This is a genomic window from Streptomyces sp. NPDC041129, from assembly GCF_055592265.1.
The window spans coordinates 687971-918656 of record NZ_JBVIYV010000001.1; the positions used below are offsets into that span (position 1 = coordinate 687971).

General features: G+C 73.3%; 179 protein-coding genes and 5 pseudogenes (2 of these 184 cut by a window edge). 79 read left to right on the forward strand and 105 right to left on the reverse strand.

Going from position 1 to position 230686, the window contains the following annotated elements; all coding sequences use genetic code 11:
* Window positions 1–87, reverse strand: the beginning of a protein-coding gene (gene egtA, locus ACZ6B1_RS02975; protein ID WP_468774381.1) for an ergothioneine biosynthesis glutamate--cysteine ligase EgtA. It extends 1230 nt beyond the left edge of the window; 87 of the gene's 1317 nt are visible here — the first part of the coding sequence; it begins with the start codon at window positions 85–87; its stop codon lies off the left edge, out of view.
* Window positions 88–362: 275 nt separating this feature from the next.
* Between egtA and ACZ6B1_RS02980 the strand changes: the two genes are divergently transcribed.
* Window positions 363–1196, forward strand: a complete 834-nt coding sequence (locus ACZ6B1_RS02980) for a TIGR02452 family protein (protein ID WP_468774383.1) — start codon at window positions 363–365, stop codon at window positions 1194–1196.
* A gap of 71 nt (window positions 1197–1267) precedes the next feature.
* On the opposite strand, the gene ACZ6B1_RS02985 is transcribed toward ACZ6B1_RS02980, so the two are convergent.
* Both ACZ6B1_RS02985 and ACZ6B1_RS02990 read right to left on the reverse strand, forming a co-directional pair.
* Window positions 1268–1714, reverse strand: a complete 447-nt coding sequence (locus ACZ6B1_RS02985; protein ID WP_468774385.1) for a type II toxin-antitoxin system PemK/MazF family toxin — start codon at window positions 1712–1714, stop codon at window positions 1268–1270.
* Between the two features lie 149 nt (window positions 1715–1863).
* Window positions 1864–2277, reverse strand: a complete 414-nt coding sequence (locus ACZ6B1_RS02990) for a cupin domain-containing protein (RefSeq protein WP_468774387.1) — start codon at window positions 2275–2277, stop codon at window positions 1864–1866.
* Between the two features lie 98 nt (window positions 2278–2375).
* Here ACZ6B1_RS02990 and ACZ6B1_RS02995 point away from each other — a divergent pair, with 98 nt between their 5' ends.
* Together ACZ6B1_RS02995 and ACZ6B1_RS03000 are read left to right on the forward strand one after the other, a co-directional pair.
* On the forward strand, window positions 2376–3071 hold the full coding sequence (locus ACZ6B1_RS02995) for a helix-turn-helix transcriptional regulator (protein WP_468774389.1): 696 nt from the start codon (window positions 2376–2378) through the stop codon (window positions 3069–3071).
* The gene (locus ACZ6B1_RS03000; RefSeq protein ID WP_468774391.1) at window positions 3068–3496 is read left to right on the forward strand and encodes a hypothetical protein; all 429 of its coding nucleotides are present in this window, start codon (window positions 3068–3070) and stop codon (window positions 3494–3496) included. The genes ACZ6B1_RS02995 and ACZ6B1_RS03000 overlap by 4 nt, the downstream gene beginning before the upstream one ends.
* A gap of 78 nt (window positions 3497–3574) precedes the next feature.
* Here the strand turns inward: ACZ6B1_RS03000 and ACZ6B1_RS03005 are convergent, their stop codons facing one another.
* The 5 genes from ACZ6B1_RS03005 to ACZ6B1_RS03025 form a co-directional block, all read right to left on the reverse strand.
* The gene (locus ACZ6B1_RS03005) at window positions 3575–5062 is read right to left on the reverse strand and encodes an SPFH domain-containing protein (protein ID WP_468774393.1); all 1488 of its coding nucleotides are present in this window, start codon (window positions 5060–5062) and stop codon (window positions 3575–3577) included.
* 133 nt (window positions 5063–5195) lie between these two features.
* Entirely contained in the window at window positions 5196–5414 is a 219-nt protein-coding gene (locus tag ACZ6B1_RS03010) for a hypothetical protein (protein ID WP_468774395.1), read from the reverse strand.
* A 74-nt stretch (window positions 5415–5488) separates the two neighbouring features.
* Entirely contained in the window at window positions 5489–6910 is a 1422-nt protein-coding gene (locus ACZ6B1_RS03015) for an amidase (protein ID WP_468774396.1), read from the reverse strand.
* A 144-nt stretch (window positions 6911–7054) separates the two neighbouring features.
* Window positions 7055–8038, reverse strand: coding sequence for an alpha/beta hydrolase (locus ACZ6B1_RS03020; RefSeq protein WP_468774398.1), 984 nt, complete (start codon window positions 8036–8038; stop codon window positions 7055–7057).
* Between the two features lie 178 nt (window positions 8039–8216).
* Complete coding sequence (locus ACZ6B1_RS03025) at window positions 8217–8780, reverse strand: NAD(P)H-dependent oxidoreductase (protein WP_468774400.1); 564 nt, start codon at window positions 8778–8780, stop codon at window positions 8217–8219.
* 105 nt (window positions 8781–8885) lie between these two features.
* Here ACZ6B1_RS03025 and ACZ6B1_RS03030 point away from each other — a divergent pair, with 105 nt between their 5' ends.
* Window positions 8886–9566, forward strand: a complete 681-nt coding sequence (locus tag ACZ6B1_RS03030) for a TetR/AcrR family transcriptional regulator (protein ID WP_468774402.1) — start codon at window positions 8886–8888, stop codon at window positions 9564–9566.
* Window positions 9567–9599: 33 nt separating this feature from the next.
* Here the strand turns inward: ACZ6B1_RS03030 and ACZ6B1_RS03035 are convergent, their stop codons facing one another.
* Window positions 9600–10739: an FAD-dependent oxidoreductase gene (locus ACZ6B1_RS03035; RefSeq protein WP_468774403.1), complete on the reverse strand. Its 1140-nt coding sequence runs from the start codon at window positions 10737–10739 to the stop codon at window positions 9600–9602.
* A gap of 24 nt (window positions 10740–10763) precedes the next feature.
* On the reverse strand, window positions 10764–11426 hold the full coding sequence (locus ACZ6B1_RS03040) for a TetR/AcrR family transcriptional regulator (RefSeq protein ID WP_468774405.1): 663 nt from the start codon (window positions 11424–11426) through the stop codon (window positions 10764–10766).
* Between the two features lie 139 nt (window positions 11427–11565).
* Here ACZ6B1_RS03040 and ACZ6B1_RS03045 point away from each other — a divergent pair, with 139 nt between their 5' ends.
* Window positions 11566–12612, forward strand: coding sequence for a LacI family DNA-binding transcriptional regulator (locus ACZ6B1_RS03045; protein ID WP_468774407.1), 1047 nt, complete (start codon window positions 11566–11568; stop codon window positions 12610–12612).
* Window positions 12613–12704: 92 nt separating this feature from the next.
* On the opposite strand, the gene trxA is transcribed toward ACZ6B1_RS03045, so the two are convergent.
* On the reverse strand, window positions 12705–13079 hold the full coding sequence (gene trxA, locus ACZ6B1_RS03050) for a thioredoxin (RefSeq protein ID WP_468774409.1): 375 nt from the start codon (window positions 13077–13079) through the stop codon (window positions 12705–12707).
* 150 nt (window positions 13080–13229) lie between these two features.
* On the opposite strand from trxA, the gene ACZ6B1_RS03055 reads away from it, so the two are divergent.
* Entirely contained in the window at window positions 13230–14660 is a 1431-nt protein-coding gene (locus ACZ6B1_RS03055) for a dihydrolipoyl dehydrogenase family protein (RefSeq protein ID WP_468774411.1), read from the forward strand.
* Between the two features lie 8 nt (window positions 14661–14668).
* Here the strand turns inward: ACZ6B1_RS03055 and ACZ6B1_RS03060 are convergent, their stop codons facing one another.
* Window positions 14669–15313 carry a peptide deformylase gene (locus tag ACZ6B1_RS03060; protein ID WP_468774413.1) on the reverse strand — a complete coding sequence of 215 codons (645 nt, stop codon included), beginning with the start codon at window positions 15311–15313 and terminating at the stop codon, window positions 14669–14671.
* A 132-nt stretch (window positions 15314–15445) separates the two neighbouring features.
* Between ACZ6B1_RS03060 and ACZ6B1_RS03065 the strand changes: the two genes are divergently transcribed.
* A complete protein-coding gene (locus tag ACZ6B1_RS03065) occupies window positions 15446–16849 on the forward strand; it encodes a PepSY-associated TM helix domain-containing protein (RefSeq protein WP_468774415.1) in 1404 nt (467 codons plus the stop codon).
* Between the two features lie 52 nt (window positions 16850–16901).
* Here ACZ6B1_RS03065 and ACZ6B1_RS03070 read toward each other — a convergent pair whose 3' ends face one another.
* The 7 genes from ACZ6B1_RS03070 to ACZ6B1_RS03100 all read right to left on the reverse strand — a co-directional run bounded on the left by ACZ6B1_RS03070 (window position 16902) and on the right by ACZ6B1_RS03100 (window position 23137).
* Window positions 16902–17249, reverse strand: a complete 348-nt coding sequence (locus ACZ6B1_RS03070) for a tetratricopeptide repeat protein (protein ID WP_468776005.1) — start codon at window positions 17247–17249, stop codon at window positions 16902–16904.
* 92 nt (window positions 17250–17341) lie between these two features.
* Window positions 17342–17638, reverse strand: coding sequence for a hypothetical protein (locus ACZ6B1_RS03075; protein WP_468774416.1), 297 nt, complete (start codon window positions 17636–17638; stop codon window positions 17342–17344).
* A gap of 108 nt (window positions 17639–17746) precedes the next feature.
* Window positions 17747–18616, reverse strand: a complete 870-nt coding sequence (locus tag ACZ6B1_RS03080; protein ID WP_468774418.1) for a carbohydrate ABC transporter permease — start codon at window positions 18614–18616, stop codon at window positions 17747–17749.
* Window positions 18613–19578 (reverse strand): carbohydrate ABC transporter permease, encoded by a 966-nt coding sequence (locus ACZ6B1_RS03085; RefSeq protein WP_468774420.1) that lies wholly within the window; start codon window positions 19576–19578, stop codon window positions 18613–18615. Before ACZ6B1_RS03085 ends, ACZ6B1_RS03080 begins: the two co-directional genes overlap by 4 nt.
* Window positions 19572–20921, reverse strand: coding sequence for an ABC transporter substrate-binding protein (locus tag ACZ6B1_RS03090; protein ID WP_468774422.1), 1350 nt, complete (start codon window positions 20919–20921; stop codon window positions 19572–19574). The genes ACZ6B1_RS03085 and ACZ6B1_RS03090 overlap by 7 nt, the downstream gene beginning before the upstream one ends.
* The gene (locus ACZ6B1_RS03095) at window positions 20918–21898 is read right to left on the reverse strand and encodes a GNAT family N-acetyltransferase (protein ID WP_468774424.1); all 981 of its coding nucleotides are present in this window, start codon (window positions 21896–21898) and stop codon (window positions 20918–20920) included. Before ACZ6B1_RS03095 ends, ACZ6B1_RS03090 begins: the two co-directional genes overlap by 4 nt.
* A 42-nt stretch (window positions 21899–21940) precedes the next feature.
* Entirely contained in the window at window positions 21941–23137 is a 1197-nt protein-coding gene (locus ACZ6B1_RS03100) for an exo-beta-N-acetylmuramidase NamZ family protein (RefSeq protein WP_468774425.1), read from the reverse strand.
* A 141-nt stretch (window positions 23138–23278) separates the two neighbouring features.
* Between ACZ6B1_RS03100 and ACZ6B1_RS03105 the strand changes: the two are divergent.
* Window positions 23279–23386 (forward strand): annotated as a pseudogene (locus ACZ6B1_RS03105) (universal stress protein); the annotation flags it as partial.
* A 304-nt stretch (window positions 23387–23690) separates the two neighbouring features.
* Window positions 23691–23924: a hypothetical protein gene (locus ACZ6B1_RS03110; RefSeq protein ID WP_468774427.1), complete on the forward strand. Its 234-nt coding sequence runs from the start codon at window positions 23691–23693 to the stop codon at window positions 23922–23924.
* A 232-nt stretch (window positions 23925–24156) separates the two neighbouring features.
* Here the strand turns inward: ACZ6B1_RS03110 and ACZ6B1_RS03115 are convergent, their stop codons facing one another.
* From ACZ6B1_RS03115 to ACZ6B1_RS03145, 7 genes and pseudogenes are all read right to left on the reverse strand, one after another.
* Window positions 24157–25194 carry a C40 family peptidase gene (locus ACZ6B1_RS03115; protein WP_468774429.1) on the reverse strand — a complete coding sequence of 346 codons (1038 nt, stop codon included), beginning with the start codon at window positions 25192–25194 and terminating at the stop codon, window positions 24157–24159.
* Between the two features lie 282 nt (window positions 25195–25476).
* Window positions 25477–26841, reverse strand: coding sequence for an alkaline phosphatase (locus ACZ6B1_RS03120; protein ID WP_468774431.1), 1365 nt, complete (start codon window positions 26839–26841; stop codon window positions 25477–25479).
* A 553-nt stretch (window positions 26842–27394) separates the two neighbouring features.
* Window positions 27395–29230, reverse strand: coding sequence for an acetate--CoA ligase (acsA, locus tag ACZ6B1_RS03125; RefSeq protein WP_468774433.1), 1836 nt, complete (start codon window positions 29228–29230; stop codon window positions 27395–27397).
* A 200-nt stretch (window positions 29231–29430) separates the two neighbouring features.
* A pseudogene (locus ACZ6B1_RS03130) lies at window positions 29431–29610 on the reverse strand (P-type ATPase actuator domain-containing protein); the annotation flags it as partial.
* Between the two features lie 44 nt (window positions 29611–29654).
* The gene (locus ACZ6B1_RS03135; RefSeq protein ID WP_468774435.1) at window positions 29655–30053 is read right to left on the reverse strand and encodes a CBS domain-containing protein; all 399 of its coding nucleotides are present in this window, start codon (window positions 30051–30053) and stop codon (window positions 29655–29657) included.
* 91 nt (window positions 30054–30144) lie between these two features.
* Entirely contained in the window at window positions 30145–30930 is a 786-nt protein-coding gene (locus ACZ6B1_RS03140) for a SpoIIAA family protein (RefSeq protein ID WP_468774437.1), read from the reverse strand.
* A 147-nt stretch (window positions 30931–31077) separates the two neighbouring features.
* Window positions 31078–31479, reverse strand: a complete 402-nt coding sequence (locus ACZ6B1_RS03145) for an ArsR/SmtB family transcription factor (protein WP_468774439.1) — start codon at window positions 31477–31479, stop codon at window positions 31078–31080.
* A 109-nt stretch (window positions 31480–31588) separates the two neighbouring features.
* Between ACZ6B1_RS03145 and ACZ6B1_RS03150 the strand changes: the two genes are divergently transcribed.
* Window positions 31589–33565 (forward strand): heavy metal translocating P-type ATPase, encoded by a 1977-nt coding sequence (locus ACZ6B1_RS03150; protein ID WP_468774441.1) that lies wholly within the window; start codon window positions 31589–31591, stop codon window positions 33563–33565.
* 118 nt (window positions 33566–33683) lie between these two features.
* Here the strand turns inward: ACZ6B1_RS03150 and ACZ6B1_RS03155 are convergent, their stop codons facing one another.
* Both ACZ6B1_RS03155 and ACZ6B1_RS03160 read right to left on the reverse strand, forming a co-directional pair.
* Complete coding sequence (locus ACZ6B1_RS03155; RefSeq protein ID WP_468774442.1) at window positions 33684–36131, reverse strand: ATP-binding SpoIIE family protein phosphatase; 2448 nt, start codon at window positions 36129–36131, stop codon at window positions 33684–33686.
* A gap of 80 nt (window positions 36132–36211) precedes the next feature.
* Window positions 36212–38674 (reverse strand): SpoIIE family protein phosphatase, encoded by a 2463-nt coding sequence (locus ACZ6B1_RS03160; protein ID WP_468774444.1) that lies wholly within the window; start codon window positions 38672–38674, stop codon window positions 36212–36214.
* A gap of 257 nt (window positions 38675–38931) precedes the next feature.
* Here ACZ6B1_RS03160 and ACZ6B1_RS03165 point away from each other — a divergent pair, with 257 nt between their 5' ends.
* Window positions 38932–39567 (forward strand): TetR/AcrR family transcriptional regulator, encoded by a 636-nt coding sequence (locus tag ACZ6B1_RS03165; protein WP_468774445.1) that lies wholly within the window; start codon window positions 38932–38934, stop codon window positions 39565–39567.
* Between the two features lie 111 nt (window positions 39568–39678).
* Here ACZ6B1_RS03165 and ACZ6B1_RS03170 read toward each other — a convergent pair whose 3' ends face one another.
* From ACZ6B1_RS03170 to ACZ6B1_RS03180, 3 genes are read right to left on the reverse strand one after another with little or no spacing between them, the layout of a single operon-like run.
* Window positions 39679–40878, reverse strand: coding sequence for a cytochrome P450 (locus ACZ6B1_RS03170; protein ID WP_468774447.1), 1200 nt, complete (start codon window positions 40876–40878; stop codon window positions 39679–39681).
* A 31-nt stretch (window positions 40879–40909) separates the two neighbouring features.
* Window positions 40910–42274 carry an NAD(P)/FAD-dependent oxidoreductase gene (locus ACZ6B1_RS03175; protein WP_468774449.1) on the reverse strand — a complete coding sequence of 455 codons (1365 nt, stop codon included), beginning with the start codon at window positions 42272–42274 and terminating at the stop codon, window positions 40910–40912.
* Window positions 42264–42473 (reverse strand): ferredoxin, encoded by a 210-nt coding sequence (locus ACZ6B1_RS03180; protein ID WP_468774451.1) that lies wholly within the window; start codon window positions 42471–42473, stop codon window positions 42264–42266. The genes ACZ6B1_RS03175 and ACZ6B1_RS03180 overlap by 11 nt, the downstream gene beginning before the upstream one ends.
* A 509-nt stretch (window positions 42474–42982) precedes the next feature.
* On the opposite strand from ACZ6B1_RS03180, the gene ACZ6B1_RS03185 reads away from it, so the two are divergent.
* The 3 genes from ACZ6B1_RS03185 to ACZ6B1_RS03195 all read left to right on the forward strand — a co-directional run bounded on the left by ACZ6B1_RS03185 (window position 42983) and on the right by ACZ6B1_RS03195 (window position 44086).
* Window positions 42983–43237: a hypothetical protein gene (locus tag ACZ6B1_RS03185; RefSeq protein WP_468774453.1), complete on the forward strand. Its 255-nt coding sequence runs from the start codon at window positions 42983–42985 to the stop codon at window positions 43235–43237.
* A 26-nt stretch (window positions 43238–43263) separates the two neighbouring features.
* A complete protein-coding gene (locus ACZ6B1_RS03190; protein ID WP_468774455.1) occupies window positions 43264–43686 on the forward strand; it encodes an SsgA family sporulation/cell division regulator in 423 nt (140 codons plus the stop codon).
* Window positions 43687–43756: 70 nt separating this feature from the next.
* Window positions 43757–44086 carry an NIPSNAP family protein gene (locus ACZ6B1_RS03195; RefSeq protein WP_468774457.1) on the forward strand — a complete coding sequence of 110 codons (330 nt, stop codon included), beginning with the start codon at window positions 43757–43759 and terminating at the stop codon, window positions 44084–44086.
* A 459-nt stretch (window positions 44087–44545) separates the two neighbouring features.
* On the opposite strand, the gene ACZ6B1_RS03200 is transcribed toward ACZ6B1_RS03195, so the two are convergent.
* On the reverse strand, window positions 44546–45208 hold the full coding sequence (locus ACZ6B1_RS03200; RefSeq protein ID WP_468774459.1) for a TetR/AcrR family transcriptional regulator: 663 nt from the start codon (window positions 45206–45208) through the stop codon (window positions 44546–44548).
* Between the two features lie 201 nt (window positions 45209–45409).
* Between ACZ6B1_RS03200 and ACZ6B1_RS03205 the strand changes: the two genes are divergently transcribed.
* Together ACZ6B1_RS03205 and ACZ6B1_RS03210 are read left to right on the forward strand one after the other, a co-directional pair.
* Window positions 45410–48631, forward strand: coding sequence for a bifunctional cytochrome P450/NADPH--P450 reductase (locus ACZ6B1_RS03205; RefSeq protein WP_468774460.1), 3222 nt, complete (start codon window positions 45410–45412; stop codon window positions 48629–48631).
* Window positions 48632–48764: 133 nt separating this feature from the next.
* Window positions 48765–49811: a zinc-binding dehydrogenase gene (locus tag ACZ6B1_RS03210; RefSeq protein ID WP_468774462.1), complete on the forward strand. Its 1047-nt coding sequence runs from the start codon at window positions 48765–48767 to the stop codon at window positions 49809–49811.
* Window positions 49812–49966: 155 nt separating this feature from the next.
* Here ACZ6B1_RS03210 and ACZ6B1_RS03215 read toward each other — a convergent pair whose 3' ends face one another.
* Window positions 49967–50311 carry a hypothetical protein gene (locus ACZ6B1_RS03215; protein ID WP_468776073.1) on the reverse strand — a complete coding sequence of 115 codons (345 nt, stop codon included), beginning with the start codon at window positions 50309–50311 and terminating at the stop codon, window positions 49967–49969.
* Between ACZ6B1_RS03215 and ACZ6B1_RS03220 the strand changes: the two are divergent.
* Window positions 50280–50504, forward strand: a pseudogene (locus tag ACZ6B1_RS03220) (acyclic terpene utilization AtuA family protein); the annotation flags it as partial. The gene ACZ6B1_RS03215 and the pseudogene ACZ6B1_RS03220 sit on opposite strands and share 32 nt — an antisense overlap.
* Before the next feature lie 179 nt (window positions 50505–50683).
* Here ACZ6B1_RS03220 and ACZ6B1_RS03225 read toward each other — a convergent pair.
* The 3 genes from ACZ6B1_RS03225 to ACZ6B1_RS03235 all read right to left on the reverse strand — a co-directional run bounded on the left by ACZ6B1_RS03225 (window position 50684) and on the right by ACZ6B1_RS03235 (window position 52763).
* Entirely contained in the window at window positions 50684–51391 is a 708-nt protein-coding gene (locus ACZ6B1_RS03225) for a hypothetical protein (RefSeq protein WP_468776075.1), read from the reverse strand.
* A 91-nt stretch (window positions 51392–51482) separates the two neighbouring features.
* On the reverse strand, window positions 51483–51905 hold the full coding sequence (locus ACZ6B1_RS03230; protein WP_468774464.1) for an SsgA family sporulation/cell division regulator: 423 nt from the start codon (window positions 51903–51905) through the stop codon (window positions 51483–51485).
* Between the two features lie 138 nt (window positions 51906–52043).
* A complete protein-coding gene (locus ACZ6B1_RS03235) occupies window positions 52044–52763 on the reverse strand; it encodes an alpha/beta fold hydrolase (RefSeq protein WP_468774466.1) in 720 nt (239 codons plus the stop codon).
* Window positions 52764–53238: 475 nt separating this feature from the next.
* Between ACZ6B1_RS03235 and ACZ6B1_RS03240 the strand changes: the two genes are divergently transcribed.
* A complete protein-coding gene (locus ACZ6B1_RS03240) occupies window positions 53239–54204 on the forward strand; it encodes an alpha/beta fold hydrolase (RefSeq protein WP_468774468.1) in 966 nt (321 codons plus the stop codon).
* 3 nt (window positions 54205–54207) lie between these two features.
* Here the strand turns inward: ACZ6B1_RS03240 and ACZ6B1_RS03245 are convergent, their stop codons facing one another.
* Both ACZ6B1_RS03245 and ACZ6B1_RS03250 read right to left on the reverse strand, forming a co-directional pair.
* Window positions 54208–54930 (reverse strand): RsbRD N-terminal domain-containing protein, encoded by a 723-nt coding sequence (locus tag ACZ6B1_RS03245; protein ID WP_468774469.1) that lies wholly within the window; start codon window positions 54928–54930, stop codon window positions 54208–54210.
* Between the two features lie 191 nt (window positions 54931–55121).
* Window positions 55122–55757, reverse strand: a complete 636-nt coding sequence (locus tag ACZ6B1_RS03250) for a TetR/AcrR family transcriptional regulator (protein WP_468774471.1) — start codon at window positions 55755–55757, stop codon at window positions 55122–55124.
* Between the two features lie 137 nt (window positions 55758–55894).
* Between ACZ6B1_RS03250 and ACZ6B1_RS03255 the strand changes: the two genes are divergently transcribed.
* From ACZ6B1_RS03255 to ACZ6B1_RS03275, 5 genes are all read left to right on the forward strand, one after another.
* Window positions 55895–57040: a VOC family protein gene (locus tag ACZ6B1_RS03255; protein WP_468774473.1), complete on the forward strand. Its 1146-nt coding sequence runs from the start codon at window positions 55895–55897 to the stop codon at window positions 57038–57040.
* Window positions 57037–57975 (forward strand): fumarylacetoacetate hydrolase family protein, encoded by a 939-nt coding sequence (locus tag ACZ6B1_RS03260; RefSeq protein WP_468774475.1) that lies wholly within the window; start codon window positions 57037–57039, stop codon window positions 57973–57975. Before ACZ6B1_RS03255 ends, ACZ6B1_RS03260 begins: the two co-directional genes overlap by 4 nt.
* Entirely contained in the window at window positions 57972–59591 is a 1620-nt protein-coding gene (gene mhpA, locus ACZ6B1_RS03265; RefSeq protein ID WP_468774477.1) for a bifunctional 3-(3-hydroxy-phenyl)propionate/3-hydroxycinnamic acid hydroxylase MhpA, read from the forward strand. Before ACZ6B1_RS03260 ends, mhpA begins: the two co-directional genes overlap by 4 nt.
* Window positions 59592–59607: 16 nt before the next feature.
* A complete protein-coding gene (locus tag ACZ6B1_RS03270; RefSeq protein ID WP_468774478.1) occupies window positions 59608–61626 on the forward strand; it encodes an acetoacetate--CoA ligase in 2019 nt (672 codons plus the stop codon).
* A gap of 149 nt (window positions 61627–61775) precedes the next feature.
* Window positions 61776–62393, forward strand: a complete 618-nt coding sequence (locus tag ACZ6B1_RS03275) for a malonic semialdehyde reductase (protein WP_468774479.1) — start codon at window positions 61776–61778, stop codon at window positions 62391–62393.
* 152 nt (window positions 62394–62545) lie between these two features.
* Here ACZ6B1_RS03275 and ACZ6B1_RS03280 read toward each other — a convergent pair.
* Window positions 62546–62736, reverse strand: a pseudogene (locus ACZ6B1_RS03280) (HoxN/HupN/NixA family nickel/cobalt transporter); the annotation flags it as partial.
* A gap of 278 nt (window positions 62737–63014) precedes the next feature.
* Window positions 63015–63578 (reverse strand): hypothetical protein, encoded by a 564-nt coding sequence (locus ACZ6B1_RS03285; protein WP_468774480.1) that lies wholly within the window; start codon window positions 63576–63578, stop codon window positions 63015–63017.
* A gap of 712 nt (window positions 63579–64290) precedes the next feature.
* Here ACZ6B1_RS03285 and ACZ6B1_RS03290 point away from each other — a divergent pair.
* Window positions 64291–65802: an MFS transporter gene (locus ACZ6B1_RS03290; protein WP_468774490.1), complete on the forward strand. Its 1512-nt coding sequence runs from the start codon at window positions 64291–64293 to the stop codon at window positions 65800–65802.
* Window positions 65803–66122: 320 nt separating this feature from the next.
* Here ACZ6B1_RS03290 and ACZ6B1_RS03295 read toward each other — a convergent pair whose 3' ends face one another.
* The 5 genes from ACZ6B1_RS03295 to ACZ6B1_RS03315 form a co-directional block, all read right to left on the reverse strand.
* Complete coding sequence (locus ACZ6B1_RS03295) at window positions 66123–67088, reverse strand: pirin family protein (protein ID WP_468774491.1); 966 nt, start codon at window positions 67086–67088, stop codon at window positions 66123–66125.
* Window positions 67089–67167: 79 nt separating this feature from the next.
* The gene (locus ACZ6B1_RS03300; protein WP_468774493.1) at window positions 67168–67524 is read right to left on the reverse strand and encodes a hypothetical protein; all 357 of its coding nucleotides are present in this window, start codon (window positions 67522–67524) and stop codon (window positions 67168–67170) included.
* Window positions 67521–68201, reverse strand: a complete 681-nt coding sequence (locus ACZ6B1_RS03305) for an RNA polymerase sigma factor (RefSeq protein WP_468774495.1) — start codon at window positions 68199–68201, stop codon at window positions 67521–67523. The genes ACZ6B1_RS03300 and ACZ6B1_RS03305 overlap by 4 nt, the downstream gene beginning before the upstream one ends.
* A 61-nt stretch (window positions 68202–68262) precedes the next feature.
* Window positions 68263–68736 carry a hypothetical protein gene (locus ACZ6B1_RS03310; RefSeq protein WP_468774496.1) on the reverse strand — a complete coding sequence of 158 codons (474 nt, stop codon included), beginning with the start codon at window positions 68734–68736 and terminating at the stop codon, window positions 68263–68265.
* Window positions 68737–68859: 123 nt separating this feature from the next.
* The gene (locus tag ACZ6B1_RS03315; protein ID WP_468774498.1) at window positions 68860–69555 is read right to left on the reverse strand and encodes a type 1 glutamine amidotransferase domain-containing protein; all 696 of its coding nucleotides are present in this window, start codon (window positions 69553–69555) and stop codon (window positions 68860–68862) included.
* A 238-nt stretch (window positions 69556–69793) separates the two neighbouring features.
* Between ACZ6B1_RS03315 and ACZ6B1_RS03320 the strand changes: the two genes are divergently transcribed.
* A complete protein-coding gene (locus ACZ6B1_RS03320) occupies window positions 69794–70678 on the forward strand; it encodes a LysR family transcriptional regulator (protein ID WP_468776007.1) in 885 nt (294 codons plus the stop codon).
* A gap of 154 nt (window positions 70679–70832) precedes the next feature.
* Window positions 70833–71189 (forward strand): cupin domain-containing protein, encoded by a 357-nt coding sequence (locus tag ACZ6B1_RS03325; RefSeq protein WP_468774499.1) that lies wholly within the window; start codon window positions 70833–70835, stop codon window positions 71187–71189.
* Between the two features lie 76 nt (window positions 71190–71265).
* On the opposite strand, the gene ACZ6B1_RS03330 is transcribed toward ACZ6B1_RS03325, so the two are convergent.
* From ACZ6B1_RS03330 to rhaI, 13 genes are all read right to left on the reverse strand, one after another.
* Window positions 71266–72246, reverse strand: coding sequence for a pyridoxal-phosphate dependent enzyme (locus ACZ6B1_RS03330; RefSeq protein WP_468774501.1), 981 nt, complete (start codon window positions 72244–72246; stop codon window positions 71266–71268).
* 129 nt (window positions 72247–72375) lie between these two features.
* Entirely contained in the window at window positions 72376–73725 is a 1350-nt protein-coding gene (locus ACZ6B1_RS03335; protein ID WP_468774503.1) for a VWA domain-containing protein, read from the reverse strand.
* Window positions 73722–74579, reverse strand: a complete 858-nt coding sequence (locus ACZ6B1_RS03340) for an AAA family ATPase (RefSeq protein ID WP_468774504.1) — start codon at window positions 74577–74579, stop codon at window positions 73722–73724. Before ACZ6B1_RS03340 ends, ACZ6B1_RS03335 begins: the two co-directional genes overlap by 4 nt.
* 106 nt (window positions 74580–74685) lie before the next feature.
* Window positions 74686–75303, reverse strand: a complete 618-nt coding sequence (locus ACZ6B1_RS03345; RefSeq protein ID WP_468774505.1) for an SUKH-4 family immunity protein — start codon at window positions 75301–75303, stop codon at window positions 74686–74688.
* 63 nt (window positions 75304–75366) lie between these two features.
* The gene (locus ACZ6B1_RS03350) at window positions 75367–77055 is read right to left on the reverse strand and encodes a nucleic acid/nucleotide deaminase domain-containing protein (RefSeq protein WP_468774507.1); all 1689 of its coding nucleotides are present in this window, start codon (window positions 77053–77055) and stop codon (window positions 75367–75369) included.
* 196 nt (window positions 77056–77251) lie between these two features.
* The gene (locus ACZ6B1_RS03355) at window positions 77252–78940 is read right to left on the reverse strand and encodes a hypothetical protein (protein ID WP_468774509.1); all 1689 of its coding nucleotides are present in this window, start codon (window positions 78938–78940) and stop codon (window positions 77252–77254) included.
* A 37-nt stretch (window positions 78941–78977) separates the two neighbouring features.
* Window positions 78978–79847: a nucleic acid/nucleotide deaminase domain-containing protein gene (locus ACZ6B1_RS03360; protein ID WP_468774511.1), complete on the reverse strand. Its 870-nt coding sequence runs from the start codon at window positions 79845–79847 to the stop codon at window positions 78978–78980.
* An 88-nt stretch (window positions 79848–79935) separates the two neighbouring features.
* Window positions 79936–80583, reverse strand: a complete 648-nt coding sequence (locus ACZ6B1_RS03365) for a LutC/YkgG family protein (protein ID WP_468774513.1) — start codon at window positions 80581–80583, stop codon at window positions 79936–79938.
* A complete protein-coding gene (locus ACZ6B1_RS03370; RefSeq protein ID WP_468774515.1) occupies window positions 80580–82058 on the reverse strand; it encodes a LutB/LldF family L-lactate oxidation iron-sulfur protein in 1479 nt (492 codons plus the stop codon). The genes ACZ6B1_RS03365 and ACZ6B1_RS03370 overlap by 4 nt, the downstream gene beginning before the upstream one ends.
* The gene (locus ACZ6B1_RS03375; RefSeq protein ID WP_468774517.1) at window positions 82055–82810 is read right to left on the reverse strand and encodes a (Fe-S)-binding protein; all 756 of its coding nucleotides are present in this window, start codon (window positions 82808–82810) and stop codon (window positions 82055–82057) included. Before ACZ6B1_RS03375 ends, ACZ6B1_RS03370 begins: the two co-directional genes overlap by 4 nt.
* Before the next feature lie 72 nt (window positions 82811–82882).
* Window positions 82883–84331, reverse strand: a complete 1449-nt coding sequence (locus ACZ6B1_RS03380) for a rhamnulokinase (protein ID WP_468774519.1) — start codon at window positions 84329–84331, stop codon at window positions 82883–82885.
* Entirely contained in the window at window positions 84328–86367 is a 2040-nt protein-coding gene (locus tag ACZ6B1_RS03385) for a bifunctional aldolase/short-chain dehydrogenase (RefSeq protein WP_468774520.1), read from the reverse strand. Before ACZ6B1_RS03385 ends, ACZ6B1_RS03380 begins: the two co-directional genes overlap by 4 nt.
* Window positions 86368–86425: 58 nt before the next feature.
* Window positions 86426–87586, reverse strand: a complete 1161-nt coding sequence (gene rhaI, locus ACZ6B1_RS03390; protein WP_468774522.1) for an L-rhamnose isomerase — start codon at window positions 87584–87586, stop codon at window positions 86426–86428.
* A 260-nt stretch (window positions 87587–87846) separates the two neighbouring features.
* Between rhaI and ACZ6B1_RS03395 the strand changes: the two genes are divergently transcribed.
* The 9 genes from ACZ6B1_RS03395 to ACZ6B1_RS03435 all read left to right on the forward strand — a co-directional run bounded on the left by ACZ6B1_RS03395 (window position 87847) and on the right by ACZ6B1_RS03435 (window position 97545).
* On the forward strand, window positions 87847–89364 hold the full coding sequence (locus ACZ6B1_RS03395) for a sugar ABC transporter ATP-binding protein (protein WP_468774523.1): 1518 nt from the start codon (window positions 87847–87849) through the stop codon (window positions 89362–89364).
* A gap of 55 nt (window positions 89365–89419) precedes the next feature.
* Window positions 89420–90490: an ABC transporter permease gene (locus tag ACZ6B1_RS03400; RefSeq protein ID WP_468774525.1), complete on the forward strand. Its 1071-nt coding sequence runs from the start codon at window positions 89420–89422 to the stop codon at window positions 90488–90490.
* The gene (locus ACZ6B1_RS03405; protein ID WP_468774527.1) at window positions 90483–91472 is read left to right on the forward strand and encodes an ABC transporter permease; all 990 of its coding nucleotides are present in this window, start codon (window positions 90483–90485) and stop codon (window positions 91470–91472) included. The genes ACZ6B1_RS03400 and ACZ6B1_RS03405 overlap by 8 nt, the downstream gene beginning before the upstream one ends.
* Before the next feature lie 36 nt (window positions 91473–91508).
* A complete protein-coding gene (gene rhaS, locus ACZ6B1_RS03410) occupies window positions 91509–92588 on the forward strand; it encodes a rhamnose ABC transporter substrate-binding protein (RefSeq protein ID WP_468774528.1) in 1080 nt (359 codons plus the stop codon).
* A gap of 17 nt (window positions 92589–92605) precedes the next feature.
* Window positions 92606–92926 (forward strand): L-rhamnose mutarotase, encoded by a 321-nt coding sequence (locus ACZ6B1_RS03415; RefSeq protein WP_468774530.1) that lies wholly within the window; start codon window positions 92606–92608, stop codon window positions 92924–92926.
* Between the two features lie 183 nt (window positions 92927–93109).
* Complete coding sequence (locus tag ACZ6B1_RS03420; protein WP_468774532.1) at window positions 93110–94141, forward strand: LacI family DNA-binding transcriptional regulator; 1032 nt, start codon at window positions 93110–93112, stop codon at window positions 94139–94141.
* 98 nt (window positions 94142–94239) lie between these two features.
* Window positions 94240–95541, forward strand: coding sequence for an alpha/beta fold hydrolase (locus tag ACZ6B1_RS03425; protein ID WP_468774533.1), 1302 nt, complete (start codon window positions 94240–94242; stop codon window positions 95539–95541).
* A 150-nt stretch (window positions 95542–95691) separates the two neighbouring features.
* Window positions 95692–96585 carry an RNA polymerase sigma factor SigJ gene (gene sigJ, locus ACZ6B1_RS03430; RefSeq protein WP_468774534.1) on the forward strand — a complete coding sequence of 298 codons (894 nt, stop codon included), beginning with the start codon at window positions 95692–95694 and terminating at the stop codon, window positions 96583–96585.
* 84 nt (window positions 96586–96669) lie between these two features.
* A complete protein-coding gene (locus ACZ6B1_RS03435; protein WP_468774536.1) occupies window positions 96670–97545 on the forward strand; it encodes a pentapeptide repeat-containing protein in 876 nt (291 codons plus the stop codon).
* A 76-nt stretch (window positions 97546–97621) separates the two neighbouring features.
* On the opposite strand, the gene ACZ6B1_RS03440 is transcribed toward ACZ6B1_RS03435, so the two are convergent.
* Window positions 97622–99142 carry a cytochrome P450 gene (locus ACZ6B1_RS03440; RefSeq protein ID WP_468774537.1) on the reverse strand — a complete coding sequence of 507 codons (1521 nt, stop codon included), beginning with the start codon at window positions 99140–99142 and terminating at the stop codon, window positions 97622–97624.
* A gap of 121 nt (window positions 99143–99263) precedes the next feature.
* On the opposite strand from ACZ6B1_RS03440, the gene ACZ6B1_RS03445 reads away from it, so the two are divergent.
* Window positions 99264–99869 (forward strand): TetR/AcrR family transcriptional regulator, encoded by a 606-nt coding sequence (locus ACZ6B1_RS03445; RefSeq protein ID WP_468774539.1) that lies wholly within the window; start codon window positions 99264–99266, stop codon window positions 99867–99869.
* Window positions 99870–99949: 80 nt separating this feature from the next.
* A complete protein-coding gene (locus ACZ6B1_RS03450) occupies window positions 99950–100675 on the forward strand; it encodes a DUF2470 domain-containing protein (protein ID WP_468774541.1) in 726 nt (241 codons plus the stop codon).
* Here ACZ6B1_RS03450 and ACZ6B1_RS03455 read toward each other — a convergent pair.
* The 4 genes from ACZ6B1_RS03455 to ACZ6B1_RS03470 form a co-directional block, all read right to left on the reverse strand.
* Complete coding sequence (locus ACZ6B1_RS03455; RefSeq protein WP_468774543.1) at window positions 100643–101899, reverse strand: lactonase family protein; 1257 nt, start codon at window positions 101897–101899, stop codon at window positions 100643–100645. The genes ACZ6B1_RS03450 and ACZ6B1_RS03455 overlap by 33 nt on opposite strands.
* Window positions 101900–102010: 111 nt before the next feature.
* The gene (locus ACZ6B1_RS03460; protein WP_468774545.1) at window positions 102011–103087 is read right to left on the reverse strand and encodes a hypothetical protein; all 1077 of its coding nucleotides are present in this window, start codon (window positions 103085–103087) and stop codon (window positions 102011–102013) included.
* Window positions 103088–103133: 46 nt separating this feature from the next.
* A complete protein-coding gene (locus ACZ6B1_RS03465; protein ID WP_468774547.1) occupies window positions 103134–104387 on the reverse strand; it encodes an FUSC family protein in 1254 nt (417 codons plus the stop codon).
* Between the two features lie 89 nt (window positions 104388–104476).
* Window positions 104477–104971 carry an FBP domain-containing protein gene (locus tag ACZ6B1_RS03470; protein ID WP_468774549.1) on the reverse strand — a complete coding sequence of 165 codons (495 nt, stop codon included), beginning with the start codon at window positions 104969–104971 and terminating at the stop codon, window positions 104477–104479.
* A 267-nt stretch (window positions 104972–105238) separates the two neighbouring features.
* Here ACZ6B1_RS03470 and ACZ6B1_RS03475 point away from each other — a divergent pair, with 267 nt between their 5' ends.
* Window positions 105239–106528 (forward strand): ROK family protein, encoded by a 1290-nt coding sequence (locus ACZ6B1_RS03475; protein ID WP_468774551.1) that lies wholly within the window; start codon window positions 105239–105241, stop codon window positions 106526–106528.
* A gap of 83 nt (window positions 106529–106611) precedes the next feature.
* Here ACZ6B1_RS03475 and ACZ6B1_RS03480 read toward each other — a convergent pair whose 3' ends face one another.
* The 4 genes from ACZ6B1_RS03480 to ACZ6B1_RS03495 form a co-directional block, all read right to left on the reverse strand.
* On the reverse strand, window positions 106612–106827 hold the full coding sequence (locus ACZ6B1_RS03480) for a hypothetical protein (protein ID WP_468774553.1): 216 nt from the start codon (window positions 106825–106827) through the stop codon (window positions 106612–106614).
* Between the two features lie 31 nt (window positions 106828–106858).
* Window positions 106859–107890, reverse strand: a complete 1032-nt coding sequence (locus ACZ6B1_RS03485) for an SDR family oxidoreductase (RefSeq protein ID WP_468774555.1) — start codon at window positions 107888–107890, stop codon at window positions 106859–106861.
* 292 nt (window positions 107891–108182) lie between these two features.
* Window positions 108183–108854 carry an HAD family hydrolase gene (locus tag ACZ6B1_RS03490; protein WP_468774556.1) on the reverse strand — a complete coding sequence of 224 codons (672 nt, stop codon included), beginning with the start codon at window positions 108852–108854 and terminating at the stop codon, window positions 108183–108185.
* A 40-nt stretch (window positions 108855–108894) separates the two neighbouring features.
* Window positions 108895–109932, reverse strand: a complete 1038-nt coding sequence (locus ACZ6B1_RS03495; RefSeq protein WP_468774558.1) for a PHP domain-containing protein — start codon at window positions 109930–109932, stop codon at window positions 108895–108897.
* A gap of 288 nt (window positions 109933–110220) precedes the next feature.
* Here ACZ6B1_RS03495 and ACZ6B1_RS03500 point away from each other — a divergent pair, with 288 nt between their 5' ends.
* Window positions 110221–110469 carry a hypothetical protein gene (locus ACZ6B1_RS03500; RefSeq protein ID WP_468774559.1) on the forward strand — a complete coding sequence of 83 codons (249 nt, stop codon included), beginning with the start codon at window positions 110221–110223 and terminating at the stop codon, window positions 110467–110469.
* A 179-nt stretch (window positions 110470–110648) separates the two neighbouring features.
* Here the strand turns inward: ACZ6B1_RS03500 and ACZ6B1_RS03505 are convergent, their stop codons facing one another.
* Both ACZ6B1_RS03505 and ACZ6B1_RS03510 read right to left on the reverse strand, forming a co-directional pair.
* Entirely contained in the window at window positions 110649–111890 is a 1242-nt protein-coding gene (locus ACZ6B1_RS03505) for a ricin-type beta-trefoil lectin domain protein (protein WP_468774561.1), read from the reverse strand.
* Window positions 111891–111985: 95 nt separating this feature from the next.
* On the reverse strand, window positions 111986–112543 hold the full coding sequence (locus ACZ6B1_RS03510; protein ID WP_468774563.1) for a VanZ family protein: 558 nt from the start codon (window positions 112541–112543) through the stop codon (window positions 111986–111988).
* A gap of 249 nt (window positions 112544–112792) precedes the next feature.
* Here ACZ6B1_RS03510 and ACZ6B1_RS03515 point away from each other — a divergent pair, with 249 nt between their 5' ends.
* From ACZ6B1_RS03515 to ACZ6B1_RS03540, 6 genes are read left to right on the forward strand one after another with little or no spacing between them, the layout of a single operon-like run.
* Window positions 112793–112999 (forward strand): hypothetical protein, encoded by a 207-nt coding sequence (locus ACZ6B1_RS03515; protein ID WP_468774565.1) that lies wholly within the window; start codon window positions 112793–112795, stop codon window positions 112997–112999.
* The gene (locus ACZ6B1_RS03520) at window positions 112996–113448 is read left to right on the forward strand and encodes an MrpF/PhaF family protein (RefSeq protein ID WP_468774568.1); all 453 of its coding nucleotides are present in this window, start codon (window positions 112996–112998) and stop codon (window positions 113446–113448) included. Before ACZ6B1_RS03515 ends, ACZ6B1_RS03520 begins: the two co-directional genes overlap by 4 nt.
* Before the next feature lie 33 nt (window positions 113449–113481).
* A complete protein-coding gene (locus ACZ6B1_RS03525) occupies window positions 113482–113742 on the forward strand; it encodes a Na(+)/H(+) antiporter subunit B (RefSeq protein ID WP_468774570.1) in 261 nt (86 codons plus the stop codon).
* Window positions 113739–114479: an MnhB domain-containing protein gene (locus ACZ6B1_RS03530; protein ID WP_468774571.1), complete on the forward strand. Its 741-nt coding sequence runs from the start codon at window positions 113739–113741 to the stop codon at window positions 114477–114479. Before ACZ6B1_RS03525 ends, ACZ6B1_RS03530 begins: the two co-directional genes overlap by 4 nt.
* 10 nt (window positions 114480–114489) lie before the next feature.
* Window positions 114490–114837 carry a sodium:proton antiporter gene (locus ACZ6B1_RS03535; RefSeq protein WP_351671417.1) on the forward strand — a complete coding sequence of 116 codons (348 nt, stop codon included), beginning with the start codon at window positions 114490–114492 and terminating at the stop codon, window positions 114835–114837.
* A complete protein-coding gene (locus ACZ6B1_RS03540) occupies window positions 114837–116594 on the forward strand; it encodes a complex I subunit 5 family protein (RefSeq protein WP_468774573.1) in 1758 nt (585 codons plus the stop codon). Before ACZ6B1_RS03535 ends, ACZ6B1_RS03540 begins: the two co-directional genes overlap by 1 nt.
* Window positions 116595–116597: 3 nt before the next feature.
* Here the strand turns inward: ACZ6B1_RS03540 and ACZ6B1_RS03545 are convergent, their stop codons facing one another.
* Complete coding sequence (locus tag ACZ6B1_RS03545; RefSeq protein WP_468774575.1) at window positions 116598–117260, reverse strand: DUF4230 domain-containing protein; 663 nt, start codon at window positions 117258–117260, stop codon at window positions 116598–116600.
* A gap of 194 nt (window positions 117261–117454) precedes the next feature.
* Between ACZ6B1_RS03545 and ACZ6B1_RS03550 the strand changes: the two genes are divergently transcribed.
* Window positions 117455–118408, forward strand: coding sequence for a ribose-phosphate diphosphokinase (locus ACZ6B1_RS03550; RefSeq protein ID WP_468774576.1), 954 nt, complete (start codon window positions 117455–117457; stop codon window positions 118406–118408).
* A gap of 5 nt (window positions 118409–118413) precedes the next feature.
* Here ACZ6B1_RS03550 and ACZ6B1_RS03555 read toward each other — a convergent pair whose 3' ends face one another.
* Both ACZ6B1_RS03555 and ACZ6B1_RS03560 read right to left on the reverse strand, forming a co-directional pair.
* Complete coding sequence (locus tag ACZ6B1_RS03555; protein ID WP_468774578.1) at window positions 118414–118830, reverse strand: anti-sigma factor antagonist; 417 nt, start codon at window positions 118828–118830, stop codon at window positions 118414–118416.
* Window positions 118831–118997: 167 nt separating this feature from the next.
* Window positions 118998–119948 carry an NADP-dependent oxidoreductase gene (locus ACZ6B1_RS03560; protein ID WP_468774580.1) on the reverse strand — a complete coding sequence of 317 codons (951 nt, stop codon included), beginning with the start codon at window positions 119946–119948 and terminating at the stop codon, window positions 118998–119000.
* A gap of 71 nt (window positions 119949–120019) precedes the next feature.
* Between ACZ6B1_RS03560 and ACZ6B1_RS03565 the strand changes: the two genes are divergently transcribed.
* Together ACZ6B1_RS03565 and ACZ6B1_RS03570 are read left to right on the forward strand one after the other, a co-directional pair.
* Window positions 120020–120976, forward strand: coding sequence for a GlxA family transcriptional regulator (locus ACZ6B1_RS03565; protein WP_468774582.1), 957 nt, complete (start codon window positions 120020–120022; stop codon window positions 120974–120976).
* 61 nt (window positions 120977–121037) lie between these two features.
* Window positions 121038–121883: a hypothetical protein gene (locus tag ACZ6B1_RS03570; protein WP_468774584.1), complete on the forward strand. Its 846-nt coding sequence runs from the start codon at window positions 121038–121040 to the stop codon at window positions 121881–121883.
* 4 nt (window positions 121884–121887) lie between these two features.
* Here the strand turns inward: ACZ6B1_RS03570 and ACZ6B1_RS03575 are convergent, their stop codons facing one another.
* From ACZ6B1_RS03575 to ACZ6B1_RS03585, 3 genes are all read right to left on the reverse strand, one after another.
* Complete coding sequence (locus ACZ6B1_RS03575) at window positions 121888–122451, reverse strand: TetR/AcrR family transcriptional regulator (protein ID WP_468774586.1); 564 nt, start codon at window positions 122449–122451, stop codon at window positions 121888–121890.
* Window positions 122448–122810: a DUF1304 domain-containing protein gene (locus ACZ6B1_RS03580; protein ID WP_468774587.1), complete on the reverse strand. Its 363-nt coding sequence runs from the start codon at window positions 122808–122810 to the stop codon at window positions 122448–122450. The genes ACZ6B1_RS03575 and ACZ6B1_RS03580 overlap by 4 nt, the downstream gene beginning before the upstream one ends.
* A gap of 63 nt (window positions 122811–122873) precedes the next feature.
* The gene (locus ACZ6B1_RS03585) at window positions 122874–124100 is read right to left on the reverse strand and encodes a PucR family transcriptional regulator (RefSeq protein WP_468774589.1); all 1227 of its coding nucleotides are present in this window, start codon (window positions 124098–124100) and stop codon (window positions 122874–122876) included.
* Window positions 124101–124309: 209 nt separating this feature from the next.
* Between ACZ6B1_RS03585 and ACZ6B1_RS03590 the strand changes: the two genes are divergently transcribed.
* On the forward strand, window positions 124310–124774 hold the full coding sequence (locus tag ACZ6B1_RS03590; RefSeq protein ID WP_390059228.1) for a pyridoxamine 5'-phosphate oxidase family protein: 465 nt from the start codon (window positions 124310–124312) through the stop codon (window positions 124772–124774).
* 61 nt (window positions 124775–124835) lie between these two features.
* The gene (locus ACZ6B1_RS03595) at window positions 124836–125228 is read left to right on the forward strand and encodes a VOC family protein (RefSeq protein ID WP_468774591.1); all 393 of its coding nucleotides are present in this window, start codon (window positions 124836–124838) and stop codon (window positions 125226–125228) included.
* A 10-nt stretch (window positions 125229–125238) separates the two neighbouring features.
* On the opposite strand, the gene ACZ6B1_RS03600 is transcribed toward ACZ6B1_RS03595, so the two are convergent.
* Window positions 125239–125541 carry a DUF4235 domain-containing protein gene (locus ACZ6B1_RS03600; protein ID WP_358933217.1) on the reverse strand — a complete coding sequence of 101 codons (303 nt, stop codon included), beginning with the start codon at window positions 125539–125541 and terminating at the stop codon, window positions 125239–125241.
* Between the two features lie 28 nt (window positions 125542–125569).
* Window positions 125570–126586: a glutathione S-transferase family protein gene (locus tag ACZ6B1_RS03605; RefSeq protein ID WP_468774593.1), complete on the reverse strand. Its 1017-nt coding sequence runs from the start codon at window positions 126584–126586 to the stop codon at window positions 125570–125572.
* A 222-nt stretch (window positions 126587–126808) separates the two neighbouring features.
* Here ACZ6B1_RS03605 and ACZ6B1_RS03610 point away from each other — a divergent pair, with 222 nt between their 5' ends.
* Window positions 126809–127729: a cation diffusion facilitator family transporter gene (locus ACZ6B1_RS03610; protein ID WP_468776009.1), complete on the forward strand. Its 921-nt coding sequence runs from the start codon at window positions 126809–126811 to the stop codon at window positions 127727–127729.
* 105 nt (window positions 127730–127834) lie between these two features.
* Here ACZ6B1_RS03610 and ACZ6B1_RS03615 read toward each other — a convergent pair whose 3' ends face one another.
* Both ACZ6B1_RS03615 and ACZ6B1_RS03620 read right to left on the reverse strand, forming a co-directional pair.
* Entirely contained in the window at window positions 127835–128284 is a 450-nt protein-coding gene (locus ACZ6B1_RS03615; protein WP_468774595.1) for a nitroreductase family deazaflavin-dependent oxidoreductase, read from the reverse strand.
* A gap of 120 nt (window positions 128285–128404) precedes the next feature.
* The gene (locus ACZ6B1_RS03620) at window positions 128405–129028 is read right to left on the reverse strand and encodes a LysE family transporter (RefSeq protein ID WP_468774597.1); all 624 of its coding nucleotides are present in this window, start codon (window positions 129026–129028) and stop codon (window positions 128405–128407) included.
* 293 nt (window positions 129029–129321) lie between these two features.
* Between ACZ6B1_RS03620 and ACZ6B1_RS03625 the strand changes: the two genes are divergently transcribed.
* The 3 genes from ACZ6B1_RS03625 to ACZ6B1_RS03635 all read left to right on the forward strand — a co-directional run bounded on the left by ACZ6B1_RS03625 (window position 129322) and on the right by ACZ6B1_RS03635 (window position 131369).
* Window positions 129322–130551, forward strand: a complete 1230-nt coding sequence (locus ACZ6B1_RS03625; RefSeq protein ID WP_468774599.1) for a cytochrome P450 — start codon at window positions 129322–129324, stop codon at window positions 130549–130551.
* Between the two features lie 12 nt (window positions 130552–130563).
* Window positions 130564–130764, forward strand: coding sequence for a ferredoxin (locus ACZ6B1_RS03630; protein ID WP_468774600.1), 201 nt, complete (start codon window positions 130564–130566; stop codon window positions 130762–130764).
* A 62-nt stretch (window positions 130765–130826) separates the two neighbouring features.
* Window positions 130827–131369 (forward strand): flavoprotein, encoded by a 543-nt coding sequence (locus ACZ6B1_RS03635; protein WP_468774602.1) that lies wholly within the window; start codon window positions 130827–130829, stop codon window positions 131367–131369.
* 4 nt (window positions 131370–131373) lie between these two features.
* Here ACZ6B1_RS03635 and ACZ6B1_RS03640 read toward each other — a convergent pair whose 3' ends face one another.
* Window positions 131374–132231, reverse strand: coding sequence for a hypothetical protein (locus ACZ6B1_RS03640; RefSeq protein WP_468774604.1), 858 nt, complete (start codon window positions 132229–132231; stop codon window positions 131374–131376).
* A 139-nt stretch (window positions 132232–132370) separates the two neighbouring features.
* Complete coding sequence (locus ACZ6B1_RS03645) at window positions 132371–133213, reverse strand: endo alpha-1,4 polygalactosaminidase (protein ID WP_468774606.1); 843 nt, start codon at window positions 133211–133213, stop codon at window positions 132371–132373.
* Window positions 133214–133368: 155 nt separating this feature from the next.
* Between ACZ6B1_RS03645 and ACZ6B1_RS03650 the strand changes: the two genes are divergently transcribed.
* Window positions 133369–134337, forward strand: a complete 969-nt coding sequence (locus ACZ6B1_RS03650; protein ID WP_468774608.1) for an aldo/keto reductase — start codon at window positions 133369–133371, stop codon at window positions 134335–134337.
* A 372-nt stretch (window positions 134338–134709) separates the two neighbouring features.
* Window positions 134710–136458 (forward strand): ricin-type beta-trefoil lectin domain protein, encoded by a 1749-nt coding sequence (locus tag ACZ6B1_RS03655; protein ID WP_468774609.1) that lies wholly within the window; start codon window positions 134710–134712, stop codon window positions 136456–136458.
* Between the two features lie 12 nt (window positions 136459–136470).
* Here the strand turns inward: ACZ6B1_RS03655 and ACZ6B1_RS03660 are convergent, their stop codons facing one another.
* From ACZ6B1_RS03660 to ACZ6B1_RS03675, 4 genes are all read right to left on the reverse strand, one after another.
* Complete coding sequence (locus tag ACZ6B1_RS03660) at window positions 136471–136965, reverse strand: universal stress protein (RefSeq protein ID WP_468774611.1); 495 nt, start codon at window positions 136963–136965, stop codon at window positions 136471–136473.
* Between the two features lie 30 nt (window positions 136966–136995).
* Window positions 136996–138291 carry an SLC13 family permease gene (locus ACZ6B1_RS03665; RefSeq protein WP_468774613.1) on the reverse strand — a complete coding sequence of 432 codons (1296 nt, stop codon included), beginning with the start codon at window positions 138289–138291 and terminating at the stop codon, window positions 136996–136998.
* Window positions 138292–138419: 128 nt separating this feature from the next.
* Window positions 138420–139133 (reverse strand): DUF4232 domain-containing protein, encoded by a 714-nt coding sequence (locus ACZ6B1_RS03670; RefSeq protein WP_468774615.1) that lies wholly within the window; start codon window positions 139131–139133, stop codon window positions 138420–138422.
* Window positions 139134–139283: 150 nt separating this feature from the next.
* Window positions 139284–140672 carry a serine/threonine-protein kinase gene (locus tag ACZ6B1_RS03675; RefSeq protein WP_468774616.1) on the reverse strand — a complete coding sequence of 463 codons (1389 nt, stop codon included), beginning with the start codon at window positions 140670–140672 and terminating at the stop codon, window positions 139284–139286.
* A 46-nt stretch (window positions 140673–140718) separates the two neighbouring features.
* Between ACZ6B1_RS03675 and ACZ6B1_RS03680 the strand changes: the two genes are divergently transcribed.
* Entirely contained in the window at window positions 140719–141267 is a 549-nt protein-coding gene (locus ACZ6B1_RS03680) for an RNA polymerase sigma factor (protein WP_468774618.1), read from the forward strand.
* Here the strand turns inward: ACZ6B1_RS03680 and ACZ6B1_RS03685 are convergent.
* Complete coding sequence (locus tag ACZ6B1_RS03685) at window positions 141261–143645, reverse strand: SpoIIE family protein phosphatase (RefSeq protein ID WP_468774620.1); 2385 nt, start codon at window positions 143643–143645, stop codon at window positions 141261–141263. The two genes, ACZ6B1_RS03680 and ACZ6B1_RS03685, sit on opposite strands and share 7 nt — an antisense overlap.
* A 264-nt stretch (window positions 143646–143909) precedes the next feature.
* Between ACZ6B1_RS03685 and ACZ6B1_RS03690 the strand changes: the two genes are divergently transcribed.
* Window positions 143910–146999, forward strand: a complete 3090-nt coding sequence (locus ACZ6B1_RS03690; RefSeq protein ID WP_468774622.1) for a glycoside hydrolase family 2 TIM barrel-domain containing protein — start codon at window positions 143910–143912, stop codon at window positions 146997–146999.
* 161 nt (window positions 147000–147160) lie between these two features.
* Window positions 147161–149404, forward strand: a complete 2244-nt coding sequence (locus tag ACZ6B1_RS03695; protein WP_468774624.1) for a glycoside hydrolase family 9 protein — start codon at window positions 147161–147163, stop codon at window positions 149402–149404.
* A 22-nt stretch (window positions 149405–149426) separates the two neighbouring features.
* Here ACZ6B1_RS03695 and ACZ6B1_RS03700 read toward each other — a convergent pair whose 3' ends face one another.
* Window positions 149427–151046, reverse strand: a complete 1620-nt coding sequence (locus ACZ6B1_RS03700; RefSeq protein ID WP_468774626.1) for a multicopper oxidase family protein — start codon at window positions 151044–151046, stop codon at window positions 149427–149429.
* A 310-nt stretch (window positions 151047–151356) separates the two neighbouring features.
* Here ACZ6B1_RS03700 and ACZ6B1_RS03705 point away from each other — a divergent pair, with 310 nt between their 5' ends.
* The 3 genes from ACZ6B1_RS03705 to ACZ6B1_RS03715 all read left to right on the forward strand — a co-directional run bounded on the left by ACZ6B1_RS03705 (window position 151357) and on the right by ACZ6B1_RS03715 (window position 154203).
* Window positions 151357–151596, forward strand: a complete 240-nt coding sequence (locus ACZ6B1_RS03705; protein ID WP_199213045.1) for a hypothetical protein — start codon at window positions 151357–151359, stop codon at window positions 151594–151596.
* 3 nt (window positions 151597–151599) lie between these two features.
* The gene (locus ACZ6B1_RS03710) at window positions 151600–151977 is read left to right on the forward strand and encodes a toxin Doc (protein ID WP_468774628.1); all 378 of its coding nucleotides are present in this window, start codon (window positions 151600–151602) and stop codon (window positions 151975–151977) included.
* Between the two features lie 495 nt (window positions 151978–152472).
* Entirely contained in the window at window positions 152473–154203 is a 1731-nt protein-coding gene (locus ACZ6B1_RS03715; RefSeq protein WP_468774630.1) for an RICIN domain-containing protein, read from the forward strand.
* A 46-nt stretch (window positions 154204–154249) separates the two neighbouring features.
* Here the strand turns inward: ACZ6B1_RS03715 and ACZ6B1_RS03720 are convergent, their stop codons facing one another.
* Window positions 154250–155419 (reverse strand): lactate 2-monooxygenase, encoded by a 1170-nt coding sequence (locus ACZ6B1_RS03720; protein ID WP_468774632.1) that lies wholly within the window; start codon window positions 155417–155419, stop codon window positions 154250–154252.
* A gap of 430 nt (window positions 155420–155849) precedes the next feature.
* Here ACZ6B1_RS03720 and ACZ6B1_RS03725 point away from each other — a divergent pair, with 430 nt between their 5' ends.
* On the forward strand, window positions 155850–156281 hold the full coding sequence (locus tag ACZ6B1_RS03725; protein ID WP_468774634.1) for a protease inhibitor: 432 nt from the start codon (window positions 155850–155852) through the stop codon (window positions 156279–156281).
* Between the two features lie 231 nt (window positions 156282–156512).
* Here the strand turns inward: ACZ6B1_RS03725 and ACZ6B1_RS03730 are convergent, their stop codons facing one another.
* Genes ACZ6B1_RS03730 through ACZ6B1_RS03745 form a run of 4 tightly spaced genes read right to left on the reverse strand, consistent with a single transcriptional unit; the run spans window position 156513 to window position 158588 of the window.
* Window positions 156513–156710 carry a CDGSH iron-sulfur domain-containing protein gene (locus ACZ6B1_RS03730; RefSeq protein WP_468774636.1) on the reverse strand — a complete coding sequence of 66 codons (198 nt, stop codon included), beginning with the start codon at window positions 156708–156710 and terminating at the stop codon, window positions 156513–156515.
* Window positions 156691–157344: a HemK2/MTQ2 family protein methyltransferase gene (locus ACZ6B1_RS03735; RefSeq protein ID WP_468774638.1), complete on the reverse strand. Its 654-nt coding sequence runs from the start codon at window positions 157342–157344 to the stop codon at window positions 156691–156693. Before ACZ6B1_RS03735 ends, ACZ6B1_RS03730 begins: the two co-directional genes overlap by 20 nt.
* A 22-nt stretch (window positions 157345–157366) precedes the next feature.
* Complete coding sequence (locus ACZ6B1_RS03740) at window positions 157367–158380, reverse strand: iron-containing redox enzyme family protein (RefSeq protein ID WP_468774640.1); 1014 nt, start codon at window positions 158378–158380, stop codon at window positions 157367–157369.
* Window positions 158381–158420: 40 nt separating this feature from the next.
* A complete protein-coding gene (locus ACZ6B1_RS03745) occupies window positions 158421–158588 on the reverse strand; it encodes a hypothetical protein (protein WP_468774642.1) in 168 nt (55 codons plus the stop codon).
* 156 nt (window positions 158589–158744) lie between these two features.
* Between ACZ6B1_RS03745 and ACZ6B1_RS03750 the strand changes: the two genes are divergently transcribed.
* Complete coding sequence (locus ACZ6B1_RS03750) at window positions 158745–159272, forward strand: SRPBCC family protein (protein WP_468774643.1); 528 nt, start codon at window positions 158745–158747, stop codon at window positions 159270–159272.
* 25 nt (window positions 159273–159297) lie between these two features.
* Here the strand turns inward: ACZ6B1_RS03750 and ACZ6B1_RS03755 are convergent, their stop codons facing one another.
* The 5 genes from ACZ6B1_RS03755 to ACZ6B1_RS03775 all read right to left on the reverse strand — a co-directional run bounded on the left by ACZ6B1_RS03755 (window position 159298) and on the right by ACZ6B1_RS03775 (window position 166407).
* The gene (locus tag ACZ6B1_RS03755) at window positions 159298–162114 is read right to left on the reverse strand and encodes an NHLP bacteriocin export ABC transporter permease/ATPase subunit (protein WP_468774645.1); all 2817 of its coding nucleotides are present in this window, start codon (window positions 162112–162114) and stop codon (window positions 159298–159300) included.
* Window position 162115: 1 nt separating this feature from the next.
* On the reverse strand, window positions 162116–164338 hold the full coding sequence (locus tag ACZ6B1_RS03760) for an NHLP family bacteriocin export ABC transporter peptidase/permease/ATPase subunit (RefSeq protein ID WP_468774647.1): 2223 nt from the start codon (window positions 164336–164338) through the stop codon (window positions 162116–162118).
* Window positions 164335–165141 carry a hypothetical protein gene (locus tag ACZ6B1_RS03765; protein WP_468774649.1) on the reverse strand — a complete coding sequence of 269 codons (807 nt, stop codon included), beginning with the start codon at window positions 165139–165141 and terminating at the stop codon, window positions 164335–164337. Before ACZ6B1_RS03765 ends, ACZ6B1_RS03760 begins: the two co-directional genes overlap by 4 nt.
* A 138-nt stretch (window positions 165142–165279) precedes the next feature.
* A complete protein-coding gene (locus tag ACZ6B1_RS03770) occupies window positions 165280–165495 on the reverse strand; it encodes a type A2 lantipeptide (RefSeq protein ID WP_468774651.1) in 216 nt (71 codons plus the stop codon).
* 498 nt (window positions 165496–165993) lie between these two features.
* The gene (locus ACZ6B1_RS03775) at window positions 165994–166407 is read right to left on the reverse strand and encodes a PaaI family thioesterase (RefSeq protein ID WP_468774652.1); all 414 of its coding nucleotides are present in this window, start codon (window positions 166405–166407) and stop codon (window positions 165994–165996) included.
* A gap of 198 nt (window positions 166408–166605) precedes the next feature.
* On the opposite strand from ACZ6B1_RS03775, the gene ACZ6B1_RS03780 reads away from it, so the two are divergent.
* Window positions 166606–168051, forward strand: coding sequence for a S1 family peptidase (locus tag ACZ6B1_RS03780; protein WP_468776011.1), 1446 nt, complete (start codon window positions 166606–166608; stop codon window positions 168049–168051).
* A 170-nt stretch (window positions 168052–168221) separates the two neighbouring features.
* On the opposite strand, the gene ACZ6B1_RS03785 is transcribed toward ACZ6B1_RS03780, so the two are convergent.
* The gene (locus tag ACZ6B1_RS03785) at window positions 168222–170372 is read right to left on the reverse strand and encodes a SpoIIE family protein phosphatase (RefSeq protein WP_468776012.1); all 2151 of its coding nucleotides are present in this window, start codon (window positions 170370–170372) and stop codon (window positions 168222–168224) included.
* Window positions 170373–171757: 1385 nt separating this feature from the next.
* On the opposite strand from ACZ6B1_RS03785, the gene ACZ6B1_RS03790 reads away from it, so the two are divergent.
* From ACZ6B1_RS03790 to qcrB, 9 genes are all read left to right on the forward strand, one after another.
* Window positions 171758–172966: a cytochrome P450 gene (locus tag ACZ6B1_RS03790; protein WP_468774654.1), complete on the forward strand. Its 1209-nt coding sequence runs from the start codon at window positions 171758–171760 to the stop codon at window positions 172964–172966.
* A 99-nt stretch (window positions 172967–173065) separates the two neighbouring features.
* Window positions 173066–174418 carry a serine hydrolase domain-containing protein gene (locus tag ACZ6B1_RS03795; RefSeq protein ID WP_468774656.1) on the forward strand — a complete coding sequence of 451 codons (1353 nt, stop codon included), beginning with the start codon at window positions 173066–173068 and terminating at the stop codon, window positions 174416–174418.
* An 805-nt stretch (window positions 174419–175223) separates the two neighbouring features.
* A complete protein-coding gene (locus ACZ6B1_RS03800) occupies window positions 175224–194054 on the forward strand; it encodes a non-ribosomal peptide synthetase (protein WP_468774657.1) in 18831 nt (6276 codons plus the stop codon).
* Between the two features lie 13 nt (window positions 194055–194067).
* Window positions 194068–214062, forward strand: a complete 19995-nt coding sequence (locus ACZ6B1_RS03805; protein ID WP_468774659.1) for a non-ribosomal peptide synthase/polyketide synthase — start codon at window positions 194068–194070, stop codon at window positions 214060–214062.
* A gap of 184 nt (window positions 214063–214246) precedes the next feature.
* Entirely contained in the window at window positions 214247–214450 is a 204-nt protein-coding gene (locus ACZ6B1_RS03810) for an MbtH family protein (protein WP_468774661.1), read from the forward strand.
* A gap of 195 nt (window positions 214451–214645) precedes the next feature.
* Entirely contained in the window at window positions 214646–215191 is a 546-nt protein-coding gene (locus ACZ6B1_RS03815; RefSeq protein ID WP_468774663.1) for a GNAT family N-acetyltransferase, read from the forward strand.
* 392 nt (window positions 215192–215583) lie between these two features.
* Window positions 215584–218037, forward strand: a complete 2454-nt coding sequence (locus tag ACZ6B1_RS03820; protein ID WP_468774665.1) for a SpoIIE family protein phosphatase — start codon at window positions 215584–215586, stop codon at window positions 218035–218037.
* 80 nt (window positions 218038–218117) lie between these two features.
* Window positions 218118–218390 (forward strand): hypothetical protein, encoded by a 273-nt coding sequence (locus ACZ6B1_RS03825; protein WP_468774667.1) that lies wholly within the window; start codon window positions 218118–218120, stop codon window positions 218388–218390.
* The gene (gene qcrB, locus ACZ6B1_RS03830; RefSeq protein WP_468774668.1) at window positions 218387–219892 is read left to right on the forward strand and encodes a cytochrome bc1 complex cytochrome b subunit; all 1506 of its coding nucleotides are present in this window, start codon (window positions 218387–218389) and stop codon (window positions 219890–219892) included. The genes ACZ6B1_RS03825 and qcrB overlap by 4 nt, the downstream gene beginning before the upstream one ends.
* On the opposite strand, the gene ctaF is transcribed toward qcrB, so the two are convergent.
* Both ctaF and ctaD read right to left on the reverse strand, forming a co-directional pair.
* The gene (gene ctaF, locus ACZ6B1_RS03835) at window positions 219828–220211 is read right to left on the reverse strand and encodes an aa3-type cytochrome oxidase subunit IV (RefSeq protein WP_468774670.1); all 384 of its coding nucleotides are present in this window, start codon (window positions 220209–220211) and stop codon (window positions 219828–219830) included. The two genes, qcrB and ctaF, sit on opposite strands and share 65 nt — an antisense overlap.
* A complete protein-coding gene (ctaD, locus tag ACZ6B1_RS03840; protein WP_468776014.1) occupies window positions 220208–221872 on the reverse strand; it encodes an aa3-type cytochrome oxidase subunit I in 1665 nt (554 codons plus the stop codon). Before ctaD ends, ctaF begins: the two co-directional genes overlap by 4 nt.
* A gap of 162 nt (window positions 221873–222034) precedes the next feature.
* On the opposite strand from ctaD, the gene ACZ6B1_RS03845 reads away from it, so the two are divergent.
* The 4 genes from ACZ6B1_RS03845 to ACZ6B1_RS03860 all read left to right on the forward strand — a co-directional run bounded on the left by ACZ6B1_RS03845 (window position 222035) and on the right by ACZ6B1_RS03860 (window position 225262).
* Window positions 222035–222403, forward strand: coding sequence for a DUF6479 family protein (locus ACZ6B1_RS03845; protein WP_468774672.1), 369 nt, complete (start codon window positions 222035–222037; stop codon window positions 222401–222403).
* Window positions 222404–222627: 224 nt separating this feature from the next.
* The gene (gene rfbB, locus ACZ6B1_RS03850; protein WP_468776016.1) at window positions 222628–223599 is read left to right on the forward strand and encodes a dTDP-glucose 4,6-dehydratase; all 972 of its coding nucleotides are present in this window, start codon (window positions 222628–222630) and stop codon (window positions 223597–223599) included.
* Entirely contained in the window at window positions 223596–224462 is an 867-nt protein-coding gene (gene rfbD, locus ACZ6B1_RS03855) for a dTDP-4-dehydrorhamnose reductase (protein ID WP_468774674.1), read from the forward strand. The genes rfbB and rfbD overlap by 4 nt, the downstream gene beginning before the upstream one ends.
* Complete coding sequence (locus ACZ6B1_RS03860) at window positions 224459–225262, forward strand: class I SAM-dependent methyltransferase (RefSeq protein ID WP_468774676.1); 804 nt, start codon at window positions 224459–224461, stop codon at window positions 225260–225262. The genes rfbD and ACZ6B1_RS03860 overlap by 4 nt, the downstream gene beginning before the upstream one ends.
* Here the strand turns inward: ACZ6B1_RS03860 and rfbC are convergent.
* The 5 genes and pseudogenes from rfbC to ACZ6B1_RS03885 form a co-directional block, all read right to left on the reverse strand.
* Window positions 225252–225857: a dTDP-4-dehydrorhamnose 3,5-epimerase gene (rfbC, locus tag ACZ6B1_RS03865; protein ID WP_468774678.1), complete on the reverse strand. Its 606-nt coding sequence runs from the start codon at window positions 225855–225857 to the stop codon at window positions 225252–225254. The two genes, ACZ6B1_RS03860 and rfbC, sit on opposite strands and share 11 nt — an antisense overlap.
* Window positions 225858–225861: 4 nt before the next feature.
* Entirely contained in the window at window positions 225862–227799 is a 1938-nt protein-coding gene (locus ACZ6B1_RS03870) for a glycosyltransferase family 2 protein (RefSeq protein WP_468774680.1), read from the reverse strand.
* 121 nt (window positions 227800–227920) lie between these two features.
* Window positions 227921–228505, reverse strand: a complete 585-nt coding sequence (locus tag ACZ6B1_RS03875; protein WP_468774682.1) for an isochorismatase family protein — start codon at window positions 228503–228505, stop codon at window positions 227921–227923.
* 7 nt (window positions 228506–228512) lie between these two features.
* Window positions 228513–229909, reverse strand: a pseudogene (locus tag ACZ6B1_RS03880) (MFS transporter).
* Window positions 229906–230343, reverse strand: a complete 438-nt coding sequence (locus ACZ6B1_RS03885; RefSeq protein ID WP_468774684.1) for a MarR family winged helix-turn-helix transcriptional regulator — start codon at window positions 230341–230343, stop codon at window positions 229906–229908. The pseudogene ACZ6B1_RS03880 and the gene ACZ6B1_RS03885 overlap by 4 nt, the downstream one beginning before the upstream one ends.
* 135 nt (window positions 230344–230478) lie before the next feature.
* Between ACZ6B1_RS03885 and ACZ6B1_RS03890 the strand changes: the two genes are divergently transcribed.
* Window positions 230479–230686 carry the 5' end (the start) of a metallophosphoesterase family protein gene (locus ACZ6B1_RS03890; RefSeq protein ID WP_468774686.1) on the forward strand. It continues 287 nt past the right edge of the window, so the window shows 208 of its 495 coding nt (coding positions 1–208); the start codon lies at window positions 230479–230481; the stop codon falls past the right edge of the window.

Consider the following 230686-nt stretch of genomic DNA (forward strand, 5'->3'; position numbering starts at 1 on the left):
GCCCCTGACCAGGGCCTCCACCTCGGCTTCGGTGACGGCGTCGCGGTGCTCCGTACAGTCACCGCAATCGCTCTTCGAGTCGGACATGTCGGGATCCTCCTGAGATTCCACCATGCCACCGGTCCGGCCCACGCTGGGCCCGGACAGGCACCCGTCCACCCAAGACCCTCGAGCCGATTCGCACAAGGGTACCCATCGGGACGTTCGGGATCGGTAACCTCCGTCTCCTTCCGTGTTCCCCGGGGGTTCCGGGCCCGGGAAAACTCCGTTGCACCGCATCCCAGCATCACCCAGGATGCGTGCATGAGCACGACGGGGGAGACCGCGCGGGCCGCGGTCGCGGCGCCCACGGGGGTGGCGCCGTGAGCGCGCGCCTGCGCGGTGTGGCCGCGGAGACCGAACGGATCGTGGCGGCGGGGGCGTACCGCGCGCCCGGCGGCCGGGAGGTGCCGCTGGCGGCCGCCGTCGAGGCCGCCAGGGCGGGCACCCGGCTGTACGGGCCCGAGCCGGTGCCGGTGCCCGTGGCCGCGGACGCGGAGCCCGTCCTCGAGGTCACGGGCGAGAGCAGCACCGAGGCCGCCCGCCGGCTGGCCGACGCGCCGGTGGCCGTTCTGAACTTCGCCTCGGCCCGTAATCCGGGCGGCGGTTACCTGAACGGCGCCCAGGCCCAGGAGGAGGCGCTGTGCCGCGCCTCGGCGCTGTACACCTGCCTGCTCGAGGCCCGCGCCTTCTACGACCACCACCGCACCCACCGTGACCCGTTCTACACCGATCGGGTGATTCACTCCCCGGCCGTGCCGGTGTTCCGCGACGACCGGGGTGCCATGCTCGAACGGCCGTACCTCGCGGGGTTCCTCACCGCGGCGGCGCCGAACGCCGGTGTCGTGCGGCGTACGGCCCCCGAGCGGGCCGGTGAACTCCCGGCCGCCCTCGCCCGGCGGGCCGAGCGGGTCCTGGAGACCGCCGCCGCCCAGGGCTACCGGCGGCTGGTGCTCGGCGCCTGGGGCTGCGGCGTGTTCCAGAACGATCCGGCACAGGTCGCCGAGGCCTTCCGGGCGCTGCTCGGACCCGGCGGGCGGTTCGCGCGGACGTTCGAGCACGTGGTGTTCGGCATCCTGGACCGCACGCCGGGGTCCACCGTCCGGGAGGCCTTCGCGAGACGGTTCCCGGAGCGCGCGCGTCCGGTCGCCGGCTGAGCGGTCCACGGTCACCTGCCGGGAACCGGCAGGTCACCGGGCAGGCCGGTGAGGCCGTCGGACAGCGGGCGTCAGGTCCAGCCGTACCGCTCGTGCAGCCGCTGCCGGACGAGATTGAAGCGCATCCGGTCGAGCGCGCACGCCTCCCGGCGCATGCCGTCCTCGTGCAGCCTCAGCACGCGGTCCACGTCCACCCACGAATCACGGCCCGACCGGTCCCAGGGGCCGCTGCCGATCGCCACCCACTCGCGGTCCCCGTCGTGCCGCTTGCTGGACAACTGGACGGCGAGGAAGGTGCCCGCCGCCTCCCGGGCGACCACCAGCACCGGCCGGTCCTTGCCGCGGCCGTCGTTCTCCTCGAACGGCACCCAGGTCCACACGATCTCGCCCGGGTCGGGGTCGCCGTCGTGGGCGGGGGAGTACTCGGTACGCACCCGGCCGGTCGCGCGCGGGTCGGCCTCGGTGGTGGCGTGGGCGCCGAAGCGGCCCGGGACGTTCTCATCGGTAGGCGTGCTCACGGGGAGCACCCTAGAGCCTGTCGTGGGCACGTCGGGCGTGCGGGGGGCCCGTGCCGGGCGGCCGGCGGCCGCGGGCGAACGGGATTGCGTGGCGCTGGAGTTCCCGGCCCGGGCCGCGGTGCGGGTGATGACCGCCCGCGCCCGGCGTGTCAGCTGGGCGCGCCGCCGCGCGAGTGGATCTGCAGGCCGGGTCTGCGGCGGTGCACGGTCAGGTAGGCGAGGCCCGAGGCGCCGGCGGTGATGCTGCGCGTGGAGCCGTGCGGCAGCCACAGCAGTGTGCCCTCGGCGAGCGGCTCGTGCTCGTCCTGGGCGCCCTTGCCGAGCACGCCGTCCCCGGAGACGACCAGTACCAGCACGTCCAGGTCCGGCTCGGTGTGCGTGTCGACGCGCGCGCCAGGGGCGAGCCGGACGACGTTGGCGTCGAGCTGGCGTCCGCCCTCGGCCAGCTTCCAGAGCACCCCCGACGGGACCGGCGGATCGGCGGCCAGGGCGCGGGCGTCGCCCAGGACGCGCGGGTCCGGACCCGCGCTCCAGTCGGGACCGGTCTCGGACGACGGCGTCATGCGCACCCCTGGCTGTATCGGCTTCCATGGCCCACCCTACAATTACTCCACGTAGATTCTGTGAAAAAATACACGCAGGTGGGAGTGGGTGATCGGCCGTGACCGCACGACAGAGCCCGCGCCGCCAGGAAGTACTGGACGTACTGCGGGCCGCCCCGGCACCGCTCGGGGTGGCGGCGGTGGCCGAGCGGATGGGCGTCCATCCCAACACCGTGCGTTTCCACCTGGACGCGCTGGTCGCCGAGGGGCTGGTCGAGAGCGGCACCGAGGCGCCCTCCGGGCCCGGCCGGCCCCGTACCGCCTACAGCGCGCGGCCCGGCATGGACCGCGGCGGCGCGCGCGGCTATCCGCTGCTGGCGCGGATGCTGCTCAGCCGCTGGGCGTCCGCCGACCCGGCCGAGGCGCGCGCGGAGGCGGAGGAGACCGGCCGGGCCTGGGGCAGGTTCCTGGTGGAGCCGCTGCCGCCCTTCGAGCGGCCGACCGCCGAGCGCTCGGCGGCCCGGCTCGTCGGCCTGCTGGACGACATGGGCTTCGCCCCGCGCCCGGAGGGCGCGGCCGGACCGGACGGGCCGCCGGCCCGGATCCGGCTGCGGCACTGCCCTTTCCTGGAACTCGCCGAGGAATACGGCCGGTTGGTGTGCCCGCTCCATCTCGGCCTGATGCAGGGCGCGTTGACCGGGCTCGGCGCTCCGCTGACCGCCACCGGCCTGGAACCCTTCGCCGAACCCGACTCCTGCCTCGCCCACCTGGGCGAGGCAGGAGTCGCAGAGCAGAAAGAGGCAACCCCCCGATGAACACCGCGTCGGCCGCCACCGCGAGTGCGGTGGTGTTCGTCTGGCTCGGAATGGTGCTGGCGATCTCCTTCCTGGAGGCGCCGCTGAAGTTCCGCGCGCCGGGCGTGACCATACCCATCGGCCTGGGCATCGGCCGGCTCGTCTTCCGGGCCCTGAACGCCGTCGAGACCGCCCTCGCCGTCGTGGTGATCGCCGCCGTCGCCGTGGGCGGCGCCACGGCCGGGACCCTGGGGCTGACCGCGGCCGCCGCCGTACTCCTCGCCGCCCAGCTCGCCGTCGTGCGGCCGCGCCTGAACCGCAGGTCCGACCGGGTGCTCGCGGGCGAGGACCTGCCCCACTCCCGAGGCCACTTCTGGTACGTGGCACTGGAGTCGGCCAAGGCCGTGGCCCTGCTCGCCCTGGGCGTCGCGCTGCTCGGGGGATGACAGGGGCCGACCGGGGGACGCGGCTGCCGGGGCCCCTGGTGAGGGACCCCGGCCGTCCGACGGCTCCGAGCGGGACCGCTACCCCTCCCGCTCCACCGGCACCTTCTGCGGCGCGGGCGGCGCCGCCCCGTTGAGCGACGGTGAAGTGCTCTGCGCGGCGGGCCCGTTGTGGTTCATCGAGGAGAGCAGCTGACGGGCGAGGCCGAGGCCGGTGCCGCCCATGGTGAGCGCCTTGGCGAACAGCTCGGCCATGCCGTCGGCGCCGTTGAGCAGCACCATGTTGTCCACGTTGCCGAACGCGGACGCGCCTGCCTGGACGATCTCCGGCCAGTTCTCCGCGAGTTGCTGCGCGACGACGGCCTCCTGGTTCTCCGCCAGGGCGGCGGCCCGCGCCTTGATGGCCTCCGCCTCGGCGAGGCCCTTCGCCTTGGTCGCCTCCGCCTCGGCGAGACCCCTGGCCTGGGCGGCGGCGGCCTCGGCCTCACCGGTGGCCCGGGTCGCCGAGGCCGAGGCCGCGCCCCGGGTCTTGGTGGACTCGGCCTCGGCACTCGCGGCCGCCTTGACCCTGGTGGCCTCGGCGGCCGCCGCGAGTTCCGTCTCCTTCGCCTTGGCCTGGGCCGCCGAGATCCGCGCGTCGCGCTCGGCCTCGGCCAGCGTCCGCTTCTCGTACGCCCGGGCGTCGGCCGGCTTGCGGACGTCCGCCTGGAGCTGCTGCTCGCGCCGGTGCGCCTCGAGTTCGGCGACCCGGGTCTCCTGGACGACGACCTCCTGCCGGGCGGCGGCCGCGGCGAGCGGACCGGCCTGCTGGGCCTTCGCCCCCGCCTTGTCCCGCTCGGCCTGGTAGCCGGCCTGGAGGATCTCGCTGTCCCGGGTGGCCTCCGCCATCCGGGCGAACGACTGCTGCTCCGCCTCGGTGGCCAGCCGGTTGGCCTCGGCCTGCGCGATGCGCGCGTCCCGCTGCACGGCCGCCGCGTGCGGCATGGCCAGGTTCTGGATGTACCCGGTAGGGTCCTCGATCTCGTGGATCTGCAGCGAGTCGACGATCAGGCCGAGCTTCTCCATCTCCGTACCGCACGCCGCCCGGGTCTGGCCGGTCAGCTTCTCCCGGTCGCGGATCATGTCCTCGACCGTCAACCCGCCCACGATGGACCGCAAGTGACCGGCGAAGACGTTGTGCACCCGCTCCGACATCAGCCGCTGCTGGTCCAGGAAACGGCGGGCCGCGTTCGCGATCGACACGAAGTCGTCGCCCACCTTGAAGATGACCACGCCACGCACCTTCAGCGGGATGCCCTGGTGGGTCACGCAGTCCACCTGAAGCTCGGTCTCGTTCAGATCCAGGGAGAGCTTGCGCACCGCCTGCACACCGGGCAGCACCAGCGTGCCCCGCCCGGTGACGATGCGGAATCCCATGCCCTCCTCGAGACCCTCGGTACGGTGCTTGGATCCGGAGATGATGAGCGCCTCGTTGGGCTCGGCGACCCGCCACATCATCTTGAACAGCCCGATCAGCACGAGAACGGCAACGACTACCGCCCCCGCAACGACGCCGACGACCATCGGCATTCGCCCCCTTTGCATGGTGCCCTTTCGGCACCGAACGAAGGGAGTGTGCGCCCGCCGCGACGCACCGAGAAGGCCTCGGCGCATCCTTGTCGCAATCTTGACGCATACGCCCATCACCTGGGGCGTCGTGCGCTCAACTGTCGTACGCGGCGGTGACGTACACCGTCCTCGGCGGCAGGTACTCCACCACCATCACCACCGTGCCCCGCTCCAGGCGGGCCGTGCCGTCGGCGGCGTACGCGAGGAAGTGCTCGGCGCCGCCGCGCACCCGGACGATCACCTCGCCGACCAGACCGGGCCCGATCGTCCCCGTCACCCGCCCCATGAGCCCGACCATCGACGCATCGTCCATGGCCACAGGGTACGGGCGGAACGCGGGCCCGACTCCGGTCGGTTCGGGCCCGTCCGCCCGCGCACGCCGGGCCGTCAGGCCACCCGGGCGTCCGGCTCCGGCACCGGCGGCCACAGCTCGTGCCAGCGCAGCTCCGACTCCAGTTGGGCGGCGACGGAGACCAGCAGCGGCTCACTGGCGGCGGGCCCGAGCAACTGGGCGCCCACGGGCAGACCCTCACCGACGAACCCGGCGGGCACGTTGACCCCGGGCCAGCCGAGGACGTTCCAGGGCCAGGCGTACGGACAGGCGGCGATCATGGCGCGGTCGGTGGCCAGTCCGCCGAGCCCGGACAGGGCGCCGATCGCGGGCGGGGGAGCGGCCGTCGTCGGGGCGAGCAGCACGTCGTACGAGTCGAAGAAGGCGCCGATGCGCCGGCGCAGGACCGCCTCCGCGCGCCGGGCGGCCCGCAGTGGGGCGCCGCCGAGCAACCGGCCCAGCCGGGCCGCGCCCCGGGTGCGCGGATCGAGCAGCGCCAGGTCGGGAGCCTCGCGGACGTAGTCGGCGATACCGGCGGTGGCCCGTGGTACGAAGGCCAGCCCGATCTGCCCGTAGGGCGGGTCGGCCTCCTCCACGGTGTGCCCCGACGCGGCCAGCCTCTCGGCGAGTTCGAGGACGCGGGTGCGGACCTCGGGGCGCAGTCGCGCGGATACGGCGGTGAACGGGGGCTTCAGGGACAGGGCGATGCGCAGCCGGCCGGGGTCGCGGCCGACCGCGTCGGACACCGTGATCGCCGGGGGCCGGTGCGGGTCCCTGGCGTGGTTGCCGCAGGCCGCGTCCAGCAGCAGGGCCGCGTCGGCGACCGTGCGGGCCAGCGTGCCGTTCACCGTGATGCCGTGGAAGGCCTCGCCGCGCGGCCAGGTCGAGATGCGCCCGCGCTGTGGCTTGATCCCGATCAGATGCGTCCAGGAGGCCGGGATCCGCACCGATCCCGCGCCGTCCGAGCCGAGCGCGGCCGGGACCAGACCGGCGGCGACCGCGGCGGCCGAACCGCCGGACGAGCCGCCGGGCGTGTGGCCGGTGTGCCACGGGTTGCGGGTCTCCCCGAACGCCGGCCCCTCGGTGAACGGCCACTGACCCAGCTCGCAGGTGTTGGTCTTGCCGACGATCACCGCCCCGGCCGCCCGCAGCCGCCGTACCGCCTCCCCGTCCACCGTGGCCGGCGGGAACTCGCCCCGGCAGCCGAAGGCGGTCGGCTCGCCCGCCACGTCCATGTCGTCCTTGACCGCCACCGGTACCCCGAGCAGCGGGCGGCGCACTCCGGCCGCCAGCTCCCGGTCGGCGGCGTCCGCTTCGGCGAGGGCGGCCTCGGCGCGCACCACCCGGAAGGCGTTCAGGGTCGGCTGGGTGGCCTCGATCCGGGCCAGGGCCACTTCCACCAGTGCGCGCGAGGTCACCTCCCCCGCGGCGAGCGCGCGGGCGGACTCCGCGAGTCCTGCGGCACGGTCGGGCGTCATTGCGGGGCACCTCCGGGAGCCTCCGGGCACGATGTCTACCGAACGGTAACCTCAGCACCGGGGCGGTCGTACAGCTTTCGCACAGGTGACATCCGGTCATGTTCGGGCGGCGGGACGCGCCCGCGTACGGCGGGCGCGCCCTCGTCAGGCCAGCAGTCTGCGCAGCCACACGAGCCGGGCCGCCCGGGCCGCCCGGGACAGCGACGCCTGCGGGGCGACCCCGTCGAAGCCGTGGAAGCCGCCGGGCCAGACGTGGAGTTCGGCCACGCCGCCGCAGCCCCAGATGCGGGAGGCGTAGTCGACGACCTCGTCGCGGAAGGTCTCCGCGGAGCCGACGTCGAGGAAGGCCGGGGGGAGGCCGGACAGGTCCGTCGCGCGGGCGGGGGCGGCGTAGGGGGAGACGCCGGGGCCGCCCCGGCGGTCGCCGAGCAGCGCCGTCCAGGCGGTGTCGTTGGCGGTGCGGTCCCAGACACCGACGCCCGCCATCTGGTGGCTGGAGACCGTGTCGTTGCGGTCGTCGAGCATCGGGTACATCAGGAGCTGGCCGATGACCGGCGGTCCCTGGCGGTCGCGCAGCAGCAGGGCGAGCGCGGCGGTCAGGCCGCCGCCCGCGCTGGCCCCGGCGATCACGATCCGGTCCGGGTCGCCGCCGATCTCCTTGGCGTGCCCGGCCGTCCAGAGCAGGCCCGCGTACACGTCCTCGACCGGGGCCGGGTGCGGGTTCTCGGGCGCGAGGCGGTACTCGACCGAGACGACGACGGCGCCCAGTTCCCGCGCCCAGCTCAGCGGGGCCTCCACCCCGGCCCGGTTGTGGCCCAGGATCATGCCTCCGCCGTGCACGTGGTAGATCACCGGCAGCGGGGTGGCGGGGGCGGCGGTGGGGCGGCAGATGAGGAGGGAGACGTCCGGCGCGCCACCAGGACCCGGCACCGGGCGCTCCTCCACCTCGAAGGCGCCGTCCATGGTGACGTCGAACAGCTCGGCCAGCTCCTTGCTCGCGCCCCGCCGGGCGGTGGGGATCTCGTCCGGTGTGAGGCCGGGCGGGACCGTGTCACCGGCCGGCTCCAGCACGGCGGCGAGCTCCGGATCGAACGGGGGCGGCGGCGACGGGGACTGGACCGGGGGCATGACTTCTCCTCAGCTGACTCGGCGGGACGCGTGCTGCGTGTCCCTGCGACACGTATGACCCGTACGCCTGTTTCGAGTCCTGGGTGTCCACCGGACGGCGGGCTCCCCGCCGGGCCGCCCGACCACGCCGAAGGGGCCGGAACCCAGCGGCTCCGGCCCCTTCGCGGGTGCGTACGGCTCAGGCGGCCGCGACCTCGCCCACGTTGCCGTGCAGGCGGGCGACGACCTCGGTGAGCTGCGCGGCGACCTCGGCGTCGTCGACCGGGTGGGTCTCGGCGAAGCGGGTCACGGAGCCGGGGATCGACAGCTTGATGTCCTCGATCACCTTGCCGCCGGCGATGCCCACGGCCTTGCGGGTGTCGTCCTGCGCCCACACGCCGCCGTACTGGCCGAACGCGGTGCCGATCACGGCGACGGGCTTGCCCCCGAAGGCGCCGGCGCCGTACGGGCGGGACAGCCAGTCGATGGCGTTCTTCAGGACGGCCGGGATCGTGCCGTTGTACTCGGGGGAGAAGAACAGGAAGGCGTCGGCCGCGCCGGCGGCCTCACGCAGCGCGGCGGCGGGAGCCGGGACGCTGCCCTCGACGTCGATGTCCTCGTTGTAGAACGGGACCTCGGCCAGGCCCTCGAAGAGCACGACCTCGGCGCCCTCGGGAGCGAGCTTGACGGCCGCCTCGGCGAGCTGGCGGTTGTGCGAACCGGCGCGAAGGCTGCCGACGAGGGCGAGGATGCGAACAGACATGGGGGTACTCCAAAGGGGGCTGAAACATCGCCGTTTACGATCCGGACCGAGGTCCGCTTAGCTTTTCTATCAGGCTAACCGGACCGCGGTCCAGTTTTGTTCCCCATGCTTTACGCTGTCTTCATGCCCGCCGCCCTGCCCCCCTTCCCGAAGCCCCAGGAGTCCCACGACACGCCTCAACTGCTGGAGGTCGAGTCGGGTCCCGGCGAGCCCTGCCTGCGCGCCGACGCGGCCCGCAACCGGGCCCGGTTGCTGGAGGCCGCCGCCCGGTTGATCGCCGAGCACGGGGTCGCCGGGGTGACCATGGAGGCCGTCGCGGCGGCGGCCCAGGTGGGCAAGGGCACGGTGTTCCGCCGCTTCGGCGACCGCACCGGGCTGCTGACGGCACTGCTCGACCACTCGGGCAGGCGGCTCCAGGCCGACTTCCTCTGCGGGCCCCCGCCACTCGGCCCCGGCGCGCCGCCCCTCGACCGGCTGCGGGCGTTCGGCGTGGCGGTGCTGTACCGCTCGGCCGAGCAGCTCGACCTCCAGCTCGCCGCCCAGCCGGAGCCGGACCGCCGGTTCTCCCACCCCGCCGTCCAGGCGCTGCGCACGCACGTCACGATGCTGCTGCGGCAACTCGTGCCGGGCGCCGACTGCGATCTGCTCTGCCTGACCCTGCTGGCGTACCTCGACCCGGCCCAGGTCCACCATCTGACCCGGCAGTGCGGGATGCCCATGGAGCGGCTGGAGGCCGGCTGGACAGACCTCGTGGCCCGCGTGACGGGCACGGAGCCGCCCGTCTGAGGCGTGCCCGGACCGTACCGGGCCGGCCCGGGATCAGCCGTCGTGGCCGGCGAACATCTCCAGCAGTCCGTGCGGCGCGTCGGCCCGGAACAGCGTCGCGCCGCCGCGTGCCGACTCCGCCGCCGACGCCTCGGCGCGCGGGAACATCCGCTCCTCGTAGGCGGTGAGCGCGGCCCCGGTGTCCCCGGGGTGCGCGGCGATGGCGAGGCCCAGTTCGGCGCCGTCGAGCAGCGCGAGGTTGGCGCCCTCGCCCGCGAACGGCGACATCAGGTGCGCGGCGTCCCCGAGCAGGGTGACCCCGGGCGTCCGGGCCCAGCGGTGGCCGGCCGGCAGGGCGTGGATCCGCCGCGGCACCAGCGCCCCGTCCGCCTCCGCGACCAGCGCCCGCAGGCTCTCGTGCCAGCCGTCGAACTCCTTCAGCACGGCCGCCTTCGCCGCCTCGGTGTCGGTGAAGTCGATCCCGTCGAGCCAGTCCTCCGGCGCCTCGACGGCGGCGTACACGTGCAGGCTGCCGTCGCTCTCGCGGTGCCCGAGGAAGCCCCGGCCCGCGCCCAGCGCGAAGAGCATGCCGCCGCCGACCACCGCCGCGGCCCGCGGATGCCGGGCATCGGCGTCCAGCAGGTCCGCCTCGACGAACGACACTCCCGTGTACGCGGGCCGTGCGGGGGAGAGCAGGGGGCGGACGCGGGACCAGGCGCCGTCCGCGCCGACCAGCAGACCGGCGGTGAAGGCGCTCCCGTCCGCCGGCGTCACCTCGTGCCGGCCGTCGCCCAGCGGGCGGGCGCCGGCCACCTTCGCGCCCCAGCGGACGGTGCCCTCCGGCAGCGAGTCCAGCAGCAGGTCGCGCAGCTCGCCGCGGTCGATCTCGGGGCGCCCGCCGGTGCCGTCGTCGGACTCCTCCAGGTGGACGGTGCCGTCCTGGTCGAGGACCCGCAGCGCCTGGCCGCCGGGGTGCACCCGGGTCAGGAACGCCTCGTGCAGCCCGGCCGCGCGCAGCGCCTCCTGACCGGAGTCGTCGTGGATGTCGAGCATGCCGCCCTGCGTTCGCGCGGCCGGTGAGGCGTCCGCGTCGAAGACGGCCGCCTCGACGCCGTGCAGGTGCAGCACGCGGGCGAGGGCGAGGCCGCCGAGTCCGGCGCCGACGACGGCGACGGGGTGGTGGGGGATGGTCATGGTGGTCTCCTCGGGAGCCGGGGATCAGTCGGGTACGGAGGTGCGCTCGATGCCGTCGATCAGCGCCCGGAAGGCCCAGGACATGCGGGCCTGCGGGGTGCCGGACAGCAGCTCCCCGGCGGAGGCGGCGATGTGCGGGTGGGTGTCCTCGGACGCCCCGCGCAGCGCGCTGTCCAGTGCCTGCCATTCGCCGGGGGACTTCTCACCGGCGTGTTCGGCGGCGGTCGCGGTGGCGTGCTGGAGGAGCAGGTCGACGCCCCAGGCGGCCCGCTCGCGCGGGACCCCGCCCTCGGCGAGCAGGGCGAGCAGCGTCTCGATCAGGTTCAGGTAGTGCGGGCCGCTGGGGCGGGCGGTCAGCGCCGAGCGGGCGAGGTCCGGATGGTCCAGCAGCATGCGTGTGCAGTCGGTGAGCACCCGCTCCAGGCGCTCCCGCCAGTCGCCCCCGGACGGGGCGGGACCCACGGTGCCGAGCAGCTCGTCGAGGACTGCCGCGTGCAGCTCGTCGGTGTTGCGGACGTAGACGTACAGCGAGGCGGGGCCGGTGTCGAGCTCCTGGGCCAGCCGCCGCATGGTCACCTTCCGCAGCCCTTCGGCCCGCAGGACCGCGACCGCGGCCGCGACGATGCCCTGCCGGCTGAGCGCCGGCTTGGCGGGGCGTTCACGGCGGGAGCGGGGAGTTTCTTTCATGCCGCCAGGGTAACGAACATGTTCGTCGCGAACAAGTTCGCCACGAACGCGTTCGTTCATTCAGTCGTCGTACCGCGCGTTGGTCGAACGATGAACGACGTTCCCCCGCCCGCACCCCCGCCCCGACCCCTCTGCCAAGATGCGGTCTGTCATGGTGCAGATACCGAACACGCCGCCGTCCGCGGTGCCCGCGCCGCACTCGGTCCCGACGAGTGCCGATGTGGCCCGGCTGGCGGGCGTCTCGCGCGCGACCGTCTCCTACGTCCTCAACAACACCAGTGCCGTACGGATCAGCGAACCGACGCGCCGCCGCGTCCACGAGGCCGCCCGGGAACTGGGCTACGTGCCCCACGCGGCCGCCCGCAGCCTGCGGGCCGGGCACAGCCGCATGGTCCTCATGCCGGCCCCGACGATCCCGGTGGGCCCCCTCTACAGCCGCTTCCTCACCGAACTCCAGACCGCCCTCGGCCGCCTCGACTACACGGTCGTCCAGTACGGCACCGTAGGCCTCCAGGGCGACGAAGCCGCCCGCGCCTGGGCCGAGTTGCGCCCGGTCGCCGTCCTGGTGCCCGGCGCGGGGCTCGGCCCGCGGGGCGTCGCCGTGCTCAGACGCTCCGGTGCCCGGGCCGTGGTCACCCTCGGTCCCGAGCGGGTCGAGGGCGCCCACGCCCTGCTCATGGACCACGAGGCCGTCGGCCACTGCGCCGGCGCCCATCTGCATGCCGGCGGACGCCGCCGGATCGGCGTGATCGTCCCCGAGGAACCCGGCCTGGAGGCGTTCTCCCGGCCCCGGCTCGCCGGCGTCCGCCAGGCACTGCGCGGCACGGACGCGACCGTGACCGCGCTCCCGCTCGCGTACACGGAGCAGGCCGCCGCCCAACTGGCCGCCCGGTGGCGCGAGTCGGGCCTCGACGCGGTGTTCGCCTACAACGACGAGTACGCGATGCTGCTGATGCGCGCTCTCCAGGACGAGGGCGTCCGCATCCCCGAGGACGTGGCCGTGGTCGGCGCCGACGACCTGATGCTCGGCCGGCTGCTGCGCCCGCGGCTCAGCACCGTCCAGGTCGAGCTGCCCTCCGGCCGGGACCTGGCCGAAATCGTCGACCGCGCGGTCCGCGAACCGGGCGGCGCACCCGAGGTGCACCGGGTGCTGGGCGCCTGTCTCGTCCCCCGCGAGTCCGGCTGACCCTGCCACCGGCCCGGCCGCCCGTCCGCACGGACGCGTACGGCCCGTGGCGCGACACGCGCCACGGGCCGTACCGGAACCGGCTGCCGGGGCTACTCGCCCTGCTGCTCCTGGGCCGCGATGCTCTTGCGGACCTCGTCCATGTCCAGCTTCCGGGCCTGCCCGATGACGTCCGCGAGGGCGGCCTCCGGCAGGGCGCCCGGCTGCGCGAAGACCGCGACCTGGTCCCGGACGATCATCAGCGTCGGGATCGACTGGATGCCGAACGCCTGAGCCAGCTCGGGCTGGGCCTCGGTGTCGATCTTGCCGAAGACCAGGTCCGGGTTCTCCCCGGCGGCCTTCTCGTACACCGGCGCGAACTGACGGCACGGCCCGCACCAGGACGCCCAGAAGTCGATGAGGACGAACTCGTTCTCGGTGACGGTCTGGTCGAAGTTCTCCTTGGTCAGCTCCACAGTGCTGCTCATGGCCTGGTTCCCTCTTCCTGGTGTGGGGTGTGCCGACGGCGGAAACACGGCGGCCCGGCCGCCTATTCCACGAGTGTTCCGTGCGGACACGCGCGTGTCCGCGCGCCTACCCGTGTGGCCTGTGTGCCAACCACCCACCAGACTGACCCCATGACGGAAACGGAATCCATCGCGTACGACGTCGTGGTGCTCGGGGCCGGGCCCGTGGGGGAGAACGTCGCCGACCGCACCCGTGCGGCCGGCCTCACCACCGCGGTCGTGGAGAGCGAACTGGTCGGCGGCGAGTGTTCGTACTGGGCCTGCATGCCCAGCAAGGCGCTGCTCAGGCCGGTGATCGCCCAGGCGGACGCGCGGCGGCTGCCCGGCCTGGAGCAGGCGGTCCAGGGCCCCCTCGGCACCTCCGCCGTCCTCGCCCGGCGGGACGACTTCACCTCGCACTGGCAGGACGACGGCCAGATCCGCTGGCTGGAGGGCATCGGCGCCGACCTGTACCGCGGCCGGGGCCGGCTGGCCGGCCCCCGCACGGTCACCGTGACCGGCCCCGACGGCACGGTCACCACGCTCACCGCCCGGCACGCGGTCGCCGTCTGCACCGGCACCAGCGCCCGGCTGCCCCACCTGCCGGGCCTGGACGGGATCAAGCCGTGGACCAGCCGCGAGGCCACCAGCGCCAAGGCGGCTCCCGGCCGGCTGATCGTCGTCGGCGGCGGGGTCGTCGCCACCGAGATGGCCACCGCCTGGCAGGCCCTCGGCTCCCGGGTCACCCTGCTGGTGCGGGGCAAGGGCCTGCTGAGCCGGATGGAGCCGTTCGCCGGAGAACTGGTCGCCGACGCGCTCACCGAAGCGGGCGTGGACGTCCGCACCGGTACCTCCGTCGAGTCCGTCTCCCGCGAGAACGGCACCGTCGTGGCCGTCACCGGCACCGGGGACCGCATCGAGGCCGACGAGATCCTCTTCGCCACCGGGCGCGCCCCGCGGACCGGGGACATCGGCCTGGACACCGTCGGCCTGGAACCCGGCTCCTGGCTCGACGTCGACGACAGCCTCCGGGTCACCGGCACCGACTGGCTGTACGCGGTCGGCGACGTCAACCACCGTGCCCTCCTCACCCACCAGGGCAAGTACCAGGCCCGGATCGCGGGCGCCGCGATCGCCGCGCGCGCCGCGGGCGCCGAACCGCCGGACGAGCCCTGGGGCGCGCACGCGGCCACCGCCGACCACCACGCCGTACCCCAGGTCGTCTTCACCGACCCGGAGGCCGCCGCCGTCGGGCTCTCCCTGGCCGAGGCCGAGCAGGCCGGCCACCGCGTCCGCGCGGTCGACGTCGAGTTCTCCTCGGTCGCGGGCGCCGGCCTGTACGGCGACGGCTACAAGGGCCGCGCGCGCATGGTCGTCGACCTGGAGGAGGAGATCCTGCGCGGGGTCACCTTCGTCGGCCCCGGCGTCGGCGAGCTAATCCACTCCGCGACCGTCGCGGTCGCCGGCCGGGTGCCGGTCGGCCGGCTCTGGCACGCCGTCCCGTCGTATCCGACGCTGAGCGAGGTGTGGCTACGGCTGCTGGAGGCCTACCGGGACAACTGAGCGGCGGATCACGGCAGTTCGAAGCCCAGCGCCTCGGCCGCCGCCTGTGGGTCCGGCTGCGCCCACAGGGCCGCCACCGCCTCGTTCGTGGACAGCGAGCGCGGCTGAGCGCGGTCGAGGTAGAGGACGCCGTCGAGGTGGTCGGTCTCGTGCTGGACGATCCGGGCGGGCCAGCCGGTGAACACCTCGTCCAGCGCGGATCCGTGCTCGTCCTCGCCGCGCAGCCGCACCTCGGCGTGCCGGGCCACCACGGCCTGCCAGCCCGGCACGCTCAGGCAGCCCTCGAAGAACGCGGCACGGGCGCCGCCGACCGGTTTGTACGACGGGTTGACCAGGACACGGAACGGCTGCGGCACCCGACCGCGGATCCGCGCCACCTCCTCCGGCACCGGTGCCGGGTCCTCGATGACCGCGATCCGCAGCGGAATGCCGACCTGAGGGGCGGCCAGGCCCACGCCGGGCGCCGCGTGCATGGTCAGCCGCAGCGCCTCGACGAAGCGGGCCAGCAGGGCGGGGCCGAGCTGGCCGTCGTAGCGCTCGGTGCCGCGCCTGAGAACCGGCCGACCGGCCGCGACGATGGGCAAGGGGCCGCCGGCGGCGAGGAGTTCCTCGACCCGCTCGGCGAGCGGTGCCTGATCACTGGGAGGTGCCATCGCGTCAGAATGCCACGCCCGCCCGGCATTCGTGTGGCACAGGTCACCAGCACCCCGGGGAACTCGGTGCCCTTCCGGCCCGACTACTGGACCGTCACCGCTGGAGAACCGCCCCCCGAAAGAAGCCCGCCGATGTCCACCGCTCCCTCGCCCACCAAGGACGAGGCCCCCTCCCCGGCCCGCGCCCCGGGCCACTGGGCCCCGCTGCGTCCCCTCGTCCTGCGCCTGCACTTCTACGCCGGACTGCTCGTCGCCCCGTTCCTGCTGGTCGCCGCCGTCACCGGCCTGCTCTACGCGGGCTCCTTCCAGGCGGAGGAGATCATGTACCGGCATGAGCTGACGGTGCCGGCCGGCGAGCGGGAACTGCCCGTCTCCGCCCAGGTCGCCGCCGCCCGCGAGGCCCACCCCGAGGGAACCGTCGCGGCGGTACGGCCCGCGCCCGAGACCGGATCGACCACCCGGGTGATGCTCTCCGGCGTCAAGGGCGTGGACCCCGACCACACCCTCGCCGTGTTCGTGAACCCGCACACCGGCGAGATCCGCGGAGCGCTCGAACAGTACGGCTCGACCGGCGCCCTGCCGCTGCGCACCTGGATCGACGAACTCCACCGGGACCTGCATCTCGGCGACACCGGCCGGCTCTACAGCGAACTCGCGGCGAGCTGGCTGTGGGTGATCGCGGGCGGCGGACTGGTGCTGTGGTTCTCCCGGCGGCGGGCGCTGCGCAGGCTGCGCGGCACCGGCGGCCGGCGCCGCACCCTCGGCCTGCACGGCACGGTCGGTGCCTGGACCGCCGCCGGGTTCCTGTTCCTGTCGGCGACCGGCCTGACCTGGTCGACGTACGCCGGCGGCCACATCGGCGACCTGCGCACCTCGCTCGGCCAGGCGACGCCCACGCTGTCGGCGGCCGTGAGCGGCGGCGAGCACGCGGGTCACGGCGCGGCGGCCGGCGCCGGCGGCACCGCGGAGCACGGCGTGGGCCTGGACCGGGTGCTCGCGACGGCCCGGGCCGAGGGGCTGAGCGGCCCGGTGGAGATCGTCCCGCCGGCCGACGCCGGCAGCGCGTACGTCGTCAAGCAGGTGCGGCGCGACTGGCCCGAGAAGCAGGACTCCGTCGCCGTCGACCCCGCCACCGGCGAGGTCACCGGCGAACTGCGGTTCGCCGACTACCCGGTGCTCGCCAAGCTGACTCGCTGGGGCATCGACCTGCACACCGGCGTCCTCTTCGGACTCGCCAACCAGATCGCTCTCGCCCTGCTCGCCCTCGCCCTTATCGTGCTGATCGTGTGGGGCTACCGCATGTGGTGGCAGCGGGGCCGGGGCTCCGCCTTCGGCCGCCCGGTCCCGCGCGGCGCCTGGGCCCAGGTGCCGCCGTACGTCCTCGTACCGGCGCTGGCCGCGATCGCCGTCCTCGGCTGCTTCGTGCCGCTGCTCGGCATCCCGCTGGCCGCCTTCATCGCCGTGGACGTGGTCCTCGGAGAGATCGCCCACCGGCGTGGACGGCGCACGTACCGCAGCGCGCCCGGCGTGAAGTAGCGCGAAGGGCCCGGTTCCCGCACGGAACCGGGCCCATGGACGGCACCGCCGCTCACTCCTCGGGGAAGTCACCCACGAGCGCCGCGGCGATGCGCAGATGCGGGGCCGCCTCGTCGTGCCGGGCCTGCCGCTGGAGCGTACGGCCCAGCATCAGCCGGGCGTAGTGCTCCACCGGGTCCCGCTCCACGATGATCCGCAGCTCGGCCTCCGCACGGCGAAGCTGGGCCGAGTGGTAGTAGGCGCGGGCCAGCAGCAGCCGGGGCCCGGTCTGCTCCGGCACCTCCTCGACCAGCCGCGCCAGCACCCGCGCAGCGCCGGCGTAGTCCTCGGCGTCGAAGAACAGCCTCGCGCGCTCCCAGCGCTCGGCCGGGGTGCCGTGGTCGTAGTACGTGGTCTCCACTCGCGTCTCCACTGAATGACCTCCTTCGGCGGCCACAACGGAACGCGATAGTTCAATATTCCATTACCTCGGCACCGCGCCCGACGGACCGCTCAGGGGCGTGCCCACTGCCGGTCGTAGCGCGGGACCGTGGCGCCGCCGCCGGCCCGCACGGCCTCGACCACCGCCTGGTGCAGGTCCCGGCTCTCGGGCTGCGAGGAGCAGGGCACCGGGCTGCCTGTCAGCGTGTACCACTGGGAGGTGCCGGTGTACTGGACCTGCACGACGGCCTGCTTGGCGTCCCAGCTGGTGTGCACGGTCAGGTCGCCGGTGACGATCCCTGCCTCGTCGGTACGGACGCCTCCCGGCCCCGTGAAGACGCCCTGCGTCGTCCAAGATGTCTGGACCATGATTCCGGCCTCCCTCGTGAACGCGGGCGCGGCTCTTCCTCCGGCGGCCCGCCTCCGCTCGGATCCAGTGTGTGCCCACTCCCGGCGGACGGCCTGTCGGGAGGCCGGTCACTTGAGGCCGCTGAGCATGACCCCGCGGATGTAGTACTTCTGCAGCAGCAGGAAGACGGTCAGCACCGGCAGGATGCTCAGCACCAGGCCTGCCATGACGATGGGCATCGTGCGGGACGGGTCCACGTAGTCCTGCAGGAGCTGGATGCCGACGGGCAGGGTCATCACGTCCGGGTCGGCGGTCGAGACGAGCAGCGCCCAGATGTACTCGTTCCAGGCGTCCACGAAGGTCAGTAGCCCGAGCGTCACCACGACCGGCTTGGTCTGCGGCACCACGATCCGCCACCACACCGCGAACTCGCCCGCCCCGTCGATGCGCGCGGCCTCCAGCACCTCGTCCGGGATCGAGACCATGAACTGGCGCATCAGGAAGATCCCGAAGCCGTTGACGAGGAACGGCATGGTGAGCGCCACGATGCTGACGGTCAGGCCGGCGCCGCCGCGCCCGAGCAGGTCGTTGCCGCCCGCCAGCGGCCAGTGCACCAGGATCAGGAAGTGCGGGATGAAGAAGAGGAACGGCGGGAACATCATCGTCGACAGCACCAGGCGGAAGACGAAGTCCCTTCCGGGAAAGCGGAGTTTGGCGAGCGCGTACCCGGCGAGCGACGAGGTGGCCAGCACCGATCCGGTGATCACGGCGGTGGCGACGACACTGTTGCGGAAGAGCACCGGCAGGTCGAGCTGCTCCACGGCCGCACGGTAGTTGGACAGGTCGAACGCCTTCGGCAGGAACCGGTACGGCAGGGTGCCGGACTCGCCCGGTCCCTTGAAGGACGTCATCACCATGTCGAGGAACGGCACCATGGTGAGCACGGCGCCGCTCAGCACCAGCAGGTACGACAGCCACGGGAAACGGCGGCGGATCACGCGTCCTCCCCCTTGCGCCGGAAGAGCAGCAACTGCAGCAGGGTGACCACCAGGACCACGAGGAACAGCACGAAGGCGGCGGCGCTCGCGGTGCCCCAGTCGCCGTGGCTGAAGGCCTGCCGGTACATCTCCAGCGCGGCGACAGCGGTCGCGTCGCCCGGCCCGCCCTTCGTCATCACGATGATCAGCGCGAACGACTGCAGACCGGTCAGGAACTGGGTCACGCAGACGAACAGCAGGGACGGCCGCAGCAGCGGCAGGGTGATCCGGAGGAAGACGGTGACGGGCCCGGCGCCGTCGAGCGCGGCGGCCTCGTAATAGGACCCGGGGATGGACTTCAGCCCGGCGGTCAGGACGAGGATCGCGGTGCCGACCGAGGCCCAGGCCTGGACGACCACGACCGAGGGCAGCGCGGTGCCGGGGTCCTGCAGGAACGCCACCGAGCCGAACCCGACGGCGTTGAGCGCGCCGTTGACCAGCCCGCCCGGCTCGTACATGTACTTCCACACGTTGCCGACGGCGACGACGGTCGTGACGATCGGCAGGAAGTACAGGGTGCGCCACAGCCCCTGGAACCGCAGCTTGTCGATGCAGGTGGCGACGAGCACGGAACCGGTGAGCGCGAGCGCCACCGTGCCCAGCGCGTACAGCAGCGTGTTGGTCAGGACCGGCGTCAGGAACGTCGATCCGTCCGCGAAGAGGCGGGCGAAGTTGTCCAGGCCGACCGGCTCGATGTCGCCGAGGTCGAATCCGGTCCAGTGGGACACCGACAGCAGCAGCGCGAAACCGAGCGGCAGGAACAGGAAGACCGCGAAGAACAGCAGCGTCGGCGCCAGGAAGAGATAGGCGACGGCGGTCTGGCGGCGCCGGGTCCGCCCGCGGCGTCCGGCGGCGGAGGGCCCGGTGTACCGGGTGCCCGGGTCCGCCCGCCCGGCCGTCTCCGGAGCCAGCGTGTTCACCATGAGCGCGACACCTCCTGGTCGACCTGCCGTCGGGTGGTGCGCAGCGCCTCGTCGACCGACCGCTGACCGGTCCACAGCGCCTCGATGTTGCTGCGCAGCAGCGACTTGGCCTGCTGCGCGCCCGGCACGTTCGGCTCGGGCACCGCGTACGCCAGCGCGTCCAGGAACGGGCGCAGATTCGGATCGCCGCCTCCGCTCAGCAGGGTCCGCATGTCGTCGGCCCGGCCGGTCAGGGAGCCGACCGACACCTGCAGAGCGCTCATCCGGGTCGCCGACGCGCCTCTCCCCGCGCCCTTCACGCCCACCTTCTCGGTGTTGAGCCAGCGCAGGAACTCCCAGGCCTCACGGGGGTGTTCGCTGGCCGCGTTGACCCCGAGCATGAAACCGGTGGAGAGGGTGGCGCGCCTGCCGTCCGTGTCGGGCACCGGCACGGGCGCGACGCCGACGTCGCGGTAGCCGGCGCCCATCAGCTCCTTGAGGCTCCCGGTCCACCAGCCGGCGCTGATCACCATGGCCACCTGCCCGGAGGGGAACGCCTTGTAGACGTTGACGCCGGGCGCGCTGGCGCCCGTGGCGACGAGCCGGTGCTCCAGGTCGAACACGGCCCGGCCGGCCGCCGAGTCGATGGCGGTGCGCCTGCCGTCCGCGGAGACGAACCTGCCGCCGGCGGCGTTGAGCAGAGCGAGGGTCTGGCCGACGGTGGTGGAGTCGTCGTAGGTCGACAGGCCGAACCCCTGCACCAGCGTGTTGCCGTACCGGTCCCGCCGGGCGGTGCGACGGGCCGCCTCCTCCAGCTCCCGCCAGGTGCGCGGCGGTCCGTCGAGGCCGGCCGCGCGCAGCAGCCGCTTGTTGTAGTAGAGCGCGTAGGTCTGCGCCTCGGTGGGATAGCCGTAGACCCGGCCGCCCACCGAGGCGGCACGGACCGCCGCCTCGCCGTAGCCGCGGCCGATCTCCTCGGCGTGCTGGTCCGGCGCGGGCCGCAGGACGCCGGCCCGGACGAGCTGGCCGTTCCACAGGCAGTACGGGTGGAGGATGTCGGCGCCCTGGCCCGCGGCCTGCCGGACCATGAAGGTGGTCAGCAGGTCGGTGAACTCCACCGCTTGGGTGCGCACCTTGACCCGGTCGTGCGTCGCGTTCCACTCGTCGACCGGACCCTGCAGGGCCTGCTTCAGCTCCCCGCTCGCGTAGTGGGAGAGCAGGGTGAGCTCGATCGGGTCCCCGGGCCGGCCGGTGCCCCGGTGCGGGGCGGCGCACCCGGAGGCGAGCAGCGCCGAGGGGAGCGCGAGGGCGAAGTGACGGCGGCTCAGCCCGCCCGCCGGCCCGGGGCGGCGGGCGGGTGTCATCGGGCGGCCTCCCGGCGCAGCACCCGGAACACCCGGGTGCTGCTGAAGCCGGCCTTGCGGTACAGGTGGCCCGCCGGTGACCGGGCGCCGGTCCACAGGAACCACGCGGAGTGCGCGCGGCGCGCCCGCATCCGCTCCAGGACCAGGTGCAGCAGGACCTCGCCCAGTCCGCTGCCGCGCATCTCCTCCCGGACACCGATCGGGCCGAAGCGCTCGTCCACCGCGTCGAACGCCCCGTGCATCGCCCAGCCGGACATGCGCCCGGCGGGATCCCGGGCGACGACGATCCGGTCGAGCGGCGTGCCCGCGGTCAGACACGCCCGGATCGTGCACGCCCAGTCCGGGCCGAAGCGGCCGCCGGCGAGCGCGAGGAGGTCCACCAGGTCGTCGTCGGACGGAGTGGTGAACCGGTGTCCGAGGGCGGTCAGTTCGTCCAGCCGGCGCGCGACGTCGTCGGGGAGGTGGTAGCCGACCAGGCCGCGGTGCATCGCCGTCGCCTCGTACAGTGTGCGGAAGCCCAGGGACTCGAGCAGCGCGGCGGCCCGCGGGTAGGCCTCGGCGTCCAGGCCTGGGAGGACGTAGTCGGGGGTGTACGAGGAGAAGTCCACCCGAGTGCGGCCGTGACCGTGCAGCCAGTCCAGCGCCTCGGTCAGCAGCCCGCGGCCCAGACCTCGCCCGCGGGCGGCCGGGTCGACGAAGAAGAACGGGATCCAGCCCTGCTCCGGCTCCAGATCGGTGCCGGCCAGCGGCGTCAGCCGGCGCACCGCGTAGGCGGCGCCGACGACCCGGCCGCCGTCCACGGCGACCCGGAGCCCCTCCGGGTCGAAGTTGGGGTCGAGCAGCACCAGGGAGCGGAAGCGGTCCGCGGTGATGGCGTCGGCGGGGGCGCTCCGGCGCCACGTCTCCACGAGCGGCGGTCCGTCACCGGCGCGGAAGCCCCGGATCGCCGTCCGTGGGGTCGTCGTGAGATCGGTCATCGACGGGGTCGTCCTTCCCGGTGTCAGGAGTGGTTACCGGTGTCAGCGGTAGAGCAGCACGTCGTCGCCGGCCCACCGGCCCGGCTCCGTCGGCGGATCGCACAGCGCCGACGGGTCCCCGCCCGCGTCGACGGCGCGCCGCAGCCGGTCGGACCCCCACAGCAGGTCGATGAAGGGACGGCGGCCGGTCTCCGGCGGACCGCCGTCCGGGTCGTGCCAGGCGAAGTCGTCCGGGTACAGCCGGCGCAGCGTCGCGAGCATCGCGACGGCGGTGCGCACCGGAGCGAACGCCCCGGGACCGGTGAGGTGGAGCTGCACTCCGCGCAGCGTCCGTCCGGCGTGCTTGTGGAAGGCCGGTACGAACCGCAGATCACGGAAGCGCACGCCCGGCAGGGCGAGTTCGGCGAGCGCGGGCGCGAACCGCGCGTCGATGTAAGGGGCCCCGACGATCTCGAACGGCTGAGTGGTCCCCCGGCCCTCCGAGAGGTTCGTGCCCTCGAACAGGCAGGTGCCGGGGTAGCAGACGGCGGTCCGGGGCGTCGGGATGTTCGGCGACGGCGCGATCCACGGCAGCCCGGTGTCCTCCGCGCCCATGGCGCGCCGCCAGCCGGCCGCCTCGATCACCGTCAGCTCGGCCGCTCGGCCCGCCGCCCGGGGCACGGCCGAGGCGTTGAGGAACCGGGCCAGTTCACCGCAGGTCAGGCCGTGCCGAACGGGTACCGCCGCGCGTCCGACGAAACTGGCCCACGCCGGGTCGAGCAGCGGCCCCTCGCTGACGGCTCCGCCGAGGGGGTTGGGCCGGTCGGCGACCACGAACCGTACGCCCGTGCGGGCCGCCGAGACCATCAGGTCGAACATGGTCCACACATAGGTGTAGAACCTCGCCCCGATGTCCTGCAGGTCGTACACCAGGGCGTCCACGCGGCTGTCGCGCAGCAGTTCGTCGAGGCGTTCGCCCGCGCACCGGTAGGTGTCGTGGACCGGCAGCCCGGTGTCGGGGTCCTTGCCCGCGGCCTCGCTCTCGCCGGCCTGGCCGGTCCCGTGGAGCCCGTGCTCTGGACCGAACAGTGCGGTCAGTCGCGCGCCCGACTCCAGCAGCGCGGGCGCGGCGGGACGCAGATCGGGCAGCACACCGGTGTGGTTGGTCACCAGCCCGAGCCGGCCGGGCCCGGCGAGCCCGGGCGCCGCGTGCAGCCGTGCGATCCCGGTCGTCACCGCGACGCGGTCGTCCGTGCTCATCCCTGGGCCCCGTCTGCCGGTGACATCTCGATACGAATGCCCGAAATCTACTGGTATGTCATGACGATTGGCAATGATCTGCCATCGGGTCGCGCCGCCCCGTCCACGCGGCCCGGCGCAACCGGCCGAAGGAGGTCGAGCATGCCCCGCACCATCACCGTCGGCGTGGACGGTTCCCCCGGCTCCCTGGCCGCGGCCGACTGGGCCGCCCAGGAGGCCGGGCGCCGGGACGTCCCGCTGCGTGTCGTCCACGCCGCCCGGCAGCCCGCCGAGGAGGACGGCGTGCCGGCCGAGGCCGTGGCACGGATCGCGCGCCGCCACCCGGAGCTGTCCGTCGACGGCGACCGCCTCGCCGCCGAGCCGGTCTCCGCGCTGCTCAACGGAGGCCGGGGACGCCGGGCTGCTCGTGCTCGGCTCGCCCGGCGCGGGCGGTGTCGGCGGCCTGCCGGGCGGTCCGTAGCGCTCGCCGTCGTGGCCCGGAGCCGGCGGCCCGTCGTCCGCGACCACACCTGGCTCCGTCGAAGCGGCGACCCGCACCGGCTACCGCGACGTGGTGCTGGCCCTCGACGTCAAGGACCCGTGCGACGAGGTCATCGAGTTCGCCTTCGAGGCGGCCCGGTCGCGGCGGGCCCGGCTGCGCGCGGTGCACGCCTGGCAGTCGCCGCCCGCCTTCGGCCTCGGTCCCGGTGACATCGCCCTGGTGGACGACCCCGGCCGGGCGGAGGAGTGGCAGGGCTTCGCTTCCGCCGTCCTCCAGGTTTGGCGGGACGAGTACCCCGAGGTCTAGGTCGGGAGACGGTCGTACGGGAGAAGCCGGCCACCGCGCCGGTACGGGCCGCGTCCGGCGCGAGCCTGCTCGTCGTGGGCCGCCACCTCACCGGCCGGCCGGCGCTGGTGCGTACGGGGCCCCCGCCACCCACGCCGCGATACGCCACGTCGGCTGCCCCGTGGCCGTCGTACCGCACCACTGAGCGGGCGGCGGGCCACAGGGACGCCGCGGGTCATCGGGTGAAAGCGGGTCAGACCCGGACGCCGAACATGAACGGCCCGCCGATGGTGTCCATCGACTCGTACCGTACGACCGTGCCGGTGCGAGGGGCGTGCAGCACCTGGCCGTTGCCGGCGTAGAGGCCGACGTGGTGCAGGTCGTTGAAGAAGAAGACGAGGTCGCCGACCTGGAGCTGGCTGCGGGTGAGGCGCGTGCCGTAGTTCGCCTGGGCCTCGGAGGTGCGGGGTATGGAGACGCCGGCCTGGGCGTAGGCCCAGGAGGTCAGGCCCGAGCAGTCGAAGGAGGACGGACCGGAGGCGCCGTAGACGTACGGCGTGCCGATCTTGCTCTGCGCGGCGGAGAAGGCCGCGGCCGCCCGGCCGGAGGCGGAGGAGTCGTTGCCGAGGTCCACCCGGTCGCTCGCGGAGCGGTTGGCCCGCTGCTGCTCGGCGGCGAGGGCCGCCTTCTCCTTGGCCGTCAGGGTGTTGAGCAGCTTCTGCGCCTCGGCGAGCTTGCCCTGGACTTCCTTCTTCTTGTTGCCCAGCTCGGTACGGGTGGCGGCCAGGTCCTTGAGCTTCCCGGTGGCCTCGGCGCGCTCCTGGGCGAGTTCGCGCTGTTTGTCCTGGATCTTCTTCAGCGCCTCGACCTGCTGGCCGCTCAACTGGTCGAGCGTGGAGGCCTTGTCGAGGTAGTCGTCCGGGTCGGAGGACAGGAAGAGCTGGACCGAGGGGTCGATGCCGCCGGAGCGGTACTGGGCGGTGGCCAGCGAACCCAGGCCGTCGCGGAGCTTGTTGAGCTCCTCCTGGCCCCGGGCCACGTTGTCCTGGATGGTGGAGATTTCCTTCTGCAGCTTCTGCTGCTTCTCCTTGGCCCCGTTGTACTTCTCGGTGGCCTGCTCCGCCTGCTCGTAGAGCTTGTCGACCTTCGCCTTGACCTCGTCCTTGCCGAGCTTCTCGCTCGGCGCGGCGTTGGCGGCGTTCGCGCTCAGCGCGACGGCGGCGGCTGCCGCGGTGGTCAGCACGGTGACACGCGTGCGGCTGGGCTGCTTGGGTCGACGGTGGGACGCCACGAGGGACGGTCTCCTTGCTCCTTCGGCCGCCTGCCGGGCACACGTCGGTGGGCGGGCCCCTTCGCCGTCACTCCTGCTGAGTGATCGCCTGAGCGGGGGCTGGAGCACGACCCTAATGACTTTCCTATGGATAGATCAAATGTTTGCATGGCGGGCGCCGTTCGCCTTGCGTGGCCCCGGGACGCCTGGAGGGCGTGCCGTCGGCCGGACGGCACGCCCTCATGCGGGCGTCGCCGCGGGGGAGTTGATGGGCTCCGCCGCAGCCGCGGCCCCTGCGTGGGTTCAGCGCAGGCGCAGCGCCTCGCGGACCGTGGTGAACAGGTCGGTCTGGTCGGTGACGCCGAGGACCCGGTAGGCCAGCGGGCCCTGGGCGGCGATACGGACCTCGGTGCCGGTGTGCTCCTGGGACTGGCCCGGGGTGTTCGTCGAGTAGTTGACCTTGAGGTGCTGGCCCTCGTCGGTGACCAGCGTGGAGGACAGGCCGGGCGGGGTGGCCTCCAGCGGCACGATCTGGCTGGTGTGGCCGTGGTCGGCGGTGGTGACGACCAGGGTGTCGGGGTGCTTGGCCGCGTAGGCGCGGGCCACCTTCACCGCACGGTCGAACGCCGCGGTCTCACCGATCTGGCCGCACGGGTCGGCGGCGTGGTCCTGCTTGTCGATCGAGGCGCCCTCGATCTGCAGGAAGAAGCCCTGCTTCGAGTGCTTGGCCCGCTGCTTGGCCTCCAGCAGCTGGATCGCCTTGGTGGCGGAGTCGGCGAGGCTGGGGGTGCCGGACGGGCGGTTCGGGTTGGAGGTGACGCACCGCTGCGGGGCCGTGCCGCCGACCGCCGCCGCCTTGCCGGTCCACTCGGTGGCCACGTTGCCCGGAGCGAAGAGGCCGAGGACCGGCCGGCCCGCCTTGGCCGCCTTCATGGAGGCGTCGTCGGTGACGACCTGGTAGCCCAGCTTCCGCGCCTGCTGAGTGACCGTCAGGCCCTTGTACCTGCCGTCGGTGACGGCCTGGTCGAAGCGCTGCCTGCCACCGCCGAAGAGGACGTCGACCTTGTGGCCGACCTCCTGCTCGGCGATCGAGCCCGGACCGCCGGCGGCGATCGTGTCGCCGGGGCACTTGGCCATGTCGGCCGGCCCCTGGCAGGAACGGTCGGTGGCGTGCGAGGCGAGCACGGCCGGGGTGGCGTCGGTGAGTTCGGCGGTGGTGACGTCGCCGGTGGCGTAACCGTTCTTCTGCGCCAGCTCCAGCAGGGTCTTCACCGGCTTGTCGGTGCCCGGGGTCTTGGAGATACGGCCGTTCACCGTCTTCACACCGGTGGCCCAGCCCGTGCCGCTGGCGGCGGAGTCGGTGACGTAGTCAGGGGTGCCGTCGGCGTGCACGGCGTAGGTGGTGTAGGCGCCGGTGAGCGGGAACCTGTCCATGTTCAGGCGCCCGGCGGCGCCCACGGTGTAGTCACGGGCCAGGGTGATCTCCGAGTCACCCATGCCGTCGCCGATCAGCAGGATGACGTTCTTCGCCTTCCCGTCCTGGATCGCGTTCCGCGCCTGCTCCTTGCCGCCGGAGGCGCCGGCGGCGCTGGTGATGGCCACGGCGGCGGTGGTCGCGGTGACCAGCGCGGTCGCGACCGTGAGGCGACGGCGGGTGGCTCTGTGCATGAGATGGCTCCTTGAGGCGTCCGGTGATCGGAAGCGGGTCCGACGCGGACCAGATCACCAGGCGCCGGCGAAGCACAGGTGAACCACCGGTCGTGTGCACGTATCCAGGTCATGACACGCGGTAGCTCATGAACCAGTGGGTGTCGAAGTAGCGGGCCATCGTGTAGGGATGGTGCGGGTCCACGAGGATGCGGCAGACGAAGCTCCGCCCACGCCCGTATGGTCACGGCCCGGCCCTCGAAGGGCACGAGGAGGGCCGCGCCCGTCGACTCGTCGACCGTCGGATCGGTGAAGCCGCGGAGGACGGGGGTGCGCGGAACGCCGTACCTGCCGCCGAGGAGCTCGGTCAGTTCATGCACGTCCAGGTCGCCGGGCAGGTACATGTGGCCGTCCCCCGGCCCGAGTCGGGCCAGCAGGTCGTCGACGGTCGCTTGCGTGAGCTCTATGCCGGACAGTGAAGCGCACCGCACTGACAACGGACGCGCGAGACGAGGGGTGAGGGGCGGTCAGGACCGGGCGGCGGGCCGGGGTGTGCGCCGGGATCGGGTGGTGGTCATCCGGACCGCTCCGTCCTCGCCGTGGCGGACGGCGCCTCGGGGGCGGAGTCCTCGAGCGTGGAGACGTCGCCCTCGGGCAGGCCGAGTTCCCGTGCGCGCAGCAACCGGCGCATGACCTTGCCGCTGCGGGTGTGCGGCAGTCGCTGGTCGAAGGCGATCTCGCGGGGCGCCACCGCCGGCCCCAGCCTTCGCCGGGCGAAGGCCAGCAGTTCCCGCCGCATCGTGGTGGTCGCGGCGAAGCCCGGCCGCAGGGTGACGAACGCCTTGACGATGTTCCCGGCCACGGGATCGGGACGGCCGATGACCCCGGACTCGGCGACCGCCGGATGCTCCATCAGGGCGCTCTCGACCTCGAACGGCCCGACGAGGTGGCCCGCCGACGTGATGACGTCGTCGGCGCGCCCGACGAACCAGTACCAGCCGTCCGCGTCGCGCCGTACCAGGTCGGCGGTCAGGTACCAGCCGTCCGCGAACGCCGCGGCGGAGCGCGGCTCGTCGTGGAGGTAGCCGCGGAACATGGACGGCCAGCCGGGCCGCAGGGCGAGCTCACCCTCGACACCGGGTTCCTCCAGCACGGTGACGTGCCCGCCGGTGACGTCCGCCCGGCCGTCCTCACCGCGGCGCAGCACCGCCGCCTCCACCCCCGGCAGCGGGCGCCCCATCGAACCGGGGCGGATGTCGCAGGCGGCGAAGTTGGCGATCATGATGGCGCCGGTCTCGGTCTGCCACCAGTTGTCGTGCACCGGCAGCCCGAGCACGTCCCGTCCCCACATCACCGCCTCCGGGCTGAGCGGCTCACCCATCGACGCGATGAACCGCAACGCGCCCAGGTCGAAGGAGCGCGGCAGGTCGAACGGCCCCGTCCTCGGCGTCGTCCGCATCAGCATGCGCAGAGCCGTCGGCGCCGTGTACCAGACGTTCACCCGCTGTTCGGCGAGGATCCGGTACCAGCGGCGGGCGTCGTAGTCGCCCTCGTCGACCACGACCGCCACGCCGTGCATGAGCGGGGCGGTGATCCCGTACGACGTCCCGGTCACCCATCCCGGGTCCGCTGTGCACCAGTAGACGTCGTCCTCGTGCAGGTCGAGGGCGTACAGCGCCGACGTGTAGTGGGCGACGGCCGCCTCGTGCACGTGCACGGCGCCCTTGGGAATGCCCGTCGTACCGCTCGTGAAGTGCAGCAGGGCCATGTCGTGCGGCGAGGTCGGCGGGATGGTGAAGGTGTCGGCCGCGCCGGCCATCAGCCCGGCGAGGGAGAGGGTGCCGGGCAGCTCGTCCGCCCCGTCGCCGACGATCAGCACATGGCGCAGGACGGCGAGGTCGCGGCGTCGCCCGGCGATCTTCCTGCGGTACAGATCCGCCGTGGTGACCAGCACCTGCGCGTCGCTAAGCGTCATCCGCTGGAACACCGGGTCCGGTCCGAAGGCCGAGAACAGCGGGCACAGGACACTGGTGTTCTTCAGCGTGCCGAGCACCACGGTGTACAGCTCGGGGCAGCGCCCCAGCAGCGTCACCACCCGGTCGCCGTGCCCGATGCCGAGGGCCCGGAGCACATGGGCGAATCGCGAGGTCGACCGCGCCAGCTCGCCGTAGGTCACGCAGGTGACGGAATCGTCCCGCCCGACGCAGCGCAGCGCGACCGCCGTGGCCCGGTCCGATGCCGCGTGCCGGTCCACGGCCTCGTACGCGATGTTCAGCCCCCGCTCACCGGGCAGCCCCCGCAGCCCGCCCCGGGCCGCCCGCCACGAGAAGCTCGCGCACTCCTCGTCGTAGTCGCGCAGATGGGGGGCGGTGCGCGGCGCGCCCGTCTTGCGGACGGTCTCCCATGGCATGCCGGCCCCTCCTTCCTTCGGGCCCGCTTCGACCATCCGCCCCGACCGCCCAGTCCGCACAGGGTCGAAGGGCCCCCTAACAGGACCGGACGGCGCGAGGCCACGGCCGCCCTCGCGGCATCCGGGCGCTCCCGGTCGCCGCGGGCGACGGGATCGCTCTCGCCGGTGAGCGCGGCGTTGTTGACGGCGGCCTCCTGGGCCTCGACCAGCCGGCAGCCGGCCGGTACCGCGTCGCCGGCCTCCAGGATCACCAGGTCACCCGGCACCAGCTCCCTCGCGGGCAGCTCCCACCGCACCGCGTCGCGCAGCACGGGACAGGTGTGCGGCCGCCAGACATGGCCGTGGCTCACGGGGGCCCGCCGAGCGGGACGAGTGCTCATGCCCGGCTCTCCTAGGGAGGTCCTGGCGGCTCGCGCAGGACGCTTCAGGCGACCGGGCCCAGCAGATCGGCGAACCGCCGGAAGACGTCGAGGAAGAGGTCGTCGATGGTCAGCACGCCCACCACCCGGCCCGCCTCCAGGACCGGGAGCCTGCGGACCCCGGTGCGGCGGAACGTGCGGTAGGCCGACTGAAGGTCGTCGGTGGCTTCGACCGTGACGACGCCCGGTGACATCACCTCCTCCGCCCGGGCCTGTACGCCCAGGCCACCACCCATGCCGCGCACGGCGAGATCGCGGTCGGTGACGATGCCGCGCAGCGCTCCGTCCTCGGCCACGAGGACGGAACCGACGGCGGAATCGGTCATCCGCCGGATCACCTCGGCCAGGGACTCGTGCGGGGCGACACACACCGGGGGAGCGGTCATGACCTCGGCGACCTTCATACGACGGCTCCTTGCTGTCCGGTGCGGAGCACCGGCCGGGCGCCGGACTTCCGCCTCCCGTGTCCGCAGCCGGACCGAGCGGCCCCGTCGGTCAGTCCGCCGCGGGGGTGTCCGGGGGCGTGGCGGGGTCGCGGCGGGGCGGGGCCGAGGCCCAGGCGACGGCGTCCTCGAGTTCGCTGTACTCGAACCGCCGTACTTCGGCCCGGACGAAGTGGTTCGCGAGATGGGGCGCGAGTTCGGCGAACCTGCTGTCGGCGGCCAGCGCGATCCGCCTGACCCTCCGATGGTGGTCCCGGACGAAACGAACGTGCCGGAGCAGCCCCTTGATGTTCTCCCACCCCGGGAAGGCGCGCGCGTGCACCACGACGCCGTCCAGTGCGTCATGGGTGTCGAGCCAGTTGTCCACGGTCCGCGCCAGCGCGTCGAAGTCCTGGACGCGCAGCGGCTGATCGACCTCGATCACGACGACCCCGGCCTCGGACCGGAGCTGGTGGGACACGCCGGGGCCTTCGGGCAGGGAGGTGAGCCAGCGCAGCGCCTCCTCACGGTCCGCGCAGCCGTAGACGCGTACCGGACAGGGCATCAGGAAGCTCGCGAGCCGGGTCGACTCCCGGATCCAGCGGATGTCGCTGACGACCGCGCAGCCCTCGAACAGGCGCATGGAGGCGACGCCCACTTTGAGGTCCTCCCACCCGGCCGACGGCCTGTACGACCCGAACTCCGGGCCGCATTCCCACAGGAGCCGGATACGGCGGCCCTCCCTGCGCGCCTCGTCGAGGAGCGGCTCGATCACGGCTTCGTAGTCGTCCTTCGTCACCGTGCCGATCGCCTTGACCGCGTCGACTCCCGGGGGCGCGTCCTGGGCTCTTTCCAGCATGGCGTGCCTTCTCTCAGGTCGGCCCGGACCCACCGCTCAGCACCAGTGTGGAGCGCCCGTCGGCGGGGCGCACACCGGCGGAGGGGGACCAGGCCTCCGTCGCCACGAGCGGCGGGGCCGGCCAGGCCGCCGTCCATGATCCGCCGCTCACGCCCCTGTCAGACCCGCTCCCTCCGGTTCCGGCTCGGCGCGGGCGGCGGCATCGGCCAGGCCGAGGCGGAGGTGCTCGACGTGGTGGATGGCCTGGTCGATGAGCTCCGCGACGTGGTTGTCGTACAGGGAGTACACGATCGAGCGGCCCTTGCGGGTGCCGACGACGAGGCCGAGGTTGCGCAGCAGGCGCAACTGGTGGGAGCAGGCGGACTGTTCCATGCCGACCTCGGCGGCCAGCTCGGTCGCGGGCAGGGGCCCTTCGCGCAGGCGGGAGAGGATGAGCAGCCGCGAGGGGGTCGCCAGCGCCTGGAGGGTGGTGGCCACCTTGGCGGCGCCGGCCGCGTCCAGGCTCCTGCGCGGGACGTGTCCTGATGACTGTGCGGCTCCGTGACCCATGCGCTCATGGTAACGGCACCACGAATGAACACATGAATGAGTCTTCATTTATTCCTGTTACGGTGGTGAGGTCGGACCCCGCCCTGCCCACCGTGAAGGACCCGCGCCGATGTCATCCACGCTCACTCGTCCGGCGCCGCCCGGTGCCGCCCACGCCGCCGGCGCGCCCCGTCGCCGCACCCGGATCCTCGCCCTGCCCGAGGCCCGCTGGGCGGCTGCCGCGCTGGTGCTGTTCCTGGTCGCGCTGCCGCTGTACCTGTCCGGGGCGCCGGCGTGGACCTGGGGCACGCTGTTCGCGGCCGTCTACGCGACCGGCGGCTGGGAACCGGGCCGGGCCGGGCTCCGGGCGCTGCGCGAGAAGACCCTGGACGTGGACCTGCTGATGGTGGTCGCCGCGCTCGGGGCCGCGGCGATCGGGCAGGTGCTGGACGGCGCGCTGCTCATCGTCATCTTCGCCACCTCGGGTGCGCTGGAGGCGATCGCCACGGCCCGCACCGCCGACTCGGTGCGCGGCCTGCTCGACCTCGCGCCCGCCACGGCCACCCGGATCGCCGACGACGGCGCCGAAGAGACGGTCCCCACCGGGTGTCTCGCGGTGGGCGAGATCATTCTGGTGCGGCCCGGTGAGCGCCTCGGCGCCGACGGCCGCGTGCTGGACGGGGCCAGTGAGGTGGATCAGGCCACCATCACCGGTGAGCCGCTGCCGGTGGCGAAGAAAGCGGGGGACGAGGTGTTCGCCGGCACCCTCAACGGCACCGGTGCGCTGCGGGTGAAGGTCGAGCGGGACCCGTCCGACTCGGTGATCGCCCGGATCGTGGCCATGGTCGGGGAAGCCTCGGAGACCAAGGCCCCGACCCAGCTCTTCGTCGAGAAGGTCGAACAGCGCTATTCCCTCGGCATGGTGGCCGCGACCCTCGCGCTCTTCGTGCTTCCGCTCGCCTTCGGCGCCGCGCTCCAGCAGACGTTGCTGCGCGCCATGACCTTCATGATCGTCGCCTCGCCCTGCGCGGTGGTGCTGGCCACCATGCCGCCGCTGCTGTCCGCCATCGCCAACGCCGGCCGCCACGGCGTGCTGGTCAAGTCGGCCGTGGTCATGGAACGGCTCGGTCAGGTCGACGCGGTGGCGCTCGACAAGACGGGCACCCTGACCGAGGGCACCCCGAGGGTGACCGGCGTCCGTCCCCTCGCCGCCTCCGGCCTGACGGAGAACGAGGTGCTGCGACTCGCCGCGGCAGCCGAACACCCCAGTGAGCACCCACTGGCCCGGGCGATCGTGGACGCCGCCCGCACCCGCGGACTGGCCGTCCCCCCGGCGGAGGACTTCGACTCCGCGCCCGGTACCGGCGTGAGCGCCACCGTCGAAGGCAGGACCGTCCAGGTCGGCAGCCCGGTCCGCCTGTCGGGCAGCCGCACGGACCATCCGGCCATGGCCGTGGCGGCGGGCCTGGAGGCGGAGGGCCGCACGGCCGTGCTGGTCACTCTCGACGGCGAGCCGGCGGGGGTCCTGGGCATCGCCGACCGGTTGCGTGACGAAGCCGCCGCCACCGTCGCGGCCCTGGGCGGACTGACGGGCGTCGCCCCCGTGCTACTCACCGGTGACAACCCGCGTGCGGCGGCCCGGCTCGCCGCGGAGGCCGGCATCAAGGACGTACGCGCGGGGCTGCTGCCGCAGGACAAGGTGACGGCGGTGCGGGAGATGGAACGGGCCGGACGGAAGGTGCTGGTGGTCGGCGACGGCGTCAACGACGCCCCCGCGCTGGCCGCCGCCCACACCGGTATCGCCATGGGCCGCGCCGGCTCCGACCTCGCTCTGGAGACCGCCGACGCGGTCGTGGTCCGCGACGAGCTGGCGACCGTCCCCGCCGTCGTCCGCCTCTCCCGCCGGGCGCGCCGCCTCGTCGTGCAGAACCTGGTCATCGCCTCGGTGTTCATCACCGGCCTGGTGATCTGGGACCTGGCCGGGACCCTGCCCCTGCCGCTGGGTGTCGCGGGCCACGAGGGTTCCACCGTCATCGTCGGCCTCAACGGCCTGCGCCTCCTCGCCGACGGCGCCTGGCGCCGCGCCCGTACCGCGACGGAGCGCTGAACCGCCGCGGTCGCTGACCGGCCGATCCGCGGCCACCACACCGTGGCCCGGCAGGTCAGAGGTACCGCGCACGACGCGGCAGCATCGGGAGGACGACTTCAGCCGTGCGGCGAGCTGTTCACGGCCGCCGTACCGGCTGATGACGCTCGATGAGCTGTTCGGACCAGATCGTTTTGCCGTTCTGGCCATGCCGGCAGCCCCACCGTCCGCCGAGTTGAGCGACGAGGAACAGGCCGCGTCCTCCCTCGTCGCTCATGCGGGCACGCCGCAGGCGGGGTTGGGTGCTGCTGGAGTCGGTGACCTCGCACACCAGGACGTTGTCGCGAATCAGACGAAGCTCCATCGGCGGACGACCGTAGCGGATGGCGTTGGTCACCAGTTCGCTGACGATGAGTTCGGTGGTGAAGATGAGGTCGTTCAGACCCCACAGGGTGAGTTGGCGGGTTATCCACTCCCGAGCCTCTGAGACGGCGGCCGGATCGGCCGGGATCTCCCAGTGAGCGGTGTCCGCCGCTGGGACGGCGCGGGTGCGGGCCAGCAGCAGGGCCGCGCCGTCGCGCGGCGCCTCGCCTGCCAGGTCGGCGAGGAGAGCCCGGCTGGTTTCGTCCATGGCGCGGTCCGGACGGCAGGAGGAGGCGAGGGCGTCCGTCAGGCCCCGCAGGCCTTGGCCGAGGTCGCGATCGCCCCGTTCGACCAGGCCGTCGGTGTAGAGAGCGAGGATGCTGCCGGGCTCGACGTCGATCACGGTGGTCTCGTGCGGCATGCCGCTGAGGGCCAGTGGTGGCCCCGGGGAGATCGCTACTGCTTCGGCGGTCCCGTCGGGCCGGACCAGGACGGGAGGCGGGTGCCCGGCGCTGGCCATGGCGCAGCGCCTGGTTACCGGGTCGTAGACCGCGTACAGACAGGTGGCGCCGACGATGTCGTGATCGCCGGGCGGTGCTTCGGCCGCGAGGCGGTGGACCAGGTCCGAGAGCCGGGTGAGCAGCTCGTCCGGTTCGAGTTCCAGGTCCGCGAGCGTCCTGATGGCGGCGCGCAGGCCGCCCATGGTGGCGCTTGCGGATATGCCGCGGCCGACCACGTCTCCGGCGACAAGGGCCACCCTGAGACAGGGCAGGGCGATGGCGTCGTACCAGTCGCCACTGACCGGACCCCCGCCCGCGGGCAGGTAGACGCCGGCGGTCTCGGCTCCCGGCGTGTCGGTCGTGGCCGGGGGAAGGAGGCTCTGCTGCAGCGCTACGGCCGCCCTGTGCTCGCGCGTGTAACGGCGGGCGTTGTCGATGGCGAGCGCACCCCGTGAGGCGATCTGCTTCATGAGATCCGCCTCGTCCTCGGTGAAGGGGTCGGACCGGCCGCAGCGCCAGGCCGATATGGCGCCGAGCGTGAGCCCGCGGGCACGCAACGGTGCCACTATCACCGAATGGGCGTCCTTCGGGGCGAGATACTCGACCAACAGCGGGTCTCTGACCATGGCGATGAAGTCGTCAAGGCCGAAGACGACTGGCTCGCCGTGTCGGAGGCTGCGCAACAGCGGGTGGTCGGGAAGGGACGGGATGGACCCGCCGCGCCTGATGCCGGCCGGCCACACCGCGGTGGCCGGCGCAAGGGCCGCGTTGCCCATGTCTCCACCGCCCAGTTGCTCCGAGGGTTCGTCCCCGTCGAGAACCGGGTGCGCGAGGTCGACGGCGGCGAGATCCCCGAACGCAGGTGCCAGAACGTCCGCAAGGTCCTGCGCGGTGCGCACGACATCCAGAGATCCCCCTACTCGCTCGGCCACCTCGCGGGCGAGATCCAGATGGCGGCGGGCACGCATCTGGTCGGCGTTGTCGATGTACAGGGCTGCGACCCCCGTGGGGCGTCCTCGTGCGTCCTCCAGGCGGAAGGCGGACAGCGACAGCGCGTGCCGCCGCGCCGGATCGTGCCGCCAGCTCACTTGCTGGTTTCTGCGGATGACCGGGGCACCCGTCTCGAGTACCTGGCGCAGTACTGCCTCGAGGTTCTCGGCGTCCTCGGCGCGCAGCACGTCGCTCAGCCGAGCGCCGGGCTGTACCGGACGGCCGTCGAGAGTGCCCGGCGTGGCGTTCGTCTGCACGGTGGTGAGGTTCGTGTCGTGCACAGCGATCGTGATCCCGTTCTGTGCGGACAGTGCACGCAGGAGCGCTGCGCCCTGCTCGTGATGGGTGACGTGGTGGGTAGGGGCCGCCAGGACGAGGATCTCCGCCGAGCCGGAGCCCCCCACCTCGGTGGTCCGGAAGGTGACGTCGATGGTGTCGCCGCCCTGGTGCCACAGCCGTACCCGGCCGGACGCCGGCACCTCCGCGTCGCGCAGGTCGTCGTCCGGGAGGTCGGCCACCAGTTCCCACACGGGGCGGCCACAGACCTCCTCGGCGCGGAACCCGGTCAGCTCCTCCGCTGCCCCGGTCCACCGCACCACCGCGCCTCTATTGTCGAGCACGGCGGCTGCCGGACCGTCACAGGCGTGCGACCCGCCGCTGGGACCGGGACCGGAGACGCCTGTCGATCCGTGGGAGGCGCCTGCCGAGGCGTTCTTGACATTCTCTGTATCCATCTGTGGCTTCCTGTACGAGAGCCTGCGGCTCGAGAGGTCGGCATGCTGTGGCGGCCGTCGGCCGCCCGATCGGCAGCCCGTCACGCCGCAACGGTTTTGGAGGGCAGGTCTTGCTCGGCCCAAACGACCTTGCCGTCCGTTGCGGAGCGGGATCCCCATCTGCGGGACAACTGAGCGACGAGGGAAAGACCGCGGCCGTTCTCGTCGATGGTGTGGGGCTGACGGGGGCGCGGGTGGCTGGCGTTTCTGTCGGAGACTTCGCACGTCAAGACCTGGTGCTGGATCAGCCGTAGGCTGATCGGCCCCTCGCCGTAGCGGATGGCGTTGGTGACCAGTTCACTGACGATCAGTTCCATGGTGCTCACCAGATGCTCGAACCCCCATTCGCCGAGCTGACGGGCGGCTGCCTGCCGGGCCGTGCGGACGGCGGTCGGCTCGTTCGGCAGTTTCCAGGAGGCGACCTGGTCCGGTTCGAGTCCGCGAGTCCGCGCGAGGAGCAAGGTGACATCGTCGGCCGGGGCCTGAGTCGGCAAGGTCTCGATCACCTGAGAGCACAGCTCCTCCAGGGACGAATCGGAGTCTGTCAGGGCGGCGCCCAGGCGATCCAGGCCCACGTCGATGTCGTCGTCGCGGGACTCGACCAGACCGTCGGTGTAGAGCGCGAGCAGAGTTCCCTCGGGCAGTTCCAGTTCCACGGACTCGAAGGGGACCAGACCGAGGCCGAGGCCGAGCGGTGCCCCGGCGGGCATGTCGGGGAAGGTGATACGGCCCTGCGGGTCGATGATCGCGGGCGGGGGATGCCCGGCCCGCGCCATCGTGCACCGCCGGGTGACCGGGTCGTAGACGGCATACAGACAGGTGGCGCCCACCACGGGGGGGACCTGGTCCGGAGCGTCGGCATCTTCCTCGCTCAGCCGCCTGACCGTGTCGTCGAGGTGCGTCAGCAGTTCGTGGGGAGGCAGTTCCATGTCCGCGAGCGTGCGGACCGCGGTGCGCATTCGGCCCATCGTCGCCGCGGCGTTGATGCCGTGTCCGACCACATCGCCGACGACGAGGGCCACCCGGGCGCCGGACAGTTTGATCACGTCGAACCAGTCGCCCCCCACGCCGTGGTCCAGATCAGCCGGCACATAGCGCGAGGCCACATCGAGGGCGGAGCTGCCTCCCACATGGTGGGGGAGCAGGTCGCGTTGGAGCGTCAGGGCCGCGGTGCGTTGGCGGGCGTACTGGAGAGCGTTGTCCAGGCTGAGCGCGGCCCGGGTGACGAGCTCCTCGGCGAGGAGGAGGTCGTCCTCCTGGAACGGCGTCAGCTCCTCGGAGCGGCCGAACACCGCCAGCCCCAGCACACAGCGCCGCGCACGGATGGGTACGACCATCAAAGAGTGGATGCCGGTGTCACGGAGCTTCTGCGTCCGCACCGGGTCGTGATGGGCCCAGGGGCCTGAATAGGTGTCCAGCACCGATTCCAGGTAAGACCTGCCCGTGCGCAGGGCGGTGGCGAACAGCGAGGTCGGGAAGGGGCGGATCACCTCTTGGCGGACCCAGGGCAACTCGAGCACACCCGGGTCGATGGAGGACGCACCGGCACGGCGCAGCACAGGTGGGCGGTCGTTCGCCCTGCCGGTCCCTGCCAACGGATCCACGCCGAACGGAACCGACTCCACCAGGTCGACGATTGTGTGGTCGGCCAGCAGGGGCACGGCAAGGTCGGCCAGTTCCTGGCCGGTCTTCATGACCTCGAGGGTGCTGCCGATGCGCGTGCTGGCTTCGCTGAGGATGGCAAGGCGCTCGCGCGCCCGCCGGTTGCCGGTGACGTCCACGCTCATGGAGCACACTGCCAGTGCCGTGCCGTCCGCGTCCTGGAGGCAGAAGAACGAGGCCGAGAACGCGTGCTCCCGGCGCCGGTCCGTCGACGACCACGCCCGGTACTCATGGACCATGGTGGTGCCACTCTCCAGCACCTGCCGCATCACCACCTCAAGCGCTTCGGCCTCGACCGCGGGCAGTGATTCCCGCAGACGGCGTCCGAACCGTCGCTCACGAGGAGTGGCGTCGTGGCGCTCCATGACGTCGTTGACCCAGGTACAGCGCAGCTGCGGGTCATAGACGGCGATGCCGACCGGTGCGTGGGCCAGGAGCGACTCCCGCACAGCTTCGTTGGACGCCCCCGAGGACAGGGTGCCTATGTCGGTCACGGACACCAGCCACCGGGTGCCGGCGTCCTGCCCCCACAGCAGCGAGATCCGCAGCGTCATTTTGATGGCGTGGCCGTCATGGTGGCGGACCGTCACGGTGCCGGACCAGCCATCCTGGGCACGACACCGCTCGGCGAAAGCCGCAGCACTCGGGGCGTCCTCGGGGGGCGGCAGCACGTGTGCGGCGGACCGGCCCACCACTTCCCGGGCCGAGTACCCGACAAGTCGCTCAGCGGCGTGCGTCCATCCCACCACGGTCCCCTCCGCATCGAGCATCGCTATCGCCGCATCGGGTATCTCTCGGGGGCTCACCGGCTCGGCGAGTCGGGTGTGCTCGGTGTGCGTCATCCAGTTCTTCCCATCGGTGCGACGGCGTGTGCGGGGTGGCCCGATCTGTAGCCACCGCGGATTAGGACGACTTTGTCCACTTCTGATGAAATAGTCAGATACGACCGCTTCATCGTCAAGTCGGCGGGATTGACCAAAGCGCCAGATGTGACTGCGCGCCGCCATTCGCGACCACGGAGACGGCGGGCCGGGGTGGACAGTCGAAGCGGGTAGTGCGATGATAAATTCATCACAACTGCTGCTCTTATTCATGGAGCATGCCGATGCCAGCCACACGCAGAAACCGATTCGAACGCCGTCGAGCCGAGACCCGCCGGGCACTCGTCCGCGCCGGGCGGCAGATCCTGGCCGAGTCCGGTGGCACCAGCTCCAGCATCCATGCCATCGCGGAGCGCGCGGACGTGGGCCTCGGCTCCTTCTACAACCACTTCACGGGCAAGCCGGACCTGTTCGACGCGGCCGTGGCCGATGCACTCGAGGAGTACGCCCAAGCCGTCGACGAACGCCTGCACGACGTCGATGATCCCGCCGAGCGCCTTGCTGGGGGCATGCGGCTCAGCGCGCGCATGGCCGAGTCCTACCCGGAGATCATGCAGATCCTGTGCCACAGCCAGCTCGATCGGATATACGCCGGCGAGGGACTGGCTCCGCGGGCGAAGCGCGACATGGAGGAGGGTATGGCCGTAGGCCGGTTCACCGTGGTCGACCCGGTGATCGCCCTGTCCGTGCTGAACGGCAGCCTGCTGGCGCTCCTGGAGCTGTGGTGCAACCAGCCCGGCGCCGACAGCGACCAGGCCGCGGGCACCATGGCCGAGATGATCCTGCGCATGCTCGGCCTTTCCCAGGATGAGGCCCATGACCTCGCCCGGCGGCCCCTTCCCGCTGCGGCGTGAAGAGGATCCTGCCGCGCACCGGCCGACTGGCACCGACTGAGCGCCGGCTCCCGCGGCGCGTAATGGACGACGGTGGCTTGTCTCACTCGCCCGCTGTCGCCGGCCCTGGCCTCAGAGTTGGATGGGCAGGTGGCGGGGGCCGCGGAGCATGGCGTTCTGGCGGTAGGGGGGCGGGTCCTGGACCAGGCGGGCCGTGCCGAGGTGGGGGATCAGCGCGCCGAGCGCGGCCTCGGCTTCGATACGGGCGAGTGGCGCGCCGAAGCACAGGTGGATACCGCTGCCGAAGCCGACGTGCTGGTTGTCCGGGCGGGTGGGGTCGAACCGGTCGGGTTCGCTGAACCGCATGGGGTCGCGGCTGCCCGAGGCCAGCGCCAGGATGACGGACGTGCCGCCGGGGATCGTGGTGCCGGCGACGTCGATGTCGACGAGGGGAACCCGCTCGCGCATGTGGACCGGGGGCTCGTAGCGCAGCAGTTCCTCCACCGCTTGCGGCAGCAGGCCGGGGTCTTCGCGCAGACGGTCCAGCTGGTCGGGCCGACGCAACAGGGTGAGGACGCCGTTGGCGATCAGATTGACCGTGGTCTCGTGTCCGGCGATGAACAGCAGGATGGTGTTCACCGCCAGGTCCTCCTCGCCGAGTCGTACGGCCGGGTCCGGTTCGTTGACGAGGTCGGAGAGCATGTCGCCGGTGGGCCGACCGCGGCGCTGTTCGGCGAGTTGGACCAGGTACTGGCCCATCTCCTGCTCCGCCTGGCCGGCTGCCTGGTCCCGTTCGGCGGTGTCACCTTCGGGCCCGATGTCGGCGGACGCGACGAGGGTGTCGGTCCAGCCCTGGAAGAGCTGCTCGTCCTTGTCCGGGATGCCGAGCAGGCGGCAGATCACGGTCACGGGCAGTGGGTAGGCGAAGTCGTCGACGACGTCGATCTGCCTGCCCTCCTGGAACACTTCCGCCAGTTCCTTGGTCAGCTGGACGATCTCGCCGCGCATGGAGTCGACGCGGCCCGGACTGTGCGGCGGGCCGAACGGCCGCATGGCCGAGTTGCGCAGCCGGTGGTGCTCGGGGTCGTCGAGCCGCAGGAACGACGGTTGTTGTGTCACCTCGTACGGAGCGGGAGCGGTGCGCGAGCGCGGATCGGCACTCATCCGGGGGTCGTGCAGCAGCGCGACGATCTCGTGGTAGGTGCCGATCAGGTAGCTGCCGTCCGCCTGCCGCACTGCGGGCCCCGCCTCGCGGAGTTCGGCGTACAGCGGGTAGGGGTCGGGGCGGTTGGCGTAGTCGGTGATCCGGGCCAGCAGGGTGTCGGAGGCCATGGTGGCTCCTCGGGGTGGGGCGGGACGTGGGTCAGCCGGGCTGCACCAGCGTCAGTCGGCGATCCGGCAGGTAACCGGTGAGGGCCACGGTGGGGCCGTGCGACAGTCCCTTCGGATCCGGCACGTCGGACGGAATCGCGACATCGGCCGCGATCGCGCGGTCCTGGGCGCCGGGCGGGGGCGGGAACGGAGCAGCCGTCTCGATCAGGTGCCGGTAGTAGTCGAGCGACTTGGCCATGTCGACGGTGACGGCGGCGGTGACCCGTCCCTGGTAGCCGTAGACCATTGCCAGGCGGCGCGCCTCCAGGGAACCCTGGGCGATGACCACGTGGTCGGAGTAGGTGGGTACGCCCACCGATTTGATGTTGAGCCCGAACTGGGTCGACCAGAACGACGGGACGGCCAGGTGCGGGCGCTGCAGGGGCCCCGGACTGACCATGTTGTGGGCCGCCACCTCGGCCTGCTCGACCGCGTTTCCCCAGTGTTCCAGGGAGAGCATCTGGTAACCGAACAGCGGGTGGGGGAAGCGGGAGACGTCACCGGCCACGAAGACGTCGTCGGTGACGATTCCGTACATGTTGAAGGCCCGGCATCCGGCGTCGCAGGCGATGCCGCGCGGGCCCGCCGCCAGCCCGGAGTCCGCCAGCCATTCGACGTTGCGTACCGCGCCCAGCGCCACGACGCAGACGGCGGCGTCGACGCGGCTCCCGTCGGACAGCTCCGCACCGGTGAAGCTGCCGTTACCGCGCAGGGCGGTGACCGTCACCCCGGTGCGCAGGTCCACGCCGTGGTTGCGCTGCATGACGGCCGCGAGCTTCGACAGGGTGCCACCGAGCGCGCCCACCAGGGGTGCGGGGCCGCGTTCGGCCACCGTGACCTCCAGTCCCCGTTCCCGGCAGGCCGAGGCGATCTCCGATCCCGTGAAGCCGCCGCCGATCACCAGTATGCGCTCCGGCCCGGCGGCCAGCCGCTGGGCCAGTCCCCCGGCGTCCTCCCGGGTGCGCAGGGTGAACACCCCGTCCAGGGCGGCTTCCTCCGGTTTGGGCCAGGGCCGCGCGCGGGTCCCGGTGGCGATCAGCAGCCGGTCGTACGGCAGTGACTCGCCGTCCTCCAGCAGCACCTGCTTCGCGAGCAGATCCACGCCGGTGGCGCGCACGCCCAGCCGCCAATCGGCGTTCGGGTCCTGGCGCATCGGCAGCCCGGTGCTGTCCGCCGTCGCCTGGCCGAGCAGCACCTGCTTGGACAGCGGCGGCCGGTCGTAGGGCGGGTGGGGCTCGTCCCCGACCACGGTCAGTGATCCGGTGAAGCCCTCCTCGCGCAGCGCCTCCGCGGCCCTGAGCCCCGCCAGCGACGCGCCGACGATGACGATACGGCCGCCCTTGAGGTCAGCGGGCACCGGCGCTCACCTCCTCACCGAGGAGGATCGCCTGCACCGGGCACGCCGCCGCGGCCTGACGCACGCGCTCGACCTGGTCGTCGGGGACGGCCGTGGCGTACAGCAACCCCTCCTCCCCGTGCAGCTGGAACACCTCCGGCGCGAGGAACACGCATTGCGCGTAGCCCTGGCAGCGAGCGAGATCCACAACGGTCTGCATCCCGACCACTCCCTCCGTTGTCTCACCCCCTCGTTTCCAGCATGGGGCCGGAACCGGGCGCCCGCATGCCACGGCTTCGGAGACGGAATTCCCGGGCAGTTCGTACGCCCCGGGCGACGGCTCAGCCCAGAGCGTGGGCGAGTCCGAAGGCCGCGCCGGTGAGGGGAACGTGAGTGAACGCCCCGGATCGGCCGCACAGTTTCTTGACGATGCGACTGATCTCCTCGGTGCAGAGCCCGAGATGGTCGACACGGAAAGCATCTTCTCGCGAGCCAGGCGGACTTCGTGAGGGCGGCCGCCGGCGGTATCGGCGGAGACATTGAGCTGTTCATGCCACTGCCGGCCGTGTGGGCCGATTTCGCCACCTCGACAGTTCCATACGTTGTATGGTAATCCTGGAAGGGCACTTCCATACGCCGTATGGAAGAGTCTGCTCGAGCCACGCCAGGGCTGCCGTCCGCCTGCATCCAGCCGATGGCGCAGAACACACCGGTCAGGAAGGAAAGACCATGAAGAAGCTCACGAGGCGCGTAGCCGTCACCGCTTTCTCCGTGGGGGTCGCGGGTGTCGCCGTTCTCGGCGCCGGGGGCTCCGCTTCGGCGGCGACTTCCGCATCCGCGCCCGTCCAACGCCCGGCCGTCAGCGTCACCGCCGGCGACTACCGCTGGGACCACGGTGTCGGCTACCTGTTCGAACTGGGCTACTTCTGGGACGAGATCCACGCCCGGCAGTACGACGGCCAGGATGAGATCAGCGGTCGCTGACCGCGCCCAGGCAGGAGCGAAAGTCGATGGAGTCTTCGAAGACCGTCACACAGGGGGTGGCCGTGCAGCTTGTCATCTCGCGCACCTACTCGCTGCCCATGTGTATGAGCCTGCGGTACGAGCCCACTGATCCCTATGTCGTCCGTGCCACCTTTTCCACAGACACGGACGAGCTGGCCGAATGGGTCCTGGGTCGTGATCTTCTGGCCGATGGCCTGAGGGGTTCCGCAGGCTGTGGGGACATCCGGGTCGTCTGGCCGGCCGTCGGCCGTGGTGACCACGCGATGTACATCATCCTCGGGTCTCCAGGGGGCACCGCCTTGATCGAGGTTCCGGTGCAGGACGTCAAAGCCTTCCTGGAGAACACGGAGGCGCTGGTGCCACGGGGTACCGAGTCCCGACACATCGACTGGGACCTCGAACTGGCGAACCTGTTCGCGAAAGGCTGAGAGCAGCCTCCCAACCGCATTGCCGCTGGGGATCTTTGTCCGGGCGGCTGAAGAGAAGGAGAGAAGTTCCGTGTCCCAGTACCAGCTTCGCGCCTACACATTGCGCAACTCTGAGGCGCTCGTCGCCTACGAGAACATCTGGTCCAAGCACATTCCCGGCATGGCCAAGCACAGGATCGCCACACACGGCGTCTGGACGGTGCCCGCAGCTCCCGGCAGTGAGACGCCCCGGCTGTACGCCCTCGTTTCCTACCGGGACGCCGACGACGTTCAGGAGCGGCTGCAGGCGTACCTGTCCAGCCCCGAATTCCGCTCGGACATGGAGGGTTTCGACATCAGCCAGATCGTCGGCGTCGACGAGTCCGTGCTGACGCCCACCGCCGACTCACCCTTGCGGTGACAGGTGCCGAGCCGCTCGAGGTCTGCGGCGACCTTCTCGTTCATGTCAGAACGCCGCGCAACTCCGTCACGGCGCACCCCGGACGGCAACGCGCATGGACGAGACCGGCGAGGTCGGGGGCGTTGCCGAAGACCCGGTTGAGTGCGCGTCAGTACGGGCGGCCGGTGCCCAGTGACATGGAGGCCCGGCTGGCCGGGGAGTGAACGAGTACCGGCGACACCGTGCGCCGGGCTTCGACTGCCGCCGCGTCCGCGGCTCGGCCGGTCGAGTCATGCGCGGGATCCTCGTCCGGAGTGCGAGCGAGCCGCACGGCAGAGTCCAGGGCCCTGGCCACTGCTGCATGTGCAGCGGCCGCGTGGACAGGGCTTTCCGGACGTGATGGGTGCGTCCTCATGCGCCGAAGCCTGGCGCCGCCCGACCACGGACGGCACCGGGCCGCAACGCTTCAGGGTTGCAAAATCAATGGCCGGCGCCCTGGCCTTCACCATCGGCGGCGAGTCGACTCTCCAGACCCGTGATGATCGTGTCCAGCGCCAGGCGGAAGACGCTGTCCTCGTCACGGCCTGAATGGGTGAGTCCGTCCTCGCCGGCCGTGGGGGGTTTGAGGCTCGACCACTGGTAGAGCGCGCCATTGAGCTCGGCGGTGAGTACACCGGTGATGACGGCGCACACGAGAGCGGCTACCTGCGGGAGCTTGGACTGCGGCACCTCAGCGGCGTCCAGGATCGCGACGAGCGCAACCCAGAACGGGTCTTCGGGCTGGATGAAGTCCGCCTGGTGGCTGAACGAGTAGGCCATGAGCTTGGGGTGGCGGTGTGCCAGCGTCCCGAAATCCGTGGCGAGCAGGCGGATGCGCTCCTGCCAGGGAGCGTCCTGAAGCGTCACGGTGCGGAACCGGGTGCCGACCATTCTCGCCACGCCGCCCAGCAGGGCGTCCTTGTTCGGCACGTGGTGGTAGAGCGACATCGGGTTCGCATCGAGCTCGGTCGCGAGTTTGCGCATGGTGAGCGCCTCGACCCCGTCCGCGTCGATGAGCCGCAGCGCGGCGGCATATATCCCGGCCTCGGTCAGAGGCACCTCTCTCTTCCTGGTTCCTCGCGGGGGACGCTTCGCCTTTTCCATGCGCGGACGGTATCAGTTCCATACGACGTATGGAAATGAACTCGGCCACACGGCGGCATGACGGCCGCTCGCTCGGCCTCGGGTTGCGGTCGACTTTCCATACGTTGTATGGTACCAATTCCATACGGCGTATGTTTCCGTGGTGCACCCCGGCATCGCCCGGTGCCCTTGCCCATCCCTCCCCGCACAAAGGAGCCAGCCATGACCACACAGTCCGAGCACGACCTGCGCCCGATCCGGTCTCCGCGCGGCGTCCCGCTCTTCGGCCACACGCCGCAGATCCCCAGCACCAACCCGGTCGAGTACTTCGGCAAGCTGTCCAAGCGGTTCCCCGAGGGGCTCTACGGCATGGAGATCGCCGGCATCGAGCAGGTCTTCGTCTGGGACCCGGACCTGGTGGCCGAGGTCTGTGACGAGACGCGGTTCTTCAAGCAGATCGACAAGACGCCGCTGGCCCATGTCCGGGACTACGCGGGAGCCGCCCTGTTCACGGCCCATCAGCACGAAGAGGAATGGGGCATGGCGCACCGAGTCCTCCTCCCGGCCTTCAGCCAGCGGGCGATGAAGGGCTACTTCGGGCAGATGCTGGAGATCGCCCAGAACCTGGTGGGCAAGTGGGAGCGCAAGGAGGGGCAGCCGGTCAACATCACCGACGACTACACCCGGCTGACCCTGGACACCATCGCCCTGACGGGGTTCGGTTACCGGTTCGACTCCTTCGCCAAGGAGGATCTGCACCCCTTCCTCAAGGCGCTGCTGGAGGCCCTGACCGAGTCGCTGCGGCGCTCGCAGGAGCTGCCGATGATGACCAAGATGCGCAAGGCCGATGACAAGAAGTACCGCGAGAACATCCAGCTGATGCGGGACCTGGTCGAGAGCGTGATCAAGGAGCGTCGTGATGGGAAGGGCATCGGTGAGGATGATCTGCTGGGTCTGATGCTGGAGGCCACCGACCCGGAGACCGGCAAGGGGCTGGAGGACGACAACGTCCGTGACCAGGTGCTGACGTTCCTGATCGCTGGTCACGAGACCACCAGTGGTCTGCTGTCGTTCGCCACGTACTCGCTGATGCGCAACCCGCACATCCTGGCCCAGGCCTACGCCGAGGTGGACCGGCTGCTGCCCGGCGACACGGTCCCGGACTACGACACGATCATGCAGATGGACGTGATCCCGCGGATCCTGGAGGAGACCCTGCGCCTGTGGGCTCCCATCCCGATGATCGGCAAGTCCCCGCTGGAGGACACCGTCATCGGCGGCTGCTACGGGCTGAAGAAGGGAGCGCGGGTCAACATCCTTGAGGGTCCGCTGCACACCCACCCCAAGGCCTGGGACCGCCCGGAGGAGTTCGACATCAACCGGTGGCTGCCGGAGAACCGGGTCAACCACCACCCGCACGCCTACAAGCCGTTCGGCAACGGCGTGCGTGCCTGCATCGGCCGGCAGTTCGCGCTCACCGAGGCCCGTCTGGCTCTCGCGCTGGTGCTGCAGAAGTTCAAGTTCGCCGACACCAACGACTACAAGATGGACGTCAAGGAGGCGCTGACGCGCAAGCCCGGCGGCTTCGAACTGAACGTGCGGGCCCGTCAGGAGCACGAGCGGACCGTGTTCGGCGCAGTGGACCTGCAGACCGACGACATGCGGCAGCAGGCCGCGGTCAGCGGTGTGGGTGTGAACCTGACCGTCGCCTACGGCTCCAGCCTGGGCTCGTGCGAGGACCTGGCGCGCACCATCGCCGACCGCGGTGACCGCTCCGGGTTCGGCACCACCCTGGTCGGCCTGGACGAGCTGGGCGACAACCTGCCCACCGAGGGCCTGCTCGTCGTCGTGGCTTCCAGCTACAACGGCAAGGCCCCGGACAACGCGCAGCGGTTCGACGAACTGCTCGCCGCCGGGCTCCCGGAGGGCTCGCTGTCCAACGTGCGGTTCGCACTGCTGGGTGCCGGCAACACCCAGTGGGTGGCCACCTACCAGGGCTTCCCGAAGCGGATCGAGGCAGGTCTGCTGGCCGCCGGCGCCACCCGCGTCATCGAGCGGGGCATCGCGGACGCCGCCGGTGACTTCGACGGCATGGCCTCCCGCTGGATGGACACCCTGTGGGCCACGCTGGCCGAGGAGTACGCGGCCGACACCTCCGAGGCGAGCGGGCCGCGCTTCGAGGTGCAGCTGCTCACCGAGGCCGACGTGCGCCCCGCGATCGTCTCCGAGCAGGCCTACCCCCTCACGGTCGTGGCCAACGAGGAACTCGTCAACGACCCGACCGGCCTGTGGGACTTCAGCATCGAGCCGCCGCGCCCGGCAGCGAAGTCCATCACCGTCGAACTCCCCGACGGTGTCACCTACGACACCGGCAACCACCTGGCCGTCTTCGCCAAGAACGACCCCGCGCTGGTCAACCGCGCCCTCGCGCGGCTCGCCGTCGACCGCGACCAGGTGCTGCGCCTGGACCAGCCCGCCGGCGGCCGCACCCACCTCCCGGTGAGTACCCCCGTCACCGCGGGTCTGCTGTTCGCCGAGTTCGTGGAACTGCAGGACGTGGCCACCCGCTCCCAGATACAGACGCTGGCCGGCTACACCGAGTGCCCGTGGACCCGGCCGCAGTTGCAGGCCTACACGGCCGACACCGCCGAAGCCGAGGAGCGCTACCAGACCGAGATCCTGGGCAAGCGGGTCTCCGTGCTCAACCTGCTGGAGCGCTTCCCCGCGGTCGAACTGCCGCTGGCGGTCTTCCTGGAGATGATGGGCCCGATCCGTCCCCGCTTCTACTCCATCTCCTCCGCCCCGCAGGCCAATCCGCGCCACGTGCGCCTGACCGTCGGCCTCCTGGAAGGCCCGGCCCTGTCCGGCGACGGCCGGTACCGCGGCACCTGCTCCTCCTACATCGCAGCCCTCAAGCCCGGAGACGCCTTCTACGGCTACGTCCGCGTGCCCTCCCCGACCTTCGCCCCGCCGGCCGACCCCGCCACGCCGCTCATCCTCATCGGCCCCGGCACCGGCATCGCGCCGCTGCGCGGCTTCCTGGAGGAGCGCGCCACGCAGCAGGACAACGGCATCAACGTGGGCCTGTCGCAGGTCTTCGTCGGCTGCCGTCACCCGGAGCACGACTACTTCTACCGCCAGGAGATGCAGGACTGGGAGCAGGCCGGGATCGCCCAGGTGCACACCGCCTTCTCCGCGGTGACCGGACACCCGGCCCGGTTCGTCCAGGACGCCATCGTAGGCGCCGCCGACACCGTGTGGCAGGCCATCCAGGACGGCGCGTACATCTACGTCTGCGGCGACGGCCGCCGCATGGCACCCGCCGTACGCGAGGCCCTCGCGGCGATCTACCGCGAGCGGACCGGCGCCGACGACGAGACAGCCCAGCAGTGGCTCGCCCAACTGGAAGCGGACGAGCGCTACCAGCAGGACGTCTTCGCCTGATCCCCCCAGACGCCGGGAGGGCGTGGCGGTCCTGACACCCCGCACCCTCCCGGCCACCACCCACCCGCGAGACACCACACGGCACCCGTCGGCCCGAACCGCCGGGGGTGCCGCTCACAGAAAGCACAGCACCATGGACACCATGCTCGCCGGACGCTTCCACCTGGACAGCAAGAAGTTCGCCGTGGAGGAGGTCCCCGTCCCCGTGCCCGGCCCGGGCGAGGTCCTCATCGAGGTCAAGGCCGCAGGCGTCTGCCTCTCCGACGTCCACCTCATTGACGGCTCCCTCGTCCCGCTGTTCGCCACCTCCGACACGGTCACCGTCGGCCACGAGGTCGCCGGCGTGATCCACACCCTCGGCCCGGACCTCAAGCGCGGCCTGACCGTCGGCACCCGTGTCACCCTGGAGGCCGGCAAGACCTGCGGCCAGTGCGCCGGCTGCGTGCGCCGCCGCCCCTGCACCCGGATGCTCACCGCCGGCATCGACTACGACGGCGGCTGGGCCCAGTACACCCTCGCCCGCGAGGACACCCTCATCCCCATCGCCGACAGCCTCCCGTTCGACCAGGCCGCGATCATCCCCGACGCGGTCTCCACGCCCTACGCAGCCGTCGTCGCCACCGCCGGGGTGCGCCCCGCCCAGTCCGTCGGCATCTGGGGCGTGGGCGGTGTCGGCGCGCACAACGTCCGCGTCGCCCGCCTGGCCGGCGCCGCGCCGATCATCGCCGTCGACCCGCTGCCCGGCGCCCGGGAGCGTGCCTTGGCCTTCGGTGCGGATTTCGCCCTGGACCCGGCCGCCCCTGACTTCGCCGACCAGGTCCGCGCGGCCACCGGCGGACGGGGCCTGGACTTCGCCTTCGACTGCGCCGGCGTTCCCGCCGTCCGCGAGCAGGCCGCCGCCGCACTCGGCCTGGGCGGCGTCCTCATCCTGGTCGGCATCAGCCCCAGGCCCCTCACCATCACCGAGGGCCTGACCTTCAACTACCTGGGCAAGCAGGTGCGTGGCCACTACGGCGGCACCCCCGAGTCCGTCACCGAGCTGGTCCGCCTCGCCGAGGTCGGCCGTCTCGACCTGGCCCCCTCCATCACCGACCACATCCCGCTCGCCGACGCCGCCGACGCCGTCAACCGGCTGGCGAACAAGGTCGGCGACCCGATCCGCCTCATCCTCGTCCCCTGACAACTGAACAGAAAGTCCATCCAGACCACCTCGGGCAGGGGTGAGTGGGCGCCGGTGCTTGAGGGAGCACCGGCGCCCACGGTTTTGCGTGGACGGTCAGTTCACAAGGGCTTGGTGAGCGCGGAGCCGACAGAGGAGTTGGCCGGCGCGGGGGATCAGGCGTGGTTGAGCCCGTACCGGGGGCCGAGAAGGGCGACCGCCTTCTTGAGCTCCTCGCCGACATCGTCGAGACGATCCGCTTCCGCGGGGTCGACGGCCGCGGTGATCGCCGCTATCAGACTGCCGTCGGATGCCAACAGGGGCGTGGCTACGGCAAAGGCGCCCTTGAAGGTCACTCCGCGGTTGAAGGCGAGTCGGCGGGAGCGGGTCTCGGGGAGCTCGGCGAGGAACTGCCGGACGTCTCCTGCCTGTTCCGCACCGGCCAGCTCCAGGAGCCGGTACATCCCCTCGTCGGAGACGCCGGCGAGGAGAGCCGGCGCGGTCGCCGCCGGGCACGTCATCGAGTGCGGGCCTCAGGCGACCGGCGGCAACTTCTCAGGGTTCCGTTCCGTCCCCGACCTCGGGGAGCCGGGGTTCCCGATCGCCGAGATCGCCGCCGACGGCTCCTCGGTGATCACCAAGAACCCGGGCACCGGCGGCGTGGTCACCCAGGACACGGTGACAGCCCAACTGCTCTACGAGATCGGTGAACCCGCCTGTGGTCGGGAAGGTGGCGCGGCTTACGGAGCATGGCGTTCTGCTGGTCGGGGGCTGGTCCTCGACGAGGCGTGCCGTGCCGAGGCGGGGGATCAGCGCGCCGAGCGCGGCATGGGCTTCCGCGGGCGGGTGTCGACACGGTGCGTTTTGGCCGAACTCAGCACCATCCTCACGGCCTACAGGTCCGTATCGGCGTTGCCCTCGTCGTTCCAAGAGTCTCGCCGCTTGGTCGCGCTCTTGGCGGAAGCGCCCTTCTCCTGCCCCTCCAACAGCTCCAGGAGCGCGGCGTCTGCCTTTTTGCGGTCTACCTTGGTCAGTTCGAGAGGGGCGTTGTTGTAGACGGTGTACCGGTCGGGATGAATGATGTTGTTGGTCCTCAAGATGAAGGTCAGAAGCGAGCGCCACCCCTTGCGGTGGCCCACCCTCACTTGGATTTGGACCCTGTAGTCACCGTACTCCGGAACCAACCAAGAAAACGGCGCCTCGAACTCGAGGAAGAGTTGTTGCGCTTCTCTGCCGGCCACAACGAACCCGGTCGGCAACTCCGGGTCCTCGTCCGGCCCGGGTTGGAGACGAGCTCGTGAAGCCGTCCACAGGAGTGGCAGATGGGAGGCGGGCTCATCAGGGAAGCTCAGCCTGAGATCCTGCACGACGATCGGCTTGACACCGGTGTTGTGAAGGACGAGCGGAAGTCGCAGGCGAACCGTGGAGCCGTGGACAATCGCCGCAAAGGACTGAGGCTCCCACGACTCCAGGCGCCCCTGTCTGGCGTTGAGCCACCAGAACGAGGCGATGGTGAAGAGCAATGCGCAGACCGACAGCAAGCCCGCACCCGAAAACGATGAGGACGCGTTCTGATCGGCAACGGTCATCACGAAGATCACAAATTCACCTCTGGTGGGCTCGCTGTCAGGATTCGGTGAGGTGAGGGCCTCGAGCGACCCGGCCTCTTGATGAATGGCTGCTGGGCCGACTTCATCCTTCGGCGAGGAAGCGCGCCAGCGACGCGTCCAAGTCGGTGTGCCCGAGCTCGGCTCCCCTGGGCACCAGGGCCTCCGTTCCCTGTAGGAACGTCTTGATTTCGTGCGTTCGGACTTTGAGCAAGGCCGCGCCAGCCGGCGGGTTGAGAAGTATGTACGCTTCGCAGGGGTCAGGCCCTTCGGCGGGCCATACGCGTATGTCCCCCTCGCCGACGGGGCCTTCCAGCCCGTCGATCAAAAGATCTCGTCCAATGATCCATTCCACCGTCTCGTCGCTGTCGGCGGCGGTGAATGCGGCGCGGACGACGTAGGGATCACTGGGCTCGTACCGCAGCCTCATGCTCACAGGCAAAGACATCTCATGCGCAACGACAAGTTGCACATACAGACTCTGAATCAGGGTTCTCAACGACTTCATTGGTCTTTACTCCTGCTGCCTCGAGTCCGAGGCCTCCCCGGGGATCGACGACACGACAGCCCACCACTCCCACGGAGTCGCCGAGCCCATGTCCCATCGGGGAAGACGCGCTCAGCACGTCGGACAGACAACAGCTGCTCAGGCAATCCAGTGCGCTTCAAGGGCTGCGGCGACCTCAGCCGGCTTCTGGATCAACGTCCAGTGGCTGCAGTCGAGCTTGACGACCCGGGACGCTCGCACAGCTGCGCCGAGTTCATCGGCGAACGCGATCGGACAGGCCGGGTCGAGCATCCCCCAGAGGACCAGGCATGGCGCGGACACCTTCGCCAGTTCAGGCTCCCATTCCGCGCCCACCGTCACGGCGGAGCGGTACAGCTTGAGGATGCTGTCCCTCATCGAGCCGTCCACGCGACGGACCATTTCCACGGCCACGTCAGCCGGGACATCGAGTTTGCTCAGGTCCTTGGCGAAGGACGCTGGATCAAGCTCGTTCATGAACCGGTCTCCCCCGACCGGGTCCTGCCAGATCTTGGCCAGCGGATGCCAGCCGTACCGGGCGCTGACCGGAGCGCTACCGCCGGCCCACGTACGAACCAGGTCCGGTCGTATCGAAGCGACGCGCGCGGTGAGAATGCAGCCCCAGTCATGGCCGACCAGATCCACCGGCTCGCCGACTTGCTCCAGCCGATCGATGAGCCAATCGACGTACTCCTCTTTGGTGGAGCCGAAGCCTCGCGGCCGCGGCGCGCCGAAGCCGGGCAGGTCCCAGGCCTCGACGTCACTTCGGCTCAGGTGCCGGCGCGCGCCGTCCCACACGCGGTGGGTGTCGGGGACGCCATGGATCAGAACTGCAGGCATGGACGGGAACTCCTTCGCGGGATAAGAACCTCATACATGAGGTTTTCATCATTATTACGCCTTTTGTCCCGAAGTGCGACTCTGGGCCCTGGAGCCTGTCATCGCCCCTGCCGAACGCATGGTGAACGCATGGCCCAGGGGGTTTCGTCGCTCCGGCGGTATGGTCGGACCGCTGAACAGGGGCACGACCCCGTAACCCCGGCGCGCCATCACAGCCTGCGGCCGGTGGCGCGCTGGGGACGAGAAAGAGAGACGCCCCCTCGAGAGCACCGGCAACTGGACACCCGCCGGCGCCGCCGGCTCTTCCGCTGCCGGCCGGGTCACAGCCTGATGGGAATGCGATGCCTGCCGAGCGTGGCGGTGTGCGTCAAACTGGGCAACGGCCCCGCGACCACGGCGGGCGGTCACTCGGCCGCCGGTGTGACCCGAGAGTAGCCTGGGTCACGCACCGACCCACCTGGAAGAGGGTGTGACCATGGTCGAGCACCGCACCGTCGCGGTTGGGGGGCGTCGGCTGCACATCGCGGAGGAGGGTGAAGGACCCCTGGTTCTCCTGCTCCACGGCTTTCCCGAATGCTGGTACAACTGGCGCCACCAGTTCACGCCCCTGGCCGGGGCCGGATACCACGTCGTCGCCGTTGACCAGCGCGGATATGCCCGCAGCGACCGGCCCGCCGCGGTTGAGGAATACACCATCCTGCACCTCGTCGGCGACGTCATCGGCCTGATTCGCGAACTCGGCGCACAGCAGGCCGTGGTCGTCGGCCACGACCTGGGCAGCATGGTCGCCTGGTCCACCGCGCTGATGCGGCCCGACGTCGTCCGGGGGATCGTCGGCCTCAGTGTCCCGCCGCCGCAGCGCGGTCCGGTTCCCCCGGTGCAGGCGATGCGCGAGCTGTTCGACGGCCAGTTCTATTGGAACTACTTCCAGACCCCCGGCGTCGCGGACGCCGAGCTGGCAAAGGACCCGCGCGCCACCTTCCGTCGCGTGATGTACGGCCTTTCCGGCGACAACCCGCACAGCGAGCCGCCGATCGAGCCGCTCGTCCCACCGGGCAAGGGCTTCCTGGACCTCTTCGAGGACCCCGAGGAACTTCCCGCCTGGCTCACCGAGGCCGACATCGACTCACTCGCGACGGAGTTCACCGAAGCCGGGTTCACCAGCGCCTTGAACTGGTACCGCAACTTCGACCGCAATTGGCAGCTGACCGCCCCATGGGAGGGCGCCCAGTACCGGATGCCCGGCCGCTACATCACGGGCGATCGGGACCTGGTCTACGGGTTCCCGGGGATGGACCGACTCCTCCCCGCCCTGCCCACGCTCCACCCGACCGTCGGACCGGCGCACATCCTGCCCGGCTGCGGCCACTGGATCGCCGAGGAACGCCCCGGCGAGGTGAATGCGGCGCTCCTGGAATTCTGCGGCGCCCTGAACAGTTGACGATCAGTCGGCTGCGGTCGAAGTCGGCACGTCTTTTGGTAGCCGTCCCGGTCCGCAGCCGGCCCATGGTGGCGGCGGCGTGGATGCCGTGGCCCACCATGTCGCCGACCAAGACGTGACGAGGAGGTCGACGGTGACGGCGTCGGCGAAGTGCTCGGTGGCCAGGTCCGCCAACTCCTGGGCGGTGCGGGCGACGTCCAGGGTTGTTCCGACGCGTACGCTCGCCTCGTTCACCACCGACAGCCGCCACTGCACCCGGCGATCCCGCTCCTCCTGGAAGGCCAGGACGCCCGTCTCCGATGTCTGGTCTATGTACTCGGTCGACAGTGCGATCAGCTTGCGTGCCGCCGCGTTGATCGACTCGGCATCGCTGGTGAGCCGGGGCAGCTCTTCGAGCAGCCGGTCGAGGACACGGCCGTGCGCGAGCCGGAAGGCGCGCAGCATCGCTGTGACCGGCTTCCCGCGCTGAGCCAGCCGACGCGCGCGCTCCGCGTCGGCGGCCGGCGGATCGATCCGCCGTGGCTCGATGCCGTGCTCGACGCCGAAAAGCAGGGCGACGACGTGCTCGGCGACGTTCTCCCGCGTCATCTGTGCGATGTCCGGTTCGTCCCACAACCCGGGGACCTCGCGTTGCAGGCATTGCTCTACGTCGTGGATCAGTTCGTCCGCTCGCGGGCTGAGTTCATGCGCGGCACGGGACAGAAGACTGTCCGCGGTGACATCCACACTGACGAAGTTACGCCGTCCTGGCGGCCCGCGAAGCCTCGGTCGGCCGCATCTGGCTGCACGGTGTCCGGGAGGAGCCTGTTCTCACGGGCTGGTGGCGGCGAGGGCAAGAGTTCGCGAGGCCACCGGCGGACGGGGTGGCGCCCAGGGCTTCCCGGTGTCACGGGGCCTGGCGCCACCGGTGCTTCGGGTCAACTGGCGGCGGGCAGCGGCCGCCGTGGCACCTGGTGGGCGTCGTCCGGTGGGACGCCGAGCATGCGCAGGACCATCTCGGCCAGGTCCGAGGCGGCTTCGTCGCCGTCGAGGTCGGGGCGGGCCAGCCTCAGCGCCACCAGGGACAGCAGGGTCCCGCCGAGGGCGGACAGGGCGGTGGTCGGGTTGGTGCAGGTGAAGCGGCCCGAGGAGATGCCGTTCTCCAGGTCGCGCAGCGCTCGCGGGGCGAGGCCGCGGTCGGCGTGGATCTGGGCCAGACCGCGGTCGCGCAGGATCCGCATGAGATCGGGGTGGGAGTCGGCCATGCGCGCGGTGAGCCGGAAGCCCGCGGCGACGAGCTCGGCAGGGTCGTCGATTCCTTGTACGCGCTCGTCGATGACCTGCCCGAACTCCTCCAGGGCGTCTGTCACCGCGGCGTCGAACAGCTCCGTCTTGGACTCGAAGTGGTTGTAGAAGGAGCCGAAACCGACGTCCGCGCGCTCCGCGATGGCCTGGATGCTGGCGCTGGTGTCCCCGGTCTCCGCGAGGATCTGCCGGGCCGCACGGACGAGCGCCTGACGGGTTTCGGCGCGGCGCCTCTCGAAGCGGTTCTTGGGCGGGGCTGACGTCGGCATGCGGTGAGTGTAACAACCGTTGCGATGAGCCCGCCATCACTGATGAGATCATCAATTAATTGAGTCCACCCTATTGACGTTGGGTAACGGCAATGTTGATGATTTCCTCATTACAGCAGTGTTGCTTGGAGGACACCATGTCCCACACCCCCGTCAACAGGGCCGTACCCCAGACGCCCCACCAAGACCTCCACAGTGAGCAGGGCGCCCTGCGTGGAGAGCACCCGGGACGTTCCGGGAACCCCGTGATCAAGGTGGCGGATCTGGCCTGGCTCGAGTTCGAGAAGCCGGACCTGGACCGGGCCGAGGTCTTCGCGCGTGACTTCGGGTTCGCTATCGCCGCCCGCACGGAGGGGGAGCTGTGGCTGCGCGGCACCTTCGCGGGCTCACCCTGCATGGTGATCCGGCGTGGGCGTGCGTCACGGTTCATCGGGCCGGCGTTCCGCGTGGCCGAGCGGGCCGACCTGGACCGGCTGGCCCGCGCCACCGGCAGTACCGTCCGGGACATCGGCGTACCGGGGGGTGGGCAGTCGGTCGCCCTGCTCGATCCCTCAGGCCTGCCGGTCCGGATCGTGCACTGCGCCGAGCAGTTGCCCGCGCTGCCCGAGCAGGAGCCGCTGACCCTCAACTTCGGTACCGATCACCGTCGTACGAACGCCACCCAGCGTCCGCCCCGTGAGCCGTCCCGTATCCAGCGGTTGGGCCATGTGGTGTTGGAGACTCGGGTGTTCGCCCGCACCCTGGACTGGTACCTGGACACCCTCGGGATGATCGTGTCCGACTTCCTGTTCCTGGACGGGCAGCGCGGGCGCGGCCCGACCATGGCCTTCATCCGCTGTGACCAGGGGAGCGTGCCCGTCGATCACCACACGTTGGCCCTGCACCTGGGGCCCGGGACCGGTTACGTCCACTCGGCCTACCAGGTCACCGACCTGGACTCGATCGCCGCCGGTGGGGAGTACCTGGCCGAGCGCGGTTATCAGCGCAGCTGGGGGATCGGCCGGCACATCCAGGGCAGCCAGCTGTTCGACTACTGGCGCGACCCCGACCGCTTCATGCTGGAGCACTTCGCCGACGGCGACCTCTTCTCCTGCGACCTGGAGCCCGGCTGGGCACCGATGTCGGCGAGCGGCCTGGCCCAGTGGGGCCCGCCGGTCACCCGCGACTTCCTGGGCGCCAACCCGTCGCCCGCCAAGCTGCGCGAGGTCATGACGGCCCTGCGCGGCGACAACGAACTCGACCCCGCACGCCTGCTGGGCCTGATGAAAGCGATGAGCTCATGAGTACCAACGTTCTGCGCACCTCCGACGGCTGGTGGGTCGTCCGGGACGAGCGCGCCGTCCGCATCCAGACCAAGGCCGTCACCACCGCCGAACTGCTGGCCGACCGGGGCGCGGTCCGCGAGGCCGCCGCCTCCGCCGAGAGCGGCACGCCCGTCGCCGACGTGGTGGCGCTGCCTCCGGTCACCACTCCCTGCCGAGTGGTCGCCCAGATGGTGAACTACCGCAGCCACGCCAAGGATTCGGGCTTCACCGGCGACATCCCGCCCACCTTCTTCCGCAAGGCGTCCGGCTCGGTCAGCGGCCCGCACGACGCGATCATCCGCCCCGGGCACGTGAAGTTCCTCGACTACGAGGTGGAACTCGGTCTCGTCATGGGCGCCACCCTGCCCGTGGGCACCGTCGTCGAGGAGCAGGATCTGCCGCGCTACGTCGCCGGGCTCGTCCTGACCAACGACGTCAGCGCCCGCGACGTCCAGCTGACCAAGACCCAGTTCTACGAGAGCAAGTCCTATCCGACCTTCACCCCGACGGGTCCGTACCTGACCCTGCTGGAGCCCGAGGAATTCGCCCATCTGCTGAACCTGCGGCTGCGGCTGTCGGTCAACGGCGTGCCGCGCCAGGACCGCACGCTGGCCGACATGATCGTACGGCCCGCACAGGCCCTCACCCTGCTCGCCCGCTTCCAGACCCTCGAGCCGGGCGACCTGCTGCTGACCGGCACTCCCGGCGGTACAGCCCTGAAGGCCCCGCCCAAGGCGGCCGAGAAGATCGGTGCGTTGCTGCCGCCCGCACTGAAGTGGAAGGCGTTCTTCAAGGGCCAGGCCAAGAACCCCAAGTACCTGCACAGCGGTGACCTCATCACCGCCACGATCGCCACCCCGGACGGACGCATCGACCTCGGCGAGCAGCGGACCCCCGTTACGGACGCAGGATGAAGGCCGCATCCCGGCGACCGGTGGTGATCATCGGTGGGGGACCCGTCGGGGTCACGGCAGCCCTCCTGCTCGCCCGGCACGGAGTGCCCAGCTTGATCCTCGAACGCCACCGGGACATCTACCCCCTGCCGCGCGCCGTCGTCGTGGACGACGAGATCCGCCGGATCCTGCAGAGCGTCGGTGTCCACGAGGAATTCGCCGCCCTGGCCCGCCCGGCGCCCGGGCTGCGGTTGCTGGACGCCCGGCGGCGCGTGATCGCCGAATTCCCGCGGGTCATGGACGGACTCCACGGCTTCCCGCAGCTGAGCATGTTCAATCAGCCCGAGCTGGAAGGCCTGCTGCGTGACGCCTTGGCGCGCCACCCGGAGTGTGAGCTGTGGAGCGGGGTGGAGGTCGTGTCCGTCACCCCGTCCGACACGCAGCACACCGACACACCCGACGATCCGACGGGTCCGGTCCGGGTCACCTTCCGTCGCGAGGGCAGCGACGAGGAGGAACACCTCTGGGCCGATGCCGTCCTCGGCTGCGACGGTGCGGGCAGTCTCACCCGTGACGCCATCGGCACCGACTTCGAGGACCTGCACTTCCAGGAGAGCTGGCGGGTCATCGACGTGCGCACCAGCCGCCCGGTGCGTACCTGGGAAGGCGCCGAGCAGATCTGCTGCCCCACCCGGCCGGCCACCTTCATGCGCATCAGCGAGGACCGCTACCGCTGGGAGTTCCGGCTGGCCGACGACGAGAACCTGGACGGCCCGGACGGATGGGAGCGCCTGCGCGAACTGGTCGCCCCCTGGGTGGACCTGCCGGCCTCGCAGGGCGACGACTTCGAGGTGATACGGCAGGCGCAGTACACCTTCCAGGCCCGTCTCGCCGACCGGTGGCGCAGGGGGCGTGTCTTCCTGCTGGGCGACGCCGCCCACCTCACCCCGCCCTTCGTCGGGCAGGGTCTGTGCTCCGGCCTGCGCGACGCCTACAACCTCACCTGGAAGCTCGCCCGCGTGCTCCGACAGGGCGCACCCGAGGACCTGCTGGACACCTACGAGCTTGAGCGCAGGCCGCACGCCCGCCATGCGATCCGCGTGGCGGTCGCCGTCGGCTGGGCCATGACCGGCGGACAGGACCGCGCTGCGGCGTTCCGCCGGGCCGTGGTGGGCGCGGTCTGTCGCATTCCCGGCGTGACCGAGGCGGTGAGCCGTGACCTCAGCCCCGCCCTGGCCGCCGGCCCACTCGTACGGCGCCGCCCCAGGCTGACCGGCCGCGTGCTGGCCGGCACCTTCTGCCCCCAGCCCTGGGTACGGCATGACGGTGGGCGAGTGCGCCTCGATGACGTCCTCGGGGACTCCTTCGCCGTCCTGACCGCTGTGCCGCCCACGGCGCAGATGACTGCCGTGGCCATGGCACTGGACGCCCGGACGATCCACGTCGACGACCTGGGCGACGACGGCACCCTGGCCCGCTGGCTGGCGCGCGGCCGTGCCGACGCCGTCCTGCTGCGCCCCGACCGCGTCGTGACGGACACCGTCCCGGCCGGCACCGGCGACTTCACGGACACCGTCGCCTGGGCCGCCCTGCTGCACACGGCCCGCCGTACCGCCGACGCCCGGCCCGTCCCCTGACCAGGAGCACCACACCATGACCACCCCGCACCTCGCGCCGTCTCCGGAACCCTTCTTCACTCCCGACCCGAAGTCGGCCGCGCACAGCCGCATCGCGGACTTCGCCCGCTGGGCGGCCCGGCACCGGGGCGCCGAAGGGCTCCAGGACCCCACGGACTACCGTGCCCTGCACCACTGGTCCGTCACCGACCTCGAAGGGTTCTGGGCCGCGGTGTGGGAGTACTTCGACATCGACGCGACGACTCCGTACGAGCGGGTGCTGGCCGAGGAGACCATGCCCGGCGCCCGCTGGTTCCCCGGCGCCACCCTCAACTACGCCCACCACGCGCTGCGCAACCTGCACCCGGACGCACCCGCGATCACCGCCCTGGACGAGACCGGAGCCGGCTACGAGATCACGGGGCGCCAGCTGCGTGCCAAGGTCGCCTCCGTCGCAGCCACCCTGCGCGACCTGGGCGTCGGACAGGGCGACCGGGTGGTGGGCTATCTGCCCAACACCCCCCACGCCATCATCGCCTTCCTCGCCACCGCCAGCCTGGGCGCGGTCTGGTCGGTGTGCGGCCAGGACTACGCGCCCAAGGCCGCCGCCGACCGCTTCGCCCAGCTCGAACCCACGGTGCTCATCACCGCGGACGGCTACCTGTTCAACGGCACCACACACGACCGCCGGACCGCCTCGCTCGACCTGGCCGCCGCCTTGCCCACGCTGAAGGCCACGGTGCTCGTGGACCACGTGGGCCTTGCCTGGCCCGAGGGCGGGGACTCGGGGCTGACGATTGCCTGGGAGGACGCGGCCACCCGCGTCGAGTACCTCACCATCGTCCCGGTGCCGTTCGACCACCCTTTGTGGGTCGTCTTCTCCTCCGGCACCACCGGCGTGCCCAAGGGCATCGTCCACGGGCACGGTGGGGTTCTGCTCGAACACCTCAAGATGCTCGGCCTGCACAGCGATCTGGGCACCGGAGACCGCCTGCTGTGGTACACCACCACCCACTGGATGATGTGGAACCTGGTCGTCTCCACCCTGCTGAGCGGTGCCGCCACCTGCACCTACGACGGCAGCCCGGCACCGCATACGCGCCCGGACATCCTGTGGGAGCTGGCGGCCCGCCACAAGGTCACCCTCTTCGGCACCAGCCCCCAGTACCTGCTGGCCATGGCCAAGCTGGGCATCGAACCCTCCGCGCACGACCTGTCGGCCATCCGCGTCATCGGCTGCACCGGCTCCGCTGTCCCCGCCTCCGCCTACCCCTGGGTCCGCGACCACGTGGGCGTCGGCGTCCAACTGGCCTCCACCAGCGGCGGCACGGATGTCGTCTCCGGCTTCGCCGGCAGTGCCTCCACAACCCCTGTCTGGGCGGGGGAACTGTCCGCCCCCAGCCTGGGTGTGGCGCTGGCCGCCTACGGCGAGACGGGCACCCCTGTCCTCGACCAGGTCGGCGAACTGGTCGTCACCCGCCCCATGCCGTCCATGCCGCTGTACTTCTGGAACGACCCCGACGGAAGCCGCTACCGCGACGCCTACTTCGGCGCCTACCCCGGTGTGTGGCGGCACGGCGACTGGATCACGCTCACCTCGCACGGCTCGGTGATCGTCCACGGCCGCTCCGACGCCACCCTCAACCGCAACGGCGTGCGCTTGGGCAGCGCCGACATCCACGACGTCGTAGAACGCCTCCCCGAGATCACCGAGGCCCTCGTCATCGGCGCGGAGGAACCCGAAGGCGGCTACTGGATGCCGCTCTTCGTGGTCGTCGCCGACGGGGTCGTCCTGGACGATTCCCTACGCGACCGGATCCGCGACGCGGTCCGTACCGGCGCCTCACCCCGCCACGTCCCCGACGAGATCATCGCCGTACCGGCGCTCCCGCACACGAAGACCGGCAAGAAGCTCGAGGTGCCCGTCAAGCGCCTGCTCCAGGGTGCCCCCGCCGGGCAGGTCCTGAACCCCGCGGCGGTCGACAACCCCGAACTGATCGCCTACTTCGCCCGGTTGGGCGCGGAGCGGAACAAGCGGTCAACACACCACACATGACGTCGGTCAGGGCACCACAGGCCCACGTGACAGGACCAGGTCCTTGTGCCCCGCCCGGCTCCGCAAACCCCGTCCCCACGGGGTGGTGCCGGGGCGGTCAACCCGCCCCGGCACCACACACAACCGAAGTTGAGAGAGAAATGATGAGCATGACCGACCGCGAACCGCAGGCCCTCGATGTCCTCGACGACGCCGGACGAAAGGTGCTGTTCACCGAGGCCCGCACCGCGAACACCTTCGCCGAGGTGGCCGTTTCCGACGACGAACTCGCCCTGATCTGGGAGCTCGCCCGCTGGTCGCCGAGCGCCGCGAACGGTCAGCCTCTGCGGGCGCTCTTCGTGCGCACCGACGAGGGCAAGGAGCGACTGGTCCGGCATCTCGACGAGGGCAACAAGGCCAAGACGCTCAGTGCGCCGGCCGTGGCGGTCCTGGCGTACGACGTCGACTTCCACGAGCAGATGCCGACAGTCTTCCCGGCCCGCGGTGACATGCTGCGAGCGGCGTTCGCCGACCAGGTCGAGAAGCGCGAGAGCATCGCGGCCTACAACTCGGCATTGCAGACCGGGGTCTTCCTGCTCGCGGTGCGCGCAGCGGGACTCGCGGCCGGTCCCATGGTGGGCTTCGACAAGACCGGCATGGACGGGGAGTTCTTCGCCGGTACCAGCTGGCGCTCGCATCTGGTGGTCAACATCGGTCACCCCGGTGCCGACCCGTGGTTCCCGCGGCTGCCCCGCGTACCCGTCGAGGACGCCGTCGCCTATGCCTGAGGGCACCGACGCCTGATAGGTGAGAGGCGCCATGCCGTGGGCGCCGGTGCTCTTCTGAGTACCGGCGCCCATTTCTCACGCATCCCCCGCTGTCGGTCGGCCTGTTGCCAGGCGGGCCGCAGCCCGGCGCTCGACTTCTCCTCGACACGGCCGAGCTTCCGGACGATGTCGTCGATCGCGGCGATGTGGTCGGCGTCGAACGCGTGCGCATGCCCTGGGTGGAGGCGCTCACTCCGATGCCGATCCCGAAGCCCCTGGTACCCAGGGTGTAGTGCTCGGGGGCCACGATCGCCACCAGTGTGAACCACCCGATGACATGAAGCGCGATGATGAACGCGCACATCCCGGCCGCGCGGCCGGGATGTGCGGTCTTCCCTGCTTCTGGAAGAACCTGATCAAGGTGTGCGGCTCTCGCCGCGCAGCAGCCGGTCCCACCTCGGTGCCGACAGGTGCAGGCAGGAGGGTGCCGTTGGGACCCTCCTGCCTGCCTCCCGGGTGCGGTCAGGAGTCACTGATCCGGAGATCAGCGTCCGCCTCCCTACCGCCAGCGGCTGTCACGACGACGTGCACGGTCTGAGCCCACCCGTGCCGACGGCGCCTGTCTCACCGGCTGTCGCGGCCTCAGTAGTGGTCATACCACTTCGAGTCGCGGTCATACCGCTTCGAGTCGCGGTCGTACCACTTCGAGTCGTGGTTGTTCCGGTCCCAGTCACGGTCGTACCGGTTCGAGTCGCGGTCGTTCCGGTCCCAGTCGTAGCGGTGGTTCCTGTCATGCTTCCAGCAGCGGTCCTCGTCATCCCAGTGGTAGAAGTGACCGCGGCGGTCGTACCGGTCCGAGTCGGTGAAGCGGTCGCTGTGCTCTCGGGCGCGGTGTCCGCCCTGACGGTAGTCCTCCTCGGCGCTGTGCCGGTAGGTGACACCGCGATCCCCGCGGTAGTCGTCAGCCTTGACGCCGGCGGCCGGGCGCTGCACGTGCGCAGACTCGGGAACCGCGGCCGACGCGGCGCCCCCGGCGCCGAGAACGGCGCCACCCGCGACCGCGGCGGAGGCGGCAGCGAGAGATATGCGCTTCGTGAGCTTCCTCATGGTTATCTCCTTCGTATTGGCGTCGTCCGCAAACCCACTGATTGCTGTGCAGGTGATGCGGTGCGCCCCATCCATGTCGAAGCCGTACGGCGAGTTCACCCCTCGTGAGAGCACAGCCGACGGCCATCAGTCGAAACGGAGGACGCCGATCTGGCGGCACTCCGCTGCGTTCCATACGCTGTATGGAAGTACATTGATATCAGAGAATGTCCGGAAATGGAACGCGGGGGTCCTGCTGTGCCCGAAGGGCAGCTCACCGGATCTGGTCGCGGCCCGGGCGCCCCGGCCTGTATGACCCGACCGAGGTGCGACCACAGGTGAGGCATGGGCAGTCGGCACGAGTGGGCTCAGGCCGTGCACGTCGCCTTGGCGCCCGCCGCCGGTAGGCAGGCACCCGCCGATCTGGGGGTCGGCCGCATTCCATACAGCGTACGGAACAGGTGATACCGTACGATGTATGAAACTGCCTCACCGGCCTCGTCCGGCCGGAAAACCCCCCGGGGCGCGGGCGACAACGCCCAGGTCCCCGACCTGGCCGCCGCAAACGGGCGCGTGATGCCGTCCCGACGCGCACGCAGTACGCGATCCCAGTGTTCGCCGAGGATGTGATCGCGGTTCCGCCCCGCCGTCCCCCGACGGAGTACCGGCACAGCGGCCTGGGCGCGGTGGCCCGCCTCGGCCCCCAGTAGGGCGTCGCGATCCTCTTCGCGGAGGCGGCCACGCCGTCCCACAGCCGTACCTGATCTCTCCGCCCGTTGCTGTCCCTGCCTCTTTCCGCCATGCCCCCGTCCGCTGCCTGGAGCGCTGTCCCATGACCCAGAACGCCGTCGCCGCCGCTCGCGGCGCTGAGACCGCACCCGATGATGTGTCTGTCGACCCGTCACACCAGCGACGCTGGTGGATTCTTATGGTCATTTCCCTCGCCCAACTGATGGGAGTCCTCGACGGCACCATCGTGAACATCGCTCTGCCGTCCGCCCAGCGAGACCTGGGCTTCTCGGACGCCGACCGGCAGTGGGTGGTCACCGCCTACGCGCTGGCCTTCGGCAGCCTGCTGCTGCTCGGCGGCCGGGTCGCAGACCTGGTCGGGCGGAAGGTGACCTTCCTGGTGGGTCTGACCGGCTTCGCGGCCGCTTCCATGTTGGGAGGCGCGGCGAACGGTTTCGGCATGCTCGTCACCGCGCGCGCGATCCAGGGGCTGTTCGCTGCGCTACTGGCCCCGTCCGCGCTGTCGCTCCTGATGACCACCTTCACGGAACCGCGCGAGCGCGCGAAGGCCTTCACCGTGGCAGGCTCGGTCGCCGGTGCGGGTGGAGCCATCGGCCTGATCCTCGGCGGGGTGCTGACCGAGTACCTGGACTGGCGCTGGACCATGTACGTCAACGTGGTCTTCGCGGTGGTGGCGTTCGTCGGTGGCGCAGCGCTGCTGCACCGCACCCCGCGAGACACGTCCTCGAAGCTCGACGTCCCCGGCACCCTGCTGGTCTCCGCCGGCCTGTTCTGCCTGGTCTACGGTTTCTCGAACGCCGAGACGCACGGCTGGGGTTCTGTGACGACCTGGGGCATGCTGGCGGCCGGTGCCGTACTGGTGGCCCTCTTCGCCTGGCGGCAGAGCAGGGCGGCATATCCGCTGCTGCCCCTGCGGGTCCTGCTGGACCGTAACCGCGGTGCCTCCTTCGCCGCCCTCTTCGTCAGCGGCGCGGGCATGTTCGGCGTGTTCCTGTTCCTGACCTACTACCTGCAGCAGGGTCTCGGTTACAGCGCGCTGAAGACCGGCTTCGCGTTCCTGCCCATGATCGTGGCATCGTCGTCCGCCTCCGCCGTGGCCGCCAACGTCCTGCTGCCGCGTATAGGCCCCAAGCCGGTGGTACCGGTGGGCATGGCCATTGCGGCCGCCGGACTGGTCTGGATGACCGCGCTTGACTCGAACAGCGGATACGTGACGCAGGTAGTGCCACAGCTGGTGCTCGTCGGCATCGGGCTGGGCGCGGTCATCGCGCCCGGTATGAGCCTGGCCACCTCCGGCGTGGTCGCGGCCGACGCCGGAGCCGCGTCCGCCGCCGTCAACACCGTCCAGCAGATCGGCGGGTCCATCGGCGTCGCCCTGCTCAGCACGATGGCCTCCGAAGCCGTCACCGACTACCTCTCCGGCCGCAACTCCAAGGACCCCGGTGTCCTGGCCCAGGCCGGCCTCGAGGGCTACTCCACCGCCTACTGGTGGTCGGCGGCCATCTTCGTCATCGGTCTGGGCGTGACCGCCCTGCTCTACCGCCGCGGCGTGCCGCAGCAGGACGAGAACGCCGCGCCTGTCGTTCACATGTGACCGAGGTCTGTCTGAGAGAGACGCAGGCCGGGCTGCAGTCACCTGCTGCGACAGCTGCAGCAACAGCCTTGCCTGAGAAGCTTCGGGCCGCTTCGGGCGACCCGCGAGCGGAGCTCGTTCACCGTCTGGGTGTGCTTGCCGAGCGGTGGGGCGACGAACAGGCCGGTGCCGTCCTTGCTGCGATCGTCGGCGGCTTACGGCACGACGAAAACATGCGCCGCCTCCGGGAGTCGCTGCTGAACCAGATCGCCGACGCCCCGCGTCCGGCTGTCGCCGCGGCGAGACTCTATGATGTGCGCGCCGAGCTGGAAAGTCCCAGCTCAGCGCGCTCGACCTCGAGCCTTCAGTGGCACCGGCGGCAGCTCCGGAGCAGGCAACGGATCCCCGTCATACCCCTTCACTTCCCCAAATCTCGACCCGCTCATCCAGTCCTCCCGGGCCTGTTCGATGTCGTCCTGGGTGCGTCCGACGAAGTTCCACCACATGATCAGCTCCTCGGCGAACGGCTCGCCGCCGAGCAGCATGATCCCGGCGTCGGACTCGGCGCGCAGGGGGAGTTCGGTGCGGCCGCAGCCGAGGTAGAGCATCGAGCCCGGCAGGACCGGTACGCCGTCCACGTGCACCTCGCCGGACATGGCGAGCACCCCGTACTCGAAGTCGGGGTTCAGGGGGAGGCGTACGTCGGTGCCCCGGGTGAGGGCGAGGTCGGCGCCGACGATCGGGGTGAACGCCGTTCCGGGGGAGGAGGCTCCGTCGAGGTCGCCGAGGATCACGGTGGCGGTCAGACCGGGGGCCGTCACCTGGGGCAGCTCGGCGTGGTACTCGAACTTCGGTTCCGTGTGGCGGTGTTCGTCGGGGAGCGCGACCCAGAGCTGGGCTCCGTGCAGGAAGCGCGCGTGCGACCGGGGGCTCTCCTCGGAGTGGCTGATCGCCCGGCCCGAGGTCATCAGGCCGAGCTGCCGGGGGCCGATGGTCTGGAGGCTGCCGGTGGAGTCGCGGTGCAGCACCTCGCCCTCGTGCAGCCAGCTCACCGTCTGCAGCCCGATGTGCGGGTGCGGCGGGACCTGCATACCGGGCTCGTCGGCGATGTCGTCGGGGCCGTAGTGGTCGACGAAGGCCCAGGCGCCGATCATGCGCCGGCCCAGGTTCGGGAGCAGGCGGCGCACCTCGGTCGACTCCCCCAGCTTCACTCGGCGGGGGCTCAGCAGTTCACGGACGGGCTCGGCGACGACGAATCCGCGGCCGCCGCACACACTCGGTACCGGAGCGCGGTCAAGGTTGCTCATGCGGCACAACCTAGTCGTCCCGGCGCCACGACGCAGACAGACCTGCGCCCGGTACCCGGCCCGGCGTGGCCGCCGGGCTTCAGGGCACCGGGCTGTCCGGGCTGCTCGGGGACGGCTGGGCCGGTGACGGGCGGACGGTGGTGGGCACCGGTGCCGGGGTGCCGGTCGCCGGCCGGGGGGAGCGGGCCGGCTCGGCCGGGCGAGGCCGGTCGTCCCGGACGGTGAGGAACACCAGTGCCGCCACCGCGGCGAGCGCGAGCAGGCCCACGGCGATACGGCGTACCGGCAGCCGGCGGGAGTGCGTCGCGGCGGACGGCGGGCGCGGCGGCCGCAGGTCGGCCGGGCCGACGGACCGCGCGCGTGCGTCCAGGGCGGCCAGCAGCCGCTCCTCGAGCCGCGTCGGCGCGGTCCCGGTCCCGGTGGCGGAGTCGTTCATCGCAGACCCTCCAGACGGCGGCCGAGAGCGTCCAGGGCCCTGCTGGCCGTGGACTTGACGGTGCCCCGCGACAGGCCCAGCGTCGCCGCGATCTGAGCCTCGGTCAGATGCGACCAGTAGCGCAGGACCAGGACCTCGCGCTGCCGCGGGGTGAGCGTCCGCAGTGCCGCCAGCACCTCCCGGTGGTCCTCGTGCAGCAGGACGTCCTCCTCCGGCGGGGGCGCGTGCCGCTCGGGTTCGGGGGTGTGCGCCCGCACGGTCCTGCGCCGCCGCAGCACCGAGCGGGCGCCGTTGACGACACTCGTCCGCAGATACGCCTCCGGGTCGTCGAGCGAGCCGAGGCGGTGGCCGTGGCGGCGGAACAGGGCGGTGAAGGCGTCCTGTACGACGTCCTCGGCCGTCGGCACGTCGTCGACCAGCAGCACCGCCAGGCGCACCAGGGAGAGCCGGCGGTGGTGGTACAACTCCTCGATGCCCGGCGGGGCGTCGGCGGCGGCCCGCCCGCGTGCGCCGGTGCCGCCGGCAGGGGCAGGGGCGGCCGGGCCCCCGGCACGGACGCGGGCGAGGAGGCGGGCGCGCAGCGGCGCGAGCCGAGGTGCCGGTCGGCTCCGCCGGCGCGCCGGGGCGCGGCGCGGGCCCCAGGGAAAGGGCGCCGCCGGGGGTGTGGCTGTCGTCATGGATCTCCCGGCCGGTGCGCGGGGAGCCGCATCGGGCGACTCCCCGCACCCCGGCGCTGCCTCAGTGGTGCTGCGGTACCGGCGCGGGCGTGGCGAGCCGGCTCGCGGGGACCGGACTCGGCGTCGCCGTCCGGTGGCCGTGGTGCGGCGCCGGGACGGGCACCGGGGTGCCCGGACGCGTGGGGGACGGCATGGGGGACGGCGCCTTGGTGCCCGGCACCGACGGCACGGGAGTCGGCGTGCGCGGGCTGGACGGCGCGGGGGTGGGTACGGCCGTGGGCGGGTACGACGGCGTGGGAACGGGCTTCGACGTCGGCGGACGGGTCGGGGACGGTACGGGGGACGGCGTCGCGTGGCCGCCCGCGGGCACCGGTGTGGCGGTGGCGCCGGAGTGGGCGGCGGGCCGGGCGTCGCCCTGCACCGCCTGGGCGGTCATGGTGCCGCCCACGGCGAGGGCCGCGCCGACGGCGGAGACCCCCAGGACGGTGCGCAGCCTGCGCTTACGGCCGGGACGGGGGGGTTGCTGTGCGGACATGGGTTCCTTCGGTCGCTCGGGGTCGGACATGGGTCGAAGTGGAGGCCTCCACCCGGACAGACGTCCGACCCCGGACGAGGTTGCGCCCCGCGACCGGGAAATTCTCCGCATCCGCGGCCGGCGTCAGCCCAGCAGCTTCAGAAGCTCCTCGGCGACCGGGGCCGAGGAGGCCGGGTTCTGACCGGTGATCAGGTTCCGGTCGACGATCACGTGCGGAGCCCACGGCTCGGCCGGCCGTACGTCGACACCCGCGTCGGTCAGCCGGTCCTGGAGCAGCCACTTGGCCTGCCCGGCGAGGCCGCCCTGGGTCTCCTCCTCGTTGGTGAAGGCCGCGGCCCGGTAGCCGGCGAACGCGTTGGAACCGTCGGCCCGCACCGCCGCGAGCAGCGCGGCCGGACCGTGGCACACCACGGCCAGCGGCTTGCCCGAGTCCAGGGCCGCCACCAGCAGCCGGCCCGATTCGGCGTCCACGGCCAGGTCCTCCATGGGGCCGTGGCCGCCCGGGTAGAACACGGCGGCGAAGTCGCCGAGGTCCACCTCGGCCAGCTTCACCGGCTCCCGCAGCTCGGCGATCTCCGCGACGGCGCGCGCGATCTCGTCGGCCCTGTCCTGACCGCCGTTGACCTCGGCGGCGAGGCTCGCCCGGTCGACCGGCGGCACGACACCGCCCGGCGTCGCCACGACGACCTGATGGCCCGCGGCCTTGACGGCGCGGTAGGGCACCACGACCTCCTCGGCCCAGTAGCCGGTGGGGTGCTGGGTGCCGTCGGCGAGCGTCCACAGGTCGGCGCCGGTCATTACGAAAAGGATCTTCGACATGGGTCTCTTCTTCCAGGGGCTTGCTTCTTCGGTAAGAACGTAGGCGAGGCGACCCATAGGTATCCAATGAAGCATCCAATGTCCGACATAGGAACTTCTATGGGTGGGGGGGAACAGGTCCCGGTGAATACTCGGACGAGTGGAGACCCCTGACCCTGCCCCTTCCCCCGTTCCCGCCCCATCCCCAGCCCCTTCCCCTGATCCTTTCTCCGCCTCGCCCTCCCCCCTCCCTCTCGACCTGAACCTGCTGCGCACCTTCCTCGCCGTCTACCGCTCCGGTTCCTTCACCGGCGCCGCCCGTCTGCTGGGCCTGTCGCAGCCGACGGTGACCACGCAGATGCGCGCACTGGAACGGCAGAGCGGCCGGGAGCTGTTCGAGCGGCTGCCGCGCGGGGTCGCGCCGACGCCCGTGGCCGACGAACTGGCCGCCCGGATCGCCGGACCCCTGGACGAACTGGCCGGCGTGGCCGGTCCCCACCCGCCGGAGGGCGGCCGCCCGGAGCCCGTCCATCTCGCCGGACCCGCCGAGTTCCTGTGCAGCACCGTCCTGCCCGCCCTCGCCCCGCTGGTCGCGGAGGGCGTACGGCTGCGGGTGGTCACCGGCCTGACCGATCCGCTGCTGGACGAACTGCGCGCGGGCCGCCACGACCTGGTGATCGCCACCACCCGTCCCCGCGGCCGCACGCTGCACGCCGTGCCCCTCACCGACGAGGAGTTCGTCCTGGCGGCCGCCCCCGTCTGGGCCGGTCCGCTGCGGGACCGGCTGCCGGTCGAGGGGCCCGCGGCGCTGCGCTCCGTACCGCTGATCACCTACGCCGAGGACCTGCCGATCGCCCGCCGCTACTGGCGGCACGTCTTCGGCCGGCGCCTGTCCTGGACCGCCGCCGTCACCGTGCCGGACCTGCGTGGCGTGCTGGCGGCCGTGGTCGCGGGCGCCGGATTCAGCGTGCTGCCCCGCTACCTGTGCGCGGACGCGCTGGAGTCCGGCGCGCTCGTGGAGCTGTTCGCGCCGGAGGACCCGCCGATCAACACCGGTTTCCTGGTCCAGCGCCCCGGCGTCTCGGACAACCCCGACGTGGCCCGCGTCCGCGAACTCCTGCTACGGGCGGGACGTAGCTGGTAGACGCCGCCTCCGGATGGCGGCCCGCGGAAGGCGGGTCGACGATGGAGGCGTGGGGTGCGGTCACCGTCGTCTGTTCTGCCGGTGCCGTCCGAGGCCGCCGGGGGACGGGGGCCGGCCCCGGCCGTGATGAGCGGCCGGAAGGGAGGACACCGTCATGCTGGAAGTGAAGACGGTCGACAAGCCGGACGAGCGGCGTGACTTCCCCCGCGGCCATCTCGAAGCCCTCCATCTGACCGGGCTCGACTTCGCGGTGGGCACCTTCGAACCGGGCTGGCGCTGGTCGGACTCCGTGGGGCCGATCGCGGGCACCGCGAGTTGCATGGTCCACCACAACGGCTACGTGGTCCAGGGCAGGATGCACCTGCGGATGGACGACGGCGGCGAGAGCGAGGTCGGCCCCGGCGACGTCTTCGTGTGCCCACCCGGCCACGACGCCTGGGTGGTGGGTGACGAGCAGGTCGTGGTCTTCGACTTCGCCGGCACGATGGCGAACGAGTACGCCAGGCGCTGACGGGGCGCGGAGCGCACACACCGGGCCGCGACGGGCGCGCGGTCCGGTGGCGTGTTCCGGGCGGACCGCGCGGCCCTCAGCCGTCGCAGTCGTACGTGCCGGCGCCCTCCTCGGCATACGCGACGGCCGCCGCGTGTCCGAACAGGCCGGGCAGCCCGCCGGTGTGCACGAACACGGTCTTCTCGCCCCGCCGCACCCCGCCGTCCCGGACGGCGGCGGCGAGACCGGCCAGCGCGCGGCCGGTGTACGTCGGGTCGAGGAGCAACCCCTCGGTCCGCGCGGCCAGTCGCAGGGCCTCGGCCGCCGGACCGGTCAGCGCCGCGTACCCGTCGCCCACCTGGTCGCGGCGCACCCGCAGCCGCCGGTCCGCGACCTCCTCGGCGGTGTGCGGCGCGGCGAACCGAGCCACCGCCGCGGCCGGGTCGGCGAGCGCCCCCACGTCGACACCGAGCACCGACCCGGTGCCGAGGGCCGCGACCAGTCCCGCCATGGTGCCGCCCGAACCGAGCGCGACCACCGCCGTCCGCAGGTCCGGCACCTGCTCGCGCAGCTCCTCACCGCACCGCACGTACCCGCGCGCCCCGAGCGCGCTGGATCCGCCGAACGGGATCAGCGCCGGCCGGGCACCGCCCGCGCGCAGTCGCGCGCACACCCCGGCGGCCGCCGCGTCCAGCCCGGCCTGGTCCACCGCGCCCGCCCAGACCAGCCGCGCTCCCAGCAGGCCGTCCAGGGCGAGGTTCCCGGAGTGCGACACACCCGGTGAGCCGCGCAGCACCAGCACGGCGTCCAGGCCCAGCCGGGCAGCTGCGGCGGCCGTCAGCCGGGCGTGGTTGCTCTGCGGCGCCCCCGTCGTCACCAGGGTGTCCGCGCCCTCGGCGAGCGCGGCGCCCACGGTCCACTCCAGCTTGCGGACCTTGTTGCCGCCGCCGCCCGGTCCGGCGAGGTCGTCCCGCTTGACCCACAGGTCGTCCGGGCCGAGCCCGAGCGCGGCGGCGAGCCGGGGCGCCGGTTCGAGGGGAGTGGGAAAGGTGCCGAGCGGCACGGGCGGATGGCTCATGCTCATGTCGTACGTCCTCGTGCTGGTCCGCGGGTGCAGGGCGCCGGCCGTATCCAGTGCTGCGCGGCCGGACACGGCCGGCCGGTGACCAGTCGATCATGCCGGACCGCTCCGCTGCACCACCCCGCCTCACACCGGCAGCAGCCGGGCGATCAGTTCGCCGAGCTGCCGGGCGGTCCGGCACTCGTGCATCTCGACGAGTTCGGCGTAGACGGGCGCCGCCGAGTCGCCGGTGCCCCACTGGGCGCGCGGTTCGGGATTCAGCCAGTGCACGCGGCGGGCCCGGCGGGCGAGTTCACGGACGGCGGGCAGGTTCGGATCGCTCATGTTCGTACGGGCGTCGCCGAGCACGAACACCGTCGTCCGGGGCCCGACCGCCGCGCCGTACCGCTCGGTGAACTCGCCCAGGGCGACGCCGTAGTCGCTGCTGCCGTGCCAGCCGGTGAGCGTGGCCTCCGCGCGGATGCGGGCGCCGAGCCCGTCCGGGTCGGCCCGGCCGTGGGCGAGCAGCCCGGTCACCTCGTCCAGCCGGTTGACGAAGGCGAACACACGGATCTTGCTGAACTGGTCGTGCAGGGCCTGCACCAGCAGCATCGTGAAGTCCGAGAACCCCGACACCGAGCCCGACACATCGCACAGCAGCACCAGTTCGGGCCGGACCGGACGGCGCCTGCGCAGCACCGGCCGCATCGGCACCCCGCCCGTGGACAGCGAGGAACGCAGCGTGCGGCGCAGATCGATCGTGCCGCGCGCGGCCCGGCGCCGGCGCGCGGCCAGCCGGGTCGCCAGCTTCCGCGCCAGCGGCCACACCACCCTGCGCAGCTCGGCGAGCTGGTCACGGCGGGCGTACAGGAAGTCCACCCGGTCCGCGGTCGGCGCCACGGCCCGCCGGGCGATCTCGTCCCTGCCGCGCCGTTCGGCGACCCGGCGGCGGGCCTCCGCCCCGACCAGCCGCCGGAACACCTCGATGCGGCGTCTGATCTCGTCGTCCAGCAGCCGGTCCGCGAACCCGGTGCCGCCGTCCCGGCCCCATACGTCGGCCCGCACCCGGGCCAGCAGGGTCTGCGGCCGGAGCCGGTCGAGCGTCTGGTGCGCCGACCAGCCGTCCGATCCCGGTGCGCTCCCGTACCCGCCGAAGCCGTCGACGGCCTCCGCGGCCAGCCGGGCCAGCAGCGCCCGGTCGTCGGCCGCCAGCGCCCGCGCCAGCCGGTCGCGCAGCTCCTCCCGGTCCGCCGGTGCCTGCTCCGGGCCGCCCACGCCCCGTGGGAAGTACAGGTCGAAGACCGGGTCGAACACGGCCCGCTGGGCCGGGCCGTGCAGCAGGGTCGCGGCCAGCCCCTCCCGCAGCAGCTCCCGGTCGGTGAGGCCGAGGGCCTCGACGGCGAGGGCCGCGTCGACCGTCTCCCCGGTGCCGATCCGCACACCGTGCTCGCGCAGCGTGCCGACCAGCCCGGTGATCCGGCCCTCCACACCGGTCACAGCGCGTCCAGGTCCAGCTTGGCCGCCGCCTTCAGTACGTCCTCCTGGTGCTTGAGGAGCACGCCCAGGGTGTCCCGTACGACCGTCTCGTCCAGCGTGTCCGCGCCGAGGGCCAGCAGGGTCCGCGCCCAGTCGACGGTCTCCGCGACGGACGGCACCTTGCGCAGGTCCATCGCGCGCAGCGCCCCGACCACCCGTACCACCGACTCGGCCAGCGCCGCATTCAGCCCCGGCACCTTCAGCGTCACGATCCGCCGCTCCAGCTCCTCCTCCGGGAACCCGATGTGCAGGAACAGACAGCGGCGGCGCAGCGCCTCGGAAAGCTCGCGGCCCGCGTTGGAGGTGAGCACGACGAAGGGGCGGCGGGTCGCGGTGACCGTGCCCAGTTCGGGGACCGTCACCTGGAAGTCGCTGAGCACCTCCAGCAGCAGGCCCTCCATCTCGACGTCGGCCTTGTCGATCTCGTCGATCAGCAGGACCGTCGGCTCCTCGCCGCGGATAGCGGTGAGCAGCGGGCGGGGCAGCAGGAACTCCTCGCTGAAGATGTCGGTGCGGGCCTCGTCCCAGCTCTCGCCGCGGCCCGCGCTGATGCGCAGGAGCTGCTTGGCGTGGTTCCACTCGTACAGGGCCCGGGACTCGTCGACGCCCTCGTAGCACTGCAGCCGGACCAGCCGGGCGCCGGCGACCTGGGCGACGGCCTTGGCCAGCTCGGTCTTGCCGACCCCGGCGGGTCCCTCCACCAGCAGCGGCTTGCCCAGCCGGGCGGCGAGGAAGGCGGTCGTGGCGACGGCGGGCGAGGCGAGGTACCCGGTCTCGGCGAGGCGCGCGGAGACATCGTCGACGGACGTGAACAACGGGGCCTCCGGCTGGGTCGGGGAACGGCTGCCGGAACTATCTAAGCGCTTGTTCAGCGCTCCTGTCACGCGGTCCCGTCTCCCCGGCCGCCCGCCCGTCCGGCGATCATCCGCGGCGCGAGCGAGCCGCCGGGCTGTCGCCCCTGAAGCGCTGGCCCATGGCGATCTCGTCGCCCACCACCGACCAGACGGTCTCGTCGTCCTGGAAGGGGAGCGGATCGATGCCGCTCGTCTCCTCACGGACGCGGTCGACCTCGCCGTCCAGGCGCTCGAAGTCGGCCTCCTCGTCGGCCTCGTCGCCGCTGAAGGTGAACTCGTCGAGCAGGCGCTGGAACCGGACGGTGACCTGGAGGAGGGAGGAGACGTCCGTGTGGAGCTCCTGCACGGTCTCCTCGTCGGGGTCGAAGGCGTACACCTTGCCGGAGACGGGGTCGAGGGCGAGGTGCGCGTTGAGCAGCCAGCCGATGACGGGCCAGTCGCCCGCGCCCTCAGCGGCGTCCTCGAAGTCCTCGACGTGGACGACTTCCCGGACGAGGGGCAGCAGGCCGTCGTCCTCGTCGGGCTGACGCAGCAGGAGCGTCCTGGTGGGGGCGCCGACGGTCTGCAGGAGACGGGCGCCCTCGGTGTCCGCGGCGGCGGGCGGGAAGGCGGTGGCGGGCACGGTCGCGATACGGTCCTCGCCGAAGATGTCGACGAGTTCGCCGCGGGTGACGTCGAAAAGCACTTCCGGAACTCCGAATTTGGTGGTGACGACGGGCGCCGTGGGATTCTTGGCCGACCCGCCCTTCTAGGGAAGGAACCTGCGGTCCGAGGGCGAGAGGTTCATCACCGTATCAGTGCGTCCCCCGGCGACACCGTGCTGGTCCCACTGGTCCTCCAGCCACTGGACGTAGGCACGGTGCTCCCGGTCCTTCTTGTACTTGCTCAACTCCGTGCCGTCCGGCCCCTTTTCGGACTGGTCGTATTTCGCGCTGTGGGTGACCTCGAGATGGTCGGGGAATTCCCTCGCCAGATATTTGTCGCACTTGGGATTCTTCTGGCAGGGCTCTCGTTCCGTGTAGAGATGGCTGACGCTGCCCTCGTGGCCCTTCTTTATCAGCGGATGCCCGATGGAGCGCTCGGAGTGCGCCTTGCCGCTGGCGCCGACCAGGATGAACCGGTTCCCATTGCCGTCGTCGTACAGCGCCGAGGCGTAGTTGCCGCCGGAGATGTAGGAGTCGGGGCGTTCGGAGCGGTTGGCGTAGCGGCCTAGCTGGGTGGCGCGGGCCAGTTCGGTGGAGCCGGGCGCGACCTTCTTGGAGTCGACCCTCTCGCCGTTGCTGGGCTTGTCCTTGCGCTGCTTCTCGTTCTTGTGGTTCCAGGGGTACCAGGCCTTGTCGCCGAGTACCTGGTTCACTCCGGAGGAGTCGCTGTGATGGACCGGGCTGGTGGTCCCGTCGTGGTGCAACTGGCGTATCGAACCGTCGTCACTGAGCAGGTACATCGGCGTGTCGCCGTCCCGCTTCACCTTCTTGACGTCGACCTTGTCGGCCTCGTCGCCGACGTCGTGGTCCTTGCGCTTCTGGTGCCTGGAGGCAGCCTTCACCCGCTCCGGGATGGTGTCGGTGACGTGGTCGGTCACCTTCTTCGCGGCCTTCTCCATACCTTCGATGGCACCCTCGAGTATGCCGTCGAAGGCCTGGGTGAAAGCGTCCTTGCCCTTGGTCTTGCCGAAGGCGTGCTTCGACTTGCCGAGGTGGATCCCGGACTGGCTGCCCAGGTCGCTGCCCTGGCGGGAGACCTTGCCGGCGCCGTCCTCGAACTCGGCGTGGTCGATGACCGTCTTCTTGCCCCCGCTGCCGGAGCCGCCGCTGTCGCCGCCCGCCGAGGCCAGTTGCATGCCGCCCGGTTTGTCACCGGGGTTGAAGGCCCCCTCGGCGAGGTCGAGGACCATGTCCGAGACCAGTTCCTGGAGTTTGCCGGTGACGGGCTCGGTGACCTTCGCGATGAGCGCGTCGACGATCTGATCGACCGCCTCGTCGATGAGCCGCTTCACGATGGTGCGCATCAGCGCGATCTCACCGGCGGCGGCCGCGGCGGAGATACCCAGGGTCACGGGGGCGGCGGCGAGTTCGGCGACGATGGTGCCGGCGAGTACGCCGAGTTCGACGCCCGCCTTGACCTTCATCCCGCGAATTATCTGGCCGACGCCGTCACAGGCGTCCGCGAACAGCCGTGCCACCTCGGGAATCTTCTCCAGGTGACGGGTCTTCACGTGCGACCAGTGCTTCTGCATGGACTCCACGGCCCAGCCCTCGGAGGAGGCGAGGATGCGGCTCACGGACTTGTGCGCCTCACCGCCGTGGCCCTCGAACTGCTCGGCGAAGTCCCGCATGGACGTCGCCATCTCGAAGTAGTCGTCCTCGTCGACATTGGGCCAGTTGACCCCGATGAGGTCGAGTGCCTCGTCGATGATGCTGGGCAGTACCAGACCCATGGCCGCGTGCTCCGTCCCCCGTCGACTACTGGCTCTCCTGCCTCCAGCTAACGGGCCGGCCGGCAGGTACACAAGGGTAAACCGACCCCGTCACGGTTATGTGACAAGAGTTCCATCTGACGATGACGGCAACGGAGTTGACCGGGCTCGCACGGGACACGGAGTGCGCCAGGACGCAACGGGCGGGTGCTGGCCGTCACCGACCTCGCATCCGCACGAGTGCCTCGTCCGTCCCCACCACCAGGTCCCCGTCGGCCGTGAAGGCAAGGGCGTTGGCCTGGCTCCCGGGGCGGAAGGTGCGCAGCCGGTCGTCGTCCAGGACCCGGTGTTCGACGAGGCCGTCGGCCCAGGCGATCGCGAGGACGAGACCGGCGTCGGCCACCGCCACCGCCACCGCGTTGACGGCGCAGCCGCGGGCGGCCACCGGCTCGGGCATGGGGTCGGTGTGGGGGGCCCATGCGCGTACGGTGCCGTCGGCGCCGCCCGTGTACAGCAGGACGACGGTGTCGCCGACCGCGGAGACGGGCAGGGCGGTTGCGGCGACCGCGGTGACCCGCCCCCGGTGCAGAGCGCAGGTACGCGGCTCGGCGCCGACGGCCACCACGTGCACGGTTCCGGCCGCGTCACCGAGGACGACCCGGTCCCCGGCGCCGGTCAGCGCGGTGACCGGCTCCCGCTGACGCCGTGTGTACTCCTGTACGGCGTCGAGCAGTCGCCCCTGCGCGGAGAGGCCGTCGTCGAGGAGGGCGGCAAGCCCCTTGGGCCCCGAGGACTCGGCGGCGCGCTCGCTGTGCAGGAGGCCGTGCTCGTCGAGGACGCTGACGGTGCCGTCGCCGTGCTCGGCGACGGCGCGGACGCCGGGCGCGGAGTGCGGGAGGCGTCCGGTGGAACGGGCGCTCTCCGCGTCGAGGACGCGCACGGTGCCCTGGTGGTCGGCGACGACGAGCTGCCCGGCCAGGGGGCCGGTGCCGGCCGCCAGGGAGCGGACCGGGCCGGGCCACGGCGGGGTGACGTCGCCGCGCACCCGGTGCCAGACGAGGGTCCAGGAGGCGTCCCGGGCAAGGGAGCCGAGGATGCCGGGCAGCCGCGGATCACCTGCGTCACCGAGGGCGGCGAGGAGGACCAGGGCGCGTTCGGCGGCCGGCTGCTCGCGGGTCAGGGAGGCACCGGCCCGCAGCCAGGCGGCGCGCAGTCCGCCGTGGCTCTCCTCGGAGCGTTCGTACGCGGTGGTCACGCTCCAGGGGTCGGCGGCGCAGACCGAGGCGGGATCGTCCAGGTCGAACGGTTCCTCAGGCTCCGGGTCCTGCTCCGCGAGCCCGGGCGGGCCGACGGGGTGGGCCGCCTCCCAGGACTCCCGGCGGGTCTCGTCGGTCCAGCGGGGCTCGTCCAGGTCCATGCGGGCGCAGGGTCCGGCGGTGAGCGCCTGCGCCCATTCCGTACCGGAGCGGACCTCGACAAGCACCCGGACGTGCTCCAACGAGGCGAGAGCCAGGGCGAGATCGACGAGGGAGCCGGGCTGTTCCGCGGAGTGCAGTTCGGGCAGCGCGATGACGGTGCGGCGCCCGTCGGCGGCGAGCGCGGCCAGCAGGTCACCCGGGGAGCGGGCGGCGATCGACAGCTGTTCGCCGAGCATCCAGGCGGTCGTGGTCGCGGTCTGGCCGGGCAGCGGCACGAAGCCGTGGACACGGCGTTCGCCGACGGTGCCGGGCCGGGTGCCGTGGCCGATCAGCCAGGCGAGGAGCCGCGACTTGCCGCTGCCCTCGGCCCCGGTGATCACGGCGAGGCCGGGGGCGTGGGGGTCGCCGAGCCAGGAGAGCAGGGCGGCCGCGGCGGGCTCCCGCCCGGAAGCGGGCCGGGACCAGCGCGGGGCGGGATCGGCGGTCATGAACCCGCCCCCGTCGCCGCGGCACCCGGGCGGCGGGTCACTGACCGGCCTGCTTCGCGGCGTGGGTGATGAGTTCCTTGAGCCCTTCCTCGCGGGACTCCGCGGTGTCGCCGTAGTCGAAGCTGTGCGTGAACTCGGCGTGCGGGAGAACGGCCTGGAGCCAGGCTGCGCAGTAGTGGCCCGGCATCATGCACGGTTCGAGTTCGCAGTAGACGCGGCGGACCTGCTCGGGCTCCACCCCGGCGGAGGCGAGCTGCTGCCACAGCTGCTCCTCGGGGTGCGGGCGGCCGGGGCCGGTCTGGGCGGTGACGATCTTCTTCGTGCCGTCCTCGTCGACGTACTCGAAGGCCGACGAGAAGGGGAAGTTGAGGGTGTGGCGGACGTCGTCGAGCACCCGCGACCACCAGTTCTCCCGGTCGGCCACGGCCTCCGGGTCGATCTGCCGGATCTCCCGGACCAGCGCGGCGAAGGCCTCGGCGGCGGACTGGAGTCCGTCGGAGGCGGCGATCACCGGGAGGGCACGGTCCAGGGCGGCGGCGCAGTGCGTGAAGGCGGCCACGTCCGAGTTGACGAACAGGGCGGCCTCGCCGCGACCGAGGAAGAGGGCCTGTACCGAGCCGTCGGTGCGGACACACAGGTTCGCCAGCCGGTCGGTGCCGATGCGCACCCACTCCGCCCATTCGCCCTGCAGGGCGACGCCGCGGTGGCCCGTGAACATCCCGAGGGTGGGCCCGTCGGTGTCGTCCGCGGCGATGAAGTACGGGCCGACGTGCAGCGGCACACCGACCTGCGCGAGGTGGGCGCGGGCCGAGGCCGGCACGGTTCCGTACGAGGCGGGCAGGCTGATGCGGCGCAGCCCCTGGGGGCCGAACTGCGCGACGGCGGGGTCCGAGGGGAGCTCGGGCATCACAGACCTCTCACGGTGGCGGGCTTACCGGCTCCACCCTATGCGCAGTCCGGGACTCCCATGGTGGAGATCCCGGCTCCGCCGCCGGTCACTCCCCGCTCATCAGCACCACTTCCAGGGTGCGCGGCCCGTGCACCCCCTCCACCCGGTCGAGTTCGATGTCACTGGTCGCGGACGGGCCGGAGATCCAGGTCAGCGGACGGGCGGGGTCCAGCCGCCCGAGGGCCTGCGGGACGGAGGCGACCACCTGGTCCGGGACGCGCACCACGCAGATGTGGTGGTCGGGGATCAGGGTGACGCGGCGCCGGCCCTGGTCGGGGGAGCCGTCCAGGACGAGGGTGCCGGTCTCGGCGATCGCGACCGCGCAGCCGGTGACCACGCTGTCCACCCGGTCGAGTTCACGCGCCGTGCTCGCGGCCCGGTCGTGGACGCGGGTGGGGCCGGCTGCCGCCAGCCAGCCGGGAGGCAGCCCCGGCGGCACGAGCACCCGCTCGGACCCGCGTGCGGCGAGCAGCCGCATGAGCAGATCCGGCAGGTCCCCGGCGTCCGTGCGGTGCACGACCGCCCGGTAGTCCGCCAGGTTTTCGGCCAGCAGCTCGACGGTCTGCCCGGCTGTACGGTCGCCGTGCTCGCGCAGATAGTCCCGCGCCACCGCCTCCTCGTACGGCCGCTCGTCCGCGGGCAGGTCCGCGAGCGCCCGCCGCACCCGGCCCAGGATCCGTTCGCTGCTGCTCACTTCGCCTTGTCCTTCCCGCCGTTCGTACGCTGCCACCAGTCCCGGAAGGGCTCCGCCGGGACGGCCGGCAGATCCCGGGTCCCGCTCCACGCCCGGCCCGGACCCGGCAGTGTGCGCGGATGCAGCCGGCGGGTGCGGGAGGCGAGCCGCTGCCCGGCGCGCAGCGCGCCCGGATGCGAGAACGCCCAGCGCGCGGCCCGCATCGCCGCCCGCTCGGCGGCGTGACCCCGGGCCGGTTTCAGCACCACCTTGTTGCCCGCCCGGACCGCCTGGCCGCCCTGCGCGACCCGCTCCCGCAGATGCACCAGCACCTCCGGGATGTCGATGGCGACCGGGCACACCTCGTAGCAGGCCCCGCACAGCGAGGACGCATACGGCAGCGAGGCGTCGATCTCGCTGCCGGTGCCGCGCAGTTGGGGGCTGAGGATGGCGCCGATGGGCCCCGGGTACACCGAGCCGTAGGCGTGGCCGCCCGCCCGCTCGTACACGGGGCACACGTTCAGGCAGGCCGAGCAGCGGATGCAGCGCAGCGCCTGCCGGCCGACCTCGTCGGCGAGGGTGTCGCTGCGGCCGTTGTCGAGCAGGACCAGATGGAAGGCCTCGGGGCCGTCCTCGCCGGTGGTGCCGGTCCACATCGACGTGTACGGGTTCATCCGCTCGGCCGTCGAGGAGCGGGGCAGCGTCTGCAGGAAGACCTCCAGGTCCCGCCAGGTCGGCACGATCTTCTCGATGCCGACGACCGAGATCAGCGTCTCGGGCAGGGTCAGGCACATCCGCCCGTTGCCCTCGGACTCCACGACCACCAGCGTGCCGGTCTCGGCGACCATGAAGTTGGCGCCGGAGACGCCGACCTTCGCCCGCAGGAACTTCTCCCGCAGATGCAGCCGGGCGGCCTCGGCGAGTTCGGCGGGGGAGTCGCTCAGGCCGTCGGGGGCGGGTCTGCCCCACTCGGCCATCTCGGCGCGGAAGATGTCCCGGATCTCGCCCCGGTTGCGGTGGATGGCCGGGACCAGGATGTGCGAGGGCCGGTCCTTGCCCAACTGCACGATCAGCTCGGCGAGATCGGTCTCGTAGGCGCGGATCCCCTCGGCCTCGAGGGCCTCGTTGAGCCCGATCTCCTGCGTGGCCATCGACTTGACCTTGACCACCTCCGACTCGCCGGTGGCCCTGACCAGTTCGGTGACGATCCGGTTGGCCTCGTCGGCGTCGGCGGCCCAGTGGACCGTACCGCCCGCCGCGGTCACCGCCTCCTCCAACTGGACGAGAAAGCGGTCGAGATGGCGCAGCGTGTGGTCCTTGATCCGCCGGCCCGCCTCCCGCAGCTCCGCCCAGTCGGACACCTCGGCGACCGCCTTGGCCCGCTTGGCCCGGATGGTGTGGGTGGCGTGGCGCAGATTGTCGCGCAGGGTGGGGTTGCCGAGGGCCTCGCGCGCGGCCTCGGGGAAGGCCGGCATGCCCAGATACGTTCCGCTCATGCGGCCGGCTCCTCCTCCGTGCTCGCCAGGATCTCGGCGAGGTGCACCGGCCGCATCTCCGTCCGCAGCCGGCTCATCGTGCCGCCGAGGTGCATCAGACAGGAGTTGTCGGCCGCGCACAGCACCTCCGCGCCCGTCGACTCGGCGCTGCGCACCTTGTCCGCGCCCATCGCCGCCGACACCTCGGCGTTCTTCACCGCGAACGTGCCGCCGAACCCGCAGCACTCCTCGGCCCCCGGCAGCTCCACCAGTTCCAGCCCCTTCACGGCGTTCAGCAGCCGCCGGGGCCGGTCGCCGAGACCCAGGGCGCGCAGTCCGTGGCAGGTGGGGTGGTACGTCACCCGGTGCGGGTAGTAGGCGCCGACATCCGTCACCCCCAGCACGTCCACCAGGAACTCCGTCAGCTCGTACGTCCTCGGCACCACCGGTGCGAGCACCGTGGCCAGCGTCTCGCCCCGTCCCTCGGCCCGCGCCCGCTCACCCATGCGCGGATACAGCTCCCGGACCATCGCCGCGCAGGACCCGGACGGTGTCACGATCGCCTCGTACTTGCCGAAGACCTCGGCGAAGTGCCGGGCCAGCGGCTCCGCCTCGTGCCGGTAGCCGGTGTTGTAGTGCGCCTGCCCGCAGCACGTCTGCGCCATCGGGAAGTCGACCTCGACCCCCAGTCTGGTCAGCAGTCTCACCACCGCCCGCCCGGTGTCCGGATAGAGCGTGTCGTTGACACAGGTCAGGAACAGGGCGACACGCATCGCGGCTCCTCGGCGTCGGTCGTCGGACGTTTGCAGGGTAATCGGCGGAATCCGCCGGGCGGAGGGCGCGGCTCACCGCGTGGCGAGCCGCGCCGCCGCCTCCCGCCAGCGGGCGGTGCCGCCGCGTGGTGTGTAGCGGGTCAGCGGCTGGGTGCGGACGAGCAGCCGGCGCATCCCGGCGAGGTCGCCGGCCAGCCCGTGGGTGCGGGCCTGCACCAGCACGTTGCCGAGGGCCGCGGCCTCCGTCGCGCCCGCTACCACCGGCAGGCCGCAGGCGTCGGCGGTGAGCTGGCACAGCAGCGCGTTGCGGGTGCCGCCGCCGACCACGTACACGATGTCGACCGGATGGTCGGCGAGCCGCTGCGCGTCCTCGACGGCCCGCCGGTGGGCGAGGGCCAGCGAGTCGAGGATGCAGCGCGTCACCTCGGCCCGGGTCCCGGGCACCGGCTGCCCCGAGGCCCGGCATGCTTCGGCGATCCGCTCCGGCATCCCGCCCGGCGCCAGGAACGCCTCGTCCCCGGCGTCCACCACCGACCGCAGGGCGGGCACCGCGGCCGCCTCGCGCAGCAGCGGCGCCAGATGCGGCTCGCCCCAGGCGCGTACGCACTCCTGGAGCAGCCACAGCCCCATGATGTTGCGCAGATAGCGCACGGTGCCGTCGAGCCCCAGCTCGTTGGTGAAGTTGGCGGCCCGGCTCTCCTCGGTGAGCACGGGCGCGTCGAGTTCGAGACCGGCCAGCGACCAGGTGCCGGTGCAGATGTAGGCGAAACTCCCGTCCACCGCCGGCACCGCGGCCACCGCCGACGCCGTGTCGTGCGAGGCGACCGCGGTGACCGGCACCGGCCCGGTGAGCCCGGTCTCCGCCAGCACCTCCGGGCGCAGCACCCCCGCCGGGTCACCGGGCCGCCGCAGCGGCGCGAACAGCCCGAGGCCGATGCCCAGCCGCTGGGCGACGCCGTACGCCCAGTCGCGGGTGCGCGGATCGATGAGCTGGGTGGTGGAGGCGTTGGTCAGCTCGGTGCCCTGCTCGCCGGTGAGCCAGTACGTCAGCAGGTCGGGGATCAGCAACAGACGTGCGGCCTGGGCGAACTGGACGGTCGAGCGGGCGGCGGTGAGCTGGTACAGGGTGTTGAAGGGCGCGTACTGCAAGCCGGTCGCCGCGTACAGATCGGCGGCCGGCACGGTCGCCCACACCTGCTCCGCGACGCCGTCGGTGCGGGCGTCGCGGTAGTGCACCGGATTGCCCAGCAGGGCACCGTCCGCGTCCAGCAGGCCGTAGTCGACGGCCCAGCCGTCGATGCCGACGGAATCGACCCGTCCCGCGGCCCGCAGCCCGTCCAGCACACCGGCGTACAGCGCCGGCACGTCCCAGCGAAGGCCCTCCGGGAACCGCACCGGCCGGTTGGGGAACCGGTGTGCCTCGGTCAGCTCCAGCGAGTCGGGCCCGACCCGTCCGACCATCACCCGCCCGCTGGAGGCGCCGAGATCGACGGCCGCGTACGACCGCGCACCGCCGCTCATCGCAGGAAGGCGGCCGCCACACCCGCGTCGACCGGGATGTGCAGTCCGGTGGTGTGGGTGAGCTCCCCACCGGTGAGGGCGAACACCGCGTTCGCCACGTGCTCCGGCAGCACCTCCCGCTTCAGGAGGGTGCGCCGGGCGTAGAACTCGCCCAGCTCCTCCTCCGGTACGCCGTACACCGCGGCCCGCTGGGCGCCCCAGCCGCCGGCGAAGATGCCGGACCCGCGGACCACGCCGTCCGGGTTGACCCCGTTGACGCGGATACCGTGCTCGCCCAGCTCGGCCGCCAGCAGCCGGACCTGATGGGCCTGGTCTGCCTTGGTGGCGGAGTAGGCGATGTTGTGGGGGCCGGCGAAGACGGCGTTCTTCGACGCGATGTACACGATGTCGCCGCCCAGCCCCTGCGCGGTCATCACGCGCGCGGCCTCCCGGGAGACGAGGAAGGAGCCGCGGGCCATGATGTCGTGCTGCAGGTCCCAGTCCCTGGCCGTGGTCTCCAGCAGCGGCTTGGAGATGGAGATGCCGGCGTTGTTCACCACGAGGTCGACCCCGCCGAAGGCGAGCACGGCGGCCTCGAAGGCCTCGGCGATCCGCTCCTCGGAGGTGACGTCGACGGTCACGGCGACGGCCCGGTCGGCGCCGCCCAGTTCGCCGGCGACGGCGGCGGCGCTCCCCGCGTTCAGGTCGGCCACGACCACACAGGCGCCCTCGGCGGCCAGGCGGTGCGCGACGGCCCGGCCGATCCCGCTGCCGGCCCCCGTCACCAGGGCCACCCGGGTGGCCAGCGGCTTCGGCTTCGGCATCCGCCGGAGCTTGGCCTCCTCCAGCGCCCAGTACTCGATGTGGAACTTCTCCGACTCCTCGATCGGCGCGTACGTGGACACCGCCTCGGCGCCCCGCATCACGTTGATCGCGTTGACGTAGAACTCGCCCGCGACCCGGGCGGTCTGCTTGTCCCTGCCGAAGCTGAACATGCCCACCCCGGGGACCAGCACGATCGCCGGGTCGGCGCCGCGCATGGCGGGGGAGTCGGGCAGGGCGTGCCGCTCGTAGTAGGCGGCGTACTCCTCGCGGTAGGCGGCGTGCAGCTCACGCAGCCGGTCGACCGCCTCCTGGAGCGGCGCCGACGGGGGCAGGTCGAGGACGAGCGGCCGTACCTTCGTGCGCAGGAAGTGGTCCGGGCAGGAGGTGCCCAGGGCGGCCAGCCGCGGGTGCTCGGCGCGGGAGACGAAGTCCAGCACGACGTCCGGGTCGGCGAAGTGGCCGACCTGCGGCCGGTCCTGGGAGGCGATGGCCCGTACGTACGGCGCGAGCGCGGCGGCCCGCGCCCGCCGCTCGCCCTCGGGCAGCGCCTCGTGGCCCGCGATGACGGGCCCGAAGGGTTCGGCCCTGCCCTTCTTCGCGAGGAAGGCCTCGGCGGTGCGGATGATGTGCAGCGAGTTGCGCTCGCACTCCTCGGCGCTGCCGCCCCAGGCGGTGATGCCGTGCCCGCCGAGCACGCATCCGATCGCCCGCGGGTTGGCCGCCTTGACGGCCGCGATGTCCAGCCCGAGCTGGAACCCGGGCCGCCGCCACGGCACCCAGGCCACGGAGTCGCCGAAGCACTCGGCGGTCAGCTTCTCCCCGTCGGCCGCGCAGGCCAGGGCGATACCGGAGTCGGGGTGCAGGTGGTCCACGTGCGGGGCGTCGACCAGGCCGTGCATGGCGGTGTCGATGGAGGGAGCCGCCCCGCCCTTGCCGTGCAGGCAGTAGTCGAACGCGGCGACCATCTCGTCCTCGCGCCCGACACCCGGGTAGACGTCGGCGAGGGCGCGCAGCCGGTCCAGCCGCAGCACGGCGAGCCCGGCTTCGGTGAGCGTGCCGAGGTCGCCGCCGGAGCCCTTCACCCACATCAGCTGCACGTCACCGCCGGTGACGGGGTCGGTGCCGGTTCCCTTGGCGGAGGCGTTTCCGCCGGCGTAGTTGGTGTTGCGGGGGTCGGCGCCCAGCCGATGGGAGCGGGCGAGGAGAGCGGCGGCTTCGGGATGCGTTGCCATGGATCTCGGTCCTTCTGTGGAAGAGGATGGACGGGGGCGGAACGGTCGCGACAGGCCCTCAGGCACCCCACCCCGCCTGCTCGCCACCCACCCGTTCGGCGACGATCCGCTCCGCCCACCCGGACCGGGCGTACGCGGAGACCGGGTCGCCGTCCAGCCCCGTCTCCTCGCGCACCTCGCGGAGCAGCGGCCGGACGTCGGTGTTGTAGGCGTCCATCAGTACGGCGTTGGCGCCCAGGACGTCACCGGAGGCCTGTGCCGCGGCCAGCGCCGTTCGGTCGACCAGCAGCGCCTTGGCCGTGGCCTCCTGGACGTTCATCACGGAGCGGATGATGGCCGGGATCTTCGCCTCGATGTTGTGGCACTGGTCGAGCATGAACGCCACGTCGGAGGTGAACCCGTCCCCGCGTACCACCTCGTACATGATGCGGAAGAGCTGGAACGGGTCCGCCGCCCCGACCATGAGGTCGTCGTCGGCGTAGAAGCGCGAGTTGAAGTCGAACCCGCCGAGCCTCTCCTCCCGCAGCAGCGTGGCGACGATGAACTCGATGTTGGTGCCCGGCGCGTGGTGCCCGGTGTCGACCACCACCTGTGCCTTCGGTCCCAGCTTCAGGCAGTGCGCGTAGGCCGTGCCCCAGTCCGGCACGTCCGTCGTGTAGAAGGCCGGCTCGAAGAACTTGTACTCCAGCAGCATCCGCTGCCCGTCCCCGAGCCGGGCGTACACCTCCGCCAGCCCTTCGGCCAGCCGGTCCTGCCGGGCCCGTACGTCGTCCTGGCCGGGGTAGTTGGTGCCGTCCGCGAACCACAGCTTCAGGTCCCGGGAGCCGGTGGCGTCCATGATGTCGACGCACCGCAGCAGGTGGTCCACCGCCTTGCGGCGCACCTTCGCGTCCGGGTGGCAGACGCTGCCCAGTCTGTAGTCGTCGTCCTGGAAGGTGTTGGAGTTGATCGCGCCGAGCCGCACCCCGCGTTCCTCGGCGAACCCGGCCAGCGCCGCGTAGTCCTCGACCGTGTCCCACGGGATGTGCAGCGCGACCGTCGGCGCGACCCCGGTGAACTCGTGGACCTTCGCGGCGTCCGCCAGTTTCTCCCAGGGCGAGCGCGGTACGCCCGGCTGCGCGAACACCTTGAAACGGGTCCCCGAGTTCCCGTACGCCCACGACGGCGTCTCGACGGCCTGGGTCCTGAGGGCGGCCTTCACCGCGGCGAGGTCGGTCACTTCGGGGCTCCTGGAGTGTCGGGTGAAACCGCTGAGCATGTGAAACGATTCAGAACGGCAAGCTATGAGCCGCTCGATGGGGTGTCAAGCACTCCGGTCGACACCGTTTCCATGACTCCTCCGTGACCTTCGGCTATCGAAAGTTTTTCGACACGGACCCATTGACGTGACATGCCCGGGATGCCTAACGTCCCGGCAATCCAGTTGAAACCTTTCACGACGCCGAGGGGCGGTGCCGCCGGTGTCGTCGAGGAGCCCCCATGACCCACCCGCCTGACCCGGGAACGACCCCGGTGCTGGCCCTGCGGGACGTCTCCAAGTCCTTCGGTGCCGTACGCGCCCTGCGAGGCGTCTCCCTGGAGCTGCTCCCCGGCGAGGTGCACGCCCTCGCCGGCGAGAACGGCGCGGGCAAGTCGACCCTCATCAAGACGCTCGCCGGGGTGCACCGCCCCGACTCCGGGCAGGTGCTGCTCGACGGCGAGCCCGTCGTCTTCCACGGCCCCGGCGACGCCCGTGATGCCGGGATCGCCGTGATCTACCAGGAGCCCACGCTCTTCCCCGACCTGTCGATCGCCGAGAACATCTTCATGGGCCGGCAGCCCCGCCGGGCCCTCGGCCGGATCGACCACAAGGCCACGCACGCGGCGACCGCCGCCCTGATGAAGCGGCTCGGCGTCGAGCTCGACCCGGACCGCCCCGCCCGCGGACTGTCCATCGCCGACCAGCAGATCGTGGAGATCGCCAAGGCGCTCTCCTTCGACGCCCGGGCCCTGATCATGGACGAGCCGACGGCCGCCCTGACCGGCAGCGAGGTCGCCCGGCTCTTCGGCGTCGTCCGCACCCTGCGCGAGCAGGGGGCCGCCGTGCTGTTCATCTCCCACCGGCTGGAGGAGATCTTCCGGATCTGCCGCCGGGTGACCACGCTGCGGGACGGCGCCTGGATCGCCAGCGAGCCCCTCGACGGCATGACCGAGGACGACCTGGTGCGCCGGATGGTCGGCCGCGACCTGGACGAGCTGTACCCGAAACAGGACGTCACGCCCGGCGAAGTCGCCCTGAGCGTCCGCCGGCTGACCCGGGAGGGCGCCTTCACCGACGTCTCCTTCGAGGTACGGCGCGGTGAGATCGTCGGTCTCGCGGGGCTCGTCGGCGCCGGCCGCACCGAGGTGGCCCGCGCCGTGTTCGGTGTCGACCGGTGGGACGCCGGCGAGGTGGAGGTCGAGGGCCGCAGGCTCACCCGGGGGGCGCCCTCCACCGCGATGGCCGCCGGACTCGCGCTGGTTCCCGAGGACCGGCGCGCCCAGGGTCTGGTGATGGAGATGTCCATCGCACGCAACATCGGGCTCACCGGCCTGCGCACGACCGTGAAGGCCGGCCTGATGGACCGCGGCGCCGAACGCAGCCGCTCCCTCGACTGGGCGGTACGGCTCCAGGTGAAGTACGCCCGGATCGCCGACGCCGTCTCCACCCTCTCCGGCGGCAACCAGCAGAAGGTCGTTCTCGCCAAGTGGCTGGCCACCGGCCCGAAGGTGCTGATCGTGGACGAGCCGACGCGCGGGATCGACGTCGGCACCAAGGCCGAGGTGCACCGGCTGCTCGGCGAACTGGCGGCCGAGGGCGTCGCCGTCCTGATGATCTCCTCCGACCTGCCCGAGATCCTGGGCATGGCCGACCGGGTGCTCGTCATGCACGAGGGCCGCATCACCGCGGAGATCCCGCGCTCCGCGGCCACCGAGGAGACGGTGATGGCCGCCGCCACCGGAAGGGCCGCCGCATGAGAGCCGCAGAAAGGGCCGCCGCCATGACCTCGACCGTCACCAGGAGGGCCGCCGCATGACGGTGACCGCCCCGAACGAGACGCCGCTCACCGAGGTGCCGAGGTCCAGCGGCACCCGGCTGGTGGACCGGGTCTTCAAGATGCGCGAACTCGCCATCCTGGCCGTCTTCCTGGTGATGATCGCCGTCACCCAGGCAGGCAACAGCGAGTTCCTCTCCGAGCAGGGCATCAAGGACCTGCTGCTCAACGCCACGATCCTGGTGCTCGTCGCCACCGGCCAGTCCCTGGTCGTCATCACCCGCAACGTCGACCTGTCGGTCGGCTCCACCCTCGGCATCAGCGCCTTCGCCGCCGGCACCTTTCTGCACGGCGGCGGGAACGCGGCCGTCGCGCTGCTCCTCGCCGTGCTGCTCGGCATCGGCTGCGGGCTGCTGAACGGTCTGCTCGTCAGCCTCGGCCAGGTGCCCGCGCTGGTCGTCACCCTCGGCACCCTGTACATCATCCGGGGCATCGACTCCATCTGGGTCGGCTCCCGGCAGATCACGGCGGCCGATCTCCCCGGCGGATTCGTGGACTTCGGCTCCGGCGGCGTCTCCGCCGTCCCGTGGCTCGCCCTCATCGCGCTCGCCGTGCCGGCCGCCACCGCCTACTGCCTCAAGCACTTCGGCAGCGGACGGGAACTGTACGCGCTCGGCTCCAACCCGGAGGCCGCCCGGCTGGCCGGCATCCCCGTGCGCAAGCGCATCCTGGCCGCCTACACCGTCTGCGGCGCCCTCGCCGGGCTCGCCGGCGCCCTCTATCTGGCCCGGTTCGGCAATGTCGACTCCGGCACCGGCAACGGCTACGAACTCACCGTCGTCAGCGCCGTCGTCGTCGGCGGCGTCGCCTTCACCGGAGGCTCCGGCAGCGTCTACGGCGCCGCCCTGGGCGGACTGCTGCTCACCTCCGTCAACAGTGTGCTCCCCGCCCTCGGCGTCAGCTCCGTGTGGGTGCTCGCGATCAACGGCGTCCTGCTGCTGCTCGCCATCGCGCTCGACCGCGTCGTCGCGCTGCGGGTGGCCGCCGCCCTGAAGAAGAAGTCGGCCCTGAGCAAGGCCCCCCTGACGAAGGAGAAAGCCGGTGCCTGAGTCGCTGAGCCGCGCCGTCCGCTGGGACACCGTCGTCGGCGCCCTCCTGATCGTCCTGCTGCTGCTGTCGTTCGGTTTCGTGGACGGCTTCGGCAACGCCCTCAACCTGTCCTTCCTCATCGGCAACACGCTGCCCATCGCGCTGATCGCCCTGCCCATGACCCTGCTCGTGGTCTCCGGCGAGATCGACCTTTCGGTCGCCTCCACGGCCGGGCTGTCCGGCGCCGTGATGGGAAGACTGTGGAACCAGGGCATGGCCATCGAGACGATCATCCCGCTGTGCCTGCTGCTGGGCGTCGTGTGCGGCCTGGTGAACGGCCTGCTGGTGACCAGGCTGGGGCTGCCGTCCCTCGCCGTCACCATCGGCACGCTCGCCGCCTACCGGGGCATCGCGCAGATCGTGCTCGGCTCGGACGCGGTGACCGACTTCCCCGGTCAGTACCTCGACTTCGCCGCCGGGCGGCTCGGCGGTACCTTCCTGCCGCAGGCCTTCCCGCCCTTCCTGGTGCTGCTGGCCATTGCCGTCGTCGTCCTGCACGCCACCCCGTTCGGCCGGTCGCTGTTCGCGGTCGGAGCCAGTGAGGAGGCGGCGCGGTTCGCCGGCATCCGGGTCAAGCGGGCCAAGCTGGTCCTGTTCGTCGCCACCGGGTTCATGTCCGCCCTCACCGGCGTGTTCTGGGCCCTGCACTACGCCAGCGCCCGCTACGACAACGCCACCGGTCTCGAACTCTCCGTCGTCGCGGCCGTGCTGCTCGGCGGCATCGACTTCGACGGCGGCAGGGGCACGCTCGGCGGCGCGATCGCCGGGGTGTTCCTGCTGGGCGCGCTGCAGAACGTGATGAGCCTGCTGAACGTCTCCGCGCAGTCGCAGATCGTCGTCACCGGCGTGCTGCTCGTCGTCTCCGTGCTCGGACCCCGGGTCGCACGCCGGGTCACCGTCGCCCGGCTGGGCCGCAGAGCCGCCTCGGCACCGACGTCGTGACTCCCCGCCACTCACCCCTCGTAAAGGAACCCGACCATGCGCCAGTCCACCCTGCGCCGCACCTGCGTGGCCCTCGCCGCCGTCACCTCCCTCGCGCTCGCCGCCACCGCCTGCGGCGGCACCACCAAGAACGACGTCAAGAACGACGGCGGTCCGGCCACCTCCGCCGGCAAGGCCGATCCGAAGGCGGCCACCAAGAAGGGACTGACCGTCGGCTTCCTGCCCAAGCAGGTGAACAACCCGTACTTCACCACCGCCGACAAGGGCGGCGAGAAGGCCCTCGCCGAACTGGGCGAGAAGTACAAGGAGGTGGGGCCCTCCAGCGCCACCGACACCTCCGGGCAGGTGAGCTACGTCAACACCCTCACCCAGCAGCGGGTGAACGCGATGGCCGTCTCCGCGCAGGACCCGGGCGCCCTGTGCACCGCGCTCAAGCAGGCGATGACCAATGGCATCAAGGTCGTCACCTACGACTCCGACACCGACCCGGGCTGCCGCAACGCCTTCGTCTCCCAGGCGTCCGCCGAGGACCTCGGCCGCACCGAGGTCCAGCTCCTCGCCGAACAGATCGGCTACAAGGGCGAGATAGCGATCCTGTCCGCGGCGCAGACCGCGACGAACCAGAACACCTGGATCGGCTACATGAAGGACGAACTGAAGGACCCCAAGTACAAGAACGTCAAGCTCGTCAAGATCGCCTACGGCAACGACGACGCGCAGGCGTCCTTCCAGCAGACCCAGGGCCTGCTCCAGGAGCACCCGGACCTGAAGGGGATCATCTCCCCGACCACCGTCGGCATCAAGGCCGCCGCCCAGTACCTGTCCGGCTCCAAGTACAAGGGCAAGGTGAAGCTGACCGGCCTCGGCACCCCCAACGACATGCGCAAGTACGTGAAGAACGGCACCGTCGACGGCTTCGAGCTGTGGGACCCGGCGAAGCTCGGCGACCTGGCGGCCCGTACCGCCGTCGCCCTGGCCTCCGGGCAGATCACCGGCAAGGAGGGCGAGACCTTCGAGGCGGGCGGCACGTCGTACACCATCGGCAAGGACGGCGTGATCAACCTGGGCAAGCCGACCGTGTTCGACGCGAAGAACATCGACCGGTTCGACTTCTGACGGACGAGGGGGCGTTGATGCGACGCGTGTGCTTCCTGCTGAAGGTCAGGGCGGACCGTCTCGACGAGTACCGCGAGCGGCACTCCGCCGTCTGGCCGGAGATGCTCGACGCGCTCCGGGCGACCGGCTGGCACAACTACTCGCTGTTCCTGCGCGAGGACGGCCTGCTCGTCGGCTATCTGGAGACCGAGGACCTCGCCGCCGCCCGGGCCGGCATGGAGGCCACCGGCGTCAACGCCCGCTGGCAGGCGGAGATGGCGCCGTTCTTCGAAGCGCTGGACGGTGCCCGGCCCGACGAGGCGATGACGCCGCTCACGGAGGTGTTCCACCTGCCATGACCCCTTCCCGCCGTACGTCGCGGACTTCCCGCCGACCGCCCGGACGGGGCCGTGATGCCGGTCATGACGGTAATGTGAGGGCCCTTCCGCCGCCGGGCGCGCGTCCGCCCCTGAGCGAGCGTCCGTGGTTGCCCGTGCGCGCCTTCCCCCGCCGCCCCTCGTCCCCTGGAGGTCCGAAGCCCGATGGCCCAGTCGGTGGGTATCAAGGACGTCGCCCGCGCCGCCGGAGTCTCGGTGGGCACGGTCTCGAACGTCATCAACCGCCCGGAGACCGTCGCCGGCGAGACCCGGGCGCGGGTGCTGTCCGCGATCGACCGGCTCGGCTACGTCCGCAGCGAGTCGGCCCGGCAGTTGCGCGCCGGCCGCAGCCGGATCATGGGCCTGCTGGTCCTGGACATGGGCAACCCCTTCTTCGTGGACGTGGCCCGCGGTGCCGAGCGGGCGGCCCGGGACGCCGGGCTCGGCGTGATGGTCTGCAACAGCGCGCAGAACGCGGCCGAGGAGGCGGAGTACCTGTCGCTCTTCGCCGAGCAGCGGGTACGCGGGGTGCTGCTCACCCCGGCCGACGCCACCGGCCGCAACATCGCGGCCTTCCGCCGGCACGGCATCCCCTTCGTGCTGGTCGACCGGGTCGCCGAGGGCACCACCGAGTGCTCGGTCTCCGTGGACGACGTGGCGGGCGGCGCCCTGGCGGTCCGGCACCTGGTGGACGCCGGTCACCGTTCGATCGCCTACGTCAGCGGTCCGCCCGGTCTGAACCAGGTGCGCGACCGCCGCACCGGCGCCCTGAACGCCCTGGCCGAGGCCGGGCTCGGCCCCGACGCCCTGCGCGAGCTGCCCACCGAGCGCCTGGACGTGGCCGCCGGCCGGGACGCGGGCGCCCGGCTGCTGGGCCTCGCCGACCGGCCCACCGCCGTCTTCTGCGCCAACGACCTGCTCGCCCTCGGCGTGCTCCAGGCCCTCTACGCGGCCGGCGTCGTCGTACCCGACGACCTGGCGATCGTCGGGTACGACGACATCGAGTTCGCCGCTGCCGCCGCCGTACCGCTGACCTCCGTACGGCAACCGGCCGTCACCATGGGCGCCCTCGCCGCGGAGCTGCTGCTGGAGGAGACGGAGGCCGGCACCGAGGGCGGCGCCGGCCGGCACGAGCACCGGCGGGTGGTGCTGCAGCCCGAGCTGGTGGTGCGCCGCTCCAGCCTCGCCGCCCGCTGACCGGAAGTTCAGTAAAAATCCGTGATCCCGGGTGGGTGGGCCCGGCCGCCGGTGTGCTGAACTGGGGCGCGTCCGCGCCGTCCGTCCCGGGAGATCCGTTGACTTCCAGCTACCGCCAGCCCGGTGTCGTCCTCACCGACCGCCGCTTCACCGTGCCCCTCGACCACGCCCGGCCGGGCGGCGAGACCATCGAGCTGTACGCCCGTGAGGCGGTCGCCGGCGACAAGGCGGGGCAGGACCTGCCCTGGCTGCTGTACCTGCAGGGCGGCCCCGGCTTCGGGGCGAATCGTTTCGTCGGACGGCAGGCCTGGCTCGACCGCGCCCTGAAGGACTACCGCGTCCTCCTCCTGGACCAGCGCGGCACCGGCAGCTCCACGCCCGCCACCCGGCAGACCCTCCCGCTGCGCGGCGGTCCCGCCGAGCAGGCCGACTACCTCACGCACTTCCGCGCCGACTCCATCGTCCGCGACTGCGAGGCCATCCGTCCCCGGGTGACGGGCGGCGCCCCCTGGACCGTGCTGGGCCAGAGCTTCGGCGGCTTCTGCACGGTGTCGTACCTCTCCCTCGCCCCGGAGGGCCTGAACACCGCCGTCATCACCGGCGGCCTGCCCTCCCTCGACGCCCACGCCGACGACGTCTACCGGGCCGCCTACCCGCGCGTCGAACGCAAGGTCGCCGCGCACTACGCCCGCTACCCGCAGGACGTCGAGCGGGCCCGGCGCATCGCCGACCACCTCCTCACCCACGACGTCGTCCTGCCCGGCGGCCACCGTCTCACCGTGGAGGCGTTCCAGTCCCTGGGCCTGATGCTCGGGGCGAGCGACGGCAGCCACCGGCTGCACTTCCTGCTGGAGGACGCGTTCGTCCGCGCTCCCGGCGGCCCGGAGCTGTCCGACGCCTTCCAGGAGCAGGTGCGCGGCCTGCTGTCGTACGCGGGACACCCGCTGTACGCGCTCGTCCACGAGTCCATCTACGGCCAGGACGCCCGCCCCACGGCATGGGCCGCCGAGCGGGTCCGTGCCGAGTTCCCGCAGTTCGACGCGGCCAAGGCGATCGCCGGTGACGCCCCGGTGCTGTTCACCGGCGAGACAGTGCACCCCTGGATGTTCGATGCCGACCCGGCCCTGCGCCCGCTGCGCGAGACCGCCGAACTGCTCGCCGCCCGCACCGACTGGCAGCCCCTGTACGACCCGGCCCGCCTCGCCGCCAACGAGGTCCCGGTCGCCGCGGCGGTCTACCACGACGACATGTACGTGGACACGGCCCACTCCCTGCAGACGGCCCGCGCCGTGCGTGGGCTGCGGACCTGGGTGACCGACGAGTACGAGCACGACGGCCTGCGCGCCGGGTCGCCCCGCGTCCTGGACCGGCTGCTCGCCCTGACCCGCGACGAGGTCTGAGCCAACGGGGCGCGCCGTAAAAGGAGTTGCGGCGACGGCCGGGCGGCATAGTCTGCGGCCACGGGCGAGCCGACGATCACCGGGCCGCTGCCGCTGCCCACGGCGGGGCCGGTGCGGGCGCCCCGCCGACACCGAACGAACGGGGACCCCATGAACGGCACCGACCTGCTCGCCGACCGCTTCGAGGAGCACCGGGGGCACCTGCGCGCGGTGGCCTACCGGATGCTCGGCTCGCTCACCGAGGCGGAGGACGCGGTCCAGGAGACCTGGCTGCGGCTCGGCCGCGGTGACGCGGAGGAGATCCGCAACCTCGGTGGCTGGCTGACCACCGTGGTGGGCCGGGTATGCCTGGACATGCTGCGCTCGCGCACCGCGCGCCGCGAGGAGCCGATGGACGACTCGTTCGTCCCCGATCCGGTGGTCCGGCCCCTCGGCGCGACCGACCCCGAGAAGGAGGTGCTGGAGGCCGACTCGGTCGGGCTGGCGCTCCTCGTGGTGCTCCAGACGCTGGAGCCCGCCGAACGGCTGGCGTTCGTCCTGCACGACATGTTCGCCGTGCCCTTCGACGACATCGCCGCGATCGTCGAGCGCACCCCGGCCGCCACCCGGCAGCTCGCCAGCCGGGCCCGCCGCAGGGTGCAGGGCGCCGGCACCTCGGCCGACCCCGACCTCGGCCGGCAGCGGCAGGTGGTCGACGCCTGGCTGGCCGCCACCCGCGGCGGTGACTTCGAGGCGCTGCTCGCCCTGCTCCACCCGGACGTGGCCCTGCGCGCCGACGCGGGCGTCCTGGTCCGGGGCGCCGGCGCGTCCAAGGCGGTCAGCGGGGCCCGTACGGTGGCCGAGCAGGCCTCGATGTTCTCCCACCTCGCCGTGTACGCCCGTCCGGTGCTGGTCAACGGAGCGGTGGGCCTGGTCACCGCCCCCGAGGGACGGCCGGTCTCGGTCACGGCGTTCACGGTCGCCGACGGACGGATCACCGGCATGTACATCCTCGCCGACCCGGAGCGCCTGGCCCGGCTGGACCTGCCCGCGCTGGGGGACTGAGGGCTGGGGGCTGAGGACCGGCCGCATGGGCCGCGGGGCTCGGCGGTGTGCTCTGCGGTCCCGCGGGTCAGTAGGCTGGACGTCATGCAAGATCAGACAGCCGACCTCGCCGACCTGCGCGGCGACTGCGCCCAGTGCTTCGGGCTGTGCTGCGTCGCCCTGCCCTTCGCCGCCTCCACGGACTTCGCGATCGACAAGCCCGCGGGCAAGCCCTGCCCGAACCTCCGGGACGACCACCGCTGCGGCATCCACGCCGGCCTGCGCGAGAAGGGCTTCACCGGCTGCACGGTCTACGACTGCTTCGGCGCGGGACAGAAGGTCTCGCGGCTCACCTTCGGCGGGCAGGACTGGCGTACCGGCTCCCGGGAGCAGGCCCGCCGGATGTTCGAGGTCTTTCCCGTCGTCCGCCAACTGCACGAACTGCTGTGGTACTTGACGGAGGCGCTGCGACTGGAGGCCGCCCGGCCGGTCCACGCCGGTCTGCGCGAGGCCCTGGAGCGGACCGAACTGCTGACCCGGGGGACCCCCGGGGAACTGGCCGGGCTGGACGTGGCCGCCCACCGGCAGGAGGTCAACGTCCTGCTGCTGCGCGCCAGCGAGCTGGCGCGGGCGGACGCCACGGGTGGCAGGAGCGGTAAGGGCGGTAAGGCCGGCAAGGGCGGTAGTCGCGGGACCAAGGACCGCCGGGGCGCCGACCTCATCGGCGCCCGGCTGCGCGGCGCCGACCTGCGCGGGGCCAGCCTGCGCGGCGCCTACCTCATCGCGGCCGACCTCACCGGCGCCGACCTGCGCGAGGCCGACATGATCGGCGCCGACCTCCGGGGCGCCGACCTCACCGACGCCGACCTCACCGGCGCCTTCTTCCTCACCCAGCCCCAGGTCGACGCGGCCCGCGGCAACGCCGGCACCAGGCTCCCGGAGACGGTCAACCGCCCCGGACACTGGGCGGCGGACGGCTGAGCGGGGGTCGTCGCCGGGCGGTTGACGCAACCGGTGCGGCGAGCGGCTCGTAGCCGCACCGGCGGGACTGCCCGAGTCAGTCTCCCGCCCCGCCCACCGGGCAGCGCGCGGCTGAGCCGGGGGCGTCGGCGGGCACGGGGAGCGGTGCCGGCGCCGGTGCGGGGCGTCGTTCCAGGCGCAGGCGCAGTCCCTCCGGCATCACCGTCAGGCGCTCGGTGACCTGGAGACGGTAGGCGGGGTCGGCCCGCAGGTCGTAGCGGCGCAGCAGCAGGCCGAGGACGAGGGTCGCCTCGTGCAGCGCGAACTGGCGGCCGATGCAGGCCCGCGCCCCGGTGCCGAACGGCTTGAAGGTGTGCGGGGCGCGGCCCCGTACGGCGCCCGCCTCGAAGCGGTCCGGGTCGAACCGCTCGGCGTCCTCGCCCCACACCTCGGGGTCGCGGTGCAGCAGCGGCAGCAGGACCAGCCCCCACGCTCCGCGCCGCATCGGATGCTCGCCGGCCAGCACCGTGTCCTGCCGGGCCTCCCGGGCGTAGGCGGGCGCGGTCGGCCACAGCCGCAGCGACTCGTCCAGCACCCGACGGACGTAGCGCAGCTTGGCGACCTGCTCGTAACCCGGTTCCGGGGTGTCGCCCCAGACGCGGTCCACCTCGGCGCGGGCCCGGGCGGCGACCTCCGGGTGCCGGGCGAGGTAGTACAGGGCGAAGGACAGCGCGCCCGAGGTGGTCTCGTGGCCGGCCACCAGGAACGTGATCACCTGCTTGCGCACGTTCTCGGCGGACAGCCGCTCCCCGGTCTGCGGGTGCGTGGTGTCCAGCATGCGGTCCAGCAGGTCCCCTTCGCCGCCGCCCGAGCGGCGCCGGGCCGCCACGACCTCGTCGACCGTGCGGTCCAGATGGGCGATGTCGGCGGCGTTGCGCCGGGCGGCGCCGCGCAGCAGCAGCGGCACCAGCGGCACGGGCACGCTGTTCAGGCGCTGCGCGTAGCTGAGCGTCCCGACCATCGCGGTGACGAACGGATGCGGCCGGTCCCGTTCGAAGGAGCCGAAGTCGTGGCCGAACCCGGTGCGCGCGATCGTCTCCAGGGTCAGCTTGGTCATGTCGCCGGGCACGTCCACAGTGCGGCCGGCCGCCAGTTCCCGGTCCCAGTGGCCGGTCAGCCGCGCGGCCACCGCCAGCATCATCGAGTGGTAGCCCGCCATGGCCTCCCGGCTGAAGCCGGGCGCCAGCACGTCGTGCGCCAACTGCCAGTTCGGCTCGTGGTTGTACGCCGTGAACAGGCCGTCCCCGGCGACCGGGCGGAGATTGGCCACCCCGAGGCCGACGTGCTTGGCGAACCGGGACTCGTCGGCGAGGTCGGCGACCAGCCGCGCTCCCCACAGGAACACGAACTCGTTGCCGAACACCCGGCGGCGGAAGACCGGGCCCAGCTCACGGCCGAAGCGCATCGAGTCCTGCAGCGGCCGGCGCCGGTCGACGCCGAGCACATCGCCGAGCAGCGGCAGCCGGCGCGGTGGATGCGGGATGCGGTGCAGCTCGGGCCAGCCCTGTTCCGCGCCCCGGAACCCCTTGGGCAGCCCGGTCTCCGTCGTCTCCGCCATGACGCGATCTCCCTTGATCCAGCGGATGGTTGAACCTGTGACGCGCGCGTGTTGTACGTGGGTTCAATAACGCGTTCCAGTGTGGTCCGCTTGTTGAACCGGCGTCAAGTAAAGTGACGGCATGCCCGCGAACCAGGGGGAACGCGCCCGGCGCAGACTCAGCACCGGGGAACGCCGTGAGCAGTTGCTGTCGGTCGGGGCGAGGCTGTTCTCGGAGAGCCCGTACGACGAGGTCTGGATCGAACAGGTCGCCGAGATCGCGGGAGTCTCCCGCGGGCTGCTGTACCACTACTTCCCGACCAAGCGGGACTTCTTCGCCGCGGTCGTGGAGCGCGAGAGCGAGCGGATGCTGCGCATGACGGCGGCCGTGCCCGGGGTGCCGGTGCGCGACCAGCTCCTCGCCAGCCTCGACGCCTATCTCGCCTACGTCCAGGCGCACGCGCACGGCTTCCGTGCCTTCCACCGCGCCGACGCGGCTGGTGACCAGGCCGTGCGCCGCGTCTACCGGCGGGCCCTCGCCGCCCAGGAGCAGCAGATCCTGGCGGCCCTGGCGGTGGACCCGGAGTTCGGGCCGGCCTTCGAGGGCGCCCCAGGGGTGCGGCTCGCCGTGCGCGGCTGGCTCGCCTTCACCACCGCCGTCTGCCTGGAGTGGCTGCGGGACGGTGAACCGGACCGGGAAGAGGTCCGCGACCTGTGCGCCCGCGCGCTCCTGGGGGTCATCGCCTGACGAGCCCCCTGGCTGCCGGCGTGGTTGGCGTGCACCCCGATCTTCGATAGGTTAGGCAAGGCTTACCTAAGGAGGCAGGGATGGGTGACACCCAGGTCTGGGCGGCCGGACCCGGTGCGGCTCAGCGGGCGCGATCGGTGGCCGCGGCGGCGTGGTCGTGCGCGGTGACCGCGGACGGCGCGCGCGAGGAGTACGTGGGCGCGCACCGCGTGACCGGTGACGGCGGAGTACTGCTGGAGGTGCCCGAGGACAGCGGACTGGTCGCGGCCGCGCTGTGCGCCCCGCGCGGCGAGCCCACCGCCGTGGTCGAGTTCGCCGACGTGGCCCCCGTACCGGTGCGGCGGCGGATCCGGTCCCGGCTGTGGCTGGCCGGCTGGTTCACCCCCGTCGGCGGCTCACTTCTCCTGCGGCCCACCCGCGTGGTGCTGTGGCAGCCGTCCGGTTCCGTGCCCGTCGACCTCGGCGAGTTCGCCGCCGCCCGGCCCGACCCGCTCGCCGGCGCCGAGGCCCGGCTGCTGACCCACCTCGCCGACGCCCACCCGGACGCCGTCGAACGGCTCACCCGGCTCGTGCACCCCGAGAACCTGCACGCCGCGACCCGCGTGGTGCCGCTCGCCGTCGACCGGCACGGCCTCACCCTGCGCATCGAACGCGCCCGCACCCAGGGTGACGTACGGCTGCCGTTCCACACCCCCGCCGACGACGTCTCCCAGCTCACCGAGCGGATGCACGCACTGCTGGCCCGGGCGAGCGCCGCCTCCTGCCCCCGCGCCCTACAGTGGCAGCGCGCAGACGGCGACCGGTGACGCGAACGGCTCACCCGCCAGGCGCAGCCCGCCGCTTCCCGCGTCCACGTGGAACACGCTGACCGTGCCGGAGCGCTGGTTCGCCGCGAACAGCAGCCGGCCGTCCGGCGAGAACGCGATCTGCCGCGGGAAGTCCCCGCCCACCGGGACCGTGCCGAGCAGCCGCAGCCGGGCTCCGGCGTCCTCTACGGCGTACCGCGCGACGCTGTCGTGGCCGCGGTTGGCGAGGAACGCGTAGGAACCGTTCGCGGTCACCAGGAACTGCGCCGGGTAGTTGGTGCCCCCTGAAGAGCCCGTGGGCAGCGGCTCGCCGATCGTCAGACGTCCGGTGGCCGGGTCGTAGGCGCAGACGGCGACCGTGTCGTCCACCTCGTTGGCCACATAGGCGTGGCGACCGCCGGGGTGGAAGGTCAGATGGCGCGGGCCCGCGCCCGGCCGGGTGTGCGCCCGGGCCACCTCGGTGAGCGTGCCCCGGTCCTCGTCGAGGCGGTAGCTGTAGACGGTGTCCGTACCGAGGTCGACGGCGAGGACATGGCCGCCGTCCGGAGCGGTGATGATCTGGTGCGCGTGCGGGCCCTGCTGACCGGGGCCGGGCGCAGGGGTGGTGTGGGTGACCAGATCGGTGCGCTCGCCGAGCGCGCCCGATGCGTCGATGGGGTGCACGGCGACGCTGCCCGACTGGTAGTTCGCGCTCAGCAGCCAGCGCCCGCCGGGGTGCACCGAGAGATGGCAGGGGGCCGCCCCGCCCGTGCTCCGGGTGCCCAGGACCTTCCGGTCGGCCAGGCGGACGGCGGTGACCGCGCCGTCCTGGCGCTCGTCGACCGCGTACAGGGTGCGGCCGTCCGGGTGGACCGCGAGATACGACGGATCGGGGACGCCGGTGAGCGTCCCCGTGCCGGTGATCCGGCCGGTCGCCGGGTCGTACTCGGTCAGCGCGACGCCGGCGCCGCCGCCCTCCGCGGAGGTGTAGGTGCCCACGTACAGCGGACGGGGGCGGTCCGCCTCGTGCGACGGCCGGACCGCCGGGCGCTCACCGGGCCGCGCAGGCGGATCGGCCGGCGGAGCGGTGCCGGACGGCTCGGCCGCCGTGACGGGCACCGCCACCACGGCGGCCGCGCCCGCCACGGCCCCGACGAACCGGCGCCTGCTCCAGCCCGTCCCCGGTTCCCGGCCCCGGCCGGGCGCGGGGGAGCCGCCGCGCACCGCCCGTTCCTCCTCGTCCATGCCGCACCTCAGGTCGTCGGTCGTCCCGCTGGTGCAGTCACCTTGGCGTGGATCGACCGGCGAAGGCAAGAACGGCAACGGCCGTTGCGCACCGCGCAACCGGATCGCGGTCTACCACTCCCCGTCCTCGACCGGCTTGCCCGGCGCGTCCTTCAGCGGGGTCACCTGCCCGGGGGACGGCTGCTGCCAGGGGTCCAGGTCGTCGCCGAGCCAGTCGCCGACCGGCTTGACGCCCGTCAGGGTGCCGGTGGGGTCCAGGTCCTCGGCGTCCTCGTCGTAGTAGTCGTACCAGGGCAGGCCCGCCCGCGTGTACGCCGCCCGGTCCACCGGGGAGGGCGGGGGCGCCTCGCCGGTGACGCGGCGCCACTCGGGAGGCGTCACCAGGTGGACGAAGACCCGCCCGGCGGGTGTCCCGGACCAGTCCTTCAGCGGCCGGTCGTCCCGGTAGACCTCCTGGCGCATCGAGCCGCCGACGCCCAGCCCCATCGCCGCCGCGCGCCGCGGGGGAGCGGCGCCGGCCGGGGCGGAGGGCGGCGGAAGAGCCGCGCCGGGAGCGGCCGCCGCCATGGGGACGGGACCGCCGCCCGGCGGGGGTGCGCCGTAGCCCGCGAACGGCCCGGCGGCCCGCAGCCGCTGCTGCCGCTCCCGCTCCTCGCGCCGCCACTCGGCCAGCGCGTGCTCCTTCAGTCCGAACGTCTGGAGCTGTACGCCGCCCCACACCTCCTCGCCGGTGACCTGGCCCTCCACCGTCGCCCCCAGACCGAGCGGCACGGCGACGAACTGCCGGACCGTGCCCTTGCCGGAGTTGATGCCGTCCAGCCAGGGCTGACGGGGCAGCACCAGATAGTTCTGCGGCTTGCGGACCAGGTGGTCGCGCCACGGCTTCCCGGAAACGGCGCACACCTTGCCCACGCCCACCTGGAGGGCGGCCGGCTCCGTCGTACCGGCGAAACTCAGCCACATCGCCTCCCGCAGGTACACCGGCAGCATCACGCCACCGCGCCGGCGCCACTCCTGCGGAACCCGGTCGCCGAAGTCGGAGACCCGCCGCACCGGGAACTCGCCGAGCCCCGGCGGAAGTGGATGCGTGCCCTTCTCGGGCAGCCGCAGCGTACGGACGAACCGCACCGCCACGCCGCCCGGCAGCCTCAGTGTGTTCCCGTCGATCCGCACCTCGGTGCCTGCCATCGGCCCGCCCCCTCGCCTCGTGGTGCCGGCCCCGCCGCGGCACCTCTCACGGAGAACGCTCGCCGAACCCCGTACGGTTCCGCCACAGGTCCTCCTGCACACCGAGGCGCTCACGCAGCCGGCTCATCCGCGGCAGCCTCGCCCGCTGCTCCCGGGACACCCGGTCCAGTTCCTCCAGCAGGCGGCGGGTGCGGTGCTCGGTGTCGAGCTCGGCGATGATCCGGTTCACCTCGGTGAGCACGGCGCCCATGAGCTGCCAGTTCTCCCAGTCCTTGCCGACCTCTTCCTGGAGCAGCTCGGCCAGCCGGTCACGGGTGCCGGCCGCCGTGTGCAGCTCGGCGGTGAGTCGCGCCTCCGCCGACTCGGCGTTCTCACTCAGATCGGCGGTCACCAGTACCGCGAAGCTGACGATCGCGTCGGCGATCTCGGAGAGCAGTTGCTCCACCGTGGCGCCGATCTCCTTCGGGAACAGGTCCTCGGAGCCGCGGGCCTTGGCCAGGTCCGTGAAGGAACGGGCCAGCACCCGCAGCACCACCGTGCAGATCTCCAGCGTGTCCAGGCCGGTGCGCAGCACCACCCGGTGCAGCAGGCCCTCCTTGACGCGCGGGTTGAGCCGCAGGCTGTCCTCGGCCTGCCGCAGCGAGGCGTCCACCTGGGCGATGTGCTGGTCGAGGCGGCGGGCCTCGTGCAGCCGTTCGGCGGCCAGTTCCCAGGAGACGCTGCCCGCGGCCTCCTCGCCCATGCGCAGCATCAGCTGCCGCACCCGGCGGGCCAGGTCCTCGATCGACTCGCCCGCCTTGTCCACCCACACCGGGGGTGGCAGCAGCAGGTTGCAGGCCATGCCCACGACCGCGCCGATCAGCGTCTCCACGATCCGGGCCCAAGCGGTGAAGCCGACGGTGGTGACCCCGAGCACCAGCATGGCGCTGATCGCCACCTCGGCCACGTACTCGTCCACCCGCACCAGGTGTCCCACGCCCAGCGAGGCCACGATCAGCAGCGCCAGGCTCCACCAGGTCAGGCCCACCAGCAGGCTGAACGCGATGGCGACCAGCACTCCGGCGACCACCGAGTTCACCCGGCGGATGCCGTTGGTGAGGGTGGCGTAGAAGGTGACCTGGACGACCAGCAGGGCGGTCAGGGGGGAGGTCAGGGGGGCCGGTTCGGGACTCAGGCGCAGCGCGATGACGTAGGCGATCGTCGCCGCGGTGGCGGACCGCAGCGTCTGGACGACCACCGGCTCCCGGTAACGCATCACCAGACGCTTCAGTGCCGCGTTCCACTCTCGTACGTCGTGCATCCCTTGGCCTGTTCCCGCTCCCCGGCCGGACCGAACGTCCCCGATCGGGGCGGCGTCCATCCGTGACGCCGGGACGGTCGCCCGCAGTGTCAGGCGCGGACCTTGTCGAGGAAGGCGTACAGATTGCCCGTCGCGCGCGCGATCTGCTCCTCCAGGGTCAGGCTCTCCTCGAACCGGCCCCCCGACTCCGGCACCTTCTTCCCGCGGACGTACAACGAGCAGGCCAGGTCCGTGCACATGTACACCCCGACGGAGTTCCCCTCGCGGCCCGCCGGACCCGCCTTCCGTGCCGTCATCAGGGACACCCCGCCACCGGGATGCGTCGTCAGGCACACCGAACACATGCTGCGGTGCAGGAGCCCGCGCCGCGCGGCCGGACAGCGCAGCGCGACGCCGACGAGCCCGTCGTCCCGCCCGGCGACCAGATAGCTCCGGTCGGGCGCCCCCGGGTCCCGCCACCCGAGGAAGTCCAGGTCGCCCCAGGGCCGTTCGCCCAGGTCCCGCGGCACCGCCAGCCGCTTGGCCTCGCCCTTGGAGCAGTTGACGAAGGAGTTGCGAATGTCCTGCTCGGTGAGCGGTCTCATGAGAGGGGTCCTTCCGGATTCGTGTTCGGTGCTCGGTGCTCCGCAACCGTGAACCTAGAGCCTCTAGGTTCACGGCTAGCCTATATAGCCAAAGGGAGGACGTGCCAACGGATTTCCGTACGCTGTAGCGCGAGGGGGCGAGTGAGTGATGGCACGTCGCGGCTGGCACGGTTAGCTCAGCACATGAAATAAGGGTTGTCGGAAAGTCGCGTTCCGGATGGCACGAGAGGTATGTTGCAGCTCGGGACAGGGTTCGGAGGGAGCCACATGGCGGGGCGGAACGGGCGGACGGTACGGGACCTCAGGCGGGGGAACCGCACGGCCCTGCTGCAACGGCTGTACTTCGACGGCCCGCTGAGCCGCTTCGAACTGGGCCCGGCCACGGGGCTGAGTTCCGGCTCCGTCAGCAACGTGGTCGCGGACCTCGTCGCCGACGGTCTGGTCGAGGAGGCCGGCAGCGTCGACTCCGACGGCGGCCGCCCCCGCACGCTGCTGCGGGTCGCTCCGCACAGCGGCCAGATGATCGGCGTCGACGTCGGCGAGACCCGGGTCCGGGTCGAACTGTTCGACCTGGCGCTCACGGAGCTCGCCCGCGCCGAACGCCCGCTGACCCAGGACGGCTACGACGTCGACGGTATCGTCGGCCACATCCGCGACGGCATCGCCGAGGTGCTCGCGGCCCCGCAGGCCGTGTCCGAGCGGCTGCTCGGCGTCGGCGTCGGCGTCCCCGGCATCGTCGAGTACACCGCCGACCGCGGCGCCGTCGTGCACGGGCAGACCATCGGCTGGGACGCGGTGCCCCTGGAGGAGCTGCTCCGCTCGACCTCCCGGCTCCCGGAGGCCGTCCGCTACTTCATAGACAACGGGGCCAAGACCCTCGGCCAGGCCGAGATGTGGTTCGGCGCCGGGCGCGGCGCCCGCAACGCGGTGGTCGTGCTCTTCGGCTCCGGCGTCGGCGCCTGCCTGGTCACCCCGGAGGTGGAGCACGGGCAGGCCGTCGAATGGGGCCATCTGACGGTACGGGTGCGCGGGCGCCGCTGCCGGTGCGGGGCGCCGGGCTGCCTGGAGGCGTACGCGGGCGCCGAGTCGCTGCTCGCCCGCTGGCGGGAGGAGGGCGGACGGCCGCCCGAGGACGCCGACGAGGAGACCGCGCTCACCGCGATGCTCGCCGCCGCCTATCCGCTGGACGGCGCCGATCCCGACCCGGTCGCGCTGGCGGTCCTGGAGGAGACCGCCGAGTACCTGGGCGCCGGGCTGTCCGACCTGATCAACCTCTTCCAGCCCGAGCGGATCCTCATCGGCGGCTGGGCCGGTCTCCAGCTCGGCACCCGGTTCCTGCCGGCGGTGCGCCGCCACGCGGCGACGTACGCCCTGCGCCACCCGGCCGACAAAGTCACCATCGAACTCGGCCGGCTCGGCCCCGACGCGGTCACCGTGGGCGCCGCGATCCTGCCGCTCGCCGACTTCTTCGCCCGGGGCGGCCGCCGTGCCGAACCGGCCACGGAGGACCGCCATCCGGCCTGGCGGGCCGCCCTGGAGGAGCGGGCGCCGCGCTAGGGCCTGTCGCGACGGTCCCGCCTGCCGCCCTTCGGGCGGGCGACGGGACCGTCGCGACAGGCCGCCGGGCCGTGGACCCGGGATCAGTCGGAGGGCTCGTCGGGTTCCGGCCGCTCGTTCGTGCCGATACCGTCGTCCGTCCGGGTCTCCTCCTCCGGCGCAGGCCTCTCCTCGCCGGGCGGCCGTTCCGCGGCGTCCAACGGGTCCGCCGCGGCGCCGGCCTGCTGGTCGGGCGGGTCCCGGGGGACGGGATGCTCGTCGCGCCCGGGCTCCGGCTCGGGTTCGGACTGTACGGTCATGGGTTTCCTCCCCTCTCACGTCGGCCGCGGGTCAGCCGACCTTCCGTCCGCGCATAGGTTCGGTCTCCATGCCGGCGCCCTGCTGCAGCCCGTCCAGGAACTCCCGCAGGACCTCCTCGGCCGTGTGGCGCGGGCGCCAGCCCAGCTCGGTACCGGCCCGTGAGCAGTCCATCAGCGGCAGCCGCAGGACCGCGTCGAACAGGTGCGGGGAGGCCGGGACCAGCCGCAGCCCCCAGGCCGCCGCGAGCGCCGACCGGGCGGCGGCGCGGGGCAGCCGGACCGGGCGGGTGCCGAGCATCTCGCCCAGCATCGAGGCGTCCACCGGCGGGTCGGCGGCGAGGTTGAAGGCGCCCCGTGCGGCCTCCGAGTGCACGGCCAGCCGGTAGGCCTCGGCGGCGTCGTCGGTGTGCAGCACCTGCATCCGCAGGCCCGGCACGTCCGGCAGGAACGGCAGCATCTCCGGCCGGGCCAGCGGGCCCGGCAGGAACCGTCCGCCGAAGATCCGCCGCTGCTCGCTCGCCGACTCCCGCTTGAACAGGAAGCCCGGCCGCATGCGGACCACGCGCACCTCGGGGTGGTCGCGCTCGAAGATGTCCAGGGTGCGCTCCAGGTAGGCCTTCTCCCGGCAGTACGCGGCGTCCGGCCAGCCGTGCGTCGGCCATGACTCGTCCACCGCGTGGTCCTTCGGACCCGGCGAGTACGCGCCCACGGAGGAGGCGTGCACCAGCACCGGCACCCGGGCCGCGGCGACCGCCTCGAACACGCGGTTGCCGCCCAGCACGTTGGTCCGCCAGGTGGCCGCCGGATCGTGTGTGGGCTGGAACGCCCAGGCCAGATGGATCACGGCGTCGGCACCCTCGAACCGCTCGGCCAGGTTGGCCGTCTCGGAGGCGAGATCGACCGCCGACCACTCCGTCTTCGGCGGGGACCACACCGGCGTCCGTCGTGCGATTCCCCGGACCGACTTGATCCCCGGATCGTCCGACAGGACGCGCACCACACTCGTACCGACATTGCCGGTGGCGCCCGTCACCACGACCCTGCTGCCTACCGCGCTGGTCACCTTCGGCTCCTTCCGCGGAGACTTCGGCGGAACCGCCGGGTACCCGGGGGACCGGCGCGCACACGGCGGCGGCACGAGAAAGCCCCGGCCGTGACGGGGGAGACACGGCCGGGGCGGCTTGTGGTGGGCGCGGACGGCGGTCGCCTCTCGGCGAGACGCTCCACAGGGCTTCAGCCGGACGATCGTCCCTGTGGGCAGAAGGTGAGGCCCGGGGACACTGTCCCGTCCGCACCCACGGCTGGTTCAACGGGCAACCACCCTGTGGTGTTCCGGCGGTCCGTCGTGACCTGCCTCACTCGTCCGAGGCGCGGGCCAGCGGGCTGCCGGCCAGCCGGGCGAGCAGGTCCGCCGGATCGTCGTACACCGCCCCCGCCCCCGCCTGCTCCAGGTCCGCCCGCGGGATCCCGCCGCACAGCAGGCCCACGCAGCGCACCCCGGCCCTGGCGCCGGCCCGCATGTCCCACACGGTGTCCCCGACGAACACCGCCCGGGACGCGGGCACCCCGGCCAGCTCCAGCGCTCGCTCCACCGGCTCCGGAGCCGGTTTGCCCTGTGCCACGTCCTCGGCGCTCGCGGTGCCCGCGATGGCCTCGTCCGCGTCGATCGCCCGGCGCAGCGCGCCCAGCTCGGCGCCGCTCGCGGAGGTGGCCAGCACCACCCGCCAGCCGTCCCCGTGCAGCCGCCGCAGCAGTTCACCGGCCTTCGGCAGGGCGGGCAGCCGGTCGAAGTACTGGCCGTACAGGGCCTTGTGCGCGGCGCTCAGCCCGGCGTCCTGGTCCTTGTCCCGGCTGTCGCCGAGCAGATGCGCGATCAGATCGGTGGAACCGAGGCCCACGGCCCGGTGCACGGCGTGCATGGGCACGTCGTGCCCTGCCTGCCGGAAGGCCTCCCACCAGGTCACGACATGCAGATGATTGGTGTCGGCGAGGGTCCCGTCGACGTCGAACACGGCGGCGCGGTCCATCCAGGGGGTTCCTTTCTCTCGGCTCCCTCCGGGTACCACGTCAGGAACCCGCTACGCGCGCCGGTACGCGGCCCTCACGCGTCCAGGCCAGCAGTTCCTCGGCCGGCCAGGTGTTCACCACCCGCCCGGCCGGCACCCCGCACTCCTCGGCGCGGGCGCAGCCGAGGATCTGCCAGTCGAGCTGGCCGGGCGCGTGCGCGTCGGTGTCGATCGCGAACAGCGTCCCGGCGGACACCGCACGGCGCAGCAGCCGCCGGGGCGGGTCCAGCCGCTCGGGCCGGCTGTTGATCTCCACGGCCGTACCGGACTCGGCGCAGGCCGCGAAGACCGCGTCCGCGTCGAACTGCGACTCGGGCCGGCCCCGCCCGGTGACCAGCCGTCCGGTGCAGTGACCGAGCACGTCCGCGTGCGGATCGCGGACCGCGGCCACCATCCGGCGGGTCATCGAGCGGGCGTCCATCCGCAGCTTGGAGTGCACCGACACCACCACGACGTCCAGCCGCTCCAGCAGTTCGGGTTCCTGGTCCAGCGAACCGTCCTCGAGGATGTCGCACTCGATACCGGTGAGCAGCCGGAAGGGCGCCCACCGGGCGTTGAGCTCCGCCACCACCGCGAGCTGCTCGCGCAGCCGCTCGGGCGACAGCCCCCGGGCCACGGTCAGCCGGGGGGAGTGGTCGGTCAGCACCGTCCACTCATGACCCAGCCGGGCCGCGGTCAGCCCCATCTCCTCGATCGGGCTGCCGCCGTCCGACCAGTCCGAGTGCGTGTGGCAGTCCCCGCGCAGCAGCGCCCGCAGCTCCGCCCCCGGGCCGCCCGTGTCCGGCGCACCGGCCTCCTCCAGCTTGCGCAGATAGCCGGGCTCCTCCCCGGCCAGCGCCTCACGGGCCACCTGCGCGGTCTTCGGGCCGACCCCCTTCAGCTCCTCCAGCGTCCCGGCCGCCGCCCGCTCGGCGACCTCCTCGTCCGGCAGCGCGGACAGCACGCGTGCGGCGGTCCGGAAGGCCTTGACCCGGTACGTGGGAGCCAGCGACCGCTCCAGCAGGAAGGCGATCCGGTCCAGCGCCGCGACGGGATCCATGCGCGCACCTCCAGCTCGGTGAAGCCCCTACAGGGTTCCCCGGACGGGGCCGCCCCGCATCACGGGCTCCGACTCCGGCCTCGGCCGAGCCACCGCCGTACGCCTGGCCGAGGCGCGGTCACGGCGAAGGCCCTGACCGAGCCGTGGGACGGCGCACCGGCTCCTCCGAGCGGCCAGGCTCCACCCCGGGGCGGTCGGTCCTCGGTCTCCTGGACGGTCGGTCTTCGGTCTCCTGGACGGCGCACACGGATGAGCCGTCGGCCCGCCAGGCGTTCTACGCTCTATTGCATGACCGAACAAGGAGTTCCGCACCTCTCCCACCCACGGATCCTGGTTCTCGGTGTGTGCCCCGGCAGGCACGGCGGGCCGCCCTTCCGGATCATGGAGATCGACGGTCAGGTCATCGGTGAGGCCCGGACCGTCACCGACGTACTGGAGGCCGCCGCGTCCCACGGTCTGCCCATCCACGACCTGGACGACCCGGACTCCATCCGGTGGGTGGGCGGCGACAAGTACACCTGGACCCTGCGTCACTGAGTTCGACCCACCCGTCGAAGGCCAGCCGCAGGTGCCGCGCCGGCGCACCCGCCGGGCCCGCCCCTGCGACCCGCTGGATCCGCTGCGCGCTCTGGTCCGTCACGGGCCCGGCTGCCACCTGAGCGGGGCCGTCGCGGAGATACAGCCCCCCCCCCGCGACGCCCCCGGTACTGCCCGGCTCAGCCCACCGTCCACTTCTGGTTGGCGCCCCCCGTGCACGTCCAGATCTGCAGCCGGGTGCCGTTGGCCGAGTTGTTCCCCGCCACGTCCAGGCACTTGTTCGCCTGCGGATTGACGATGTCGCGGGCCGCCGGCAGGGCCCACTTCTGGGCGGGGCTGCCGTTGCAGTCCCACAGCTGGACGGGTGTGCCGTCGGCGGTGCCACCGCCGGTGACGTCCAGGCACTTGCCGAGCGCCCGGATCGTGCCGTCCGAGCCCACCGTCCACTGCTGGGCCGCCGTGCCGTTGCAGTCGTAGAGCTGCACCGGCGTGCCGTTGGCGGAGTTCGCGGCGGCCACGTCCACGCACTTGCCCGCCAGGCCCCGGATCGGGGCGCCGGCCGCGCCGTTGCCCGTTGTCACCGACACCGAGTCGACGACCAGTTGCGCCGGGAACTGGGTGGAGCCGTCCGGGTCGCCCGGCCAGTAGCCGCCGACCGCGAGGTTCAAAATCAGGAAGAACGGCTTGTTGAACACCCAGGTCTTCCCGCCCAGGTCGGCGGGCGTGCGGCGCTGGTAGACGTTGCCGTCCACCGACCAGGTGATCGAGTCGGGCGCCCAGTCGACGGCGAAGGTGTGGAAGGCGTCCGCGAAGGCCTGGCCGCCCGGCAGGGTGTAGCCGGCGCCTATGCCGCCCGAGCCGGAGTAGCCGGGGCCGTGGATGGTGCCGTGCACGGTGGAGGGCTCGAAGCCGACGTTCTCCATCACGTCGATCTCGCCCGAGTCCGGCCAGTTCACCGGCGTGCCGAGCATCCAGAACGCGGGCCACATGCCCTGCCCGCGCGGGATCTTCATCCGGGCCTCGACATGGCCGTACTGCGCGTCGAACTTCCCCGAGGTGTTCAGCCGGGCCGAGGTGTACTGGCAACTGCCGTACCAGCACTGGTAGCCCGCCGGATTCTCCTTCCGTGCCGTGATGACCAGGTGCCCCTGGCCGTCCAGGGCCGCGTTCTTGGTGCCGGAGGTGTAGTACTGCCGCTCGTGGTTGTTGACGTTGTCACCCGTCTCCATGGTCCACTTCGAGGAGTCGACGCCCGAGCCGGCGGCCCCGTCGAAGGTGTCGGAGAAGGTGGAGACGGCCGCGGCCGCCGCCGAGGCCGGGGCGGCGCTCTGTGCGCGGGCCGGGCCGACGGCGGCCGAGCCGACCAGCGCGGCGGACAGGGCGGCGAACAGACATCTGCGGAGCAGGCGTGGGGAGGGCATGACTCTCCGTTCGGCGTGGGGGGTGAGATGCCCTCTTGATTCAAGGCGTGAGATAAGAACGGGTCAAGACTCTGGTCCGGACCAGTTTCTGACGCTCAATCAGTTTCCGTCGCCTTCACCCGGCGGTGCACCGACCGTCCGAGCCGCCGGCCCAGCAGCAGCCAACCGAGCAGCGCGCCGGTGGTGTTGAGGATGACGTCGTCGATGTCGAAGGCCCGCCCGGTGACCAGCGCGCCCTGGAACAGCTCCACCACCAGCATCACCAGGGCGGTGAGCACCAGGACCTGGAACGCGCCACGGGCGCGCGGCGCCAGGACCGGGACCAGCACGCCGAACGGCACGCCGAGGAGCACGTTCCCGCCGATCTGCTTCACCATGTCCCGCCACGACCCGTACTCCCAATAGGCCGAAAGCGACCGCCCGGGGTGCAGATTGCTGTGCGTCAGCGACACCGACGCCGGGGACGGCTGCAACGTGAGCCGGGCCAGTACGACGGCGAACGCCACCATGAACGCGAAAGCGACCAGCATCGCGAGCAGCCGCAACGGGAGCGCGAGCGCGTGCGGCGCGGACGCCGGGCGGGTCCGGGCGGGCCGCTCCCGCTTCTTCGGCGTACGCAGCGGGGTGGGCAGGCGTAGCGCGGTCCGGGCCATTCGGTCACTCTCCTGGAATAGTCAACGTCCCCGTTCCCCAGCGCGGTTACCCCTGAACCGGTGCGGAATGCCGCCGCCCGGACGGCGGCCGCCGCGCGCCGGCGGTTTCCGTTCACGCCTGTGGGGCACTCCGGCCCCGGACCCGCGTGCCGCCCGCCCTCCGGGGCCGGGCGGTGCTTGGATGCCCCGAGCGGCGTATCGCCACGAAACGCCGCACAACACCCCGCTGAGCGGACCGAGGAGGCGGCGATGACCGGGCGCACGGCCCCGCGGACCACCACCCGTACGGTCCTGCTCGCCCTGGGCGAGTTGCTGGCCTGGTGGACCGCCCTCGCCCTGCTGTGGCTGGTTCTCATCACTTCGGTCGACACCCTGGAGCGGATCGTCGGCGCGAGTGCCGCCGCGGCGGGCGCTCTGCTGGCCCGGGCCGGGCGACGGGCGGTGACCTGGCGGTGAACGGCTGGATCCTGGCGGCCACCGTCGTGCTGGCCGGGGGAGGGGCGGTCGTCCTGTGGGGTGTGACCTCCGGCCCGCTGCCCCGCCGGGTCATGGCGCAGAACCTGGCCACCTCCGTGGCCTGCCCGGCCCTGCTGCTGCTCGCCCAGGGCTACGACCGCCCCGCCTACGTCGACCTAGCCCTGCTGATGGCCCTCCTGGGCCCGGCCGGCACCCTCGTCTTCGCCCGTCTGCTCGCCGGTGACCTGGCGGGTGACCGACCGGGTGCCCTGGGACCGGCCTGGGCCGCGGCCGCGTTGGGCGCGGTGGTCGTGGTGGCCGTGTGCGTGGCCACCGGGCCGGGCCGGGCCATGGTGAAGCCGCTGGTGACCGGCGCTCTGCTGATCGGCGGGAACATCATCGCCTCGCGTGCGCTGTCGGGCGGGTTCGAGCGGGTGCGCCGTGGCTGACACGGTGCCGGGCGGTCGCCCGGGAGGTGCGGTATGGCCGACGCGGTGATCGTCGTGGGGCTGCTCGTGGTGGCCGCCTCCGCCACCGCCGCGGTGGCGGTGCGCGACCCGGCGCGGCAGGCCCTGGTGCTGTCCGTGCTCGGCGTCTCGCTGGCCGTGCTGTTCACCGTGCTCCAGGCCCCGGACGTCGGTCTGTCACAACTGGCCGTGGGCTCCGCGCTCACCCCGCTGCTGATCATGCTGTCGGTGCGCAAGGTGCGCCGGCGCGGCCGGACCGGGGACGAGACCCGGTGAGCCGCCGGCTGCGGCTGTGGCTGCTCGCCTTGGGCGGGGCCGGGACGGCCGCCCTGCTGGTCGCCGCCGGCCTCGACCTGCCCTCCTTCGGCGGCCCGAGCCACCCCTACGGCGACCGGGCCGTCCGGGCCTCGCTGGCCCGGCACACCGCCAACACCATCGCCTCCGTCAACTTCGACCAGCGGGCCTACGACACGCTCGGCGAGATGAGCATCCTGTTCGCCGCCGTCCTGGGCTGCGTGGTGCTGCTGCGGCAGGGCCGTGACGAGCACCGCGCCGCGCCGGAGCCCGCCGAGGTGGCACGGCCCGTCCGCCGCTACGCGCTGATCGTGCTGCCCGTCGCCGTGGTCACCGGGATCTACGTCGTCGCCCACGGCCAGCTCAGCCCCGGCGGCGGCTTCCAGGGCGGGGTCGTCGCCGCGACCGCGCTGCACCTGCTGTACCTCGGCGCCGACTACCGCGCCCTGGAACGGGTCCGCCCCATCGGTCTCTTCGAGGCCTCCGACGCCCTCGCCGTCTGCGCCTACCTGGTGCTGGGCCTCGCCGGAGTCCTCGCGGGCACCGCCTTCCTGGCCAACGCACTCCTGCCGTACGGGACGTTCAACACGCTGGCGTCCGGCGGCATCGTCCCGCTGCTGAACGCCGCCGTCGGGGTGGAGGTGGCCGGTGCGGTGGTCGTGCTGCTCGCCGGGTTCCTGGACCAGGCCGTCGAGATCGAGGAGGAACAAGGGAGTTGAGCGCGCCGTGATGCACGTGCTGCCGTATCTGGTCGCCGCCTACATCTTCCTGGCCGGCGCTTACGGCCTGGCCACCAGCCGCAACCTGATCCACGCGGTCGGCTGCCTGGCCGTGTGCCAGTCGGCCACGTACGTCCTGCTGCTGGCGGTGGGCTACCGGGACGGGGCCACCGCCCCCGTCTTCTCCGACCTGAAGCCGGGCTCGCGGCCGGTCGTAGACCCGGTCGTGCAGGCCCTCACCCTCACCGACATCGTCGTCGGCGCCACCGTCACCGCCATGCTGCTCGCCCTCGTCCTGCAGATCGCCAAGCGGCACGGCACGGTCGACCCCGACGAACTCAGAGAGCTGCGCGGCTGATGCGTCATCTGCTCCCGCTGCTGGTCGCGGTGCCGCTGCTGGGCGCCGCGCTGCTCGTGGCCATGGGCCGCTTCCTGCCCCGGCCCGCCGCCGAGATCGCCGGCTGCGCCGTCTCCGGCGGCACGGCCGCGCTCGCCCTGGTCCTGCTGCCGAACTCCTCACCACCGCTGGTCGAGTGGGCCGGAGGATGGCGTCCCACCGGCGGCGGCAGCGTCGGCATCGTGCTGGTGGGCGACGGTCCCGCGCTCGGCATGGCCGCGCTCGCCTCGCTGCTCACCCTGGCGGCGCTCGCGTACTCCTGGCGGTACTTCGACGAACCGCCACGCGGCCACGCGGGTTCCTTCCCGGCGCTGATGCTGGTCTTCCAGGGCGCCATGTGCGGTTTCGCGATCGCGGGCGACCTGTTCAACGCCTTCGTGTTCTTCGAGCTGATGAGCGTGGTGGCGTACGCGCTGACCGGCTACCGGATCGACGAGGCGAAGGCGGTGCAGGGCGCGCTGACCTTCGGGGTGGTCAACTCCCTCGGGGCGTACGCGCTGCTGATGGGGATCGGGCTGCTGTACGCCCGCACCGGTGAGCTGTCCATGACGAGGATCGGCCGCGGTCTCGACGCGCACGGCGCACCGGACGCCCTGGTCCTCGCCTCCTTCGTGCTGGTGCTGACCGGGCTGCTGGTGAAGGCGGCCGCCGTACCGTTCCACTTCTGGCTCCCGGACGCGCACGCGGTCGCGCCGACCCCGGTCTGCATGCTGCTCTCCGGCGTCATGGTCGAGCTCGGCTCGTACGGCGTGTGGCGGGTGTACGGCACCGTCTTCGCCGGACCCGGCGGCATCCCCGCGGCGGGGCTGACCCGCGCCCTGGTCACGCTCGGCACGCTCACCGCCGTGACCGGCGCCGTCATGTGCTGGTACCAGCGGCACATCAAACGCCTGCTGGCCTGTTCGACGGTCGCGCACACCGGCCTGTTCCTGGTCGGTCTCGGCGTGCTCACCCCCGAGGGCGACGACGGGATCGCGCTGTACATCCTCGGCCACGCCGGTGTGAAGGCCGCACTGTTCGCCTGCGCCGGCGCCCTGCTCGACCGGTACGGCAGCGTCGACGAGCACGCCCTGCACGGCAGGGCACGGGAGCTCGGCGCCTTCGCGGTGATGTTCGCCGTCGGCGGTCTCGCCCTCGCCGGTCTGCCGCCGTTCGGCACGGCGCTCGGCAAGGCCATCGCCGAGGAGGCGGTGGGCGGGCCGCTCACCGCGGTGTTCGTGGGCGCGTCCGCGGTCACCGGCGCAGCCGTGCTGCGGGTCACCGCCCGGGTGTTCCTCGGCCTGGGACCGCGCCCGCGGGACGCCGAGTACGAGACCAGCGGCTCGGACGAGCGGCCGGAGACCGCCGGCATGCTGCGGCGTGTCCCGGACAGCATGACGGCGGTGCCCGCCGTGCTGCTGGCCGCCGCGTTCGTCGTCGGAGTGGCCCCGGGTTTCGGCGAACTGGTGGCCCGGTCCGTCAACGAGGCCGGCTCCGGCGGCGCCCACGCCGCCGGGCACTGGACGCTCGCCGGCGTCCTGCTGGGCCTGCTCTCGGCGCTGCTCGCCGCGGCCCTCGCCGCGTTCGCAGTGGCCCGGCCGGGCCGGGTGGGCGCCCCCGACCGGGCCCTGCCCCTGCGCCGGCTGCAGTCGGGCCACGTCGGCGACTACGTGGCGTGGCTGCTGGTGGGCGCCACCGTGCTCGGGGCGCTGGCCCTTCCGGGCGTACTGGGCGGTTGACGGTCAGGCCCCGTAGGACACGTGCACCTCCTTGAACCCGAGGGAGCGCAGCAGCCCCTGCAGCATCCCGGTGGTGTTGGACTCGGCCCGCCGGGTCAGCCCGCTGTCCTTCGCGGCGTCGCCGATGTGCCGTACGGCGAGCTTCTGCACCGCCTGTTCGCCGTTGGGATTGTCCGAGAACAGGTCTCCGAGCCGGTCGAGCAGACCGCGCTGCTTGGACACGGCGTAGGAGCGGTCCGGGTCCAGGGCCGGCCTGCCGAGCCGGGCGTGCGGCAGCCGGAGCGTGGCGGTGGTCCGGTCGCCGTCGACGGACACGTCCTCGTCCCCGACCGCGCCGAGGTCCACATAGGCGTCCACGGTGCCCGCGCCGACGTACAGGGTGCGGGTGCCGCGGATCGCGTCGGGCAGGAACTTCGCGTCCTTCTCCAGGTCCACGACCACCTGGAAGTTGCCGGAGGCGGCGTCGTAACGGCTCATGTCCTGGATGGACTTCAGGAGCGTGGGGCCGCTCCGGTCGTGCGTCTCGGTGCCGAACAGGTCCTTGATGCCCGGGAGTACGGCCAGCCGGATGCCCGCGAACAGCACCACAAGCACCAGCACGAACGCGGTCACCACCTTGGCCCAGCCGGGCATGCGCCGGGGCAGGCGTCTGGCGTAAGTCGTCATGGCGACCCTCCTTCCTGCTGACACTGATGCCCGCCGAACGCGTCGCCAGACCACGGAGTGCCGGAAGCCGGTCCCTGGGGCGCGTGCCGGCCCCGGGCCGCGGCGGGCACGCCCGGCGCACCGCTGCCAGGGGCGGGGGAGCGCCGCCAGTAGCATGACGGCGCAGCCCGTGCTGATCATGCGAGGAGCGGATCGTGCGAGACATCGCCGTCTTCAGTGGCAGTGCCCATCCCGAGCTGGCCGAGGAGGTCTGTGCCCACCTCGGGGTGCCGCTCAGCCCGACCCGGGTCAGCCGGTTCGCCAACGACTGCCTGGAGGTGCAGCTCCAGGCCAACTGCCGGGAGCGGGACGTCTTCCTGATCCAGCCGCTGGTCCGGCCGGTGCAGGAACACCTGGTGGAACTGCTCATGATGTGCGACGCCGCCCGGGGTGCCTCCGCGGCCCGGATCACCGTCGTCATGCCGCACTACTCCTACGCCCGCTCCGACAAGAAGGACGCGCCCCGCATCTCCCTCGGCGGGCGGCTGGTCGCCGACCTGCTGGTGGCCGCGGGCGCGGGCCGGGTGCTCGCCATGACCCTGCACGCGCCCCAGGTGCACGGCTTCTTCTCGGTACCGGTGGATCACCTGCACGCCCTGCGCGAACTGGCGGCGCACTTCGCGCGGTACGACCTGACGCGCACCACGGTCGTCTCCCCGGACCTCGGCAACGCCAAGGAGGCCGCCGCCTTCGCCCGGCTGATCGGCGCCCAGGTGGCGGCCGGCGCCAAGCAGCGGTTCGCCGACGACCGGGTGAGCATCAGCTCCGTCATCGGCGACGTCACCGACCGGGACGTCATCGTCCTGGACGACGAGATCGCCAAGGGCAGCACCGTGCTCGAACTCCTGGAGAGACTGCGCGAGATGGGGCCCCGCTCGATCCGCGTGGCGTGCACGCACGGGCTGTTCGCGGCCGGCGCCCTCAAGCGGCTGAGCGAGCAGCCGGACGTGCTGGAGATCGTCTGCACCAACACCGTGCCGGTCCCGGCGGACGAGCACACCGACAAATTCCGCGTCCTGTCGATCGGGCCTGCCCTTGCCGAGGCCGTGCGCCGCATCCACAACGGTGAGTCCGTCAGCGCCCTGTTCGAGGAGCCGCGCGGCGCCTGACCCGCTCACAGGGAGCCGGACGCGGCCTCGGGCTGCTCCAGGGCGGCGTCCAGCGTCGGCTGCGGCGGCAGCAGCCGGGACAGGCCGGTGACCTTCAGCACCCGGAGGGTGAGCGGATGGGTGCACACCAGGTGCAGTCGGCCGCCCCGCTCCAGCACCCGGCCGCGCGCCCGGTACAGCAGGCGCAGCCCGGAGCAGTCGAAGAAGTCGACGGCGCGCAGGTCGATCACGATCCGGGCGCCGGGCAGACCGGTCGCCCGGTCCAACGCGGGGGCGATCTCGGCCGCCGCCGCGATGTCGATCTCACCGCGGAACTCCAGCACGGTGTGCCCGCGGTCCTCACGCACGCGCAAGTGCCGGGTGCGCGGGGTCGGCTCCTGTCGCACGACGGCACCACCTCCCACCCGCGCCCGGAAAAGCATGGCCCTCGACCGTCAAGTTACCCTCGATAGAAGGAATTTGAGCATGTTCGATTGACATATGTCTTCGGGTTTCACGCGTGTCGCTCTGTGGCGTGGGTGACAAAGCGGCGGCGGCGCCGGAGCGCGGGCCCGCGGCGGCCGGGTCCGCGCTCAGCCTCCCGCCCAGGTCAGTCCACCAGCAGGACCAGCTTGCCCGTCGTCCGGCCGGTGTCGCCCAGCTCGTGCGCCTTGGCCGCGTCCGCGAGCGGGAAGGTCCCCGCGATCGTGGCGCGCAGCCGGCCCGACTCCGCCAGCTCCGCCACCGTGTTCATCCCGGACCGGTCGGCGTCCACCAGCATCCGCACCGCCCGCACCCCGAGCCGCTCGGCCTCCTCGTGGAACTCCCGCGAGCCGACCGGCAGGATCGACACCACGACGCCGCCCGGCCGCAGCACCCGCAGCGACCGCACGGAGGTGTCCCCGCCGAGGGTGTCCAGGACGACGTCGACGTCCCGCACCGCCTCGGTGAAATCGGTGGAACGGTAGTCGATCGCCTCGTCGACGCCGGTCTCCCGCAGGAAATCGTGCTTCCCCGCGCTCGCGGTGCCGATCACGTACGCGCCGCGCGCCTTGGCGATCTGCACGGCCACGTGGCCCACCCCGCCGGCGGCGGCGTGGACCAGTACCCGCTGCCCGGGCCGCACGTCGGCGTGCTCGGTCAGTGCCTGCCAGGCGGTCAGGGACACCAGCGGGAGCGCGCCCGCCTGGACGTGGTCGATCGAGGCCGGCTTGTGGGTCAGGGCGCGGGCCGGGACGGTGACGTACTCGGCGTGCGAGCCGTGGCCGAAGGGGTAGGGCAGCATGCCGAAGACCTCGTCGCCGGGCCGGAAGGCGGCCACGCCGATCCCCGTCTCCGCGACCTCCCCGGAGACGTCCCAGCCGAGGACGAACGGCGGCTCGCCCAGGAACCCGCCGGTCGCCCGGTGCTTCCAGTCGGTCGGGTTGACCCCGGCGGCCCGCACCCGGACCAGCACCTCGTTGGGCCGCGGCACGGGCCGCTCCACCCGTACCTCCTTCAGGACCTCGGGACCGCCGAGGACGTCCTGGCCGATGGCGCGCATCGTGTTCACATCGCTCATGGGTAACCAGCCTGCCGGGCGGCACCCGTCCGGGAAATGGCAGGATGGCCAACCTCCGATAGGATCGTGCCATGCGTCGCACAGCGAGCCCGGAACGGGTGGCGGTCCTGGCCCTCGACGGCGTCTACCCCTTCGAACTGGGCATTCCCAGCCGGATCCTCGGCGCCGCCGACGGCCGCTACGAGGTGCTGACCTGCAGCGTCGACGGCCAACCGGTGCGCAGCAGCGCGGACTTCACGATCAACGTGGAACACGGCCCCGAGCTGCTGGAGACGGCGGACACGGTGGTGGTCCCCTCCGTGCTCCCCGCCTGCCTCCCCGCCGAGCTGCCGGAGGCCGTCGCCGCCGCCCTCGCCCGGATCCGCCCCGACGCGCGGATCGTCTCCATATGCACCGCGGCCTTCGTGCTGGCCGAGGCCGGACTCCTCGACGGCCGCAGGGCCACCACCCACTGGCACCTCGCCGACCTTTTCCGCCGCAGGTACCCCGGGGTCGAGCTGGACCCGGACGTGCTGTTCGTCGAGGACGGCCGGGTCCTGACCTCGGCCGGGGCCGCCGCCGGCGTCGACATCTGCCTGCACCTCGTCCGCACCGATCACGGCAGCGCCCTGGCCAACTTCGTCGCCCGCTGCTGCGTCGTCCCCCCGTTCCGGGACGGCGGCCAGGCCCAGTACATCGAGCAGCCGGTCCCCGGGAACGGCTCCTCCGGCACGGCCGCCACCCGTGCCTGGGCCCTGGAGCGGCTGGCCGAGCCGCTCACCCTGGCCGAGCTCGCCCAGCACGCGCGGATGAGCCTGCGCACCTTCGCCCGCCGCTTCCACGACGAGGTCGGGGTCAGCCCCGGCCGCTGGCTCATCCAGCAGCGCCTCGTCCGTGCCCGGCACCTGCTGGAGTCCAGCGACCTGCCGGTGGACCGGATCGCGGCCGAGGTCGGCTTCGCCACCGGCGCCTCCCTGCGCCAGCACCTGCACGCCTCCATCGGGGTCTCCCCGCAGGCCTACCGGCGGACGTTCCGGAAAGTCCACTGAACGTTCCGCGCCCGCCCGCCGTCCAAGGACGGAGAACGGCAGGCGGGAACAGGGGTGGGACATGCGCGCGGGACTCGTGGCGGTGGCGGTGCTGGCGGCCGTGGCGGCGGTGGGATGCGACGACGGCACCGGTGTACGGGTGGTGGTCCGCGGCACGCCCCCGGCCACCCCGTACGACGGACCGCTCCGGGTGGCCACGCGGAGCACGGACGAGTCCGGGCCGCGCGCGCTGCGGCAGGCCTCCGGGGCGGCCGGCCGGGCGCTGGAGTGCGACGGGGAGATCTACGACGGCGGCGGCCCCGACGGCTGGAGCCGGGCCGACGGCGGTGACACGCCCGAGGAAGGGCTGAAGCTCTACTTCGACATGTTCGAACCCGAGCAGCCCGATCACGGCTACCGCGAGGAGCGCGCGGAGGCGGACCGGGTGTTGTACTCCTTCGACGTCCACGGGCGCACCAAGGTGGCCGTCGTGGTGGCCAAGGACCAGCCGGGGCGCCCGGGCTGGGGGCCGGAGACCAACGCCTCCTGCGATCCGGCCGAACTCCCCGCGCGCTACACCGAGGCCGAGGGCCTGGAGGTGTGGACGGACCGCGACGGCGGGCGTGTCCCGGTGGGCAGGCTCAGCAGTTCGGCCGGACCGGAGCACTGCGGCTGGCAGTCGGCCCGCTTCCTCGGCCTGGACGGCCGCACCTACGCCCGTGACCCCGAGGGCGTGCTCGCCCGGGACGGCCTGCTCCGGGCGCCGTACCGCGCGCACGTGCGGATGCCGGCGACGGCCCGTGACACCGGGTACCACTACCGCGGACTGCGGTTGTGGCTGACGGAAGACCGGGACACCGCCTACGTTCGCACCGCCGCCGCGGTGGAGGCCTGGCCGCAGGTGAGGAGCGGCGTCGGCTGCAAGTGAGGCCTCAACGGCTGCGGTGCAGTGCGACCAGCAACTGCCAGACCTGACCGGCCACTTCCTCCGGCGTCCCCGCCAGCAGCCCGTGCAGCCAGTCCGCGAGCACACCGGCGAACGTCGCGGCCACCGCCGAGGCGACCAGCGGGGCGTCCGGTGCACCCGCCAGTTCGCGCTCGGCCAGGCTGCGGGCCCGCAGGTCCCGGTGCAGCACCCGGCCGAGCGGCCCGCCGCCGCCCGGCGTGAGCAGGGAGCGGTACAGGGCCGCGTGCGGGGCGAGGCCCGCGAAGAACTCCCGCAGCGCCGGCGGGGCGTGGACCGGATCGGGCAGCCCCCGCCAGGCGTGCAGCGCGTCCACCGCCTGCCCCACGACGTCCGCGCAGGCGTCGACCGCCAGGGCCTCCAGCCCGTCGTAGTGCACGTAGAACGTGGCCCTGCCCACCCCGGCCCGGCGCACCAGCGCGGCCACGCCCACCTCCCCCAGCGGGCGTTCGGCGCACTCCTCGAGCAGGGCCGTACGGAGCCGGGCGCGGGTGCGGGCCGCCCGCGGGTCCTCCAGGGGTGACCGGTTCACCGGGCGGCGAGGACGGCCGCGAGGGCGACCGCGCCGGGCAGTGCCTGGGCGAACAGGATGCGGCGGTTGGCCGTGACGGCCCCGAACAGGCCCGCCACCACCACGCACGACAGGAAGAAGACCCGCGCCCCGAACCCCGTCGGACCGGCCGCGGCCAGCCCCCACACCAGGCCCGCCGCCAGGAAGCCGTTGTACAGGCCCTGGTTGGCGGCGAGCGGAGCGGTGGCCCGGGCCAGGTCCGGACCGAATCCGTGCAGGTTCCGCCCGGGCCGCCGCTGCCACAGGAACATCTCCAGCACCAGGATGTACACGTGCAGCGCCGCCACCAGGCCGACCAGCACCTTCGCCACGAGCTCCATGACCGATGGACCCCTCTACTTATTGGACAGGTGTCCATAATACTCGGACGCTTGTCCAGGAAGTCAGTCGGGGGCGATGGCACCCCCGCGCAGCTCCCGCGCCCGCAGCGCGAGCTGCATCTCGAAGCGCGCCTCCGGGTCGTGCAGCAACTCGCCGAACAGCTCGTCGAGCTGACGCATCCGGTACCGGACCATCTGCGGGTGCACCGCGAGACGCGCGGCCACCTCGGCGACGCCCCGGCCGGACCGCAGCAGGGCCAGCAGCGTCTCCGCCAGCCGCTCCCGCTGCGGTCGGCGCACCTGACCCAGCGGGCGCAGCCGGTGCTCGGCCATCGCGTCCAGCAGCGTGTCGTCGCGCATAAGCAGCAGCGTGGGCAGGTGGTCCTGGCAGCGCACCACACCACCGGCCGGGTCCGTGCCGGCCGGCACGCCGCGCCGTACCAGGCCGAGGGCCTCCGTCGCCCAGCGCAGCGATCTCGCCCCTTCGTGCGGCGCCACCGTCGGCCCCATCGCGGCGGGCAGCCCCTGCAGCGCCCCGGCCACCGCGCGCGCCCGGCCCGGCCCCTCCGGATCGGGCACCACCAGCAGTGCGGGCTGCAGGTCGAACCGGGTGAGGAACTCCGGCGGCGCGATCGGAGCCGCACCGGGGCCCGGGTCCACCGCCACCACCGCCATCGCCCGCGGCACCGTCCAGCGCGCGGCGTGCGCCAGATCGGCGATCGCCCCCGCCGGGGCCGGCGGATCGGCGGTCAGCAGGTCCACCAACCGGGCCCGGCGCTGCTGGAGTTCACCGGCCGCGTGCAGCCGGGCCTCGGTGTAGGCCGCGGTCGCGGCGGCCGCCATCTCGTCCAGGTGCAGGAACAGCGCCTCACCGAAGGCGCCCAGCACATCACGGGGGAGCAGCCCCTCGTCCACCAGCGCGTTGACCCGGCGCCAGGTCACCCGGGCGCCGAGCCGCAGCGCCGACTGGAACGAGTCGAGGCTGCGGCCCTCCTCGGCCTCCCCGCGGCCGATGCGCTCGTACGTCTCCTTGACCGGCTGCCAGTCGGTGTCCGGTTCCGCCATCCGCTCCAGCAGCCCGCGCAGCGCGTGGTCCACGCCCCGGTGCACACCCTGCATGTACGTGTCGTCCATCGGGCGCGCGTACTCGGCTATCTGGGTCCCGATGGCGCGGACCACCTCCTCGGTGATCTCGGCTGCGTACGGTCTGAGGCGGTCGGGAAGTCCAGGGGGCAACGCCTTGAACGGGCCGCCCGTGTCGACGCCCACCGCCACGGCTCTCTTCGGCACGGCGGTGACGATACCCGTGAGTAACCGGCACCGGCTCATCACCGGGGAACAGTTGTGGGGATCACTTCTGCGCGCCGATGACAACCGCATCCCGGACGGCGGCCCGGACACGCCTTGATCGCTTCCGTGCGCGGACGGAAGGGGGACGGTCACACTTGACGGCGTTCGCACGTCGTACGAGCGAGAACCGATGCCGAGGAGGCACGACCATGACCCCGCCGCCCGCCCGCACCGCCGAACAGCGCAAGAAGGACACCCTCCACCGGCTGGAGCACGACGTGGACGCCTGGGTGGCCACCGCGGGCGCGGACGGCGGCGCCCCCTACCTCGTCCCGCTGTCCTTCGTCTGGGACGGTGCCACCCTGCTGATCGCCACCCCGGCCGAGAGCCCCACCGGGCGCAACCTCGCGGCCACCGGGCGGGCCCGGCTGGGCATCGGGCCGACCCGCGACGTCGTCATCGTCGAGGGCACCGTGCGGGCCGTGGCCCCCGAGGACCTGCCGGAGGAGGACGCCGAGGTCTTCGCCGGGAAGACCGGCTTCGACCCGCGCCGACTCGCCACCCGCTACCTCTACTTCAACGTGCTCCCGCGGCGCGTCCAGGCCTGGCGGGAGGAGAACGAGCTGGCGGGGCGGGAGCTGATGCGTGACGGAGCGTGGCTGGTCGCCGACTGAATCGGCGGGACGGGGATATCAGCAGGGAGACAGTGAAGGACGGAACCGACCGGGAGGAAACATGCCCCTCGTGAACGCGGGCGTCGTGGTGCTGGACTGCGCCGAACCGGAGAAACTCGCCGAGTTCTACCGGCAGTTGCTCGACGGCGAACAGACGGACGCCTCCGCCAACCTGGTGCAGATCCGGGGCGGCGACGGCCTCCGGCTCGCGTTCCGCCGGGACGCCAACGCGACCCCGCCGAGCTGGCCGCGCCCGGAGAACTCGCTGCAGGCCCATCTGGAGTTCCTGGTGGCCGACCTGGACGAGGCGGAGCGCCGGGTGGTGGGGCTGGGCGGCCGGCCGATCGAGGCGGGGGACCCGGCGGGGACGTACGAGGAACGCGGCTTCGCCGACCCCGCCGGACACTCCTTCACCGTGCGCCTGGTGCCGTCGCCGGCACCGAAGCAGGGGTGAGCGGCAGCTCTCAGTCCCGGCCGCCCTTCTCCTTGGCCGGCCACACGCCCGTGGTCCGCTCGATGGCCTTGGCCCCCGTGCGGTCCACGGCGCTGCGCACCACCGCGAAGATGGCGCCCTGGACCGCGGCCGCGAGCAGGATCTCGCCCCAGCCGCGGTCCGGGTCCAGCGCGTCGGGCGCGTCCTCCTCGTGCCGGAACGCCATCCACGCCTTGCGGAAGGCCATTCCCGCGAGTGTTCCGCCCGCCCAGCTCAGCACGAACCCCACCGGCTGGTAGACGAGAGGGAGCTTCTTCTTCTTTGTCTTCGCCATGGAGGACTCCTTCCTCGTCATTCCGTCCTCATGCGGGGCGTCCGCGCGCCGCCACTCGTTCACCCGGGGCCGGCGGACCCGGCGGTGTCCCGTCCCCGAACGGCCGTCCCCCGAGCTCTTGGCGGTGATGCGGGGTCAGCCAGCCGCCCAGGTCCGGGCCGAGCGGCACGATCCCGGTGGGGTTGATGCCGGTGTGCACCTGGTAGTAGTGCCGCTTGATGTGGTCGAAGTCGACCGTGTCGCCGAAGCCGGGCGTCTGGAACAGGTCCCGGGCGTACGCCCACAGCACCGGATTCTCCGCCAGCTTCCAGCGGTTGCACTTGAAGTGGCCGTGGTAGACCGCGTCGAACCGGACCAGCGTGGTGAACAGCCGGATGTCCGCCTCGGTGATCGTGTCCCCCACGAGATAGCGCTGCCCGGCGAGCCGTTCGGCGAGCAGTTCCAGCCGCCGGAACACCGCCGTGCACGCCTCCTCGTACTCCGTCTGGTGGGTGGCGAACCCGGCGCGGTACACCCCGTTGTTGACGTCCGTGTAGACCTCTGCCATCACCGCGTCGATCTCGTCGCGCCGGCCGGTCGGGTACAGGTCAGGCGCGCCCTCGCGGTGCAGTTCCCTCCACTCGGTGGCCAGGTCGAGGGTGAGTCGCTGGAAGTCGTTGGTGACGAGCCTGCCGCTGGGCACGTCCACGACCGCGGGGACGCTCACCCCGCCCGGGTATCCGGTCTCCCGTCTGTCGTAGGCCTCGCTGAGGAAACGGATGCCGAGCACCGGGTCACGGCCGCCGGGGTCCAGGGTGAACCGCCAGCTCCGGTCGTCCTGGACGGGGTCCGCGACCGCCATGGACAGGGCGTCCTCCAGACCCAGCAGCCGGCGCGAGACGACGGCCCGGCTCGCCCACGGACAGGCGCGGGAGACCACCAGCCGGTAACGCCCGGCCTTGACCGGCCAGCCGTCCGCGCCGTCGGCGGTGATCCGGTCACCGAAGTGGCTTCTGGACCGGCTGAACGTCTTGTGTCCGTAGGCGCTGTTGCGGTCGCCGCCCATCTCTCCTCCTCGCCGTGCGCGAGCGTGTGTTCCCGCCACCACGCGTTCCCCTTTTTCGCCCCTCGGCACGGTGTGATCCGGTGGAGCGGGGGCAGTCGGCACCAGGTGAGTGGGACATCCTCTGATCAGCAGACGGCCGCACGGACGGCCGAGGACTCGAACGACGCGAACGACACCCGGCGCACGGGCGAATCGGGCGGCGACCATCACACCAAGGTCACCGTGCTGGTCGCGCTGGCCGCGAACCTGGTGATCGCCGTGGCCAAGGCCGTCGGCGGGGTGCTGGCGGGCTCGCCCGCGCTGCTGTCGGAGGCCGCGCACTCCGTCGCCGACAGCCTCAACGAGGTCTTCCTGCTGGCCGCGTTGCGGCGCAGCAGCCGTCCCGCCGACCGGCGGCACCCCTTCGGCTACGGAAAGGAGCGGTTCTTCTGGTCCCTCCTCGCGGCGGTCGGGATCTTCGTGATGGGCGGCTGTTTCTCCTTCTGGCAGGGACTCGAGGCGCTGCGCAGCGGCACCGAGGAGAAGTTCAGCGGCTATGTGGCAGGCCTGATCGTGCTGGGTGTGGCGCTCCTCGCCGAGGGCGCCTCGCTGCTGCGGGCCCTGCACCAGGTGCGGCGGCAGGGCGGCGGCCGCGACGCGCTGCGCGACCCGGCGCTGCGCACGGTGGTCGCCGAGGACGGCACGGCGGTCCTCGGTGTGACCCTCGCCCTCATCGGCATGGCCCTGCACATGGTGACCGGCCAGGTCGTCTGGGAGGCCTCCGCCTCGATCGCCATCGGAGCGCTGCTGGTGTACGTCGCCTACCGGCTGGGCCGTGACGCCCGGGACCAGCTCATCGGCGAGGCCGCCGACCCGGAGCTGAGCGGCCGGATCCGCTCGCTGCTCGAGGCCCAGCCGGAGATCGACAGCGTGGAGTCGCTGCTCACGATGAAGCTGGGCCTCGACTCCACCCTGGTGGCCGCCCGCATCGACCTGGTGCCGGGCCTGGACAGCGAGCGGGTGGAGGAGGTGTCCGTGCGCATCAAGCGGTCGATCGCCAGCACGGTTCCGGCCGCCGACCACATCTACCTCGACGTGACCGACCGGCCGGCGCAGGAGGCACGAAAGGGCCCCGCCGCGACGGGGGAGCGCGGCGGGGCCTGACGCACGGGTGCCCGACACCGAACGGGTTCACGCCCGTGGGCGCGGGATTTTTCTCGAAGGCGCCGCTGCCGGGCCGGAACCTGCTCCCGGCAGCGGGCGCCCCCGTCAGTTCCCGTCGAGCGGCTCCAGGACGAATACCGGGATCTCCCGGGACGTCTTGCGCTGGTAGTCGGCGTACGGCGGGAACGCGGCCACCGCCCGCTCCCACCATTCGGCCTTCTCCGCGCCGGTGATCTCCCTGGCGCGCATGTCCCGCTTGTCCGCCCCGTCCTGCAGCTCGACGTGCGGGTCGGACTTCACGTTGAAGTACCAGACCGGATGCCTGGGCGCCCCGCCCAGCGAGGCGACCGCCGCGTACCGGCCGTCGTGCTCGACCCGCATCAGCGGCGTCTTGCGGATCTTGCCGCTCCGCGCGCCCCGGGTGGTCAGCACGATGACCGGGAGCCCCGTGTCCCGCAGCGTCGTGCCCTTGGTGCCCCCGGAGCTCTCGTACAGCTCGACCTGCTCGCGCACCCACTGCGTCGGGCTGGGTTCGTACTCGCCCTCAAGTGGCATGGGATCCGTCTCCTTCGTCCGGTCCGGCGGATGGTGCTCCGGGCGGCCACAACACGCGCGGCCGCCCGGATCATCCGTACCGCGTGCCCCGTCACCCGCGCGGGTGAACCCAGGCCCCGGCTAGGTGGTCATCCGCACCGCCAGCACCAGGATCACCGCGCTGGAGAACAGTGCGGTCATCAGCCGCCCCCGGTGACCGGTCAGTGAGCGGCCCAGCAGCGCGCCCCCGCCCGCCAGCAGCAACTGCCAGCTCGCGGACGCGGCAAAGGCCGCCGCCACGAACGCCACCCGCTCCAGCGGCCGTCCGTCCTGCGCGGTGCCGCTGCCGAGCACCAGCGCCGCGAAGTAGATGACCGTCATGGGATTGAGCAGGGTGATCCCGAGAAGGCCGAGATACGCCCGTGCCGCGCCGGGAACCGGCCGCTCGGGACGGGTGGCGAGCCGCTGGGCGCGGTACTGCCGCAGGGCGAGCAGCGCGGCCCGCACCGCGAGCACCGCGAGGACCAGGGCCGAGGCCCAGCGCAGCGGGTTCAGCACCGGCCGCAGCTCCGCCGCGAGGGCGGCGCCGCCCAGCGTGGCGAGCAGCGCGTACAGGCCGTCGGCCGTGGCGACGCCGAGCGCCGCGGAGGCGCCGGTGCGCAGCGAGGTGCGGGCGGTGAGGGAGACCAGATAGGTCCCGACCGCGCCCACGGGTACGGCGATGCCGTACCCCGCGAGCAGGCCCGCGAGCAGCGCCCCCGTCATGGGCGCGCGGGGCCGGGCCTTCCGGGACGGCCGGGCTGCTGTCGGCCCGGCACCGTGAGGACGGTGGCAGCGGGCGTCGGCAGGAGGGAGTCTGTAAGAAGCATGGGCCGATCCTGGGGCCGCCGCGCCCGCACCGGCAAACGAATTTCGGCGCGTTCCATTCCCTGGTCAGCAGGGTCTTCGGCCACATCACGACGTACGCCGATCTGGCCGAACTTGCCGTCGTCCCATAGGTGCCTCGGGCATCTAATGAAGATCGGCACGACGCACCTCTTCGTCTGCGAGGTCTTTCCATGACGGAACTGACGGACATCACCGGCCCGGGGACCCCGGCCGACCCCGTCGCCTTCCCCCAGGACCGCACCTGCCCCTACCACCCGCCCACCGGATACGACCCGCTGCGCGACGGGCGAAGCCTGTCCCGCGTCACCCTCTTCGACGGCCGTGAGGTCTGGATGGTCACCGGCCACGCCACCGCCCGCGCGCTGCTCGCCGACCCCCGCCTGTCCACCGACCGCACCCGCCCCGGCTTCCCCGTGCCCACCGCCCGCTTCGCGGCCGTCCGCGACCGCCGGGTGGCGCTGCTCGGCGTCGACGACCCCGTCCACCAGGCCCAGCGGCGGATGATGATCCCGTCGTTCACCCTCAAGCGCGCGGCCGGGCTGCGCCCCACCATCCAGCGGACCGTCGACGGGCTGCTGGACGCGATGATCGAGAAGGGCCCGCCGGCCGAGCTGGTCTCCGCCTTCGCCCTGCCCGTGCCCTCCATGGTCATCTGCGGTCTGCTCGGCGTGCCGTACGCCGACCACGAGTTCTTCGAGGAGCAGTCCCGCACGCTGCTGCGCGGCCCCACGGCCGCCGACTCGCAAGGGGCGCGCGAGCGGCTCGAGGAGTACCTCGGCGGACTGATCGACGACAAGGAGCGGCAGGCCGAACCCGGCGACGGCGTCCTGGACGACCTCGTCCACCAGCGGCTGCGCACCGGCGAGCTGGACCGGCGGGACGTGGTGGCGCTCGCGGTCATCCTGCTGGTGGCCGGCCACGAGACGACCGCCAACATGATCTCCCTGGGCACCTACACGCTGCTGCGGCACCCCGGCCGGCTTGCCGAGCTGCGCGCCGACCCGGCGCTGCTGCCCGCGGCCGTCGAGGAGCTGATGCGGATGCTCTCGATCGCGGACGGCCTACTCCGCCTGGCCCTGGAGGACATCGAGGTCGCCGGTACCACGATCAGGGCCGGCGAGGGCGTCCTCTTCGCCACCTCGGTGATCAACCGCGACGAGTCCGTGTTCGCCGACCCCGACACCCTGGACTTCCACCGCTCCACCCGCCATCACGTGGCCTTCGGCTTCGGCATCCACCAGTGCCTGGGGCAGAACCTGGCCCGCGCCGAACTGGAGATCGCCCTCGGCGCCCTCCTGGAGCGGCTCCCCGGCCTCCGGCTGGCCGCGCCCGCCGAGGAGATCCCGTTCAAACCCGGCGACACGATCCAGGGGATGCTGGAACTCCCCGTGACCTGGTAAGAGGCTCTGGTCATGCACATCGACATCGACACGGACCGCTGTATCGGCGCCGGCCAGTGCGCGCTGGCCGCGCCGGGCGTGTTCACCCAGGACGACGACGGCTACAGCACCCTGCTCCCGGGCCGTGAGGACGGCGGGGGCGATCCGATGGTCCGGGAGGCGGCCCGCGCCTGCCCGGTGAGCGCGATCAGCGTGACCGAGCCGGCCGGCTGAGGGGCCCGGGCGGCCCGGGGCCACGGCCGGAGCCGCCCTTCCCGGTTCAGTAGGGTCGTGCGATGACCTCACAGGCCGGCAAGCCCTTCCTCTACGTCATCGTCTGCGCGGCCGGGATCGCGGCCGGAGTCCCCCGGCTGATCGGTGCCGCCCGGGACCGGGACTGGGAGGTCGGGGTCATAGCCACCCCGGTCGCGATGGGCGGGTTCTTCGACACCGCGGCCGTCGAAGAGCTGACGGGCCGCCCGATCCGGTCGGCCTGGCGCTCCCCGGCCGACCCGCGCCCGTTCCCGCCGCCGGACGCCGTGGTGGTGGCGCCCGCCACCTTCAACACCCTCAACAAGTGGGCGGCCGGGCTCGCCGACACGCTCGCCGTCGGCACGCTCTGCGAGGCGGCGGGTCTCGGCGTGCCGATCGCCGTCCTGCCCTGTGTGGCGGACGCGCTGGCCGCCCACCCCGCGTACCGGGAGAGCCTGGTCCGGCTGCGCGGGATGGGCGTCCGCTTCGGCGAGCCGTACGCCGGCCCGCCCGGGGAGGACGGCGGGCGGCCGGGATTCGCCTGGGAGAGCGCCCTGGACCTGCTGGAGCGGCCCCACGGCCGCTAGGGCCTTACACGCAGGTCAGCGTCGGCCCGGCGAGCATGCCGCCGGTGTACAGGGACTGGCCCTGCGGCACCCAGTAGCCCAGCTTGGAGACCACCGTGGAGCACTCGGGTCCGACGGTGACGCGGACCTTCACCGTCTCCGGGTGGCCGGGCTGCAGCGCGGTCAGCGCGCAGTCCAGGGAGTGCCGCAGCCGGGTGTTCGAGGGGTACCGGCCGACCAGCGGGTTGACGCAGCGGGCGTCCTCCGTGGCGATCCGCACACCGGTGGCGGCCTCGCCGATCAGCCCGAGCCGGGCGCTGCCGTCGCCCTCGTCGCCGTCCCGGCGGACCGTGTAGGTCAGCGTGGTGGTCGCGTTGCGCCGCAGGGTGGTCCGGTCGACGGTGACGGCGTGCGTGGGCTTCGCCTTGGGCGCGGTCACGGTGAGCGTGGCCTCGACGGTGCCCCGCAGGTCGACACCGGCGGGCGCCGACCGCACGCGCACGTCGGCGGTGATGTCGTACGTGCCGGGGCCCGGGTACTCCTGTGCGCCAGGCAGCGTCCCGGTGGCCAGCGTCCGGCCGGCGCGGTGCGCCGTCCAGGTGCCTTCGGTCCGGCAGGTGTAGCGCACCCGGACACCGGCGCGCCGGCAGCTCGCCGGGGCCAGGACCGTGAGCTGCGGGGTGCCGCTGCCCGCGCAGATGCTGACGACGGCCAGCTGGCCATGGGCGCCGCGCAGGGTGCCGGCGGGCGCGCACAGGGTGGACGGCTCCTCGCCCGCCCGGGACGGCGCGGCGGTGGGCTGTCCCCAGGCGGGGGTGACGAGGGCGAGGGGCAGCAGCGCCGCCCCCGCCAGGCATCTCAGGATGGTGGGACGTGTCGGCACCTGGTGTCCTCCGGGCGGCCGGGACCGGCCGACTGCCGGTCGTCTGGGGCCGAGGATGAGCCGACAGTACGACTGTCGGACCGCGCCACGCCGGTTTGGTCACCGGCAGGCGGCACGGCACGAGGGCCGGTCGGCCCCCTCAGCGCGCCTTGCGTACGTACCCCGGCGCGTCCGGTGTGGAGACGTCCAGGTCGCGGCGGACGATGCTCAGCCGGCCGCCCCAGCGCGCGAGGGCCTTGCGCAGGCCCCGGTCGGTGTACTCGATATCCACCACCAGGTCGTCGAACGCCTTGGCGTACACCTCGCACTCGTCGTACTGCCCGCACTCCTCGGTGACCGCGAAGTCCAGCCCCGCCGCCCCGCGCCGGGCGGCCAGCTCGGCGGTGTTCTTCTGTCCGACCGCCAGTTCCCGGGCGTGCGCGTGCCCGGTGAGCAGGCGCAGATACGCGATCGCGTCGGCGGCGGTGAGCAGATGCTTCGAGCGGGTGTAGCTGTCGTAGTTGTCGGGCTCCACGGCGTCGAAACCCTTCTTCGCGCAGCCGTCGATCCACCGGTTCACCCGCGCCGCCACCCGGCTCCGCTTGGCGGGGGTGCCGATGTCCAGCAGCGGTTCGTCCCAGTCCTCGTCGATGACGAGCCCGCCGTGGCCGTCGCGCAGCAGGAGGTCGGAGGGCCAGTCGGCACGTTCCCGGGGCTGGGCCTGGAAGGCGTTGACGTAACAGATGTTGTACAGGCCGGGGGCGGGGGAGTCGGACCGGTCGCGGCTGACGACGCGGACACCGTGGGCCGGGGGATAGGCGCCGCCGATCTGGTAGTCGAAGCCGGCGTGCCGCGGCGGCAGTCGGTACGTCAGGGGCCCCGAGTCGATCGTGGGTCGGGAACCGCAGCCGGCCGGCGCGGTCGCGGCGAGGGCCACGGCGAGCAGGACGGCGCCGGCCCTCGTCCTCCGGCCTCCCGCCCGGGAGGCCCCTATCGTCAGCACGTCCGCTCCGTCGCATCGCGGTCACGGCCCCGCTCCGGACCGGCGCGGCACGTCCGGAAATGCAACCGTCCGCCCGCGGCCGTGGTCAAGTCGGCGCCGGGAGCCCGACGTACGCTCCTGAGTGACCATCGCCCCTGACGGCAGGAGCAGCAACGATGCAGTACGTGAAGCTCGGTTCGACGGGCCTGGACGTGTCGCGGATCTGTCTGGGCTGCATGACCTACGGCCTGCCCGACCGCGGTACGCACGAGTGGACGCTCGACGAGGATGCGTCCCGCCCGCTCATCCGGCAGGCGCTGGAGGCGGGCATCAACTTCTTCGACACCGCCAACGTCTACTCCGACGGCACCAGCGAGGAGATCGTAGGAAGGGCGCTGCGCGACTTCGCCGACCGCGACGAGATCGTGCTGGCCACCAAGGTGCACGGCCGGACCCGGCCGGGCCCCAACGGCGCCGGCCTGTCCCGCAAGGCCGTCCTGACCGAGATCGACCACAGCCTGCGCCGTCTCGGCACCGACTACGTCGACCTCTACCAGATCCACCGCTACGACCACACCACCCCCGTCGAGGAGACGATGGAGGCGCTGCACGACGTGGTCAAGGCGGGCAAGGCCCGCTACATCGGGGCGAGTTCGATGTACGCCTGGGAGTTCGCCAAGGCCCAGTACACGGCCGACCTCGGTGGCTGGACCCGGTTCGTGTCCATGCAGAACCACTACAACCTGCTCTACCGCGAGGAGGAGCGGGAGATGCTCCCGCTCTGCGCCGACCAGGGCGTGAGCACGCTGCCGTGGAGCCCGCTCGCCCGCGGCCGGCTCACCCGCGACTGGGGCACGGTCACCGAGCGCAGCGCGGGCGACGCCTTCGGCAGCCGCCTGTACCTGGAGGGCGACCGCTCGATCGTCGAGGCGGTGACCCGGATCGCCGAGGACCGGGGTGTGCCGCGTGCCCAGGTGGCACTGGCCTGGCTGCTGCACCGGGACACGGTGGCCGCGCCGGTCGTCGGCGCCGCCCGGCCGGGGCACATCGAGGACGCGGTGGCGTCCGTCGAACTGGAGCTGAGCGAGAAGGAGATGGAGGAACTCCAGCAGCCCTACACGCCGCGCGCGATCAGCGGCCACTGACGGCCGGGCGTCGGTCCGCGCGGGGCGCGCCCGTGCCGCGCGGCCCGGCGCCGAGTTGCCGCTCCGGGATGCCCGGCGAGCGGGTGTGAACGGCGGTAATGCGGCGCAAAGGCTTTCTTGACAAATTGTCAAAAGGGCAACCGCCGGAATTCCTTGTCGGGAACTGTGGGATCTCTTGTTCCCTAGTGCCTTGCTGTGTAAAAGTGTCGCTGTCGGCGCGCAGACAATTACATTTTCCGCTGCATGCGCCAGGTCGCTCCGCACGCCCCCCACGCTTCAAAAGAGCTGCCACGGCGGACGTTCGGGATGTGAATCCTGCCCATACCCCTTGGTATGGACTAATTACCGTGTCGCGCTTGGAGGAATGCAGCGGTGAATGACGCAGGCAGGTCGGATTCCGCGCCGACCGGCCGCCGGTTCGAAGTCCCGGACGAGCGGCTGAGCGCCGAACTGAGGAAGTGGACGGGAACGTCACCCGCGCTGCATCCGGTCGGCGAACTCCTTGACCGGCACTGGGAAGCGGCCTTCGCCTACGCCCGGCTGTGCACCGACGGGCCCCGGGCCGCAGGCATGCTCACCACCGCCGCCTTCACCCGGCTGTTCGGCGAGTCCATCAGGCAGTCGGGCCCGTCCGCCGCCTGGCGGCCCCATCTGCTGGTCACCGTTCGCCGGATAGCCGCCGAGTGGGACGGTGACGGCCGTCAGGAACTGCTGCACGCCGCCCTGCGCACGAACCCCGCCACCGGCGAGCGGGCCTCCGCCCGGCTGCTCCCGCCGCCCGGCCGGCGGCTGCTGTCCCGCGCCTTCCAGCGGCTGCCCCAGTCCGCCCGCGCCGTGCTGTGGCACATCGAGGTCGAGGCCGAACCCCTCGCCGTACCGGCATCGTTGCTGGGCCAGGACGAGGAGGAGACCCGCGTCGAACTCGGCCGCGCCCGCGACCGGCTGCGTGAGGAATGCCTCCAGGCGCACCGCGAACTCGCCCCCGAGACCGAGTGCCGGCGGTACCTGCGCATGCTGGACGTCACCTTCCGGCGCGGCGGCGCCGACCTCGATCCCGATCTGCAAGGGCACCTGGCCGGCTGCCGGCACTGCCGGCAGACCGCCGACCAACTCGCCCAGTTCAACGCGGGACTCGGCCTCGCCCTCGCCGAGGCCGTGCTCGGCTGGGGCGCCCGCGCCTACCTGGAGGCCCGCGCCACCCTTCCCGACGCGACCGCCGCCCCCGGGCCCGGACCGGCCCCCACGCCGCCCGGCCCCTCCCGCCGCTCCGCGCACCGGGCCGCCCGCCGCGCCCGCCGCCGCGACCTCGCCCTCGCCGTCGCCGCGGTCAGCGGCCTGGTCGTGCTGCCGCTCGTCCTGTGGTCGGTGCTGAGCTCGGGTGACGACCCGGCCCCCGCCCCCGGCGCCACCCCCTCCCGGGCACCGGGCAAGGACTCCGCCGGCGCCGGCCCGTCCTGGGCCGGCTCGAGCGGGACCACTCAGGGGGCACTGCGCGGCCGGCTGCACAACCTCGCCTCCGGCCTCTGCGTGGACGTCGTCGGCGACAAGGCCGTCAAGGGTGCCGAGACCGAACTCACCACCTGCTCCTCGGCCCCCGCCCAGCAGTGGCAGTACGAGACCGACGGGCTGCTGCGCAACGCCTCCGCGCCGGACCTCTGCCTGGACTCCCACCTCGGCTACTCGGTCCGGCTCGCCCCCTGCTCGGCCCCCGCGAAGGCCGCCAAGGACATCCGCTACGACTTCACCCTCCAGGGCGCCCTCGTGCCCCGCTCGGACCAGGAGCTGGCGCTCGCCCCGGCCGCCACCGACGGATCCGGCGCCCTCGTGCTCAAGACCCGCACCGCGACCTCCGCCCAGCGCTGGAGCGTCGACACCGCGAGCCCCGACCTGGAGATGCAGATCGTCAACTGGGACATCGACAGCACCCCCGTGCCGTCCCCGTCGGCCAAGGTCACCCCCAGGGCCGCGAAGTCCCCGTCCCCGTCGACCACCCCGACGGCAACCGTGTCCACCGCCCCGCCGCCGGATTCACCCAGCCCCGACTTCTGCTCCGTCCACCCGTCCTACTGCTCCTGGGGCGGCGGCGGATACGGCGGAGGCGGCGGCCACCACCACCACTGAGCCGCCGCCCGCTCAGTGGTGGTGATGCGGCGGCGGGGGCGGGATCGTCGCCAGACCGGGGGCCGGTTCCGGCCAGACCAGCAGCACCGGGCAGGGCGCGTGGTCGACGGCGAACCGGACGGCCGGACCCAGACTGCGCGGCCCGAGCCGCGACCGGTCGCCGTCCCGCGCCAGCACCAGCAGATCGGCACCCTCCGCGGCGGCCACCACCTCCCGCTCGACCCGCCCGGAGCGCTCCGCGCGGGAGCACGGCCGCCCCAGCCGCTGTGCCGCAGCGTCCAGGATCCCGGTGGCCGAAGTGGCCTCCAGCGCCTCCAGCCGCCCGCCCGGGTCCCGTTCGGGATGGCCCCGGCCCAGAAGCCCCGCGAACGCGCCGTGCGCCACCCCGGCCACGTCCGGGCCGGACACATGCAGCAGCACCACCTCGGCGTCCGGCGGGGCGTGGGTGTGCACGGCGTCCACGCAGGCGGGCCAGGTGCCCTCGACGAGCCAGGCGATCACACGCATCCGGCCGGCCTCCCTCGGCTCACGGAATCCTCAGAGAATCTGCAGCGCCCCCCACAGTGCCACCACCGACACCGCCAGCGAACAGGGCACGGCGATCAGGCCCAGCCGGGTGAACTCCCCGAGGTCCACGCCGTGCTCGTGCTGGTGCACGATCCGCCGCCACAGCAGGGTGGCCAGCGACCCGGCGTACGTCAGGTTCGGGCCGATGTTCACCCCGAGCAGCACCGCGAGCACCGCGCCGGAACCGGCGGGGGCGGCGAGCGGCAGCAGCACCAGCACGGCCGGCAGGTTGTTGATGAGGTTGGCCAGGACCGCGGCCAGCGCGGCGGTCCCCAGCAGCGCGGCGAGCCCGGTGCCGCCGGGCAGGACCCGCCCGAGCACGTCCGCGAGCCCGTTGTCGACGACCGCCCGCACCACGATGCCCAGCGCCAGCACGAACGCCAGGAACGCCGGGGCCGCCGCCCGCACGACGGCCAGGGGTGTCGCGTTGCGCCGCAGCAGCGCCCGCCCGGCCAGCACCAGCGCCCCCGCCGCCGCCACCCACGCCGGGTCCACGCCGAACGCCGACGCCACCACGAACCCCGCCAGCGTGCAGCCCACGGTCACCAGCGCGAACAACGGCAGCGGCGGCGCCGCGGCCCGCTCCCCGGGCACCGGGGCCGCGGCCGTCAGGTCCCGGGCGAAGAACCGCCGGAACACCAGGTACTCGGCGCCGATCGCCACCAGCCAGGGCAGCGCCATCAGGGCCGCGAACCGGGTGAAGCTCAGCCCGCTCGCCGCGAACGCGAGCAGGTTCGTCAGGTTGGACACGGGCAGCAGCAGCGACGCCGTGTTGGACAGATGGGTGCAGGCGTACACATGCGGTTTCGGGCGTACGCCGGTGCGCGCGGCGGTGGCGAAGACGACCGGGGTCAGCAGCACGATGGTGGCGTCCAGGCTGAGCACGGCCGTGATCGCCGACGCCAGCGCGAACACCGCCGTCAGCAGCCGCACCGGCCGGCCCGCCGCCCAGCGCGCCATCCACGCCCCGCACGCCTCGAACAGCCCCTCCACGTCGCAGAAGTGGGCGAGCACCAGCACCGCCGCCAGGAAGCCCACGACCGGCCCGAGCCGCTCCGCCTCCGCCCGCGCGTGCTCCAGCGGGATAGCGCCGGCCGCGATCACGATCCCGGCGGCGGGGACGGCCAGCGTCGCCTCCGGCCATCCGAAGGGACGTACGACGGCCCAGGCCAGCACGGCGACGAGCAGCACGGCCGACAGGGCCTCGGCGAGCGGGGTGTTCAGGGCGGGTCCTTCCGGATCGGTCTCCAGGGGGTGCCCGCCCATGAAAGCAAACGCCGGCGCGCGCACCACGCAGACCGGGTGCCCGCCGCGCCCGGGTACCGATCCCGGGCCGCACGACGAACCCCGCCGTCCGGGACGGACGGCGGGGCCGGTCACGGCGGTGGAGCCGGTCAGGCGCCGGTGCCGGGGCTGAACACGGTCAGGAACACGGAGGAGGAGTTGCCGCCGACCGGCACCTCCCCGGCCGTCCACGCCACCCTCAGGTGGTCCCGCTCGTCCGGCGGGGTGATCAGCAGCCCGGACGGCCTGGCCGTCTTCGCCTCGCTGATCTCCGGGTTGGAGAAGGTCAGGCCGGCCCAGGCGCTCTGCCCGGGCTTGAGCGTGACGGTCGCCGGGGAGCCGGAGGAACGCTTGGGATCGGGGCCGAGCTGGCTGCCGGAGGCGTTCACGAAGGCCGCGCCCGGATAGCCGCGCAGGGTGCAGGTCCGGCCGGACTTGTTGGTGAGCACGAGGGGGAAGTTCTCCTGTCCGGCGCCCGGGTTGTTGCGGCCGACGGCGGCCCGCAGCTCGGAGGTGTGGCACCGGGTACTGGTGGCGGCGGTCTTTCCGCCGCTGTCGGTGCCGGTGCCGCTGCTGGTGCCGCCGGATGCCGTGCCCGTCTTCGGGGCGGAGGACGAGGCCGCGCCACCGGGGGTGGAGGAGGCGGGGGAGGAGACGGCGGAGGCCGGGCTGTCGCCGGCCTCGGTGGCCGGACCCGCCGTGCCCGGCTCCTTCCTGGGCGTGGAGCTGCCGTCCTGGCTGCCGCAGGCGGTCAGCAGGCTCAGTACGGCGACCGCCCCCGCGAGCAGGGCCCCGCGCCGCGGGGACCGGGATGAGTAGGCCATGTCGCTCAACACTCCTGGATTTTCACGGCACGCGACGGGCGCGTGCCTCCGGCGCCGGGTGCGCCGTCACCACACTCCGATGCACGGGGCGCCGGAAAAGTTCGCCTCGCCCGGAAATCCCTTCCCCGCACCGCCCGCCGCGGAACGTGTTCAGGTGACCCGCAGTGAGCGGAGTACGTCATCGGTCCCGCCGCCGTCACCCCGGCGGCGGACCTGGACGTACACCTGCGGCCCCGCGGAGCCCTCCGCCGGTGCCAGGGCCGACTCCGTGACCGAGCCGCCGTCCGGGCAGCCGCTCCAGGACCGGACACGGCCGTGCCAGCCGGCGCTCGTGAAGCTCCGGGAGCCCGCGTACTGACAGCCCGTGTGGGTGAGGGCGGTCACCCGGGCGGTGACGTCGCCGTGTTGGCTGAGACCGACGAAGACGCCGTCGACCCCCGCCCTCAAGTCGGACCAGCGGGAGAGGTCGCCGGCGACCACCAGGCCCGGCTGGTGCCCCGCCGGGAGGCCGAGGGCGTGCGGATCCCAGCCGGAGTCGCGCAGCTCACGGGCCCAGGCCGCCGGCACCTCGACCGACACCCGGCCGGTGGCGTCCCGCACCTCGGTCCGGCCGCCGGAGCCGGGACGCTGCAGCACCAGCGTCACCGCGACGGCGGCCGCCACGGCGGCGGCCACCGCGGTCAGGACCAGGGTCCCGGTGCCGAGCCGTCGCCGGACGGAGCCGAGCCGCCCACCCGCCCGGCCGCCGGCGGGCGCCGCGAGCCGGTCCAGTTCGTCCGCGAACGCCTGCGCGCCCGGCCAGCGCCGCTCCCGGTCCGGCTCCAAGGCGCGCAGCAGGGCCCGCTCGGCGTCCGCGCCGAGGTCGGGCCGCAGCCGCCCGGGCGGTACGACCTTCCCCGGCGGCCCCGGGACGGTGCCGGTGACCAGCTCGTAGCCGACCGCGCCCAGGCTGTAGACATCGGCGCGGGCGTCGATGCCCGCGCCCGGCTCCGCCTGCTCCGGCGGCTGGTAGCCCGCGGAGCCGGCCGCCAGGGTGAGCACCGAGGCCTGCGCCAGGCTCTTGGCCAGCCCCAGGTCGGCGAGCAGCACGCGCCGTTCGCCGTCCGGGGCGGTGTGCAGCAGCACGTTGGTCGGCTTGATGTCGCGGTGCACGATGCCGGCCTCGTGCAGCGCGGCGGCGCCGCGCGCGGCCAGCGCGCTCAGCGCGAGCGCCCGCGGCACCGGCAGCGGACCGGCCGTCAGCAGATCGGCGAGGGTGCCGCCGGCGGCGTACTCCATCACGAAGTACGGTCTGCCGTCCGGGAGTTCACCGATGTCGTAGACCTGCACCACCCGGCTGGAGCCGGCCCGGCGCAGCAGCCGCGCCTCGGACAGGAAGCGCTCCCGGACGTCGAGCCGGTGCGCCCAGTTCTCGGCGAGGACCTTCACCGCCACCGGGGCGTCGAGCTCGTCGTCGTGGGCGAGCCACACGGTGGCGAAGGCGCCGGTGCCCAGGCGCCGTTGGAGGCGGTAGCGGCCGATCCGCTCCAATGAGTGCATACGGCTATCATGCCTGCCCTGAGATCGACTTCCAGGGGGCCCCGACGTGCCGGACGAGGCGACGGCCGAAGACCTTGCCCGGAGCGCCGCCGCCGGCGACGGGGCGGCGCTGGACCGGCTGCTGACCGGGCTGCGGCCCGAGGTGGTGCGCCGCTGCGGACGGTTCCTGCCCTGCCGGGAGGACGCCGAGGAGGCGGCGCAGGACGTGCTGCTCCAGGTGGCCCGGCACATCTCCGGCTTCGAGGGCCGCAGCCGCTTCAGCACCTGGCTGTACACCGTCGTCGCCAACTGCTGCCGGCAGAAGTACCGGGAGCTGAAGCGGCGGGCGGCCGAGCGGCCCGCCGTGATCGAGCCCGCCGAACACGTCGACCCGCGCACCACCAGCGTCATCGCGGGCTCGCGGGTCGACCTGCTGGAGGCCCTTGACCGGCTGGAGCGCGAGCACCCGCACCTGGTCGCGCCCCTGGTGTACCGGGACATCTGCCAGCTCGACTACGCCGAGGCCGCCGAGCGCGCCGGCATCCCGCTCGGCACGTTCAAGTCCCGCCTGCACGAGGCCCGCAAACAGGTACGGCCCTGGCTGCGGGTCTACTGAGCCGCCTCGGTCAGCGCCAGTTCGGCCCAGATGGTCTTGCCCTCCGGGGTGTGCCTGCTGCCCCACCGCTGGGTGAGCTGGGCGACCAGCAGCAGCCCGCGGCCCCCCTCGTCGAAGGTCTTGGCGCGCCTGAGGTGCGGCGCCGTGTGGCTGGTGTCGGACACCTCGACGATCAGCGTGGTCGCGTCGTGGATCAGCCGCAGCCGGATCGGCCGTGAGCCGTAGCGGATGGCGTTGGTGACCAGTTCGCTCACCACCAGCTCCGCGGTGAACGCGACCTCGCTCAGCGACCACCGGTCGAGCTGGTCGAGCACCTGCTTGCGGATCGGCGCGACCAGCGCCGGGTCGGCGGGGATGTCCCAGGTCGACACCTGGGAGGCGGGCAGCCCACGGGTGCGGGCCAGCAGCAGGGCCACGTCGTCGGTGGCCTCGCCCGGCGGCAGCAGCTTCTGCAGGACCAGGTCGCAGGTCTGGTCCAGGGAGCCCGCGTACGCGTTCAGCGCCTCGCCGAGCAGTCGCCTGCCGACGTCCAGGTCCCGCCTGCGGGACTTCACCAGACCGTCCGTGTACAGGGCGAGCACGGTGCCCTCGGGCAGCTCCACCTCCGCGGACTCGAACGGCAGCCCGCCCAGCCCGAGCGGGGGACCGGAGGGCAGCTCCAGTTCGTGCGGCTCGCCGCCCGGCCGCAGCACCAGCGGCTGCGGGTGCCCCGCGCGGGCCAGCGTGCAGCGCCTGGACACCGGGTCGTACACGGCGTACAGGCAGGTGGCGCCCACCTCGCCGGGGCTGTCGTCGCCGCTGTACTGCTCCGACAGCCGGATCACCAGGTCGTCGAGGTGGGTGAGCAGCTCGTCGGGGGCCAGGTCGAGGTCGGCGAGGGTGCCGACGGCGGTGCGCAGCCGGCCCATGGTGGCCGAGGCCTGGATGCCGTGCCCGACCACGTCCCCGACGACCATCGCGACCCGCATCCCGGACAGCGGGATGACGTCGAACCAGTCGCCGCCCACACCGGCCCGGGCCGCCGGCAGATACCGCGAGCGGGCCTGCAGGGCGGCGGTGCGGGGCATCGTGCGGGGCAGCAGGCTGCGCTGCAGGGCGAGCGCGGTCTCGCGCTCACGGGAGTAGCGGCGCGCGTTGTCGATGCAGACGGCGGCCCGGGTGGTGATCTCCTCGGCCAGCAGCGCGTCGTCGGCGGTGAAGGAGTCCGGCCGCCGGTGCCGGGTGAGTACGGCGACCCCGAGGGTCAGTCCGCGCGCCCGGATCGGCACCGACATCGTCGAATGGATGCCGAACCTCCTCACGACCTGGTCGCGCCCGGTGTGCCAGCTGTGCCACTTGGCCATGTTCCCGGCGGCCACGGAGGCGATGATCGTGCGGCCCGCGGTCAACGCGTCGGCCTGCGGGGAGAAGTCCGGGTACAGCTCCGCCCGCCCCGGCCGGACCACGGCCTCCGGCACGCCGTCGAGTACCGACTGATGGGCGGTGCGGCGCAGCCGCAGGGGCGCCGTGACGCGCGCGGGGGGCTCGCCGTCGTGCTCCTGCGGGTCCAGCAGATCGATGGTGACGAAGTCGGCGAGCACGGGGACGCACACGTCCGCCAGTTCCTGGGCCGTACGCGTGATGTCCAGCGTGGTGCCGATCCGCGCGCTCGCCTCGTTGACCAGTTGCAGCCGCTGGCGGGCCCGGTGGTTGTCGGTGACGTCGTGCGCGGCCAGGCACACGCCGAGCACCCTGCCCCGGGCGTCGGAGATCGGGGCCATCCGGGTGAGCCAGGCCGTGATCCGGTTGTCGCCGCCGACGTTGCCCGTGTTCTCCATGTCCAGCGGCAGGCCGCTGGACAGCACCTGGAGCATGCCCCGTTCCAGGTCCTCCGTCGGCCCCTGCCCGCCGAGCTCCGAGATCCGCAGGCCCCTGACGCGCTCCTCGGGCAGCCCGATGAACTCGGCCATGGCCTGATTGATGCGCCGCAGGCGGAGCTGGTCGTCATAGAGCGCGACGGCGCAGGGTGACTGGATGAGGCTCGCCCCGGCCAGCGTGTCGTCGTCCAGGGCGTGCGGCTGGTCGCCGGTCAGCGGGGAGACCACCAGCCAGCCGGCGCTGTGGCCGGAACCGGGCGGCCGGCGGTGGGCGAGCAACCACACGGGAACGGCACGGCCGTCCCGGTGGCGCAGCTCCACCGTCCCGTTCCAGCGCGCTCCCAAGGGCACCTCGGTGAGGCCCTCCCCGGCCAGCAGGCGGGCCGCGGGGCGGCCCACGACGGACTCCGGCGGGTGGCCGAGCAGGCGCCGCGCGCCCTCGTTCCACTCGACCAGTGTTCCGTCGTCGTCGATGACGGCCCGGGCCGTGGCCGCATCGTCGAACGGATAGACCCGGCTCATCGTCGCCGCTCCCAGCGCACACTCACAGTGAACAGGTGGTACCACGCGCGTTCCAGCGTAGTGCGTGGCGCACCTTCCGCGGGGACCGTGCCCTCCGGCGGCCTGGTCGATCCGTCGAACAGGGTCAAGGGGGATTTTCGGCCGAGGTGCCGCCGGGGCCGAATGCGCGGTTCCGGGCCCTTGACGGCGGCGTGCGCGGCGCCGTCAGAATCTGTTTGAACGCGATCAGTTGTGAGTACTTCTGGGCCTCAATGAGGGAGAGCGATGACGGTCACGCGCAGATCGGTACTCGTCGCGGCCACGGCGGCGCCCGCGGCCGGAGCGCTCCTGGGCGCCCCCGCGGCACTGGCCGCCGACGCATCCGGCGCGGCGGGAGGACGCCACACCGTCCCGCTCCGGGACGGCTGGCGCTTCGCGCTGGCCGACCTGGACGGCGGGGCCGAGGGCAGCGGGGCCCACGCCGGCGCGGCGGAGCCCGGCTACGACGACTCCGACTGGCGCCAGGTCGCCGTACCGCACGACTGGAGCATCGAGCAGACACCCACGACGGAGCACGGCACCACCAGCGGCACCGGCTTCCTCCCGGGCGGCCTCGGCTGGTACCGGCTGGCCTTCACCCTGCCGCCCGCCTACGCCGGCAAGCGCATTTCGGTGGAGTTCGACGGCGTCTACATGGACTCGTACGTCTACTGCAACGGCACCGAGGCGGGCCGGCATCCCTACGGCTACACCGGCTTCGCCGTCGACCTCACCGGCCTCGTGCACACCGACGGCAGGACCGGGAACGTCCTCGCGGTGAAGGTGCGCAACCAACTCCCCAGCAGCCGCTGGTACTCCGGCAGCGGCATCTACCGCGAGGCCCGCCTCGTGGTCACGGACCCCCTGCACGTGGCCCGCTGGGGCACCCGTGTCACCACCCCGGAGGTCACCGGGGGGCGGGCGCTGGTCCGGGTGGCGACGACGGTGGTGAACGAGTCCGGCACCGGCGCGGACGTCCAGGTGCTGTCCCGCGTCACCGGCCCCGACGGCCGCACGGTCGCGCATGCGTCGAGCACGGCGGCCGTCTCCGGCGAGGCCACCGAGATCCATGAACTGACCGTCCCCAAGCCTCTGTTGTGGGACCTCGGCACCCCGCAGAACCGCTACACCCTGCACACCGAACTCCGCGCCGACGGCCGCACCACCGACACCCACCGCACCTCCTTCGGTATCCGCACCTACCGCTTCGACCCCGACGAGGGCTTCTCCCTCAACGGTGTCCCCACCAAGATCAAGGGCGTGGACCTCCACCACGACCAGGGCGCCCTCGGCGCCGCGATCAGCCTCGACGCGGTGCGCCGGCAGATGACCATCATGAAGTCGATGGGTGTCAACGCCTTCCGCACCTCGCACAACCCGCCCTCGCCGCAGATGATCCAGGTCTGCGAGGAGCTGGGCATCGTGATGATGGTGGAGGCCTTCGACTGCTGGCGCACCGGCAAGACCAAGTACGACTACGGACGGTTCTTCGACGAGTGGTGCGAGCGGGACGCCACCGAGATGGTGCTCGCCGCCCGCAACTCGCCCGCCGTCGTGCTGTGGTCCATCGGCAACGAGATCCCCGACTCCACGTCCACCGCCGGACTCGCCATGGCGGACCGGATCATCGGCGCCATCAGGGCGGCCGACGACACCCGCCCGCTCGTCATCGGTTCGGACAAGTACCGCCGGGTGCCGGCCAGGGGCTCGGCGGCCGACCTCATGCTCGCCAAGCTCGACGGACTGGGCCTGAACTACAACACCGCCCAGTCGGTGGACGCGCTGCACGCCGCCTACCCGCACCTGTTCCTCTTCGAGTCCGAGTCGTCCTCGGAGACCTCGACCCGGGGCACGTACCAGGAGCCGGAACACCTCAACACCGGGGAGAACCACACCCCGGGCAGGCGCGAGGTCTCCTCCTACGACAACAACCTCGCCTCCTGGACGATGAGCGGCGAGTACGGCCACAAGAAGGACCGGGACCGGAAGTGGTTCACGGGGCAGTTCCTGTGGTCCGGCATCGACTACATCGGCGAGCCGACGCCGTACGACGTCTTTCCGGTGAAGGCGTCCTTCTTCGGCGCGGTGGACACGGCCGGCTTCCCGAAGGACATGTACCACCTCTTCCGCAGTCAGTGGACGGACGAGCCGATGGTCCATCTGCTGCCGATGAGCTGGAACCACGAGGAGGGCGAGACGGTCGAGGTCTGGGCGTACGCGAACGTGCCCTCCGTGGAGCTCTTCCTCGACGGGAAGTCCCTCGGGACCCGGGAGTTCGACGTCAAGCGGACCACCGACGGCCGCGCCTACCTGGAGACCACGGAGGCCACCGGTGACGACAAGACCTTCACCGGCGGCCCCTACCCCGGCAGTTACACCAGCCCCAACGGCAGCGCGGGCAAGCTGCATCTGAGCTGGCGGGTGCCCTTCCGGCCGGGTGAGCTGAAGGCGGTGGCCCGCCGGGACGGCAGGATCGTCGCCACGGATGTGCTGTGCACCGCAGGTGACCCGCACACGGTGCGCCTGACCGCCGACCGGAAGTCCCTCGCCGCCGACGGCCGTTCGCTGGTCTTCGTGACCGCGGAGATCGTGGACGCGCACGGCGTGGTGGTGCCCGACGCCGGCCACCTCATCGCCTTCTCCGTCACCGGGGGCTCCCTGGCCGGTGTCGACAACGGCCGCGAGGAGAGCGCCGAGCGCTACCAGTCGAGCACCCGCACCGCCTTCCACGGCAAGGCCCTCGCCATCGTCCGGTCCGGCGGCGCGCCGGGCACGCTCGAGGTGACGGCGCGGGTGGCCGGCCTGCGCGAGGGCACGGTGAGGGTGCGCACCACACCCGCGCGCTCGGCGGCCACCACACCCGTCACCGCCTTCGCGCCCGGGCGTCCGGAGCCCGTCGGCCTCCCGCACGCGGACGCCAGTTACTCCGGACGCCCGGACACCCCGCCCGCCGCGATGCTGGACGGGGACCCGGCCACCGGCTGGTCCAACGCCTTCGCCAAGTCGGCCACGGCGCTGCTGCCCGCGTTCAGCGGGGCCCGCGCCGCGGACTGGGTGTCGGTCGACTTCGGCCGTCTCCGGAACCTCGACCGGGTCGCGGTCTCCTTCACGGTCGACGGCACGCACGCCCGGCCCGCGGAGGCGGCGGTGGAGGTGTGGGACGGTCGGGAGTACGTGCCGGTGACCGGGGCGAGGACGGACTGGGCCACCGCCTCGGACGCTCCGACGGTGATCACCTTCGACACGGTGCGCGGATCCCGGCTGCGTATCCGGCTCACCAGCGCGTATCCCGGTGAGGACGGGGGAGCGGTGCGCATCAGCAGGCTCGACGCCTGAGAGGCCCGGGGCGGTCCTGACGGGGAGCCGTGAGACGGCTTCCCCGTCGGGACCGTTGACGCGGTGTCATGTCTGGAACAAGCATAGTCGTCGACCGCATCTGGGAGCGCTCCCATGGAGAGGGGGCGCGCCCCGCACCTCTCCTCCCGAGGAGCCCAGACGTGAAACGACCGAGAACCGTGACACTGTCCCTCACCGCCCTGCTGGCGGCCCTGCTCACCGCGTTACCGGCCGCCCCCGCCGGTGCAGGTGAGAGCGAACAGATCAGGAACGGCGGCTTCGACACCACCGCCGAGCCGTGGTGGACGACGAACAACACGAGCGGGGCCCTGTCCGACGGGCGGCTGTGCGCCGATGTCCCGGGCGGCACCGCCAACCGCTGGGACGCCGCCGTCGGGCAGAACGACATCACGCTGGTGAAGGGGGAGTCGTACCGCTTCTCCTTCAAGGCGTCCGGGGTGCCCGAAGGGCATGTGGTGCGGGCGCTCGTGGGACTGCAGACGGCGCCGTACGACACCTGGTACGAGGTCAGCCCGCAGCTCGGCGCCTCCGGCGACAGGTACTCCTACACCTTCACCTCACCCGTGGACACCGGCCAGGCGCAGGTCGCGTTCCAGGCCGGCGGCGCCACCGACCCCTGGCGGCTCTGCCTGGACGACGTGTCGCTGCTCGGCGGGGTCCCGCCGGAGGTGTACCGGCCCGACACCGGGCCCCGGGTCCGCGTCAACCAGGTCGCCTACCTGCCCACCGGGCCGAAGAACGCCACCCTCGTCACCGACGCCACCACCGCCCTGCCCTGGCGGCTGAAGGACGCCGGCGGCAGGACGGTCGCCCACGGCCGTACCACGCCGCGCGGCACCGACGCCTCCTCCGGGCAGAACGTCCACTCGATCGACTTCGGCGCCTTCCGGGGGCACGGCGAGGGCTTCACGCTGGTCGCCGACGACGAGACGAGCCGGCCCTTCGCCATCGGCGCGAGCGCCTACGAACGACTGCGCCTCGACTCGCTGAAGTACTACTACACCCAGCGCAGCGGCATCGCGATCCGCGACGATCTCCGCCCGGGCTACGGCAGGCCCGCGGGCCACCTCGGCACCGCGCCCAACCAGGGTGACAAGGACGTCCCGTGCCGTCCGGGGCTGTGCGACTACACGCTGGACGTCACCGGCGGCTGGTACGACGCCGGCGACCACGGCAAGTACGTCGTCAACGGCGGTATCTCCACCTGGGAGCTGCTCAGCACCTACGAGCGTTCCCTGACGGCGCGCACCGGTGAGCCGGCCCGGCTGGGCGACGGCAGCCTCGACCTGCCCGAGAGCGGCAACAAGGTGCCCGACGTGCTCGACGAGGCCCGCTGGGAGCTGGAGTTCCTGCTGAGGATGCAGGTGCCGGACGGGAAGCCACTCGCCGGCATGGCCCACGGCAAGGTGCACGACTCCGAGTGGACCGGACTGCCGCTGCTGCCGAGCGACGACCCGCAGAAGCGGGAACTGCACGCCCCGACCACCCAGGCCACCCTGAACCTGGCGGCGACGGCCGCGCAGGCGGCCCGGCTCTACCGGCCCTACGACCGGCAGTTCGCGGCACGGGCCCTTACGGCCGCGCGCACGGCCTGGCGCGCCGCCCTCGCGCACCCGCGGACCTACCCGGACCCGAACGACGGCACCGGCGGCGGCGCCTACCCCGACGACGACGCGTCCGACGAGTTCTACTGGGCGGCCGCGGAGCTGTATCTCACCACCGGCGAGCAGGAGTTCGCGGACCATGTGCTGAAGTCGCCGGTCCACACCGCCGGCATCTTCGGCCCGCTCGGCTTCGACTGGGGCCGCACGGCCGCGGCCGGCCGGCTCGACCTGGCCACCGTGCCGAACCGGCTGCCCGGCCGGGACCGGGTGCGCCGGTCGGTGATCAACGCCGCCGACACCTATCTGGCGACCGCCGCGTCCCAGCCCTACGGCCTGCCGTACGCCCCGGACGGCAACGTCTACGACTGGGGCTCCAACGCCCAGGTGCTGAACAACGCGCACGTCGTCGCCACGGCCTACGACCTGACCGGCGCGGGGAAGTACCGGGACGGCGCGCTGGAGAGCATGGACTACCTCCTCGGCCGCAACGCGCTGAACATCTCCTACGTCACCGGCTACGGCGAGGTCGCCTCCCACCACCAGCACAGCCGCTGGTACGCGCGGGAACTCGATCCGAAGCTCCCGGACCCGCCGGACGGCACCCTCGCCGGCGGACCCAACTCCGGCATCCAGGACCCCTACGCGCAGGACAGACTGAAGGGCTGCACGGGTCAGTTCTGCTACATCGACGACATCCAGTCCTGGTCCACCAACGAGACGGCCGTCAACTGGAACGCGGCGCTGGCCTGGATGGCCTCGTTCGTGGCGGACCAGGGATAGGGACGCGGAGCAGGGCCCCGGGTCAGGTGTGGTAGCCGAGGACGGTCATCATGCCGCTCTCCGAGTGGTACTGGTTGTGGCAGTGCAGCATCCACAGCCCGGGGTTGTCCGCGTCGAAGTCGACGACGAGCTTGCGGTGCGGCAGCACGATGGCCGTGTCCTTGCGCGCCCCCGCGCCGTCGAGGCCGGCGACGGCGAACGTGTGGCCGTGCAGGTGCATGGGGTGCCACATGTCGGTGGCGTTGATGAGGGTGAGCCGCACCCGTTCACCGGCGCGCACCGGATGGCGCTGACGGACGGAGTACGGCCGGTGGTCGAAGCCCCAGTCGTACTTCTCCATCGTGCCGGTGATCCTGATGCGCATCTCGCGGTCCGGATCGCGGTCGTTCAGGGCCACGGAGTCGTCCGGCCGCAGACGCCGGGCCGGGACCACCCTCCGGTCGAGCCCGTCCGGGTGCACGTCGGCCGGGGGAACGTTCCGGCCCTTGTCGGTGCGCAGGACGGCGAGGGCCTGGCCCCTCTTGCCCTCGGCCAGGGCGACGAACGGGAAGACGCCGTCCTTGGCGGTGACCAGGACGTCGTAACGCTCGGCCATGCCGACGAGGAGGGCGTCGGTCTCGGTGTGCCGCACCGGGTAGCCGTCGGTGTGCGTGACGGTCATCGGGTGCCCGTCCAGCGCAACGCGGAAGGCGGTCTCGGAACCGGCGTTGATGATGCGCAGCCGGACGCGCTCGCCGGGCCGGCACCGGAACACCGAGGGGTGGCCGGCGGTTCGGCCGTTGACGAGGTAGAGGGGGTAGTCGACGCTGCCGGCGTCCCCGTGCAGCATGCGGCTGTGCGCGTGGTGCAGCACCCGGTTGGGCCCGCCGGCCGCATGGGAGTGCGCGGCGTGCGGGGCCGCCGTCCCGCCGGAACGGGTCGGCTCGGGGCCCATGGCCATGCCCTCCATCTTCATGCCCTTGGGCATGAGCTGTCGGAGCACCTGGTCGGGGGTGGAGCCCTGGACGCCGTCGAGCCAGTCGTCCAGGACGATGACCCACTCCTTGTCGTAGGCGAGGGGCTCCTTGGGGTCGTCCACGATGAAGGGGGCGTACAGGCCGCGGTCGGGCTGCATGCCGACGTGGGAGTGGAGCAGGAACGTGCCCGGATGGGAGACGGTGAAGCGGTAGGTGAAGTCGGTCCCGGGCGCGATGGCGTTCTGGGTGAGGCCCGGGACGCCATCCATGTCGCAGCGCATGCGCACGCCGTGCGAGTGGAGGGTGGTGGTGTCCGGCAGCCGGTTGGCGAGGGTGAGGCTGAGGACGTCACCTGCGGTGACGCGTACCAGCGGGCCGGGCAGCTGCTCGTGGTACGCCCAGGTGCGCACATGCAGCCCGCCCAGGTCCAGGGTGTTCTCGGCGGCGGTGAACCTGAGCATGCGCACCGGGCCGGAGCCGCGTCTGCGCTCGGCGGCACGCACCTCGGGACCCGAAGGCTCGACATATCCCTTCGGCCCGGGCGGAACGAAGTCCCCCTGGACGCCGGCCGCGGCCGCGGGGCCGGAACGGGGGTGGGAGCCGGATTCGGTGCAGGCAGCCAGCAGTCCCGCGCCGGCGGCAGCGAACGGGGCTTGGAGCAGGGTACGCCGCGAAGGTGTGTGCATGAATGAAATAAGACACGTTTTGATCTGATATATGCGGGATCCCGGGCGGCGCGTCCGATGGAGTCGGCGCCTCGGCCGCGAGTGCCCCGGCCCGTTCCCGCGCGCGGACGGCGGGCGCGCCGTGTTGCCCCGCCGTGGACGGCGGCGCGAGAGTGGTGCCATCGGACTGCTTGGGGGTGTGGACCGTGTGCGTGGGCGTCGCGTCACCGGCGGAGAACGGGCATGGTCCCGGAGTTCGGCAGGTACCGGGACGAAGTGGCTCCGACCTGCTGATATTTACGGGTGAGTACCCGAGCGGTACCGTTGGTGCATGCCAGCTCTCAACGTGGAGTTCACGGACCGTGAACTGGAGGACCTGCGTCAGATCGCCAAGGAGCGCGGTACGTCGATGAAGGCGCTGGTGCGCGAGGCCGCCGCCGCCGACATCGCCCGCCACCGCGCGCTGCAGGAGGGCGCGGAGGCGTTCCGGAGCTTCTTCACCGCTCACGCCGAGGAGTTCGCGGCCGCGTTCCCCGACGACGAACCCCCGGCCAAGGGCGAGGCCGCCTGAGCGATGCCACCCGTCATCCACATAGACGTCCCGTGGCTGCTCCAGCGGCACGAGGAGGTCCTGCCGGACCAGCCCACGGTCGACGACTTCTCCGCGCTGGTCGCCGCCGTCGCCCGGCACCGTGTCGACCCGCCCCGGCTCGGTGTGGACTCCGACCCCGCCTGGCGGGCCGCCGCCCTGCTGCACACCCTCGCCGTGCTCAAGCCGCTGCCCTCGGCCAACGCCCGCTTCGCCTGCGCGACGGCGGTGGCCTACATGTTCGTCAGCGGCGCGGGCATCGACGCGCCCTACGGTGCCCTCGTCGACCTCGCCCGCGACCTGATCTCCGGCAAGACGGACGTGTGCGGCGCCGCCGACCGGCTGCGTTCCTGGCAGATCTGAGGCGGGCCCCGGCCGGCGGGGGGAAGCCGCCGGGGCCGCCGGCCGGGGATGCCCTCACGGAGCGGGGCCGCCGGCCGAGGGCAGTTGAACGGGGCCGGCGGCCGCTTTCGCGGCGGGGAGCTGCCGCTCCGCCGCGCGGCCTTCCGAGGGGGCCGGACCCAGTCCACTACCCGGCCGCGCACGCCGGGAGCGTGCGTGGCCGGCCGGTGCGTGCACGGCGTTCACACGGGGCGCGCGGATATAGGGAAAGGGGCGGGGCGGAACCGTCCCGGCCGCACCCGTCCGGCTTCGTGCCAAAGGCCGCTGATGTCGCACGAATGCCTTGTTCCGTGTGTGGAGGTTGTGCAAGGGTTGAAACACGGTGCGGGGGGTAACCGCCTGCATTGTCAAGGCAGTTGGAACCGGGCCGGTCCGGCACCGGTGAATTCCCGCTCCCCGCGCGCGTATCCGGCGATCGGCAATCGACGCACCACACCCATCAAAGGATTCCGCTCAGTGCCCACCCCCCACCCCCCTCGTCCGCCCTATCCGCCGCCGGGCGGAGACCCCGGAGAGTCCGACGAGTTCCTCGCGGCCCCGCTGCGAGCCGGCTCCGACGCGGAGGTCTCCCGGTCCACCGCGCTGCTGATGGCCCGCCACTGGCGGGCCGCACACGACTACGCCGTCGTCTGTCTGGCCACGTCGGGCCCGCTCGCCCACATGGTCACCGGCGCCGCCTTCCACCGGACCCTCGCCCGGCTCGCGCTCGGCGAGCCCGCCGAGGCCGTCCGGCCCCGCCTGCTGGTGGCCGTCCGGGACACGGTCCTGAACTGGTCCGGGGAGGACCGGATCGCCGCCGTGCTGCCGGCCTTGCGAAAACCCGCCGGGGGCCGCGGTATGCGGACCGCGAAAACCCTGATACCGGAAAACCGGGTCCTGTCCGAACGTTCTTTCCAGAGCCTTCCGCGACTCGAACAGACGTTGCTGTGGCACATCGAGGTCGAGGCCGAACCGATAAACATCCCCGCCGCCCTGCTCGGCCTGGACACCGACGGTGCGGCGGTGGCGCTCGAACAGGCTCGCGAGAAATTCCGGGAAGGCTGCGTCAGGGCCCACCGGGAACTCGCGCCGAGCCCCGACTGCCGTCACTACAACCGCCTTCTGGACGTGCCCATCCGCCGGGGCGGCGCCCTGCTGCCGGACGTCCAGCAGCACCTCGCCGGCTGCCCGTACTGCCGGCACGCCGCCGAGCAACTGGGCCGCATCGAGGGCGGCCTCGGCGTACTGCTGGCCGAAGCGGTGCTCGGCTGGGGCGCCCGGCGGTACCTGGAGTCGCGCCCCGGCCGGTCCGGCCCCGCCCGGGCCCGCGGCGCCTCCCCGGGCCCAGGCGGGCGGAGACGCGGCGGCGGACAGCGCGGGCCGCTGGGCGGGGTGTCCGCCCGGGCGTCCGGCGGGCGCCGCAGACGCGGCAGGGCAGCCGGGCCGTTCGGCGCGGTCCTGACGCCCGCGGCCGGATGGCCGGCCAGGACCCTGCTCGTGGGGGTCGGGGTCGCCTCGGCCGTGCTGCTCGCGACCGTCGTCGCGCTCAGCGCCTGGCCCGACGGCGGCGACCACACCGACCCGGTCGCCTCCGACGCGGCCCCCGGCACCGGCGTCCGGCCCCCGACCGGGCCCGCCACCTCACCCGGCACGGCGGGCCTGCCCACGGCAGGCCGGCCCGCCCGGCTGCGCAACGCCGCCACCGGCCTGTGCCTGGACGTCAGGGGCGAGGTCCGGGCGGGCGCGAGCGTGGTGCTCGCCGCCTGCTCGGCGGCGCCGGCACAGCGGTGGACGTACGAGGCCGACGGGCTGCTGCGCAGCGCGGCCGACCCGCGTCTGTGCCTGGACTCGCACGCCGACGCGGGCGTCGTCATCCTCGGCCGTTGCGCCGGCGCGGGGGAGCGGCGGGGCGACGACGTGCGCTACGACCTCACCGCGCGGGGCGAGTTGCCGCCCCGCTGGGACCGGACCCTCGCACTCGCCCCGGCCGGTGACCGGGCGGGCGCCGATGTCGTCGTCAAGGTCCGCGACGACTCCGCCGCCCAGCGCTGGCGTACCGACGCGCCGTCCGCGAGCCCGGGATCCCTTTCGGTCGCCGGCGGCGAAGGACCCCCGGGGTCCGGCGCGGCGCCGTCCGGCGGGCGGACGACGGGGCTCGCACGGCAGGCTCCGGCCCGGCCGGCCCCGCCGCCGGGGACGGGTACGTAGCGGACCCGGCCCGGCCCGCCGCGGCCGGCGGGCCGGGCCGGGCCGGTCAGCCGGCCGCCTCGACGAGGTCGTCCGGCGTGACCGTCGCGGGCGTGGCATGGCCGGACAGGGCGAGGGTGAGGTCCAGTTCGGCCAGGACGCAGCGGATGACGTGCTCGACGCCCGCCTGCCCGTCCAGACCGAGGCCGTAGACGTACGGCCGGCCGAGCAGCACGGCCCGCGCGCCCAGGGCGAGCGCCTTGAACACGTCGTCGCCGGTGCGCACCCCGCTGTCGAACAGCACGCTCAGCCGGTCGCCCACCGCGTCCGCGATCCCGGGCAGCGCGTCGGCCGCCGCGACCGAACCGGCCACCTGCCGGCCGCCGTGGTTGGAGACCACCACCCCGTCCATCCCCGCGTCCGCGGCGAGCCGGGCGTCGTCCGGGTGCAGGACGCCCTTGAGGACGATCGGCCCGTCCCAGTGCTCGCGCAGGAAACCGAGGTCGGGCCAGGTGTGGCTCGCGTCCCCGAACAGGCCGAGGAAGTGCAGCACCGCGGCGTTCGGGTCCTCGTGGACGGGCTTGGCGAGGCCCGCCCGGAAGGCCGGGTCGGTGAAGTAGTTGGCGGTGCCCACCCCGTGCAGGAACGGCAGGTACGCCTGGTCCAGATCGCGCGGGCGCCAGGCCAGCAGGGGGGTGTCCAGGGTGACGACGAGCACCGAGAACCCGGCGGCCCTCGCGCGGCCCAGGAAACTGCGCGTCACCTCACGGTCCTTGCCCCAGTAGAGCTGGAACCACCGCTCGGCGTCCCCCATGGCCTCCGCCACCCGCTCGAGCGGCGTACTGGACGCCGAGGACAGGACGAACGGCACGCCCTGCGCGGCGGCGGCCCGGGCGGCGGCCGACTCGGCGTCCGGATGCATGATCGACAGCACACCGACCGGGGCGAGGGCCAGCGGCGCCGGCAGGCTGCGGCCCAGCACCTCGGCCGTCAGGTCCCGCTCCTGGACGTCGCGCAGCATGCGCGGCACGATCCGGCGCCTGGCCAGGGCCGCCCGGTTGGCGCGGGCGGTGCCGCCGTCACCCGCGCTGCCCGCCACGTAGCCCACCGGGCCGGGCCCGAGCCGGTGTTCGGCAAGCTCCTCCAGCCGGGTCAGATCGGTGGGCAGCCGGGGCACGGCACCCGTCATCCCGTTCAGGTAGATCTCGTACTGGAAGTCCGCCCAGTGCTTGGCCATCCGTCCCTCCCACCACTCGCCGCCACGTCAGCGCGTGCCGACGATACTCGCGGGTAGGCCAGGACGGCTCCACCGGGAACGCCTCGGCCGCGATGGGCTCACGCACGCACCTGGACGCTCCATGAACGAGAGAAGTCGTGAAGGGGTCGTGAAGGGCTCGCCGTGGGGCCGGGGCGTTATGTTTCAGGCCGATTAACGAGTGGGTGTTTTTCGGCCATTCGGCCGGTCGCCACGATCAAGAACCGCTCAGTTGTGCGGTCGATGCGGTCAGTTTCCGTGACTTCACGCCACTGTTTCAACACGCAATGTTACCGAAAGCTGTGGGTGCGATGTGTGTTTCGCCGGCGGACTCGGCAGAGTGGCGCTCGCCGCTCCGGCGCCGACCGGGCCGGAGGGCACACCCGTCTATTCGAGCGGAAGGATGCACACAATGCGGAACACCGCGCGCTGGGCAGCGATCCTCGGCCTCACGGCCGCCGTATGCGGACCCCTGACCGGGGCCGCCCTCGCTGCACCGGGCGCCGCCCCGTCGTCGCTCTACGCCCCCTCGGCGCTGGTGCTGACCACCGGCCACGGCGAGACCGCGGCCGCGGCCACCCCCGAGCGCGCCGTCACCCTGAACTGTGCCCCGACGGCCTCCGGCACCCACCCCGCGGCGATCGACGCCTGCGCCGAACTGCGCGGCGTCGGTGGCGACCTCTCGGCCCTGAAGAGCCGCGACGACGTGCGGTGCACCAAGCTCTACGACCCCGTCGTGGTCACGGTCCAGGGTGTCTGGCAGGGCAAGCGCGTCTCGTACGAGCGCAGCTTCGGCAACTCCTGCGTGAAGGACGCCATGAGCAGCAGCGTCTTCGCGTTCTAGACCGGGATCGTGCGGTCCTCGCGACGCCGGATCAGGCTCGCAACTGGGGAGTGCGGCCCCTGGAGCGGGGACCCGCGATCTCGCACCGGGACCGACGGGCGGAGTGGGGCCGCCCGCCGGATTCCCGGGCACACAGCCGCTCCCCGGAACAGGCCCGTGGGGGGCCTCTCCGGGGAGCGGCGAAAAACGACCGGTATCGAAAAACAACCGGTTTCAACTGAAGATTGGACGTCAGGCCTTGCGCCGGTGACTCGTGTCGCACCAGGGGTAGCGGCGACTGCGCCGGCAGGTGCACAGGGCCACCCGGAAGCGGTCGGAGGAGACCGTGGTGCCGTCCTCCAGTTCGATCTCCACCGGGCCCTCCACCAGGAGCGGCCCGCGCCGCTGCATCCGGATCCGCCGGGGGCGTTCAGCAGGCTCGTTCGGCACGGATCACCACCAGCTCCTCCTTGTCGTCGGCGGCCGTGAGCAGACCGCTCCGGCGCAGCCAGTCCTCCCGGGAGCGCAGCACCGGACCGAAGTCGATCCAGCGGCGCCGGACGACGGCGGCCTTCAGGTCCGCCGCGCGCAGCAGTTCCAGGGTCCGCTCGGGGCCGCTCAGCGCCGAGTGGACCAGCAGCAGCACCCCGCCGGGCCGCAGCAGTCCGGGCGCGTCCCGGCAGATCCGGTCCAGCAGCAGTCGCCCGTCATGGCCCGCGTCCCAGGCCCGTGACCGGCCGTGCGGCTCGCGCCCGGTGCCGGGCGCCGGCACGTACGGCGGGTTGGCCAGGATGAGGTCGTACGCGCCGCCCGCGACCGGGCCGAAGAGGTTGCCGCGCCGGATCCGCACCGGCAGCCGGGTCAGCCACGCGTTCAGCCGCGCCGTCCACACCGCCCGCCGGGACACGTCCACCGCGGTCACCTCGGCGCCGTGCCGGGCGGCCGCCAGGGCCAGCGCACCGCTTCCGGTGCCCACGTCCAGCACCCGCGCGCCCGGCGCGGGCGCCTCTTCGTCCAGCGCTTCGGCCAGCAAGGCCGTGTCGTCCTGAGGGGCGTACACGCCCGGAAGTACCCATGATGTCACGATGCACTGGGTACCCCCGCCATCAGGATGTATGGGCCACTTCCCGGGCAAAAGGAATGCGGAGCGACGACCGTCCCGCACGCCACTCGCCGAGCAGCCGCCGCGCCAGCCGCTCCTCGAGGAACTCCGTGGCGTCGACGCCGAAGGCGATGTCGCCCGCCAGCTCGGGTTCCTCCGCCAGCAGCCCGCCGATCACGTCGTGGCGGACGACCTGCTCGTGCACCGCGTCCGCCTCGACGTGCTCGTCGTAGAAGAACTCGGCGGCCGGCCCGGCCCCGGTACGGCGCATCGCCCGGGCGAGCCGGCGGGAACCGGGCGAGGAGGTGATCTCCACGTCCGCGAAGTGGCCCACCAGCGCCCCGCGCAGCCGGCGGTGCAGCCCGAACAGCGACATCAGGTTGACGACGGCGAGCATCTCGGCGCAGGCCGCGTCCAGGTGGCGGCCGTACGCGGTGTCCAGGCCCAGGTCCGTCATCAGGTCCGCGAACAGCCGGGCGTGCACCCGCTCGGCCCGGCCGCCGCCGAACTCGTCGAACTCCACCGCCGCCATCGCCGCCTTGGCCCGGCCCCACAGCCGGGGCAGCACCCAGGCGTGCGGGTCGGCCTCCTTCAGGTGGTAGAGGGAACGCTGCGCCGCGTACTCGCGCAGGTGCCACAGTTCGCCCTCGTCGCACAGGAAATGCGTGACCCCCGTGCCCTCCGCGGGCTCGACGAGGAGGGCGGCCAGGGCCTCGTCGAGACTGTCGTGCACCGGCGTGTCGGCGCGCAGCGCGGTCAGGAACCGATCCTCCAGCGCGCCCCGCAGCGCCAGCAGCCCGGGATCCCACTCGAGCTCCGGGCGGACCCCGGCGAAGCCCCGGTAGTGCAGCTCGTAACACAGGTACAGGGCGAGCTGGAGATCGTCGCCGTAGGGGTCGGCCGCCTCGGCGCCGGAGGCACCGGGCAGCGGGCCGGTGCCGCGCAGACAGGCGGTGACGGCGGCGGAGAGGGGCCCGCGCGGCGCGGGCAGCTCGGGTCCTCGCAGGTGGTGGTCCATGGCATCCGGGTACCCGGGCGACGCGAAAGCACCAGGGATTTCAGTCCCCCTCGGAACGCTCCTGCGCTCCGGTGTTCGGGGTGACGGCGTCCCCCGCCTCACCCCGGCTCTTCTTGTCCTCGCCGTGCTTCTCGGCCTCCTCCACCTCGCGGAGCACTTCCTCCAGCGCCGTCTCGGGCCGCTCCTCGTGGTCGTTCTCGCCGCTCATGGCGTCTCCTCCCGTCGCCTCGTCTTGATCCACCACGGGTTACCCGCGGGCGCCGTCTCAAGCGTCGCCGCGGGCACGATGTACGGACACGGGTCCAGGCGGGCGGGTAGCCTCGACGCGCCGAGGGGGGCCCGTACCGTGGAGGACCGCATCGCCATGCCCGTAGACCTCACCGGCACCTTCCTGACCCTGGACGACGGCCGCCCCGCCGTCCGGTTCGGCCGCACCTACGACCTGCCCGCGGACCGGGTCTGGCGGCTGGTGACCGACCCCGGCGAACTCGCCGGCTGGTTTCCCTCGCGCGCCGAGATGGACCTGCGCCCCGGCGGGGCCATCCGGTTCAGCGGCGACCCGAACATGCCGGAGTCCACCGGCACGGTGCTCGCCGCCGACCCGCCCCGGCACCTCTCCTTCGAGTGGGGCGGCGACGAACTCCGCTTCGACCTGGAAGCGGAGGACGCCGGGCGTACCCGGCTGACGCTGACCGACGTGCTCGCCGCCCGGAACGCCGCCGCGCGCAACGGCGCCGGCTGGGAGGTGTGCCTGACCGCCCTGGACGCCAGGGCGTACGGCGAGCACCCCGGGGGGCCGCACTCCGGGGCGGGCGCGGCCTGGCGGGAGTTCTACGACGGCTACGTCGCGGCGGGAGTGCCCTCGGGCGCGCCGGTGCCGGGCCTGGACTGACCGCTCGGCGCGGGTCGGTCCAGGCCTACGCCAGCTGCCTGCGCACCAGTTCGTGCAGCCTGCCCCCGGTGTCGGCGAGCAGCTCGGCGGGCGGCCCCTGCTGGATCACCCGGCCGTCCTCCATCACGATCACCCGGTCCGCGTCCAGCACCGTCGACAGACGGTGCGCGATGACGATCCGGGTGGCGTTCAGCTTGCGGGTGCTGTCGATGACCGTGCGCTGGGTCTCGTTGTCCAGGGCGCTGGTCGCCTCGTCGAAGAAGAGGATGCGCGGACGCCGGATCAGCGCCTGGGCGATCATCAGCCGCTGCCGCTGGCCACCGGAGATCGCGCCGTTGCCGGCCACGATCGTGTGCAGGCCCATCGGCATCCGCTGGATGTCCTCCGCGAGGCCCGCCAGCTCGGCGGCGGCCATCGCCTCCTCCGGCGTGTACGGCTCGGTGCCGCAGATGACGTCCAGGATGGAACCGGTGAACGGCTGCGCGTGCTGGAGCACCACACCGCACTGACGGCGCACCGCCGACTGGTCCAGTGCCGCCAGGTCCTGGCCGTCGTACAGGACGCTGCCCGAGACCGGCCGGTCGAAGCCGATGAGCAGCCGCAGCAGCGTGGACTTGCCGCAGCCGCTCGGGCCGACGATCGCCACGAACTCGCCCGGCCGGACGGCGAAGGAGACGTCGTCGAGGACGAGCGGCCCGTCGTCGGCGTACCGGAACGACAGCCGGCGGGCCTCGACGGCACCCGACAGCGGACCGGGGCGGGTGCTCGCGGTGCGTACCTCGGGCGTGGCGTCCAGCACCGGCCTGATCTCCTCGAACAGCGGCAGCGCCGCCACCGCCGAGACGAAGGAACCGGTGAGCTGGGTGACCGAGGTGAGCACCATCGTCACCGAGGTGCTGAAGGTGAGGAACGCCGCCGCCGACATGGCGCCCCGCGCCGGACCCGCCAGCAGCATGAACATCAGCAGGGTGCACACCGGCAGGTAGACCGCGCCCAGCACCGAGGTGAGGTTCTTGATCCGGCCCACCTTCTGCTGGAGCTCGCGGCTGCGCGCGAACTGGCGTGCCCAGGCGGCGTACGCGTAGTTCTCCGCAGCCGCCACCCGCAGCTTGGGCAGGCCGCGCAGGGTCTGGAAGGCCTGGTTGTTCAGTTTGTTGCCGAGCACCACCAGACGCCGCTGCCAGCGCACCTGCCACAGACCGAGCCCCAGGAACACCGCCGCGATGACGACGAGCATGCCGATCGCCGCCATGGCCATGGGCGCGCTGTACCAGAACAGCAGCCCCAGGTTCATCGCGCCGACCGTCACCGACTGCGCGACCACCGGGCCGGTACCGGCCAGCAGCCGGCGGATCGCGCTGATGCCCATGGCGGCACTGGCGAGCTCACCGGTGGAGCGCTGGGTGAAGAACCGGGTGGGCAGCCGCAGCAGCCGGTCCCAGACGGCCGGCTGCAGCGCCGCCTCGATACGGCCCTCCATACGCAGGATGGTCAGGTTCTCCAGCAGTGTGAACGCGGCCGACACCACCCCGCTCACCATCACCGCCAGGCACACCTGCACGATCAGACCCGTCTGGGCCTTCGGCACGTACTCGCCGAGCACCTTCCCGGTGGCGATCGGCACCAGCGCGCCGATGGCGACCGTCACCAGACCCGCGAGCACCAGGTTGCCGACGTCGCCGCGCGTGCCGTGCAGGCTGAACCGCAGCAGCCCGAGCGGACCGAGGCGCCGCTCGGGCAGCGGCCGGTAGAACATGACCGCGCGCGGCTCGAACTCCTCGGCGTTCGCCTTCTCCACCGGCGTCTCGCGCCCGGTGCCCGGATGCACGGCCACATAGCCGCCGCGCCGCCACAGCAGCGCCACCGGCGCCCCGGACAGCGCCCGGTGCCCGACCAGCGGGCCGACGTTCTCCCGCCACCAGCGGCCGTGCAGGCGGACGGCGCGGGTACGCACCCGGGAGGCGAGCGCCACCCGCTCGACCGGGTCGAGGCGTTCGCTCTCGGTGCCGCTCTGCGCGGGTGCGGCAAGTTCGATGCCGGCCGCCTCGGCCACCAGCTTGCAGGCCGCGTAGCTCGCGTCGGCGTCGGCGGCCGTCGCGGGACGGGCCGAGCGCCTGCCGATGGAGGCCAGCAGCGTCTGGTCGGCCTGGGCGCGGACCGCCTCACCGGCCTTGATCCCGGCCGCCGTGCGCGTCTCGTGGGTGCGCTCGAGCTGCTCGATCCACCGGTCCAGCGCGGTCAGCAGCCGGTACTGCTGATCGACCATGCTCTGCCACAGCGCGGGATCCATCAGCAGATCGGCGGCGGCCTCGGCGCCGTACAGCGAGCCGTACTGCACGCTGCCCGGCGGCACCTGCATCCAGAACACGTCGTCGTCGGCGGGCGCGGCGGCCCGGTCCTCGGCCATCGGCGCCTGGAAGAGGACGGACAGACCGCGGCCGACGCCGAGGGCGAGGGCGTACTCCAGCGGGCTGGTCGTGGGCGGCACGTACTGCGGGTTGCCGTACTCGTCGTACGACCAGGTCTGCGTGTGCGCGGGCTGGTACAGCTCGCGCAGGTCGACGCGGTGCAGCACGCAGTCCCGCACCGGGCGGGCCACCAGCGTGTGCTGGGGCCCGGCGACCGGGCCGAGCAGCAGCGCGCCCGCCTCGAGACGGCCCAGATGGTGCCAGTGGCCCTGCTGATCGGCGTCCACCGCGAACAGGTCGAGCGCGCCGGCCGCCACCAGCCACAGCACCTGCGGCCCTTCGAGGTCCACACGGCTGAAACCGGCGCAGTCGACCCGCGTGCCCAGCGAACCGAGCGCGCCGAGGACGAGGTCGCCTTCGTGCACGGACGTCATCTCACCGCTCCCTGACCAGCGCGGCGTACGCGCCACCGCGCGCCACCAGCTCCTCGTGCCGCCCGCGTTCCACGACCGTGCCGTGCTCCAGCACCACGATCTCGTCGCTGTCGCGGACCGTGCTCAGCCGGTGGGCGATCACCACGCAGGCACAGCCGCGCCGGCGCAGGTTGTCCATCACGCCCAGCTCGGTCTCCGCGTCCAGTGCGCTGGTCACCTCGTCCAGCACCAGGATGCTCGGGCGGCGCACCAGCGCCCGGGCGATCTCCAGGCGCTGGCGCTGGCCGCCGGAGAAGTTCCGGCCGTCCTGCTCGACCATGCTGTGGATCCCGCCCGGCCGGCGCGTCACCACGTCGTGGAGGGCCGCGTCCTTCAGCGCCTCGATCACCGCCTCGTCGGGGATCGACGGGTCCCACAGGGCGACGTTGTCGCGGATCGAGCCCTCGAACAGGAACACGTCCTGGTCGACGAAGGACACCGAGGCGGCGAGCGCGCCGCGCGGGATGTCCTCCAGCCGGCGGCCGTCGATGCGGATCACCCCGTCCCACGGCGTGTACAGGCCCGAGATCAGCCGCGAAACCGTCGACTTGCCGCTGCCCGAGCCGCCGACCAGCGCCACCTGCCGGCCGGGGCCCACGGTCAGATCGAATCCGGTCAGCAGCGGCTGGTCCAGCGGGCTGTAGCCGAAGGTGACGTTCTCCAGCTCGATGTGCCCGTGCAGCCGGCGGGTGGAGTCGCCCGAGCCGGGCCGCGCGTAGAGCGGATCGGCCTGGAAGTTCTCCACGTCCTTCAGCCGGGCCACGTCGGCGGCGAAGTCCTGGATCCGGCCCGCCACGCCGTTGAGCCGGGTCAGCGGCGCGGTGAAGCGGGTGACCAGCGCCTGGAAGGCGACCAGCAGACCGACCGAGATGTGCCCCTCGACGGCCCGCATCCCGCCGATCCAGAGGATCAGCGCGCTGTTGAGCGTGGCGAGCGTCGGCGCGACCACACCCAGCCAGGCGCTCGGCACGCCGAGCCGCTGCTGCTCCTCCAGCGTGGTGGCGTGCTGCCCGGCCCACTTGCGGAAGTAGCCGTCCTCGCCGCCGGTCGCCTTCATCGTCTCGATGAGCTGCAGCCCGGAGTACGAGGTGTTGGTGAGCCGTGCGGTGTCCGCGCGCAGCTTCGCCGTCCGGGTCGCCCGCAGCCGCACCACCATCCGCATGGCCACCACGTTCAGCAGGGCCACGCCGATGCCGACGAACGTCAGTTGCGGGTCGTAGGTGTACAGCAGCACGGCGTACAGCACGACCACGATGGCGTCCACGCCCGCCGCCGCGAGGTCGCGGGCCAGGGTCTCGGCCACCTGGTCGTTGGACTGCAGCCGCTGCACCAGGTCGGCCGGGGAGCGCTGGGAGAAGAAGGTGACCGGCAGGCGCAGCAGATGGCGCAGGAAACGGGCGCTGGAGAGGGTGGAGGAGATGATCCGGCCGTGCAGCAGATTGGCCTGCTGGAGCCAGGTCAGCACCAGGGTGAGCGCGACGCAGGTGGCCATCGAGGCGAACAGCACACCGAGCAGAGAGGTCTGTCCGCCGATGAGGAACATGTCGATGTAGGTGCGGCTGAGCGCGGGCACGGCCGCGCCCACCGCCACCAGCAGCAGGCTGGCGAGCACGGCGGCCGGCAGGGTGCCCGCGGTGCCGCGCAGCCGGGCCGGCATCGCGCCGAGCACGCCCGGCCGGCGGCCGCCCCTGGTGAAGTCCTCGCCCGGTTCCATCACCAGCACGACACCGGTGAAGCTGCCGTCGAACTCCTCCATCGGCACGAACCTGCGGCCCTTCGCGGGGTCGTTGACGAACACCCCGCGGCGGCCGAAACGGCGGCCCATGCCGTCGTAGACGACGTAGTGGTTGAACTCCCAGAACAGGACGGCCGGCGCCTTCACCTCGGCGAGCGCGGCCAGGTCCATCTGCATGCCCTTGGCGGTCAGCCCGTAACCGCGGGCGGCCTTCAGCAGGTTGCTGGCGCGTGAGCCGTCGCGGGAGACACCGCAGGCGATGCGCAGCTCCTCCAGCGGGACGTGCCGGCCGTAGTGGCCGAGCACCATGGCGAGGGAGGCGGCGCCGCACTCGACGGCCTCCATCTGGAGCACGGTGGGCGTACGGACCGTGCCGCCGCGGGACTTGGGGACCGGCCTGCGGGCCGGGGCGGCCCGTCTGCGGCCGCGGGTTTCCGTCTGCGTGGTCACGGGAGCAGCCAATCGACGGGACGCTGGTCGGCCAGCTTGACCGAACCGGAGGCGAGGGTCATGGAGTCGAGCCGGTACGGCGGTCCCTCGGCGGACGACCAGCGGTAACCGCTCTTCGTCGAGGCCGACCTGTCCAGCGCGACCAGCACCGCCACCGGGCGGCCCTTTCGGGTGAACTGCTCACCGAGCTGGCTGTCACCGAGGAACGCGGCGATCGACTGCGGGGACTGCGCGGCGCGGTCCACCGACTTCACATGCCCGCGCAGCACGCCGTAGCGCTGTGTCGGTACGGAGGAGACGGTCAGGTCGACCGGGGCGTGCGCCGGGATGGCGGCCGCGTTCTCGGCGGGGACGTACACGGTCGCGTACAGAGGGTCCGAGGCGTGGGCGATCTTCTCCACGGAGGCCACGTTGGCGCCGGTCTGGACGATCTGCCCGATGGTGGCGGCGAGCGCGGTGATCCGGCCCGCGGCGACGGTGCGCACCACCGTGTCGCCCTGGCCCGTACGGACCTTGAGGACGGGCGCGCCGGCCGGCAGCCGCTCGCCCTGCTCGGCGAGCACGGCCGTGACCTGGCCGGCGACGGGGCTCTGCAGCAGGTAACTGCCCTGACCGTGGGTCAGGACGGCCTGCGCGGCGACGGTGGAGGCGACCGAACCGGTCACCGCCCATACGGAGGCCGCCGCCATGACGACGACGGTGACGCCGAGCGCGAGCCAGCCCTGGGGGCGGGCCAGCCGCACCGGAAGGTCCAGCTCCTCCGGCGACTGGAGCTTGGCGAGGGCCTGTTGGCGGAACTGCACGGAACTTCCCTCACCCGAGGAGAGACATCGTCACGACAAGACCGCGGGTGCCGCGGCGGGACCGTCGGTCCGGTGCGGGCACCCGAGAGTCCCGGAGCCGGGGGGCGGCTCCGGGACTTCGGTTACACCGAGGTGCGATCAGAGACCGGCGACGAGGCCGGTGATCGGGGCGGTGTTCAGGCCGGTGACACCCTCGACGGTGCCGACGGCCGTGTCCACCACGCCGGCGACCGGGGCAACGCCGTTCACGGCACCGGTCACGGTGTTGAGGGCGTTCAGGGACAGACCGCCGGAGACGTTGTCCAGCTCGGCGTCCGAGATCTCGACGGTCTCAACCTGGGGGGTGGAGTTCATGGTGGAACTTCCCTTCGTATGGATATTCATAAGGGGGGGAAGCGGCCCCCTCTGGGGACAGACGGACGGCCGCGACCGCGGGCACCGAGCCTCCGTCTCCGGAAGCCGGGGGAATGCCCTCGGTGTGATGGATCAAAGCACGCCCGCAGCGCTGGCTTCCAATCAAACAGGCCTCTCACCTGGGCACTTGGCGCGCCAAGTGCCTCAACGGTGCAGGTTTGCGCACGCCGTGTCGGCTACTCCTTCACATGCCGCACGGCATCGGCGCAGCCGTGTCCCTGCCCACCGGGCGGCGAATCCGGCACTTAGCGTCAAACGCGTACGCGGGGGGCGCGCGGATGTGCAGATACGGGGGCGGCCGTGACGCGCTTGGGCATTCGATGTGCAGATTCCCTGAAGCAGGGATTCCGGTACGTGAGCGGAACTGACCGTTACCGTCCGGTAGCCGAGTGTGTCGGGTCCGGGCCGCGGACCGCCGGCCCGGGAGCGCCCGGACCGTCAGCCCAGAAGCGCGTAGACCGTGCTGGCGCGCGCCGCGAGCGCGCCCGAACCCGCGTCGCACAGGGTGATGTCGGCGAACGCCGTCCGCCGGCCCAGCTTGGTGAGCACCGCTTCGATCCGGACGTCCGCACCGGTCACCGCGCGCTGGAAGGACGTGGACTGCTGCACGGTCGTCATCGGCACGAAACCGCCCCGCGCGGCCGAGACCGCGATCACCGTGGCGGTGTCGGCCGCCGCCATCAGCGCCTGCCCCGACAGCCCGCCGCCCTCCCGGGCCAGCCGCTCCGACCAGGGCAGCCGCAGCACCGCCCGGTCCTCGCCCAGGGACTCCACCACCAGACCCAGTTCGAGGACCCAGGGGGCGAAGCAGGTGGAGAGGATCTTGTCGGCTTCGGCGCTGGTCATCGTCATGTGGGCGATTGTTCCCGGCCCGGCGCCACGACACGCGCGACGTGGCCGATTCGCCGTCGTAACACGTGTACCGGCAAACGGAATTGAACGCACCGCGTGACCCGGCCGTACCTGTAGCCATCCAGGCGCCCCGAACGACTGCCCGACAGCGGCAGAACCCCCGTCCCCAGGAGGTCGAGAAGTTTGAGTCACAAGCGAATGCCCAAGCGCAAGGCCGCGATAGCGGTGGGCGGTGTCGCGGCGCTCGGCGCGGCGGCCCTCCTGCTCCCCCACGCCAACGCTTCCCAGGACAAGGCCTCGGGCGCCGCCGGCGCCGCCAGGACCCTGAAGGCCGCGGACGCCTCGGATCTCGCCGCACAACTGCAGAAGGCGCTCGGCGACGCCCTCGCCGGGTCCTACTACGACAGCTCCAAGCAGCAGCTCGTCGTCAACGTGGTCAGCGGCGACAAGAACGTGATCGTCCAGGCGGAGAAGGCCGGCGCGGCCGTGCGCCAGGTCGACAACAGCACCGCCGAACTGGAGTCCGCCGCACGGACCCTGAAGAGCAGGGCCACCGTCCCGGGCACCGCCTGGGCCGTCGACCCGCGCACCAACAAGGTCGTGGTCACCGCAGACTCCACCGTCACCGGCGCCAAGTGGGACCGGGTCCAGTCGACCGTGCGCGGCCTCGGCTCCGGCATGGCCACCCTCAAGAAGTCCGCCGGTGCCTTCAAGACCTTCGTCTCGGGCGGTGACGCCATCTTCTCCCAGGTGCAGGGCGGCAACGTGCGCTGCTCCCTCGGGTTCAACGTCACCGCCTCCGACGGCAGTCCCGCCTTCCTGACGGCCGGTCACTGCGGGGTGGCGGCCAAGCAGTGGTCCGACTCCCAGAACGGGCAGCCCATCGCCACCGTGGACCAGGCCACGTTCCCCGGCGAGGGCGACTTCTCGCTCGTCAAGTACGACGACGCGAACACCCAGGCGCCCAGCGAGGTCAACACGGGCGACGGCCAGACCGTGCAGATCAACCAGGCGGTGGACGCGACGGTCGGCCAGACCGTGTTCCGGATGGGCTCCACCACCGGGCTGCACAACGGCCAGGTGACCGGTCTCGACGCCACCGTCAACTTCCAGAGCGAGACCGACCCCAACGGCGTCGACACCGTCACGGGCCTCATCCAGACCAACGTCTGCGCCGAGGCGGGCGACAGCGGCGGCTCCCTGTTCACCCAGGACGGCGGCGCGGTCGGCCTCACCTCCGGCGGCAGCGGCGACTGCACCAGCGGCGGCGAGACCTTCTTCCAGCCGGTCACCGCGGCCCTGCAGGCCACCGGTGCCACCCTCGGCGACGGCGGGAACGGCGCGGGCGATCAGGCGGGCGCGGGCGACCAGGCGGGCGCCGGCGCCGGCGACCAGGCCGGCGCGGGCGACCAGGCCGGCGCGGGCGACCAGGCCGGCGCGGGCGACCAGGCCGGCGCGGGCGACCCGGCGGGTACCGGTGACGGCTCGGGCGCCGGTGACCAGGCCGGCGGCGACCAGATCGGCGGCGGCGCCGACCCGTCGGCCCCGGCGGGCGGCGACCAGAGCGGCACGGGCGAGGGCACCGGCGCCGGTGACCAGGCGGGCGCGGGCGACGGGTCGTCCTCCGCCAACGGGTCCCACTGACCCTCACCGGGTCCCACCGAGCCGTACCGGGATCACCGAGCCGCACCACGACTCCCCGACCGGCCCACAGCGGTTCCGGCCGGCCGGGGACGGTCCGGTCCTCCGGCGGGAGGGCCGGACCGCGGCCGTCACAGCACCACAGGCACGGCCGCCGGCACGGCCCCCGCGGCTCAGCCGCCGTCGAGGGCCCTGAGCAGCAGCACCGCCACGTCGTCCACCCGCTCCTGCGCGGCCGCGCTGTGCCGCACCAGTTCGTCGGCCAGCTCCTCCAGGGGCCGGCCGCCCACCTCGCCGAGCAGCGCGCCCAGGTCGACCAGGGAGTCCTCGATGTCCATGCCGGGCGACTCCACCAGACCGTCCGTGTACAGAGCGAGGACCGAACCGGGCGTCAGGGACACCTCGGTCGTCGGATACGTGGCCGAGGCGTCGATGCCCAGCAGCGGGCCGCCCGCCAGGTCCAGCACCCTTACCCGGCCGTCCGGGCGTCTGAGCAGGGGCGGCGGATGCCCGGCACGGGCCATCACGGCCCGGCCCCGGGCCGGGTCCAGGCGCAGGTAGAGGCAGCTCGCGAACAGTTCGGCGCCGAGGTCGATGAGCAGCCGGTTGGTGCTGCTCATCACCTCCTCGGGCGGCTGCCCCACGGTGGTGTAGGCGCGGACCCCGGTGCGGATCTGCCCCATCAGCGCGGCCGCGGTCACATTGTGGCCCTGCACGTCCCCGATCACCGCCGCCGCCTGCGGCCCGGTCGGCACCAGGTCGTAGAAGTCGCCGCCGATCTCCATGCCCTGAGTGGCCGGCAGATACCGGGCGGCCGCCTCGATACCGGGAAGCCGCGCCAGCGAGTGCGGCAGCAGGGACTCCTGGAGGCCCTGCGCAAGCCGGTGCTTGGCGTCGTACAGCAGGGCGCGCTCCAGCGCCTGCGCGATGAGCCCGCCGAGGCTGGTCAGCACCGCGCGCTCGTCGGCGGGGAAGACACGCGGCTCGGCGTACGCCAGCACGCAGGTGCCCACCGGCCGCCCGGACGCGATGAGCGGCAGGAACGCCCAGGCCGCGTAGCCGTCCGGGGTCTGCTGCCGGCTGGGATACAGCCGCTCCAACTGCTCCTGGGTCTCGAAGAACGCCGGTACGCCGCTGCTCAGTACATGGGTGCCCGGGGTGCGTTCGCTCAGGGGCAGCCCGTCGAACCTCTCCACGACATGCGGGTCCGGGTACCCGCGGTGCCCCAGCACGTGCATCCGCCCGCCCTGGGAACCGAGGATGACCAGCGCCTGGCTGCCGACCGCCGGGGCCACCTCGTCGGCGACCATCTGCACCACGTCGTGCACCCCGACCGCCTCGGTCAGCGCCCCCGCCAGGCTGAGCACCTGGGAGATCGTCACCAGCCGGGACGGTCCGGGCCCCGGCTGCGGCACGCCCCGGGTGATCTCCGCGACCGCCCGGGCCCGGGTGATCCGCACGCTCAGCCCGGTCGTGCTCGGGTACAGGCGGAAGGACAGCCACTCGCCGGGCGGGCGCAGCGCCACGAACGACGCCATCTGCTGGCTGATCAGCGCGGCCCGGTAGCGGTCCTCGTACACCGGGTCGTTCAGCCATGGCACCGACACCCACGGCAGGGTCCCCAGCAGTTCGTTCGCGGGCCTGCCGAGCAGTTCGGCGGCCGCCGCGTTGACGAAGCCGACCCGGCCGTGCAGGTCCAGCGACACCAGCCCGTACGGCAGCCGGGCCACCATTCGTGCCGCCTCGACCGAGCCCAGCGTGCCCGCCACCCCCGACACCGGCGCCGCCAGCAGATCGGCCTCGGGGAGCAGCGTCTTGTTCGTCTCGGCGGCCCGGGCCAGCCGCCGCGCCAGCCGTTCGCAGCCTCCGGTCAGATGTTCCCGCTCCGCGTCGGACAGCTCCGGCGGATGCACCCCGGGCCAGGTCGCGAACACGGCGCCGAACACGGTGTCGGCCGTCGCCACCGGCGCCGCGGCCAGCGCGAACGGGTACGGCAGCACCACCGAGATACGCGGATAGCGGCGCGCCATCTCCTCCTCGCCGCTCACCCACACCAGCCGGCGCTCGCGCACCGCGTCCGCCACCGGGATCGGCGCGTGCAGCCCGACCCGCTCCCATGGCGCCGCGAACGCGCGGGGCATGCCCGCCATGACCGCCATCTCCAGGACCGGCTCGGAGTGACGCAGCAGGTAGACCGCGCCGGAGTGCGCGCCCAGGTCCTCCAGCATCGCGGCCAGCGCGAGCGACAGCAGCGGCCGGCCGGCCGGTGCGCCGGCCACCTCCGGTGTCCGCTCGGCTCCTGGCCCGTCGGGCACGCCGACCACCTCCTCGTACGGCCGCGCCACGCCTCCCGGGATCAAGGCTGCCCCGTGGGGGCGCCCGGCGCACGGCGAGCGCTCAGGAGACTCCGCACCCGCCCCCGCGCGGCGGATGTCTCCGCATACCCCTTCCGGCCGCCTCCATGCGCCGGTGCGGGCGGGGCGTGAGCCGTGACGGCGGGCGCGGGGCCGAGGGCGGCGCGCCGGGCGTCTCGGCGGCCTCAGTGGCCGTGCGGCGGCGGCGCGCGGGTATCACCCCGTGCACCAGCCGCGGGCTCGGCGGTGCGTTCCGCCGGGGTGTCGTGTCCCAGGGGGCTCCGCTGCGGCGTGTCGCGGCGTGTCGCGGTCATCGGCCGGGGCGCACGGCTGGGCGGGAGAAGCACGGTCCGGTGTACCAATGCCGCAAGTGCGCCCCCGTCGCGCCAGGATGGCCGAATCTCGGCGCGGGGCACGCCGTTCCGTTTCCTGAGTGGTCGAACGGGTGACGGTGGGGCGGCGGAAACCAGAGGCGTGCCGCCGCGGGCGGCGGCCGGCACGGCGTGTCGCGGTACCGTCCGTCGACGGGGCCCGAGTCGGTCGTTGGTCGTATCATCATCCCAGCTCAGAGGGGTGTCGATCGATCCGCCGGACGGCCGGGCGAGAGTCGGCCCGGGCGTCGCCGACAGGCGGTCGGCGTGCCCGCCGGCACACCGGCGGCATCCTTTTTCGACGCGTGCGGTTTACGGGTGCGGCCCCTGGGCACACGCGGTGCGGCGTTCGCCCGGCCCTCGAGCGCGGGGGCGCAGTGAAGTGGCCGAGCAGTGACGCAAAAGCACCGGCAGAGTACGCTCCGTTCAACTTCAGGGGGTTGCTTGCTCGTGACTCGCCGTGAAGACTGTGGCCGAGTTTCATGGAAACGAAGGTGTCGTGCGGCGCGCGTCATGCCAATCGTCGGGCGGCATGAGCCGCAAGTGCGTATGTTCACACCTCGTTTCGGACGGCCGGGGCCGGGAGCCCCGACCGTTCAGGAGACGGGAGGGTTCCGCGCGATCGTTGCGCGGGAGAATCGCCGAGGGGGATGGGTGATGTCGGATTGGCGCGCCACACGGCGTGGCTCGCTGCGGAGCCGGAGCCGGAGCCGGAGCCGGAGCCGCGGCCTGGCGGTGCGGCCGCCGTGTCCCGCACGGCGTGTGCTGAGGGCCGTGAGCCCACCGCAGCGGACCGGCGTCGGCTGACCGCCCCGCCGCGTACGAAGAGGGCCGCGCGGCCAGGTGCCCCTCTCGTCCCACGCCCGCACGACGGTGGCGCAGCCGTGTCCCCGACAGCCGGCGGCCCGGCCGCCAGACGCATCACGCCCCTGCGCGCATGACTCCTCCATGCCCGCACCCCCCACCCGCAAGCAAGGAGACAAGTTGATCAGCAGGCAAGTGACGGGGGAACGACTTCTCCTGGAGGAGTTACCCGACCGCTGGCGCGGCTTACGCGAGGCCGGGCCCGTGCGGTTCGACGAGACGCAGCGGGTCTGGCAGGTGCTGGACCACGAGACCGTGGCCACCGTGCTCGCCGATCCGGCGACGTACTCCTCCGACCTCTCCTCCCTGGCCCCCACCCAGTCCGACTTCGAGACCTTCACCCGGGGCAACTTCGTCGGCATGGACCCCCCGGAGCACCGCAAGCTCCGCACGCTGGTGAGCCAGGCGTTCACCCCGCGGGTCGTGCAGGGACTCGGCCCTCGCATCGAGGCCGTCTGCGACCGGCTGCTGGACGCCGTCGCCGACCGCGACCGGTTCGATCTGGTCGACGCGCTGGCCTATCCGCTGCCCATCATCGTGATCGCCGAACTGCTCGGCATCCCGGCCGGGGAACACCGCCTCTTCCAGGAGTGGGCGAGCGTCCTGTTCGGCGGTGACCAGCTCGGCGAGGCGCCCGACATGGCCGACCTCGAGCGGGCGCTGGAAGCCATCGCCCCCACCGTGCGCGAGATGAACGGCTACATGCTGGAGCACATCCGTGCCCGCCGCGCCGACCCCGGTGACGACCTCACCAGCAGACTCATCGCCGCCGAGGTGGACGGCGTCCGTCTCGCCGACCAGGAGATGGTCGGCTTCGTGGCCCTTCTGCTGGTGGCCGGCCACATCACCACGACCGCGCTGCTGGGCAACGCGGTCGTCACTTTCGACAGGCACCCCGGTACGGACGCCGCACTGCGCGCCGACCCGACCGGCGTCCCGGCCGCCGTCGAGGAGGTGCTGCGCTGGCTGCCGCCGTTCCCGGAGCTGGGCCGCCGGGTCACCCGGCCGGTGGTCCTCGGCGGTCACGAGATCCCGGCCGGGACGCTGCTGATGGCGCATCTGGGCGCCGCCAACCGGGACCCCGCCCGCTTCGCCGCACCCGACGTCTTCGACGTGACCCGGAGCCCGAATCCCCATCTGACCTTCGGGCACGGCATCCACTTCTGTTTCGGCGCGCCGCTGGCCAGGCTCGAGGCGCGGATCGCTCTCCACAAGTTGCATGAACGATTCCGCACCCTGGTGATCCCGTCCTACCAGGACATCGCCCACCAGAACCCGGCCGTCATCGTCGGCGTACGGCATCTGCCCGTCGAGGTCGGCAGACCGTAGCCCGGCGCTCGACAGCGCCCCGGCCGGCCCCCACACCGCTCGTTCGGGCCGGACCGGCACACCCGCACATGAGACCCATCCAACGGGAGTCCCCTTCTCATGCCGTACATCACCCCCGCGGCTCCGGCCGCTGCCCTGACGCCGTCCCTGTTGCGCCAGGAATTACAGGCCCGCCTCGATGCCCTGGCCCGGATCCACCAGGTGCCCGGCGCCCAGCTCGCCCTGGACACGGGCGGCGACGTCGTCACCGTGCACACCGGAACCGCCGACGTCACGACCGGCAGTCCCTTCACCGCGGACACCGCGGTCCCGCTGGGATCGCTCACCAAGCCCTACACCGCCGCGCTCGTCATGCTCCTCGCCGACGACGGCGACCTCGACCTGGACGAGCCCGCGGCCAGGCACCTCCCGGAGCTGCGCGGCACACCCGAGGTGACGGCCCGTCAACTGCTCAGCCACACCGCCGGGCTGCCCACCGGACCCGACTCCGACACCGCCGCCGCGACCACCACCGCGCGCTACCTCACGGGCGTCTGCACCGAGAGCGATCTGCTGTTCGCGCCGGGGACCGACTTCTCCTACTCCAACGCCGGATACGTCGCCGCCGGACGGCTGGTGGAGACGGTGACCGGCATGCCGTGGCCCGAGGCCGTGGGGGCGCTGCTCCTCGAAGCCCTCGATGTCCTGCCCGCGTTCGTCGGCGACGCCGCACCCGTCCGTCCGGTGGCCGCGGGACACGCCGTCAACACCGCCACCGGGCAGGCCGTCCCGGCCCGTCAGACCCTGGCACCGCTGGAGGCGCCGGCCGGCGCGCTGCTCGCGAGCGCCCGGGACCTGGTCGTGTTCGGCAACGCGCTGACCGGCCGCTCGGACGTGCTGCCGCCCGCCGTCGTCAAGGAGATGCGCCGGCCCGAGACCGCCGCCCGTCCGGGCACGCTCGCCGACGGCTGGGGCACCGGGCTCGCCCTGTACCAGAGGGACGGCCGTGTCTGGTGCGGCCACGACGGAAACGCCCAGGGAACGTCCTGCCATCTGCGGGCCGACCCGGAGAGCGGCGTGGTGGTCGCCTTCACGGGCAACGCCGGGGGCGCCACCGCGCTCTGGCGCGACCTCGCCGAGGAACTGGGCCGGCTCGCCGGCATCCGGGTGCCCGCCGGAACGGACGTCGTGGACCGGGGCGGGGCCGTCGGCCTGCCCGGCTGCGCGGGCACCTACCGCAACGGCACCACGACCTATCGGATAGAGCCCGGACCGGACGGCACACCGGCCCTGTCGGTGGACGGCGATCTGCCCCTGCCGCTGGTCTGCTACGCCGACCTGTCCTGCGATCTGCGCGATCCGGCCACCGGGCGCCTCGAACCCGGTGGCCGGTTCCACCGGGATCCGGCCACCGGCCTGATCGACCGGGTCCAGATATCCGGACGCACGGCACGCCGTACGGACGACGGCTGAGCCACGGTCGCCACCGGCACCCGGTTCCGGCGCGGCGGGTCCGGCCGTGATGTCACGGTCCGGTGCCGGTCGCGGGTCCGCCCGGCTTCGGCGGCCGCTGCCAGGGGCGCCGGCACCGGCGGGCGGACCACGCGGCCGACGCGGATCCGGCCGGACACCGCCGCCGATCAGGCCGCTGCCATTCAGTGGTCCGGTCGTGCCCACCGGACCAGTGACCGGGGCGCACCGGCTCCTGGAGCGACCGTGCTCGGCCCTTCCGGTGACGGGCCTGCCGACCGAACCTGCGGGCCGGGCGATCCGGCAGGCGGAGCCGGTGGCCGGTCGCCGGGCAGGGGTTCGGCCGTCGGGCCGAGCGGTTCCGGTCGGGCAGGCCGGTGGATGCGCCACAAGGCCCGGAGGACCGGCTGCCGGAGCCGGTGCGCCGGCCCGCGGGCGGCGGGTCCGGTCACCAGGTCGCCGGGCCGGCAGGCCGATGGTTCCGGTCGCCATGCCCTCCGGACCTCCCATCGGACTCGGTGCCGGGCCGCTTGCCGGGTGGCCCGCTCACCGGATCCCGTGAGCCGGTCGCCGGCCCGGTGACCCGGTCACGCACCGGCGCCCGTCCGCCGTCCCACCCGGCCCGTTGCCGTACCGGGCCGCCCTCCTGCCCGCCCGTCCGCTCCCGCATCAGCACCGCACCGCAGTACCGCCCACCGTCGCGCACACCGGCGTGTCACCTCCGATCCGGCGCACCGCCCCCGAGGCGGGGCCGGGGTCGGCCGGGTGGCCCGCGCCGCATCGTCCCGCTCCCCAAAGGACTTCACCCATGACGGACCTTCACGACACGCCCGCACCGGCGTCCTCCGTGCCGCAGGCCGGTCCCGCCGCCCGCGCGCCGCGGAGCGCGGCGGATCCGGCGCATCCGACGCTCGGCGAGCTGTTCACCGCCTGGGTGACCCGCACCCCGGACGCGCCGGCCCTCACCGACGGCCGGCGCACCTGGACCTACCGCGAACTGGCCACGCGGGCCGACCGGCTGGCCACGCACCTCTTATCGATGGGCGCGGGGCCCGACCAGGTCGTGGCCCTCGTCCTGCCGCGCTCCATGGAACTGATCGCGGCGGAGCTGGCCGTCGCCCGGGCGGGCGCCGCCTTCCTGCCCGTGGACCCCGCCTATCCCGCCGAGCGCCGAGCGCTGATGCTCGCCGACGCCGGTCCCACGGTCACCCTGGACGATCCGCGCCGGGTCGCCGAGCTGCTCGGCACCGGTGAGCCGCCGGAGACCGGGGACACGGAGGGCGTCAGCGCGGACCACGCGGCCTACGTCATCTACACGTCCGGCTCCACCGGCACCCCCAAGGGTGTGACCGTCACCCACCGCGGCATCGGCGGCTTCGCCGCGGCCGCCGCCGAACGGTACGCGGTGGGTCCCGGCGACCGGGTGCTCCAGTTCTCCTCGCCGAGCTTCGACGCCTCCGTACTGGAGCTGTTCGTCTCCGTGCTGTGCGGTGCCACGCTCGTCGTACCGCCGCAGGGGCCCTGGCTGGGCGATGAGCTCGCCGCGGTCCTGGACGGGCATCGCATCACCCACGCCCTCATCCCGCCCGCCGCGCTGGCCACCCTGCCCGACCCCGCCCAGGGCACCGCACGCCACCTGCGCACGCTGATCGTGGGCGCCGAGGCCTGCTCGGCCGGGCTCGTCGACCGCTGGGCGCCCGGCCGCCGCATGATCAACAGCTATGGTCCGACCGAGACCACGATCGTCGCCACCTGGACCGGGCCGCTCAGCGCCGGCCGCGGCACGCCGACGATAGGCGGGGCCCTGCCGCACACCCGGGTGTACGTGCTCGACGCCGCGATGCGGCCCGTACCGCCCGGCGCGGACGGGGAGTTGTTCGTGGGTGGCGACGCCGTGGCCCGCGGCTACCTGGGGCGCCCGGGCCTGACCGCCGCGCGTTTCGTCGCGGACCCGTTCGGCCCGTCCGGTGCCCGTCTGTACCGCACCGGGGACCGCGTCCGTCTGACTGAGGAAGGGGAGCTGGAGTTCCTGGGCCGGCTGGACCGGCAGGTGAAGCTCCGCGGCTTCCGGATCGAGCCGGGCGAGATCGAGGCGGCGATGCGCCGGGCCGGCGCCGGAGCGGTCGGCGAGGTCGTGGTCGTGGTACGCGAGGACGAGCCGGGCCACCAACGCCTCGTCGGCTACGTCACCCCGTCCGAACAGCCACCCGTCGCCGATCAGGCCGCACCCGCCGACCCGGCCGCTATCACCGCCCCCACGCCGTCCGCGGCCCCCACGCCGTCCGCCGTCCCCACGCCGTCCGCCGTCCCAGCCGTTTCCGCCCCGCTTGCCGCCCGCCCGCTCGACCCGGCCGCCCTGCGTGCCGCCGTGGCCGCGGTACTGCCCGCGCACATGGTGCCCTCCGCCGTCGTGGTGCTGGACCGGATGCCCCTCACCCCGCAGCACAAGATCGACCGGCGGGCGCTGCCGGCTCCGGAGCGTGCGGTACCGGCGGGACGGGTGGGGCCGAGGTCGGACGGGGAACGGGCGCTCGCCGCGATATGGGCGGATGTGCTGTGCGTCGACGAGGTCGGGGTCACCGACGACTTCTTCGACCTGGGCGGTGAGTCGATCCTCGCCGCCCGTGTCCTCGCCCGCGTCCGGGACGAGCTGGGCGTCCGGCTGACCGTGCGGGACGTCTTCACCGCCCGGACCGTCGCCGCTCTCGCCCCTCTGCTCGCCGACCCGTCGGCCGCCGTGGCGCCTGAGCCCATCCCGCCGGCCCCGCGCGAGGGCGGCCTGCCGCTGTCCAGCGCGCAGCGCCGGCTGTGGTACCTGGACGACCTCACCGCGGGCGGTACCGAGTACAACACCGGCGTGTCCCTGAGGCTGCGCGGCGCGCTGGACCCGGACGCGCTGCACCGCTCCCTGCTCCGTCTCGCGGCCCGGCACGCCTCCCTGCGCACCACCTTCCCGACCATCGACGGCCAAGGCGTCCAGCGTGTCGCGCCTGAGCCGGAGCTGCCCCTGCGGACGGCCGACGTCGCCGGCCTGCCCGACGCGCGCCGCGCCGAGGCCGCCGAGGCCCTGCTCACCGAGGAGCTGAGCCGCCCGTACGACCTGGCGGCCGGCCCGCTCACCCGGGCCCTGCTCGTCCGGCTCGCCGCCGACGACCACCTGCTGCTCCTGGCCCAGCACCACATCGTCACCGACGGCTGGTCGGTGGGCATCCTCACCCGTGAACTCGCCGCCCTCTACCACGCGGAGACCACCGGCGAGCCCGACGCGCTGCCGCGCCCCGCCCTGCAGTACCCGGACTTCGCGGTGTGGGAGCGGGCGCGGCGGGCCGGTGACTCGGACGCCGGCGATCTGGCCTACTGGAAGCGCCACCTGGCGGGCGTCCAGCAGCTGGAGCTGCCCACGGACCGGCCGCGACCCGCCGTACGCACCACCGCAGGCGCCGCCCACCGGCACACCCTGCCCGCGGAGTTGACGGACCGGCTGCGGCAGCTCGCCGCGGGCCGGGGCACCACGGTGTTCACCGTGTTCGCGGGCGCCGCGGCCCTGCTGTTCTCCCGCTACTCGGGACAGCGGGACATCTCGTTCGGCACCGTCACCAACGGCCGCGGCCGGCGGGACCTGGAGGACGTGCCGGGCTTCTTCGCCAACACGGTCGTGCTCCGCGGCGAGGTGGACGAGCGGGCGACCGTGGACCGGTTCGTGGAGACCATGCGGACGACGGTGCTGGACGCCTTCGCCCACGACGGTGTCCCGTTCGACCGGGTGGTGGAGGAACTGGCCCCGCCCCGCGACCCGAGCCGCACCCCGCTGGTCCAGGCGCTGGTCGTGCAGCAGACCGGGCCGGCCGTGCCGCTGACCGCCGGCGGCCTGCGCGTCGGCGAGCATCCGCTGCCCCGCCCGGCCGCCCGCTTCGACCTGGTGCTGGAGTTCACGCCGGACGCGGACGGCGGCTTCGTGCTGACCGCCGAGTTCAACACGGACCTGTTCGACGCGGCGACCGTGGCCCGGATGACCGCCCATCTGCACCGGCTGCTGGAGGGCATGGCGGACGGCCCCGGCCGCACCCTGGCCGAACTGCCCATGCTCGCGGCCCAGGAACAGCGCACCCTGGTGGACAGCTGGAATCCGTCCGCCCGCCCGGCACGGGAGACCGGGTACGGCACGCTGCCCGGACTGCTGCACGCCACGGCGGCCCGCACCCCGGACCGTATCGCCGTCGTCTGCGGCCCGGTCCGGCTGGACTACGCCGAGGTCGCCCGGCGCGCCAACCGGCTGGCCCGGCTGCTCGTCGCGCGTGGTGCCGGTCCGGAGAACCTGGTCGCCCTGTGCCTGCCGCGCTCCGCCGACCTCGTGCCCGTGCTGTGGGCGGTGCTCACCTCCGGCGCCGGCTATCTCCCCGTCGACCCGGCCTACCCCGCCGAGCGCATCCGCCTCATGCTCGACGACGCCCGGCCCGCCCTCGTGATCGCCACCCGGGAGACCGCCGCCGCCCTGCCGCCGGAGTGCGCACCGCTGCTCCTGGAGGACTGCGCCGCGCCGGACCTGGCCAACACCGGACTGACCGATGCCGACCGGCTCCGGCCGCTGCTGCCGGATCATCCCGCGTACGTCATCTACACCTCCGGTTCCACCGGCCGCCCCAAGGGTGTGGTGGTCACCCACCGCAGTGTCGCCGCGCTGGCGGAGTGGGCGCGGGAGCGGTTCGGCGCCGAGGCGCCGGCCCACGTGGTCGCCTCCACCTCCCTCAACTTCGACGTCTCGGTCTTCGAACTGCTCTGCCCCCTGGTGGCCGGCGGCACCGTCGAGGTGGTCGCCGACCTGCCGGCCCTCGCCGACGGAGCCGGGCCCCGGCGGGCCGGCTTGCTCAGCGGGGTGCCGTCCGTCGTCTCCCGGCTGATCGCGGGCGGCACCGCGCCGGTCACCGCCGAAACCGTCGTCCTCGCCGGTGAGGCCCTGCCCCTCCAGACGGTCCACGATCTGCGGGCCGCCATGCCCGGCTGCCGTGTCGCCAACATCTACGGACCCACCGAGGCCACCGTGTACGCCACCGCCTGGTTCGCCGGCGACCGGCTGCCGGAGCAGGCCCCGCCCATCGGCGGGCCCGTGGCGCTCACCCGCTGCTACGTCCTGGACGGCCGCCTGCGGCCCCAGCCCGTCGGCGTCACCGGCGAGTTGTATCTCGGGGGCGGCGGTCTGGCCCGCGGCTACCTGAACCGCGCCGGACTCACCGCCGCCCGGTTCGTCGCCGACCCGTTCGGCGCGCCGGGGGAGCGCATGTACCGCACCGGCGACCTGGTGCGCCGGCGCCCCGACGGCGAGCTGGAGTACGTGGGCCGGATCGACCAGCAGGTCAAGGTCCGCGGGTTCCGTATCGAACTGGGCGAGGTGGAGGAGGCGCTGCGCGGCTGCGCGGGCGTCGCCGAGGCGGCGGCCGTCGCCGCCACCGACCCCGACGGCCACCGGCGCCTGGTCGGCTACGTCGTCCCGGCCGCCGGGGAGCGGGCGGAGCCCGAGGCCGTGCGCCGGGAACTCGGCCGTACGCTGCCCGACTACATGGTCCCGTCGGCCTTCGTCGTGCTGGACGCCCTGCCGCTCAACCCCAACGGCAAGCTCGACCGGGGCAGGCTCCCCGACCCCGGCCCCGCCGTGCGCCCGGTACGGCACGTCGCGCCCCGAACGCCCACCGAGCGGACCCTCGCCGCGATCCTCGCCGAGGTGCTGCGCGTGGACCGGGTCGGCGTCGACGACAACTTCTTCGAACTGGGCGGCGACTCGATCCTCAGCATCCAGGTCGTGGCGCGTGCCAGGCAGGAGGGCCTGCCGCTCACCTCCCGGGACGTCTACCGGCACCAGACGGTGGCCGCCCTCGCACACTGCGCGGACGCCGCCGCCGGCCCGCGCGAGGCCGCCCCCGCACCGGAGGCGGCCACCGGCACCGCACCGCTGACGCCCATCCAGCGCTGGCTGTTCGACACCGCAGGCGAACGCGCCGGCCACTTCGCGCAGGCACTGTCCGTCCGCATGCCCGATGACCTGGACCCGGCGGCGCTGGAAGAGGCCCTGAACGACCTGGTCGCCCACCACGACGCCCTCCGTTCCCGCTTCACCCCCGGCGAAGCGGCCGACACGGCCGGCTGGCGCGTCGAGGAGCGGGCACCCCGCCTCCGCCTGGCCCGTCACACCGGCCCGGAGACGGACACCCCGCACTTCGGCCCGTTCGACCTCGCCCGGGAACCGCTGATGCGGGCCGTGCTGCACGACCGCGGCTCCGGCCGGCCCGGCGTGCTGCACCTCGCCGTGCACCACCTCGTGGTCGACGGCGTCTCCTGGCGGGTGCTGCTGGAGGACCTGGACCGCGCCTACCGGGCCCGCCGTGCCGGCGAGGACGGCGCCGCGGCACTGCCCGCGAAGTCCTCGCCGCTGCGGCAGTGGGCGCGCAGGCTGAACGCGCACGCGGTGGACGGCGGCTTCGACGACGAGCGCCCCTACTGGGCCGAGGCGGTCCCCGCCACCGAACCGGCCCCGCCCGCCGCGCTGACGGGCGGCCCCGGCACCTACGCCGCGCAGCGCTCGCTCTCCGTACGCCTGGACCCCGAGGCGACCTCGGCCCTGCTGCGCACGCTGCCCGACACCTACCGCACCCAGGCCAACGACGTCCTGCTCAGCGCGCTCGGGCGGGCTCTGTGCGGCTGGAGCGGCCGGGACCGGGTGGTGGTCGACGTCGAGGGACACGGCCGCGAGGAGCTCTTCCCCGAACTGGACATCAGCCGCACGGTCGGCTGGTTCACCACCCGGTACCCCGTCGCGCTCACCGTCCCCGAGGACGCCGGCTGGGACGCCGTACTGAAACGGGTCAAGGAGCAGTTGCGCGCCGTACCGCGGCACGGCCTGGGCCATGACGCGCTGAGCCGGCTGGCCGGCCCCGCGGCGGCACCGCGCACCGCGCTGGCGCAGATCAGCTTCAACTACCTGGGCCGCATGGACACGCCTGAGGACCCCGAGGGCCTCTACCGGGGCACCGTGCGCCCGCTGGAGCTGGACGCCGACCCCGCGGCCGAGCGCCCGCACACCCTCGAAGTCGTCGGCCAACTCGTCGGCGAAAGACTGGAGTTCACCTGGTTCTACCCGGACCGGCCGGGACAGGAGCACACGGTCGCGGACCTCGCCGGGCGCTTCGCCGACGCGCTCGGCGACCTGGCCCGGCACGCCGCCCGGCCCGGAGCCGCCGGCCGCACCCCGTCCGACTTCCCGCTGGCCCGGCTCGACCAGGCCGCGGTGGACCGGATCACCGGCGCGGACCCGGCCGCGGTGGCCGACGCCCTGCCGCTCACGCCCACCCAGGCGGGCATGCTCTTCCACGGCCTGTCCCAGGACGACCGCGGTGTCTACGTCCAGCAGCTCACGTTCGTCCTGGACGGCGTGCCCGACCCGGCGGCCCTCGCCGCCGCCTGGCAGCACGTGACCGACCGCGCCGAGGTGCTGCGCGGCCGGGTCGTCTGGCACGACGTACCCGAACCGCTGCTGGTGGTGGAGCGCCACGCGGCCGTGCCCGTCACCCACCTGGACTGGCGCGACCTGACCGAGGACGAGCGCCGCGCCCGGCTGGACGACCTGCTGGCCCGGGACCGCGCCGAGGGCATCGACCTCGGGCGGGCCCCGCTCCAGCGGCTGCTGCTCGCCCGCGTCTCCGGCACCGCGGTGCGCGTGGTGTGGTCCTTCCACCACCTGCTGCTGGACGGCTGGAGCATGTTCCAGGTGCTCTCGGACGTCTTCGCCCACCACGCCGGTGCGGGCCCCGACGCCGTCCCGCACCGACCGCCCTACCGGGACTACGTGGCCTGGCTGCGCCGGCGCGACCGGGAAGCGGCCGAACAGCACTGGCGGCGCCGCCTGTCCGGCCTGACCGAGGCCACCGCGCTGCCCTACGACCGCGAACCGCGCGAGGCGCACCGCGCCGAGTCCACGCACGCGGTCCACAGCACGCTGCCCGCGGCCACCACGCGGGCGCTGGAAGAGCTGGCCCGCACCCGCGGCCTCACCCTCAACACGCTGGTGCAGGGCGCCTGGGCCCTGCTGCTGGCCCGCCAGGCGGGGCGGGACGAGGTGGTGTTCGGCACCACCGTGTCCGGCCGGCCGCCCGAGCTGCCCGGCGCCGAGGCCATGACCGGCCTGTTCATCACCACCCTGCCCACCCGGGTCGCCGTCCCCGGCGACGGCACCCTGACCGACTGGCTGCGTGCGCTCCAGCAGGACCAGAGCGAGGACCGGCGCTTCGACCACCTGCCGCTGACCCGCCTGAAGACGTTCACGCAACTCCCGGAGCGGGTCGCGCTGTTCGACAGCATCGTCGTCTTCGAGAACTACCCGGTGGACGACGACCTCGCCGTCGCCCACGGGCTGCGCCTGACCGGCCTGGAAGGCGTCGAGACCACCAACTACCCGCTGAGCCTGACCGCTTACCCCGGAGCGGAGCTGGCCCTGCGTCTCGGCTACGACCCCGAGCTGTTCGACGCCGGCACCGCCGCCCGTATGGCCGAGTACCTGACCGTCCTGCTCACCGGGATGACCACCGGCTCCGGGCGGCCGCCCGCCGGGCTGCCGCTGCTCGGCCCGGACCGCCGCGAGCAGGTGCTGCACGCCTGGAACGACACGGCCACCGGGCTGCCCGACACCACCGTCGCCGGTCTCTTCGCCGCACAGGTGGACCGCACTCCCGACGCCGTGGCCCTGGAAGCCGGGGACGAGCACCTCACCTACCGCGAACTGGACGCCCGCGCCGACCGGTTGGCGGCCCGGCTGGCCGGGCTCGGGGTACGGCCGGAACACCCGGTCGGCGTACTCATGGACCGCTCCGCCGAGCTGATCGTCACCCAGCTGGCGCTCGTGCGCACCGGTGGCATGTACGTGCCGCTGGACGGCAGGGCACCGGCCGAGCGACTGCGCCGGACCCTGACCGAGGCCCGCGCCGGCCTGCTGCTCACCGACGCCGCGTGGGAGGGGACGGCCCGGGAGCTGCTGCCCGGCGACGGCGTGCTGCGCGTCGACGCCGACTCCGGCGCCGACGGCCCGGCCCCCGCCCGCACCGTCCACCCGGACAACGTCCAGTACCTGATGTTCACCTCGGGCTCCACCGGCACCCCCAAGGGGGTCGCGGTGCGCCAGCGCGATGTCGTCGCACTCGCCCTGGACCGGGCCTTCGCCGGACACGACCGAGTCCTGGTGCACTCGCCGCACGCCTTCGACGCCTCCACCTACGAGGTGTGGGTGCCGCTGCTGCGCGGCGGTACGGCCGTCCTCGCCCCGCCCACCGACGTGGACGCCGCGCAGGTCCGGCGCGCGGTCACCGAGCGGCGGGTGAGCTGCCTGTTCCTGACCGCGGGCCTGTTCCGCCTGCTCGCGCAGGAGGACCCCGGCTGTCTGCGCGGCGCCCGCGAGGTGTGGACGGGCGGGGAGGCCGTGCCGGGCGTGGCCGTGCGCCGGGTCCTCGAAGCCTGCCCCGGCCTGACCGTCGTGGACGTCTACGGCCCCACCGAGACCACCGCCTTCGCCACCCGCCGCTACTTCCGGTCCGGCGACCCGATGCCCGCCGTGCTGCCCATCGGCCGTCCGCTCGACAACACGCGCGTGTACGTCCTGGACGCCGCCCTCCAGCCCCAGCCCCCGGGCATTCTCGGCGAGTTGTACATCGCCGGTGCGGGCCTGGCCCGTGGCTACGCGGGCAGGCCCGGGGCGACCGCCGCCCGCTTCGTCGCCGACCCCTACGGCCCGCCCGGCACCCGCATGTACCGCACCGGCGACATCGTGCGCTGGAGCGACGACGGCGAGCTGCACTTCGTCGGCCGCGCGGACGACCAGATCAAGATCCGGGGCTTCCGCGTCGAACCCGCCGAGATCGAGGCCCGGCTCACCGCCCACCCCGACGTGGCCGAGGCCGTCGTCTCCCTGTACGAGGACGGCGGACGCAAACGGCTGACCGCCCACCTCGTGCCGGCCGGCGCCGCCTCGGCGCCCTCCGCCGCCGAGCTGCGCACCCACCTGGCGGCCGGACTGCCCGACTACATGCTGCCCGCCGCCTTCGTCACCGTGCCGGAGCTGCCGCTGACGGCCAACGGCAAGGTCGACCGGCGCCGACTGCCCGCCCCCGACTGGTCGGCGGGCGGCGAGCAGACCCACCGCGCCCCGCGCACCGGGACCGAGCGGATCCTCGCCGGGATCTGGGCCGAACTCCTCGGCGTGGCCCGGGTCGGCGTGGACGACAACTTCTTCATGCTGGGCGGCGACTCCATCCTCAGCATCCAGGTGGTCTCCCGGGCCCGGGCCGCGGGGCTCACGCTCAGCCCCCGCGACCTCTTCCGGCACCCCACCGTGGCCGAACTCGCCGCCGCCGCCACCGCCGGTGCCGCGCCCGCCGTCGCCGGTACCGAACCGGCCGGCGGAGCGGTGGATCTCCTGCCGATCCAGCACTGGTTCCTGGACCCGCGCCCGGCACAACCCGCCTTCTTCAACCAGTCCGTGGTCATCGAGGCGGCCGGCGCCGTCGACCAGGACGCCCTGCGCACCGCCCTCACCGCCCTGTGGACGCACCACGACGCCCTGCGCGCCCGGTTCGACCTCGACGGCGACGGCACCTGGCGGCAGGACGTCGCCGCCGCGGACAGCCCGGTCCCCGAGCTGCTCCAGGTCCACGACCGGGCCGACGAGGAACGCGTCACCACGGCCGCGCACACCGGACTCCGGCTGGACACGGGCCCGTTGCTCGCCGCGCGCCTGTTCACCGCCGGCGGCACCCGGCCCGCCCGGCTGCTGCTGGTCGCCCACCACCTGGTGGTCGACGGAGTCTCCTGGCGGATCCTGCTGGAGGACCTGGAGACCGCCTACCGGCAGGCCGCGTCCGGTGAGGCCGTACGGCTGCCCGCCCGCACCACCTCCGTACAGGAGTGGGCCCGCCGGCTGCGCGACCACGACCGCTTCGCCGCCCAGCTCGCCCACTGGGAACGTGCCGCCCGCGCCTGCGCCGCCCCGCTGCCCGTCGACTCCGACGGCGGCAACACCATGGCCGACGTCCGCGAGATCACCGTCCGCCTGGACCGCGAACGCACCGACGGCCTCCTGCGCCGCGTCCCCGGCGTCTACCGCACCCGCATCGACGACGTCCTCCTCACCGCGCTCGGCCGGGTCCTCGCCGCCTGGGCCGGCCGCGACACCGTCGCCGTCGGCCTGGAGGGGCACGGCCGCGAGGATCAGCTCTTCGAGGACGTCGACCTGTCCCGCACGGTCGGCTGGTTCACCTCCCTCCACCCGGTCGCCCTGACCGTCCCGGCGGGGGACTGGGGCACCGCCCTGAAGGCGGTCAAGGAGCAGCTGCGGGCCGTACCCGACCGCGGACTCGGTTACGGCGTGCTGCGCCACCTCGCCCGCGAGGAGCGGCTCACCGGCGCGCCCGGGCCCGGCATCAGCTTCAACTACCTGGGCCGCTTCGACTGGTCCGCCGACACCGGCGCCCTGATCGGGTCCGTGCCCGGCGGCCTGGGCGGCGCCGAGGCACCCGGCACCGAACGGCCGCACCTGCTGGACGTCGTGGCCCGCGTCGAGGACGAGCGGCTGGAGATCACCTGGTACTACAGCGCCGGACGGCACCGGGCGGAGACCGTCACCGCGCTGGCCGACGGCATGCTGCGGGCACTCGGCGACATCGTCGCGCACTGCGCCCGGCCGGACGCGGGCGGCCGTACCCCGTCGGACTTCCCGCTGGCCCGGCTGGACCAGGCCGCCGTGGACCGGATCGCCGGGGACGGCCGGGACGTCGCGGACGTCCACCCGCTGACCCCCATGCAGGCCGGAATGCTCTTCCACAGCCTGCTCGACGCCGACAGCCGTACGTACGTCAACCAGGTGCAACTGGTGCTGTCCGGGGTCACCGACCCCCGCGCGCTCGCCGACGCGTGGCAGCACACCGCGGACGCCAACCCGGTGCTGCGCACCCACCTGGTGTGGCAGGAGACCCCCGAACCGCTCCAGGTCGTCCGGCGCCGGGCAACCGTGCCCGTCACCCACCACGACTGGTCGGGATGGTCCGCCGGACGCGCCGCGCGCGAACTGGACCGGCTGCTCGCCGAGGACCGGGAGACCGGCATCGACCTCGGCACGGCGCCCCTGATGAGGCTGATGCTGATCCGGCTGGCACCGGACCGGGTCCGGCTGGTGTGGACCTTCCACCACGTGCTGCTCGACGGCTGGAGCGCGGCGCAGGTCTTCGACGAGGTGTGCGAGCGGTACGCGGCCCTGACGGCGGGCCGCCGCCCGGACCTGCCCGAGCGCCGGCCGTTCGCCGACTACCTGGGCTGGCTGGCCGGGCGGGACACCGGCCGCGCAGAGCGGTACTGGCGTGCCACCCTGGCCGGCTTCCCGGCGCCCACCGAACTGCCCAGCGACCGGCGGCCCGCCGAGGCCCACCGCGCCTCCTCCTCCGGATCCGTGCGGATGACCCTCGGCGCGGACGTCTCGGCCCGGCTGCGGGAGACCGCCCAGCGGGCCGGGCTGACCCTCAACACGGTCCTCCAGGGCGCCTGGGCGCTGCTGCTGTCCCGCTACGGCGGCGGGGACGACGTGGTGTTCGGCACGACCGTCTCCGGCCGGCCCGCCGAACTGCCCGGCGTCACCTCGATGGTCGGCCTGTTCATCAACACCCTTCCCACCCGGGTCCGCGTCGACGGGCGGCGGCCGCTGCTGGACTGGCTGCGCGAACTGCAGGAGGCCCAGGCGGAGGCCCGGCGCCACGACTTCGTCTCGCTGGCGCAGGTGCAGTCGTGGAGCGAGGTGCCCGGCGGCACCGGCCTGTTCGACTCCATCGTGGTCTTCGAGAACTACCCCTTCGACGAGGGATCCCTGGCCCGGTACGGCCTGGCCATGGAGCAGGAGCGGGACCTGGAGCCGACGAACTACCCGCTCGGCGTGATCGTCGCACCCGGTGACACCCTGGCCGTGAACCTGGACTACGACCCGGCCGCCTTCGACGCCACCACGGTGGAGGCGCTCGGCGAGAGCCTGCGCACCCTGCTGACCGGCATGGCCGACGCACCGGACCGCCGCCTGGCCGAGCTCCCGTTGCTGGACCCGGCCGAAGGGCGGGCGCTGCTTGCCCGGTTCGGCGGCCCGGTGGCCGAGGCACCGCACGGCACCCTTCCCGAGGCGTTCCGGCGGCAGGCCGAGCGCACCCCGGACGCCCCGGCCGTCCGCCACGCCGGCACCTGCCTCACCTACCGGGAACTCGACGCCCGGTCCAGCAGGCTGGCCCGGCTGCTCATCGCCGCCGGCGCCGGCCCCGAGCGTTTCGTCGCCCTCTGCCTGCCCCGCACCGCCGACCTGGTCGTGGCGCTCCTCGCGGTGCTCAAGAGCGGCGCCGCCTACCTGCCGGTCGACCCGCAGTACCCCGCCGAGCGCGTCGCGTTCCTCTTCGAGGACGTACGGCCCGACGCCGTGATCACCGCCACGGAGACCGCCGGCCGGCTGCCCGACGGCCCCTTCACCCGCATCCTGCTGGACGAGGAACCCGTCGGCGAGGCGGCGGACACCCCCGTCGGCGACGCCGAACGCCGCGGCGCCCTGCTGCCCGGACATCCCGCCTACGTCATCCACACCTCCGGCTCGACCGGCCGCCCCAAGGGCGTGGTCGTCAGCCACGCGTCCGTGCTGGCCCTGACCGACTGGGCCGCGGCCGAGTTCACCGGGCGCGGACTGGAGCACGTGGTGGCGTCCACCTCGCTCAACTTCGACGTCTCGGTCTTCGAGATCTTCTCGCCGCTGCTGTCCGGCGGCTGCGTGGAGATCGTCCGCGACCTGCTGGCCCTCGCCGAGCGCCCCGAACCCTGGCGGGCCGGGCTGCTCAGCGCCGTGCCCTCGGCCCTGGACCGGCTGCTCGCCGAGGACGCCGTACGGGTCACCGCCCGGACCGTCGTCCTCGCGGGCGAGGGACTGCCCGCCCGGACCGTGGACCGGGTCCGCGCCGCCGTCCCCGGCAGCCAGGTGCGCAACATCTACGGCCCCACCGAGGCCACCGTGTACGCCACCGCCTTCACCTGCGACCCGGCCGACCCCGACCGCGACCCGCCGATCGGCCGTCCGCTCGGCGGCGCCCGCGCCTACGTCCTGGACGAGCGCATGCGCCCGGTGCCCACCGGGGCGCCCGGTGAGCTGTTCCTCGCGGGGACCGGCGTCGCCCGCGGCTATCTGCGCCGCCCCGGCCTGACCGCCGGCCGCTTCCTGCCCGACCCGTTCGGCCCGCCCGGCAGCCGCATGTACCGCACCGGCGACCGGGTCCGCTGGACGGCCGACGGCGACCTCGTCTACCTCGGCCGCGGCGACGACCAGGTCAAGGTGCGCGGATTCCGCATCGAACTCGGCGAGGTGGAGGCCGCGCTGGCCGGCCACCCGGCCGTGGCCGCGGCGGCGGCCCGGGTCGTCGAACACGCGGGCCACCGCCGCCTGGTCGGCTACGTGGTGCCGCGCCCACCGGACGCGCCCGCTTCCGCCGGCGACCATGCGGCCGTCCCGCCGGCCCGCGAAGGCCAGAACCGTCCGGCCGTCCCGCCGGCCCGCGACGGCCGCGCGGAGGATCGTCCGGCCGGTCTGCCCGATACCGGTGAGCTGCGGGCCTTCCTCGCCCGCAGCCTCCCCGACCACCTGGTCCCCGCTCTCGTCGTGCCGTTGGAGCGGCTGCCGCTCGGGGCCACCGGCAAGCTCGACCGGCGGGCGCTGCCCGTGCCCGAGTGGGCCGCGCCGGCCGCCGGGACGGCCGTCCGGCCGCCGCGCACCGAGGCCGAGCAGACACTCGCCGCCATCTGGTGCGAGGTGCTGGGAGTGCCCGAAGTCGGCGCCGACGACAACTACTTCACGCTCGGCGGCGACTCCGTCCTCGGCATCCAGATCGTCTCCGCCGCCCGCCGGGCCGGACTCGCCCTGACACCCCGGCACCTGTTCACCCACCAGACCCTCGCCGAACTCGCCGCCGTGGCCGAGCGGATGCCCGACCCCACCGAGTCCGCCGTCGCCGCCGAGCAGGGCCCGGTGGCCGGTGACCTCCCGCTCACCCCCGTGCAGCACTGGCTCCTGGGCACCCTCACCGGCGACCCCGCCCACTTCAGCCAGACGGTCTCCTTCGAGCTGGCCACGGATCCCGACGAGGCGGTGCTGCGGGCCGCCCTGGACGCCGTACTGGAGCACCACGACGCCCTGCGGACGCGGTTCGAGCGGGCCGGCACCGGGCGGTGGCGGCAGTACGGCACCGCGCCCGGCGACCGTGACCCGCACCTGGAGGTGCACGAGGGGGCGGCCCCGGACGAGGTGGCCGGTGCGCTGGGTGCCGGGTTCGACCTGGCCGGCGGGCCGCTGCTGCGGGCCGCGCTGTGCCGGCCGGGCGACGGCGGGCGGCCGGTGCTGCTGCTCGCCGCCCACCACCTGGTCGTGGACGCCGTGTCCTGGCGGCTGATCCTGGAGGACCTGGACACCGCCTACCACGCGCTGCGGGACGGCCGGCGACCCGCCCTCGCCCCGAAGAGCACCTCGTTCCGGGCGTGGGCACGGCGGCTCGCCGCGTACACCGAGGCGGGCGGCTTCGACGGCGAACTCGCCCACTGGCAGGGTCTCGACGCCCGCACCGCGCTGCCCGTGGACCACCCCGGCGGCGCCAACACCGTCTCCGACGAGGACAGCGTGACCGCGGGACTCGACGCCGAGGAGACACGCCGGCTGCTCCAGGACGTGCCGGACGCCTACCGCACCCGCGTGAACGACGTCCTGCTGTGCGCGCTGGGCCGCGTCCTGGCCCGCTGGACCGGGCAGGACCGGGTGGCGGTCACCCTGGAGGGCCACGGCCGCGAGGAACTGTTCGAGGACACCGACCTCGCCCGGACCGCCGGCTGGTTCACCACGATGTACCCCGTGGCCCTGGACGTGCCCCGCGACGCGGACACCGGCCGCGTGCTGAAGGCCGTCAAGGAGAACCTGCGGGCCGTACCGCACGGCGGACTCGGCTACGGCGCGCTGCGCTTCCTGCACCCCACGGCCGGCCGCGAGCTGCCCGCCCTGCCGCCGGTCTGCTTCAACTACCTGGGCCGGCAGGACCGCACCAGCACGCCGGGCGGTCTGCTGCACGCGCCGCACGACGGGCTCTCGGGCGGCATGGACGCGGCCGCGGACCGGCCGTACCTACTCGACGTACTCGGCCGGGTCAGCGGCGAACGGCTGGAGTTCACCTGGTCGTACTCCCGTGAGGTGCACCGGCGCGAGACCGTCGCCCGCCTGGCGGCGGAGCTGACCGCGGAACTCCGCGCGATCGTCCGGCACTGCGCCGAACCCGGCACCGGGGGCCGCACCCCGTCCGACTTCCCGCTCGCCCCGCTCGACCAGGCGGCCGTGGACCGGCTCGTCGGCGACGGGACGGACGTGACGGACGTCTATCCGCTCACCCCCACCCAGACCGGCATGGTGATGCACGGCCTGGACGGCGCCGAACACGGCCTGTACGTCGAACAGATCACCTTCGTGGCGGACGGTGCCCGCGACCCGCGGACGCTGGCCGCCGCCTGGCAGCACGTCGTCGACCGCACGCCCGTGCTGCGTACCTCCGTCGCCCTGCACGGCGTACCCGTGCCGCTCCAGGTCGTCCACCGGGACGTGACCCTGCCGGTCACCGAACACGACTGGACCGGGATCCCGGCGGACCGGCACGACGCGGAGCTGGAGCGGCTGCTGGCCGAGGAGCGGGCCCGGGGCATCGCCCTGGACCGTGCCCCGCTGCTGCGGCTCGCCCTGGTCCGGCTCGGCCCGGACGCGGTCCGCGTGGTGTGGACCTTCCACCACGTCGTGCTGGACGGCTGGAGCGTGTTCCACGTCCTGTCCGACGTCATGGCCGCCCACGCCGCCCTGGTCCGCGGCGAGCGGCCCCGGCTGCCCGAGCGCAGGCCGTTCGCGGACTACGCCGCCTGGCTCGCCATCCGTGACAACCGCCAGGCCGAGGAACACTGGCGCGGTGCCCTGACCGGCCTCGGCGCCCCGACCCCGCTGCCGTACGACCGCAGGCCCGCCCCGGACACCACGGCCCGCTCCGGCACCTGGCTGTCCCGGCGGCTCGGCGCCGAACAGACGCACCGCCTGCTGGAGTTCGCCCGGCGGCACCGTCTCACCCTCAACACGCTGGTGCAGGGTGCCTGGGCGCTGCTGCTGGCGCGGTGGAGCGGGGAGCGGGAGGTGTGCTTCGGCACCACCGTCTCCGGGCGGCCCGCCGGCCTGCCCGGCGCCGACACCATCACCGGCCTGTTCATCACCACCCTGCCCGCCCGCGCCGAGGTCGACGGCGGCGCCCGCTGCGACACCTGGCTGCGCGCGTTCCAGGAGGCCCGGGCCGAGGACCGGCGCCACGACCACCTGCCCCTCGGCGCGCTGCACGCCCTCACCGGACTTCCGCCGGGCACGGCCCTGTTCGACAGTCTGGTGGTCTTCGAGAACTACCCGGTCGGCGACGCCACCGCGGGTGCGCACGGGCTCGCCCTGCGGGACCTGGACGCCCGTGAGGCCACCAACTACCCCCTCACCGTGGTCGTCTCACCCGGCGACCGGCTGACCGTCGAACTCGGCTACGACCCCCGGTGCTTCGACCGGACCAGTGCCGTCTCGCTGGCCGGGCAGCTGCTGCACACCCTCGACGTCCTGGCCGCCTCGGACGGCACCGCCCGGCTCGACGACCTCGACGTCCTGCCGCCGGCGCTGCACGACCGGCTGCTGCACGGCCCGGCCCGCCCCGAGCTCGGCCCGGTGCCCGCCGCCACCCTGCCCGCCCTGGTCGAGGCCGCCGTCGACCGGTGGCCGACCGCACCCGCGCTCCACGGGCCAGGCGTGGCACTGACCTTCGCGCAGACGGAGGACCGGGCCAACCGGCTCGCGCACCGGCTCATCGCCCGGGGCACCGGACCCGGCGACCTCGTCGCCCTGCTGCTGCCCCGCTCGGCGGACATGGTGCTGGCGCAGCTCGCGGTCATGAAGTCCGGCGCCGCGTTCCTGCCCGTCGACCCCGCCTACCCCGAGGAGCGGATCGCCCTGATGCTGCGCGACGCGGCCCCCGCCCTCACCCTCGACGCCAAGGAGATCGCCGGCCTGCTCGCCGCCCCGCCGGACGACGTACCCGGGCACCGGCCCACCGACGCGGACCGGACCCGCCCGCTCGACCTGGACGACCCGGCCTACGTCATCTACACCTCCGGCTCCACCGGCACCCCCAAGGGCGTCGTCGTCACCCACCGCGGCCTCGCCGCCTTCTCCGCCGCCGACGCCGCCCATTACCAAGTCGCCCCCGGCGACCGGGTGCTGGCCTTCGCCACGCCCAGCTTCGACGCCTCCGTGCTGGAGCTGTGCGCGTCCCTGCCGCACGGCGCCCGGCTCGTCGTACCCCGGCCGGGACCGCTGCTCGGCGCCGAACTCGCCGACGTCCTGCGGGCCGAGCGCGTAACGCACACCCTGCTGCCGCCGGCCGCGCTCGCCACCCTGCCCGCCGACACCCCCGGCACCCTGCCGGACCTGAAGACGCTGATCGTGGGCGCCGACGCGTGCGGACCCGAACTCGTCGCCCGCTGGGCACCGCACCACCGCATGGTCAACTCCTACGGCCCCACGGAGGCCACCGTCGTCGCCACCTGGTCCGCCCCGCTGGCGGCGGACGGCGCCGCACCGCCCATCGGCCGCCCGCTGCCCGCCACCGGCGCCCGCGTCCTCGACGCCCGGCTGCGGCCGGTGCCCGACGGTGTCACCGGCGAACTGTGGCTGAGCGGGCCCGCGTTGGCGCGCGGCTACCTCGGCCGGCCCGGACTGACCGCGGCCCGCTTCACCGCCGACCCGTTCGGACCGCCCGGCACCCGCATGTACCGCACCGGGGACCTGGTGCGCCGCGACAGCTCGGGCGAACTGCACTACCTCGGCCGCACCGACCACCAGCTCAAGCTGCGCGGCCACCGCATCGAGGCGGGCGAGGTCGAGGCGGCCCTGGTGCGCCATCCGGGCGTCCTGGACGCCGTCGTGACCGTACGCGAGGACGAACCCGGCCTGCCGCGCCTGGTCGCCCACCTGCTCGCGGTCCCCGGCGCCGAACCGCCCGCCCCCGCCGAGCTGCGGGCGCTGGCCGCCCGCTCGCTGCCCGGGTACATGGTGCCGTCCGCGTTCGCGGTGCTGGACCGCTTCCCGGTCACCGAGAACGGCAAGACCGACCGGGCCACCCTGCCCGCCCCGGCCGTGACCGGGGAACGGGACCGGCCCGAGTACGTGGCACCTCGCACCCCCACCGAGGAGGCCCTCGCCGCCATCTGGGAGGAGACCCTCGAGACGGCCGTGGGGGCCGAGGACGACTTCTTCCTGCTCGGCGGCGACTCCCTGCGCGCCCTGCTCATCTCCTCCCGCGCCAACGACGCGTTCGGCGTCACGCTCACCCCCCGCGACGTCCTGGTGTCCCGCACCGTCGCCGGCCTGGCCGAACTGGTGGAGGAACAGGTCCTGAGCGAACTCGAACGGGCCGCGTACGGCGACGACGACCCGGGCGCCGCCGAAGGCCACGACACCGAAGACGCCGCGTCCGGCGGCCACGACCACGAACGGTGAGGACCTGACGACCATGACGTCTTCGACCCCTTCGCACCCCTCCGGCTCCCCGCGCCCCGACCGCCCCTCCCTCCGGGACCGCGCCGAGGCGCTGCCCGACGACCTGCGGGACGCGCTGCGGCGGCGGCTCGCCGGCCGGGCCGGCGGCTCCGCCCCGGCCGCCCGCCCCGGCATCCCGCGCGCCGACCGGGACCGCCCGCTGCCGCTGTCGTTCGCGCAGCAGCGCCTGTGGTTCCTGGACCGGCTGCGGCCCGGCGACGCCCGCTACAACAGCGCGGTCGCGGTCCGCCTCACCGGCGCACCGGACCACGAGGCCCTGCGAGCCGCGCTGGCCACCGTCGTGGCCCGGCACGAGGCCCTGCGCACCACCTTCGAGGAGACCGACGGCCGCCCGGCGCAGTGCGTGCACCCGGCGGCCCCGGTACCGCTGCCGGTCCGTGACGCCGGCGACCTGGACGCGGACCTGCTGGCGGAGTACTCCCGGCCCTTCGACCTGCGGCACGGGCCCCTGCTGCGCGCCCTGCTGCTGCGCGAGTCCGCCACCTCGCACGTCCTGCTGCTGACGGCCCATCACATCATCACGGACGGCTGGTCGATGGGCGTCGTCCTGGACGAGCTGTGCACCGCCTACGATGCCCTCACGCACGGTTCCGCACCGGAACTGCCCCCGGTGGCCACGCAGTACCCGGACTTCGCCGTGTGGCAGCGCGCCCGGCTCTCGGGCGCCCGCCTCGAAGGCGAACTCGCCCACTGGAAGCGGAGGCTGGCCGGGGCGGTGGCACCCGAGCTGCCCCTGGACCGGCCGCGGCGCGGCGAGGAGGCGGGCGAGGGCGCCGTCCACACCTTCGCCGTACCGGCCCGCCTGACCACGCGCCTGCGCGAGCTCGCCAGGGAGCGGCACAGCACCCTGCACACCGCTCTGGTCGCCGCGGCCCAGGCGCTGCTGGCCCGCTGGTCCGGCCAGGACGACATCACCGTCGGCTCCCTCACGCCGGGCCGGTCCCGCACCGATCTGGAGCGGACCGTCGGCTTCTTCGTCAACACCGTCGTGCTGCGCACCCCGGTGGACACCTCCGGATCCTTCCGCGACCTGCTGGCAGGGGCGGCCGAGACGGTGGGCGACGCCTTCGCCCACGGCGACACGCCGTTCGAGCGGATCGTGGAGGCGGTGGGCGCGCCCCGCGAGGCCGGCCGCAACCCGCTGTTCGACGTGATGGTCCTGCTGCACCCCGACCCGCCCGCCGCCTCCGCCCCGCGCGGACTCACCACCACCGCGGTCACCGTGCCCCGGCAGGCCGCTACCTTCGACCTGAGCATCGAGTTCGTGCCGGACGGGGACGGGCTGACCGGACTGCTGGAGTACCGCACCGACCTGTTCGACGCGGCCACGGCCGAGCGGATGGCCGGTCAGCTGCTGCGCCTGCTGGAGGGTGCCTGCGACACCCCGGACCGCCCGCTGGGCAGCCTGCCCCTGATGTCCGCCGAGGAGACCCGGCGGGTCGTCCACGACTGGAACCCGGCCCCCCTGCCCGCGGCCGACACCACGTACCCCGTTCTGTTCGAGCGCCGGGCGGCCCGGACCGCCGACGCCCTCGCCCTCGTCGCGGGCGGTGAGGAGCTCGACTACGGCACGCTCAACGCGCGCGCCAACCGGCTCGCCCACCACCTCGTCGCCCAGGGCGCCGGCCCCGAACGGCTGGTCGCGCTCCGGCTGCCGCGCACCGCCGACATGATCGTGGCGATCCTCGCGGTGTGGAAGTCCGGCGCGGGCTATCTCCCGCTGGATCCCGCCCTGCCCGAGGAGCGGGCCCGGTTCCTGCTGGACGACGCCCGCCCGGCCCTGGTGCTGGACGAGGCGGCCCTGCGCGCCGTGCCCGCGACCGCCCCGGACACCGACCTCACCGACGCGGACCGGCGTGCCCCGCTGGACCCGGACCACACCGCGTACGTCATCTACACCTCCGGCTCCACCGGCCGCCCCAAGGGCGTCGCCGTGTCCCACCGCGCGGCGGCCCACCTGCTGGCCGCGCACCGGGCCGGCTTCGTCGCCGAGGCGGGCGGCGGCCCGCTGCGGGTCGCGCTCACCGCCGCCTTCTCCTTCGACACCTCCCTCGAAGGCGTCCTGCTGATGGCCGACGGCCACCCGCTGCACCTGGTCGACGAGGCCACCCGGATGGACCCGGCCGCCCTGGTGGAGTACGTCGTCGCACACCGCGTCGACTTCCTCGACGTCACCCCGTCCTACCTGCGCCAGTTGCTGCCCGCCGGTCTGCTCACCGACCCCCGGCACCGCCCCCGGGTCCTCATGCTCGGCGGCGAGGCGGTCGGGCCGGCGCTCTGGCGCGAGCTGGCCGCCCACCCGGACGTGGCGGCCCACAACTTCTACGGCCCCACCGAGTGCACGGTCGACGCGCTGTCCTGCCGCATCGACGGCGGGGACCGCCCGCTGGTGGGCCGGCCGCTGCCCGGAGTGCGGGCGTACGTGCTGGACGACCGGCTCCAGCCGGTGCCGCCCGGTGTCGGCGGCGAGCTGTACCTCGCGGGCGCGCAACTCGCCCGGGGCTACGCCGGCCGGCCGGGCCTGACCGCGGCCCGGTTCCTGCCCGACCCGTTCGGCGGCCCCGGGGAGCGGATGTACCGCACCGGCGACCTGGCCCGCTGGACCGCCGACGGCCGCCTCGACTACCTCGGGCGCGCCGACGACCAGGTCAAGGTGCGCGGCCACCGCATCGAGCCCGGCGAGATCGAGGCCGCGCTGCTCGCGGTGCCCGGCGTCGCCGCCGCCGCGGTCGCCGCCGTGCCCGACCCGCACGGCCACAGCCGCCTCGCCGCCTACGTCGTCCCGGCGCCCGGCGCGCCCCGGCCCGTCCCCGCCGGCCTGCGGGCGGCCCTGCGCGAGGTACTGCCCGACGCCCTGGTGCCGTCGTCGTTCACCTCGCTGGACGCGCTGCCGCTGACCACCAGCGGCAAGCTGGACCGCCGCGCGCTGCCGGCCCCGGAGAACACCGCGGAGGAGCGGGAGTTCGTCGCCCCGCGCACCCCCGGCGAGGAGACTCTCGCCGGCATCTGGGCCGAAGTGCTCGGGGTGGCACGGGTAGGTGTCACGGACAACTTCTTCGAGCTGGGCGGCGACTCGATCCTCAGCATCCAGGCCGTCTCCCGCGCCCGGGCGGCCGGCCTGGGCATCGGATCGCAGGACGTCTTCCGGCACCAGACCGTCGCCGACCTCGCCGCCGCCGTGTCCCGCCGTACCGCTGCCGCGCCCGCGTCGCCCCGGCGCCCGCGCGAGGACGGACCCGCCCCGCTCACCCCCGTCCAGGAGTGGTTCTTCGCCACGCACGGACCGCTGCGGCACTTCAGCATGTCGATGCTCCTCGATCTGCCGTACGACCTCGACGAGCGGGCCCTGGACCGGGCGCTGGACGCGGTGGTGGGCCGCCACCCGGCGCTGCGCACCCGCTTCACCCGCACCGACGGCACCTGGCGGCAGCACCCCGGCACCGGCCCGGCCACCCGGCTCCTGACCCGCCACGACCCCGGTACCCCGCCCGCCGAGGCCGCGGAGGCCGCCCGCGCCGCCCTGGACCCGGGCACCGGGGCACTGCTGCGCGCGGCCCTGCTGACCGGCGGGGAACGCCCGCGGCTGTTCCTCACCGCCCACCACCTGGCGGTCGACAGCGTCTCCTGGCGGGTGCTGCTCGCCGACCTGGAGCAGGCCTACCGGCGGGCGGCGGCCGGCGAGGACCCCCGGCCGGAACCCGAGCACACCCCGTTCGCCGAATGGGCGCACACCCTGGCCCGCATGGTCCGGGCCGGCGACCTCGACGACGACCTGACCCACTGGACCGAGGAAGCCGCGCTGCCGCGCACCCCGCTCCCCGTCGACCTGCCCGGCACCCCGCTCGCCGGGTCCGTGCGCACCGTCCGCACCCAGGTGGACCGCGACACCACCGAGGCCCTGCTGCGCCGCGTGCCGGGCGTGTACCGCACCCAGGTCAACGACGTGCTGCTGAGCGCGCTGGGCCGGGTGCTGGCCGACTGGACGGGCGCCGACCGGGTGACCGTCGCCCTGGAGGGCCATGGCCGGGAGGAGGACCTGGCCGAGGGCGCCGATCTGTCCCGCACGGTCGGCTGGTTCACCACCCAGTACCCGGTCACCCTGGCCCCGGCGGGCCCGGACGACTGGGGCGGCACCCTCAAGTCCGTCAAGGAACGGCTGCGGGCCGTGCCCCGCCGCGGCCTGGGCTACCAGGCGCTGGGCCACCTCGGCTCGCCCCGGCCCGAGGCCCGCGCCCTCGGCGAACTGCCGCTGCCGCAGGTGTGCTTCACCTACCACGGCCAGTGGGAGGCGCCCCCCGGAGGCGACTTCGCGCCGGTCGCCGACGTACCCGGCCGGGACATGGACCCCGGCGCGCCGCTGGACCACCTGCTGGACGTGTCCGCCCTGGTGGCCGACGGCGAGCTGGAGATCACCTGGCACTACAGCGACCAGGTGCACCGGGAGGGCACCGTCCGGGACCTGGCCGCGGGCATGGTGCGGGCGCTCGCCGCCATCACCGCGCACTGCGCCCGTCCCGGCGCGGGCGGCCGCACCCCCTCCGACTTCCCGCTGGCCCGCCTGGACCAGGCCGGCGTGGACCGCCTCGCCGGCGACGGCCGGGACGTCGAGGACCTGCTGCCGCTCACCCCGCTCCAGGAAGGCATGCTCTTCCACCGGCTGGTCGGCGGTCCCGACGACGTGTACGTGGACCAGGCCGCGCTGCTGCTGGACGGGGTGACCGACCCCGGCGCCCTCGCCCTGGCCTGGCAGCGGGTGACCGACCGCACCCCCGCCCTGCGCACCTCGGTGGTGTGGGAGGGCGTACCGGTGCCGCTCCAGGTCGTACACCGTCGGACCGACGTTCCGGTCACCCGGCTGGACTGGCGGGAGCTGACGGAGGCGGAGCGGGCCGAGCGGCTGGCGCGGCTGCGCGCCGACGACCTCGCACGCGGCCTCGACCTCGGCACGGCACCCCTGATGCGGCTCACCCTCGTCCGGCTGCCCGACGCCCGGATGCAGCTGCTGTGGACCTCCCACCACCTGATCCTGGACGGCTGGAGCCTGGCCCAGGTGCTCGCCGAGGTGTTCGAGGAGTACGTGGCCCTCACCACCGGCGCCGCTTCCAGGCCCCCGGCGCGCCGGCCGTTCGGCGACTACGTGCGCTGGCTGGCCGGCCAGGACTCCGCGGCCGCGCACGCGCACTGGCGGACCGTCCTCGACGGGTTCGCCACGCCCACCCCGCTGCCCCTCGACCGCCTCAGGCGCCCGGGGCACGAGACCCGCTCCGCGGGCGTGCACACGGCCGCGCTGTCCGACGAGGTCTCCGCCCGGCTGGCCCGCACCGCCCGGACGGCCGGGCTCACCCTCGGCACCGTGGTGCAGGGCGCCTGGGCGCTGCTGCTGTCCCGCTACAGCGCCGAGCGGGACGTGCTGTTCGGGACCACCGTCTCCGGACGCCCCGACGACCTGCCCGGCGCCGAGTCGATGGTGGGCATGTTCATCAACACCTTGCCCACCCGCGTGCGCGTGGACGGCGGCGGCAGCGCCGCAGCCTGGCTCGCAGAGCTCCAGGAGGAACAGGCCGAGGCGCGGCGGTTCGCGGCCGTTTCCCTCGCCGAACTGACCTCGGTCAGCGACGTGCCCGCCGGCGGCGCGCTCTTCGACAGCATGGTGGCCTTCGAGAACTACCCCTTCGACGAGGCGCGTTCGGCCACCACCGGGATACGGCTGGTGGACGTCTCCTCGCGGGACGCCACCAACTACCCGCTGGTGCTGCGGGCCTACCAGGGCGAGCGGTTCGGCTTCGATCTCGCCTACGACCCCGAGCTGTTCGACGCCACGACGGTACGCGACCTCGCCGGCCGGCTGTGCCTGCTGCTCACCGAGCTGGCCGACGACCCCGGCCGGCCCGTGCGCGACCTGGCCTGGACCACCGCGGCCGAGCGGCGTCGGATGCTGGCCGACTGGAACGGCACCGAGGAGGGACGGCCCACCGGCACCCTGGACGCCCTCTTCGCCGCCCAGGCCGCCCGCACCCCCGACGCCGTGGCCGTCACCTGCGGCGACGAGCGGCTCGACTACGCCGACCTGGAGGCGCGGGCGGCCCGCCTCGCCCACCGGCTCGCCGAACTCGGCGCCGGACCCGAGAGGTTCGTGGCCCTCGCGCTGCCCCGCTCCACCGACCTGGTCGTGGCCGTCCTCGCCGTTCTGAGAACCGGCGCCGCCTACCTGCCCATCGACCCGAAGCTGCCCGCGGAGCGCGTCCGGCACCTCCTCGCCGACGCCGCACCGGTCGCACTCGTCACCACCCGGCAGGGCGCGGCGGCCGGCCCGGACGTCCCCCGCCTGCTGCTGGACGACCCGGACGTGCGCGCCGACCTGGCCCGCCGGCCGGCCGCCGGCCCGGCCCACCGCGCGCTGCCCGAGAGCCCCGCCTACGCCATCTACACCTCCGGCTCCACCGGCCGCCCCAAGGGCGTCGTCGTCCCGCACGCCAACGTGGTCCGCCTGTTCAGCCGCACCCGGCACTGGTTCGGCTTCGGGCCCGACGACGTGTGGACCATGTTCCACTCCTACGCCTTCGACTTCTCGGTGTGGGAGCTGTGGGGCCCGCTGCTGCACGGCGGCCGGCTCGTCATCGTTCCCGAGGACACCGCCCGCTCCCCGGAGGACTTCCTGCGTCTGCTCGCCGACGAGCAGGTCACCGTCCTCAACCAGACCCCGTCCGCGTTCTATCCGCTGATCCGCGCGGACGCCCGGCTCCGCGACACCGGCGCCCGGCTGGCCCTGCGCACGGTCATCTTCGGTGGCGAGGCCCTCGACGTCGGCCGGCTCGCCGACTGGTACGACCGCCACCCCGGTACCGTGCCCCGCCTGGTGAACATGTACGGCATCACCGAGACCACCGTGCACGTCACCTACGCCGCACTCGACCGCTCCACCGCCCGCCCCGGTGCCGCCTGCTCCATCGGCACCGGCATCCCCGACCTGCGGCTCTACGTCCTCGACGACGGCCTGCGGCCGGTGCCGCCGGGTGCCGTCGGGGAGTTGTTCGTCGCCGGCGAGGGACTGGCGCGCGGTTACCTCAACCGGCCCGGCCTGACCGCGACCCGCTTCCTCGCCGACCCCTTCGGCCGGCCCGGCACCCGCATGTACCGCACCGGCGACCGGGCCCGCTGGCGTGCCGACGGCACGCTGGAGTACCTGGGCCGCGCCGACCAGCAGGTGAAGATCCGCGGCTACCGCATCGAGCCCGGCGAGATCGAGGCCGCCCTGCACGGCCACCCCGGCGTCGGCGCCGCCGCCGTCGGCGTGTACGAGGACACCGCCGGGACCCGCCGGCTGGTCGCCCACGTCGTGGGCACCGGCGACCGGGTCGTGCCGCCCCCGTCCGCCGCCGAACTCCGCGCCCACCTCGAGGGGCTGCTGCCCGCGCACATGGTGCCCGCCGCCTATGTGCCGATGGCCGCGCTGCCGCTCACCGTCAACGGCAAGCTCGACCGGCGCGCCCTGCCCGCGCCCGGTCCGGACGGCTTCGCCGCCGACGGCACCCGGACCCCGCCGCGCACCCCCGCCGAACGGCTGGTCGCCGCCGCCTGGACGGACGTGCTGGACACGGACCAGGTCGGCGCCGACGACGACTTCTTCGCCCTCGGCGGCGACTCCATCCTGGCCGTCCGCGTCACCTCCCGGCTGCGTGCCGCCTTCGGCACGGACGTCTCACCCCGGCTTCTGTTCACCCACCCCACACTGTCCGGCCTCGCCGCCGCCCTGGGCGAACCCGGCACCGGGGACGCCGCCGGCACCATTCCGGCCGCCGCCCCCGACACCCCGGCGCCGCTGTCGTACGCGCAGCAGCGCCTCTGGTTCCTCGACCGCTTCGAACCGGGCAGCACCGAGTACACGACTCTGTCCGTGCTCCGGCTGCGCGGACCGCTCGACATCGCCGCCCTGCGGACCGCCCTGGACGGCCTGGTCGTCCGGCACGAGGCGCTGCGCACCACGTTCGCCGAACACGACGGCCAGGCCCGGCAGATCGTCCACCCGCCCCGCCCCGTGGACCTGCCGGTGACGGACCTACCGGACGGTGCCGCGCTGGACGGCCTCCTGGACCGGGAGGCGGCCACGCCCTTCGACCTGGCCACCGGGCCCCTGCTGCGGGCCCGTCTGGCGCGGCTCGCCGCCGACGAGCACGTCCTCGTCCTGGCCGTGCACCACATCGTCACCGACGGCTGGTCCATCGGCGTACTGGCCCGCGACCTGGGCGAGATGTACGGGGCGGCCCTGTCGGACCGCGTCCCCGAGCTGCCCGGGATCCCGGTCGGCTACCGTGACTTCGCCGCCTGGCAGCGCTCCCGTGCCGACCGCGCCGAGGCCGAACTCGCCCACTGGCGCCGCGCCCTGGACGGCGTGACCCCGCTGGAGCTGCCCACCGACCGGCCCCGCCCGGCCGTCCGCACCCGCGACGGCGCCCTGGTGACCTTCACCCTGCCCGCCGCGCTGATCGAGCGGCTGCGCGAACGCGCACGCGAGACCGACGCGACTCTCTACATGGTCCTGGTGGCGGCCTGCCAGACCCTGCTCGCCCGCTGGGCGGGCCAGGAGGACGTCACCGTCGGCACCGTCACCGCCGGCCGCGATCGCCCCGAACTGCACGACGTGGTCGGCATGTTCGTCAACACGCTGGTACTGCGTGCCCGGATCCGTCCCGGCCTGTCCTTCCGGGAGCTGCTGGCCGAGGTGCGCACGACCGTCCTGGAGGCGTTCGCCCACCAGGAGGTGCCTTTCGAACGTGTGGTGGACGCCCTCCAGCCCGAGCGGGACACCAGCCGCACCCCGCTGTTCCAGGTCATGGTCGCCCTCCACAACCTCGGCGCCGAGCCGCCCCGGCTGCCCGGTCTGACGGCGGAGCCGGTCACCCCGCCGGTCCGCAACGCCACCTTCGACCTCGCCTTCGACTTCGTGGAGGGCGACGACGGCCTCACCGGATACCTGGAGTACAACACCGGTCTGTTCGACGCGGGCACCGCGGCACGGCTGGCCGACCGGCTGCGCACCCTGCTGGCTGCCGCCGCCGACGACCCCGGGCAGGCCGTCGGCCACCTGCCGCTGATGACCGGGGAGGAGCGGCGCCAGGTCCTGCGCCACGGGCAGGGCGCCCGGCTGCCCTGGCCCGACTCCACCTTCCCGGCCCTGTTCGAGGCCCAGGCCGCCCGCACCCCGGGGCACACCGCCCTGGCCGCCCGCGACACCACCCTGGACTTCGCCGCGCTGAACACGCGGGCCAACCGGCTCGCCCACCACCTCATCGCCCAGGGCGCCGGTCCCGAGGACGTGGTCGCCGTACGGCTCCCGCGCACCTCCGACCTGATGGTGGCGCTGCTCGCCGTCCTCAAGGCGGGCGCCACCCTGCTCTGCCTCGACCCGGAACTCCCGCGAGAGCGGCAGGAGTTCCTCCTCGCCGACGCCCGGCCGCACACCCTGCTGACCGACCTCGCCGCCGTGCCCTGGGACCGGCTGCCCGCCCACGACCCGGCGGACGCCGACCGCGTCCGGCCACTGCTGCCGCGGCACACCGCCTACGTCGTCTACACCTCCGGCTCCACCGGCCGCCCCAAGGGCGTCGCCGTCGAGCACCGGCAGCTCGTCAACCTCTGCCAGGACCACCGCGCGGGCCTGCTCGCCCCGCACACCACCGGCGGACGGCGGCTGCGGGCCGCGCTCAGCGCCTCCTTCTCCTTCGACACCTCCTGGGAAGGGCCGCTGCTCCTCGCCCTCGGCCACGAGGTCCACCTGATCGACGAGGACACCCGCCTGGACCCGCAGGCGTTCTGCGACCGGGTCGCCGGGGACCGGCTCGACCTGGTCAACGTCACCCCGTCCTTCCTGCGTGAACTGACCGCCGCAGGCCTGCTCGCCCCGGGCCGCCACCACCCGCGCCTGCTGCTCGTCGGAGGGGAGGCCGTCACTCCTGCCGACTGGCGTGAACTCCTGCGCGCCGAACGGGAACTGGGTGTCGCGGTCTACAACATGTACGGTCCCACCGAGACCACCGTCGACGCCGTCTACGGCCGCCGCGCCGAACTGCCCGACCGCCCCGTCATCGGCCGCCCCGGCGGCAACCTGCGGGCCTACGTCCTCGACGGCGCCCTTCGACCGGTACCGCCCGGGACGCCCGGCGAGCTGTATCTGGCCGGTGCCCAGGTGGCCCGCGGCTATCTGAACCGCCCCGGCCTCACCGCCGCCCGCTTCGTCCCCGACCTGTTCGGGGCGCCCGGGGAGCGCATGTACCGCACCGGCGACCGGGCCCGCTGGGACCGGGACGGACAACTGGAGTTCCTGGGCCGGGTGGACGAACAGGTCAAGATCCGCGGGTTCCGCATCGAGCCCGGAGAGGTCGAGGCCGCTCTCCTGGACCACCCCGACGTCGCCGACGCAGCCGTCACCGCCCGCGAGCACGCCGGCCGGCTCATGCTGGTCGGCTACGTGGTGCCCGCCGACGGCCGTGTCCCGTCCGCCGACGCCCTGCGCCTCGCACTGCGCCGCACCCTGCCCGACCACATGGTGCCCGCCGCGTTCGTCCCGCTCGACCGCATCCCGCGGACCACCAGCGGCAAGACCGACCGGCGCGCCCTGCCGGCCCCGCCCGCACAGCCCGACAGCGCCACCGCCTACGTCGCCCCCCGGCCCGGCACCGAGGAGCGCCTGGCCAGGATCTGGGCAGAGGTGCTCGGTGCCGAACGCGTCGGCGCCCGCGACAACTTCTTCGCGCTCGGCGGCGACTCCATCCTGAGTATCCAGATCGTCTCCCGCGCCCGGCAGGCCGGACTCGCCCTCACCACCAAGGACGTCTTCCGCCACCAGACCGTCGCCGAACTCGCCCTGCGCGTGACCGAGTCGGCCCCGAGCCGGGACGCGGCCGACGAGCCGGCCGAGGCGCCGCTCACCCCGATCCAGCGCTGGTACCTGGACGGCCGCGAGCCCGGCCGGCCGCTCCGGTTCACCATGACCCAGCGCCTGGAACTCGCCCCCGGCACCGACGGATCGGCGCTGCGGGCCGCCACCGACGCCCTCGTCCTCCGGCACGCCGCCCTGCGCACCCGGTTCCGCCGCACCGCCGACGGCTGGCGTCAGGAAGCCCTGCCCGAGGCACCGGACGACGTCTTCACCCGGCACGACGTGTCCGCGCCGGACGACGCGGCTGTGGAGACCGAGGTCCAGCGGCTCACGGACGAGGCGCAGGCCGCCCTCGACCCCACCACCGGACGGGTCGTCCGCGTGCTGTTCTTCGACCGCGGCCCGGACCGGTCCGGACAACTGGTCATCACCGCACACCACCTGGTCGTCGACGGCGTCTCCTGGCGCATCCTGCTCGCGGACCTGGAGACCGCCCACCGGGCGGCGGCGGCCGGCCGGCCCGTCGAACTGCCCGCCACCGGCACCTCCTACGGCCACTGGGCCGCCCGGCTCGACCGGCACACCCGCTCCGGCGCGCTCGACGCCGACCTGCCGTACTGGACGCGCACCGCGGCGGCCGCGGCCGGACTGCCCGCCGGACAGCCCGGCCCGAACACCCACGGCACCGCGGACACCCTCGGCGTCACCCTGGACGCGGAGACGACCGACGCCCTCCTGCGCAAGGTCCCCGGGGCCTACCGCACCCAGGTCAACGACGTCCTGCTCAGCGCCCTCGGCCGTACCCTGGCCCGCTGGTGCGGACGGGACACGGTCCTGCTGGGTGTCGAGGGCCACGGCCGGGAGGAACTGTTCGCGGACGTGGACCTGTCCCGGACCGTCGGCTGGTTCACCGCCGAGTTCCCGCTCGCCCTGCGCGTCGCCCCGGACGCCGGCTGGCACGACACCCTCCGCTCGGTCAAGGAACAACTGCGCGCGGTGCCGCTGCACGGCCTGAGCCACGGCGCCCTGCGCCACCTCGTGCCCGGCAGCCCGCTCGCCGAAGCCCCGGCCCCGCTGGTGGGCTTCAACTACCACGGCCAGTGGGACACGGCCGGGGGCACCGGTGGCCTGCTCCGCGGCGCGCTGCCCCCGGCCGGCCGCGACACCGACCCGGACGAGGCACGGCCCTACCTGCTGGACATCACCGGCGTGGTCCAGCAGGGCCGCCTCGAACTCGGCTGGACCTACCCTCCGGCCGTCTACGACCGGGCCACCGTCCGCCGGCTCGCCGAGGACACCCTCGCGGCCCTCCGGGAGATCGTGGAGCACTGCGCCGGAGCCGAGGCGGGCGGCCGCACCCCCTCCGACTTCCCGCTCGCCGGCCTCGGCCAGGACCAGCTCGACCGGCTCGTCGGCACCGGCCGGCACGTGGCGGACGTCCTGCCGCTGACCCCGCTCCAGTCCGGCATGCTCTTCCACGGCCTCGTGGACACCGAGAACGCCTACTTCGACCGTACGGCCGTGACGCTGTCCGGAGTCGCCGACCCCCGGGCCTTCGCCGCAGCCTGGCAGCAGGTCGCCGACCGCACCCCGGCGCTGCGCACCAGCGTCCACTGGCACGGCCTGCCGCACCCGGTGCAGGTGGTCCACCGCCGCGCCGAACTCCCCGTCACCCACCTCGACTGGCGGGAGTCCACCCCCGCCGAGCGGGCCGAGGCCACCGAGCGGCTGCTCGCCGCGGACCGCGCGGCCGGCATGGACCTCACCACCGCGCCGCTCACCCGGCTCACCCTGGCCGCGCTGCCCGGCGACCAGGTGCTGCTCGTGTGGTCCACCCACCACATCGTCCTCGACGGCTGGAGCACCGGGCAGCTGCTCACCGAGGTGTGCGAACGCTACGCGGCGCTCACCGGAGGCCCGGAGGAGGCGCCCCCGGTACGGCGGCCCTTCGCGGACTTCCTGCGCTGGCTGCGCGAGCAGGACGAGACGGCGGCCGAACGGCACTGGGCCGACGCCCTCGCCGGGTTCACCGCCCGCACCCCGCTGCCGTACGACCGCACGCCCGCCGAGGCCCACCGCGCCCGCTCCGCCGCCGCCGTCCACCACGAACTGGACGCCGAGGTCTCGGGGCGGCTGCGGGAGAGTGCCGCCCGCGCCGGAGTGACCGTGAACACCGTGGTGGAGGGCGCCTGGGCGCTGCTGCTGGCCCGCTCCAGCGGGCGGGACGACGTGGTGTTCGGCACCACCGTCTCCGGCCGCCCGGCCGAACTGCCCGGCGTGGAAGGCGTGATCGGCATGTTCATCAACACCGTACCGACCCGGGTCCGCATCCCCGCCGGGCCGGTGCTGCCGTGGCTGCGCGACCTCCAGGAGCGGCAGAGCGACGCCCGCCGATTCGACTTCCTCGCCCTGCCCCGCATCCGGGCCGTCGCCGAAGTCCCCGCCGGTGAGGCGCTGTTCGACAGCATGGTGGTGTTCGAGAACTATCCGGTGGACGAGTCCGCGACGGCCCGCACCGGCGTCCGGGTCGAGGAGGTGCGCGCCGACGACGCCACCACCTTCCCCTGGTGCCTCCGCGCCCACCTGGCCGACCGGCTCGGCTTCGACCTCGCCTACGACCCCGCCCTGTTCGACCCCGCCACCGCCGAGCGCGCCGCGGACCGGCTGGCCGGACTGCTCACCGCCCTCGCCGACGGGTTCGGCGCCGATCTGACCGACCTCGACCTGCTCACCGCGGCCGACCGCGAGCTGCTGGCCGCCTGGAACACCACCGCCCGCCGGGCCGCCCCGCGCAGCCCCGTGGACCTGTTCGCCGAGCAGGCCCGCCGCACACCGGACGCGGTCGCGGTCCAGGAGGGCGAACGACGACTGACATATCGTCAACTCAAGGACTGGGCCCACGCGCTGGCGGGACGGCTGCTGGCCGGCGGGCTCGCCCCCGAGGACCGGGTGGCGCTGCTGATGGACCGCTCCGCCGAACTGGTCGTCGCCCAGCTCGCGGTGCTCATGGCCGGCGGCGCCTACCTCCCCGTCGACACCCGCGCCCCCGAGGAGCGCCGGCGTACCCTGCTCGCCGAGGCGGGCGCGACCGTCCGGCTCACCGCCGCGGAGGTGAAGGCAGCGCGTGGCGGGGCGCCGGGGGAAGGGACGCCGCCCGCCCGTCCTGCCGGACCCGAGGCGGAGCCGTTGCCGGCCGTCGAGCCCGACCGGCTGGCGTACGTCATGTTCACCTCCGGATCCACCGGCCTGCCCAAGGCCGTCGCGGTGCGGCACCGTGACGTGGCGGCGCTGGCCACCGACAGCCGGTTCGCCGGCGGTGTGTGCGACCGGGTGCTGCTGCACTCGGCGGTGGCCTTCGACGCCGCCACCTTCGAGGTGTGGGCGCCGCTCCTCAACGGGGGCTGCGTGGTCGTGGCACCTGACGGGAGCGTCGACGCCCACCTGCTGCGCCGGCTGGCCGCCGACGGCGGACTGACCGCGGTGTGGCTGACCGCGGGCCTTTTCCGGCTGCTCGCCCAGGACGCCCCCGACTGCTTCCGGGGCCTCGCACAGGTGTGGACCGGCGGTGACGTCGTACCGGCACCGGCCGTGCGCCGGGTGCTGGCCGCCTGCCCCGGCCTGACCGTCGTGGACGGCTACGGGCCCACCGAGACCACCACCTTCGCCACCTCCTGCGCCCTCGCCGACCCGGCGGCGGTCCCCGGCACGGTCCCCATCGGCCGGCCGCTGGACGACATGCGGGCCCTCGTGCTCGACGCCCGGCTGCGGCCCGTACCGCCCGGCTGCCCGGGCGAGCTGTACCTGGCCGGCGAGGGCGTCGCCCGCGGCTACCTGGGCCGCCCCGGTGACACCGCCGCCCGCTTCCTCGCCGACCCGCTCGGCCCGCCCGGCGCCCGCGTGTACCGCACCGGCGACCTGGCCCGGCGGCGCCCCGACGGCACCGTGGAGTTCCTCGGCCGCGCCGACGACCAGGTGAAGATCCGCGGCTTCCGGGTGGAACCCGGCGAGGTCGAGGCAGCGCTCGCCGCCCACCCGGACGTCGTGGACGTGGCCGTCCTGGCCCGCGAGGACCGCCCGGGCGCCAAGCGGCTCGTGGCCTACGTCGTCGGACCGGCCGGCCAGCACGGCGAGGAACTGCGGGCGTTCGCCGCCCGCACCCTGCCCGAGTACCTCGTGCCGGCCGCCGTCGTCCCGCTCACCGTCCTCCCGCTGAGCCGGAACGGCAAGGTCGACCGGACCGCCCTGCCCGCACCGGACGCCGTGCCGGGCCGTACCCGGGTCGAGCCGCGCACCGAGGCCGAGCGCCGCACGGCGGCCGTCTTCGGCGAGGTGCTGGGCTGCGAACCGCCCGGCGTGGAGGACGACTTCTTCCGGCTGGGCGGTGACTCGATCCTCAGCATCCGGCTCGCCTCCCGCCTCGCCGAGGCCTTCGACACCGACCTCACGCCACGCGCGGTGTTCACCCATCCGACACCGGCCGCCCTGGCCCGCCTGCTCGGCGACCGGCGGGGCCCCGGCCGCCCGGCGCTCGTCCCGGTGCCCCGGGACGCCGTCGCGCCGATGTCCCACGCCCAGCAACGCCTGTGGTTCCTGGACGAGTTCGATCCCGGTGGCGCCGAGTACGTCACCGCGCTCGCCCTGCGGCTGCGCGGCACCCTGGACACCGGCGCGCTCCGCGCCGCCCTCGCCGCCCTGGTTGCCCGGCACGAGTCACTGCGCACCACCTTCGACAGCGTCGACGGGCACGGCGTCCAGCGCGTCCAGCCGCCGTCCGACGTGCCGCTGCCCGTGCACGAACTGACCCGGCTCACCGACGCGGAGCGGGAACCGGCGTTGCGCCGCCTGCTCGCCGAGGAGCGCGCCCGCCCCTTCGACCTGCGCGAGGGACCGCTGCTGCGGGCCGGCCTGGTCCGGCTCGCCGGGCACGACCACGTCCTCACCCTCTCGCTGCACCACATCGTCACCGACGGCTGGTCCACCTCCGTGCTGCTCGGCGATCTCGCCCACCTCTACCGCGCCGAACTCGACGTCGAGAAAACGGATCTGCCGCCGCTGCCGGTGCAGTACGCCGACTACGCCCACTGGCAGCGGACGGCCGGTGACACCGAAGCCGGCGAGCACCTCGCCTACTGGAAGGAGCAACTCGCCGGCACCGCACCGCTGGAGCTGCCCACCGACCGGCCCCGGCCGCCGGTGCGCACCAGCGCCGGCGCGACCACCCGCCTGGTGGTGCCCGCCCCGACCGTGCGCCGGCTCACCCGGCTCGCCCGGGACCACGGCACCACCCTCTTCACCACGCTCGTCGCCGCCGCGCAGGCCTACCTCGCCCGGCTCTCCGGCACCGAGGACATCGCCGTCGGCACCGTCACCTCCGGCCGTGACCGGCCCGAGGTCCAGTCCCTCGTCGGGTTCTTCGTCAACACCCTGGTGCTGCGTTCCCGAGCCGAGGCCGAACGGCCCTTCACCGGGTTCCTGGGCGACGTACGGCGCACCGTCCTCGACGCCTTCGCCCACCAGGACGTGCCGTTCGAACGGGTCGTGGACGAGGTGCAGCCCGTACGCGACACCAGCCGCAGCCCGCTGTTCCAGGTGATGGTCGTCCTCCAGAACACCCCGGCCGCCGCCCTCGACCTGCCCGGCCTGGACGTCACCGACGTCGAGTCGGAGTCGGAGCAGGCCGCCTTCGACCTCACCCTGGAGTTCGCCGAGAGCGGCTCCGGATCCCTGCACGGCCTGCTCACCTACAACACCGACCTGTTCGACGCGGCGACGGCCGAGCGGATGGCCGGGCAGCTCGGCGCTCTGCTGCGCGCCGTCGCCGAGGACCCCGGCCGCGCCCTCGGCGCACTGCCGCTGACGTCCGACGACGAGGTGAAGACCCTGCTGGAGCAGGGCCGGGGAACGTTCCGGGCGGTGCCCGAGAGCACCCTGCCCGAGCTGTTCGAACGGCAGGCGGCCAGTACCCCGGACGCCGTGGCGCTGATCGACGGCGACCGTGAGCTGACCTACGCGCAGACCGACCGGGCCGCCAACCGGCTGGCCCACCGGCTGCTCCGGGACGGCGTCGGACCGGAGCGCGTGGTGGCCCTCGCGCTGCCCCGGTCGGCGGCGACCGTGGTGGCGCAGCTCGCCGTCGCCAAGGCCGGCGGCGCGTTCCTGCCCGTGGACCCCGACTACCCGGAGCAGCGCCGGGAGTTCATGATCCGGGACGCGGGCGCCCACCTCGTCCTCGGCGACCCGGCCGAGGTGTGGTCCGCCGACGGGCCCGAGACCGTGCCCACGGACGCCGACCGCACCACCGCGCTCACCCCCGCCCACCCCGCCTACGTCATCTACACCTCCGGCTCAACCGGCACCCCCAAGGGCGTCGTCGTCACCCACCGGGGCCTCGCCTCCTTCGCCGCGGCCGCCGCCGAGCGGTACGCGGCGGGCCCCGGCGACCGGGTCCTCCAGTTCGCGTCCCCGAGCTTCGACGCCTCCGTGCTGGAACTGTGCGTCTCCCTGCTCAGCGGGGCCGCGCTGGTCACGGGCGAGGAGGGGCCGCTGGTCGGCGAACGGCTGGCGGAAGTGCTCACCGAACGACGCGTCAGCCACACGCTGATACCGCCAGCGGCGCTGGCCACCCTCCCGCCGGAGACCGCCGCCGACCTGCCGCACCTGCGCACCCTCATCGTGGGCGCCGAGGCCTGCCCGGCCGACCTGGTCGACACCTGGGCCCCCGGCCGCCGGATGATCAACTCCTACGGGCCCACCGAAGCCACCGTGGTGGCCACCTGGACCGGCCCGCTGACCTCCGGCGCCGGCGCCCCGCCCATCGGCCGCCCCTCCGGCGGCACCCGGGTACACGTGCTCGACGCCGCCCTGCGCCCCGTACCGTCCGGGGTGACCGGCGAGCTGTACATCGCCGGGCCCGGCCTCGCCCGCGGCTACCTGGGCCGGCCCGGACTCACCGCCCAGCGGTTCCTGCCCGACCCGTTCGGCACGCCGGGGGAGCGGATGTACCGCACCGGGGACCTGGTCCGCTGGACCGCCGACGGCCGGCTCCGGTTCGCCGGGCGCGCCGACGACCAGGTCAAGCTGCGCGGCTACCGCATCGAGCCCGGCGAGATAGAGGGCGCGCTGCGCCGCAGCCCCCTGGTGCGGGACGCCGTGGTCGTCGTCCGCGCGGGGGAGACACCCGGCGCGCCGGACCGGCTCGTCGCCTATGTCGTACCGGCGCGGCCGGCCGGCTCCGAGCGCGTCCCCGGCGAACCGGCCGGGGCCGCATCGTCCGGGACCGAGGCCCCCGGCAGCGCGGCGTCCGGCACCGCCCTGCCCGTCGGTGAACTGCGGCTGCACCTGGCCGGAGAGCTGCCCGCGCACATGGTGCCGTCCGTCTTCGTCCCGCTCGACCGGCTGCCGCTCACCCCGAACGGCAAGACCGACCGGAAGGCCCTGCCCGCGCCCGGGCCCGCCCAGGCGGCCGCGGACGGGCCGCGGACCGCGCCCCGCACCGACATCGAACGCCGTGTCGCGCGGATCTGGGCCGACGTGCTCGGTATCGAGGAGGTGGGTGCCGACGACAACTTCTTCGCGCTCGGGGGCGACTCCATCCTGAGCATGCAGGTCGTCTCGCGACTGCGCCGCGACGGCCTGCACGTGGCCACCCGGGACCTGTTCACGCACCAGACCGTCGCCGAACTCGCCACCGTCGTGCGCACCGCGCCCCAGCGTGCCGCCGAAGGCCCGGTGACCGGCGAGGTGCCGCTCACACCGATCCAGGAGTGGTTCCTGACCACTCCCCGCGCGGCCCACCACCACTTCAACCAGTCGGCGCTGCTGGAGCTCGAGGGCACCCCCGACCCGCAGGCGCTGAGTGCCGCGCTCGACGCCCTGCTGGAGCATCACGACGCCCTGCGCATGCGGTTCACCCGGTACGAGCACGGCTGGCGGCAGTTCAACCCGCCGCCCGCCGCAGGCGACGGCATCCTCGTCCGGCACGACCTGACCGGGTTGTCCGCCGAGGACGCCGACGCGGCCATGGCGAAGGCCGCCGACGAGCTGCACGCGAGCTTCGACCTGAGCCACGGCCCGCAACTGCGGGCGGCGCTGTTCACCGGGGGCCCGGAGCGGCCCGCGTTCCTCCTCCTCGTCGCCCACCACCTGGTGGTGGACGCCGTCTCCTGGCGCATCCTGCGCGACGACCTGGAGACCGCCTACCGGCAGGCAGCCCAGGGCGGCCCGGTCACCCTGGGGGAGCGCGGAACCAGCTTCCGCGAGTGGTCCCGGCGCCTCGCCGCCCACGTCGCCGAGGGCGGCCTCGACCACGAACTGCCCCACTGGGAGCAGGCGGTGGCCATCGAACAGGCGCCGACGGACGAGGCCCCCGCGGCCGGACCGGCCGCCACGGTCGGCGTGGAGCTCGACGAGGACGACACCACGGCCCTGCTGCGCTCCGCGCCCACCGCCTACCGCACCCGGGTCAACGACGTGCTGCTCGCCGCCCTCGCCCTGGCGCTGGCCCGCTGGACCGGACACGACCGGGTCCGCGTGGACCTGGAGGGCCACGGCCGGGAGGACCTGCTCGACGGCGTCGACCTCTCGCGCACCGTCGGCTGGTTCACCACCGTCCACCCGGTTGCCCTCCAGGTGCCCGATCCCGGCGAGCCGGGGCCGGACCGCGACTGGCGGTCCCTGGTGAAGTCGGTGCGCCGCCAGCTGCGCGCCGTACCCGGCAACGGCATCGGCTACGGCGCCCTGCGCACCTTCGGCACCCCGGAAGTCCGCGGGCGCCTCGGCGCCCAGGCCCACAGCCAGGTGGTGTTCAACTACCTCGGCCAGTGGGACGCCCGCCCCGAGACCGCTGACGGCGGCCTGGTCCGCGCCGAGCACGGCTCTTTCGGCCAGGACCACGACCCCCGCGACCCCGGCTCGCACCCGGTCGAGGTGGTGGGCGCCGTGCAGCACGGGCGGCTCGCCTTCACCTGGCACCACCGGCCCGGCGTCCACGACACCGCGACCGTGCGCCGGGCGGCCGAGGAGTTCGCCGAGGCCCTGCGCCACCTCGCCCGGCACGCCAGGGGAGGCAGGTGACGGCCCTCCCGGCCCGCGAGGCACCGCCCCGGCGCACCCCCCGGCACGGCCCCCGCGCCCCACGCGCCCCGACCGCCCGCCCCGCCCGCGACCCGACCACGACGGACCGGGGCGACGGACCGACGACAGCCCGACGACCGACGACAGAACGACGACGGACGACCGACCGATGAAAGAAGGCGACATGGACGAGAACACCCGCTACCAGGTGCTGCGCAACGACGAGGAGCAGTACTCCCTCTGGCCCGCCGACATCGAGGTGCCCGCCGGCTGGCAGCCCGTCGGCAAGGAGGGCACCGAGGCCGAGTGCTCCGCCTACGTCGACGAGGTCTGGACCGACATGCGGCCCAGGAGCCTGCGCGAGCGCATGGAGAACGCCGGCTCCTGACCGGCACACCCGCACCGGCACGCCGGGCCGGCCGCACCCGCGGCGGCCCGGCCCCCACACGCGTCGCCGTCCCGGCCCCCACACGCGACGCCGTCCCGGCCCCCCACGCGTCGCCGTCCCGGCCCCCACACGTCGCCGTCCCGGCGCCCCACCGCCCTCGGCCCCACCGCACCGCAACTCACCCGAGGAGCCCTCATGACCCCCGTCCTGCGCACCGAACGCCTGGACTTCCTCCCCTACCGACCCGAACACGAGGACCACTTCGTCGCGCTGCTCCGGGACGAGGAGGTGTGCCGCTGGATGGGGCAGGACCTCGTGCCCGAACCGCAGCTCCGCGAGCTGTTCCGCGCCATCCTCACCGATGTGTACCCCCAGCGCCGCTTCGACGTGTGGGGCCTGTGGCTGGAGGGCACCTACGTGGGGCACGCGGAAGTGAAGCCGACCGGCAACGTCGACGGTCACGAACTCGTCACCGCGCTCGTCCCCGGCCACTGGGGGCGTGGTCTGGGCGGCGAGGTGGTGCGCGGCCTGCTCCGGCACGCCGCCGACGACCTGGGCCTGACCGAGGCGTACGGCATGGTCGGCGCGGAGAACACCGCCAGCCTGGCCATGTGCCGCCGCCTGGGCTTCCGGCACCTCCGGGACGTCGTCGGCGACGACGGCTCCGTGACGAGGCTGATGGTCATCTCCACGAAGGATCCCGAAAGGGGGACGGGAGCGGCCGTCGAGAACTCCGCATGAGCCGGTTCCCGCCGGCCGAGAGCGCCGGCGCCGCTGCTGGTGCTCCGGCGGACCGGGTCCCCGGGCCGGGCGGCCTCGTCGGCACCGCCGCCTCCTCGTCGCCCTCGCGGCGGCGCTCCAGCGCGGCTGCGGCTGCCGGGCCTGATCAGGCTGCTGTGCCGGGCGACCGCCGGGTGGTCGGGGGCGTACTGCCCGCCGCCGGGCCGGCGGCCGCGCTCGCCACCGACGGGCCGGAGCCCCGTCGGCCCGCTTCGGCCCGGCTCCGGCCGTGCCGGCCATCCGGGAACTGGTCGTCGCCGCCGCGGTGACGGCCACTTCCGGCAGGGCCCCGCGGAGCCCGTCCGCCCGACCCGTGTCCGCAGGGGCTGCGCGGTCCGCTCATACGCGCTGTAATGGCGAACGTGGCGAGTGAGGGTGCTGCGGTGCGCAGATCGAGGAGCGAGCGTGCCCGACTTGCCCTCGACACACTCGCGGCCGTGCCCGCTTCACCGGACCGGCTGCGGCGTGTCCTGGAACAGGCACTGGTGTTCGCCGGGGCCGCGTTCGCCGGCGTGTACACGCCGGGCAACGACCCCGCCACGCTCTGCCTGGCCGAGTCGGCCGGTCTGCCCCGCACGCTGTACGGACTGCGCGACGGCTATCCGGCCACGGGCGGCTCCCCGATGGCCGAGGCCCACCGCACCCGGCGGCCGGTGTGGCTCGGCCCGGCCGAGCTGGCCGGGTGCGCCGAGGCACGCCGGGCGCCGTCCCCGGACTTCTCGCTGGCCGCCCTGCCGCTCGGCCCGGCCGGCGGCTGCCTGCTCGCCGCCACCGAGCAGCCCGGCGGCTTCGGCACCGACGACCGGGCCTGCCTGGAGCTGATCGCCCGGGCCGTCGCCGTACCCGCGCCGGCGGCGGCCGCCACCGACGCGGGCGAGCTGCCCGCCGACGCGTTCAGCGTGGTCATGGACACCGGCCGCATCGAGGTCGGCGACGGGATCCTCGGACTGTTCGGCATCGGCCGGCCCGACTTCGACGGCAGGGTGGAGACGCTGCTCGGCCTCACCGTCCCCGAGGACCTGCCCTCCCTGATGTCCGTCGTCGAGGCCGACCACATGTCGATCGGCGACCGCGAACTGGAGTTCCGCATCCTGCAGCCCTCCGGCCCGCCCAAGTGGGTCCGGCTGCGGGGCCGGCTGATACCCGGGGGCGAGGGCCGCTCCGCCCGGCTCGCCGGCACCGTCGGGGACGCCTCCACCCTGCGCTCCGACGTCACCGACGTGGCCCGGGTCCAGCGGCTGGCCGCCGCCCTCGCCACCGCCGGCACCGTCAAGGACGTCGGGAAGGCCGTCGTCGCCGCCCTGCGCGCCCCCCTCAACGCCGACCGCATCGCACTGGCCGAACTGGAGAACGACCGCCTCGTCGTCACCGTCCTCGATCCGCCGGAAGCCGAGGCATGGCCCGACCTGTGGCGCACCGAATGGCGCACCGAGTGGCCCGACGCGCCGGTGCAGGCGATGCCCACCCTCGCCTCCGCGCTGCGCGAGGGCCGCGCCCGCATCTGGGCCGCCGGAACCCCGCTGGAGCCCGCCCTCGCCGAGGTCGGCCCCGGCGGCCTCGCCGTGCTGCCGCTGCCGGCCGGCGGCCGGATGGCCGGCGCCTGTCTGGTGGGCTGGGACCAGCCGCACGAGTTCGCCCCCGACGAGCGCGCCCTGCTCACCGCCTGCGCCGGCCTCGCCGGACAGGCCCTGCTGCGCGCCCACGCCTTCGACGCCGAGCACGAACTCGTCGGCATGCTCCAGCGCACCCTGCTGCCCCGCCGGCTGCCCCGGCTGCCCGGCGCGGTCGCCGTCGCCCGCTATCTGCCCACCACCGCCGGTCTGGAGGTCGGCGGCGACTGGTACGACGTGATCCCGCTCGCCGACAACCATGTGGCCCTCGTCATCGGCGACGTCCAGGGCCACAACGCGGGCGCCGCCACCCTGATGGGGCAGATGCGCACCGCGCTGCGCGCCTACGCCGCCGAGGGCCACTCACCGGACGTCGTCGTCGCGCACGCCAACCGGCTGCTGCTGGACATGGAGACCGACCTCTTCGCCACCTGCGCCTACGTCGACGTCGACATGGAGCAGGGCACCGCCCTGTGCGTGCGCGCCGGTCATCTGCAGCCCGTGCTGCGGCACCCGGACGGCAGCACCGAGATCGTGCAGGCCGAGGGCGGCCCGCCGCTCGGCGTGCTCGGCCAGGCCGAGTTCCGCATGACCCCGCTCCGGCTCCAGCCCGGCACGGTGCTCGCGCTCACCACCGACGGGCTGGTGGAGTCCCCGGGTGCCGACATCGACGAGGGCATGGACCGGCTCGCCGCCCAGCTGGCCGCCGCCGACCCCGGCCATCTCGGTCTGGTCGCCGACGCCCTGCTCACCGGCGCCCACCGCGGCGACGACGTCGCCCTGCTGCTGATGCGCTACGACGGCATGGCCGTACGCCCGCTGCGCGAGAGCTGGACCGTGTGGCGGGTCCCCGAGGCCGTCCGGCACGCCCGCCGCTTCACCCGGCGCACGTTGCGCACCTGGGGCGTCTCCCCGGACACCCTGGACGCGGCCCTTCTGGTCGTCTCCGAACTGGTCACCAACGCCCTCGTACACACCGGCGGGCCGGTCCGCCTCGACCTCAGCCTGGTCAACCACCGGCTGCGGCTCGCCGTCGCCGACACCTCGCCGCGCAGCCCCGTCCAGCCGACCAGCATCGGCTGGGAGGCCACCGGCGGCCGCGGCATCCTGCTGGTGGAGGCGGTGTCGGCGGCCTGGGGAACGGTGCCGGTCAGCGGCGGCAAACAGGTGTGGGCGGACCTCGTACCGCAGGACTGACCCGCCACTCGGGTACCGGTGCGGCCCGCGCCCGGCAGGTCAACGGGCGCCGCGCGCCGACCGTGCCTAGGGTCGGTGGGGTGGCACACACCTTCGAGGAACTGGTGGCGAAGCAGCGCGCCGCCGACGCGGCACAGCGCACGGTCGAGGAACTCCGGGACGCCTACGGACCCCCCGCCGGGCAGCAGATGAGCGGCGTCCAGTCCGGCACCTACGAGACGGCCCTGCGCGCCTGGCGGGACCTGGCCCGGGAGGTGCAGACCGCGGTGAGCGAGTACGCGAAGGAGACCGGCAGGCCGCGGGCCGACGTCGAGGCGGAGGTGGCGCGGGCGGTCGCACCGCAGGACTCGTGAGACACGGCCCCCGCGCGGCCGCCCGCCGCGCCGAACGCCTCGCCGACGCAGCCGACGCCCGCCTCCCGGTGCTGGAGGGCGGGTCGCTGCTGCGCAAGGCGTTCCCCGAGCACTGGTCCTTCCTGCTCGGCGAACTCGCCCTCTACAGCCTGCTCGTGCTGATCCTGACCGGGGTGTGGCTGACGTTCTTCTTCCAGCCGGAGATGCGCGAGGTCGTCTACCAGGGCTCCTACGTGCCGCTGCGCGGGGTGCTCATGTCGTCCGCCTTCGACTCCACCCTGCGCATCAGCTTCGACGTCCGCGGCGGACTGCTGATGCGGCAGATGCACCACTGGGCCGCGCTGCTCTTCGTCGCCGCGATCGGCGCGCACATGCTCCGGATCTTCTTCACCGGCGCCTTCCGCCGGCCCCGCGAGCTGAACTGGGTCATCGGGGTCACCCTGTTCGCGCTGGCGCTCGCGGAGGGCTTCGCCGGCTACTCGCTCCCCGACGACCTGCTGTCCGGCACGGGACTGCGGATCGCCCAGGGCATCATGACGTCGATCCCCGTGGTCGGGACGTACCTGGCCTTCTTCGCGTTCGGCGGACAGGTGCCCGGCCACGACATCATCACCCGGCTCTACCCGGTGCACATCCTGCTGATCCCGGGCGCGCTCGTCGCCCTGGTCTCGGTGCACCTGATCCTGGTCTTCCACCTCAAGCACACCCAGTGGCGCGGCCCCGGCCGCACCAACGGCAACGTCCGCGGCAAGCCGCTCGTCCCGCAGTTCAGCGCCTCCTCCATCGGCCTGTCCCTGACGGTCGCCGGCGTGCTGGCGGTGCTGTCGGCCGTCGCCCAGATCAACCCGGTGTGGGTGTACGGCCCGTTCCGCCCCGACCAGGTCTCCACCGGCGCCCAGCCCGACTGGTACGTGGGCTTCCTGGAGGGCGCCCTGCGCCTGATGCCGGCCTGGGAGACCGACCTCGCGGGCCACACGGTCATGTGGAACGTACTGCTGCCGGCCGTGGTCCTGCCCGGGCTGGTGTTCGCCGTGCTCTACGCCTATCCGTTCGCCGAGCAGCGCCTGACGGGGGAGTGGCGCCAGGAGCGGCACCTGTGCGACCGGCCGCGCGAGCGTCCCGTGCGCACCGGACTGGGCGTGGCGGCCACCGTGTTCTACGCCGTGCTGCTGCTGGAGGGCGCCAACGACGTCAGCGCCCAGACGTTCCGCGTCTCCGTCAACGCGCTGACCTGGGTGTACCGGGTCTGCCTGGTGGTGGCGCCCGTTCTGGCGTTCCTGCTGACCCGGTGGCTGTGCCGGGCCCTGACGGCGGCCGAGCGCGAGCGCCTCGCCGAGGGTGAGCCGACCGGCGACATCCGGCAGAACCTCGCCGGCGGCTATGAGACCGGTCACGAACCCGTGGAGTCGTTCCGGCCCGGAGCGCCGCGCGGGGAGCTCACCGACGCGCGTACTGGAACACCATCCCGAAGACCCCGCGGGCCAGGACGCCGCAGCCGATGAGGAACAGCCACAACCCGTAGACGACACCGGTCGCCGTCACCGCGAAGCCCAGCGCGGTGACGACCGGCCACGGGCTCTCCTCCGGGAAGAACGCCACCGGCCCCGCCCCGTCGGCCACTTCGGCGTCCTCGAGGTCCTGCGCCCGCCTTCCCCTGCGCCGGTACTGCACCAGGCAGAAGAACGACACCAGCGCCGCCATGCCGCAGGCGACCACCAGCGCGGCCGTGCCGGCCGGCTCGCCCGACCACACCCCGTACAGGGCCGCGGCCCCGCCGAAGAACACCGCCACGCCGCCGAACAGCGTCGCCTCGGTCCTCATCGCTTCCCTTCCTCCTGGGCCTCGCGCACGACCTCCGGATGGTGCAGGTCGAAGGCGGGCGACTCGGACCGGATCCGGGGCAGCGCCACGAAGTTGTGCCGGGGCGGCGGGCAGGACGTCGCCCACTCCAGGGCCCGGCCCCATCCCCAGGGGTCGTCGATGCCGACGCGCTCGCCCCTGGCCGCGGTGCGCCAGACGTTGTAGAGGAACGGCAGGGTGGAGACGGCGAGCAGGAACGCCCCTGCGGTGGAGAGGCTGTTGAGCAGGGTGAAACCGTCCCCGGGGAGGTAGTCCGCGTAGCGGCGGGGCATGCCCTGCTCGCCGAGCCAGTGCTGGACCAGGAAGGTGAGCTGGAAGCCCGGGAAGAGCAGCCAGAAGTGCACCTTGCCGAGGCGCTCGTCGAGCATCCGGCCGGTGAACTTGGGCCACCAGAAGTAGAAGCCGGCGAACATGGCGAACACGACCGTGCCGAACAGGACGTAGTGCAGGTGGGCCACGATGAAGTAGGAGTCGGTGAGGTGGAAGTCCAGCGGGGGTGAGGCGATCAGCACCCCGCTGAGCCCGCCGAGGAGGAAGGTCACCAGGAACCCGCAGGACCACAGCATCGGGGTCTCGAACGACAGCGAGCCGTACCGCATGGTGCCGATCCAGGCGAAGAACTTGATGCCCGTGGGGACGGCGATCAGGAACGACATGATGGAGAAGAAGGGCAGCAGCACGGCGCCGGTGGCGAACATGTGGTGGGCCCAGACGACCGCCGACAGCATGGTGATGGCGATGGTGGCGCCGATCAGCGGGAGATAGCCGAACAGGGGCTTGCGGGAGAAGACCGGCAGGATCTCGGAGACGATGCCGAAGAACGGCAGCGCGACGATGTAGACCTCGGGGTGCCCGAAGAACCAGAACAGATGCTGCCACAGCAGCGCCCCTCCGTCGGCCGCGTCGAAGACGTGTGCGCCGAACTTGCGGTCGGCCTCGAGGACGAGGAGGGCGGCGGTCAGCACGGGGAACGCGGGCAGCACCAGGATCGAGGTGAACAGCACGTTCCAGGTGAAGATCGGCATCCGGAACATGGTCATGCCGGGCGCGCGCAGGCACATGACGGTGGCGATGAAGTTGACCGCGCCGAGCGTGGTGGAGACACCGGTGACGACCAGTCCCATCACCCACAGGTCGCCGCCCGCGCCGGGGGAGTGGTAGGCGCTGTTGAGCGGCGCGTAGGCGAACCAGCCGAAGGCGGCGGCTCCGCCCGGGACGAGGAAGCCGGAGACCACCATCAGGCCGCCGAAGAGGTACATCCAGTACGACAGCGCGTTCAGCCGGGGGAAGGCCACGTCGGGCGCGCCGATCTGCAGCGGCATGACCGCGTTGGTGAACCCGGCGAACATGGGGGTGGCGAACAGCAGCATCATGATCGTGCCGTGGATCGTCACGAACTGGTTGTAGCCCTGCTCGCTGAGCACCTGCAGCCCCGGCCGGGCCAGCTCCGTGCGCATGCCCAGCGCGAGGAGTCCGGCGAGCAGGAAGAAGCAGAACGCCGTGACCATGTAGAGCCGCCCGATCACCTTGTGATCGGTCGTCGAGAGCCAGCGCAGCAGCGTCCGGCCGGGACGGGGAGCGGTGGCCGAGTACCGTGCGGTGACCTCCGCGATATCTGACATCTCCGGTGTTTCGGTCATCGCGGGCGACGCTACTCCCGGGGCGGGTGGGGCCGCCCGCGCCACGCCCCGCACGCCCACGGTCGGGTCCGCCGAGCGTTGCGCCGATCGGCTGAAGCGTCCCCGGCCAGGCATCCGGCGCGCACTCCCGGGTACCCGCAGGCCATGAACACTGCCACGTACGAAGCAGCCACAGGCACTCAGGTGTTCGGGTACGTCCTCGTCCTCGTGGTCGGCGTCGCCCTCGTCGCCGGGTTGCTGTGGGCGTTCCGGCTGGGCGTCGCGGTGCGCCGGCGCGAGCCGGCTCCGCCCCTCCCCGAGGAGCAGCCCAAGCTGCCGCCGTCCGGTCCGGTCCGCGAGACGAGCGAGATGCGCGAGCCGCACGAGGTGCCCCGGACCGAGGACGGGAGCGAGCGGCTCACCCCCCACCAGCTCGGCAACGTCGGTTCCAGGCGCGCCGAGGACCAGCGGCGTCCGCGCTGGTCGCCCGGTTCCAGCGGCTCCTTCGGCGGCGGTGGCGGCGGCCGGACCTGAGCCGCGCCGCCCGCGGGTCCGCGCGTCGCGGGGGCGGGGACCCGGGCGGACACACCGCGGACACCGGGCCGGCCCACCGGCCGGCCCGGCGGCAGGGCGGAACCGGGAAGACCGAGGAACGGCACCGGGCGCGGGGAGCGCCTAAGCGGCGGGAGTCCGAGGGCCGGCCCAATAAGGCGAACAAGGGTCCGGACCGGGCACTCCGCCGTTAGGGTATGGCCAATATGAACCTCCTCGTCACCGGCGCCGCCGGGTTCATCGGCTCCCATTACGTCCGCGGTCTCCTCGCCGACGACTCGCCCGGCGCGCCGAGCGTCACCGTGCTGGACAAGCTGACCTACGCCGGCACCCGCACCAACCTCCCGAGCGGCCATCCCCGCCTCGACTTCGTGCACGGCGACATATGCGACGCCGCCCTCGTCGACAAGCTCATGGCCGGTGCCGACCAGGTGGTGCACTTCGCCGCCGAGTCGCACGTCGACCGTTCGATCGACGGGGCCGGCGAGTTCGTCCGCACCAACGTGGTGGGCACCCAGACCCTGCTGGACGCGGCGCTGCGGCACGGCGTCGGCACCTTCGTGCACGTCTCCACCGACGAGGTCTACGGTTCGATCGAGTCCGGCTCCTGGCCCGAGGAGCACCCCCTCGCGCCCAACTCCCCGTACTCCGCCTCCAAGGCCTCCTCCGACCTGCTGGCCCTCGCCCAGCACCGCACCCACGGCCTCGACGTCCGGGTCACCCGCTGCTCCAACAACTACGGCCCGCGCCAGTTCCCGGAGAAGGTGATCCCGCTCTTCGTCACCAACCTCCTCGACGGCCTGACCGTCCCGCTCTACGGCGACGGGCGCAACGTCCGCGACTGGCTGCACGTCGAGGACCACTGCCACGGCATCGAGCTCGTCCGCACCAAGGGCCGGCCCGGCGAGGTCTACAACATCGGCGGCGGCACGGAGCTGAGCAACAGGGAACTGACCGGACTGCTCCTCGAGGCCTGCGGCGCGGACTGGGACCGGGTGGAGCAGGTCCCCGACCGCAAGGGCCACGACCTGCGCTACTCGGTCGACTGGAGCAAGGCCCGCGACGAACTCGGCTACCGCCCGCGCCACGACTTCACCACCGGTGTCGCCGGCACCGTCGCCTGGTACCGGGACAACCGCTCCTGGTGGGAGCCGCTCAAGCTGCGGAGCGGCCGATGAGGTGGCTGGTCACCGGCGCGGCCGGCATGCTCGGCCAGGACACCGTCCGGGAACTGCGCGAACGCGGCGAGGACGTCACCGGACTCGGCCGCACGGCGCTCGACATCAGCGAACCCGGCTCCGTGCAGCGGGCGTTGGACACCCACAGCCCGGACGTCGTCGTCAACTGCGCCGCCTACACGGCCGTCGACGACGCCGAGACCGACGAGGCACGCGCGCTGCGCGTCAACGGCGACGGCCCGCGGCTGCTCGCCCGCGCCTGCGCCGCCCACGGCGCCCGGCTGGTCCACGTCTCCACCGACTACGTCTTCTCCGGCGAGGCCCGCGACACCCCCTACCCCGAGGACCACCCCCCGGCGCCGCGCACCGCCTACGGCCGCACCAAACTGGCCGGGGAACGCGCGGTGCTCGCCGAACACCCGGACGGCGCCGTCGTGTTGCGCACCGCCTGGCTGTACGGCGCCCACGGCCGCAACTTCGTGCGCACCATGCTCGACCTCGAGGCCCGCCGCGACACCCTCGACGTCGTGGACGACCAGCGCGGGCAGCCGACCTGGAGCGCCGACGTGGCCGCCCGCGTCGCGGACCTCGGTGCCACGGACACCCGCGGCGTCCTGCACGCCACCAACTCCGGCGAGGCCACCTGGTTCGAGCTGGCCCGCGAGGTGTTCCGGCTGGCCGGCGCCGACCCGGACCGGGTACGCCCCACCGACAGCCGGTCCTTCACCCGGCCCGCGCCCCGGCCCGCGTACAGCGTCCTCGGGCACGCGCGGTGGCGGGAGACCGGCCTGGAGCCGCCGAGGGACTGGCGGTCCGCCCTGTACGAAGCCCTGCCTCACATCCGCAAGGAGATGTCCCAGTGAAACGGCACGAGTTCCTGCGGGAGCTCCACAAGGTCACCGCGAACCGCAACTACCTGGAGATCGGCGTCAACGACGGCCGCAGCCTGACGCTGTCCCGGGTACCCAGCGTCGCTGTCGACCCCGCCTTCAAGGTGGTCACGGAGATCCGCTGCGACGTGCACCTCGCCAAGGCGACGAGCGACGACTTCTTCGCCCGCGACAACCCCCTCGCGCACCTCAGGGGCGGCCGCCACCCCCTGCGCAACCTGGCCCGCAACCGCAGCCCGCTCGGCTACTGGCGGCGCACCACGCTGGACCTGTCGTTCATCGACGGCATGCACCTGTTCGAGTACGCGCTGCGCGACTTCATCAACATCGAGAAGCACTCGGACTGGGCGAGCGTCATCGTCTTCGACGACATGCTGCCGCGCAACGTCGACGAGGCGGCCCGCGACCGGCACACCGACGCCTGGACCGGTGACGTCTACAAGCTCGTCGAGATCCTGAACCGCCACCGCCCCGACCTGGTCACGGTGCTGGTCGACACCGCGCCCACCGGCCAGCTGGTGGTCTTCGGCGCCGACTCGTCGAACACCGTGCTCAAGGACAGGTACGACGAGATCGTCGCGGAGTTCGAGGTCCCCGACCCGCAGAAGGTCCCCGAGTCGGTCCTGGAGCGCACCACGGCCGTCAAGCCCGAGGACTTCCTCGGCGCCGGCTTCTGGAAGCCGCTGGCCGCGGCGCGCAACCGGGGCACCAAGCGGGCCCGCGGCTGGGAACCGCTGCGGCGCGCACTGGAGCCCTACTCCGTCACCCGCTGAACCGGCCGCGCAGTCGCGCGTAGTGGGCGGAGCAGTCCGCGTGGGAGGGCAGCAGCCCGGACCGCTCCGCCTCGGCCAGGGTCGGTGCCTCGGCGTCCTTGGGCGACAGCACCGGCTCGATGCCCTCGGGCCAGGCGATGCCCAGGGCGGGATCGAGCGGGTGCACGCCGTGCTCCCGGCCCGGCGCGTACCCGGCCGAGCAGAGGTACACCACGGTGGCGTCGTCGGTCAGCGCCATGAAGGCGTGCCCGAGGCCCTCGGCGAGGAACACCGCGTGCCGGGTGTCGTCGTCCAGCCGTACCGCCTCCCACCGCCCGAAGGTGGGGGACCCGACCCGGATGTCCACCACCACGTCCAGCACGGCACCGCGCACACAGGTGACGTACTTGGCCTGCCCGGGCGGTACGTCCGCGAAGTGGACGCCGCGCAGCACACCCCGCCGCGACACCGAGCAGTTGGCCTGGGCCAGGTCCAGGTCGTAGCCGGTGGCCTCGCGGAACTCCGCGCCCCGGTACCACTCGTGGAAGCTGCCCCGGTCGTCAGGGAACACCTTCGGCTCCAGCACCCACGCGTCCGCTATCTCCAACTGCCGCACCGGATCAGGCCTTTCGTGTAGTCGTCGGTTCCAGCACTGCGCCCAGCACGCGCCGGGCCCTCCCGAGCAGCCGCCGCAGCAGCCCGCGCGGCGCCACCCGGACCACCCGCACGTCGTCGCGGCCGGCCCGCAGCAGCAGCGGCAGCGACAGCACGCGGCCGTTCGGCAGGCTGAGCGCCGTGCGCCAGGCGGCGTTGCGCAGCTCGCGCACCGGCACCGGGGCCGCCAGCAGGCCGTGGGCGCCGTCGGCGGGGGTCAGCACGGCCTCCGCGTCGAGCGTGCGGCCGGAGGCGGTGCTGGTCAGCCGGAGGGTGATCGCGGTGCTGTCGGGGACGTGCAGCGGAAGCGCGAGGGAGAGCACCTCGCTGTCGGAGAGCGCGGCGTCGGCCGGGGTTAGCCGGTGCAGGCCGAGGGACTTCACCGCCCGGTCGACGTCCAGGGAGAGGTTGGCGAACCCCTTCGTCCAGTACGGCAGCACCACCCGGCCGCCGACGAGCCCGGCGGGCGGCAGCGCGCCGCCCTGCGCGGGCACGGGCCCCAGCCGGCACTCCTTGGTCCAGCCGCCCAGCGTGAGGCGGACATGGGCGTCCCACAGCCCGTCGGTGAGCGGGCCGCCGCCGGCCGCCGTGGCGGGGTCCACGGTGGCCGTGCCGCGCAGCACCAGCCGGGTCCGGCCGTCGGCGGCGGGGACGCGTTCCCGGTCGGTCTCCACCGGCTGGAAGTAGGAGGCGCCGGTCTGCCGGTCGCGCAGGATCAGGTCGGCGGTGGCCTTGCCGAAGCCGTCGGCGGCGGCCGTCGTCAGCCGGGACACGGCCTCGGCGAGGTCCGCCGGCGCGTCGTCCGCCGGGGGCCGGGGCCCGTCGGAGCGGAAGGTCAGCGGGCCGTCGGCGTCCGTGTACTCGGCGGTGAAGCGCACGCGCAGACTTCCGTCGTGCCACTCGACGCCGGCCGGGGTGGCCATGGGCCGGACGCCGGCCTCCCACTCGGCGTAGGCGACCAGGTCGTCGTAGCGGTCGTCCCGGATCAGCGCGGCGACGATCCGCTGGGCCGGCCGCATGCCGGGGGCGACACCGGGGCCGAAGCGCTCCTTGACCACCGCGTGCGTCTCCCGGAACACCTCACGCCGGTAGTCGTCCGGCATGGCCAGCAGCCGGAGCCCGCTCATCCGGTCGACGATCTCCACCCGCAGCCAGCGGCGCAGCAGCCGGTCGCGCAGCGCGCCGGGCTCGGTGTACCGCTCGACGACGTCCAGGGCCTCGCGGAGGTTCTGGAAGTAGCCGACCGGGTCGAAGCTCTGGAAGCCGGCGTTGGCGGCGTCGTCGCGCTTGACGTGGTAGTAGCAGACGTAGTCGCTGAGCACGGAGACGTTGTCCGCGCGCAGGTACGCCTCGGTGACGAAGACGTGGTCCTCCAGGCGCCGCCGGCCCTCGGGGAAGCGCAGCCCGGTGCGGTCCAGGAAGGAGCGCCGGAGCATCTTGTGCGGGGTGAGGCTGTCGATCAGCGGGGCGCTGGCGACCGTGGCGTGCGGGTGGTTGCGGCGGAACAGCTCCACCGGCACCGGGCGGCCCTTGCCGGCCATCTTGCCGACGACCACGTCGGCCTTGTTGGCCACGCCGTACTCGTACATCCGCTCCAGCGCCTCGTCGCCGAGGTGGTCGTCGTCGTCGACGAACATCACGAACTCGCCCCGGGCGGCGTCGATCCCGACGTTGCGGGGCTTGCCGGACCAGCCGGAGTTCTCCTGGTGGACGACGTGGAAGTGCGGATGCTCGGCGGCGAGCGCGTCCAGTCTGGCCGGGGTGGCGTCGGTGGAGCCGTCGTCGACGAAGACGACCTCGAACTCGTCGGGGGGCAGCGACTGGCGCAGCAGCGAGGCCACGCAGTCCTCGATGTACGGCCCGGGGTTGTAGACGGGTACGACGACGCTGACCTTGACCGGCATCCGGTTTCCAAGCCCCCTTGGTTCGCTTTCCGTTGCCTGAATGGCACGGCGCGTGGCCGAATGTTAACCCGCTGCCTTGTACGGGCGAAGTCAAGCCCGCACAAGGCACCGTGTCGGGTGATCAGGCGTGGATCTTGGCCAGCAGCTCCAGGATCTCGGCCGTCGTGCCGCTCTCGCCGAGCCGCGGGAAGATCCGCTCGACGCTGCCCGCGTGCGCCGTGGGGTCGCTGTCCGTCATGGCGTCCGTGGCGAGGGTGACGTGGTAGCCGTGGGCGTAGGCGTCGCGCGCGGTGGACTCGACGCCGATGCTGGTGGCGATGCCGGCCAGCACGATCTGCGTGATGCCGCGGCGGCGGAGCTGCGTGTCGAGGTCGGTGCCGTGGAAGGCGCTCCAGTTGTGCTTGGTGACGCGGATGTCGCCGGGGTGGCCGGTCAGTTCGTCGACGACGACGTCCCAGCCCTCCGGGAAGGCGAGGCCGCGCGCCTGCCGCTCGGTCCGGCCGGGGACGGCGTCCGCCCAGTCGGGTGCGAAGGACACCCGGACCAGGACCACGGGAAGGCCACGGTCACGGAAGGCGCCGGCGAGTCCGGCGGCGCGGGAGACGACGTCGGCGGCGGCGTGCGGCTGGGCGGGCATGCCCACGATGCCGTTCTGCAGGTCGATCGCGACGAAGGCGGTGCGGGGGTCGAGCGTGGTGACGGACATGGGTGGATCAGGCCTTTCGAGGGGTGAGCCGGCAGAGGGAGCGGTCGGGGAGGGTCGTCGCCAGCAGCAGGGCCGAGCCGGCGAGCATGAACAGGGCCAGGCCGTGCAGCCCGGCGGTGTCGGCGCGGTGCGGGTAGAACGCCGCGGTGGCGGCGGACGCGCCCAGCGCCCCGAGGTACATGAAGGTCCGCAGCAGTCCGGCGGCCGACGCGATCCGTTCGGGATCGGCCTGCCGGTACAGGGCGTTCTGCGCGGCGAGGCCGACGAGGCCCTGCGGGACGCCGAGGAGGGCGCCGACGCCGAGCAGCAGCCATGCCGGGCTGCCCGCGCCGACCAGCAGCAGGGCGGCGGAGCCCGCGATCTGCAGCGCGGAGCCGGTGAGCAGCTTGGCGCGCACCGCCTCGCGCCGTCCGGTGAGGGCGGAGACGGCGAGCGCCGTGGCCGACAGCGGCAGCAGCGCCAGACCGGCCGTGGCGGCGCTCAGCCCGCGGCCCTGCTCCAGCCACTGCGTGTAGCCGTACATGAAGGCGTAGGAGGTGGTGTAGGCGAGGAGCTGGCGCAGATACGTGGCGAGCAGCGGCCCGTTGCCGCCGAGGACCCGGAGATCGATGAACGGGTCCGGGGTGCGCAGCTCGCGCAGCGCGAACGCGGCGGCAGCGGCGGCGGCCGACAGCGGTAGGTACCAGCGGTCGGGGCGCGGGCCCGTCAGGAACAGCATCAGCGCGACCAGCATGGCCGCGAACAGCGCCATGCCGGGCAGGTCGACGCTCCGGCGCCCGCCGGGTGCCGGTGGGGTGCGCGGCAGCCGCAACGCGCCGAGGACCAGGCAGGCCGCGGACAGCGGCACGTTGACGGTGAACACGGCACGCCAGCCGCCCAGCCCGATCAGCAGCCCGCCGAGCGCGGGCCCCACCACGGCCACCGTCTGGGCGGCGACGGCCAGTGCGGCCAGCACACCCGCCGGGCTGTCCCGCCCGGTGCGCTCGGCCTCGGCGCGGGTCAGCCGCATGGCGGCCGGATACGCGGCCGATGTACCGAATCCCAGCAGCACACGGGCCGCGATCAGCGCGCCGAGCGAGGGCGCGAGCGCGCCCAGCAGACCGGCGACGCCGACCAGGGCGGTGCCCGTCAGATAGAGCCGGCGCGGCCCGTAGGTGTCCACCAGCCGTCCGATCACGGGCTGGCCGACGGTGGTGGCCAGATAGAGCGCCGAGACCAGCCACACCGTCTCGGCGGGCGGTGCCCCGAACGCGACTCCGATCGCACCAGGGCCACGGCGATCATCGAGGAGTTCACCGGGTTGAGCACCGAGCCGAGGACCATCGGCGCGATCAGCCGGCGGTCGAACCCGGCGGGGGAGGGGCGGGCGGTCCGGCCGGTGCGCGGGGTGAGCCTCGGTATCACGGCCGCGAGAGCCGTTCCAGCAGCCCCAACGCCGTCAGGACCGTCTGCCGCTCCTCCTCGGTGTAGCGGTCCTCGAAGGCCCGGGCCAGCCACTCCTCGCGGAGCTGCTTGTTGCCCTCGACGCGGGCCCGGCCGGCCTCGGTGAGAGTGACCAGCTGGCGGCGGCCGTCGTCCGGATCGGGGGCGCGCCGGATCAGGCCGTGCTGCTCCAGGGCGGCCAGTGTGGTCGCCATCGACTGCGGCCGTACGCCCTCGGCGCCGGCCAGCGCGCTGGCCGTGGCCGCGCCGTGCTTGCCGACCAGGGAGAGCGCCGACTCCTGCGACGGGGTGAGGTCGGCGTCCTGCGCGACCTCACGGATCCGGCGCCGCAGCCGGCTGAAGACCACCCGCAGGTCACGCGCGGTGCGGACAGCGGATTCGGAGATGACGGCCATGCCGTCACCCTAGGACCGGCAGGAAAAACTGTCCAGTCGAGACTGTTCAGTCTTGCCTGTCGAACAGTCGGGTGCCCGGACACTGCTGCGCGCGGCATCCGCCACCTCACCTCCCCGGCTCCCTACTCTGGCCGGGTGCGACTGCTCCTCATGTCAGACACCCACCTCCCCAGGCGCGCCAAACGGCTCCCGGACCGGCTGCTCGCCGAACTCCCGCGCGCGGACGTGGTGTTCCACGCCGGGGACTGGGTCGACACCGCCACCCTCGACCTGCTGGAGGACCGCAGCCGCCGGCTGGTCGCGGTGTACGGCAACAACGACGGCCCCGAGCTGCGGGCCCGGC

Coding starts and splice junctions, on each gene's coding strand:
- ctaD (WP_468776014.1), bottom strand. CDS start 221,872: ATGTCAGATATCGCGGAGGTCACCGCACGGTACTCGGCCACCGCTCCC.
- ACZ6B1_RS03545 (WP_468774575.1), bottom strand. CDS start 117,260: ATGACGACTTACGCCAGACGCCTGCCCCGGCGCATGCCCGGCTGGGCC.
- acsA (WP_468774433.1), bottom strand. CDS start 29,230: ATGCCATGGGAGACCGTCCGCAAGACGGGCGCGCCGCGCACCGCCCCC.
- ACZ6B1_RS03065 (WP_468774415.1), top strand. CDS start 15,446: ATGTCCACCGCTCCCTCGCCCACCAAGGACGAGGCCCCCTCCCCGGCC.
- ACZ6B1_RS03460 (WP_468774545.1), bottom strand. CDS start 103,087: ATGGCAGGCACCGAGGTGCGGATCGACGGGAACACACTGAGGCTGCCG.
- ACZ6B1_RS03250 (WP_468774471.1), bottom strand. CDS start 55,757: ATGCCGACGTCAGCCCCGCCCAAGAACCGCTTCGAGAGGCGCCGCGCC.
- ACZ6B1_RS03750 (WP_468774643.1), top strand. CDS start 158,745: ATGCCCGTAGACCTCACCGGCACCTTCCTGACCCTGGACGACGGCCGC.
- ACZ6B1_RS03780 (WP_468776011.1), top strand. CDS start 166,606: ATGCCCAAGCGCAAGGCCGCGATAGCGGTGGGCGGTGTCGCGGCGCTC.
- ACZ6B1_RS03310 (WP_468774496.1), bottom strand. CDS start 68,736: ATGTCCGCACAGCAACCCCCCCGTCCCGGCCGTAAGCGCAGGCTGCGC.
- ACZ6B1_RS03005 (WP_468774393.1), bottom strand. CDS start 5,062: ATGCCGATGGTCGTCGGCGTCGTTGCGGGGGCGGTAGTCGTTGCCGTT.
- ACZ6B1_RS03810 (WP_468774661.1), top strand. CDS start 214,247: ATGGACGAGAACACCCGCTACCAGGTGCTGCGCAACGACGAGGAGCAG.
- ACZ6B1_RS03330 (WP_468774501.1), bottom strand. CDS start 72,246: ATGAGCCATCCGCCCGTGCCGCTCGGCACCTTTCCCACTCCCCTCGAA.
- ACZ6B1_RS03540 (WP_468774573.1), top strand. CDS start 114,837: ATGCGTCATCTGCTCCCGCTGCTGGTCGCGGTGCCGCTGCTGGGCGCC.
- ACZ6B1_RS03590 (WP_390059228.1), top strand. CDS start 124,310: ATGACCCCGCCGCCCGCCCGCACCGCCGAACAGCGCAAGAAGGACACC.
- ACZ6B1_RS03120 (WP_468774431.1), bottom strand. CDS start 26,841: ATGCACAGAGCCACCCGCCGTCGCCTCACGGTCGCGACCGCGCTGGTC.
- ACZ6B1_RS03745 (WP_468774642.1), bottom strand. CDS start 158,588: ATGAGCGGCGAGAACGACCACGAGGAGCGGCCCGAGACGGCGCTGGAG.
- ACZ6B1_RS03375 (WP_468774517.1), bottom strand. CDS start 82,810: ATGCGTGTCGCCCTGTTCCTGACCTGTGTCAACGACACGCTCTATCCG.
- ACZ6B1_RS03210 (WP_468774462.1), top strand. CDS start 48,765: ATGGACACCATGCTCGCCGGACGCTTCCACCTGGACAGCAAGAAGTTC.
- ACZ6B1_RS03150 (WP_468774441.1), top strand. CDS start 31,589: ATGTCATCCACGCTCACTCGTCCGGCGCCGCCCGGTGCCGCCCACGCC.
- ACZ6B1_RS03160 (WP_468774444.1), bottom strand. CDS start 38,674: ATGACGCACACCGAGCACACCCGACTCGCCGAGCCGGTGAGCCCCCGA.
- ACZ6B1_RS03395 (WP_468774523.1), top strand. CDS start 87,847: ATGACCCACCCGCCTGACCCGGGAACGACCCCGGTGCTGGCCCTGCGG.
- ACZ6B1_RS03145 (WP_468774439.1), bottom strand. CDS start 31,479: ATGGGTCACGGAGCCGCACAGTCATCAGGACACGTCCCGCGCAGGAGC.
- ACZ6B1_RS03305 (WP_468774495.1), bottom strand. CDS start 68,201: ATGACGACAGCCACACCCCCGGCGGCGCCCTTTCCCTGGGGCCCGCGC.
- ACZ6B1_RS03445 (WP_468774539.1), top strand. CDS start 99,264: ATGCCCGCGAACCAGGGGGAACGCGCCCGGCGCAGACTCAGCACCGGG.
- ACZ6B1_RS03630 (WP_468774600.1), top strand. CDS start 130,564: ATGCACATCGACATCGACACGGACCGCTGTATCGGCGCCGGCCAGTGC.
- ACZ6B1_RS03180 (WP_468774451.1), bottom strand. CDS start 42,473: ATGCAGACCGTTGTGGATCTCGCTCGCTGCCAGGGCTACGCGCAATGC.
- ACZ6B1_RS03450 (WP_468774541.1), top strand. CDS start 99,950: ATGGGTGACACCCAGGTCTGGGCGGCCGGACCCGGTGCGGCTCAGCGG.
- ACZ6B1_RS03205 (WP_468774460.1), top strand. CDS start 45,410: ATGACCACACAGTCCGAGCACGACCTGCGCCCGATCCGGTCTCCGCGC.
- ACZ6B1_RS03440 (WP_468774537.1), bottom strand. CDS start 99,142: ATGGCGGAGACGACGGAGACCGGGCTGCCCAAGGGGTTCCGGGGCGCG.
- ACZ6B1_RS03600 (WP_358933217.1), bottom strand. CDS start 125,541: ATGGCGAAGACAAAGAAGAAGAAGCTCCCTCTCGTCTACCAGCCGGTG.
- ACZ6B1_RS03135 (WP_468774435.1), bottom strand. CDS start 30,053: ATGAAGGTCGCCGAGGTCATGACCGCTCCCCCGGTGTGTGTCGCCCCG.
- ACZ6B1_RS03535 (WP_351671417.1), top strand. CDS start 114,490: ATGCACGTGCTGCCGTATCTGGTCGCCGCCTACATCTTCCTGGCCGGC.
- ACZ6B1_RS03255 (WP_468774473.1), top strand. CDS start 55,895: ATGTCCCACACCCCCGTCAACAGGGCCGTACCCCAGACGCCCCACCAA.
- ACZ6B1_RS03845 (WP_468774672.1), top strand. CDS start 222,035: ATGAACACTGCCACGTACGAAGCAGCCACAGGCACTCAGGTGTTCGGG.
- ACZ6B1_RS03015 (WP_468774396.1), bottom strand. CDS start 6,910: ATGACGCCCGACCGTGCCGCAGGACTCGCGGAGTCCGCCCGCGCGCTC.
- ACZ6B1_RS03085 (WP_468774420.1), bottom strand. CDS start 19,578: ATGGTGAACACGCTGGCTCCGGAGACGGCCGGGCGGGCGGACCCGGGC.
- ACZ6B1_RS03675 (WP_468774616.1), bottom strand. CDS start 140,672: ATGCACTCATTGGAGCGGATCGGCCGCTACCGCCTCCAACGGCGCCTG.
- ACZ6B1_RS03380 (WP_468774519.1), bottom strand. CDS start 84,331: ATGAGCGGCGGTGCGCGGTCGTACGCGGCCGTCGATCTCGGCGCCTCC.
- ACZ6B1_RS03235 (WP_468774466.1), bottom strand. CDS start 52,763: ATGCCTGCAGTTCTGATCCATGGCGTCCCCGACACCCACCGCGTGTGG.
- ctaF (WP_468774670.1), bottom strand. CDS start 220,211: ATGAGGACCGAGGCGACGCTGTTCGGCGGCGTGGCGGTGTTCTTCGGC.
- ACZ6B1_RS03095 (WP_468774424.1), bottom strand. CDS start 21,898: ATGACCGATCTCACGACGACCCCACGGACGGCGATCCGGGGCTTCCGC.
- ACZ6B1_RS03315 (WP_468774498.1), bottom strand. CDS start 69,555: ATGTCGAAGATCCTTTTCGTAATGACCGGCGCCGACCTGTGGACGCTC.
- ACZ6B1_RS03815 (WP_468774663.1), top strand. CDS start 214,646: ATGACCCCCGTCCTGCGCACCGAACGCCTGGACTTCCTCCCCTACCGA.
- ACZ6B1_RS03370 (WP_468774515.1), bottom strand. CDS start 82,058: ATGAGCGGAACGTATCTGGGCATGCCGGCCTTCCCCGAGGCCGCGCGC.
- rfbB (WP_468776016.1), top strand. CDS start 222,628: ATGAACCTCCTCGTCACCGGCGCCGCCGGGTTCATCGGCTCCCATTAC.
- ACZ6B1_RS03075 (WP_468774416.1), bottom strand. CDS start 17,638: ATGGTCCAGACATCTTGGACGACGCAGGGCGTCTTCACGGGGCCGGGA.
- ACZ6B1_RS03270 (WP_468774478.1), top strand. CDS start 59,608: ATGACCACCCCGCACCTCGCGCCGTCTCCGGAACCCTTCTTCACTCCC.
- ACZ6B1_RS03650 (WP_468774608.1), top strand. CDS start 133,369: ATGCAGTACGTGAAGCTCGGTTCGACGGGCCTGGACGTGTCGCGGATC.
- ACZ6B1_RS03660 (WP_468774611.1), bottom strand. CDS start 136,965: ATGCGTGTGATCGCCTGGCTCGTCGAGGGCACCTGGCCCGCCTGCGTG.
- ACZ6B1_RS03725 (WP_468774634.1), top strand. CDS start 155,850: ATGCGGAACACCGCGCGCTGGGCAGCGATCCTCGGCCTCACGGCCGCC.
- ACZ6B1_RS03140 (WP_468774437.1), bottom strand. CDS start 30,930: ATGCTGGAAAGAGCCCAGGACGCGCCCCCGGGAGTCGACGCGGTCAAG.
- ACZ6B1_RS03710 (WP_468774628.1), top strand. CDS start 151,600: ATGCCACCCGTCATCCACATAGACGTCCCGTGGCTGCTCCAGCGGCAC.
- trxA (WP_468774409.1), bottom strand. CDS start 13,079: ATGAGCAGCACTGTGGAGCTGACCAAGGAGAACTTCGACCAGACCGTC.
- ACZ6B1_RS03635 (WP_468774602.1), top strand. CDS start 130,827: ATGACCTCACAGGCCGGCAAGCCCTTCCTCTACGTCATCGTCTGCGCG.
- ACZ6B1_RS03055 (WP_468774411.1), top strand. CDS start 13,230: ATGACGGAAACGGAATCCATCGCGTACGACGTCGTGGTGCTCGGGGCC.
- ACZ6B1_RS03705 (WP_199213045.1), top strand. CDS start 151,357: ATGCCAGCTCTCAACGTGGAGTTCACGGACCGTGAACTGGAGGACCTG.
- ACZ6B1_RS03165 (WP_468774445.1), top strand. CDS start 38,932: ATGCCGATGCCAGCCACACGCAGAAACCGATTCGAACGCCGTCGAGCC.
- ACZ6B1_RS03515 (WP_468774565.1), top strand. CDS start 112,793: ATGACCGGGCGCACGGCCCCGCGGACCACCACCCGTACGGTCCTGCTC.
- ACZ6B1_RS03415 (WP_468774530.1), top strand. CDS start 92,606: ATGCGACGCGTGTGCTTCCTGCTGAAGGTCAGGGCGGACCGTCTCGAC.
- ACZ6B1_RS03020 (WP_468774398.1), bottom strand. CDS start 8,038: ATGCCCCCGGTCCAGTCCCCGTCGCCGCCGCCCCCGTTCGATCCGGAG.
- ACZ6B1_RS03820 (WP_468774665.1), top strand. CDS start 215,584: ATGGCGAACGTGGCGAGTGAGGGTGCTGCGGTGCGCAGATCGAGGAGC.
- ACZ6B1_RS03300 (WP_468774493.1), bottom strand. CDS start 67,524: ATGAACGACTCCGCCACCGGGACCGGGACCGCGCCGACGCGGCTCGAG.
- ACZ6B1_RS03350 (WP_468774507.1), bottom strand. CDS start 77,055: ATGGGTCTGGTACTGCCCAGCATCATCGACGAGGCACTCGACCTCATC.
- ACZ6B1_RS03565 (WP_468774582.1), top strand. CDS start 120,020: ATGCGTCGCACAGCGAGCCCGGAACGGGTGGCGGTCCTGGCCCTCGAC.
- ACZ6B1_RS03805 (WP_468774659.1), top strand. CDS start 194,068: ATGACGTCTTCGACCCCTTCGCACCCCTCCGGCTCCCCGCGCCCCGAC.
- ACZ6B1_RS03625 (WP_468774599.1), top strand. CDS start 129,322: ATGACGGAACTGACGGACATCACCGGCCCGGGGACCCCGGCCGACCCC.
- ACZ6B1_RS03355 (WP_468774509.1), bottom strand. CDS start 78,940: ATGACCGCCGATCCCGCCCCGCGCTGGTCCCGGCCCGCTTCCGGGCGG.
- ACZ6B1_RS03470 (WP_468774549.1), bottom strand. CDS start 104,971: ATGAGACCGCTCACCGAGCAGGACATTCGCAACTCCTTCGTCAACTGC.
- ACZ6B1_RS03700 (WP_468774626.1), bottom strand. CDS start 151,046: ATGCACACACCTTCGCGGCGTACCCTGCTCCAAGCCCCGTTCGCTGCC.
- ACZ6B1_RS03670 (WP_468774615.1), bottom strand. CDS start 139,133: ATGGCCTACTCATCCCGGTCCCCGCGGCGCGGGGCCCTGCTCGCGGGG.
- ACZ6B1_RS03090 (WP_468774422.1), bottom strand. CDS start 20,921: ATGACACCCGCCCGCCGCCCCGGGCCGGCGGGCGGGCTGAGCCGCCGT.
- sigJ (WP_468774534.1), top strand. CDS start 95,692: ATGAACGGCACCGACCTGCTCGCCGACCGCTTCGAGGAGCACCGGGGG.
- ACZ6B1_RS03400 (WP_468774525.1), top strand. CDS start 89,420: ATGACGGTGACCGCCCCGAACGAGACGCCGCTCACCGAGGTGCCGAGG.
- ACZ6B1_RS03795 (WP_468774656.1), top strand. CDS start 173,066: ATGCCGTACATCACCCCCGCGGCTCCGGCCGCTGCCCTGACGCCGTCC.
- ACZ6B1_RS03045 (WP_468774407.1), top strand. CDS start 11,566: ATGCGGTCTGTCATGGTGCAGATACCGAACACGCCGCCGTCCGCGGTG.
- ACZ6B1_RS03580 (WP_468774587.1), bottom strand. CDS start 122,810: ATGGAGCTCGTGGCGAAGGTGCTGGTCGGCCTGGTGGCGGCGCTGCAC.
- ACZ6B1_RS03775 (WP_468774652.1), bottom strand. CDS start 166,407: ATGACGATGACCAGCGCCGAAGCCGACAAGATCCTCTCCACCTGCTTC.
- mhpA (WP_468774477.1), top strand. CDS start 57,972: ATGAAGGCCGCATCCCGGCGACCGGTGGTGATCATCGGTGGGGGACCC.
- ACZ6B1_RS03010 (WP_468774395.1), bottom strand. CDS start 5,414: ATGGACGATGCGTCGATGGTCGGGCTCATGGGGCGGGTGACGGGGACG.
- ACZ6B1_RS03435 (WP_468774536.1), top strand. CDS start 96,670: ATGCAAGATCAGACAGCCGACCTCGCCGACCTGCGCGGCGACTGCGCC.
- ACZ6B1_RS03755 (WP_468774645.1), bottom strand. CDS start 162,114: ATGACGTCCGTGCACGAAGGCGACCTCGTCCTCGGCGCGCTCGGTTCG.
- ACZ6B1_RS03215 (WP_468776073.1), bottom strand. CDS start 50,311: ATGACGTGCCCGGCGGCGACCGCGCCGGCTCTCCTCGCCGGCGTCTCC.
- rfbD (WP_468774674.1), top strand. CDS start 223,596: ATGAGGTGGCTGGTCACCGGCGCGGCCGGCATGCTCGGCCAGGACACC.
- ACZ6B1_RS03325 (WP_468774499.1), top strand. CDS start 70,833: ATGCTGGAAGTGAAGACGGTCGACAAGCCGGACGAGCGGCGTGACTTC.
- ACZ6B1_RS02990 (WP_468774387.1), bottom strand. CDS start 2,277: ATGACGCCGTCGTCCGAGACCGGTCCCGACTGGAGCGCGGGTCCGGAC.
- ACZ6B1_RS03200 (WP_468774459.1), bottom strand. CDS start 45,208: ATGGAAAAGGCGAAGCGTCCCCCGCGAGGAACCAGGAAGAGAGAGGTG.
- ACZ6B1_RS03505 (WP_468774561.1), bottom strand. CDS start 111,890: ATGCCCTCCCCACGCCTGCTCCGCAGATGTCTGTTCGCCGCCCTGTCC.
- ACZ6B1_RS03800 (WP_468774657.1), top strand. CDS start 175,224: ATGACGGACCTTCACGACACGCCCGCACCGGCGTCCTCCGTGCCGCAG.
- ACZ6B1_RS03885 (WP_468774684.1), bottom strand. CDS start 230,343: ATGGCCGTCATCTCCGAATCCGCTGTCCGCACCGCGCGTGACCTGCGG.
- ACZ6B1_RS03230 (WP_468774464.1), bottom strand. CDS start 51,905: ATGAAGTCGTTGAGAACCCTGATTCAGAGTCTGTATGTGCAACTTGTC.
- ACZ6B1_RS03465 (WP_468774547.1), bottom strand. CDS start 104,387: ATGCACGACGTACGAGAGTGGAACGCGGCACTGAAGCGTCTGGTGATG.
- ACZ6B1_RS03620 (WP_468774597.1), bottom strand. CDS start 129,028: ATGACGGGGGCGCTGCTCGCGGGCCTGCTCGCGGGGTACGGCATCGCC.
- ACZ6B1_RS03510 (WP_468774563.1), bottom strand. CDS start 112,543: ATGGCCCGGACCGCGCTACGCCTGCCCACCCCGCTGCGTACGCCGAAG.
- ACZ6B1_RS03420 (WP_468774532.1), top strand. CDS start 93,110: ATGGCCCAGTCGGTGGGTATCAAGGACGTCGCCCGCGCCGCCGGAGTC.
- ACZ6B1_RS03295 (WP_468774491.1), bottom strand. CDS start 67,088: ATGAGCAACCTTGACCGCGCTCCGGTACCGAGTGTGTGCGGCGGCCGC.
- ACZ6B1_RS03455 (WP_468774543.1), bottom strand. CDS start 101,899: ATGGACGAGGAGGAACGGGCGGTGCGCGGCGGCTCCCCCGCGCCCGGC.
- ACZ6B1_RS03870 (WP_468774680.1), bottom strand. CDS start 227,799: ATGCCGGTCAAGGTCAGCGTCGTCGTACCCGTCTACAACCCCGGGCCG.
- ACZ6B1_RS03500 (WP_468774559.1), top strand. CDS start 110,221: ATGACCGAACAAGGAGTTCCGCACCTCTCCCACCCACGGATCCTGGTT.
- ACZ6B1_RS03555 (WP_468774578.1), bottom strand. CDS start 118,830: ATGCTTTTCCGGGCGCGGGTGGGAGGTGGTGCCGTCGTGCGACAGGAG.
- ACZ6B1_RS03875 (WP_468774682.1), bottom strand. CDS start 228,505: ATGTCCGTCACCACGCTCGACCCCCGCACCGCCTTCGTCGCGATCGAC.
- ACZ6B1_RS03595 (WP_468774591.1), top strand. CDS start 124,836: ATGCCCCTCGTGAACGCGGGCGTCGTGGTGCTGGACTGCGCCGAACCG.
- ACZ6B1_RS03030 (WP_468774402.1), top strand. CDS start 8,886: ATGCTTTACGCTGTCTTCATGCCCGCCGCCCTGCCCCCCTTCCCGAAG.
- rhaS (WP_468774528.1), top strand. CDS start 91,509: ATGCGCCAGTCCACCCTGCGCCGCACCTGCGTGGCCCTCGCCGCCGTC.
- ACZ6B1_RS03060 (WP_468774413.1), bottom strand. CDS start 15,313: ATGGCACCTCCCAGTGATCAGGCACCGCTCGCCGAGCGGGTCGAGGAA.
- ACZ6B1_RS03275 (WP_468774479.1), top strand. CDS start 61,776: ATGACCGACCGCGAACCGCAGGCCCTCGATGTCCTCGACGACGCCGGA.
- ACZ6B1_RS03490 (WP_468774556.1), bottom strand. CDS start 108,854: ATGGACCGCGCCGCCGTGTTCGACGTCGACGGGACCCTCGCCGACACC.
- ACZ6B1_RS03570 (WP_468774584.1), top strand. CDS start 121,038: ATGCGCGCGGGACTCGTGGCGGTGGCGGTGCTGGCGGCCGTGGCGGCG.
- ACZ6B1_RS03360 (WP_468774511.1), bottom strand. CDS start 79,847: ATGCCCGAGCTCCCCTCGGACCCCGCCGTCGCGCAGTTCGGCCCCCAG.
- ACZ6B1_RS03040 (WP_468774405.1), bottom strand. CDS start 11,426: ATGAAAGAAACTCCCCGCTCCCGCCGTGAACGCCCCGCCAAGCCGGCG.
- ACZ6B1_RS03190 (WP_468774455.1), top strand. CDS start 43,264: ATGGAGTCTTCGAAGACCGTCACACAGGGGGTGGCCGTGCAGCTTGTC.
- ACZ6B1_RS03475 (WP_468774551.1), top strand. CDS start 105,239: ATGGCGGGGCGGAACGGGCGGACGGTACGGGACCTCAGGCGGGGGAAC.
- ACZ6B1_RS03480 (WP_468774553.1), bottom strand. CDS start 106,827: ATGACCGTACAGTCCGAACCCGAGCCGGAGCCCGGGCGCGACGAGCAT.
- ACZ6B1_RS03720 (WP_468774632.1), bottom strand. CDS start 155,419: ATGGCCAAGCACTGGGCGGACTTCCAGTACGAGATCTACCTGAACGGG.
- ACZ6B1_RS03100 (WP_468774425.1), bottom strand. CDS start 23,137: ATGAGCACGGACGACCGCGTCGCGGTGACGACCGGGATCGCACGGCTG.
- ACZ6B1_RS03000 (WP_468774391.1), top strand. CDS start 3,068: ATGAACACCGCGTCGGCCGCCACCGCGAGTGCGGTGGTGTTCGTCTGG.
- ACZ6B1_RS03035 (WP_468774403.1), bottom strand. CDS start 10,739: ATGACCATCCCCCACCACCCCGTCGCCGTCGTCGGCGCCGGACTCGGC.
- ACZ6B1_RS03185 (WP_468774453.1), top strand. CDS start 42,983: ATGAAGAAGCTCACGAGGCGCGTAGCCGTCACCGCTTTCTCCGTGGGG.
- ACZ6B1_RS03155 (WP_468774442.1), bottom strand. CDS start 36,131: ATGGATACAGAGAATGTCAAGAACGCCTCGGCAGGCGCCTCCCACGGA.
- ACZ6B1_RS03560 (WP_468774580.1), bottom strand. CDS start 119,948: ATGAGCGATGTGAACACGATGCGCGCCATCGGCCAGGACGTCCTCGGC.
- ACZ6B1_RS03605 (WP_468774593.1), bottom strand. CDS start 126,586: ATGGGCGGCGACCGCAACAGCGCCTACGGACACAAGACGTTCAGCCGG.
- ACZ6B1_RS03665 (WP_468774613.1), bottom strand. CDS start 138,291: ATGGGCGGGCACCCCCTGGAGACCGATCCGGAAGGACCCGCCCTGAAC.
- ACZ6B1_RS03025 (WP_468774400.1), bottom strand. CDS start 8,780: ATGTCTGTTCGCATCCTCGCCCTCGTCGGCAGCCTTCGCGCCGGTTCG.
- ACZ6B1_RS03525 (WP_468774570.1), top strand. CDS start 113,482: ATGGCCGACGCGGTGATCGTCGTGGGGCTGCTCGTGGTGGCCGCCTCC.
- ACZ6B1_RS03615 (WP_468774595.1), bottom strand. CDS start 128,284: ATGCCACTTGAGGGCGAGTACGAACCCAGCCCGACGCAGTGGGTGCGC.
- ACZ6B1_RS03240 (WP_468774468.1), top strand. CDS start 53,239: ATGGTCGAGCACCGCACCGTCGCGGTTGGGGGGCGTCGGCTGCACATC.
- ACZ6B1_RS03260 (WP_468774475.1), top strand. CDS start 57,037: ATGAGTACCAACGTTCTGCGCACCTCCGACGGCTGGTGGGTCGTCCGG.
- ACZ6B1_RS03685 (WP_468774620.1), bottom strand. CDS start 143,645: ATGAGCCGGGTCTATCCGTTCGACGATGCGGCCACGGCCCGGGCCGTC.
- ACZ6B1_RS03385 (WP_468774520.1), bottom strand. CDS start 86,367: ATGGCAACGCATCCCGAAGCCGCCGCTCTCCTCGCCCGCTCCCATCGG.
- ACZ6B1_RS03290 (WP_468774490.1), top strand. CDS start 64,291: ATGACCCAGAACGCCGTCGCCGCCGCTCGCGGCGCTGAGACCGCACCC.
- ACZ6B1_RS03740 (WP_468774640.1), bottom strand. CDS start 158,380: ATGGACCACCACCTGCGAGGACCCGAGCTGCCCGCGCCGCGCGGGCCC.
- ACZ6B1_RS03690 (WP_468774622.1), top strand. CDS start 143,910: ATGACGGTCACGCGCAGATCGGTACTCGTCGCGGCCACGGCGGCGCCC.
- ACZ6B1_RS03495 (WP_468774558.1), bottom strand. CDS start 109,932: ATGGATCCCGTCGCGGCGCTGGACCGGATCGCCTTCCTGCTGGAGCGG.
- ACZ6B1_RS03170 (WP_468774447.1), bottom strand. CDS start 40,878: ATGGCCTCCGACACCCTGCTGGCCCGGATCACCGACTACGCCAACCGC.
- ACZ6B1_RS03770 (WP_468774651.1), bottom strand. CDS start 165,495: ATGAACTCCACCCCCCAGGTTGAGACCGTCGAGATCTCGGACGCCGAG.